Here is a 223,971-nt window from a genome sequence, read left to right on the forward strand (position 1 = left end):
CGTCGGATTCCGCGGCGGCCGCCGGTTCCGACTCCGTTTCCGGTTCGGTCGTCGCATCCGCGTCGGTCGATTCCTCGTCCGCCGCGTCGGTCGAGGCGTCCGGTTCCGCCTCCTTGATGGCGGCATCCGCGGTGCTGTCGGGCAGGTCCTCGACGTCCGCCGTTTTGTCTTCCGCGTCGGAGGCGGTCGCCTCTTCCACTTCGGAGTCGTCGACCGACGACGCGGCCGATTCGTCGGCTGTCGATTCGTCGGCGTCGACGGCCGACTCCTCGGTGTCGACGGACGGTTCGTCGGACTCGACGGCCGGCTCCTCAGTTCCGGCGACCGTTTCGTCCGTGACGCTCGTCGAACTCGAGGGCGCCGGCGTTTCCGTTGCCGGCGCCGTCTCCGTTTCCGGTTCGGTCTCGGTCGGTTCGGCGTCGGCCTCGTCCTCCCGCGACCCTTCCCGTTCGACCGTTACCCCGACCTCTCGACCGCGTCCTCGCTCCGGGTCCGAATCACCGAACCCGAGCAGCGACTTCAGCTTTTGGAGGATTGCCATTATGGCGATATAGTCGGCTCCCTCACTTAAATTCGCCTGATACTCGGATCTCGGCCGCCGATTCCGGCCGTAGACCCGGCTCAGAGCCGATCACGAAGCGCCGCGTTCATCGCGTCGACCGGCGCCTCCCGCCCGGTCCAGAGCTCGAACGCTTCGACGCCCTGATAGAGCAACATCCACGCGCCGTCGACGGTCGTCGCCCCGGCCGCGGCCGCGTCCCGCAGGAGTCGCGTCTCGAGCGGCCGGTACACCGCGTCCAGCACGGCCAGGTCGCTGTGGAGCGCGGCGGCCGGCACCGGCGTCTCGTCTTCCTCCATTCCGACGCTGGTAGCGTTGACGAGCACGTCGGCGTCGGCAAGCAGGTCGGCGAGCGTATCGGCCTCGAGGCCGTGGCCCGTCGCGCCCGGCACCTCGTCGGCGAGGTCGCGGGCCGTCGACGCGGTCCGGTTGGCGATTTCGACCGTCGCGCCCGCGTCTGCGAGGCCGAAGGCGACGGCTCGGCCGGCGCCGCCGGCGCCGACGACGACCGCGCGTGCGCCGTCGACCGTCACGCCGTGATCTTGTAGGGCGCGCAGGGCGCCGACCGCGTCGGTGTTGTGGCCCGTCGGCGCACCCTCGCCGGTGAAGTCGATCGTGTTGACGGCGCCGATCCGTGTCGCCAGGTCGTCCGCCTCGACGCAGTCGAGGACGTCCTGCTTGAAGGGGATCGTCACGTTCAGTCCCGTGATACCCAGCGCTTCGGCGCCGTCGATCGCGTCCTCGATCTCCGAGGGCTCGGGCTCGAAGGTAACGTAGCGAGCCTCGAGGCCGAGTTCCTCGTACGCGGCGTCGTGCATCGGCGGCGATAGCGAGTGTCCGACCGGGTTACCGAGCAACCCGAAGACGTCCATAGCCATACTCCACAGTCGCGCGGAGGGGACTATAATCGGTGCGACTTCGACGCCTCGAGTCCGCCGTTCGGATCGACTGTCGCCGTTCGCGCGGCGATCGGTCACCGGCCCCCACACGCCGCTCGCTTCCGGATCGTTTTTGAACGGCTCGCGAGTAGCCGCCGCTATGCTTTCCGGGATCCCGCTCTATCTCGCGCTCCTTGCGGCCGGTATCGTTGCGCTCTACGGCGGCGCGGAACTCCTCGTCGCAGGCGCCGGTCGACTCGCGCTCGGGATCGGCCTCCGAGCAGCGACCGTCGGCGTGACGGTGGTCGCCTTCGCGACGACCGCGCCGGAACTGTTCGTCTCGACGATCGGCGCGTTGAACGTCTCGACCGACATCGGCCTCGGCGCGGTCATCGGCTCGAACATCGCCAACATCGGACTGGTGCTCGGTATCTCCGCGCTCATCAAACCCCTGCAGGTCAGTTCGATCGTCATGCGCCGGCACGTCCCGTTCATGGTGTTCGCGGCGATACTGCTGGTCGCCCTCGGCGCCAACGGGACGATCGGCCGCCTCGAGGGCGCGGTCTTCCTGCTGGTTCTGGCCGGCTTCACCGGCTACCTGCTCTACTACGTCAACGCCAACCCGGCGCCGATGATGGACGATCCGGACGCCGGAGACGGGATCTCGCCCCGGGACGTCGCGCTCGTCGGCGGCGGACTGATCGCGCTCGTCGCCGGATCGCGGTGGCTGGTCTCCGGTGGCACCGGGCTGCTCTCGGCGCTCGGCTTTTCGGACCTCTTTATCGGCCTGACGGTGCTCGCGCTCGGCACCTCGCTGCCGGAGCTGGCGGCGTCGGTCGTCAGCGCCGTCCGCGGCGAGACCGCGTTCTCCATCGGCAACGTCGTCGGCTCGAACATCTACAACATCCTCGCGGTGCTGGGGATCGTCGCCCTGATCACGCCGATCGATATCGCCTCGAGCACGCTCCGGCTCGAACTCCCATTCCTGATCGTCTTCACGGTCTTGCTGGTCGCGATGATGGGGTACGGACGGCGGCTCACGCGACGCGACGGCGCCGCGCTCGTCGTCGGATACGGCGCGTTCATCTACTTGCTCCTTCCCTGATCGATGCGCGGTCGATCGACCGGTTCGCGAGTGGCCTCGACGCCAGTCTCCGATTCATCCGTTAGCCGCGGAAAAACGTGGCCGGAAGTACCGCGACGATGACGACGGCAACGACGACATCCAAGACGAGCGCACCGAACTCCGAAAGGAACCGCTACGACGCTACCGCGATTCCGATACCGACGATAACCGCGAGTGTGTTGGACGTTTCGAAGCGATTGTCACCCACTGTACTCACCACAAATTAAGTTGACAGTGTGGTTTTGCGATACTCAATCGAACCACTCACAGGCGGCGTAGTCGTTGGACCGTCGTCTCGAGCCCTCGTCACCAGCGTGGCAGCGACAGCTAAAGCGGTAGCGGTGTCGATTCCGCGTCCGGGAGCTCGTCGGCACACCGAGACTGCAGGCGGTCCAGCCGCGGCCCGACGTGTTCGCGGACGAGCCGTACCAGCGCGTTCTCCGAACCGTCGCCGGTGATGGCGGCCGTCCCCGCCGGCGCCGACGGCTCGTCGGCGCGTGTGACGAGCAGCACGCGCTCGCGATCGGCGAAGACGACGTGTCCGTGGTTGATCCGTCCGGCGGGGAAGTTCAGCCAGTCGCACTGAGGCTCGCAGATGGTCGCCTCGGGAACGGCCGACCTGACGGTATCCCGAACGCGGGGCGACCGCGAGCCGACGTAGACGTCGACCCCGCGGTCGGCGGCGGCCCGCCAGCGCTCGAGACAGCGCCGCCCGAGCAGCCCCGTGTCGGGCACCGTCACGACTAGTTCCTCCTCGGCGTTGTCCGCGATCTCGCAGCTCTTGGCGACGACGGTTTCGGTCCCTTCGAGCGTCCGGCAGGCGCCCGCGCTCAGCGACCCGTCGACAGATTCGCTCTCCTCGTCGACGCCGTCTTTCTCCAACCGGTCCCCGCGCAGAAGGGAGCACACGTCCGCGAGCGGCCCTTCGGCTAGCCACTCGGCTCGCCACAGAGCCGCGTCGGTCTCGATCGAGGCGGCTCCGTCCGCCCGATCGTACGCGACGAGACCGGCGTTCTCGAGCGCGGGCAGATCGTCGTGGACGAGTTGCGTCTCGACCGGCGCCCGCGCGGATTCGTCGACGTCGACGAGTCGCGTTTCCTCGCTGTGCGCCACGAGGATCGCTGCGAGGTCCGCGACGGCGAACCCGTCGGGGTGTCTCGCGAGGATGCGACAGATCTCGCGGCGGCGGGCGGGACCCAACGTCTCAAGCGTTCGGTTCACCCGCTGTTCGTCCCAGTCCTGTCCCCCGGTCGGGTTCTCGAGCAGGAACGTCACCCAGTCGGTGTCGAACAGCGACCGCCCGGCGAGGGCGATCCGCTGCGTTCCGTCGGTGGCTGGTTCCTCGACCAGCAACTCGGCCTCGAGCAGTCGGGGGACGTGGTTGTGAACGAGTTCGATGTGCGCGGTCCGGACTTGCTCGTCGGTGACGATCGGCGAAGCGTGTTCGCGGACGGCCACTTCCGTCGCGAGTGTTTCCAGCGACGTGGGCTCCTGCCGGTCGTAGAGGACCGAAAGGAGATACCGCCGTCGGGGGGCGGAGAGGCCATCGAATGCGACGGTTGTTCCTTCGAGAGCAGTGCGGGAATTCATTGAACGATAAAGACAGTCGATGCTGGAAAGGACTGTACCAGCGTGCTCTGGTATGACTGAGAGATACCGCGACGGAATTTGCTCATTCTCCCCGTAGAGGGCCGTTCCCGCCCTCGAAGTATGCCGTGAGTAACTTCGCCTGAGCGACCCGGAGGTGCTGGTGGAACGTCTGGCGGGCGATCCCAAGCCGATCGGCGATCTCGCCGGCGTCGCTGCTTCGCGTCGGCCATTCGAAGTAGCCGCCGTAGAAGGCCACCTCGAGGGCCGTCCGCTGTTTCTCGGTCAACTCCTCGGCGACCCGGCGGCGGAAGTCGCCGCCGGTCTCGACGGGCCGCTCGACGGTCCGTTTCGACACGAACTCCGCCTCGGGATAGGCCACGGTGACGGCGTCGACGAGGTCGCGGATCTCGATGTCGGGACTGGTCTGGACGACGGTCGTCGAGACACCGCGGTCGGCGACTCTTGAGCGCACCCGTGCCCCGTAATCCGCGAGCAAGCCAGTGATCGTCGCCCCGGCGACGACAACCTCCCAGTGGCTTTCGTCCCCGTCGGTGTCGACCGCCCGGAGCTCCTCGACCACGTCGTAGTCGGCCACGACCGACCGGACCCTGTCGGGATCGGCGCCGGCGACGGTCACGTAGTGGACGAACTGCTCGTCAGTCAGCGGCAACACGTGATCGATCGAGAACCGGCAGTCGAGGCGGGCCGAGCAGTCGACGTAGATGTCCCGCCGGTCGGTGGACTCGAACTCGAGTTCGACGACGGTATCCTGATAGAGGAGTCGCCGGACTGCCATCGCGTTGATCGCGTGGCCGATCGTGCCGCCGAACTCCTGGAGGACCTCCCGTTCGCGGTCGGTAAACGCTGCGGACTCGGCGGCGCCGACGACGAGCAGCCCGTAGGTGCGACCGCTCGCGGTGATCGGGACGACCGCGACCGCGCCGTAGTCGCGCTCGCGAGCGTCGCGGCGCCAGTCGTCGACGTCGCTCTCGCGGAGGCCGTGATAACACCGTACAGACTCCGTCTTGAGCGCCGATTCAAGCGACTCGTCACCGGGCTCGACGAACGACGGAAGGACGGTCTCGACCGCGCTCGCGTCGATCCCGTCCCACACCTGGGGCTCCCAGAGCTGCCGGTCGCTCGTCACGGCCCGATCGACGCGACCGATGGCGGCGAAGCGGTAGGCCGCCGCGTCGGCGAACGTCTCGACGATCGCGGATTCGATCTCGTCGCGGGTCTCGGCGGTGACCATCGCCTCGTCGATCGTCCTGATCGTCGCGTTGAGCCGCTCTAACCGCTCGAGTTCCCGCTCACGGGCCTTGCGGCCGGTGATGTCGCGGCCGACGCCGGTAAAGCCCAGGACGGAGCCGGTGTCGTCGGTGATCCGTGCGCTGTTGAACTCGTAGGGAACGATCTCGCCGTCGTTCGTCAGTATCCCTCCCTCGGCCGTGACGCGGTCGCCGTCCTCGAGGATTCGTTCGATGGCGTTGGCAATGTGGTCGCGGTCAGACGGGGCGATGAACTCGAGCGGGTGCATGCCCTCGAGTTCGTCGGGGTCGTAGCCCGTCGCCTGTTCGAACCGATCGTTCCAGTGGATCAGGTTCTGCTCGGTGTCGTAGGCGTAGAGCATGTCCGGCTGAGCCTCGAAGATGCTCTCGGTGAGCGCCTTCTCCTCGCGGAGTTCCCGCTCGCGGGCCTCGCGTTCGCTGACGTCGCGACCGACGCCGGTAAAGCCCAGGACGGTGCCGGTGTCGTCGGTGATCCGGGACGTGTTGAACTCGTAGGGGATCCGACGACCGTCTTTCGTGAGCAGGTCCGCTTCGACGGAGACGTACGCCGCTTCCTCGAGGATCCGCTGGATCCCGTCGGCGATGCGCTCGCGGTGTTCCGGTACGACGAACTCGGTGGGCCCCATCTCGGCCAGTTCCGACGCCGTGTATCCTGTCACCTCCAGAACGCGGTCGTTCCACTCGAGGAAGTTCCCCTCTGCGTCGAAGGCGTAGACGACGTCCGGTTGGGCCTCGAAGATGCTCTCCGCGAACGCCTTCTCCTCGCGGAGGGTCCGTTCGCGTTCGTACTCGTCGGTCCGGTCCTGGAGGAAGCTCGCGTAGGCCACGACGTCGCCGGCCGACTCGTCCGCGCCACGCGAGGTCGCGTCGGGGTCGAACGCCCCCGAGTCGGCGATCTCGTTCTCCCGAACCGGGACGATCACCTCGCGAGCCCGGAACCGGCTGCCGTCGCTCCGGCGGCGCCAGCCCTCGTCTTCGACGCGCCCCTCGGTGCGTGCACGCTCGAGTATCTGCGCCGGCCGACCGGTCGTGCGCTCTTCGGACGGGAAGAAGATCCGGTAGTGGCGACCCACGACCTCGGCTTCCTCGTATCCCGTGAGCGCTCGGACGCTCTCGTTCCACGTGGCGACGCGACCGTCCCCATCGAGTATCGAGACGGCGTAGTTGGGGAGGCGCGTCGCCAGCCGGCGAACGTCGAGAGTGAACTCGGGGCGGTCGTCGCCGTCCGATCCGGTCGTCGTTCCGTTCGTCTCGCCGTCGCATTCCGGAGGAGAGTCTGTCATTGGTTGGCTGGTGTGTTCAGAACACGTTCGGTCCGGCCGTGTTCGGCCCGGTGGTTCCCGTTACCAGTTACCATTCGGAGCGCGGAAAAACCGACGGTGACCTGTGCCACGTACTTATACTGGTCTTCGAATATCGTTATAAGAGTCCGGTATCGAAACGAGGCGCGACGACAGTCCCGGGTGGCAGCCGGTCGACCGAGTGAGCGACCGTTGGCTCCGTTATTTGCCGAAACGGTCGCACGCCCAGACGAACCGGACGGACAGAAGCGACTCACACCTCGAGTTGGGAAAACGCTCCCCGAATCGACGGCCGGATCCCGCGGATCCGACTCGAAAACGCAGACTATTCGTCCGCTCGGTACCGACGCTCTCGCGTGATCGCTATCGTCGAGAGCCGGGCCGACCGCGCGTCGGTCCACGTCTGCGACCAGCTCCGCGACCTCGCCGACTGGGAGGCCCTCGAGGACGGCTCCCGGCCCGACGCCGACGGCGGCGGGACCTACTACCGACTCGAGGGCGCCGAACTCCGGTCGTTCGAGGACTTCCACCTCGAACTCGAGTCCCCGGTCGACGCCTTCGACTGCGACCCCGACCTACTGGTCTTCGCCTCGCGCCACTCCGGCGACACGGGACCGCTGCTGACGGGCCACTTCACGGGGAACTTCGGCCCCGCAGAGTTCGGCGGCGAGCCCAACGCCGTCGCCGACGCGTGTCCGAACGCGCTGGCGCGCCTGCTCGAGGCCTTCAACGAGCACGCCCCCGAGGGGTACGACGTCGGCATGGAGTGTACCCACCACGGTCCCACCGACGTCGGCTGTCCCTCCCTGTTCGCGGAACTGGGCAGCGGCGACGAGCAGTGGGACGACCCCGCGGGCGCCGAGGCGGTCGCCCGCGCGATTCTCGACCTCCGCGGCATCGACCCTCACCGCGGTCGGCAAGTCGTCGGCTTCGGCGGCAACCACTATGCGCCGCGGTTCGAGCGTGTCGTCCGCGAAACCAAGTGGGCGGTCGGCCACGTCGCGGCCGATTGGGCGCTCGAGGCGATGGACCACCCGACGACCCACCGCGACGTACTCGACGCCGCGTTTGCGGCCAGCGAGACAGCGGTAGCCCTCGTCGACGGCGAGTGGCCGGTTCTCGAGGAGACGCTCGAGGACCTGGGATACCGGCTCGTCAGCGAGACCTGGCTCCGCGAGGTGGACGATCGACCGCTCGAGTTAGTCGACGCCGTCGAGGCGAATCTCGGGCGCATCGACGACGGAATTCGATTCGGCGACCGACGCACGGACGCGTTCGACGTCGTCGACCTGCCGGCCGAACTGGTCGCCGCCGCACAGGGGATCGATCCCGACCGCGTGCGAGAGATCGTCGAATCGAACGCCGTCGCCTTCGCCACCGAGAACGGCGGTAGTCGCGTCGGGTCGCGCGCCGCGGTTCCGGCCGCGGACGAGGCGGCCGTCCGCGAGACCATCGTCGCGGCGCTCGCGGTCGTCCTCGAGGAGAAGTACGACGACGTGATCGTTGCGGACGACGCGGTCGTCGCCGAGCGGACGGCGTTCGATCCCGAACTCGCGCGCGAGATCGGCGTTCCCGAGGGGCCGAAGTTCGGCGCGCTCGCCGACGGCGAGCCCGTCACCGTCGACGGTGAAACGGTCAGTCCGCAGAGAGTTCGGCGTCAACAAACCGATCGGTTCCCGAAGTAACCGGACAGAACGAACGCAGTAAGCGCCGGTTACTGCACCCGGGGACGGGATTCGTGGAATCGGGTAGGTGATAGATACCCTTCCCGGATTGTGTCAGACATGCGGCTGACGTGTAGGGGAAAGGTAATTATGCTCCATCTTCTAGACAGTGCCAAGAATGGACTCCATCATCGACGATGCGATCGACGAGGCCGAAACCGGGGAGCAGTCCGAGATCCCCGACGACGCTCCACCCCAGGACGACCGGTCCGCGGGCGACGCGTCAGACGGCCACCGGACAGGGACGATGACCGACGACGAACTCGAGGACGTTCTCCAAGATCTCCAGACCGATATCACCGTCGTCGGCTGCGGCGGCGCCGGCGGGAACACGGTCAACCGCATGCACGAGGAGGGCATCCACGGCGCGAAACTCGTCGCTGCCAACACCGACGTCCAGCACCTCGTAGAGATCGAGGCCGACACCAAGATCCTCATGGGCGAGGAGAAGACCGGCGGCCGCGGCGCCGGCTCGCTCCCGCAGGTCGGCGAGGAGGCCGCCCTCGAGAGCCAGCAGGACATCTACGACGCCATCGACGGCTCCGACATGGTTTTCGTCACGGCGGGACTGGGCGGCGGGACCGGGACCGGTTCCGCGCCCGTCGTCGCCAAGGCCGCCCGCGAGGCCGGTGCGCTGACGATTTCGATCGTCACGACGCCCTTTACCGCGGAAGGAGAGGTCCGACGGACGAACGCCGAAGCGGGCCTCGAGCGCCTGCGCGACGTCTCGGACACCGTCATCGTCGTCCCCAACGACCGCCTGCTCGACTCGGTCGGCAAACTGCCCGTCCGACAGGCGTTCAAGGTCTCAGACGAGGTGCTGATGCGTAGCGTCAAGGGTATCACGGAACTGATCACCAAGCCCGGCCTCGTCAACCTCGACTTCGCCGACGTTCGCACCGTCATGGAACGCGGCGGCGTCGCCATGATCGGTCTCGGGGAATCCGACTCCGAGGCCAAAGCCGAGGACTCGGTCAAGACCGCGCTGCGCTCCCCGCTGCTGGACGTCGACATCTCCGGCGCGAGCTCCGCGCTGGTCAACGTCACCGGCGGCAACGACATGGCCATTGAGGAGGCCGAGGGCGTCGTCGAGGAGATCTACGACCGGATCGATCCCGACGCGCGCATCATCTGGGGGACCTCGATCGACGAGAGCCTCGAGGGCAGCATGCGGACGATGATCGTCGTCACCGGCGTTGAGTCGCCACAGATCTACGGCCGCCCCGACGAGGAGACCGTCCAACCGGAGATGACCGGCCAGGCGGGCGGCGACGACATCGACTTCGTCGACTGACCGCGATCGCGAGCCGTTCGACCGCAGAGCGGATCGGGAGGGGAGTCCATCTTCACCACTTCTAGTCGTCTGTACTCGAGTTTCGGGGCCGTAGGCTGTGAGTGAGAACTGTGACAACTCCGCCCGAGCGGAGCACGCCGTCGGACTCGAGGAACACTCGTCGTACTCGCCTCAGCAGATCGGTTTCGGGTCGATTCCCATCTCGTCCAGCGAGCCCGCGTACGCGTCGTACGCGACCTCGACTACCTCCTCGGCCGCGTCTCGAGCGCGGTCCCAGTCTCCGTCCTCGTCGCAGACGTCCTCGAGTAGCTCAAGCGCCCGGTCGCCCTGCGCTGCCGTCTCGCTTCGCAGCTCCCGGAACTGATCGGCTCGGCGTTCGTCGCCCTCGTTGACGAAGAAGCTCACGACCTGCAGGTGGGTCCGCTCGCCGACCATCGACCGACCGACGAGTCCGCCGAGGCGGGAAGACGTGTCCTCGAGCGATCGGAGGGTCTCGTGCATCGGTCCGCCAGTCGCGTCGGCATCGGCGTCGGTCTCGCCCTCAAGCAGATCCGCGACCCGCTCGTAGTGGTCGCGCTCCTGATCGCGGAACTCGGCGAACAGTTCCTGTGCGTCCTCGTGATCCTCGTCGTCGGCCCAGCCCTCGAAGGTCTCCATCGCGGCGCGTTCGCCGTCGGCGACCGTTCGGAGGACCGTTTCGACCGTCAGATCGGCGTCGGTGAGCGCGACGAGCAGTTTGGACGACCCGAGTCGCTCGAGTTCGCTGTCCATCGACTCCTCGACCGCGTCCCGGAATCCGTCGGCGTTCATACCCCTTCGACACCACGGATCGTGTTGAACGTTGGTGGCGGTTCAGCGGGGCTGGTGGGGCACCCCACCTCGAGCCACGACTTAACCGTCGCGGCGGCGTACTGACGCCCATGACCGACGGGAGCGAGCCTGCGGAGCCGGCAGACGAACGCGAACAGGTCTCGATCGAACCCGAGGCGTTGGCCGACCGGTTGCGGTCCGGCGACGGGGTTACTGTCCTCGACGTCCGCGACCGCGATGAGTTCGAGCGCTGGCACCTCGAGGGCGAGGGCGTCGAGGCCGTCCAGATCCCCCACATGAAGTTCATCCAGGCGCAGGCGAGGGGCGGCGTGACCGACCTCGTCGACGACCTCGAGGAACCGATCGTCGCGGTCTGTGGACGCGGGGAGGCCAGCGCACACGCTGTCGGGCTCCTCCGGGACGCCGGTCTCGACGCCAGCAACCTCGCCGGTGGGATGGACGCCTGGGCCGACCTCTCCCTCGCCCGCGAACTCGAGGTCGACGCGCCCGCGACGGTCGTCCAGTACGACCGGCCCTCGAGCGGCTGTCTCGCCTACGCGATCTACAGTGACGGCGAGGCGGCGGTGATCGACCCGCTCCGCGCGTTCGCCGATCGATATGTCAACGACGCTGCGGACCGGGGTGCGGAGTTCCGGTCCGCCGTCGACACGCACGTCCACGCCGACCACGTCAGCGGCGTCCGCGCTCTCGCCGAGCGAACTGACGCGGAGCCGGTCGTTCCCGAGGGCGCAACGGATCGCGGCCTCGCGTTCGACGCGACGGCCCTTTCCACTGCTGATGAACTCGAGATCGGCTCGGCGACGCTGACCGCGGTGGCGACGCCGGGCCACACGACCGAGTCGCTCTCCTACCGGCTCGGCGACGTGCTGTTCACCGGCGACACGCTCTTTCTCGAGGGCGTCGGGCGACCGGACCTCGAACGCGGCGACGACGGAGCATCCGACGCGGCTCGACGGCTGTACGAGACGCTGCACGAGCGACTCGGGGACCTCCCGGACGAGACGACGATCGCGCCGGGCCACTACAGCGACGCCGCAGACCCCCGGGACGACGGGACCTACACCGCTCGTTTCGGCTCGCTGCGCGACCGACTCGCGGCGTTCTCGATGGACGAAGCCGCGTTCGTCGAGCACGCTACGAGCAACCTCCCGCCGCGGCCGTCCAACCACGAGCGCATCGTCGCGGCGAATCTCGGCCGCGAGGACGTCGACGCCGAGATGGCGTTCGAACTCGAGCTCGGGCCGAACAACTGCGCGGTCGCCGAGTGAGCGGAACGCTCGTCGGGCGACCGCGCGAGAAGGAACGGGTACTACCGTCGCGAACGGTCAGTCGTCCGCAGTTGCGCCGGCGTTCGGGCCGTCGGCCTCGAGGTCGCTCTCGATGCTCGGCGGGTACTTGCCGCGGTCGAGTTTGAGATCGGACTGCGGGCGCGCCATGCAGGTGAGCGCGTAGTTCTCGGCTTCCGCCTCGGTGAGGCCGCGGGCCGCGGGCTGGGTGACCTCGCCGTCGACGATCTCCGCCGAGCAAGCCAGACACATCCCGACGCGACACGAGTACTCCTGGGCGATGCCCTCCTCGAGACACCGGCTGAGGATCGTCTCCGTGTCCGAACAGGTGATCGTCTCACCCGTCCCGACGAATTCGACCGTATACTCAGTCATAGCAACCGATACGGACGACCTCACTAAAACTCTTTATTCACATCTGTGTCGTGATAGGAGCAAGGAGACTCGCACAGCGGAACCTGTTCGGACCGTCGATGCCGTCTCGCGACCGAACGACGACGGAGACCGGGCCGTCGGCTCCCGCTTTTGCCCTCGCGATGCCGACAAATAACACATAAAACGTTTTCTCCCCGTGGTGTAGACACTGTTAGTATGAGTACGCAGGAGCAGTCGACGGCCGCCGCGTCCGAGACCCACTCGCCGGACGTGGTCGTCGTCGGCGCGGGGACCGCAGGGTGTTACGCCGCAGCGACCGTCGCACGCGAGGGGTACGACGCCGTCGTCCTCGAGCGCAAGACCGAGGACGAAGCCGGCCACATCGCCTGCGGGGACGCCCTGAAGGGCGCCGACGCCTTCCCCGAGTCGATTCCGAAATCGCAGATCGAACCCGCCTTCACCAACACGGGCGTCGACCACGGCCGCTTCGAGATCCCCCAGGAGGACACCGTCCTCGAGATTCCGATCCCCGGCGAACTGGCGGTCATCGACCGCTGGGAGTACGGCCGCCTGATCATCGAGGGCGCGGCAGACGCGGGCGCCGACTTCCACTACGATACGGTCGTAAAGAACGTCACGCAAGCTGACGACGGCCGCGTCACCGGCGTGGAAGCAATGCGAAAGGGCGAATCCCGCACCTACGAGGCCGACGTCGTCATCGACGCCGCGGGGTCGCTGTCAGTCCTGCAGGACAACGTCGACTTCTCGACGTCGACGTTCGATACGAACGTCAACTACAGCCACTTCTGTTCGGCCTACCGCGAGGTCGTCCGCGTCGACGACCCCGTCGAGTGGGACGACGCGCTCGTGTTCAAGCCGACCGAACGCGCCGCGGGCTACCTCTGGTACTTCCCGCGAACCGACACCGAGATCAACGCCGGACTCGGCTTCCAGATGACCGAGGAGCCGATGAAACTCGTCGACGACCTCAAACGCGACCTCGAGAACCGCCCCGAGTTCCGGGGCGCCGAGGTCGAGGACAAACTCGGCGCGGCCCTTCCCACCCGCCGGCCCTACGACTCCGCGGTTCATCCGGGCTACATGGCCGTCGGCGACGCCGCGGGCCACGTCAACCCCACCACCGGCGGCGGCATCGCCGGCGCGGCCTACGCCGGCAAGTACGCCGCCGAGGCCGCCGTCGAGGGCCTCGAGACCGGCGACGTCAGCGAGAAGACCCTCTGGGAGTACAACGAGCGCGTGATGGACCACTTCGGCGCGCGCTACGCCGCGCTGGACGTCTACAACATCCTCTCGACGGCCGTCGACGTCGATGACCTGATGGGGCTGCTCGCCGCGATGCCCGGCGAGAAACTCGCCGAAGCGCTGTACTCCGGCAGCACGAGCATCGGTCCGAAACTCGCCGCAGAGAGCCTGTACGAGAGTTACGGCCACTGGGGCACGATCATCAATCTCTTCCGGACCAAGCGCCGCGCCGACGACCTGCTCGAACTCTACGAGGAGTACCCCCACCACCCCGCCGCCCTCGAGCACTGGCAGCAACGCCGCGACGACCTGATGGAGAAGGTCTACGAGACGACCGGGGCCGACCCGAAATACTAACACCGACCTTTTACTCTGCGGTTTATCACGCTGACGGCAGCGTAGCTGCCGCACAGCGCGACGTTCCTCGGTAAAAGGTCGATCAAAAGCACTCCTCCCTCCGTTCTGAGCGCTTCGCGTCCCGGCTCACGGCTTCGCCGTTCGCCATACGCGGCGCTACGCGCCGCGCACCCCACATCGGTCGTCGGCCCGTTCGCTCGGCCTGCGGCCTCGCTCACGGTCGCTATCGGGCGAGGACCTGCCCTCCCCTAAGTCGTGGCCTCCTCGGAGTGTCCGGAGGCCACTCCTGGCCAGAGAATTCGAGGCTATATATGTCCAAATTGACATAGTGGGTCGTTTGAGGACATTCCTACTCTCGTGACGGAACCGAGCACTGACCAAAACCCTCCACTGTTAGGGAAACTCGTGATTCAGGGCTGTCTGATACATAGTATCGTGACACAGAATCACACGCGCCGACGCGCACTGTCTCTGATCGGCTCCACCGGTATCGTCGCGATCGCCGGCTGCGTAGGTGGCGGCGACGGTTCGGAGGACGAGGAGATGTCCGACGACGGGGCGAACGGCGATGACATGGAGAACGGAACCGAGAACATGAACAATGAGTCCGAAAGCGACGAGATGGACGCGACTATGGGGAACGTCCGCGTCGCCCACCTCTCCCCGGACGCGCCGAACGTCGACGTCTGGGTCGACGGCGACGCCGTCCTCGAGGACGTCCCCTACCGGGCCGTCAGCGACTACCTCGAACTCGAGCCCGGGACCTACGCGGTCAAGATCACGGCCGCCGGGGATCCCGACACGGTCGTCTTCGATGACGACCTCGAGGTCGGCGAGGGCGACTACACGGTCGCCGCGGTAGGCGAACTCGCCGAGGAAAACCAGCCATTCGAGGTGGCCGTCTTCGAGGACGACCTGAGCGACCCGGGCGAGAAGGCCCGCATTCGTCTCGTCCACGCCTCGCCGGACGCCCCCGCGGTCGACGTCACCGCCGGCGACGGCGAGACGGTGCTGTTCGAGGGCGCCGCCTTCGGCGACGCGGCCGCCGTCGAGGTCCCCGCGGACATGTACACCCTCGAGGTCCGGCCCGCGACCGAAACCAACGACGGCGATGTCGTCGCGACGTTCGACGTCGAACCCGACGCCGGGACCGTCTCCTCGGCCTTCGCGGTCGGCTACCTCGCGCCCAAATCGGCCCCGGTCGAAGCGCCGTTCGACCTCGAGGTCGTCGTCGACCGCGACGGCGACCACTGATCCGACGGCGTCGGCGCTGAGCCGCCAGCCGTCGATCGACGCCGTTCGATCGGTTTTTTTACCTCGGAACCCGTTCAGGGCCGCCCGCGGCCGAGTCGCTCGATCGCGCCGGAGACGACGTCGACGCCGTGGGCGATGCTCGCCTCGTCGACGTCGAACGTCGCGCTGTGGTGGCCACCGGGGTGGTCGGTCCCGATGCCGACGTAACACGCCTCGCCGCCGTTCTCCTGGACGGCCTGCATGAGGTACGTCGCGTCCTCGCTACCGCCCAGTTCGTCGCGCTCGAGGACGTTCTCGACGCCCGCGGTCTCGCCGGCGACGTCGGCGACGATATCGACCAGCGCCTGATCGCTGGTCGCGCTCGGCGCCTCGGCGCCGAGGCTGAACGAGACCTCGCACTCGTGCATCTCGGCCGCGTTGCGGACCACGTGGCGCGCCTTTCGATCCATGTACTCCATCAGTTCGGTCGTCTCGCCGCGGACCTCCGCGAGGATGCGAGCCTCGTCCGGGATGATGTTGGCGGCGCTGCCGCCCTCGGCGACGCCGGCGTTGATCCGGGTCTTGCCGTCGTTGTGCCGCGGGATCCCGTAGAGGTTCTGGACGGCCGTCGCCATCGCCTGGACGGCGTTGCGCCCCTGTTCGGGGTGGCCGCCGGCGTGAGCCGACTCGCCCGTGAACTCGGCCTCGAGGTGGCGGACGGCGAGGAAACCGTCGATGCCGGCGACGATCTCGCCGGTCGGGTGATCGAGTCCGATATGGATCGCGAGCAGGTGGTCGACGTCCGCGATGTGCTCGCTCTTCGCCATCGACTTGCCGCCGCCGACGACCTCCTCGGCGGGTTGGAAAAACACCTTCAGCGTCCCCGAGAAGTCGTCGCTCGCGGCGATCCGCTCTGCGACGCCGATCCCGATGGTTGCGTGGGCGTCGTGGCCGCAGGCGTGCATCGCGCCCTCGTGTTCCGAGCGGAAGCCCTCCGCGGCGGGAGCGTGGTCGGAAGCGTCGCTCTCCTCGCGCGGGAGCCCGTCGATGTCGACGCGCAGGCCCACCGTCGGACCCTCGCCGCGCTCGAGGACGGCAACGGCGCCCGTGTATCCGCCCGCGAGGGACTCGAGAACCTCCTCGTCGGCGCCGGTCTCGCGGGCCCGCTCGAGCCAGCGAGTCAGTTCCGACTCGTCGGGGACGGCCATCCGGTGGTCGCCCGCGATGACGTCGGGACCGATGTGGAGTTCGTCGAGGTCGTCGCCAAGTCTGGACTCGAGTTCGTCGACGAGTCGTGCGGTGGTGTAGAACTCGCACCAGGCCGGTTCGGGTCGCCGGTGGAGATCCCGGCGCAGCGAAACAAGGTCGTCCGTGCTCATACCTGTTCCTCGTCGTGACGGGTCAAAAGTACTGCACCTCTTCGCACGGTTCGCGGGCAACGGGCCCGTCACGACCGACCGCTCGAGACGAGCGGCACGGCGTCGATCGGTCAGTCTTCGCTGGCACTGGATCCGGTACCGGCGACCGCACTGGCGAGGTCGGCCAGTGCGTCGGCGACGCCCGTCAGCTGGTCGTCGACTCCCGCGAGGTCGTGCCGGCGAGCCAGATACTGCGGGTCGTTGTAGGTCACGAACACCTGCCCGTCGGCCTCCCAGACGAGCAGTTTTTGGGGGAGGTCGATCGCGACCGAGCGACTCGCCCGCATCAGCGGCGTCCCGACCGCGGGATTGCCGAAGAGGAACAGCGTCGTCGGCGGGAGGTCCATATCGGCCGACTCGGCGTTTTCCGCGTGGTCGATCGTCGCGACGAGCAGCAGGTCTCGCTCCTCAAGGGCCGGTTCGACGCGCGCAACGGTCGTCTCGAAGTCGGCGTCACTCTCTGCGGTTATCAGTCCCGGGTCGTCGAGTGCCGTCTTCGGGCCGTCGGCGTCGTCGCCAGCGGCCGCGGCCGTCGTCGACGCAGGTTTGTCGCCATCGCCACCGGCCGTGACCGTCGTCGATGCACCGATACCCAGCGCTGTTCCCGCGCCGAGCGCTTTCAGGAACCGTCGTCGTGCCGTGTCTGATCGATCGTCCGTCATCGTCTCGAGGCTCTAGCGACCCGCTGGTAGTTATGCGGGCGTATGCTCGGCTAACGGAACATTTGGCCGGTGAAACGATCGTAAACGGGGTCGAGAGAGACTCGAGATCGAAACCGCAGTCGCGTCGTGGGTGCGCTCAGTTGCTCTGGCCGGCGCCGCGGATCTGCTCGACCTCGGCCTCGATGTGGACCGAGTCGGGGAAGTTCTGTGAGGCGATGTTGCGCGCGAGGTTGTCGTGACCGTGAATCTCGAGTTCGCGGGTGAAGACGGTGTAACTCCACGAGGAGAATCGCCGCTCGTCGTCGGCGTGGAGCCGGCAGTGCTGGGGCACGGAGTGTTTCTCCGGGGGGTGGGAGTGGGGGCCTTTCAGCGCGGCGCCCTTGCGTTCGGCGGTCGATTTGATGTCGTCGACGATGGCGTCGAGCGCGGCGCGATCGCCGCTCTGGAGCGTCAGACTGGTCACGAAGGTCATGGCTGGTCGTCCATTCGTCAACGGCCGGGGCGTAAAAGCTTGCTGAGATGGCGCGCGGGCACCGCTCGAGTCGGGTACGCTGATGGGCGAACGATTCGTGAACCGGGTCGAACGCCCCGGAAACGGCGAGCGTTCGACCGCGACGGCTACCGAATTGGCACGGCAAACCGTATACGCTGGACGAACAGTCCGATATTCTCTTAACGTCGCACCTGTTAGCCCAGTTAATGGCAGTCGAAGCTACGAGCGCAGGCGCGATCCTCTTCCGCGATACGCGGGGCCGGCGCGAGTATCTTCTACTCAAGAGCCGCCCAGGCGATTGGGAGTTTCCCAAGGGCGGTGTCGAAGGAGATGAAGAGCTACAGCAGACGGCGATCCGCGAAGTAAAGGAAGAGGCAGGTATCGAGCAGTTCCGGCTCCTCGACGGCTTTCGCGAGGACTACGACTACGTCTTCGAGGCGAACGGCAAGACGATCCACAAGACCGTTCACCTCTTCGTGGCGAAGTCCTTCGAGGCGAGCGCGGAACTTTCGAACGAACATCGCGACCTTCAGTGGCGCGATTACGAACAGGCAGTAAACACCGTCACGCAGGACGGTCCGCGAGAGATCTTGGAGCAGGCCCACGGTTTCCTCGACGAACGGGAGGAGGACGAGGAGTAGGACCGGTTCGAACGGCCGCGAGGCCGACGGAGGTTCTCGATCTCGCCGACAACAGTCGGCGGCGTTCTATCGAGTAGCGCTTTTGCTCGCGCGGTCCGAAGCCGAGTCGTGGACCGGTACACGACCGAGTTCGCGTTCGAACTCCGGACCTGCCGCTGGGCGGAACGCGCCTGGCCGCCCGACGAGCCCGCCAGTGACGACCACGCGGTCGTCGTCGCCCGACAGCTCGGCACGAAACGTCGCCGCTGGGACACCATCGTCCTCGAGTGCGACCCCGAAGCGCTCCGCGAGCGGGCGCAATTCGGCGCCGAACGTCTCGACGGCGACCTCCTGCACGTCGTCCGCAACGCCCCCGCCGAGTGGAGCTACTACCGCGACTGTCTCCCCCATCCCGGCTACCCGTGGCGCTACGTTCGCGAGGCCATCCACCGGGCCGACGACCGCGGCATCCTCGAGACGCGCAAGAACGGGAATCGCATCGAGATCCGCCGGAAGTGGCCGTATCCTGACGACTGGGTTCGGCGGATCGTCGCGATCGAGAACAAACCCGATCTGGACGCCAGCGCCGCCCGCGCGCTGGGCTCGCAACTCGAGTACGACGTCGCCGTCGGGCTGGCCGACGAGGTCTGGGTCGCCACGCGGCGGACGGGAGACCCCGTCGAGCGCGCGTTGTTCGAGGACCTACCCGTCGGGACGGGGATCCTCGCGCTCGAGCCCGAAACCCTAAACGCCGAGGTTGCGTGGTTCCCCCGCTCGCTGGCCGTCGACGACCCCGGCACGCGGATCCTCGAGCGACCCGACGGCGGTCGCCGGGACGGCTCCGCGGCGCGGTTCGAGTACGTCGATCCGGACGCGAAGCGAGCGACGCGCCTCGAGATCGCCGAGCGCGCCTACGAACGCGGCTGGCGCTCGTTTGCCGATACGATGCGCCCCGACTGTCGGCACTTCGAGTTGCGCTCGCAGGACGGCCTGCAACTCGAGCCCTACTGCGCCGCGAAGGGGCGGTGCCAGACGGCCGCGGAGTGTTCCGGCGGCTGTGCCGAGTTCGAGCCTGAGCCACCCGTCTGGCGAACGCGCGGCTGGCCGATCGAGGGCGGCCCCGGGAAACGGTGTCAGCGGTTGCTCGAGGATCGACGACGACGGCGTCGACCGGGATTAGAGCAGTAGATCGGAGTGCGATTTCGTATTCAGAATTCTACCTGGAATTGAGTCGGACAGTCCGCTAGGGACGTGCGCTCATCGAACGCTCCCCTTCCAGAAAACACTTATATTACACATCGGTAGGCGAGAATATGAAACGGCGGACATTTCTTGCGTCTATTCCGAGTATGACCCTCATCGCTGGCTGTATCACAAGCGACGCAGAGTCAACAAATAATACCGATGACAAGAATAAAGACCCGTACAATCAGCCTGCACAGTACGATGAAGTAAAGCAGCTGACTGTACACAATAGCCTGAACGAAAGTATAACCGCCACGATCGTCGTTAGAGACCTCGACACTGGGACTGTCCTTTCAGAGACGAATATCACAGCCCCCGAACCGCAAGGAGACGATCGGATTGTACGAGCAGACAAAAGCATACCAACGTCTGATGAGAGCGGAAACTACACAGCAGAGATTACGATTGAGGGCCGAGGAACCGTGACTACTGAGTTTAATCTTCGAACCCCTGTCAGTGACCCTGTTCTATACATCGGCCTCGCTCCTGATGATGGCGAACCGTTCAGTGCTAGTGTAGATGGGGCCCCTGCTGTCTGATCGCCCGTTAGTACGAACGATGGGTGCTCCTATACTGAATGCGAGGCCCACGTCTCTCTTTGAATAACGAAACCGTCTCACCAACTACTGGGAGCGTCTTTTTCGCAAAACTCGCGATACGTCCATACCGTACGCCAGCCCGAGAAACTGATCTTACTCGGAGCTCTCGACCTCGAGTTCCTCGCGGTCGACGGTCAGGCGGAACGTAGGGACGGTGCGGTACTCGACCTCGACGACGCCCTTGCGGCGCAGGCTCTGGAGCCCCGAGCGGACGTCCTCGGCTTCGGGGTCGACATCGAACCCGTCGCGCAGTTTGTGAAGGACCGAGACGACGCTTTCGGACTCCTCCTCGGGGCCGGCCAGCACGGCGACGATCTGCGTCTGCAGCTCCGGCACCCGGATCCGGGAGGGGACGCCCTCGTCCTCGGGATCGCTCTCGATGCCGGGTTCGACGTCGACGAGGTCGTTCGCTTCCGTCGTCGCGCGGATCAGGCTGTTGTCGTCCCGGAAGTAGTAGTCGCCCAGTTCGTTCTCGAGGTACTGGTGGACCTCGCTGCCGCTCTCCATGTCCCACCGCTCTTGCAGTTCCGAGTTCTTCGTCGGCTGTAGCTCCACCACGTCCGCCAACCGTTCTGTGGCCTCCTCCGAGAGCGTCATCGTCGCATCGTATGCGGATCCGCTACTTTTGCGTTGCGTCCCGCGGTGTGATCGCGGTCCCGCGGTCGACCGGGGCTCAATCGTCGTCGACGACCGGCACGGACCGCGTCGACTCGAGGGTCTCCTCGATCTGCGTGTAGACGAGAATGGCGCCGAGGGCGGCCAGCGCGGTCCCGAAGAGAAACGGCGTTTTGAACCCGTAGCCGATCAGCGCGCCGGAGGTCAGCGGCCCGACGGCGATCCCGTAGCCGAAGGCCATGGTGAGAATCGAGAGCTTCGACCCGGACTCGCCCTCGCCCGCGAGGTCGCCGGCCAGCGCGAGCGCGGGCGCGAATACCATCGCGGCGGCGACGCCCTGGCCGAGACGGGCGAGGAACATTGGCACCGACGACGCGAGAAAGCCCTGGACGAACGTCGTCGGGATCAGGAAGAGCATCCCGGCGAGGATGAACGGCCGACGGCCGTACCGGTCGCAGGCCCGGCCGATCGGCGTCTGCAGGGCGACCTGCGCGAGGATGAACGCCGCGAACTGGAGGCCGAACCACGTCGAGCCCTGCTCGAGGCGGGCGTTGACCTGCGGCTGGATCGTCGCGAACAGCGCGATCGCCGCGGCCATGAACAGGGAGACGACCCCGAGGGTGAAGATCGGATCGAGCAGGTGCTCGCCCGACGGATCCCGGATATCGATCGAGAGGTCGGCGCCGGCATTCGCTTTCGTCGCCTCGGGATCGGCGACGAGCAGCGTCACCAGCCCGTAGCTGATCAGCGCCGTCGTCGTCGCGAGGTAAAAGGCCGCGTCGAAGCCGCTGAGCGTCACGCCCGCGGGGAGCCGGTAGGGACCCAGGTTGACGAGCGCGCCGGCCGCGATGGGGCCGGAGCCGAACCCGACGAGCCGGAACGTGTTGTAGACGCCCATGTTCCCGCCGCGGTCCTGACTCGTCGCGAGTTCGTTGACCAGCGCGATCGACGCCGGGATGATGAAGGCGACGCTGACCCCCTGTAGCCCGCGGACGACGAGCAGCGAGAGGTACGTATCCGCGAACACGTAGGCGACGTTCGTCACCGCGAGGCCGGCGAGCCCGATCAGGATGAACGACTTGCGCCGTCCCGTCCGATCCGAGAGTCGACCCGTCAAGGGTTGGAAACTGCTGTTGAGAAAGCCGAACAGCGAGAGGATGACGCCGATGAGCATCGACTCGCCCAGTCCGAACGTCGCCCCGCCGACGACGTCGCTGGTCACGTACAGCGGAATGACGATGATGAGAAACGAGTTGCCGATGCCGTCGGCCATCCGGGCGAAGGCCAGCGCGAGGACGCGACGATCGACGGCAAACTGGGCAACGATTCGGCGACGAAGCTCCCGCATCGACACTACGTGCGATATCGCGTCCGATTAGCGTTTCGAACCGAAACCCGCTCGAGGCGAGACGAGCGACTCGCCGTCAGTTGATCGTCGTGTGCTCGGACTCCTCGTTGAGCGCGAGGTTGGCCGCGATTTCGGCGTTTCGCATGGCGTACTGGGCGGTCTGCTGGAGGCTGACGAGCACCTCGCGGACCCGCAGCAGGTCCTCGTTGGACATCTCCGGAAGCTCGTCGAGGATCTCCTGTTCCTTACTGGAGACGTCGTGGAACATTTTCCGAACCTGATTCGATTTATCGTAATCGCGTTCGACGGCCGCCTCGACGGCGATCGAGGTGATCTCGTCGACCAGGTCGTTCAGTTCGCGAATGTCGCGCATCACCGAGCTATCGACATTCAGGCTGTGGCCCTCGGTCTCGATGACGATCTCGGCGATGTCCTCGGCGTTGTCCGCGGTGAGCTCTAAGTTCTTCGCGATCGAGCGGTAGCCGATCAGCGGGAAGCCGCTGTTGAGTCCGACCGCGCGGGCGAGGTTCGGGTTCTGGTAGGCGGTGAAGATCAGGCGCAACAGGAGGACGAAGATCTTGTTGGCCTGTCGCTCCCGGTTTAAGGCCCGCTGGGCCAGGTCGGGGTTGCCGTGGGCCAGCGCCTTGATCCCCTCGCCGCGCATCGTCTGGCCGGTCCGCTCGAGGCGCTCGAGGAGATTGTCCAGCGTGAAGTCCTCGGGGTCGACCGAACAGCGGATCGAGATGCTCTCGGGCGTCTCCTCGATGACGCCCAGCCCCATCAGCTGGGTCTCGGCCTGGTAGACGGCGTTGATGTGGTCGGAGTCGAGGGCGCCGTCCTCGGTGTCGATGCGGATGACGCGCCGCCCGAGGACGTACTGAGCGACGATCGCACGCTCGACGGCGTCGGCGTCTAAGTCGTCCGCGTGGATGATCGCTTCCGTCTCTTCGGTGCTAGCCGATTCGGGCATGACAGTCAGCGTCCCCTTGCCGCTGGTCCGCAGGGACACCTCGTCACCCTTCTCGACGTCGTGTTCGGACGCCCATTCGGCGGGAAGCGTCATCGCGAGCGTCGACGGCCCAAGTCGTTGCACTTTCCGCGTTTCCATATGACATCCTAAGGAAAGACACGACCTTAATCTTGACTATATGCACCTTATATCCGGGTCGGATAGTTATATGGATGATTGTGTTGGACGGAATCGCACGTACCTTAAACAACTAACCCTCAGACGACCTTCACGAGCCGCGTCGTGAACCGGCCGGTCCGCACCCGCAGCCACCCCCGTAGCTCCTCGTCGATCGCCTCGTCGTCCGTGTCGACGTGCAACGCGTCGATTCCGTCGAGTTTCGCCCCCGACGCGACGACCTCTATCTCGTCCGCGCGGTCGATGACCGCCGGCGAGATCTGGTGGTTGCCGCGCCCGAAGACGAACCCTTGCCCGCCGATCGGCGAGACGACGATCGTCGCCGGCTCCTCGAGGACGTCCAGAATATCGCTCTCGGCCGCGTCACGGGCCAGCACCTCGCCGTCGCGCCAGACATCGACGCCCAGCGGCGACGGGTCGATCTCCAGTTCTCGTTCGATCGTGCCGACGGTGCTGCCGGGGCCGAAGACGTACGTGCGTTCGGGGTCAACCTCGCGGGCGAAGCCCGCGGCCAGCGAGTCGACGCTGCCACTCGAGACCTGCTTGCTCGACTGGACATCCGGCGCGACGGGGACGGGGACGATGGCCTCGAGTTGCGAGCGGACCTCGCCCTCGCGGTAGGCGTCCTCGTCGATGTCGTTGACCTCGCGGTCGGCCGCGCGGTCGAACTCGGCGGCGATCCGGCCCGCGTCCGCTGGCGTCACGGCGAACACCGACGAGTAGATCTTGACGCCGGCGGGGACGCCGAGCATCGGCGTCTCGTCGCCCGCCGTCTCCTCGAGCACGTCGGCGACGTCGACCGCGGTGCCGTCACCCCCGACAAACAGGATCAGGTCGACGTCGCGCTCGAGGAAGGCCCGGACGGCGGCCCGCGTGTCGGCGGCCGTCGTCTCGGCAGTCGCCGGGTCGACCGGGGAGGACGCGTCGCTCGAATCGGTATCGTCGTCCGCAGAAGCGGTCGCGTCGGCCGGGGCGGCGTCGTCGGTCGTCGGCTCGTAGACGACGATCGGTTCGTAGCCGGCGTCGCGGACCGCCCGCTCGCCCATGATCCCCGCCGCGGTGTAGACGGCGACGTCGGGCGCCCGCCGGTGCAGCGACCGCAGCGCCTCGCGTGCCCGTTCCGGCGCCCGCGGTTCGGCCCCGCGGCGGCGCGCTTCCTCGAGTTTGCCGTCGGTTCCCTTCAGTCCGACCCGACCGCCCATTCCCGCGATCGGATTGACGACCACGCCGAGCGAGTCCATGGCGGACGTAGGCGAAGCCGATCAATAAGCCGTATGGTGTTTCGAGCACGCTTCCAGCGTCTCGTTCGCTCAGCACGCCCCGACGGGCGCGGCGGCGCGGGTCGCGCCCGCGGACCGCGATCGAACGTCCGCCGAACGACGCGCCGATTTTCTGAAAGGTTAAGGGGGCAGGGGACGGACCGCGGAGCATGGACACAGTTACGCAGGTCGTGCTCGCGGAAGGGACGGAGCTACCGATGGATGTCGTCGGCTGGGTTGCGTTGATCCTCAGCCTCCTCGTAACGATCGTCTGGCTCGCGTACCTCTACCGATAACGCTCCCGACGGCCACCGACGGCCGACCACCGTCTTACTCGGCGAGTTCGACATGTTCGCGGAGCCACGCGGCCGCCTCGGCGACCGTCTCCTCGTCGGTCCCCTGAACGGCGAGTCGGACGGAATTGCCCGGATAGCTTCCGACGCTGACGTCGAATCGATCGCGAACGCCAGCGATCCGGTCGAGCAACGCGCTCTCGGGTTCGTCGGCGACGACTTCCTCGCGGTAGGTCGGTGCGCCGGCGAACTCGGATTCGATCGACTCGAACATCCGCTTCATTTCGGCCGGTACGCCGGGAAGGACGTAGATATCTTCGACGACCGCGCCCGGGGCGACCCCCTCGTCGTTGTGTACGGCTCGAGCGCCGGCCGGCAGGTCCGCCGTCCCCGCGGTCAGGTCGTTCCGCGAGTAGCCCGACTCCTCGAGCCAGGCGAGCGCCTCGGCGTGTTCCTCGAGTTCGCGCCCGAGCGCGGCGGCGACGCCCTCCATGGTGACGTCGTCGTGGGTCGGTCCGAGGCCGCCGGTGACGATGACCGCGTCGTACTCGGCGCGGTACTCGTTGACGACGCGGGCGATATCGCCGATTCGGTCCGGGACTGTGGTGACGCGTTCGACCGAGACGCCGCGCTCGTCGAGTTGTGCGCCGAGCCAGGCGGCGTTCGTGTTCGTCGTCTGCCCGGCGAGCAGTTCGTCCCCGACCGTGACGACCGCGACGTTCATACGTGATCGTTCGGGCCCCGGATTGAAACGAGTATCGAGGCGCCGGTCCGCGGTCGACTCTCGAGATCCCTCGTCGAGGCGCAATCAGTTGCTTTTCAGACTGGTATATAACTGGACCGGTCAGGTAACCACAAGATTCAATTTTGATAATTCATTAGAGAGTGAACGATGTCTCAGAGTCGGACGGATGGAACCGAGGCGGATTCGAGCGCGATCCTCTCGGCACTCGGGAACAAGTACAGCGCAGAGATCCTCTGCGCGGCGGGAACACCGAAGTCGGCACAGGCCTTGAGCGAGGATATCGAGATTCCGATCGCGACGTGCTATCGGCGCATCGAGGAACTCGTCAACGCCGGACTGTTGACCTGTGAGGGGCGACAGCTCTCCGAAGAGGGACGCCGCACGAATATCTACCGGCGAACCTTAGACGAGATCGACGTCGATTTCTCGAAGGATCGCCCACAACTCTCTCAAAAGCGCCGAACGGAGGCCAAGAACAGACTGCAAGATCAGCTCAGGGACTAGCCGAACCGTCTCGAGCGACCGAGGAACGACGAATCGAATCAGGGATGGGAGACGTCGGTCGGACTCGACCGACGAGTCGAACGTTCGTTTTGACCTGTGACTCGAGTCGACGCCAGTAGACGGTCGTCCGAACGGATCGCCGTCGACGGTTCGGTCATCCTTAAGTAATCCCGCGGGAATACTGTGGTATGACCGAACCGTCCGACGGACCCGATCCAGCGGCCGCGACCGACGAGACCTCGACGGTAGCGAGCGGCGACGCCGCGAGCCGCGAGCAGGACCCCGTCGTCGGCACCGAACGCGTCCTCCGGGTCGGCCACGACCGACCGATCAGGATCAGCACCGGCCACCGGATCCGCCACCACGACGGCAAGTGCGCGCGCCCGCACGGCCACAACTACGAGGTCGCCGTCACCGTCGTCGGCGAACTCGCCGCGGAAGGCTGGGTCGCCGACAAGGGCGATATTACCGACGTCATCGACGAGTGGGATCACCGGTTCCTCCTCGAGGCGGGCGATCCGCTGATCGAGGCCTTCGAGGCCTCGGGCGACGGCGACGCGGTCGTCGTCCTCGAGCATCCGCCGACGGCGGAGGTGATGAGCGTGCTCTTAGAGCGCAAGCTCGCAGCTGCGCTCCCCGAGAACGTCTCAGACGTCCAGGTGCAGGTCAACGAGACCAGCGAACTCTGCGGGGGCGGCCGGTTCTGAGATGCCGGTCTCCGATTCCGTCGACCGCGACGGCGAGGGCGAGGACGCTCGAGACGGTTCGGGAACCCGCGGTGAGCGTCCCGACGACGGCCTCCCGATCAACGAACTGTTCTACTCGCTGCAGGGCGAGGGCACCCTCGCCGGCGTCCCGTCGGTGTTCGTCCGCACGAGCGGCTGTAACCTTCGGTGTTGGTTCTGCGACTCCTACCACACCTCCTGGGAGCCGACCCACGCGTGGCTCGGCCTCGAGGAGATCCTCGCCGAGATCGAGTCCCACGACGCCGACCACGTCGTGCTCACGGGCGGCGAACCCCTGATCCACGAGGAGAGCGTCGCGCTGCTCGAAGCGCTCGACGATCGGGGCTATCACACCACCGTCGAGACCAACGGGACGATCGATCGCGACGCGCCGATCGACCTCGCCTCGATCAGCCCGAAACTCGAGAGCAGCACGCCGACACCGGAGCGCGCGCCGGACGACGCCGACGAGGCCGACGCGGAGCGGTGGGCCGAGCGCCACGAGCGCGACCGGATCGATCTCGAGGCGCTGGCCGGTCTCGTCGAGGACTACGAGTTCCAGCTGAAGTTCGTCGTCACCGACGGCGACGATATGCCCGAGATTCTCGACCTGCTCGTGGAGCTCCGGGACGTTGCGGACGTCCCGATCCGCGACGACGACGTCCTCTTGATGCCCGAAGGCGCGACTCGAGAGCGCCTCGCGGAGACCCGAACTCGCGTCGCCGACCTCGCGATGGAGCACGGCTTCCGGTACACCCCGCGGCTCCACGTCGACCTCTGGAACGACGCGCCCGAAACGTAGCGACCGACGACCGTTCGACCACGAACACTACGATGACCGACGCGACCACCGCAACTGACGGAGACGAATCGACCGAGAAACGCGCCGCCGTCCTCCTTTCGGGAGGCATGGACAGCGCCACCGCCGCCTACGAGGCCCGCGACCGGGGCTATGACATCTACGCCCTGCACACCTCCTACGGCCAGCGCACCGAGGACCGCGAACTCGAGTGCGCCCGCCGACTGGCCGACGAACTTGATGCCGCGGACTTTCTGCAGATCGAAACCGGGCACCTCTCGGCGATCGGTGCCTCGAGTCTCACCGACGACGAGATGGCCGTCGCGGACGCCGACATGGACAGCGACGAGATCCCCACCTCGTACGTCCCCTTCCGGAACGCGAACCTGCTCGCGATGGCGGTCTCCTACGCCGAGGCCAACGACTGCGAGGCCGTCTTCATCGGCGCCCACAGCGAGGACTTCTCGGGATATCCGGACTGTCGTCCCGAGTTCTTCGAGGCCTTCGAGAACGTGGTCGACGTCGGGACGAAACCCGAGACCGACATCTCGATCGAAGCGCCGTTCGTCGAATGGTCGAAAACAGATATCGCCGAACACGGCGTCGGTCTCGAGGTCCCCTACGAACATACCTGGAGCTGTTACCGTGAGAACGAACCCGCCTGTGGCACCTGCGACGCCTGCGCGTTCCGCCTGCAGGCGTTCCAGAACATCGGCGTCCGCGATCCTATCGAGTACGCCGAGCGGCCGTCGTACGTGGACGAATGACCGGTTTTTGCGGGTGTAACTGAACGAGGATTTATCTCGGGATGTGTCCCCTCATATTTTATGGGCGGCCATGAGTAGTTGCTACCAATGTACCAGCGGGCGGATCGTGACGACCGCCAGCGACCGCAGGCGCTCGGAATCGAGTCCGATCTCGAGTCTTCCCGGGGGAATCCGGCGTTTCACGGGCTGGTCGGATCGCCTGACGAGTCCGATCACGATCACGACGATTCGACCGATCACGTCGCGCTCCTCTACGAGGACCGCGACGAGCAGTTCAGCGCCGTGATGCCCTTCGTCCGCCGCGGGCTCGAACGCGGCGAACGCTGTCTCTACATCGCCGACGAGAACGACAGAGCCGACGTCCTGTCCGCAATGCGGGAGTACGGCATCGACGTCGACGATGCCCTCGAGTCGGGCGCGCTCTCGGTGGTGACGCCCGCGGATACCTATCGTCGAACCGGCGAGTTCGACCGCGACGCGATGGTGCGGTTCTGGGAGGAGTCGCTCGCGGAGGCGACCGAGGAAGACGACTTTACGGGTATCCGTGCGGCCGCCGAGATGACGTGGGCCCTGAACGACGGCGATACCGACCTCGATCACCTCGTCGAGTACGAGGCGATCCTCAACTCGATCTATGAGGGCGAGCCGTACGCCGTCTGCTGTCAGTACAACCGCGAGCGGTTCCCTGCCGACGTCATCTACGAGGTGATCCGCACGCACCCGCTGCTCGTCCACGACGGCGTCGTCTCGGAGAACATCTACTACACGCCCCCGGCGGAGTTCTTCGGCCCGGATCGGCCCGCTCGCGAGGTCGAACGGATGACGACCACGTTGCGCGAGCGAACGATCGGGAACGCGGCCCTCGAGCACGCGACCGAGCGGTTCCGGAAGATCTTCGAGCACAGCCAGGACGCGATCTTCATCAACGATCCGTACGCCGACGAGATCCTCGAGGCCAACCCGGCGGGCTGTGAGATGCTGGGCTACTCCCGCGAGGAACTGCTCGAACTCGGGCCGTCGGACTGCCATCCCCACGAGATGGAGGCGTTCCGCGAGTTCGTCGGCACCGTCTTCGAGGAGGGTGCCGGCTGGACGGACGAGCTGAGCTGTCTCCCGAAGGTGGGCGAGCCGATTCCGGCGGAGCTCTCGGCGTCGAAGATCACGGTCGACGGTCGGCCGTGCATGCTCGCGATCGCCCGCGATATCAGCGAGCGGAAGGCACGCGAGCGCGCACAGCGGCGCCTCTACGAGATCGCCGCCGATCCCGAACGCTCGTTCAACGAGAAATTGCGGGCCATCTTCGACCTCGGCTGCGACCGGTTCGATCTCGAGCTCGGCGGGCTGGCCCGGATCGACCCCGAGACCGATCGGTTCGTCGTCGAGGCCGTCAGCGGCGACCACGAACACCTCCGACCGGGCGCCGAGGTTTCCCTCTCGGAGACCTACTGTCGCGTGTTTGCCGACGAGACGGACGAGGCCGAGAACGACGCGGCGACCGACACCGCGTCGATCACCGATCCCGAAGCCACCGAGTTCGAGGGAACGACGGCCTACGAGGAGTTCGGCGTCGAGTCCTATTTCGGCACGCGGCTCTCGATCGCAGACGACCTCGACAGAACGTTCTTCTTCGTCTCGACTGCGCCCCGCGAGGAGCCCTTTACCGAGGCCGAGCGGACGTTCCTCGACCTGATGGGCCAGTGGGTCCGGTACGAACTCGAGCGCGAGCGCTATGAAGTGACGGTAGAGGAGACGATCGAGCGGCTCGAGCAGTCCAACGAGCGCCTCGAGCAGTTCGCCTACGCGGCCAGCCACGACCTCCAGGAGCCCCTGCGGATGGTCTCGAGCTACCTGCAACTGATCGAGAGCCGGTACGCCGACCGACTCGACGACGACGGCGAGGAGTTCATCGACTTCGCGGTCGACGGCGCCGAGCGGATGCGCGAGATGATCGACGGCCTGCTCGCATACTCCCGGATCGAGACGCGGGGCGAGCCGTTCGAACCGGTCGATCTCGAGGCCGTGATCGACGACGTCCTTGCGGATCTCCGACTCCGAATCGCGGAGTCCAACGCCGAGGTCGCCGTCGGCGACCTGCCGACCGTCGCCGGCGACCGAAATCAGCTCCACCAGCTGTTTCAGAACCTGCTGACGAACGCGCTCGAGTACAGCGGCGACGAGCCGCCGCGAGTCGAGATCGCGGCCCGACGGGACGGTCGGCAGTGGATCGTCTCGGTCAGCGACGAGGGGATCGGCATCGAGCCCGGGGAACAGGAGCGGATCTTCGAGGTGTTCGAACGGCTGCACAGCCGCGCGGAGTACGACGGCACCGGCATCGGCCTCGCGCTCTGTCAGCGGATCGTCGAGCGCCACGGCGGTGACATCTGGGTCAACTCCGAACCCGGCGAGGGATCGACCTTCTCCGCGGCGTTCCCCGATCCGGTCGTTCGGGAATGAGCGGCTCAGGGGGTCGCTATTCGGGTCCGAACACGGCAGGCACCTCGAGAACCGACCAGTCGTTAGATTAGTAACACGACGGGTCGAATGTCGATACCAAGACCGATGCTCCCGCTCCGCGAGTGGTTCCGCGACGAGGACGGGTGGACGACGCCGGACGGTCGCCGCGGCGAACTCGTCGAACTCGTCGTCGCTCTCCCGGTGTTCGCTTTCTTCGCGACGCGCGAGACCGGTGCGCCGTCGCCGACGGACCGCCCGATCGCCGTACTTCTCGGCGTCTGCTGTGGCTTCGGGTACACGGTCTACTGGCGCGAGCGACTTCTCTCGCGGATCCCCGAGCAACTGCGCACGTTCGCCGTGACCTTCGTTCTCGGCGGCGGAACGGGTCTTTCCCTGCTCCAACTCGTCCACCTCGCGGCGCCGACGATCGTATTCGTCGTCGCGGCGGGGACGACGATCGCCGCGATCTACGCGACGTGGCTCTGCTCGCCGCTCGAGGACGGGCTGCGACCGCCGCGTCGGGGCGTCGAACCGCCGTCGTCGCTCGAATCGTCCGAGTAGCCCGAGTCGTCGGCACCGGCGGCCTCGAAGCCGTCAGCATCGGAACCGAACGCCTGACGCCCGCCGTTCGATCGCCCGGTCGGCACCGACGAACCGGCTTCTACCACGCCGCCTCGAGGATCCCCTCGATCTCCTCGACCGACGGCTCGAGTCTCGGCGGCGCGTTCGCCATGAACGCGTCGTCGAGGATCGCCTCCGCGACGGCGGCGAACTCCTCGGGCTGGGGGCCGTCGACCTCGCGTAACTGCGCGGGGAGGTCGAGCCCGTCCCGAATCTCCGCGACCGCCTCGACGACCGCCGCACCGCGGTCCGCGGCGTCGCCGACGCCGAGCGCGTTCGCGAGCATCCCAGATCGCGCGTCCACGTCCTCCCGTTCGAAGAGATACTCGAGGACGTGCGGGACAACGATCCCGTGGGCGGCCCCCTGCTGGACGTCGTAGCCGGCCGTCAGCCCGTGGCCGAAGGCGTGGACGATCGAGAGCGTCGTCTCGCCGGGCCGGGAGATGCCGTACTGGACGAGGACGATCCCCTCGAGGAGCGTCTCGAACGTTCCTACGTCGCGGTCGCCGTCGCCGAACGCCCGGAGACCGTCCTCGAGTTTCTCGAGGCCGTGTCTGGCTGTCGCGTCGGTCACGGGCGTCGCGTTGGCCGCGTAGAGCGTCTCGATGCCCTTGTCGAAGCCGTTCATCGCCGAGCCGGTGAGGACCGAGTCCGGCGTGGTCGCGACCAGTTCGGGGTCGTAGACCGCCGCCGCGGGCATCAGGTCGGGGTGGGAGACGCCGCCGCTGACCGTCTCGTCGACGGGACCCTCGTCGGGATCGGCAGCGATGCCGGCGACGTTCGAGAGGTCGGCGCCCGCGAGCGTCGTCGGCACCGCGACGACCGGCACCAGCCCCTCGTCGGGGACCGGAAGCGTCCCCGTCTCGGCGAGTTCCCGGCCGGCGGCTGCCGGGCCGTAGCCGTTGGCCGCGAGGACGCTGATAACCGTCGCGACGTCGAGGCTGCTGCCGCCGCCGACGCTCACGATCGCGTCGGCGTCTTCGGCCTCGAGGCGGTCGCGCCCCGCCAGCGCCGTTGAGAGCCGCTTCGCCGCCGACGTCTCGTCGAACACGCCGGCCAGCCGGTCTCCCAGCCCCGATTTCACCGGTTCGATCACCGTCGGCGTCTCCCCCACCGTCGAGCCGCAGACAACCAGCGCGCGCTCGAGACCCAAGGCCTCGAGTTCGGCCCCGAGGTCGTCGACGCTGCCGGCGCCGAAGCGGATCGTCGCCGGGTCGTAGTCGAAACGGAAGGACGGATCGCGGTCGCTTTCGCTCGAGCGAGAACTCATGGGCGGTCGTACGGATCGCGGGCTGTTAAAAGCGAGAACAGCGGAGATCCGGGTACGAGGTGTCGGTTCGGGATCCGATTCGCCGGTTCGTTCGCGTCCGGCGGTCCGCTCGTCGTCGTCGGACTCGCGGCGTTAGTGGCCGACGCCGAGATACGCGTGGACCGCCTCGTCGTTTTCCAGTTCGTCGGCGAACGCGACGGCGAAGTCCTCCATCGAGATGTAGCTCTCGCCGTCCTCGTCGGCGACGAGTTGGCGGTCCGCGGTGCGGTACTCGCCCGTCCGCTCGCCGGGCTCGATCACCGCCGCCGGTCCGAGGTAGGTCCACCGGAGATCGTCCGCCTCGCTGATGACCCCGTACGCGTCGATGGCCGCCTGCGCGAGGGGCTCGAGTTCGTCCGGGAACTCCTCGGTCTCGATGAGCATCGTGTCCGGGCCGACGTACAGGCCGCCCGCACCGCCGGTCCAGACCAGGCGGTCGGTGTCCGTCCGCTGGAGTCCCTCAACGACGGTCTCGGCCATCTCGACGAGGACGTCGACGTCCGCGTCGTCCGACGGGCCGAGCGCCGACGCGACGGCGTCGTGATCCGCCGCCAGGGACGCGATTTCGTCCGCGTCGGTCGCGTCGGCGGCGACCGCCTCGAAGTCAGGGTCGTCGATCTCGTCGATCTCGCCGCTGCGGGACGTTCCCGTTACTTCGTGACCGCGCTCGAGGAGTTCGCTCGCGATTCGTCGTCCGATTCGGCCGCTCGCACCGAGTAGAAGTACGTTCATGATCGTGGGGTAGGTGATTTCGATGGCAGTCGGCACGCGATACGCAGATGAGCAACCGGACAGCCGGTCACATCACCATACCTGCTATTGGGACGTAACTGTGATATAGTTCAGCGAACGTCGGTATGAGCAAGTCACACCGATGTCACCGCACTCGGATCTCGAAGCGAAATACGCCAGCTGTCCGGTGATCAAGACCCTCGAGGAGGTCGGCTCGCGATGGCGGCTGACCGTCATTCACGTCCTCCGAGAGGGCGAACTCCGCTTCAACGAACTCAAGCGCGCGACGGACGCGAACTCGCAGACGCTGTCACGCGTACTGGACGACCTCGAGGAGAAGGGCTACGTCGAGCGGCGAGTCGAGGAGGAGAGCCCGATCGCCGTCTACTACTCGCTGACGCCGAAGGGCGCGGACCTCCTCTCGGCGTTCGACGAGATCCTCGAATGGGGCGAGAAGTGGATCGACGACGACCGCGCCGGCGGCGAGGAGCGCGACCCGTAGCGAGACGAAGCGCTCGGTACGTGCCTCGAGCGGCGACGGCGGGCGTGACGATGCGCACCCCTCCGTGTGTAACGATGCTGTGGCTCCGCACTGTTACTGCTGTCTTGTCGCGGCGCCGCGACTCGATCGCTACGCCCGTGGCTCTGCAACGAGACGGCGCCGGCGAGAAAAATCGATCTCGGTTGTCGATCGCGACTCGAGAGTCGGACTCGCTTCGAATTCGAGTCCGAGTCTGGGCCGATTATTCGGCCGCGACGTCGTCTTCGTCGACGTCGACCGCGGTCGCTTCCTCTTCGGCGACCTCTTCGGGGTGGGCCTCGAGGGTAGCCTTCTGGATCTCGACGCGGCGCAGCGGGTAGATCGTCTTGGCTTCGCCGTAAATCCCCGAGGAGAGTCGACCCTCGACGACGCTGTCGATGAGTTCCTCGAAGGAGCGCTCGGCGGCGGCCTCCTCGATCATCTCGACCATCTGGTTGCGGATGGCCTTCTCCTGGCTCGCGTCGGCCTTCTTGGTCGTAAAGGCGACGGGCTGGATCTGGACGCGGTAGTCGTCCGTCGTGAGGACGGTGACGTACGCCTCGACCTTCGAGGCGCCCCGTCGGACCAGCGAACGCAGGTAGTCCCGAGTCAGGGAGTGCTCGACGAACTCCGTGTACGCCGAGTCGCTGCCGACGTCGGTGATCTTGAAGGTCAGCTTGGTGTTGTTCTCGCTGGCGTTGTTGTTGAGTTCGCCGAGCGTCGTTTCGATGGTTCGGTCGTAGACCTTTTCCGGTTCGTCAGCGGGGGTTTCGCCGAGTTCCTGGCGGTCGAACTGCTCGGGTGCCAGGACGGTGTACCACCGCTTCTCCTGTTTCGCGCGTGAAACTGATCGTTCACTCATGATGTATCTGTAGTGTTGCTGTCCGCATCGGACGCGCGCCCCGCGTCCGCTGGTTGCTCGCGCTGTTCCCGTCGGTCCCGTCCAGAGCGGGCCACGTTAATCGCCACCTCGAGGTTGACCGCGTAGTCGTCGACGTTCGAGTGGAGGCCGCCGGTCGTCTCGCGTTCGATGTGCGTGACGACGGCGCCCTCGGTCTCGCTCTCGTTGCCGTCGCGCTCGACGACCGTCTCCATCTCGTCGGTGTTGTCCGGGCGAAGCGCCCGCGCGACGAGTTCGGGGTCGTCGTGGCGCGTTCGGATGGTCGCGCGCCGACTCATCGTCGGTCCCTCACGATCTGGATGAGCGTCGACTCGTCCACGGCGGGATCGTACCGCAGGTAGCCGCGGCGGCGGCCGCCGTCGTAGGCGACCCCCTCGATTCCGACTTCCTCGAGTTCGCGTGCGACCGCCTCGACGGTCGCCCCCAGCGGCTCGCCGCCGCGGGTGGCGATCGCCGCCTCGCCGTCGGCGACGGCGAGGACGGTCGCTTCCGGCGACCGGTAGGCCGCGGCGATCCTGGCGACCGCTTCGACGGGGCCGTCGTCGACGCCGACGACGAACAGCCCGTCGTAGCGTCCCGTCGAGCCGGCCTCGAGGGCCACGTGGGCGCGTCGGCCGTGCTCGCGCCAGGCGTCCAGTGCCGGCTCGCGGGCGTCATGGCCCATCGCGAGCGCGGCGCCGGTGCCCGGCTCGGTGCGGGCGGTCGCCTCGAGGACGTCCGCGTAGCCGCCGACGGTCGCAAACGGAGCGTCGGGCGTCGCGTACGGCCGGAGCACGCGTTGGACTGTCTCGGCCGCAGCCGGTACGGCCTCGTCGTCGCCGACGATATCGAGGGCGACGGCGGAGCCGATCGTCCGGCGTGCGTCCGCGTCGAACGCGTCCGGCGCGGCGAGGTTGACGCCGAGTTCCTCGAGTGCGGTCCGCGTCGCGCTCAGGTCGCCCGACCACGGTGCGCGAAGGCGCGTCGAGTGGGCGAGGCCATCGACCGGATCGGTCGTCGGCACCGCGACGCCCGGTCGGCGATCGACCAGGCCCTGCGATCGGGCGGTCTCGAGAACCCACTCGCTCTCGCCAGCGCCGGGTTCGACGCCAGCGGCAACGAGCCCCGCGAGCGCGAGGACGTGATCCGGCGACGCCTCGAGACCGCGAACGGCCTCGAGCGCCGCGAGCGTGGCGGGTCGGTCGTCGTCGTCGAGCCGCGTCGCGTCGGCATCGATTGCGCCGATCGCGACGGTGACGTCGTCGGCCGCCGCCTGTCGGTCGCGAACGCGCTCGGTTCGGTCGGCGACCGTGGGGCCGACGCTCACCTGGAACGGCGTCCCGCGGTCGGCCAGGGCCCGCGCGAGCAGGCCGCAGGCCGCCAGCGCGTCGCCGTCGGCGCGCGCAACGAGGTGGACGAAGCCGGCGCTCCCGATCGCCTCCGCGGCGGGGGCAGACGGCGGCTCGGCGGACCGACTATCGGTGGCCATCTAGATCGGTGGGGTTACTCCTCGTCGATGATCTCTTTCGCGACGTCGTAGGAGTACGTGAAGTCCGGCTCGACTTCGTCGCCGCGGTAGTAGTCGACGAGGCGTCGAACCTTCGACTCCGTGTTCTGCAGGGCGCGCTTGTTCTGGTAGTCCTGCGGGTTCTGCTGGATGTGCTCGCGCAGGCGCACGGCGCGCTCCATCAGGTTGTAGAGGTCCTCGGGGAACTCGGATCGCGCGTCGTTCTCCTCGAGGATCTCGGTGATCTTCTTCCCGGTTGCCAGCTTGACGTCCGGGACGGGCGTGCCGGTGACGCCTTCGTCGCGCAGCTTCATCCCGATCTGACTGGGATCGTAGCCCTGCTCTGCCAGTTCGACGACGCGGGATTCGATATCGTCCGCGTCGACGTCGCTCCACTCCGGCGGGTCGTCTGCCGTCGGCTTGTCCGATCCGGACGAGCCGCGACGGCGGGTGTGCATTCGTGCCATTGGTGAGGATAGGAACCGCACTGACCGCTGAAGTCGTGTGACAGTCGCCGCTGCGACCGTCCGTGCACTTCCGCAATCCCAAGCCGTCCGAAACAGTGGACGGCGCAGTCAGATTTGCGGCCGTGCGCTTCCCACCAGTGTCTTCGCTCGGACGGACTAAAGGGTTTCTAGACTGGGTTCCTCGAGTCGCGTTTGGTGAAGGCTCGAGAACGGCTGATGGTTCCGAAAACACTACGAAAGCCCTGATGCGATCGACCATCCGGGCCAAGCGAGAGCTTTTAGCTCTCGCTGGCATTCGCTCGCTACGCTCGCGAATAACTCGCTGCGCGTGGTTCGAGGGAGCGAAGCTCTCTCGTCATCACGGAAGACCGAAGGTCTTCCGAACGACCTCACTCCGTTCGGTGCTTACTTCGTCTGGGACGGATCGATCGCATCAGCCCCTTTCATTCCCACCCACTGTGACATGACCAGCCAGCTGAAACGGGCGGGACTGAAAGGGGCTGCCTCGCTCGTCCCGGTGAGGTCGTTCGAAAGACGCTTCGCGTCTTTCGTGATCACGAGAGACCGAAGGTCTCTCGAACGACGACGTAAGGACCGCAGGACGGAGTCCGAGGACCGCAGCGAGTTGCAACCGGTCGAGCGAGGCAGGGGCTTTCGTAGTGGTCTCGAGCGTAGCAGTGCTAAAATAGCGGAAAGCAACCGGGGTCAGCCAGTCGACAACTAATTATTGCTGTCCGACGCGCGTCTCCTCTTCGTCCCAGTACTCCTCGCGGAGTTCGTACTTCTGGACCTTGCCGGTCGCGGTCTCGGGGAGATCTTCGACGAAGTCGACGCTCGAGGGCTTCTTGTAGCCCGCGAGGTGTTCGCCGACGAACTCGAGGATCTCGTCCTCGGTCGGCTCGGCGCCGCTTCGCGGGACGACCAGGGCCTTCGGCGTCTCACCCCACTGCTCACTGGGGACCGGGATGACCGCGGCCTTCCCGACGTCGGGGTGGTCGTAGAGGACGTCCTCGACCTCGATGCTCGAGATGTTCTCGCCGCCGGAGATGATGATGTCCTTCTTGCGGTCCTGGATCGCGACCATCCCGTCTTCGTCGATCGTCGCGAGGTCGCCGGTGTGGAAGTAGCCCTCGAGGCGCGCGGTGAACGCCTGCTCGGTGGCGTCGGGCTTCTCGAGGTAGCGGTCCATCACCTGGTTGCCGCGGACGACGATCTCGCCGATGGTCTCGCCGTCGCGGGGGACCTCCTCGCCGTCCTCGTCGACGACGCGGACGTCGGTACAGAGCGTCTGGCTGCCCTGCTTGACCTTGAGCTCGCGGCCCCGCTCGGCGAGTCGGCGCGGCGAGTTGCTCGTCGTGATAATCGGCGCGGTCTCGGTGAGCCCGTAGATGTGGATGATCCGCCAGCCGAACTCGTCCTCGACGGTCTCGATGGTGGCCGTGGCGGGCGCCGAGCCCGCGGTCGCGATCCGGACGTCCCGGTCGCCGGTCGTCTCGAGGTCGGAGTGTTCGTCGTGGTACTGGATCAGGTTGTTCAGGACCGTCGGCGCGCCGCACATGAACGAGACGTCGTACTCGCGCACGCGCTCGAAGACGCCCTCGGCGTCGAAGGTCCGCTGGCAGACGTGGGTCCCGCCGGTACCCGTAATCGCGTAGGTGTGGCCCCAGCCGTTGCAGTGGAACATCGGCAGCGTCCAGAGATAGGTGTCGTCGTCCCGGATCTCCATGTGCTGGTTGAGCACCAGCGCGTGCCAGTGTTCGGTGCGGTGGGTGCGGACGACGCCCTTCGGATCGCCCGTCGTCCCCGAGGTGTAGTTGATGCTGGCGTCGTCGTCCTCGGTGATCTCGGGACGATCGGGTTCGTCGGCGGGTTGGTCCTCGAGGAGGTCCTCGTAGTCCTCCCAGTCGCCCTCGATCTCGTCGGTCCGATAGCCCACGAACGTCTCCGCCGGCACCCCGTCGCGGATCGCCTCGATCTTCTCGGCGTAGTCGTCGTCCGCGACGATCGTGTTCGCCGCGCAGTCCTCGAGGATGTACTGATACTCGCCCGAGGCCAGCCGGTAGTTCAGCGGAACGAACACCGCGCCGAGCTTGTTGGTCGCGTACAGCGTCTCGATGAAGTAGTGCGTGTTCGGCGCGAGCAAGGCGACGCGGTCCCCCTGTTCGACGCCGCGCTCCTCGAGGGCGCGTGCGAGCTGATTCACGCGGTCGTTGACTTCCTCGTAGGTGTACTCGGTCCCGTCGTGGGCGACGACACCGGTGACGTCGCCGTAACTGTCGACCGCCCGCTCGAGGAAGTCCATGGTGAGCATCTCCCGTTTCATTTTGTGGTACCCGTTACCACTGACCACGTAATGGGCCAAATGTTTACTCCCGCCGTCCAGCGAGTGCCAGGGTGGTGTGCTAATACGTGGGATGGCTCGAGCGTTTCGAGGGGTTTATCTATTCCCGCGGAAAATGGAGGAATGCGTACGAGGGCTCGTAGATCAGAGGTAGATCACTCCCTTGGCATGGGAGAGGCCCCGGGTTCAAATCCCGGCGAGTCCATTTCCTTCCGTTCACTTCGTTCCCTCCAGTCAATGGACTCACCGTAGTCACACTCGCTTCGCTCGCGTGACTCCCGGCGAGTCCAATACCAGTATCAGAGTTTTACACCGCAAGGTACGGACCTTGAGAAGGACGGGTTCGCCACTTTTGGGCTGACGACTACTCCCTCACAGAATAGACTTCATCAGAAAACCGTACGCGGGCCGACGCCTGTTGGCGGTTTTCTGAGGGAATCGAGGTGGTTCGCGTGATTCGGCGTCCGATCGGCGTCGATCACTCGCCACTGATCTGTGAGTTCTGCGGCTGCGAAATCGACTATCCGAGAAAGCGCTGCCCGACGCTCGAGGTGACGATGCTCAGTATCTAGGGGAGTGCGACTCGTCCGAATCGGGCGCGATTCCGCGGGATGGAACGCTCGACGCCGCTGATTCTAACCCTCGCTCGAGTCGCATCGGGCGGGACTAGATATCTAGGGGTGCCCGCACGACCGTCGCTTCGACTATTGAGAGCCCGGTTCTTCGAACGATGCGGGTCTGGATCCATGTGGAGTTCGACGGAACTCCGAAGAGACGACCATGAAACGAACTCTACGCATTACGGTTGCACTGGTGTTCGCCGTGGCACTCGTCGGTGCCCTGGCGAGCGGCAGTGCGCTCGCATCCCCGAGCGATTGCACGTACACCGACTACTGTAACGACGCCGACGTCGATCAGTCCAACGCCGCCGACGTCTTCCAGAACGGTTTCGGGAACGACGCTGACGTTGACCAGCGCAACAAAGCAGGCGTCTTCCAGGACGGCAAGTACAACGACGCCGATGTCGATCAGCGCAACAAAGCAGGCGTCTTCCAGGACGGTAAGTACAACGACGCCGATGTCGACCAGCGCAACAAAGCAGGCGTCTTCCAGGACGGCAAGAACAACGACGCCGACGTCAACCAGCGCAACAAGGCACTCGTCGATCAGGACGGCAAGAACAACAACGCTGACGTGACCCAGCGCAACAAGGCACTCGTCGATCAGGACGGCAAGAACAACGACGCCGACGTCGACCAGCGCAACAAGGCGATCGTCGACCAGGACGGCAAGAATAACGACGCCAGCGTCGACCAGCGCAACACCGCCACCGTCGACCAGGACGGCAAGAACAACGACGCCGACGTCGATCAGGAGAACACCGCCGTCATCGATCAGCGCTAATCCGATAGCCGACGCTCCCCGTAGCGAACTCGCGAAGCGCCGCGACCGAGAGCCCGTCTCGAGGGGAGCGTCCGGACGATCGACCGAGAGATCCCCGATGACGAAGAAGACGAAAGCGACAACGACCGAAGACGAGCCGACTCGCATCGGCGATTCGATTCGTCGTCTGATTCCCGGAGCCACAGCCGTCCTGCTGCTACTTGCCGTCACAGGAGGAACCGTGCTGGGGCTGCCGGCAGCGGGTACCGGTCCCGCAGACGACCCGACGATCGGCGCGACGGACGCGGAGGCTGCTGACGACGTGAACGTGACCGTCGAGATCGACTGTGACGAGAGCGACGTGCTGGTTACCGCACCCGACGACGACGAGTACGGACTCAGCGTCGTGAACGTGGGTTCGTCGGGGACCAGTACGAGCACCTCGAGACGGACCCCGCTCGCGGGGAACGCGACGGTTACGGTAGGCGACGCCGACATCGTATACGCGTTCGTCACCGACGCGTCGACCGGGGAGCCGATCACGTCGGCCGTAGAACAGTGCGTCGAAGAACCGCGAACGGAGACGACCGACGGGCCGTCGATAGCCGTCGACTGCAACGAGAGCGCCGTCCGGTTTACGGCGCCCGATGCCGTCGCGTACACGGCTCGGGTGTCGTCCGTCGACGTCTCGCCGACGGGTGCGTCGACCAGCACCGTGAGCGGAACCGTGACGGGGAACGCGACGGTACCGATCGGAGACGACCTGATCATCGCGCTCGCGTCGACCGACGACGCCGACGAGCCGATCACGGCGATCCGAGACTGCGGTCGGACCGCAGGCGACGAGCGCTCGCCGGCAGCGGAGCCGTGCTCGAGTGACTCGTCGGACTCGTGAGCGACCGGTCGGCTTCCCGCCGCACACGCGGTGCGATCCCGATGGCGCTCTCCCCAGGTAGCGCTTCGGCCCCGAAAATTCGCATTTTTCAGGGCGATCGTTCTCGAGGCACCCGCTATCGCTCCCCGCTGAAAGCGCAAACGGTCGCCCGCCGACGACCGGCGGTTGACGACTGACGACCAATGTTCGAATACGACACGTTCGATTCAGTTTCGAAACGCAGCGTCCTCAAAGCAGTCGGGACGCTCCTTAGCGGGACGACGCTGCTCACCGTACGAACCAGCGCCCGGACTGGGGAGCGATTCGACTTCGAGATCACGGAGCTGGCCGCGGAGACCGTCACCGCTCGCGTGCGCGTCTCGGCGGCGCTCGCGACGCACCTCCGGGAGGTGCCGAGTCAGATCGTTCTCGGACACCGCGACCAGTTCGGTCTCTCGGAAACGGACTCGGCCGCTATCGACGACGCGGTCGTCGAACGAACGTCCGAGGACGGCGTCGCCACGCCAGACGTAATGGCCAGCTTCGAACGCACGGACGTGAATGCGAACGCGAATCGGTACGTCGTTACGATGCAGTTTCGCACTCGAGAGATCGATTTCTCCGGGGCCGAGATCGAGGACGGGATGCTGACAATGGGGCTGTTCGTTCCCCGACTCGGGTCGGAAACGGAATCGGTCGTGGTCACGGACGAGATCGAGAGCAGTTCGGTCGACCTCGAGTAGGCCTCCGTCTCCGCGACGACTTCCGCCGCGATCTCGACCGGACTCGAGTGCTGCGGTTCCGGACCTCGCGTCGACGGCGTCGCGTTCGATCGCGATCCCTACGCGGGTTCGTACTCGTACCCGGAGGTCGTATGTTCCGCGAGCAACTCGCGGGCCCGGTCCTTGTCGTACGACTTGTCGACCCCGAACGGCGTAATCTGCGAGTCGTCGTACCAACTCGACCACCGCGGCTGGAACGTGTGGGTCCACTCGGCGAGTCCGCGGAACGCGTCCTCGGTGATCGCCGGTTTCTCGACGGCCATGGAGAGGGCCTGTCGGACCTCGCGGGTCCGCAGTTCCGCCCACCCATTTGCGCGTTGATTGTACGCGACGATCGTCAGGAACGGCTGCGGAATCTCGTAGATCTCGACGGCATCCGCCTCTCGAATATCCGCGTAGCGTTCCGGCGGGATCGACGTCGCCGTGAGCTCCCCGTCCGCGAGCGCCTCGAGGCGGTCCGTTCGGTCCCCGATCACTCGGTAGCTGTAGCGTTCGAAATACGGCGCGTCGCGCCACGCGTCGTCCACGTCGTCGGCGTGTTCACGCATGTAGTACTCCTCGTTGCGCGCGGTAACGAACTCCTGCGTGCGATCCCATCGCTCGAGCGTGTACGGGCCGAGGTTCCCCGTGAAGCTGAGTTCGGCGAACGCGTCGCTCGCGCGGAGCGCGTCGGCGTCGGGAACGTGCGCCTCGTAGAGTTCCTTCGGCGCGCAGTACGATCCCCAGAGAACCGGTTCCAGCGGAAAGTCGGGGTTGACCGACTCGAGCTCGAGCTGGAACTCGGACTCGCTCGTTTGCTCGACGTTTTCGACCGCCGCCCAATCGTCAACCCGGTTCGAGGGCGGGGTGGGCTCGTTCCAGGGGTGGTCACGCCCGCCGTCGATGGTGTGGACGTTCTCGATCTGGTACACCCAGTCGTCGGCAGTCATCCGGCCGTAGTCGTCGCCCCACCGGAGGGTGTCCCGGAGTTCGCAGACGTATACCTGGCCGCTGCCGGTGTCGGTAATATCCATCCACAGCGGTCGGACGGTGCCGTTTTCGTCGACGTCGTAGGCTCCGTCCAAGGTCAGGTTGATCCGCGCGGTGGCCCTGCTGTCGGTGCGCTCGGGAAAGTACAGCCCCTCGGCCTCGCCTTCCACGCCCCAGACCCACTCGTCGGAGGCGGTGGGGCCGCCTTCGTTTTCGTTTCCGTCCCCGTCCTCGTCCACGTACCAGGTCGCGCTGTCCCAGTTCCCCCCGAAGGCTTCGACCGGACCGCGAACCGAGCGTCGGTACCCGATAACGTCGTCCGACATCGCGAGGAAATTCACCGGCTGCTCCTCGCTCAACGCGCCGAGGACCTCGGCGATCGGCGCTCGCCGCTCGTCCGGATCGGTTGTCGTGCGGAACGCTTCGAGTCGCGACTCGATGTCGGCCTCGGGAACGTACCCGTAGTAGTTGGTCGGCGCCCGCTCGAGCCAGAACGCGTCGATCGCGGCGGGCGTTCGCGGATACGTGTTGAACGCGACCCCGAACATGAGGTCCCAGGCCGATTCGCTCGCGGTTTCCTCGCGCGGTCCGGCGTTGTTCGGTCCCGCAGTCCACTCGGGGTCACCGTCGCCGAGGTACCGGTTTCGCACGTACTGCCGGAGGAGCCGATCGTAGCTGACGCGCTCGAGGGAGACCGCGACGCCGAGATCCGCGACCTCCGCCGCGATGATCTCGGCGGCCGTCTCCACCGCGTCGTTCCCCTCGATACACGCGAGTAGCAGTTCCACTTGCGTTCCGTCGGGTCCGATCAACTCCGCGTCGCCGCTGTCGTCGTCTCCGTCTTCATCCTCGTTACCGCCGTCGCGCCCGCAGCCGGCGATGCCGACCGTCGTTCCGACCCCGACCGCCTTCAGAAGCCGTCGTCTGGCCACTGCGTCGCCGTCGGGATCGGTCCCGTCCCCGCCGACTGTGATATCCAGTGGCATAGTTAGAGGTACGGAACGGAGTATGAAAGTCGTTATCAGGGGCGGTCGTCGACGCGGCTCGACGGTTCCGGGGCGTTCGCGTCGCCGCGTCGGGGCGCCGATCGCGGGAGGTCGATGATCACGATCGACCCGCGCGGGTCGTTGTCGGCGAACCGGAGCGTTCCGCCGGAGTTGTCGACCACCCAGTAGGTCAGCCAGAGGCCGAGCCCGCTTCCGTGCTTGAGCGCCGTCTCGCGCCCCTCGTCGATCGCGGCGCGATCCTGTTCCGGAATGCCGGGACCGTTGTCCGCCACCTCGATGCGAACCCGTCCGCCGTTCTCGTCGGCCGGATCGCGGTCGACATCCGGTTCGGGGCCCGTCGCGGTCACCGCTATTTCGACGCGCGGGTCGTCGCTGTCGTTGTGTTCGCAGGCGTTCTCGCAGACGTTCTCGACTGCTAGCCGCACCGAGGGAAGCGCCATCGCCCACGCCTCGTCCGGCAGCGACGCGGTCACGGTAACGTCGGGGTATTCCTCGCGAAGCTCTGCGACCGCGTCGGCCGCGAGCGAGGCCACGTCGACGGGCCTTCGATCGGGATCGGCCTCGAGCGCGTTTTTCATCTGTCGCGCCTTCCGGCTCAAGCCCGTGATGTCTCGCCCGGTCCGGTGGATCGTCTCCGCCGCGCCGACGACCGTTTCGTCCGCAGCCTCGTCGGCGATGAGGTCCGCGTAGTTCAGAACGATGCTCATTCGGTTGCGGATATTGTGCTGCAACACGCGATAGAGGACGTCGAGGCGCTGCCGGCGCTCCCGGAGTTCCGACTCGCGCGCTCGCAGCGTCGCCGCCAACTCGTTGAAGCCGTCGCTCATCCGTTCCCACTCGGCGCCGCCGCGCAGCGACACCGTACTGTCGTAGTCGCCCTCGCCGAGTCGGTCGAACCCGTCGAGCAATCGCTCGGTTTGGCGGAGGCTCACGGCGTACTGCCAGTAACCGAATCCGACCATGACGAGCACCACGATGACCAACAGCAGCGTCTGGAGCGCGGCTAACCGATCCAATCGATCCGCTAGCAGCGTCCGATCTCGAGTGACCGTGACCTCCCACCCGGTCGACTCGACGATCGAGGAGCTTTCGATCCCCTCGTCGAACGTCCGCTCGTTCTCGTTGAGAACCACCCCGTCTCCGACGATAGTGACCGTCTGCGAACTCGTCTCGAGCGGCGGGATCGCGTCGAAGATCGTCTGCCGGTCGAGGTACATGGCACCCACGAGGACGCCCCGAACCCCCGACCCGTCCAGTATAGGCGCGCTGAATACGAGAACGGGCCTGTCGGCTCGCTCGGCGTATTCGACGTCGCTCACGTACGTTTCGCCCCGAAGCGCCCGCTCCACGTACGGCGTTCCGCTTCGGTCGGATCCGATCACCGAGCGTCTCGTCCCTGCCGTAACGGAGCCGCGGAAATCGACGACCGTTCCGTTGGCGTCGACGAGTTGCGCCGAGTAGAATCGAGAGTTGTCGAGAAACGCATCGAGGAACGGACCGCTCCGATCGAACTGCCGAGCCTCGGGCCGCGAGGCGACCAACCCGATCCGATCTCGGTGTTCCCAGATCGTTTCGTCGATCTGCTCGGCGACCAACGAGGCCGTCTCGTCGGTTCGCCGTTGTTCGTCGTCGACGACGTCGCGTTTGTACGACTCGAGCGTCCAGTGAACCGTCCCGCTCAGCACGAGCGTGATCGCGACGAGGATGACGACGAATTTCGTTCGTAATCGGACTTCCATTGCTAATTTGTGGTAACAACTGTCATAGTACTCGGTACGCGCACTTAAGGGCACGCGACGAACGTCGTCGGACACCCGCGACCGGCCGCGCACGAAAGCTATAACTCGGTCACAGGCGAACTTCTCTAGGACATTCGTTAGCATGGACCACGACCAGAGCCCGACACTGCTCGTCGTCGACGACGAGCGCGAGGTGGCGGACGCGTACGCGCTTCGTCTTCGGCGGCGGTACGACGACGTCCGGACGGCGTACGGAGGCGAGGAATGCCTCCAGGAGATGGACGAGACCGTCGACGTGGTACTGCTGGATCGACGGATGCCGTTCTCCGGCGACAAGGTGTTAACGGAGATCCGCGATCGGGGACACGACTGCCAGGTCATCATGGTAACGGCCGTGAATCCCGGGTTCGATATCGTCGATATGCCGTTCGACGACTACCTGTGTAAGCCGATCGAGAAGGACGATCTCTTCGCGGCAGTCGAACAACAGGCGACCGCCGCGTCTTACGACGATCCGCTCTCAGAGTTCTTCAGCCTCACGGCGAAACTCTCGGTGCTCGAGGCCGAACACACGCCCGAACAGCTCGAGGAGTCGAGCGAGTACGTCCGCATGCAACGTCGGGTCGCGAAACTTCGCGAGGGGCTGGAGGTGCCGCGGGAGGATTTCGAGCGAATGGTCGAGACGTTCACCGCGATCAATCGGGGCGAAGGGTAGCCATCGCGGCAGCCGTCTATGTCGCTCTCTCGTCGGTCTCGACCCCGCGAAATTCGAAGCGCGCGCCCCCGGCGTCGCTGGCCGTGAGCGTCACGTTCCAGCCGTGGTCTTCGACGAGTTGGCGGACGATAGCCAGTCCCAATCCGGTGGTACCGTCTTCACTCGAGTAACCGGGTTCGAACACTCGCTCGCGCTCCGCGGGGGGAACGCCCGGCCCGTCGTCGGCGACGTAGAACCCGCCGTCCAGGCCGCCGACCGTCACGGTCGCATCCCGACCGCCGTGTTCGACCGCGTTTCGGAACACGTTCTCGAAGACCCGCTGGAGCCTCTCGGCGTCGGCCTCGAGCGTCGAGAGGTCGGCCTCGATAACGAGCGCGGCGTCGGCCGTTTCGACGGTCTCCCACGCCGTTTCGGCGATATCGCCGACGGCCACGCTACCGCTCGGTTCGATCTCCGTCCCGCCGACCGAGAGCGCGTCCCGAATCAGCCGCTCGATCCGATCGAGCGCGCCCTCGACTTTCTCGAAGTGAACGTCCTCGCCCGTATCGCGAGCCGCCTCGAGGCGGATTTTCGCGACCTCCAGCGGGTTTCTGAGATCGTGCGCCGCGACGGTGACGACTCGCTCGAGCCGGTCGGCGCGTGTCATCACGCGGTCGACGCGCCGGCGTAACTCCGTCACGGTCGTGTAGACGACGTAGCCGCCGGCGTCCCTCCCCCCGTCTCCGTCCTCGTCCGGAGGCGGGATGGCCTCGAGACGGAAGTACCGCCGCTCGTCGTCGGTTCCGCGGCGAATCTCGACGGTGACGCGTTCGCCCGCATTGAGTTGTTCGAGGATCGCCGCTCCGGTCGCGTCTGCGTCCGGTTCGTCTCCCTCGGACGGTCGCGTCGCGTTTCCCGCGGCGGTCGCCAGTTCCCAGCGCGGACCGGAGTCACGGTCGGTCGGTCCGGGAAGCAGTCGTTCACGGAGGGGCGCGTCCCTGATCGCCGCTTCGCCGACCTCGAAGGCCGTCTCGAACGCGGGATTGACCGCGCGCACTACGGCGGTTCCTCCCTCCACCTCGTAGTAGAGGAGCGGGTCGGGGAAACGCCGAAAGAGGCGTCGCGTCGGTCCGCCGTCGGCGACGAGCGGGGCGGACTGGTCGTCGCGTCGCCGTTCGAAGGGGCACCCGTCCCGCCGGTTGCTGCGACCGGTCATTCGTTTCGCCTCGGTTGGTGGTCGTCGACCGCGACCGGCCGTTCGTACTCCGCGTCGTCGTCGAAGAAGGCGTTGAGGAGTTTCCGCTGCCCCGCTCGCAGATGATAGTGAAGCGTCGGCGAACTTATTCCGAGCGTCTCGGCGAGCTCCTCGGCGGTGCTGTCTCGCGGTGATTCGAAGTACCCGCCGTAGTACGCCATCTGGAGGGTGTTTCGCTGGCGCTCGGTCAGGCGTTCGTGGAGCCCGCTCCGGAACTCCTGTACCGTTTCGATCGGTCGTTCGCGGTCGAGTTTCGACAGTAGTTCCGATCTGGGAAACCGCTCGCCGACGGCTTCGACGACTTCTCGAATGTCGCTGCTGGGCGCTACTTCTGCGACGATCAGCCCGGTTCCGTGATCGAACTTCGCCGTTCTGACGGTTGCGCCGTACGTGGCTAACGTGACGATCGGCGACCGTCCGGACACCGTAACCTCGGTGAAGCCGCCGGTCTCGGTAGCGGACTCGTGGATCACGCGACCGGCGTCGACGTCGGATCGATCGTCGGCCAGTTCGAGGAGCACATCGGGTTCGGCACCGTCGACGCGAACGTAGCAGAGTAACGATGCAGCGTCCAACGGGACGATGCCTTCGACCGCGAGTTCGCAATCGAGTTGCGCGGACGCCGTCGCAAAGAAGGCGTCGGTGATACGGAACGTGAGTTCGATGACCGTATCCGAGAGCAACAGATTACGCTGGCGAGTCGCGTTGATGACGAACCCGGTGGTTACGCCGAGCGTTTCCAGGCTCTCCCGTTCGCGCTCGCTGAAGGCGTCCGGATCGAGTGCGTAGACGCTCAACACCCCGTAGGTGGTGTTCCCGTACCGGAGCGGGACGACGATGCTCGACTGCAATCCGCGAGCGAACGCTTCTCGGCGGACCGGTTCGGGAACCGACTTGTCGTCGACGAGATGGCGGACGACTCGCGTTTCCCCCGTCTCCATCGTCGCGAACTCCGGCCCCCTCGAGCCGTCGGCGTCGGCACCGCTCTCGACGATCAGCTCGAGAATTCCGTCGTGCTCGCCGGCCGCGGTTCGACAGACGAGCTGCTCACCCGTCATCTCTCGCTCGCCGATCACCGTAAACTCGTACAGGTCGGTCTCCGCGAGCCGCTTACAGACCAGTTCCTCGACTTCCTCCCGGGTCGTGGCCCCGACGAGGTCCCGAATGATCTTCTGGACGATGTTGTTGATCCGCTCGAGGCGGGCCAGTTCCGCCTCCCGATCCTCGAGGTCGCCCTCGAGGGCTTTCCGGTCGGTCACGTCTCGGTAGTAGACCACGAGTCGCTCTCCGATCGTCGTCGTCCGAACGCGAAGCCAGACGTCTAGCTCCGGGAAGTACTCCTCGAAGGAGATCTCGGCCGGCTCCGGATCGTCGCCGCCGAAGTGCTCGTGAAACGTCGCCGCGAACGATCGCGGGAACACGTCCCTGATATCGGTCCCAACGAGGGTGTCGCGCTCTCGCTCGAGCAGGTCCGCCGCGACAGCGTTAGCCGTCGTAATCTGCCAGTCGGTGTCGACGACGAGCACGCCGTCGGTGACCCCGTCGAGGACCCTATGCATGCTAGTCGATATCACACTGTTGTACGTGAATCTTTCTACGCTGGCGGTGGGAGAGGAGGCGAACGACGCCTCGAGTCGATGAGGACGTTCGCCGGGAGTCGGTCGTCAAACGGGACGGCTCGTCGCCACTGTTCGCTGGGCGCAACCGATACGGGCCCAGATGGATCGGTCGTCGAGAGAAACGAGGGTGCGCGTGGCCGGAGCGTCGTGCAATGCGGTCAGTTCGTCACCTTCCATGTCGTCGAACTGGAGTAGCCCCACTTCTCGACGGTCACGTCGAACTCGCCGTCGACGAGCGCCGGCATATTCACGCCGACTTCCTTCGCGCTCAAGCCCAGGTCGTCGCCGATGTGACGGGACTTGAAGTAGGTGTTCGTCTGGCTCTGCTCGCGGAGGTACCGAAGGATGCGACGCTGTTTGTCGCTCAGCGCGGCCGCGGTCCGGGTTGCGGTCGAATCGGACGTGTCGGATTTGCTCATGGTCTCGGTTCACCCGTTTGCGTACGATCGGACGGCTGGCGTCTCCGAAGGGACCCCGTCTTAGTATTCCAATTGCCGCTCGCCGCTCCACGCTCAATAGCTAGGGGTCCGGATGCGACCGTTTGTTTGGATACTAAGCGGCTGATTCCTCGAGGCTCCACTCCGTAGCACCACGTGTAGTTACGAGGGACCACCAATGACCGAACACGATTCGACCGCTTCGGCCACAGAGCACGACCCCTTCGAACAGTACCGCTACATCGAGTACACGATGGATGACGAATCGGTGTCCGTCATTCAGGACATGGAGAACGACCAGGCGTGGATCCAGTCGACGCACGCCGTCCCGGCCTCTCGGTAATCGACATCTTTCGCAGCGAATCGGTGATCGACTGTAACGTCCGAAACCACCAGTATTCCGATCGTCCGATACCCACGGAGAGCTTGGCGAACGCCGATGTTGCTCACGCTCCGTCCTGCTGGCCCTCGAGACTATTCACGTGATACGCAGACTACCGACGATGTCGGTTTCTCCGACCAACTCCGTGCCAATCGGTGCCGAGAAGGCGCCGCTCAGGTGCGGGGACGCCGATGTCGTTCGCCGGCGTCGGTTCTCACCGAAACTCCTTCAGGGAGATGCTCTCCGTCGACTGCACCCACCGGTCGGGGTCGTTGCGATCGTAGACGAGCATCTCGTCGCGAAACTCGATCGCACTGTGCGTCGCCGGGATCGACAATACTGGCTCGCTCTCGAATTCGTCGGGGTCGCAGGTGTCGGTGGTGTCGGTCATTGTCGTTCTCCAATTGGACGATGGACCTCCGTTACCGAAGCGTACCTAGCTAAATAGCCGAGTGCGCGATCTCGCGACCCGCTCTAGACAGCTAGCACTATCGACTCGACCGCACGTTTCCGCCGGAGAAATTGCTGTACGGAGTCGTCTCTAGCCTCGGTGCACGCCTCGAGACGCCGACACCAATCCGACAGCGTCCACGACCGATTCCGTCTCTCGCCAATACTGTCATCGAGATACTGAATTGTAATCGCTCGAGCACACCCCTTCATCTAATAATCGGCTGATCGTAGCCCCGGTCAAGGGGCAAGTTAACAATGAGCACGACGATCGGGAACCGTTCGAGGAGGCTGTTGGTGTGTCTCACCGTCCTTTCGGTGACGGGTGCGTTGACCGGCGGCGTCGTCTGGGCGGCCGACGGTGCAGCCGGTGCCGCGCCGAGCGAACCGTCGATCGACAGCGCACAGAGGCAGTGTGCGTGCGATTCCGGTGCCGCTCGAGTCGATGGCGCCGGCGAAGCGAACGCACTCGAACCGGGTTCGAACGCTGCACGCGTCGCGTTCGGTACCGCCCAGACGGCGGATTTCGGCCGGACCGCAGTCGGATCGAACGCGACTCGCGAAGTGCCAATCCGCAATATTGGGCCGGATCCCGTGACGGTGACCGACGCCACGATCGAGGGGGACGACGCCGGCGCCTTCACCGTCACCGACGACCCCGTCTCGTCGATCGAATCCGGCGAAACGGAGCACGTAACGGTCGTCTTCAGCCCCGACCGCGACGGCACTCATCGCGCGACGCTTCGGCTCGAGCAAGCTACCGGACCGCTCGCGACCGCCGATCTGACCGGGACCGGCGTCACACCGGACATCGAAGTCGACCGGGAGCAGCTCCGGTTCGCGAACGTGACAGACCAGACGGTTGCGGAGACGTTCACCCTCACGAACAACGGGACTGCACCGCTGACGGTCGACGCGTTACGAATCGTCGGTCCCGATCGAGCCGCCTTCGAACCGGCGGCTAGCGGTCCGTTCACGATCGAACCGGGACAGAGTCGGGAGGTTCCCGTGCGATTTACGCAGTCGGAACCGGCGGCGCGGTTCGCGACGATGCACATCCTGAGCGACGACCCCGAGCAGCCGCAGCGAAACCTGTGGCTCACCAACACGCCGACGGTGGCCCGCGTCTCGCCGTCGCACATCAAAACGGACCGGACGCACGTGAACGCATCCGTCGTCGACGCGGAGCCGAACACGACGCAGTCGCTCAACATCTCGTGGCCGGCCACTCGAGACGATACCGTCGCGATCGACGCACTCTCGTACACCCCCGAGCAGGGCGGAGAGTTCTCGATCAACGTCACGAAACGGGACGCGCAGTTCGAAGGGGCGCCTGCGTTCGAACCCGCCGACGGAACCGAGGAGGTGGCGTTCGTCTCGATGGACAGTACCATCGCGAACGAGGACCTTCGGGACGTCACCATCACCTTCCGCGTGAGGCAGGATCAACTGGCCGGAGACGAGGCACCGGACGACGTGGCCCTGTACACGCATCAAAACGGTCAGTGGATCGAGCTTCCGACGACGCTCGTAGACGAGAGTCGGACGCACTACTTCTTCGAAACGGAGTCGCCGGGACTGTTGGACTTCGCGACCGGGATCAAACAGGCGAACTTCCGCATCGACGACGCGGCCGTGAGCGTCACGGAGATCAGCGCTGGCGAAAGCATCGATGTCGTGGTACGCGTCACCAACGTCGGCGGCGCTGACGGCACATACACCGTACGACTCATCCGTAACAATACCGTCGTCGACCAGCGGGAACTGTCGATCGCGGCAACCGGAAGCCGCCAGACGACCCTCACAGAGTCATTCGACAACCCCGGAACTTACGAGCTGTATGTTAACAATCACCTAGTCGGCAATATCACGGTCCACGGATCTGCGGATGCGCTAACTGATCTGGTGTTCACGGCGCTCTCACCCGCGTGAATCACCGCTGCGTTAAACCCCGAGATTCCCTCGACGGCCAGCGGATATCCCGTGTGCGGAACTACATTCTGTCGGTCTGTTCATCGAGGCGTTCCATCTCGACGGGTTGGGCGAGTCCCTCGGTGCCCTCGAGGAGCGACGCGGAGTCTTCGCGAACGATGACGCCGAGGCCCATGAAGGTGCCATCGAGGAGTACGAGACTGTACGATTCCCGACTGCTATCTCCTGCTCTCGAATTTCATGGCCTCTCGGGAGTCTTATCGTCCAATCTCTAAGTCGAACTCGACAGTAACGACATCGTTGCTAAAATTAGTTGGTGGGGATGCCTCTCCGAGATTCGAATTGTCCAGTATCAGTCGGTAGGACCCCTCTGTGACCGTGCCACTGACTGTTGTTCCAGCGCTCTCAAACGCACTGAGTGCCGACTTGTACGAAAACCGGCTCTCGTTAGTAAAGTAGGTGTACTCGGATTCGGCCATGAAAATGACGTCGATCTCCGGTCCCTCGCGAACGATGAAATCGTATTCGATGAACCCGCTGCCATCGAAATCGAACTCGTAATAGATCCATTCGTCTTCCTCGATTTTTCGGGTATCTGACTTCGTTTCTTTTTGACTCAAGTCGGGGTCGTTGGGATAGTCGTCGTTTGCATCTAGAATACCGTCGTCGTCGGCATCCGAATTTGACGACTCGCTAGTTTCATCAGTTCCAGTACTATCAGCGGTCTCATCGCTACTAAGACATCCTGCGACCCCGCTGAGACTGATAGTACTCATCCCTAATACCTTCCTTCGTGAATAATCCATATTCATGCGGAGAAGCCAGTAGTAATGTGCTTTGTGAAATATTTATTCACGAGAACGATACCATATGTTCGAATTACTGTTCAACCTATTGGAAGATGACTGAGCGTGAATTACTCGAACGGCTCTCCGATAGTGTGCAGCCGCTATCGTAGCGCCCGTTTTCTGCTATCGTGGGTAGAGATTATCCCCAGAAGACAACGCCCTCATCAGTGAGTGGATTCTCGATACAACCCCTTACCGTCGACTGTCGAACTCGAGGTCCACGGTGAGAAACGAGCGGAAAATCGGAGGCCGTGGCGATCAATTTTATGCAGTTCCCAAACACTTCGAGACGGTATGGGAGCAACGGTCAACGGGACGGTCAGAGGAATGGGACACCGAGCGAATCCGGCGTTCGCCGTCGGCGCGGTCCTCGTCCCGATCGCGGCGCTCGTCTATGCCACTCAGTTCGGGACCCTCGAGCACCACACCTACGTCCACGTCATGGCGGGCGTTCTCTGGACGGGCATCGACCTGTTCATGGCGCTCGTGCTCGGGCCGGTCCTCGGAGGCCTCGAGACCTCGGAACGGGCGAGCGTCTTCGAGCGGTTCACGCCGAAGATGACGTTTCTGATGCCGACCCTTGCCGTCGTGACGATCTTCGGCGGGATCACGCTGGCCATACGAATGGGGATGTTTGCCCCCGCCAACCCGTGGATTGCGCTGTTCTCGACGGCGTCGGTCCTCCCGGCACTCCTCCTGATTGGCCACCAGTTCGACGCCCTTCGCGACCGCCGCTGGCTGACCGTCTTCGGCGTCGCCGCGGTCGTCCACGTCGCCTCCCTCGTCACGACGCTGCCCGAGTTCGAACCGACGAGCCCGTCGATCATGGTCGCGCTCGCGATTGTCACCGTCCTCACCGTGCTCGGCTTCGGCGTGCTCCTGCCCGGCGAGGCGCGGATCTACCTCGAGATGGTCTCGGCCGACCCCGACCCGGACGTGATCAGCTACTACGGGATGCGCAACGCGAAACTCAGCGCGGTCCAGGGCGGGTTCCAGCTGGCGATCATCGTCGTCATGGTCTACATGCGGTGGGGCTGGGTCTGAGCGGTCGATTCCATCTTCCGTCCGATATCCTCATCGTTCTGTCGTAATCCTTGGATAGACGGCCGATCGGTCAGCCGCAACCGTCTCTTCCAATGCAACCGAATAGAGCGCCTACCTCCAACGCCGCCGGATAGAATCGACTGCTAGCTCGAGGCGGCGACGCCGGAGTCCGACGCCGTCGACGGCTCTGACTCGCTGATGCGCACCCGCCTGATGCGCGTGTCGTCGACGCGTTCGACGGTCAGTTCGGCGCCGTCGTAGGCGAACGTCTCGCCGGGCTCGACTAGTCGGCCGGCGCGGTTGAAGACGAAGCCGGCGATCGTTTCGAACTCCTCGCCCTCGGGGAACTCGACGCCGGTGACGTCGTTGACGTCCTCGACGTTCACCTCGCCGTCGACGCGGACGGTTCGGTCGTTGACGGTTTCGATCGGTTCCGCCTCCTGAGTGTCGAGGATCTCGCCGACGACCGCCTCGACGATGTCCTCGGTGGTGACGATCCCCTCCGTCGTCCCGAACTCGTCGATGACGACAACCTGTTCGACGCGCTCGCGGCGCATCTCGCGGAACAGCTCGTCGACCTGCTTGCTCTCGGGGACGTGCAGCGTCTCCTCGACATGGGCCTTGAGCGAGCCGTCATCGGCCGACTCGCGACCACCGACGAGGTCGCCGAGCGCGACGACGCCGACAACGGTGTCGAGATCGTCGTCGTAGACCGGCAGGCGGGTGTGGCCGCTCTCGACGCACTTCGCGACGGCTTCGTCGACGGTCGCTTCTCGATCGACGGCAGTGACGTCCAATCGCGGCGTCATCACCTCTTTGGCGATGGTGTCGTTGAACCGGAACACGCGCTGGAGCATCTCGCGCTCGTCGGCCTCGATGACCCCTTCGCTCTCGCCGGTCCGGATCAACTCCCGAATCTCCTCGCGGGTGACGTACGACTCTTCGACGGCCGTGCCGCCGGTCAGGCGGTTGAGCACCCGTGTCAGCGCGTCGAACGTGACCACGAGCGGGAACAGCGCGTACTCGGAGTATTTGAGCGGGCGAGCGACCGACAGCGCCCACGATTCGGTGTTTTCGATGGCGTAGGACTTCGGGGCGCTCTCGCCGAACAGCAGGACGACGGCCGTCACGCCGAACGTCGCCGCCAGCATCGCCCGCCCCTGGCTCGTGTACATCGCGAACAGTCCCGTCGCGATCGACGACATCGCGATGTTGACGAGGTTGTTCCCGACGAGGATCGTCACCAGCAGGCGGTGGGGGTCGTCCTTCAGCGCTTGGACGGTCTCGGCGCCGGGCGCCCCGTCCTCGACGAGCGCTTCGATGCGGTGGTGGGCCAGCGAGAACATCGCAATCTCGGCCGAGGAGAAAAACCCCGACAGGACCAGCAACACCAGCAGCGCCGCGCTGCCGGCGGCGGCCACGAGGGTCGTCGACGGCTCGAGACCGACGGCTCCCGATGCGGCTATCGGGCGAGCGACGTCGGCCAGTACCGCGGTCGCCTCGAGGCCGGACATACTACTCAGTCACCCACCGAGTCGGTGTTCGCCGAGGCCGGGAACTCGTCGTCGTCCAGCGCGGCCGCCTCCGACGCGGCCGGTCCGTCCTCGCTCTCCGGGAAGTAACACGCCGCCCGGTGGGTCTCGTCGCCGGTCTCGTCGATAGCCGGTTCGGCCTCCCGGCACGACTCCTGAGCCTTCGGACAGCGCGGGGCGAACGCACAGCCCGAGGGGAGGTCGACCGGGTCCGGCGGCTCGCCGTCGAGCAAGACGCGAGTCCGATCCGCGGTCGGGTCCTTCTCCGGCGCGGCCGACAGCAGCGACGCGGTGTACGGATGCTCGGGTTGGGCCGCGACGCGGTCGACGTCGCCCTCTTCGATGACTCGCCCGAGGTACATGATGGCCAGCCGATCCGAGACCTGCATCAGGCTCGCGAGGTCGTGAGAGATGTAGACGATCCCGATATCCTCGGCGTCGGCCAGCCCGCGCAGCAGATTCAGCAGGTTGACCTTCAGCGAGACGTCCAGCATCGACGCCGGCTCGTCGCAGATCAGGAAGTCGGGATCCAACACGAGTGCCTTGGCGACCGCCACGCGCTGGCGCTGCCCGCCGGAGAGCTCGTGGGGGTACTTGTCGAGGAACGTTTCGGCGGGGGTCAGCCCCACCTTCTCGAGCGTCTCGACGATAGCCCGCTCCTTCTCGTCGGTGCGGTAGTCGTGGATCGTCAGCGGCTCGCCGACGAGCTTGCGGACGGTCTGGCGCGGGTTCAGCGAGTCGAAGGGGTCCTGGAAGACGATCTGGACCTTCCGTCGGAACTCCGTGAGGTTGCCGTCTTGGTAGTACTCGTAGGGTTCCCCATCGAACGTCAGGTCGCCGCCGGTCGGCTCCTCGAGGAGGGCCATCGTCTCGCCGAGTGTCGACTTCCCGCAGCCGGACTCGCCGGCGACGCCGAGCACCTCCGAGCGCCGGACCGACAGCGAGACGCCGTCGACCGCCTTCACGCGGTCGGGGTCCGCGCCGCGGAACTTGTCCAGCAGCGGCTGACTCTGTTCGTAGTGTTTCTCCAGGTCGTCGGTCTCGAGGATAACTTCGCCGCGCTCGGAGTCGGCGTCGACGTCGTCGGGGATGCCCCACGTCTCCGGCTCGTCGGCGTCCTGTCTGAGTTGGGCCGCCTCCTTGACGCGGTGGCAGGCCGAGCGGTGGTTCCGGTTGGGGAGGTCGACCAAGTCCGGATGGGACTCCCCGCACTCGTCGGTAGCGAACGGACATCGGTCCCGAAACACGCAGGCCGTCGGCTCCTGGTTCAGGTTCGGCGGCGAGCCAGGGATCGCGACGGGGTCCTCGTCCCCTTCGCCGATCTCCGGGAAGGAGTTCTTCAGCCCCATCGTGTAGGGATTGGTCGGGTTGACGAGCACGTTGTCGACGCTGCCCTGTTCCATTACCTTCCCGCCGTAGAGGATCGACAGCTCGTCGCAGGTCTCGGCGATGACACCGATCTCGTGGGTGATCAGGAGCAGCGAGCTGTCCATCCGTTCTTGGATCTCGAGGATCTTGTCGATGATCTTGTCCTGGACGATGACGTCCAGCCCAGTCGTCGGCTCGTCGGCGATGATGAGGTCGGGCTCGAGGGCCAGGGCCATCGCGATGGTGACCCGCTGGCGCATCCCGCCGGAGAACTCGTGGGGGTAGTCGTCGATCCGGTCGGGGTCGAGGCCGACGATCTCGAACAGTTCGCGGACGCGATCGCGCGCTTTCGCGTCCGTGACGTTGCGGTGGGTGTGGATCGCCTGGGCGATCTGGTCCCCGGTCGACATCACCGGATCGAGCGAGTCCATCGCGCTCTGTGGGATGTAGGCGATATCCTCCCAGAGGATATCCCGGCGCTCGGCGTCCGAGAGCGTCGTGAGGTCCGTTCCCTTGAACTCGATCGTCCCGCTCTCGACGGTGCCGTTGCCGGGGAGCAGCCCCAGCAGCGCCTCAGCGGCGGTGGACTTCCCGGAGCCGGATTCGCCGGCGAGGCCGTAGTTGACGCCCTCGTCGATGGTGAAGGAGACGTCGTTGACGGCGTGGACTGGTTCGTCGTCGGTCGCGTACGTGACTGTCAGGTCTTCGACGTTGAGTAGCGTCATTGGTCGGTCTGGATTTCGGGGTTGATGACTTCCTCGTAGGCTCGGCCGATGAGGAACACCGAGGTGGTTATCGCGGCGATACCGACGGCCGGTGGGAGCACCCACCACCACGCGACGCGCATGTTACCCGACGCGAACACCTGCCGGAGCATCCGGCCCCAGCTGGTCATCGTCGGATCGCCGAAGCCGAGGAAGGCGAGACTCGCCTGTGCGGCGATCGCCCAGGCGACGCCGTAGGCGGTGTAGAGGAAGCCGATCGGCAGGACGTTCGGCGCGACGTGGTACAGCATCGTCCGCAGGTCGCTCGCGCCGCTGGCTCGAGCGGACTTGACGAACGTCCGCTCGCGGACCGACAGCACCTCCGAACGCACGACCCGCGCCGGCATCTTCCAGAGGAAGGCGGCGATGATCGCCGTGATCAGCCAGATGTTCGGCGTCATGAACGTCAGCAGCAGCAACGCCATGGGCATGAACGGCAGTGAGAACGTCAGGTCGGTCAGACGCATCAGGAGTTCGTCGACCCAGCCGCCGTAGTAGCCGCTGACGACGCCGACGCTGAAGCCGAGCGCGCCCGTACCCAGTCCGCCGAACAGGCCGACGATGAGCGTCGGCCGCGCGCCAGCGAGGAACTGGCTCAGCACGTCCTTCCCGTAGGCCGTCGTTCCGAAGAACGCGTCAGCGCTCGGGGCGGCGAGCCGGAGCACGGAGCCGCCGTCGCCGCGGACGGTGTGTTCGATCGGGTCGTGCGGGGCCAGGTACGGCCCGAACAGCCCGAGGAAGACGAACGCCGCGACGACGAGCATGCCGGCGAAGGCCATCGGGTCCTGTCGCAGGAACGCGAACTGATCGCGGACGGTCGTCCACAGTGCGTCGACTCGCTTGTACAACTCCGCCTTGGGTTTCGTTTCGGTGCTCATGCGGTTCCACCTCCGCTCGTCGAGACGGTCGGATCGAAGTACGCGTAGAGGACGTCCGCAAGCAGATTCGCCAGGATAACCGCAAGCGCCATGATGAAGACCGCGGCCTGGACCAGCGGGTAGTCCTGCTGCTGGATGGCCAGGACGAGTTCGCGGCCGATACCGGGCCAACTGAAGACCACCTCGAGCAGGATCAGTCCTTGGAAGATCATCCCCAGCCGCAGCGTGAAGTAGGTCAGGATGGGCAGCATCGAGTTCCGACCCGCGCGGGCCAACTGCTCCATCTCGGTGAGTCCCTTCGCCCGGTGGAGCTTGAGGAACTCCGAGCCGCGCTTCTCGACGACGCCGTTACGGGCCAGCAACAGGAAGTCGCCGCTGTAGTAGAGGACGGCGATGGTAAACGGGAGGATGTAGTGGTGAAGGAAGTCGAGCGAGCCGAACGTCTCGATGTAACCGTCCGGCGTCGCCCGGATCGAGCGCATCCCGAGCGCGGGGACGATCTCCAGGTTGTACGCGAAGACGATGATGAAGAAGATCGCCGTGATGAACACCGGCGTCGAGCGCAGCAGCGTCGTCGAGACGATGCTGAACTTCTCGAGGCGGCTGCCCCGGTTCCAGCCGGCGTACATGCCCAGTACCGAACTCAGGATCGCCGTCGTCACCAGCGCGGGCACCAGCAGGATCAGCGAGTTGATCAGCCGCGGCTCGAGGACGTCCCAGACCGGCTGGCTCCGCAGGATGGAGTAGCCGAACTGGAAGGTCAGCAGGCTCCCGAGGTAGTTGACGTACTGGACCCAGATCGACTGATCGAGGCCGTACATCGCCCGGATCTCGTCGATCTGCTCCTGGTTGAGGTTCCCCGAGGTGACGAGCGCCTCGAAGGGGCTCCCTGGCAGCAGCCGGAGGACGACGAAGATGACCGAGACCGCGACCAGCGTCAGCAGGACGGAGATCGCGAGCCGCTTGAGCAGGAACCGCTGGAATTTGCTCATCGGCACTCACCCGCGGTATCGCGGTCGGTCGCCGGCCGCTTTCTCGCGCCGGCGTCGCCGTGCTCGAGGGACGCGCGCTCGGTTCGAGCGGCGGCGCGGTCGGGGTGTCGGTTCGCCTCGAATCGGGTCCGTTCCCGCGACGGACGCGGGTGTCGGTCGGTGGTGTGGTACATTGGGTTCTGGCTGCTCATGAGAAGTCGGACTGGCCGAGTTCCGTGCGGCGTTTGTTGGTGTTCCCGGGCTGGAGCCGTTCGACGAACGCGCCCCACGCCTCGCCGTTGGGGAACCGCAGGTTGCCGTCGTCGTCCCAGGTGTAACCCGCTCGCTCGAGGACGGTTCGCGCTTCTTCGACGTCGTAGCTGTAGTGGGTCGTCTCGGAGTTGTGCCACTGGGTGAGCGGCGAGATCGGGTTCTCGCCGCTCGGGACCGTCGCCTGTCCGTACAGGAAGTCGTCGACGAACCCCTGCGAGTCGACCGACTTCGCCAGCGCGACGCGGAACTCCTTGTCTCGGATCGGCGGACAGGAGAACATGAGCTTCGTATCGAGCGGCGCGTAGCTCCCGGTCGACAGCTGCTCGATCCCGTCGGTCTCGGCCGCGCGGTCGGCCTGCAGGGTCGAGAGCGTCGTCCCGATGGCGTCGATCGATCCGCTCTGGAGCGAACCGATCAGCGCGTCGACGTTGCTCACGTTGATCCAGATGACGCTCTCGACGCCGGGGCCGCGTTCGGCCTGGTCGCCCAGCGCGTCGGCCCGCCAGTCGTCGTCGAACATCCAGTGGCCCTCGTTGCGCGAGGCCTCGAACCGGGTCCCCTGCTCCCAGTCTTCGAACTGGAAGGGACCGGTGCCGACGGGGGCGTCCGGGTTGTGCTGGGACGGGTTGTCGACGTCCTCCCACCGGTGTTTCGGGAGGATGACGCTCCGGACGACCCGCTGGGTCATGAACGAGGCGTCGGGGTTCGACAGGTTGAATCGTACCTCGTGATCGCCGAGCACCTCGACGGACTCGATCGGCTCGTAGAACGGCACTTGGCTCGTCGAGGAGTACTCCTTGTACAGTTCGACGGTGAACTTCACGTCCTCGGCGGTGAACGGCTCGCCGTCGTGCCACTCGACGCCCTCGCGCAGCGCGAGTTCCACGGTCGTATCGTCGACGAAACCGCCGCCGGTCGCCAGTGCGGGGACCACGTCCAAATCGGGCGTCGCGTCGAACAATCCGTCGTAGATGAACGTGAGTCGATTGGCCTCCGCGCCGCCGGCGGCCCACGGCAGGTTCAGCGAGTTCATCGACGTGGTGACGCCCTTGACGTAGGTCCGGTTGTCCGTCTCGGGTTGGAGGTTAACCTCCGTCCAGACGAACGAGTCCATCGTCGGGCCGTTGCCCGGCGTCTCCACGTAGCCGCTCCACCGCTCCGTGTTCACTGCCGTGATGATGTCCGGAAAGAGCGTGATGAGCGCCCCGACGTCCTCGGCGAAAATCTCCTGCGCTCGATCGACCAGTTCCTCTCGCTTAGCCCGGTCGGTCGTCTGGGCCTGTTCGGTGAGCACCTTCTGGAGCTCCGGGTGGTAGTAATTATCGTAGTTCGAGAGCGAGCCCTCGGTCCGGCGCATTAACAGCGGGTTGGGATCGAGTCCCCGCTGCGGGTCGGGCCCGTGCGTACTCATCGACATGATCGCTTCGAGTCCGCGCGCTTCCCAGCTCTGGGCGTAGAGCTGGTTCAGCGGACGGTCGTTGAGTTCGACGGCGATGCCCAAATCGTCGAGCCCTTGCTTGACCATCAACGCGTGCTCGCGCATCCACGGATCGTCCTCGCTCGAGAACTCGACGGGGAACCGATCGAGCACCGCGCCCGCCGTCGCGCTGTAGTCAAGCGGCGGCGAGTCGGCGTCGATCGTCTCCCATTCGCGCCAGTACTGCGTCTCGACCGTTTCCGGCACTCCGTCGGGGACGTCCGGCTCGAGGCTGGTGCCGCGACTGCCGCTACAGCCCGCGAGCACGCTCGTCCCGAGCGCCGCGGCGGCCGTAGCGACGTAGCCGCGTCGCGTGAGTCGGGCGCCACCCTCGGAGCGCGATCTATCATGATTTTCTTCGCTCATCCACCCCCACGTTACGGAGTGACTAGGTTCGCTTTACTCCCTATCGGCGACGATAGCTATCATTCTTTAAGACGTGGTGGATGTTTCAACACATCTTGTCAGTTCGGGGACACCAGAGTCGTCCTCACTCCCGCGGACCGTAGATGAGTTCGAGGAGGGTTCGCTCCGCGGTCCGCAGTCGTTCGCTCGCCGTCGACTGTGCGATCTCGAGCTCGTCGGCGAGTTCGGTCGCCGACGTCTCTCGCGGGATGTCGAAGTAGCCGTTCTCGTAGGCCGTCTCGAGGACCGCCAACTGCTCGTCGGTGAGCTTCGAGACGAGGACTTCCGTTAATCGTCCGCTGTCGAGCGGTTCGCCGGGGTCCTCGTTTTGGGTGACCGACAGCAGTTCGAACTCGCCGAGCGTCTCCTGGACCTCGTCGGCCATCGCCCGGAACTGATCCCAGTCGCGGGTCGTCACCACGGCCTCGAAATCGTCGTTCTGGAGGACGATCCGGTTCGGAATCGCCTCCTGTCGCAGGACGAGACTCAGGATGAACGGGTACGATTCGTTGGCCAGGATCGTCAGCCGGCGAATCTCGAGGTCGTCCGACGCGGTCGGAATCTCGCTGTCGTAGAACAGCGACACGCCGGAAATCTCCTCGACGACGGCGTCCGGATCGAAGGCGGCGTTCGACGTGACGGTCAGGGACTCGATCCACGTGCCGTCTTCGACGTAGAACGCGTTGTCGAGTTCGATGCTTCGGACGTCGTCCAGCTCCCGCTGGAGCTTTGCCATCACGCCCGTCGGCGCCGTCGTGAACTCGATGCGTAGAATTGGCGACCCTCCCTACGGGGAAGAGTCCGACCCGTTCATATATACCTCACGCTTATCGCGATCGGTTGTCAGCCCACTAACGGCCAGTAAACGAGCCACGACACGCCGGCGACGCCGACGGCGAGCACCATCGTCACGAGGCCAAAGGAGGCGACGTCGCGGTGTGACAGCGGTCCGCGATCCATCGACACCAGCACCGCGGTCGTGTTGAACGGGAGGATCGTCGTCGAGCCGACGACCAACAAGACGGTCAGCGCCAGATACAGTCGGTTGACGTCGAAGACCGCCGCGAGTTCGAGGACGATCGGGAGCGCGACCACGATCGCCGCCGAGCCGGTCGAGAACAAGATTCGGATCCCGACGGCGAGACCGAGCAACACCGCGACGAGCTGCCACTGGGCGAGCGCTGCGAACGGAATCCATCGCGCGAGGACGTCGACGATCGCCACGATGGCGCCGGTCGTCTCCAGCGCGTCGAGGATCGATAACATCGCGCCGACGAGGAAGATGATCCCCCAGTTCACCCCGGCGATATCGTCGGCCGTGATGACGCCGACCTGGGGCAGCGAGAGCGCGACGACCGCGGCGACCGCCGGGAGCACCGTGGGGATCCCGACGAACGAGCCGCCGATCCAGCCCGCGATGGCGCCCAGGAGGACGAGTCCGACGAGACGCTGGTCTCGAGTCAGCGAGGACGGGTCGTCGCCGTCGGCCTCGGGTGCGGGCCCCTCTCCGTCCGCCTCGAGTCGCGCCCCGGCGGTCGCGCCGAGCGTCGTCTCGCCGTCGACCGCCGCGAACAGACCCGCACAGAGCGTCGCCGCCGCGTACAGGGCGATCGTCGGCGGCAGCATCAACACGGCCCAGTCGACCCAGGTGATCGGCCGCACCGAGGTCGCGATAATCTCGGAGGTGACCAGCGCCATGCCGCCGCCGGTCATCAGCGCCATCGAGGCGATCGGGTTGACGTGACCGAGGACGAGAAACGCCCCGGTTTCGAAGCCGTCGTCGCCCGAGCCGAACGCGGCCGCGAGCCGCTTCACGATCGGGATGAACGTTACCGCGCGCGCCATCGCCGACGGCATCACCAGCGCCAGCGCGAGGACGCTCCCGGCGACGGAGCGCAGCGCGCGCCGCGGCGTACTCTCCGCCGTCAGCAGTCGGCGTGCCAATCGTCGATCGAGACCGACACTCGTCGTCGCGTCGCCGAGCAACAACAGGAGGAGCAGGAAGAACACGAGCGTCGACGTAAAGCCCGTCGCGGCCGCGTCGAACGACTCGACCGTCCCCAGCGCGAACAGTAACGTGACGCTGAGCACGCTCGAGACGACGTACGGCACCGGCCGCGTCAGCCACAGGACGAGCGCCGACGCGAAGACCGCCAGCGCGCGTTGTCCCGCGACGGTCACCGCCGCCGGCGGAGGAACCATCGTCCCGACCGCGAGGACGGTAACGGCCGCGAGCAGCCCCAGGGATTGCCGCGATGGAAGCGTCGTCTTCGTCTCCGTCTCTGCCCGCGCGCCGTCCCGATCAGCCATTACCGCCATCGTCGGCGTTCCCGGTGAAGAATCTGGTGACAGCGCAGTCGAGAACGAGTGCAGGACAGCGTTGCCGATAGAAACGAGTCGTTACCGTGGCGGAGCGGATCCGATCACCGCGAGCGAGTCGCGGGGAGCCGACCCCCGATCGCTACCGCGCCGTCACGACTCGTCTCGAGCCCGCTCGGCTTCCGCCCGCGCCTGCTCGATCTTCTCGTCGAGTTTCTTCGTGACGGTGTATTTGAACTCGTCGGGCATCTGGCCGTAGTTGATATCGACGGTCAGCATGGCGTCGCAGCCGTCGACGATCTCGGGCGCCCAACTCCCTTGCGCGAGCTTCGACTCCTCGGTGACCACGGCCTCGCCGTCCTCGACGTCGATAAAGGCCGTCACCGTGTTCCAGATGTTGGGGTTGTTCGTGGTCGCCTCGTCGAACAGCCCCTCGAGTTGCGAGTCCCGGAGCTGTTCGGTCGCGATCTCCTCGCGCAACGCCTCGAGGGCGTCGGCCAGCGCCTCGTACTCCGCCGCCGGTCGCTCGGAATCATCGAGGATCACCGTCCCCACCTCACGTGGTCGTGTGAATGCATCTTAGCTATGGTTGTGACTGGACGACCAAGTCTTCCACGTTACGCGACTCGCGTCGGTCCCAGTCGCGGCCGTCGGTCGGCGACGGCCGCATCGACGGTGGCGGGCCAGCTGCGGTCCCCACAACAGTATGTGGCCGATACGACGTCGATCGGGCCCGATGGCGGTTCGATCTGCGCCGTGCCCCCGCTCGCAGTCGTCAGTCGGTGCTGGGATCGGGCGGCGATCCTCCCTCGGAGTCGTCGGCGACCTCGAAGCTCGTTGCGCCACAGGAGCACCCCTCTTGACCGATGACGCGAACCGTCCCGTCGGGCCACTCTCGAGCCGCGTAGACGGATCCGCACTCTTCACACACTGCCATAACCCGCGTTACATCGTCCTTGTGAGCCATCCCCGAAACGAGAGAACGAAGATCGGATGAATTAACCTTACTACTTGGAAAACCACAGCGAAATATAAGTGGTCTCGTCGGAATTCAACGGAGATCGTCGAACGAGTTACCCTAGAGATTGTTTCGGCGAGTAGAAGAAGATAATAAGGGGTGTTGCCGTTCCGACCGCTTCGAACGCAAATCTCGGCCAGTGGTCTCGTGTCGCCCGATAGCGGTTCGTGCCACCGCGGCGCCGTCGCGGTCGCAGATCGAACCGTCGGGTTCGACACGTTATGGGACTGCAGACGGTATCGAATGCCGATACTATCGACGCAGCAATTCGATCAGGACCGCCGTACAGAACCCCAGAAATCCGTTCTGTTGAATTTAGTGACAACCTATTTATTATTGGTCCGCTGGACGGGCCACACGTGACGATGATCGACCAGTGGTGGGGTTCCACGCGGGTGGCGTACCGGAGTTCGGCTATCGCAGCGTCGCGGTTCGGTCGACGCGGACGGAACGCACGGCAGTCTCTCGCACGCGATGCCTCAAGTCCCGACCGGCGATCCGTCCGTCGGGGTCGCCCCGTTCAACGCCCGTTGGCCGTCGGCGCGAGCATCGCCGTACAGGTGTGTGCACGTTCAGAGCGGGGCGTCGACGATGGATAACCGCCGATCGCGGTCCCAGTCCCACCGGGACCCGCCCTCCCGTCGAACGGAAGACGAGATCATCGTGGACGTCGTCCAGGCGCTGGCCACCGCGGATCGCCTCGATCTAGACGAAGTCGAGTACACGCTTTACGAGTACATCAACCCGGCCGTCCTGATCGAACTCGCCGCTCACGACGGCGGTAGCTGGGAGTTCACGTTCGAAATCGCCGACCACGAGGTGACACTCACCAGCGACGGTCGGCTCTTCGTCGACGGCGTTCTCTGTCGGGACGATCTGGCGCTTCGGCGTTCCTCGTCGCCGCCGGCCTACGGATAAGCGTCGATCGCCCGCTATCGACCGGTCACGCCGGTCGCAATCGATTCCCCTGTTACCCCCGCGGTCACAGCAACAGCGAGACGACCGCGAGAACGACGAACACTATCACGAGCCACTTCGCGATGGCCATCGACAGTCCGGCGACGCCGCCCGCACCGAGCGCACCGGCGATGATCGCGATCACGAAGAACAGCAGTGCGAGTTCTAACATGACTCTAGAGACGACTGTCAGACGGATACTGATTCGGCCTTCATACGCCGTCCACACCGGGGTTGCGCCGTCACGGCGAATCTCTTGTCGACCGCCGCAACCGTCCGGTCGACTCGACTTACAGGCGGATCCGACTCGAGTCGAGCGTTCCGAATAGTGGGCGACGTGGCTAGCGTGCCGGCGCCGCGACAGCCGACGCTCGAGTCCGGAACGCAGACACAACAGTGGAAAATCAGTCCTCGAGAACGCGAATACCGTCGACCTCGGCCCCGTCGAAATTGCCCCGGCGTCCCGAACGCGTCCGCGTCGATCCGTTACTCGTTGAGGTGGGATCGATACCCCTTCGGCTCGAACCCGCGCCGGCAGACGACCCGTTTGCGACCGACAGTGATCGCGCTGACTTGCCCTTCGTCTTCCATGCGGTCGATGACCTCCTTGAGGCGGTCTTCCGACCAGCCGGTCTCCTGACGGACGGTCGACCGATCGACGCGGCCGCCGCGTTTGACGAGCAGTCTGAGGATTTTGTCCTCGTCGGGGAGGTCGTGTTCGTCGACCCCGTACTCGATCTCCTCGGCGTAGCTCAGTGTTTCGTCCTCGCTGTCGTCCGGTTCCTCGCCCGTCGTCTCGCCGTCTTCCGTCTCGTCTGTCGAACCGCTCGACCAGAGCGACGAAAGCTGGGTCCAGAGTTCGTTGAATACCATCCGTGATCACCCTCCGTAGTCGCTAGTTGTGTCCGTTGGATACCGATCTACCTTGCTTTTGTGTTTCATTTGGTACCTATCTCTGTAGCTGCTAATTATGGTCTGGCTATCGTAACGCTGCGGTCGGCGAATAGCACGGGCCTTGCGAACCGCAAGTCGGTTATCTCGTCACCAAGTAGACACGCGGTCTCGCCGCGACACGGCGTCACAGCGGACCACGCGCGCAGTGGCCGATTTGGGCACGCTCGAGGGACGCAGTCGGCAGCCGGCGTTCGATCTCGACCCACGCCATGGCTGTTCGTTCACCGTGCCGATACAAATCAGTTCGGTAGCGGTCGGCGCGTCCCCGGGTCGCCTCATCGGTCTGGCAGGCCATATCAATCACTCCTTGGTTTCGGGTCGATTATCGCTCCGTCGAGTCGACGGACTCCGGGTACGCGTCGGCCAGCGCCGACAGCCCCTCGTAACGGTTCGTCGAGTGCGGGGCGGTCAGCGGCGAGACGCTGATCCGTCCCTCGACGACCGCGCGGCGGTCCGTCCCCTCGGGGTCGGGCAGCGTCTCGGGATCCATTCGCTCCCAGACGCGGTCTTGGAGGTGGACGCGGTCGCCGTCGCGCTTGGCGTCCATCTCGTAGCGCTTCGAGGGGCGGGTGACCTCGAGCGGCGCCGGGTCGCCGTCGGCCAGCGGGACGTTGACGTTGAGGTAGGCCGCGTGCTCGAAGACGCCCGCCTCGAGGGCGTTCTCGACCAAGTAAGAGGTCACACGCGTCGCCTCGTCGAAGTCCTCCGGCTGCAGGTCGATCTCGCTCAGCGGCCCCCGTTTGGGTGGGACGTACATCGACGTCGCGATGGCGGGGACGTCGAAGAACGCGGCCTCGACGGCGGCGCTGATCGTTCCCGAGCGCCCGAGGACGTACTCGCCCAGATTCGCGCCCTCGTTACAGCCGGCGACGACGATGTCGGGGAACGGGCCGAGTTCGGCCAGCCCGGCGACGACGCAGTCCGAGGGCGTGCCGTGGACGGCGTACCCCAGCTCGCGCTCCTCGACGTCGACCTCGTGGGACATCGAGCGGCCGCAGGCGCTCTGGTCGGTCGCGGGGGCGACGACGGTCACGTTGCCCAGCTCCGAGAGGGCGTCGTACAGCGCCCGGATGCCGGTGCTGTCGATCCCGTCGTCGTTGGTCAACAGGATCTCGAGGGGGTCGCTCATATCGTTCGGGTCGGAGGCCGGCGCGAAAAGCCCACCGCTTTGGCAGGTCTATGGCAGGCCGGCCCCGAGGCCGATCGCTCGGGAGTCGCCAGAACTATTATTTCAGAAGTATATCACGACGTAATGCAATCTGAACTCCCGGTTATCGTCGCGCTGGTCGTCGTTCTCGTCGGGATTCCGTTTGCGATGTTTCTAGTGAAGATACTGCGGGGTGACTTCTGGCCATTGCGTCTATACGACGAGTATCGAGACGGGAAACGCGACGGGCCCACGCCAGACGAGAAGTGAGCGCCCGTCCTCTCTGAATCGACGTCTCCCGTCGTCACGGAGTCCGATACCGATATCGCCGACCCACCGACCGCTCAGCCGATGCGGTCGACGATCGTCTCCTCGTCGACGACCAGGTTGTACGCCTCCTCGTCGTCGTTCCAGAGCGCGAGGATCCGTTCGAACGAGCAGACCTCGCCGTAGTCGGCCTCGAGCAGCGGCCGGTTGAGCGAGCTCTCGGCGGTGACGACGGCGTAGTGGTCGATCGACTCGCTGCCGTCGCTGATCTTGAAAAGCGGGTTGGAGCGGCCGCCGTGATCGCCGCCCTCGCGGTCGGCGTCGCTCAGCGAGCGGCTGAGTTTCGCCGCAACGAGGTCGATCCGGTTAGTCACGTGGCGTTCCATCTCGGCCATCTTCGCCCAGTCGCTGGTCTCGAGCGAGAGGTCGATCCGCCGCTTTCCGTCGAGGCGTAACAGCGAGGTCGAGAACTGGACGTCGACGTTGACGAACTCGCCGGGGGCGTGCTCGGCGTCGTCGGCCGGCGTCGCCTCGTCGAGTTTCCGCTGGAAGGAGGGAACGGCGAGGTCTGGCCTGACGTCGAACGTCCAGCCCCGATCCGTCGGGCGCTCGCCTGGCCAGAGGCGGACGGTGGGGCCGTAGACGGTCACCCGGCCGCGGCGGGCAGCGGCGTCATCCGCTTCGGTCTCTTCAGCCCCTTCAACTTCGCTGTCGTCGTCGGACTCGTCGAAGCCCATCTCCGCGGGCGTCCATAGTCGCTCGTCCTCGAGTTCGCGCTCGAGTTCGCGCAGTCGGACGCTGGTGTTCTTGTCCGCGGGCGCCATCGCCAGCAGCGTCCCGTCGGGCGCGAGCGTCTCGAGGGCCGACCGCAGGACGGCCGCCGGGTCCTCGAGTTCGCTCAGGACGTTGCAGGCGAGGACGAGGTCGAAGCCGTCGTCGGGGGCGGTGGGATCGAACGCGTCGCCGTCGGCGTCGCCCGCGCCCACCGCGCCGGGGTCGAACGCCTCGACGGTCGTCCGGTGGATCGTCGGGTGGACATTCGGCCCGGTCTCCTCGAGCAGTTCCTCGAGCACGTCGGCGGCCGCGCTCGGTTCGACGGCGTGGTAGTCGAGCAGGGCGTCGTCGGGGAGGTAGTCACAGAGCCCCAGCGCGGGGCCGCCGACGCCGGCGCCAATGTCGAGGACGCGAAGCGACCGTCCCAGCAGGCCACGCTCGGCGAGGTCGTCCAGCGCGTACTGGACGGCCGCGTAGTAGCCCGGCAGGTGGTAGATCGCGTAGCCGGCGGCGACGTCGTCGTCGTACTCGACCGGCCGGCGCTCGAGATAGCGGCTCTTGAACCGCCGGATCGTCGACCGCAGGAGTTCGCCCGTGGCGTCCGCGTGCCAGTCGACGCCGTAGCGCTCGACGAGCAGGTCCTCGAGGCGCTGTTCGTACGCCGCGGGGAAGCGCTCGACGGGGCCGCGGTTGGGCGCGACGGGATCGTCCGTGACGGGGACGAAGGTACCGTCGTCGCGCTTGACCAACTCGAGTTCGGGCGCCAGTTCGCGGAGGTGCTGGCGAACGACCGCCGGGTGTGGGTTGCCCTCGACGTACTCGCAGATCTCGTCGGGGTCGATCGGGCGGACGTTCTGCAGGTACTTCGCGTTCGAGCGGACTGAGTCGCGCTGGTCGCTCATCGGGTTGATTCTCCGTTCGTCTCGCTGTTTGGTTGTCCGTTCATTTCGCTCTCCGTCCGGCCGTTCGGTTCGCCGGAATCGGTCGCCGCGTCGGACTGCCACCGATCGGCCGCCTCCTGATAGAGCGTCTCGAGTTCCTCGCGGTCGGCGTCGGCGACGGTCGCGGCGGCGTCGGCGATCGCGTCGGCGCCGTCGAAGGCCTCCTGGATGTCGGCGTAGACGCGGGGCGTCCCCTCGGTCATCTGTTCAGCGAGGGTCTCCAGTCCCTCGTAGATCGGCGTCTCGAAGCCGTCGGGGACCGGTTCCGCGGCCAGCGCGAATGACAGGACGGCGGCGTGGGTGGCCGCCTGGACCGTCTCCATCGCGTCGTCGTGTTCCGTCGCTGTCGTCGCGACGAGGTCGTTGCCCCGCGCCGCGAGCGCGTCGAGGAGCGTTTCGATCGTCGGTCCGGCGGCGTCGCGGACGACGGCGATCGAACCGGGCGCTCGCTCGGGCGCGAACAGCGGGTGGAGGCTCGCCCGCTCGAGGTCGGGCGCGTGCGTCGCCATCGCCTCGAGGGGCGGCCCCATCACGCCGGAGACGTCGACGATCGCCCCCTCTGCACGGTCGGCGTGGTCGGCGACGGCCTCGACGGCGTGGGTCATCGGCACCGCGATACAGACCACGTCGTAGCTGTCGGTCCCCTCGAGCGGCGCGGTGTCGGTGTCGTCCCCGACCGCGTCGGCTGCGGCGGCCGCGGCGTCGGCGTCGACGTCGGCGAACGTCACCGAAGCGTCTACGGCACGGCCGAGCCACGTCCCCATCGCCCCCGCGCCGACGATCAGTACGTCCATCGGCCCCTGCTACCGTCCGGCGTCGCAAAAGCGGTTCGATCGATCGGCTCCCGTGACCGTCCGCTCGCTCGAGGCGTCCGCACCGGCCGTCCGTCAGTTCGTCGAACGTCTCGTTCCCGATGGCTATTTCCACGAGGTGTGTTATCTACTCCCAAATGTTAACTCACCGGTCTCCGTACTGGCCGTATGGGCGTGCCAGAGCGGCCGACGTTTTCGTCCGACGCCAGCAGACGGATCTACGAGTACGTCGAGCGCAACGGAACCGTTGCGCGACACAAAGTCATGGACGTGGTAGCGTTGCCGTCCACGGAGTTCGAGTCCCACCTCGAGTCGCTGAAGGCCGACGGCTATCTCGAGGAAGACGGCGGCACGCTGCAGATCGCCGTCGAGTTCGGCGCGGTCGCAGAACACGAGACCGACGACCGAACGTTCGTCGTCCGGCCGGGACGCCAGTCCGACTTCGACGGGCTCATCGAGACGATCAGGGACGTCACAGCCGAGGAGACCTACGTCGTCGCCGAGGCCATCGCCGAGGAACTCCTCTACGAAGATACCGTCACCAGACACAACACCATCAAATCCCGGATGTTCTTCGTCGCGACGATCGACGGCGACGTCGTCGGCTGGACCCACCTCGACCTCCCGCAGGTCGATCAGCTTCGGGGGACCGCCCAGCAGACCGTCGGCGTCCGCGAGGCCCACCAGGGACACGGGATCGGAAGCAAACTCCTCCAGCGGGGCCTCGAGTGGGCCGAAGCCAACGGCTACCGGAAGGTGTACAACAGCGTTCCCATCACCAACGACCGCGCTCTCGAGTTCCTCACCGAACACGGCTGGGACACCGAGGCGATCCGCCGGGACCACTACGAGATCGACGGCGACCCCGTCGACGAGGTGATGATGGCCCGCGAGCTGTGAGCCGACGGTGCCGGGATTCTTGACCGCCCGCCCCGTGAGTTCCGACCATGACACGGATCGGAATCGTCGGTGCGGGTGCGGCGGCGGCCGCCGCCGCGTACGCGCTCGAGTCCGCGAGCGACGACGTTTCGGTGACGGTCCTCGAGAAGTCCGGCGGCCTCTGCGGGCGCGCGGCCACCCGCCGGCGAGAGGATGTCACATACGACTATGGCGCGAACTACGTCAAATCCGACGACAAGCGGGTCGTCGACCTACTCACGGAGACGCTCGAGACCGACGGGCTGGTCGACGTCACCGACCCGGTCTGGACCTTCGACGCCGACGGCCAGATCTCCGAGGGTCGGGACGCCGACGACCACAAGTGGACCTACGAGGCTGGGCTGACCCAGATCGCCAAGCGCCTGTTCGCGCGCACCGACGCGACGATCCACCGCAACACGCGCGTCAAGGCGATTTCTCGAGAGTCGGCCGCGGGGACGTGGCGACTCGAGGACGACGCGGGCGACCGGTGGGGACCGTTCGACGCCCTCCTGTTGAACCCGCCGGCGCCACAGACCGCCGATTTGCTGCGGTCGGCCGAGTGGGACGCCGATACTGATACCGACGCTGACGCCGATTCCGACGTTCCGCAACGGCTCGCCGACGCGGCCGAGGCCGTCCCCTACCGAACGATCTGGACGGGCGTGTTCCACTACCCGTTCGAACTTGACGTCCCCTACTACGCGCTCGTCAACACGGACAAGGCCCACGAGATCGGGTGGATCGGCCGCGAGGAGTGTAAGCCGGGGCACGTCCCCGACGGCGAGTCGCTGCTAGTCGTCCAGGCCAACCACGAGTGGTCCGTCGACCGCTACGACGACGACCCCGACGCAACCCTCGAGGCCCTCGCCGAACTGACCGCCGATCTGCTGGGCGACGACCGCCTGCACGAACCCGACTGGACGGACCACCAGGGCTGGCGCTACGCGCTGCCCGAGGACGGCGTCGATCGCGAACCGGTTCGGGCCGCCGAGGACGTAGACCTGTACTGTCTCGGCGACTGGGTCGCCGGCGAGGGGCGACTCCACGCCGCGTTACGGAACGGCCTCGAGACCGGCGAGCGTATCGCGGAGAACGTATCGAACTGAACGACCGGCTTCGCAGTGGCGCGCACTGAGACGTAGTGAGCGATATCGAGGTCGAACGAAGTGACGACCTCAGGGAAGTGAACTGCGTCCCGACACTGCGCCACCGAAGGAGAACGAATCCGAGCCGGCACCAACATTCCGGATCGAGAGACCGATTACTCTGCAGTCGGCTCGAGTCCCACCCGATAGTCGGTCAGGTTCTCGTAGCCGTCCTCGGTGACGACGATCAGGTCCTCGATGCGGACCCCGCCCACGGCGGGATCGTAGATGCCGGGCTCGATCGAGATCACGTGGCCGGGCTCGAGGTCGCCGCCGGCGGGCGAGACGCTCGGCTGTTCGTGGATATCCAGCCCGACGCCATGGCCGGTGCTGTGGATGAAGCCGGTCTCGGTGTTCGGATCGCTCCGGAGGGTGTCGTAGCCGGCGCCCTCGATGACGTCGCAGGCCGCGCCGTGGACCTCGGCGCCGGTGGCGCCCGCTTCGACGGCCTCGAGGGCGGTCTCGTAGGCTTCCCGCGTGACTTCGTACCGTCGCCGGGCTTCCTCACCCGGCTCGCCGCGGGCGAAGGTCCGGGTCATGTCCGCGAAGTAGCCCGTCTCCTTGTCCCGTGGGAAGATGTCGATCACGATCAGTTCGTCGGCCGCGAGCGGGCCGCTCCCGCGGTCGTGCGGGTCGGCCGCGTCGGCGCCGCAGGCGACGATAGTCTCGTCGAGCGCGCAGCCGTGGCGCAACAGCGTGATCTCGATCGCCTCCGTGACGCGCTCGCTGGTCAGCGGCTCGCCGTCCCGCACCAGAAGGCCGTCCTCGATATCGGCGGTCGCGATCAGTTCCTCCGCGCGGGCCATCGCGGCCTCGTTGGCCCGCTGGCTCGAGCGAATCTGCTCGAGTTCCCAGTCGGTCTTCGTCGCGCGGATGGTCTCGACGATCCCCTCGGATTCGACCGTCACCGCGAGCCCCTGCTCGCGGAGGCCGTCCGCGGTCCCCGTCGGGAAGTTCTGCGGGACGGCGATTGATTCGACGCCGTGGTCCTCGAGAAACGCCGCGAGCGCGCGACTCTTGGCCTCGTAGGCGCCGTGCTCGCCGACCAGCTCCTGGTAGTCGTAGGTCGACAGCCGCGTCACGGAATCGGCGCTCGCGTCCGCCGTCGCGCGGCCGTACTCGAGTCCCGAAACGAGCAGGTGGGTGCCGTCGTCATCGACCAGCGTCTGGTAGGGATCCGGCGCCGTGAAGCCGGAGACGTACCGCTGGTCGGCGTCCGAGGCGTCGTCGTCGATCAGGTAGCCGTCCAGCCGGTCGCTCTCGAGGTGCTCGCGCAACGGGGCGAGGTCGACGTCGAGTTCCATAGCGGGTGTGGAACGGGCGGCCACATAATGTCGGCGGGACCGATTTCACTCGCTCACTTCGGTCGCTCGGCCATCGATCCCGCCGTAGTCACACTCACTTTGCTCGCGTGACTGCCGGCGAGTCCGCTCCTTCACTCGCGTTGCTCGTTCGACTGTGGACTCGAGTGTGGCACCGGACAACCCATAAACTTATAAATTTCGACGATAGTCCCCCGTGCATGAAGCGTCGACGGTTTCTGACGGTCGGTGCCGGCGCCGGCGTCTCGCTCGCCGGCTGCGTGAGCTATCCGTCTGCCGACGACGGGCCCTCGAGCGAGGCGCTGCTCCGTGACGCAATCGAGACGCGTCGCCACCTGCACGATCTCAGGGCCCGCCGAACGCTGTCGGTCGAGACACCGTCTGACACCGTCGAACGAACGGAACGCGTCGTCCGCCAACCGCCGGCCAAGCAGCGCCTCGAGGTCCTGGAGTCGACCGATCCGGACGCGCCGGTCGGATCGGTCACCGTCACCAACCGCGAGACGACGTGGGAGTACAACCCCGAGGAGGAGCTCGTCGACATCCAGTTTCACGGCACCAAGGTCGACGCCGACCGGACGCTGCGGGTCCTCGAGAGCCTGCTCGAGAACTACCGGCTCGGCTACGAGGGGACGACGACCGTCGACGGCCGGGAGGCCCACGTCGTCGAGACGCGGCCGCCGATCGAGGAGACCGGGCGGCAACTCAATCTCGTCGTCGGCGATACGACCTACGCCGTCCCGCTGTCGACCGACGACCTCGAGGATCTCGAGGTCACCCGGACGATCTGTATCGACGACGAGTACCGGTATCCGGTCAGGGAGCGCAACGAGGTCCGCGACGGCGGCGAGATCCGCTACCGACTGACCGTCACCTACGAGGACCTCGCGATCGACGAGGGCGTCGACTCGGAAACGTTCACCTACCAGCCGCCGGCGGACGCGACGGTCGTCACGGACGGGACGGAACCGGAGGGGATCTTCGACTCGATCGACGAAGCCAAGGCGAACGTCCCCTACGAGCTGCCGGAGGCGGCGATCCCCGACGCTTACCTCCTCGATCGAATCACCGTCGTCGAGCGAGCCGAGAAGTACGGCGGGGTGACGACGACGCTGTGGTACAACGATCCGAACGTCGTCGCCCGCGAACTCTACGTCGTCGTCCGCGAGCAGGGCCGGTTCGATCCGGACGTCCTCGAGGAGATCGAGATCGACGGCCGAACGGCCTACTATCGTGACGGCCGGATCCAGAGCATCTTCTGGGACTGCGACGACCTGAGCTACGAGGTCTCGAGTCTGGTCGAGGGCGAGCCGATCCGAGAGATCGCAGCCTCGATCGGCTGTCCGTAGGCGCTCGCGCTCGGCCGAAGAGACGCAGCAGGCCGAGCGTCCAGCGGACGAGTTCGGAGACGACGAGGAGCGCAACCTGGACGACCGGTCCTCCCTGAACTGTGCACCCGCATAGTTTCGGAAGGGGCACCTGAAATCTCGAGTCGACGGATCGCTGCTGGACGGAACACACCACGCGCCGGGCGGGGTAACCACCGAACCGTCCGCGGCGACTGCACGGATCGGTATCGGTAAGGCGGGGCCACTCCACAGGGCGACCATGAACGTCACTATCACGCCCTCGAGCGTCGAGGGGACGGCGCGGGCCCCGCCCTCGAAGAGCTACACGCACCGAGCGATCCTCGCGGCGGGCTACGCCGACGAGGCGACGGTCCGAGACGCGCTCTGGAGCGCGGACACGCAGGCGACTGCGCGGGCAGTGGACCTCTTCGGCGGCGACGTCACCCGAGACGGGGACGCCACCCTCGAGATCGACGGCTTCGACGGACGGCCCGACGTGCCGGCGGACGTCATCGACTGCGCGAACAGCGGGACGACGACGCGGCTCGTCACGGCCGCGGCGGCGCTGGCCGACGGGACGACCGTCCTCACCGGCGACGAATCGCTGCGCTCGCGGCCCCAGGGACCGCTGCTCGAGGCGCTCTCCGATCTCGGCGCCGAAGCCTACAGCACGCGGGGCAACGGACTGGCGCCGCTGGTCGTCACCGGGCCGCTGTCGGGCGGCGCGGTCTCGATCCCAGGCGACGTCTCCTCGCAGTATATCACCGCCCTACTGATGGCCGGCGCCGTCACCGACGAGGGGATCGAGATCGACCTCGAGACCGAGCTCAAGTCCGCGCCGTACGTCGACATCACGCTCGAGGTGCTCGCGGACTTCGGCGTCGACGCTCGCCAGACCGACGACGGCTTCGCGGTCGACGGCGGTCAGTCCTACCGGCCCGCGGGCGGCGACTACGCCGTGCCCGGCGATTTCTCGTCGATCTCCTACCCCCTCGCGGCGGGGGCGATCGCCGGCGACGATGGCGACGGCGTCCGCATCGAGGGCGCCAACCCGAGTGCCCAGGGCGACACCGCTATCGTCGAGATCGTCGAGCGCATGGGCGCCGACGTCGACTGGGACCAGGATGCGGGCACCATCGACGTCTCGAGCGCTCCCCTCACGGGTATCGAGGTCGACGTCGAGGACACGCCCGATCTGCTGCCGACGCTCGCGACGCTGGGCGCCGTCGCCGACGGCGACACGCGCATTACGAACGCCGAGCACGTCCGCTACAAGGAGACCGACCGCGTGAGCGCGATGGCCAAGGAATTGGGCAAGATGGGCGTCGAAACCACCGAGGAGCGTGACTCGCTGACGGTCCACGGCGGCGACTCCCGACTCGAGGGCGCCATCGTTTCCGGCTGCGACGACCACCGGATCATCATGTCGCTGGCGCTCGCGGGGCTGGTCGCCGACGGCGAAACGACCATCGAGGACGCCGACCACGTCGACGTCTCGTTCCCCGGCTTCTTCGGACTGCTCGAGGAGCTAGGCGTCGCCCTCGAGCACGACGACGGGAAGTAGCGACGGTATTCCGTCCGGAGCGGACGGAAGACGGGGCGGTATCGTCGCTCGGGTCGGCACCGACTTATTCCGGAATCTCGAAGCTGCCGAGCGGGATTTCCTCGTCGGTTTCAGGACTATGCCAGACAATCGTGAGGGGGTCACCCGGGTTCGCATCCGTAACTGTGACGGTGACCCGATCGTCCGGCGTGATCTCGCCAGAGAACTGCTCGTCGGTGCGATCGTCTCCGATCCAGATCTCCATAGACGCGCCCTGAACCGTCTCGCCGCTCTCGTGAGTGATCGTGACTTCTCGAGCCGCCTCGTCGTACTCGAACGCGAACTCGATGTCCGGAACCTCGGGCGGGTCGCGGTCGACGACATTCGGTCGCAGAAAGCCGCCCACTTCGGGGCCCGTCTCGTCGCTATCGGCCTCCTCGACGGTCATGTTCGAGACGTGAACGACGCGGGGATCCTCGGAATCGGCCGGCGTCGGACCGAAATCGACGGTTGCTCGATAGACGTCGTCGTGGTATTCGGTGAACGCCGCGTCGTGTTACTCGATCTCCCGATTATCGACGACGCCCTTGAACTTCCCGAGGTGGATCTAGTGGTCCTCCCTGGCCTCGTAGTAGGCCTCGTCGGCGTAGGCATGGATTACCCAGTTCTCGGCGTCGGCGTCGTAGACTGGGGCCACAAAGAGGGGCTCCGCGTCGTCGGTTTCGTCGGAGTGGGCGTCGCTCAGACAGCCCGCAGCACCGGTCGCTCCGGCGGCGAGCGTCGGAGGAGGATCTGATGGCACCGAATCCTGTTGTGTTTTCCCAGACATATGATTGGGGATTTTGACAGAACGTGTGTTGAAATGATCGGAGCGCAACAAGGGCGACGGCGCGGCGGGCGGTCGGGCACCCAAACGGGAGTGTCGCTTTCGAGTGGGGCGACTCGAGGACCGTGGGTCTCGATGTTCCGTGGCACCGCTCTAGCGGCCGGACGGGTCGGCCGTCGCTTTCCGGAGAAGTTAACTATTTACAATCACGGAGGATTGTGCTATACAATGGCAGACACTACACCAGTGATCGTTAGCGCTGTAAGGACCGCACAGGGCAAAGAGGACGGTGCGATCGCGGACGTCCGCAGCGAGGACCTCTCGATTCCGCTGGTCGACGAGATGCTCGCGGAGACCGGGCTCTCGGGCGAGGACGTCGACGACGTGGTCTGGGGCTGCGCCCAGCAACGCGAGGAACAGCGGACGAACATCGCTCGCCAGATCGCGCTGTTCTCGGAACTGGGCGAAAGCGTCCCCGCGACGACGGTCGACCGTCAGTGTGCCTCCTCGGCGCAGGCGATCATCCAGGCCGCGGATTCGATCGCCGCGGGCCGCCAGGACGCGGTCATCGCCGGCGGCGTCGAGAGCATGAGTCGCGTGAAGATGGGCGCGGCCGAGAGCGGATCGATGTACCCCAAACTCGACGAGGAGTACGGGATGGAGAACCTCATGATGGGCCAGACGGCCGAGAAGGTCGCCGAGGAGTTCGACATCAGCCGCAAGGAGCAGGACGAGTACGCCGCCCGCAGCCAGCAGCGTGCCGTCGAGGCTACCGAGGAAGGCACGTTCGACGACGAGATCGTCCCCATCGAGACAGGAGACGGCGTCCATGGCGAGGACGAGGGGCTCCGACCCGGAACCACGACGGAGAAACTCGCCGAACTGCCGACTGTCTTCAAGGAGGACGGCACCGTCACGCCGGGCAACGCCTCGCAGATCGCCGACGGCGCCGCCGGCATCATGCTGACCAGCCGCGAACTGGCTGCGGAGCGCGGCCTCGAGATCCTCGCTGAGGTCGGCACCAGTTACGTCGCCGGCGTCGACCCGACGATTATGGGGGTCGGCCCCGTCCCCGCGACGAAGGGGCTGCTCGAGCGCGCCGGTCGCGAGATCGACGACTACGGGCTAGTCGAGATCAACGAGGCCTTCGCCAGTCAGACGCTCTACTCCGCGCGAGAGCTGGGGATTCCGATGGACCGGCTGAACGTCAACGGCGGTGCGATCGCCATCGGCCATCCGCTGGGCTGTTCCGGAGCGCGCCTGCCCGTGACCCTGATCCACGAGATGAACCGCGAAGGAGTCAAACGCGGCATCGCTACCGAGTGCGTCGGCTTCGGGCAGGGTGCAGCGATCGAATTCGAACTGCCCTGAGGTGGTCGAACGACGGTCTCGAGCGTCACGAAAAATCGGTTTTCTCGGGAGAAGAGAGGGAGCGAGAGCGTGAGACTGCTCAGCCGAGGACGTACTCGAGGCGCGGGTAGCGCTCGAGCAACGTCTCGCCACCGAGGTCGTAGGTCTCGAGGCGGGCGTCGAGGCCGAGGATTCGGCCGGCACCGAACGCGGCGACCGCGAGGAAGACGAGCATGTACGCGAAGTCGCCGTTGATGACGCCGTGGGCGATGTCCCAGTTTCCGAAGTAGAACATGAGCATCATGAGCGCGCCGAAGAACGCCGCGAGACGGACGAGCGCGCCGACGAGCAGTCCGAGGCCGATAAAGAGTTCGCCCCACGGGACGGCGACGTTCGCGAACTCGACGAACCACGGCGTCGAGCCCATCCAGGTGAAGACGTCCGCGAGCGGGTTACCGTTGGTCGCCGCGACGTTGGTCAGGTAGCCGCCGGCGCTGAACGGTTCGGCCGCGACGATCTTCGTGAAGCCGGAGTAGGCGAACGCCCAACCCATCATGAGCCGAAGCGAGAGGACGAACCAGGCCGACAGGCTGTGTGCGCGTCCGCCGACCGTGTAGCCGCCGATGGTGCTTTCGAACGTGTTGCGAGCGTCTGCTGGGATGGTGGGTGCAGTCATGGTACCGGAAGAAAACTTCCCACTTCCTAGACGGACCGCCATGCATATATAATAATATGAATATGTGTTAGCATAGTTTTCCATAAGTTATACTGATCCAACGCAGACACGAGTCGAACAGGTGGGACGACGTCGGAGACGAATCGCGTAGCGCCCCCTCCGCGCCGTCGTGCGATTAGTAGCCGAGATCGAACGCTCGGTTCACGCCGAGCGCGAGGACCGTGATCGAGAACAGTCCGGCGAGAACGAGAAACGACGGCCCCCAGCCGAACAGGTCGGCCGACAGGCCGACGCCGACGGAGCCGGCAGCGCCGACGACGGTGTAGACCGTCCGGACGAGTCCGAACCCGGCACCGCGCTCGGCGGTTTCGAACTGGTCGAGGAAGCGCGGGTCGAGCGCCGCGAAGAAACTCGAGCCCAGTCCGGCCAAGACCACAGCGGCGGCGACGGTCACGCGGCTCCGGGCGCCGACCAGTCCGAAGAGGCCGATCGCCCCCGCAAGCATCGAGCCGCCGATCGCGATGTCGCGTCCGATTCGATCGGAGAGGTCGCCGAGGAAGAACTGGCCGACGGTTCGCACGACGAAAAACGCCGAGAAGGCCGTTCCGGCGGCCGTCGCCGAGTAGTCGTGGTAGGCGACGAAGAACGTCGGGAGGAAGGTGAGCAGCCCTTGGACGACGAACGTGCCGAGCATGGCGACCGCGAGCGTGAAGACGATCGCTGGCCGCGAGAGCAGGTCGACCAGCGCGGCGAGTTCGAACCGGTCGCGCATCGGCCGTTCCGGTCGTCGCGGCTCGGTCGGGCGGATCTGCCACGCGAACAGTGCGAACACCGGGAGGCCGACGCCGAGGGCGAGCGCGAGCGCGGGCCGCCAGCCGAACCGGGCCCCGACCCACGCCGCCGCGACGGGCGCGACCAGCCCGGCGAGCGGACCGCCGATCGAGTGGATGCCCACCGCACGACCGAGTTCGTCGTAGGTCCGCGACAGCAGCGTCGTCGCGACGGCGTAGTGCAGTCCGGCGACGGCCCCGAGGAGGATGGCGAGGACGACGAACGCGGGAAACGCGGGCGAGAGGGCGAGCAGGAGGCTCGCGATCGACGTGCCGCCGACGGCGACGAGGATCACTCGTTTCTCCCCGTATCGGTCGCCGAGGACGCCGCTGGGGAACTGTGAGAGGCCATAGGCGAGCCACATCCCCGACAGAGCGAGTCCGATCTGCGTGTTGGAAACGGCGAAGTCGTCGACGATGAACGGAATGACCGGACTGATCGCCATCCGAGCGAAGTAGGTGACGAAGAACGCGAGCAGACAGAGGACGAGTACTGTCGACCGATACTGCCAACGCATGAATTCCGTCCGCCGGTTTCGGAGAGACGAGGATAAGGCCATCGAGACACGGCTCCAACGGCGGACGACCGCGAGTCCTCGAGGCTAGCAGTGGTCGGACTCGGGTTCGAACGTCGACTCGAACTCGCCGTCCTCGAGGACGAATAGCTCCGTCGCCGGACAAGGTTCGTCGAACGACGACGGCTCGAGCGTCGTCTCCGCGACGGTGGCGTCGTCGACGGAGACGACCACAGCGTACTCGTCGCGGTTGCGTATCGTGACGACGACGTGGGCGTCGGACTCGAGGTCGTAGCTCCCGTCGAACGTGGCCGTCTCGGAGTCGATCTCGAGCCCGATCGACCGCTGGTCGTCGGTTCGGTTCCACAGACGGACGCGGTGGGGCGAGTCGTCGTCCGACGGGGAACCGATCGTCGCGCGAGCGATCGGATCGTCGGGATTCGACGGGACCTCTGGGGTCGTCGACTCCTGGAAAACCGTCGCTTCGATCGAGGCGCAGCCCGCGATCGCGGCGCCTGAGGCGGCGACGCCGGCGAGCAACGAACGGCGGTTCATAGTGTGGCGATACTTACATCACTCGGCGCAAAGACGCTTTGGGTGGGTTGAGGCGGCCAGATTCAGGATCCCGGGAGAGTCCGTCCGTCGGTCATTTCGTTGCAGTGCTGGGACGGACGCTCGCCTCGAGCGCCGCGTTCGGTCGGGTCGCTCGGAACGGAATCGATTCGGCGGCGACCGGCCGTCGAAGATCCTGCACCGCTAAGTGGCCCCGTCTCCCAGGAAGCCGTAATGAACGGCAACCGCTTCGGTCGCCTCTTTCAGGTGACCACGTTCGGCGAGAGCCACGGGGAGGCGATGGGCTGTACCATCTCGGGCTGTCCCGCCGGCCTCGAGCTCTCGGAGGAGGACATTCAGGAGGACCTCGACCGGCGAAAGCCGGGCCAGTCGATGATCACGACCAGCCGCGGCGAACCCGACGACGTCTCGATCAAGTCGGGGATTCAGGACGGGTACACGACCGGGACGCCGATCGGGCTGGTCATCCAGAACAAGGACGCCCGCTCGGGCAAGTACGAGCCGTTCATCACGGCGCCCCGTCCATCCCACGGCGACTTCACCTACTCGGCGAAGTTCGGCACCCGCAACTGGGGCGGCGGCGGCCGCTCGTCGGCCCGAGAGACCGTCAACTGGGTCGCTGCGGGCGCCATCGCGAAGAAGCTCCTCGAGCGCGAGGGCATCGAACTCAAGGCCCACGTCAACCAGATCGGCGACGTCGAGGCCCCCGAGGTGAGCTTCGAGGAGATCAAGGAACACTCCGAGGAGAACGACGTTCGGTGTGCCCACCCCGAGACCGCCGCGGAGATGCAGGAACTGATCGAGGAGTACCAGGAGGAGGGCGACTCAATCGGTGGCAGCATCTACTTCGAGGCCCAGGGCGTCCCCGTCGGCCTCGGCGCGCCGCGGTTCGACTCGCTGTCCGCGCGGCTCGGCCAAGCCATGATGGCGGTACCGGCGACGACGGCCTTCGAATTCGGCCTCGGCCGCGAGGCCCGCGAGTGGACCGGCAAGGAGCGCAATGACGACTGGGAGTTCGACGAGGAAGGGAATCCGACGCCCGTCGAGAACGACCACGGCGGCATCCAGGGCGGCATCTCGAGCGGCGAACCGATCTACGGCGAGGTCACGCTGCACGCGCCCACGTCGATCCCCAAGTCCCAGCAGACCGCCGACTGGGAGACGGGCGAGATCAAGGAGGAGAAGGTCATCGGCCGCCACGACCCCGTCCTCCCGCCGCGGGGCGTCCCGGTCGTCGAGGCGATGCTCGCGCTGACGCTCGTCGACTTCATGCTACTGTCGGGCCGGCTCAACCCCGACCGCGTCGACAACCAGCCCGGCGAGTACGATACTGACTACCACCCAAGTAACCCGAACAACGAGTGACCGGGTAGCCGATCGAGGCGCCGATCGGTCGTTTTCTCAACCGCTTACAGCTGTACCAAACGCCGTGTCGCCTGTTCCACGTTCGACGAGCAGCCAGAACTCGAAGAGTGCTGGCGACGTCGACGACTTGAACGGCGCGGTCTTCGAAACTGCAGCGAACGCGGAGTCGGTGCCCGAAACGGACGCGACCGATCCCGAGTAGCGCGGTCGGCCAGTGGGAACACCGCGGTCGTGGGACCGCCGACGGCTACAGCCGTTCCCACGAGACGTCCAGCGGCGTCTCCTCGTCGACGAGCTGCGAGACGTGACAGCCCCGCTCGCCGAAGTCGACGAGGCGATCGACCGTCTCGTCGTCGGCGTCGGTCTCGAGTCGAATCGTCGCCTCGAGGCGGTCGACGGAGCCTCGTTCGGGTTCGGCCTCAGTCGTGACCTCGATGGTCTTGACCGCCGTGTCGCGCTTGTTCGCCTGGAAGCGAACGCTCAGCGAGAGACAGGAGGCCAGCGCGCTGAGGAAGACGTCGACCGGCGTCGGCCCCGTCTCCGAGCCGCCGGCTGACTCGGGTTCGTCGAACCGCCATTCGAACGAGCCGGCCTCGATAGTCCCGCCCATCCCCTCCGGGTTCCGGGCGGTGACGGTTCGCTCGGGCATCATTCGCAAACCACCTCGGTCGACATCGGCGTCGATGCCGGCGTCGGCGACTGCAGTTTCGATTCCGCGCCGCGATCGACGGACCGCGAGCGGTCGAGGTCCCGTCTTCGGTGTGCTGGTGCGTGCATACCGTTCGATCCTCACCGTTCGGGCTAATAAACGACCGCCTACGGGCATCGATTTTGGTCACCGTTAGCGTTATACACTGGTCCATGGTATCGTGTGCCACATGGCCGATTACACACTAGAAACTGAGGAGGGGCGACGGGAGGCGCTCCGTCGAATGCTGACGATCCGCGAGTTCGACTCGACGGCCGGCGACTACTTCGCCGACGGAGAGATCCCGGGCTTCGTCCACCTGTATATCGGGGAAGAGGCAGTCGGTGTCGGCGCGTGCGCCGCGCTCGAGCCCGACGATTACATCGCGAGCACGCACCGGGGCCACGGACACTGCATCGCGAAGGGATTGGACCCGAAGCTGATGATGGCCGAGCTGTTCGGCAAGCAGGACGGCTACTGCAACGGGAAGGGCGGCTCGATGCACATCGCCGACGTCGACTCCGGGATGCTCGGCGCGAACGGCATCGTCGGTGCGGGTCCGCCGCTGGCGACCGGCGCCGCGCTGTCGATCGATTACGACGACCGCGAGCAGGTGGCCGTCGGCTTCCTCGGCGACGGCGCCGTCGCGCAGGGACAGGTACACGAGGCGATCAACCTCGCGGCGACCTGGGACCTGCCGGCGGTCTTCGTCGTCGAGAACAACCGCTACGGTGAGGGGACGCCCGTCGAGGAGCAGCACAACGTCGACGACCTGAGCGACACGGCCGGCGCCTACGACATTCCCGGCGTCACCGTCGACGGGATGGACGTCACCGCCGTCGCCGAGGCCATCGAGGAGGCGCGCAAGCACGCTCGAGCCGGCGACGGGCCGACGATCGTCGAAGCCGAGACCTACCGCTACCGCGGCCACTACGAGGGCGACGAGCAGCCCTACCGGGACGAGGATGAGATCGAGAAGTGGAAGGAACAGGACCCGATCGATCGGTTCTCGGACCTGTTGATCGACCGCGGCGAACTGACCGAGGAGGAACTCGAGGAGCTGCGGACCGAGATCGAGGCGGAGATCGAAGAGGCGATCGAGTACGCTCAGGACGCTCCGCTCCCGGACCCGAGCGAAGCCTACGAGGACATGTTCGCCGAGATGCCACCCGAGATCGAACGGTTCGCCAGCCAGGCCCGTGCGGACGGCGGTTCGCTCGGAGGTGATCGGCGATGACCGCCCAGGCCGAGATCGAGCGCGCCGAGGAGACCGAGACGATGACCGTCCGCGAGGCGATCAGGATGGCCTTACGCGAGGAGCTGCAGCGCGATGAGGACGTCTACCTCATGGGCGAGGACGTCGGGAAGTTCGGCGGCGTCCTCGAGGTGACCGGCGGCCTCTGGGAGGAGTTCGGCGACGAACGCGTCCGCGACACGCCGATCAGCGAGGCCGGTTTCATCGGCGCCGCGACCGGCGCCGCCGCGACCGGGACCCGGCCCGTCGCCGAGCTCATGTTCTCGGACTTCATGGGCGTCTCGATGGAGCAGATCATGAACCAGATGGCGAAGATGCGCTACATGTTCGGCGGGAAGACGGAGATGCCGGTCACCGTCCGGACGACCGAGGGCGGCGGCATGGGCGCCGCAAGCCAACACTCCGGGACGGTCCACGCCTGGATCGCTCACTTCCCCGGCCTGAAGGCCGTCGCGCCGGGGACGGCCGCCGCAGCGAAGGGACTGACGAAGGCCGCCGTCCGGTCGAACGATCCCGTGTTCGTCTTCGAGAACAAGATGATCTACGAGCAGCAGGGCGAGGTCCCCACCGACGAGGAGTTCACCGTCCCCCTCGGCGAAGCCGCGGTCGAACGCGAGGGCGAGGACGTCACCGTGGTGGCGACCCAGCGGCTCGTCGGCGAGAGCCTGCAGACCGCCGACAGTTTGGCCGACGACGTCAGCGTCGAAGTCATCGACGTCCGCTCGCTGTACCCGCTGGACACGGAGACCATCGCCGACAGCGTCCGGAAGACCGGCCGGCTGGTGGTCGCCGACGAGAGCCCCCTCTCCTACGGCGTCCACGCCGAGATCGTCAGCCGCGTCCAGGAGGAGGCGTTCTTCAGCCTCGACGCCCCGATCCAGCGGATCGGGACGCCGGACACTCACATGCCGTTCAGTCCCCCGCTCGAACAGGAGGTCCTCCCCGACGGCGACGACGTCCGGGAGGCGATCAAGCTGATCACGTAGCGATGGCAGCGAGCCGCGGGGCCGACGCGTGACCCGCGTCGGACTCATCGCGAACCCGGCTGCCGGTCGCGACATCCGGCGGCTCACTGGCGGCGCGAGCGTCGTCGACAACTACGCCAAGCGCCGCGTCGCCGAGTGCGTCCTCGAGGGGCTGGCCGTCGTCGCCGAGCCGCCTGACGTCGCGGTCATGCCCGACCGGAGCGGGATCGCCGACCACGCCGTTTCCGAGGCGCCCGACGACCTCGCGGTCGAACGCGTGGAGATGACGATCGAGGAGTCGGCCGCGGACACGCGACGGGTGGCCGCGCGCTTCCGCGAGAGCGCCGATGCCGTCGTCGTCCTCGGCGGCGACGGCACCACCCGCGACGTCGCGCTCGAGGTCGGCGACGTGCCGGTCGTCTCCGTCTCGACGGGGACGAACAACGTCGTGCCGACGCCGGTCGACGGCACCGTCGCCGGAGCGGCCGCGGCCGCGGTCGCGACCGGCGCCGCGGACGCCGACACCGTAACCGATCGCCACGGTCGGATCGACGTCCGAGCGGACGACGTCAACGGCGAGAAGCGTCTCACCGGACTGGCAGCGGTCGAGATCACGGACCGATCGTTCGTCGGCACACGGGCTGTCATCGACCCGTCCGAACTGGTCGGCGGCGTCGTCTCGCGGGCGCACCCGAGCGACATCGGCCTCGGGAGCGTCGCCGGCTGTCTCGAGCCGCTGGCGCCCGACGCGCCGGGCGGGGTCGCGCTCCGCCTCGACGACCCCGAGGCGACGCCGCGGTCGGTCTCGGCGATCGTCGCGCCCGGGATGACGGCGACGATCGGAATCGAGGAGCGCGAACGCCTGGACTGGAACGAGCCGGCGACCTTCGACGTGTCTGACGGCGTCGTCGGCGCGGACGGCGAGCGCGAACTCGAGGTTGTGGACGCGACGGTCGAGATGACGCCAACCACCGACGGGCCGCGACTCGTAGACGCTGACGCCGCGCTCGGCGCCGCCGTCGAGGCGGGCGCGCTGGTCCGCGAGGGTCCGCTGCTCGAGGAGCGGTAGCGACTTCCGTTTTTACTCACGGCCGCGGTACGACCCGAGGACGAGTTCCGACGCCCGCTCGGCCCGGTCGAACAGTCGCTCGAGGAACGCGGCTGCCTCGTTGCCGCCGATCGCTCGCGCGTCGTAGGTCAGCGTCGCGACCACGAGCGGCCGGAGGCGCACGTCGTCGCTGTTCGGAACGGCCCGCTGGCTGGTCGGATCGACCTCGAGGGTCGCGACGGACGGCGGATTGACGAGTCGCCCGTCCGCCTCGGTCTCGGCGGCGTTGGCGACGGTGAACGTGGCCCGCTCGTCGGAGGTGGCGGCGTCCGCGTCGTCGCCGTCGACCGTCCGCCGCGCCTCGACGATCTCCGTCAGCGAGCGGTTTCGAGCGTCCGGGACGACCACGGAGACCGGCCCGTCGTCGCTCCCGGCGACGAGCGCGACGTTCTGCGTCTCTCGGACCTGATGGGTCGATTCCGCGTACGTTCCGTTCAGAACTGGATGGTCGGCGAGCGTCGCCGAGGCGAGAACGACCAGCAGGTCGGTCATCGTGACCTCGTCTTCGAAGGCGGTCCGCACCGCTTCGGTCGCCTCGAACAGCGCGTTTGCGGCCGCCGGCGCGGCGACGGCCGTCGTCCGATGGTACCGATCCGTCAGCGGATCTCCGGGTTCGATTCGGCGGACGCCGGCGACGTCGGTCGGTTCCGTCGAAATCTCGACGTCGGCCTCACGCTCGGCTTCGGCGCTGGTGGTTCCGGGCTCCGGCGCCGACTCGGCCGCCGCCTCCACGTCGGCTTCGGTGATCGATCCCATCGGTCCCGTTCCTCCGACCGTCGTCAGATCGACCTCGAGTTCCGCCGCCCGTTTCCTCGCACGCGGCGAGGCCTTGATCTCCTCGCCGTCCGTCGCGTCGGCTGCAGTCGGCCCCGCATCCGTCGCTTCGGCGGCCGATTCCGCCGCGGCCTCGACGTCCTCTTCGGTGATCGACCCCATTGGGCCCGTCCCCTCGACCGCCGTCAGATCGACCTCGAGTTCCTCCGCGCGTTTTCGCGCGCGCGGAGACGCTTTGAGGTCCTCGGGCGCCCCGCCCGACCCGCCGCTGGAGGGTTGCGCGGCGGCCGCGTCGCCGCCGTCGGTGGCGTTCGCCTCGGACGTCGCGGCCGCGTCTGACGCCGCGCCGGCGTCCGGACCGGCGGCCGCCGCGATCTCGGGCGCCTCCTCCTCGAGGCCGGCCTCGGCGTCGGCCCGCAGGTCCGAGATGTCGGCATCCGGCGACGCCAGGATGCCAATCGGTGTCCCGGGCGGTACCTCCTCGCCCTCTTCGACGTAGACGTGCCGGAGGGACCCGTCCTCGCGGGCGTCGACCTCGCCGATGCTCTTCTCCGACTCGACCTCGACGAGGACGTCCCCTTCGTCGACGGTCTCCCCTTCGTCGACGGTCCACTCGAGGACGATCCCGCGTTCCATCTCGAGTCCCAGCTTCGGCATCTTGATAACGTATCCCATGATACCGGTACGCATCACATCCCGTTACTAAAGCGTATCTCCCGTCCCGCGGTTTCGGGCGGCGAGGGGGTCGGCCGTCAGCGGACCGCGCCCCGGACCGCCGCGCCGACCTCGTCGATCGCTTCCCGCGCGCGGTCGAGTTCCGGATCGTCGAGCATCGGCAGGAATCCGTGGATCATCTCGTCGTACTCGAGGTGCCGAGCGGAAACGCCGGCGTCCGCCAACCGGTCAGCGAACGCGCGGCCGTCGTCTCGGACCGGGTCGAAGCCGGCGGTCACGACCAGCGACGACGGCATCCCCTCGAGGTCCGCCCGGAGCGGTGACGCGTAGGGGTGGCGCCCGTCCAGTTCGCCCCGGAGGTAGCCCCGCCAGAACCGCTTCATGTCCTCGCGGGTGAGGAAGTACCCTTGCGCGTTCTCCTCGTAGGAGTCCGTGTCGAACGCGTAGTTCGTGGGCGGATAGAGAAGCGTCTGGTAGTCGATCACCGGGCCGTCTCGGTCGCGGGCGAGCAGCGCCACGCCCGCAGCGAGCGTGCCGCCTGCGCTCTCGCCGCAGGTGGCGAGTCCCTCCGTCGTCGCATCGATCGCCGTCCGGTTGTTCGTGACCCACCGCGTCGCCGCGTAACAGTCCTCGAGCGCCGCCGGAAACCGGTGTTCAGGTGCGAGTCGGTAGTCGACAGCGACTACGACGCAGTCCGTCGCGTTCGTGAGCGCCCGACAGAGTCCGTCGTGGGTCTCGAGGTCGCCGAGGATCCAGCCCCCGCCGTGGTAGAACACCAGCGGCGGAAACGGCCCGTCGCCCGACGGCGCGTAGATCCGAATCGGAATCTCGCCGGCCGGGCCGGGCACCGTCCGGTCGGTCACCGAGCCGACGGCGTCGGCCGATTCGTCGGAGACAGTGAGTTCGCGATACGTCTCCCGCGCTTCCTCGAGCGAGAGGCGATAGAGCGGCGGGAGTCCCCGGTCCGACAGTTCGTGGAGGAACGCTTCCACCTGGGAATCGAGCGATACTGACATGGTATCGCACACCAATCACTCGCGTCCGTATAATTCCACCTCCGGTTTCACGCGAACCCTCTGTTACTGGTTTTGACAGCAAGCGCGTTAATATCTCATCTTATGATCGCTAAATTATATTTAAAATTATTAATCATGCTCGACTTTGGCTGATTTCCCGTGGGAATCGAGTAGGGCAATGAGATAAAATGGATGGTTGTTCATTCCTCACGATAGATCTATGGCAATGTATAGCAAAGGCTTTAGGTCACGTAGAGCAAAATCCTGGTACGGTCGGCCCACCGGCCACTGATTTCACTATGAGCGACGAACTTATCTGGCGAATCGCGGGCGGTTCCGGCGACGGAATCGACTCGACGAGCCAGAACTTTGCCAAGGCGCTAATGCGCTCGGGGCTCGACGTATTCACGCATCGTCACTATCCGTCGCGAATCCGCGGCGGCCACACCTACGTCGAGATCCGAGCCGCGGATCGGGAGGTACAGTCACGGGGAGACGGGTACAACTTCCTGCTGTCACTGGGCGACTCGTTCGCTCGAAACCCGCAGGAGGAGGCTTACTACGGCAACGAGGAGATCAAGCCCCTCTCGGAGAACTTAGACGAACTCCGCGAAGGCGGAATCATCGTCTACGACGAGGGGCTGATCAGCGAGGAGGACGTCGAGGCCGTCAACCTCCACGAGCGCGCAGAGGAGAACGACTGGCACGTCTTCCCAGTTGATCTGCGAGGGCTCGCCAAGGAGCACGGCCGCGAGGTCATGCGCAACACCGCCGGCGTGGGTGTGACGGCGGCGCTGCTGGACATGGACCTCGAGCACATCGAGGACCTGATGTCCGATGCTATGGGCGGCGATATCCTCGAGGCGAACCTCGAGATCCTCCACGAGGCCTACGAGATGACGAAGGAGGACCACGACTTCGAACACGACCTGCGCGTGCCCGAGGGCTCCCACGAGACCGAGCAGGCGCTGCTGTCGGGTTCGAACGCGATCGCCTACGGTGCCATCGACGCCGGCTGCCGGTTCATCGCCGGCTACCCGATGACGCCGTGGACGGACGTGTTCACCATCCTCAGCCAGAACTTCCCCGACATGGGCGGAGTCTCTGAACAGGTCGAGGACGAGATCGCCGCGGCCGCGCTCGCGGTCGGCGCGAGCCACGCCGGCGTCAAGGCCATGTCCGGGTCGTCCGGGGGTGGCTTCGCGCTGATGAGCGAACCGCTCGGCCTCGCGGAGATGACCGAGACGCCGCTAGTCCTGATCGAGGCGATGCGCGCGGGTCCCTCGACGGGGATGCCGACGAAGCCCGAACAGGCCGACCTGGAGCACGTCCTCTACACGAGCCAGGGCGACTCCCAGCGCGTCGTCTTCGCGCCCGGGAACATCGAGGAGGCCTACGAGCAGACGCGACTGGCCTTCGAGATCGCCTGGGACTACCAGATCCCGGCGATCATCATCTACGACCAGAAGCTCTCCGGCGAGAACACCAACGTCGACGTCGAGTTCTTCGACCGCGATCCCCAGCCGGATCTCGGTTCGACGCTGACCGAGGAAGAGCTCCGGGAGGCCGCTCACGACAACTCCGGGAAGTTCAAGCGGTTCAACCACGAGGACGCCGAGAACGGCGTCGCGCAGCGCTCGATCCCCGGCCAGAAGGGCGGGCGCTACCTCGCGACGGGTAACGAGCACAGCCCCGTCGGGCACATCAGCGAGGACCCCGACAACCGCGTCGCCCAGATGGAGCGTCGCCTCGAGAAACTCGAGTCGATCCGCGCGGAGCTCGACGAAGAGCGGGACTCGACCCAGACCTACTACGGTCCGGACGACGCCGACTACGGCATCATCACCTGGGGCTCCTCCCAGGGTGCCGTCTCGGAGGCCATCGAGCGCCTGAATGCGCAAGGTCACTCGGTAAAAGGGATCAGCGTCTCCGACATGATGCCCTTCGCCGAGAAGGAAGTGACGGAGTTCCTCGAGAGCGTCGACGAAGCGATGGTCGTCGAGATGAACGCCACCGCGCAGTTCCGCGGCCTGATCCAGAAGGAACTGGGCCGGTTCGGCGACAAGATGACCAGCCTGCTGAAGTTCAACGGCAATCCCTTCGAGCCCGCCGAGATCGTCGAGGGCTACGAGGTTAACCTCGCCGACGAGGACCGTCAGCCAACCGCACAGGTACGAATCGAACCCGCTGCAGGTGACTAACCAATGAGTGCATTCAACGCGATCGGTGAGGAACGCGAGATCGACCGGGACGAGTACACCCCCGGTGTCGAACCGCAGCCGACCTGGTGTCCGGGCTGTGGCGACTTCGGCGTCCTGAAGTCGCTGAAACAGGCGCTTCCCGAGGCCGGGAAGACCCCCGAAGAGGTGCTGACTGTCACCGGGATCGGCTGTTCCGGCAAGCTGAACAGCTACCTGGACACGTACGGCTTCCACACGATCCACGGCCGCTCGCTGCCCGTCGCCCGGGCCGCGAAGCTCGCCAACCCCGAACTCGAGGTCATCGCCGCCGGCGGTGACGGCGACGGTTACGGGATCGGCGGCAACCACTTCATCCACACGGCCCGCGAGAACCACGACATCACGTACATCGTGTTCAACAACGAGATCTTCGGGCTGACGAAGGGCCAGACCTCGCCTACCAGTCCGAAGGGCCACAAGTCCAAGACCCAGCCCTCGGGGAGCGCGAAGACGCCGCTGCGACCGCTGTCGACGTCGCTGAACGCCGGCGCGAGCTACATCGCTCGCACCGCCGCGGTCAACCCGAACCAGGCCAAGGAGATCATCAAGGAAGCAATCGAACATGATGGCTTCGCGCACGTCGACTTCCTGACCCAGTGTCCGACCTGGAACAAGGACGCCCGCCAGTACGTCCCCTACGTCGACGTCCAGGAGTCCGACGACTACGACTTCGACGTCAACGACCGCGCGGAAGCCGCCGAGATGATGCGCGAGACCGAGGACGTCCTCAACGAGGGCACCGTCCTGACGGGACGGTACTACGTCGAGGACGACCGACCCTCCTACTCTCAGGAGAAACACGCCGTCGGCGAGATGCCCGACCAGCCGCTGGCCGAGCGCTACTTCGACGACGACGCCGAGTGGGAGCGCAGCTACGACCTGCTCGAGCGCCACACGTAACGACGTTCCCGCGATCAGGGACGCCGTTCGTACCGATTTCGCCGTTTTTTCGCGGTTCGCTTCGACCGTCGCGAGCGTCCGCTATTCGCAGTCGTCGTCGATCGACTCGGCGACCGACAGCGCCGTCTCGCGCTCGACCGACGCGGTCGCGAAGACGACGTACGTCCGCTCGCCGCAGGGCCACTCGACGGTCGTCCCGAGATCGCTCTCGGCGACGGTCCCGGACGCGCCGTTGACGGTGACCGCCTCGCCGGCGACGTCGAACGGTCGGGGGCCGTTGCAGGCGCCGACCCGGATTGACTCGCCGACGCTCTCGTCGCCGGCGTACCTGACCGAGACCTCCCGCAGGTCGTCCGCGTACGGGTAGTCGGCGACGGCGGCCGTCGCGCGAGCGAAGCGCTCCGGCAGGCAAGTCGGTTCCGTCATCGTAACGCCTGCGTCGGCTTCCGCGTCCGCGAGCGCGTCGTACTGGTCGAGGTAGGGGAAGACGTGTTCCTCGACGAGGGCGTCGTCCGGCGGATCGAACGCGAACGGGTCGTCCGAGACCGGCTCGTTCAGTTCGAGCGACGTGTAGATCGCGTCGAAATCGACCGCGTCCGTTTCGACCACCTGTTTGACCGGGAACAGCGTCTCTCGGTCGAACCAGACGTCGATCCGCTCGACGGTCTCCTGTAGCTCCGTCGTCTCGCGCTCTTCCGTCTCGAGCGGGATCACGAACTCCGTGTTGCCGGCGAGGACGCTGATCGAACGCTCGACGGCCTTGTCCGGCGGCGGATCGAACCGGACCTGGTAGACGTCTCTGCCGTCGAGCGTCGTCTCCTCGCGCACCTTCGCCTCGAGTTGGTCGAAGTACGTCGTCGTCTCGCCGTAGATGTACTCGATGTGACTCTCGCCGCTCATCTCGGAGTCCAGCACCGCGATGCGGTTTCGCTCGAGGTCGTGAAACCAGGCCCGCTCCCCGTCGTCGACGTTCCGAAAGGTGGCGTCGTCGGTGGTCCCTTCGACGTACGTCTCGCCGCTGGCGCGGGCCGTGACCTCGTCTACGGTGACGGTCGTCGTCCCGTCGCGGTCGAACGTCGCCTCGACGGTGCCGGTCATCGTCTCCGGCCGATCGAGGTCGCCCAGTTGGCGTTCGAGTTCCGCGGCCGTCGTCGCGTCGGCGCCGCGAAGGCGGAGACAGCCCGCCGTCGCGACCGGTATCGCACCGACCCCGAGCGCGACGAACTCCCGGCGTGTCTGTCGCATATATCATGCCCGCCGCCGATCTGTTAAATCAATTGTTGTTCGGCCGATACACCGGCGAGGCTAACTCAGGCGGCGGACTCAGTCTCGACTCTGCGCACCGAACCCGCGGGCGAACAGTTTCGAGAGGTAGCTCAGGCCGAGCAACGCGACGAGGAGGCCGCCGAGCGCGTACGGATGGAAGCCGTAGAGAAGTTCCCGAATCGAGTAGGCGACGACCAGCAGGCCCATGAGTAGGGCCGTAGCGCCGACCCACCGGGAGGCGTAGGCGGGATCGACCGACTCGTCGTAGTCAGAGTGGAGGTCGGCCCGTCCGCGGGCAGCGATCAGATAACCGAGAAACAGGATTGCGAGACCACAGAGCAGCCAGACCGCGCCGCTGACGTGATTGGCGTCGACCATGACGGGATACCGACACTCCGGCCACCGTGAGAATAAGTCCGGCGGTCCGGCCGTCGGACGCCCGAAACGTCCGTCTCGAGGGCGTTTTCCCCTGCGTACCGGTCGTTTTCGTATACAAAAGATATTTTTCCGTCGGAGCAAAAGAGACTATCATGAGTACACAGGCTACGGAAGATCGCATCCTCGAGGTGTTAGAGGAGGATGCACAGGCATCCTACGCCGAGATCGCCGAGCGGGCGGATGTCTCGAAACCGACCGTTCGAAAGTACATCAACCAGCTTGAGGAGGACGGCGTCATCGTCGGCTACTCGGCCGACATCGACCCGAAAAAGCTCTCGAGCAAGACGATCGCGATGGTGGGGTTCGACGTCTCGAGCGAACGCTACGTCGAGGCGACGAAGGCGCTGAAGGACTTAGACGAGGTCGAGGCGCTGTACAGCTCCAGCGGCGATCACATGCTGATGGCCGAGGTCCGGGCCGCAGATGGCGACGCGCTGGGCGAGATCATCTCCGACCAGCTACTCGAGATCGACGGCGTCACCGCGGCACATCCCTCTTTCCTCCAGGAACGACTGAAGTAGTCCGTCCGAACGGCGTCCCCCTCCGACGCCCGAGCGGACGATGTGGGTGGGGTACGTTCGGTCCGTCCGGCCGGTCGTTTGGCCGTCCCGTTTTCCCGTCGGCCGGCGTAGTCGGGAGCGATGGCGACCTACGAACGCCGGACGACGATCGACGCGCCGCTCGCGGACGTCTGGGCGTTTCACTCGCGCGTCGAGGGCCTCGAGGCGGCGACGCCCGACTGGATGAACCTGCGCGTCGAGGTGATCCTCGGCCCCGACGGCGAACGTGATCCGGAGATACTCGAAACCGGGACCGAACTCGCGCTGTCGATACGCCCCTTCGGCGTCGGGCCGCGCCAGCACTGGACGTCGCTGATCACGGATCGCGAGCGCGGCGACGGCAGCGCCTCCTTCCGCGACGAGATGATCCGCGGTCCGTTCGACCGCTGGGAACACACCCACTCGTTTTTCGCTGACGGCGAGCGGACGGTGCTCCGGGATCGCGTCGCGTACGAACTCCCGGGCAGCAACGTCGCCGGCGTCGGCCGTCTCACCGACGTCGCCACGCCGTTCTCGACGGTCGGCTTCGAGGCCATGTTCCGCAAACGGCATCGATTGACGAAGGCGCGTCTCGAGTGAGAGTGCGACACGGATTCGAGTGAGGTGGGTGCAATCCGGCTTCTCTGCGGTCGACTCTCCGAGTTCGCGGGACCGATTCAATAGTTCGGCGATCGAACCACGCTCGTTTTGGCCGTCGCGGCGGTAGTCGGTGTATGAACGGACCGAACCGTCGACCCCTCGAGCGACGGCGGCTACTCGGCCTCCTCGGGGCCGGCCTCCTCGCGGGGGGCGCCGGCTGTCTGGGCGGGGACGAGGGCGGCGCCGACGAGGAGGACGACGAGCGGACGGTCGATCCGATCCTCGAACACCCAGGCGACGAACCCGTCGCGTTCACCGACGAGCAGAACTGCCCGATCTGCAATATGACGCCGGCGGACTACCCCAACTGGCACGGACAGGTCGCCCACGAGGACGGGACGGGAGCCGCCTTCGATACGCCGGGCTGTCTGTTCGCCTATCTCGTCATCACGACGTCCGACTCGCCCGTCGCCGGCGCCTGGACCGCCGACTTCGAGACGGGCGACCTCGTCGACGCGACCGAGGCGCACTTCGTGCTTATTACCGACGAAACTGCGGTCGACGATCCGATGAAGATCAACCCGCGGAGCTTTGCCAACCGGGACGACGCCGTCGCCTTCCTCGAGGAGTACGACGCCGAAGACCTGACCGAGGAGGACATCGTCGGGTTCGACGAGATCGACCGCGAGACGGCCGAGATCTATCGCGGAAATCGCATGTGAGCGTCGGCCTCTCGGCCCGTCCCGTTAACTTCGCCGCTGGATCACGATGACGCCGACGACGACCAGCAGACCGCCAAGCACCGTCATCGCCGTCACCGGTTCGCCGAGCACCGCCGCGCCGAGGACGACGGCGACCGCCGGTTCGGCCGTGCTGATGATGCTCGCCCTGCTCGCCCCGATTTTCGGCAGGCCGGCGTAGAGGAGGCTGATCGGAATCGCCGTCGAGAACATCGCGAGCGCGGTCAGCACGATCCACGCGGTCGTCTCGGTCGCCGCCGGCACCGCGAACGTCCCCCGCGCCGCGCCGATCGCGAGAAACAGGAGCCCCGACGCCGGCAATACGTGGGCCGTCAGCACCTGCGGATCTACCGACTTGAGGACGCGCTCGCTGCCCAGCATGTAGCCCGCGTAGCAGATCGCTGAGCCGAGCACGATGACCACGCCCCGCGGATCGGCGCCGGCGGAATCCGCGCCGACGACCAGCGCCACGCCGCCGAGCGAGAGACAGAGCGCCGCGACGAGGGGCCCGCTGATCCGGTCGGGCGACGTAACGAGCGTGACGGCGACGACGATCGCGGGAAACGTAAAGAGGACGATCGCAACCAGTCCCGCGGTGAGATGCTCGAGTCCCCAGAAGTAGAAGCCGCTCATGCCGCCGTAGCCGCCGATTCCGAGGAGGGCCGCCCAGCCGATAAATCGTCCGCTGAGAAGGTTCTGGCGCCCCTGTATTGCAAGCAGGCCCCAGAGAACCGCCGACGCGATGGCGAACCGAAACGCGAGAATCGTCGGAATCGAGAGACCGACGTCGCCGCCGAGCGTCCCGAAGATGCCGACGGTTCCGAACCCGACGGCTGACGCGAGCACGTAACCGATCCCGACCGTCCGCTCGTCCATATTCTCACGAGACTTACTCGAACGTATAGCGTCGGCGATTCGGGCCGTCTACTGGGTGTGATTACCGCCCACGGCGGGCGGTTTCGGAATCGGTTTGAGCGCCCGCGGAAACAGCGCCGACGTGAACCGGTCGGAGCTCGAGGCGACGGCTCGATCGCACCACTGCCGCGGGCATCGCGGTCGCCGTCGTCCTCTCGGGAATCTATCTGACGACCGTCGAGCGGGACAGCCGCGGCGCTACGGATCGGGCGTAACGGCGTCCGAGAAAACGTTACTCCGAGAGCGTCGTGAGATACTGTCGGCCGTCCTCGGTGATCGTGTAGACGCCGCCCGAGACCTGTCGCACGTGGCCATTCGACTGGAGATCGTAACACACCTGCGTCACCGTCACCGGATGCTCGTCGAGCGTCGCCGCCAGCGTCCCCACTTCGACCGCGCCGCGCTCGTCGAGCACCCGTAAGAGCCCTCGACTCGAGCAGTTGGTCATTGTATAACCACGTATAACGGAGATATATAAAATAGTAGTTTCGGTACTGGGTACGAGGAATACAATATCAATAAGAATGATAAATAGTCGGCTCGACGGACGGGCTGTCGAGAGCTGTGACGACATCGTTGGAGTCGAGACGGCCAACACTCGTGCGTTCCGTGTCCTACCGGACGTCGCGGCCTCACGGCCCGGTCGTTCGGCGACGCGAACTACACGATTGACCAATTGTGGGTCGCTCTCGGCGAGGGCGCACTGTCAATAACAGCCGTGCCCTCGAGACCGACGCACCGGCCCCCTCGAGCGCGGTCGACGGCCGTCCCACTGGCGCGGGCGACATTCTAGGGTGTCGCAGTACCTTCATTTAGTACCAATATTCTGAGTAGTAACGATTGGGGTCAGATAACGACCGCTTTCGTGCGATTTTCGATCCGTTGAGCGGCCACAGTTTATAAACGGTACCGAGATATGTTCTCCAAACGAGAATCACCATGGCGATTGAGACAGGAACTCCCCCCAGCATCGAACCCGGAGCGGACGACGACGCGGCCGCCTTCTGGCGAGGCGCGTTCACCGGCCTTATCGACGTGTTTCCGGAGCCGGCGTTCGCCGTCGACGGATCCGGCTACATCACCCGGTGGAACGACGGCGTCGAGGATATCACCGGCTATCCGGCCAGCGACGTCGTGGGGAAACACGCGTACGACGTCTTCGGGACTGAAGGCGAGGACGAGACCCTCGCCGAAGAGGTCATCCGGACCGGACGCCCGATCCGGGAGGAATCGATCCGGGCGGCCGAGAGCGCCGACGGCGATACGGTACACGCCCGTGCGCTCGGCATCCCGATCACGAGCGAGGACGGCGACGTCGTCGGCGCCGTCGAGGTCCTCACCCGCGTGACGACGCTGATCGAACAACAAGAGCGGATCAAGCAGCTTCAAGAACAGATGAGCGACGAGGTCGAGGGCGCCGTCGCGGAACTGCGGGACGCGGCGACGAACATGGCCGAGAACTCCCAGGAGATCAGTGAGTCCGCCGAGGAGCAGTCCGACAGCCTCTCCGAGGTACAAGGCGAGGTGTCGACGTTCAGCGCGTCCGTCGAGGAGATCGCCTCCAGCGCGGAGGAGGTCAGCAGTCAGAGCGAGCAGGCCAAGTCCCTCGCCGAGGAGTCGGCCGACACCGCCCAGGAAACCCTCGAGACGATGGACGAGGTCGCCGCGGAGGCCGACAGCGTCGCCGACGACGCGGGCCAGTTGGCCGGCCGGATCGACGAGATCGACGAGATCGTCGAGATCATCAACAACATCGCCGACCAGACCAACCTGCTCGCGCTCAACGCCAACATCGAGGCGGCCCGCGCCGACGGCTCCGGGAACGGCTTCGCCGTCGTCGCAAACGAGATCAAGGGCCTGGCGGAGCAGTCCAAAGAGCGCGCCGACGAGATCGAAGCCATCGTCGCCGAGATCCGCGAGACGGCGCTAGACACGGTCGACAGCGTCGAGACGACCAACGAGGAGATCGCCACCGTCGTGACGGAAATCGAGGCCGTCGTCGAGAATCAGGAAACCATCCGCAGCGCGATCCAGGAGACCAACGAGGGGATCACGGACATCGCCGCTGCGACGGACCAACAGGCCGCGAGTTCGGAGGAGATCACCGGCATGATCGACTCGGTCGCCGAGCAGAGCGACGAGGTCACGGCCGCGGTACAGAGCATCGCGGCCGCCACCGAAGAGCAGACGATGATGGTCGAGAACATCGAAGACAGTATCGAGGCCCTCGAGCGGGACATCGAGGACGTTCTCAACTGACCGGCCCGCTCGCGTTTCGCGGTCGACGTGCCGCCGGTCGGACAACCCCTGACGACTGCCCGTTACTCCTCGAGCGTCGGATACGACTGAGTGCCGTCCCGGGAATTGCGCGCGACCAGCGTCGCCACCGCGGCCGTCCCGCCCGCGACGGGCCGCCGCCGCTCCGCGTAGGCGAGAATCGTCAGGTCGAGACACGCCCGCAGGAGGTCGTTCGATCGGTACCGGAAGCGCTCGCTCGAGGGGCCGACCTCGACCGGATCGGAAGAGCGGAGGTGGTGTTCGTAAATGAGGACGCCGCCGGGCGCCAGCGCGTCCTTGAGATCGGGCAGGCGCTCGAGCGCGGCGAAGAAGCTCACGGTGAGCACGTCGTATTCGTCGGTCGGGAGTTCGACGTCGGCCAGGTCTGCTCGCCGCCAGTTCACCTCGAGGCCGCGCTCGTCGGCTCGGTCTCGCGCCCGCTCGATCGCCGCGTCGGAGATGTCGATCGCGTCGACCTCGTACCCGTGCTCGGCGAGAAAGAGCGCGTTCCGTCCGGTCCCGGTCGCGACGTCGAGCGCGCGCCCCTCGGGCAGCGTGGCGATCCGCCGCTCGAGTACCGGAATCGGCTTGTCGGGGAGTTCGAACTCGACGTCGCCGTACCGCTCGTTCCACCGCTCGCGCTCGTCAGTCATGGCTTCTACGACGGGCGTGTGACAGTTGTCTGTGGCGGTCTCGAGGAGGCGTTGCCGGCAGTGAACTCTTCTTTCGTCGCTTCGTACGGCCGGCCGTGCGGTCCCCGCCACACGGGGGCTGAGTCGATGAACAGGCGCGAACTCCTCGCCGGCCTCGGAAGCGCGGGCGCCCTCGCCGGCGCCGGGACCCTGCTGCGAGTCGGACCGCCGTCGTTCGGCGCCGACGGCCCGGAGATGAGCGACGGCGACGAGTCCCTCGAGGTGGAGACGATCGACGCGCGCGGAAGCGAGGCGGGAACGGTCCGCGTTCCGACCGACGCGGTCGTGCTCGTCACGTTTTTCGTCACCGGCTGCGGCAACTGTCAGGCGCAGATCCCTGAACTCGCCGCCGCCCGCGATCGGCTCCGCGAGCGACGCGGCGACGCCGTCCGATTCGTCGCGGCCACCTACCAGCGCTCCGAGACGCTGTCGCCGGCCGCGCTCCGCGAGTGGTGGGCGACCCACGGCGGCGACTGGGCCGTCGGCTACGATGCCGGACTGGCCGAGGCCTACGGCGTCGTCGGCTACCCGACCACGATCCTCGTCGATCCGAACGGCGAGAAACGGTGGCATGAGACTGCCGTCCTCGATCACGAAACGATCGTCCGGGACGTCGACGCCGAACTCGAGGCCAGGGATTCCGACGGTGACCGTGGGGAGGAGGATCCGTCCGACGAAACGACCGGCGAGTCGACGGCGTCGCGCATCGACGTTTCGGGGCCGTAACGGGGCTACTGGCGCGGTTTTCCGTCGGAGTGCATCGTCGACGTCGCGTACTGGACAGCGAAGCGGTCCCGTCCTCGTTCCAATTGTCTCTGATACTGATAGGCAAAGATTTACGACTGCTTCCGACCCAGTAATACGGGATCACAGATGATTCTCATCATCGGTGCCGGGAGCGTCGGATCGAATTTGGCCGCTGACCTCGCGGAATCCAATGATGTAGTTGTCATCGACCGCGATGCGGATCTGGTCGATGAGCTTCGTTCACAACACGATGTGACCGGGGTCGTCGGCGACGGTCGTTCGGCATCGACGCTCCGGGAGGCTGGCATCGATCGGGCGGAGATCGTCGTCGCGAGCACCGACAACGACGCGGCGAACGTCATGGTCTGCAACGCGGCCAAGCAGGCCGGTGATCCCCACACCATCGCCCGCGTCAAGGAAGTCGGGTTGTTCGAGACCTGGCAGTCGCTCGACGAGGGACTCGGCGTCGATACGATGCTGTGTATCGACAAGCTCGCCGCCGAAGCCGTCGTTCGGACGATCGCGCTTCCAGGCGCCCACGCCGTCGATACCTTCGCCGACGACCAGGTGGAGGTCGCCGAGTTCGAAATCGGAGAGGACACGCCGATAACCGGCCAGAGCGTCGCGGAAGCCGACCGGTACGCGTCGACGACGTTCGCGGCGATCCTCCGAGACGACGACGTCATCATCCCGACCGGGGAGACCGTGATCCAGTCGGGGGATTGCGTCGTCGTGATCGGCAGTCTCGCCAGCATCAGCCGCTTCGCGGAGGACGTTTCCGCCCAGCCGCCGTTGAAATCCGAAGACGACATCGTGGTCGTCGGCGGCGACGTGCTGGGCTACCAGATCGCACAGCAGTTCGAGGCCCGGGGCTGGACGCCGGAAATCGTCGAGCGCGATCCGGAGCAGGCGACGCAGTTGACGACCCGACTCCGAAGCTCGTCGGTCGCGGAGACCGACGTGACGAACATCGGCGGCTTCAACCCCAACGTGTTAACGGGCGCCGATCTGGTCGTCGGCACGGTCGACGATAACACGAACTACCTCCTGGCGCAGTTGGCCAGGGAGTTCGACGTCGCCAGAACCGCGGCCGTCGTCGACAACCCCGAGGTCGTCGACCTCTTCGAGGAAACCGGCCTCGACGTGATTGTCCATCCCGAGGACATCATCGTCAGCGATATCCTCCGGACCATTTACGAGCCGGGACCGGAGGAAGTCAGCGTCCTTGGACACGACGACGCCGAAGTGCTCGAGGTCGTCGTCGACTCGGAGAGCGCCCTCGCCGGGAAAGCCCTCCGGGACGTTACCGACCAGCTTCCGTCCGGGATCGTGATCGGCGCGATCGTCCGCAACGAGCAGCTGCAGATCCCGCGGGGCAACAAGATCATTCAAACCGGCGATCGGGTCATCGCGTTCGTCGACGCTTCCGTCGCCGCCGAGGTCGCCGAACTGATCTGACCGGAGAAACCGTCTCTGTTCGCGACGCCCACGTCAGCAACGACGTGTGCGATTCAGCGCTATTTCGAACCCGCTGCTGGCGAGCTTAGGAGTCGCCGCCGAATCGAGTGAACAGCCCGGAGAGCGACTCCGTCAGGGACGATCGACCGCCGCCGAGCGCCGCGACACCGTCGTCGACCAGCCACAGCGTCGCGCTCGAGACGGCCAGTTCCGTCGCGGTCGCCTCGCGCTCGAGTCGCCAGCGCCGGCGTCCGTCGCCGGCCGTCAGCGCGAGCAGCCGCCCGTCGTCGGTACCCAGATAGACCGCCTCGCCGACGACCGCGGGCCCCGTCGTTGCCGTCCCGACGTCGACCCGCCAGCGCTCGGTGCCGCGGGCCGTCTCGACGGCGTAGAGGCTCCCGTCGGAACTGGCCGCGTAGGCGGTGCCGTCGGCGCTCGAGACCGCCGGCGGCGTCTCGATCCGCGCCCCGGTGTCGAACCGGAACCGCCGCGAGCCGTCGGCGTTCGACAGCGCCAGCAGCGTCTCGCCGCTGGTGACGTAGACCGTCCCGTCGGCGACCGCCGGCGGCGCGCCGATGGGTGCCTCGAAGGTGCGTTCCCAGCGTCGGCTCCCGTCGGCCGTCGCGAGCGAGTGCAGTCGATCGCCGGTGGCGACGTAGACCGCATCGTCGGCGACCGTCGGCCCGGAGCACTCGCCCTCGAGGGCGGCCGTCCAGACCGGGCGACCGTTCTCGGCGTCGATCGCATGGAGATCGTCGCTACAGGCGTAGACGACGCCGTCGGCGACGACCGGCGACGTCTCGACGCGACCGTCGGTCTGGTAGCGCCACTCGCGCTCGCCGCTCTCGGCGTCGATCGCGTAGACGGCGCCGTCCGCGCTGCCGACGTAGACCGCGCCATCGGCGACCGCGGGCGCGGCCCGGACCGGGCCGCCAGTCTCGAACCGCCAGCGCTCGCGCCCGTCCTCGAGGGCCAGCGCGGCGACGCTGCCGTCGTCGCGGCCGACGGCGACCGTCTCGCCGACCACCGCCGGCGCGGCGCCGGGCGCGGCGTCCTCGGGGTCGTCGCGCCAACGTTCGGCCGGTCGCCGCCCGAGCGAACTCCCGTCGGTGACGCGACCGACGCGGGACGGGCCGGCGCGCGCCATCGGCCAGCCCGCGGCGTCGCCGTCGCCGGAGTCCGGCAGCGCGTCGGTGGCGTCCGCGAGCCGCGTCGTCGCCTCCTCCGCGGCCGTCGCGACGGCCGGAACGGGATCGTCGGCCAGCGGTTCGACATCCGGTTTCGCCGCCGTCGCCTCGAGGGCCGCCAACGTCCGGACGGCTCGAGCGCGCACCCGGCCGTCGGGATCGGCGAGGCGCGACTCGAGGACCGGGACGGGGTTCCGATCGGCGTCCTCGAACGGCGAGTCATCGTCTGATTCGGCGCACGCGGCCAGCGCGCCGGCGGCCGCCGCCCGGACGTCGGCGTCGGAGTCCTCGAGCGCTGCGAGCAGCGCTGGCACCGCGTCCGCGAAGCCGGACGGATCGTCGTCGGCCATCGTCTCGAGGACCCGGCCGGCGGTGACGCGGACAACGGGGCCGTCGGCCTCGAGTCCGCCAGCGATTTTCCCGATCCCGGTCGGCCGGAGCGTCGCCGACTCGTCGGCCAGCACGGCCAGCGCGAGGACGGCGAGGCCGGCGACCCACGGCTCCGCGTCCAGCCGGTCGCCCATCCCCGAGAGCTGGGTGTTGATCCCGTCGGTGTGGGTCGGCGTCTCGCCGCCGGCCGCCAGCGAGGCGGCGTCGAGCAGTCGGTCGTCGACTGCCTCGAGTTCGGATTCCAACGCGCTTCCGTCGTCGTGGCCGGTGACCGCGAGGGTGCCGAGCGCGAGCGCGGCGTAGCCCCGGACCGCCTCGTCGTCAGCCTCTCCGTCCCCATTTCGTCCGGTATCTCCCGCCCGCTCCACGAGCAGGTCGGCCAGTCGGTCCCGCTCGGCGGCCGCGTCGTCGGGCGCCGTCGCCGCAAGCCGGGCGATCTCCTCGACGATCGCGCGTCGGTCCCCGTCGGCGTCGAGCCGATCGACCAGCGCCCCGGTGACGGTGCTGGCGTCGCCGCCGTCCGCCGCGACGACCGTCGTCAGCGCGCGCAGGAGCGCCGGCGCGTCGGCCTCGCCCGGCGCGAACCGCTCGAGCAGCGACGAGGCGGCCGCGGCGACCGGTTCCGAATTCCGCTGTGCGACGTCCCCGAGCGCGGCGGCGACGGCAGCCGACCGACCGTCGTCGCCCGACAGCGACTCGAGGACCACGTCGGTCGACGTCGGCTCGACGTCTGCGTCCGCCGCGAGTGTCGTCTCGAGTGCGTCCAGCGCTGCGACGCGAACGGCCGGCGTCGGATCGACAAGCAACTCACGGAGCGCTTCGACGACGGCTTCGGCCTCTGCCCCGGACTCGAGGCCGAGCGTGGCGAGGGCCTCGCAGGCGGCGACGCGGACCCACTCTGTCTCGGCCGTCGTCTCCGCGACGGCCAGCGACAGTGTCGGCCGACAGTCGTCGTCGCCGGTGTCGGATGCGATTTCGGCGAGGGTCCGGCGAACGGTCCGTCGAACGGAACGATCCGGGTCGTCCAGCGCCGCCAGCAACGAGACCAACACGTCGTCCTCGCGGACGTCGTCGGGAGTCGACGCCGCGACCCGCGAGAGGACGATCGCCGCGTTGTTCCGAACCGTCGCGTCCTCGTCGGCGCTCTGCGCTTCGCCCCCGAGCCGTTCTGCCAGCGGGCCGACGGCGCCGCGAACCGCGAGCGGGCGCTCGGCCGCGACGGTCACGAGATCGCGCGTCGCGGCCCGCCGAACGGCGGCCGCGTCGTCGTCGAGCCGCCGGGTTAGTGACCGGACCGCCGGGTGGGCGTCGGCGGTCGCCGACCGCGCGATGTCGGCGATGCCGCGGGCCGCGTACCCCTGAACCCACTCGTCGCCCTCGTCTGAGGCGTTCTCCGCCTCGCCCTCGAGGGCCTCGAGGAGCGCGGAAACGTCAGTCCCCTCGGCGCGCGTCTCGCGTACGAGCGCGGCCAGCGCGTCGGTCGCAGGCCGGCGGACCGGTTCGTGGGGGTCGTCGATCCGATCCGCGAGGGCGGGGACGACCGGGCCGATCGCGTCCGGCGAGGATGCCGCTACGGCGGCGATCGCCCGGACCGCATCGAGGCGAACGCTCTTGTCGTCGGCGTCAGCGACGGCGGCCAGTTCGGTCACGACGGGTTCGACCGCGTCTGGTTGCGTGTCTGCGACAGCCGCGATCGCCGTGACGCCGTGACGCTGAACCGGTTCGACGTCCGTCTCCAGCCGTCGGGCCAGCGGGCGGACAGCGTCGGTGATCGCGGTCGGGCGCTCCGCCGCAACCGACGCGAGCGTCCCGGCGGCGTCCGTCCGAACGGTCTCGAGCGGGTCGTCGAGCCGGGCGACGAGCGCGGCGGTCGCCGACGCGACGCCGGCAGGTTCGGCCGCCGCGATTTCGCGCAGCGCGCCGACGCACTCGCGGCGGATCGCCGCCGCGTCGTCGAGTCGATCCGCGAGTCGATCGACGGCATCGACGACCGCCCCGGGTCGATCGGTCGCGATCGACTCGAGGGCGAGGGCGGCGTCGTGACGGATCCCTTCTCGATCGTCCGCGAGGTGGGCGGCGATCGGATCGACCGCGTCGGCGACGGCCACCGGCGAATCGTCAGCGATCGCTCGAAGCGCTTCCATCGCGTAGCCGCCGATCGATCCGGCGGCGGCGGACGCGGTCGCACCGTCCTGGACGTCCATCTCGTCCTCGAGTCGATCGACCAGCGCCGGGACGGCCTCGAGGACCGCGTCGGGAGCGGCCGTCGCGACCGCCGCGAGAACCGCCGTCGCGTTCTCGCGGACGGCGGCCGTCCCGTCGTCGGCCGCGGCGGCGACGTCGTCGACGACGGCGACGACTCGTTCGGGCTGGGCGTCGGCGACGGCCGCGAGCGCGTCGGTCGTCCGAACCCTGACCCGCTCGTTCCCGTCGGTCGCGTAGCGCCCGAGCGCCTCGATCGAGTCGGCGACTGCTGCGGGAGCTTCGGCCGCGACGGCCGCGAGCGCGTCGGCCGCGTTCGCGCGGACGGTCGCATTCGCGGCTTCGCCGCTCGTACTCGAGGCGCTCCGCGCCTCGCTCTCCAGCCGGTCGGTCAGTGCGGGGATCGACTCGCGAACGGCGCCGGGATGGTCGGCCGCGACGGCGGACAGCGCGGCGGCGGCGTGGGATCTGATCGACGGCTCGTCCTCGAGGCGGTCGGTCAGCGACGGGACGGCCGAGCGAACATCCACCGGCCGCTCGGCGGCCTTCGTGGCGAGCGTGCGCGCGGCGTACTCCCGAACGTCGGGATCGTCGGCCGCGAGGAACTCCTCGAGTTGATCGATCCCGACGGTGACTTCGATCCCGTCGCCCCCTCCAATTCCCGGTCCGTCAGCGATTTCGTCGGGTCCTGACATGCTGTGAGGTGCGACGCCCGACGGCGTCACGAGGGTGATACTGACATATGCGAACACACTTAGTTAATTCTACTCCCGGAAGGGGCCGATTCAACAGTCTGTGAGCGCGCCTCTCCGAACGCGTCCCGCTCAAGTACTGGGGCGAGAGGCGCTCTCGGCGGGAATACGAACGGTCGAAAAGCGGCTCCGATCCTACGCCTTCGCCTGCCAGGTTCGGACCCGGTCGGCGCTGACGCCGTCAACGTCCTCGGCGACCGCGTCCGGATCGGCCTCGGTCAGATCGTCCAGGCTCTCGATGCCCGCGTCGGCGAGTTTCTCGACGGTCTTGGCGCCGACGCCGTCCAGCGCCTCGAGGTCGGAGCCGGAGTCGCTCTCGCGGGCCTGGAACTCCTGGTAGTTACAGATTGGACAGCCCAGCTCCCAGGGGTCGTCGCCGCTGTGGACGACGAGTTCGGGCAGGTCGTGTTCGTCGCAGCGCTCGTCGGTCACCTCGATATCGCCGCGCCGGGGCAGCGGCAGCGAGTACTCGCAGTCGGGATAGCGCGTACAGCCGACGAGCCGCGAGCCGCTCTCGAGGGTTTTGACGGCGAGTTCGCCGTCGTGTTCGTCTCCGCAGTCCGGACAAGTACCCAGCACGGGACCCTCGCCGGCGTCTTCGGCCTTACAGAGCGGGCAGCCGTGGACGAACGTCTGGCGGCCGGCGAGCATCTTGACCTCGTTTAAGCCGTGTTCCTCGCACTCGTTCTCTAAGATCAGCGGCTTGCCCGTCGAGGGCAGCGGCAGCGTGTTCTCGCAGTCCGGATAGCCGTCGCAGCCGACGAAGTAGGAGCCGTGGCGGCTGCGCCGAACGAGCAGGTCCTCGCCGCACTCGGGGCAGGGCCCCAGTCGCTTGTCGTCCTTGAGCGACTTGCGGAGGTGGTCACCGATCTCGTCGCGCGAGTCGGCGAGGTTCGCGAAGATCTCCTCGAGCATCTCACGGGACTCGTCGGTGACGTCGTCCAGCGTCGCCTCGCCGCTGGCGATGGCGTCCATGTCCTGTTCGAGCTGGGCCGTCATCTCCTCGCTGACGACGCGGTCGGCGTAGTTCTCGGCCGCGTCGACGACGGCCATCGCGAGCTTGGTCGGCCGCGGCGGATCGCTCTCGATGTAGCCCCGGTCGTACAGCTTCTCCAAGGTGTTGTGGCGGGTCGACTTCGTCCCGATCCCCATGTCTTCCATGGTCTCGATGAGCCGCGACTGGCCGTAGCGTCGGGGCGGCTGGGTCTCCTTCTCCTCGAGTTCGACGTCGGTCAGCGCGAGCTCCTCGCCCTCGGCGACATCGGGGACGTAGTTCTCGGACGTGCTGAAGTAGGGGTAGACGTCGTGGTAGCCGGGCTCGACGAGGCGCTTGCCGTTGGACTTGAGCCGGTAGTCGTCGACCTCGGTGACGACCTTGAGGTGCTCCCAGACGGCCGCGTCGGCGACGGTCGCGTAGAACCGCCGGACGACGAGCTCGAAGACCTCCCACTCGTCGTCGGAGACGTCCCCGCGGGTCGGAATCTCGCCGGTCGGGTGGATCGGCGGGTGGTCGGTCGTCTCCTCGTCGCCCTCGGTAGGGACGATCTCGTCGGCCTCGAGGAGGTCCTCGGCCGAGTCGCCGAGCGTCGGGTGGCCGACGAAGTCATCGAGCAGTTCCTCGGGATCGAGGTCGTCGGGGTAGACGGTGTTGTCCGTCCGCGGGTAGGTGATGTAGCCGGCGGTGTAGAGGTCCTCGGCGATCGACATCGCCCGCTTGGCGGAGTAGCCGAGGGCGCCGGCCGCGCGGATGAACTGGGTTGTGTTGAACGGCTCGGGCGGCGTGTCCGTCCGCGTCCGGCGGTTGACGTCGACGACAGTCGCCGAATCGCGCTCGGCCAGCGTCTCGTAGACCTCGTCGGCGACGGCTTCCTCCCAGACGCGCTCGGCCTCGTTGTCGTCCTCGTCGCGGTAGAAGTACTGGGCCTCGAACGTGGTCTCGTCCTTGGTCAAGTCGCCGAACAGCTCCCAGTAGGTCTCGGGATCGAACGCCTGGATCTCGCGCTCGCGGTCGACGATCAGCTTCAGCGTCGGCGACTGCACTCGCCCGACCGAGATGAAGTCGTTGCCGAGCTGGCCCGCCGACAGCGAGAGGAAGCGAGTCAGCGCGGCGCCCCAGATCAGGTCGATGATCTGGCGGGCCTCGCCCGCGGCCGCCAGATCGAAGTCGAGGTCGTCCGGATCGTCGAAAGCGCTTTGAACCTCGTTTTCCGTGATCGAGGAGAACCGAACGCGGCGGATAGGGACCTCCTCGTCGACGTCGCGGACGATGTCGTAGGCCTCCTTGCCGATGAGTTCGCCCTCGCGGTCGTAGTCGGTCGCGATGGTGACGCGGGTGGCCTTGCGCGCGAGGATGCGCAGCGTCGCGACGATGTTCTCCTTCGTCGCCGTCTTCTCGACGTTCGCGTCGATGAGTTCGACGGGTTCGACGTCGCGCCAGTCTGAGTACTCGTCCGGGAAGTCGACGCCGACGACGTGGCCCGACAGCCCCACGCAGCGCTTGCCGCCCCACTCGTAGACGTTGACGCCGTTCTCGCGACTCGAGTCGTAGGTGCCGCCGGAAAGGATGTCGGCGATCCGTCGCGCGGCGTTGTCCTTCTCCGTGATTATCAGCTCCACGACGGCTCACCTCCTCGAGCGATCGGTTCCGGTACGGACGGGCGAGTGTCCTGCATCGTCGCTCGCTACGACCGAGGATCTGATAACGCTTTCGCCGAAAACCGACCGACAGCGCGGGTGTGCGTGCGGTGTGCGCGGTCGTGCGGTCGCGTGTGCGCGAGGTGTCCGCGGGGACGCGACCACTCGAGGAGTACGTTCCACTCCGCCGCGTGGGCCGATCGCTCGGCCCCTGTAACCGTCTGCAAAAGCCGCTCGGTGGAGTCGGTCGGTGTTCGGGCAGTCACCGATACCGACACCGACGACGGTGCTCGATTCGCGAGCGAGCGGTCACAACGGGACGAACGGGAGCGTCGCCAGCGAGTCCGCGTCGTACGCGAGCGCCTCGGACTGGTCGACGTCCGGCGGCGTCAGGAGGTCGATGATTCGCGGCGCGTTCTCGACCGCGTCTTCGCGTGCACCGCCGAAGACGTAGCCCTCGGCCTCGACGTCGACGTCGCGGAACGTCCCGCGGTCCTCGGAGCCGACTACGGGGACGACCTCGGCGTTCGCGATGTCAACGCCGAGCGCGTCCTTCTCGATGGAGAGAACGGCCGTATCGCTCTCGAAGTCGACGATAGTCGCCGGCGATCCGAGGTCGGTCCCGGCCGCGTCGACGACGCTCGAGCCGAAGCCGCTGGCGGCGACGCGGTAGTGCCAGTCGGCGTCGAACGCGGCGGTGACCTCCAGGTCGCCGAGTTCGGTGGACCGACCGCCGTCCACGGACGGATCTCGGAGATAGACCGCGAAGTAGTGGGGCGAGAACTCCCCGCCGAAGGTGTCGTAGAGCTCCTCGACTTCGAAGGCGAACCGATACGCGTCGTCGGCCTCGTAGACGGCGAACGAGCGCAGGTCGAACGCGCCCTCCCGGAAGTCGTCGCTGGTCGGGTAGGTGTACTCGCCGGGGCCGCGGTCGTCGCCGGCCGGGTCGTCGAACTCGGCGACGAGGTCGCCGGGAGCGACGGTGACCGTTTCGGACGCGAGGGCGGTCCCGTCGTCCGGATCGCGTAAGATGACGTCGTACGTGCCGATCGACGTGATCGCGTAGCCGAGGGAGACGGTCTCGTCGGTCGCTCCGGGCGAGAGTCGGACGTTGTCGACGGTCTCGCGCTCGCCGTCGACCTCGATCGCGACCGTGGTCCCGCCGACGAAATCGCCGTCGTTCGAGCCGGTCGCCGCGATGAACGGTTCGCCGAGCCCCGCCTGGTCGTCGATCTCGTAGCGCACGTCCTGTGCGGGGCGCTCGTAGGTCGGGAGCTCCTTGCGTTCCTCGCCCGTCGCGGGACGGAGTCGGATCGCCGTTCCGCCGCTGCGGGCCATCGACGCGAGGATCGTCGCACTCGGATCGACGACGGCCTCGTCGATCCTGACGGCCTCGGTATCGGCCTCGTAGCCGCCGCCGAGGCCGTCCGAGTAGATCTCGGCGACGTATTTCGGTCCTTTGGGACCGTTGACGCCGCCGTTCCCGTTCCCGTTGCCGTTGCCGTTACCGTTCGTCCCGGAGTTCCCCGGCGCGAGGAACTCGAGCGGCACGTCGACTGCGCGGCCGCCCTCGTCGGTCATCGCGCCGACGTACCACTCCTCGCCCTTCCGGCGGGCGGTGACGACGTAGTCGCCGATCTCGCTATCGACGACGTTCGTCTCGTCCCAGCCGGCCGCGGGAACGCTCTCGATGAACTCGAATGCGGGTTTCGCGTCGAAGTTCTCGTTCTCGGGAGTGTACCCCTCGTACTCGGCCGGGACCGGAGACGGCGCGTCGGGCTCGCTGACGCCGATCGTGTTGAGGTTGAAACCGCCGACGTCGCCCTCGAACGCCTCGCCCGAATCGTCGTACTGCAGTTCGATCGCGATCTCGTTGTCGCCGTCCTCGAGATCGACCTCCGTCGTGAAGACCTCCCACTGGTCCCAGTAGCCGGTGAAGGCGGGGTTGATGGTCGTCGTCTGGCCGTTGACGCGCAGCGTCGCCTGGGTTTCGCCGGCCTCGACGACTCGTTTGGCGTTGTCCTCGGGGGCCGCCGCGTACCGGAGATGGAGTTCGTGCGTGCCCGCGTCGGCGTCTTCGACGGTGAAGGAGACCGACGACCCCGACGGAACGCGGTTCGGATCGACCGCGACGTAGTTCGTCCCGAAGGCGTTTCGCCACTCGTCTAGCGTGACGAAGCCGTCGATGTCGCCCGAGGCGGCCTGTAGGCACTCGCCGACCTCGAGGGTCTCGTCGACGTAGGCCTCGACGCGGTCGGCAACCATCTGCAGCCCGCTCAGGTAGTTCGGGTAGAGGGCGAGCTGTTTCGCCCGCGTTGTCTGGATTTGCCCGCCCCGCTCGTCGTTGAAGGTGATGTCGAAGATGCCCGGCTGGTAGCTGACCGGTCCAGCCAGGTTCCGGGTAAACGGCAGCGTGACGTGGTGGTCCGGAGCGACGTCGGCGCTCAACTGCTCGAAGCCGTCGTACTCCTGGGCCTTGACGACCTCGCGGTTGGCGACGTTGGGGTAGGTCCGGATCTCGCCGGTCGGCTTGATCCCCTCGTGGATCTCGAGCAGTTGGCGGTTCGCCGCAGCGGCCTCAATGACCAGCCGGTGGTGGTTGACCGCGAGCTGGTTGTGCTGGTTGTGCGTCGGCTCGGCGCCGTCGCCCTCGATTCCCAGCCCCGGATCGGAGACGTAGCCGTTCTTGATCGAGTGAATGCCGACGTCCTCGTACTGCTGGAAGATGTCGTCGTTCAGGATCTGGCCCTCGTAGTGGGGCAGCGCGCCCGCGGTCTCGTTGTGGATCGTCATCTCCACGTCGGACTCGAGCGAGCGCCCGAAGTCGGTCACCTCGTGCACGTCAAAGTCCGGATAGGAGTCGTCGACGCCGAACTCGAGTCCGGTGCCGTCGCCGGGGTAGGTGTCCCAGCCCTCGTTCCACCCCTCGACGAGGACGCTGTCGAGACCGTTCTCCGCCGCGAAGTTCATGTAACGCTTCATCCGTTCGGTCCGAGCGCCGTGGACGTATCCCGCCGCGTCCTCGGGACTCTCGAACGAGTCGTCCGGACGGTACTCCCAGTTTGCGGAGCCGGCGATCATCGTCCACCAGATGCCGACGTACTTGCGCGGTTTGATCCAGTCGGTGTCTGGCTCGCCGTCGACGGTCGGCATGGCCGATTCCTTCAGTTCGGCGCTCAACAGCGGGATCAGCTCCGACTCGATCAGGTCGCCCGGCCGGCGGCCGATCTGGATCGTCCGCCACGGCGTCGCGTTCGGGAGTTCCAGCGACGCCTTCGTGCCGTCTGGCAGCGGCGTGAGCTCCGTGACGAGCTCCGTCCCGCCCTCGTCCGATCGCGGCGCGAGCGTCGCGGCCGCGTAGTCCTCGAGGTCCGCCTCGTGAACGCTCAGGTAGACGTCGCCGTCGCCGGCCTCGACCGTCAGCGGCGTGTGCGCGCCGTTCCGCATCGGCGTGCCCGTGGGTCGAGTCTCCCGCGAGCCACCGGGAATCTCGCTGAGCGGCGTCTCCTCGTACTCCTGTTCGAACCGGGGGTTGGTGACTTCGTTTCGGATCCACCAGGCGGTGTCGTCGTCGGCGAACGCGAACGCGGTGTTCTCCGACGTGAGGACGGCCCGCCCGCTGTTGCTCGCGAAACTGTCGCCGAACACGACCCGGAGACCGACCCCGTCGTCGAAGACGCGGACCTCGAGGTTCGCCGATCGGCCCGGTTCGGCCGTCTCCTCGAGCCCGATCACGAGCGCGTTGTACTCGGCGCTCACGCTGTCGTACGCGCCCCAGACGGGCTCCCAGACCTCCGTTTCCGACGTGTGTTCGCTCCCGGTGACCGCGACGTCGGAACCGGTCGTGCCGTCCGCGCTCGCCCCGAACGAGGGCTGGTTTCGGAAGTCGAATCCGATCGGTGACGGCTCGAGATAGGTCGTGCCGTCGATTGCCACCGCGTAGCGCGGGGTCCCGTCGGAGACGTCGACGGTCACCTCGACGGTGCCGTCCGGCGAACTGACGCACCGGACGGCGCGGTCGTCTCCGTTCGCGACTCGCGCCGCCGCCTCCTCGGGGACGGCTCGCGTGTACGCTGCCGCGGCCGCGAGTCCCGTTACACCGCCGAGGAACCGGCGGCGACTCGAATGAGAGAACGATTGTTGTAAATGTTCTTCAGGCATCCAAATAGTGCCTGTCACACCCTCGCACATAAATGTAAGGGACATTCACAACAACCGTACTCCATATTTCGACCCGCGAATCCGAACCGTTTCGAACCGCGGACGGTCGAGTTCCGGCCTCATAGAGTCGGCAACCCGTTCGCGGGAGGCGAGCCCTTTTCACTCGAGCGAGCGAGACTCGCACGGAGAGACAGTGGCAGAGACAGACTCGCAACCGGAGCGCAAGCGCGTCGACATGACGACGGGGGCGATCCCCCCGAAGCTCGCCCGCCTCGCGTGGCCGCTGGTCCTGGGGAACCTCCTCCAGACCGTCTACAACCTCGCGGACATGTTCTGGGTCGGCCGCGTCAGCAGCGACGCCGTCGCCGCCGTCTCGCTGATGTTTCCCCTCTCGTGGCTGTTCGTCTCGACGGCGATCGGGATCACGGCGGCGACCATCGCCCTGGTCTCCCAGTACGTCGGCTCCGGGAACGACCGGATGGCTGACCGCGTGGTCGCCCAGACGATCCTGCTGACGCTGGCGGTCTCGAGCGTCCTTGCCGCGGCCGGCCTGCTCTTTCGCCGCCCGCTGCTCGAGCTGATCGGCGCCCGCGGGCCGGTGTTCGCCGAGGCGCTGGCGTACATCGAGGTCATCTTCCTCGCCTTACCGCTGACGTTCCTCTTCTTTGCGTTCCGGTCGTCCCTGCAGGGCGCGGGCGACACGAAGACGGCGATGTGGCTCGTCGTCGTCTCGGCCGGCGTCAACGTCGTCCTCGACCCGTTCCTCATCCTCGGCTGGGGGCCGTTCCCGGCATGGGGAACCCGCGGCGCCGGCGTCGCGACGTTCTGCTCCCGCGGGCTGGCCGCCGCCGCAGGGATCTACATTCTGCTCGACGGGGGCTTCGGCGTTCGCCTCCGACTCGAGGATCTCGCGCCTGACGTCGACGTTCTGAAGCAACTCGTGGACGTCGGCGCCCCGTCGACGGTTGACGGCTGGGCGCGCAGTTTCGCCTCGGTCGCGATGGCCGGACTGGTCGCTCGCTTCGGCGCGACGCCGACCGCAGCCTACGGAATCGGCGTCCGGTTGATGTCCGTGACGTGGGCGGTCGCCGGCGCCGTCGGCAACGCGACCGCGACCGGCGTCGGTCAGAACCTCGGCGCGGAGACGCCCGAGCGAGCGGCGGCCGTCGCTCGGACCGCGACCGCGGGAACGATGGTCGTGATCGGCGCCGTCGCCGCGGTCCTGATCGCGTTTCCGGCCCAAGCCATGCGGCTCTTCGTCGCCGACCCCGACGTGATCGCCGAGGGCGTCGTCTTCCTGCGAATCATGGCGCCGTTCTGGACCCTCTTCGCGGGCGTTATGGTCGTCCAGGGCGCTTTCCGCGGCGCCGGCAACACCCGCGAGGCGATGGTGCTCTCGTTCCTCTCGCGGTGGATCTTTCGGGTCCCCGTCGCGCTCGTGCTGGCGTTCGCGTGGACGGTGACCGTTCCCGTCCTCGGGCTCGAGATCGGCGGACTCGACTGGGGCGTCGAAGGCATCTGGTGGGCGTACTCGTTCGGGATGGTCGCCTCGTTCGTCGTCGCCATCGTCTGGTTCCGGCTGGGAACGTGGCGCGAGGGCGTCATCGACGACGAGGAGGACGGATCCGACGAGGCCGCGACTCGAAACGAACCAGCGACGGGTGAGAGCGATCCGGAGCTGACCGACGACTGAGACCGTTCGAGACGAATGCGGAGCGTCAGGGAGCCACCATCCTGTATCGCACGCATCTCCCGCTACTGGAAGAAACGTGTGTCCTACTTGGAAACGACCCGGAGCGAGGAACCTCGAGAGCTACTGGCCGAGTGCGGAATCGACCCGCTCATCTCGAGGAAGTCCGGACGGTCCGTAGACGACACGAGAATGGCGATCGAGAAGAAACCGCGACGATCCTCCGTAACCCACCCGGCCGTCAGCGTTCGGTGAACTGAGGCGACGGCAGCCCCGATCTCCACGATTAATCACTGAAATTCGCTCGTAACACGTCTGCAAACTGAATATTCGTGGCCTCATCACGATAGACTTTTCACCACACGGTGCTACCACCAAGTTGTATGAGCGAATTCGAGCAGTTCAGTCAGGTGGGAGAGGCAGACGTTACCCGCGCGATCGGACAGGAGTGGACCGAGGAGTTCATGGACTTCTCGGACAGCGACGTCATCATCGTGGGCGGCGGGCCCTCGGGACTGACGGCCGCGAAGGAACTCTCCGAGCGCGGCGTCAAGACGATGGTCGTCGAGAAGAACAACTACCTCGGGGGCGGCTTCTGGCTCGGCGGCTTCCTGATGAACAAGGTCACTGTCCGCGACCCCGCCCAGCAGATCCTCGACGAACTCGACGTCTCCCACAAGGAGTCACAGGACAGCGAGGACCTCTACGTCGCCAACGGTCCGGAGGCCTGTTCCGGCCTCATCAAGGCCGCCTGTGACGCGGGCGCGAAGATGCAGAACATGACCGAGTTCACGGACATCGTCATCCGCGAGGACCACCGCGTCGGCGGCATCGTCATGAACTGGACGCCGGTCCACGCGCTGCCCCGCGAGATCACCTGCGTCGACCCGATCGCGGTCGAGGCCGACCTCGTCATCGACGCGACCGGTCACGAGGCGATGGCCGTCAAGAAACTCGACGAGCGCGGCGTCCTCGACGCGCCGGGTATCGGCGACGCCGAGGCGGCCGCCACCGGCATGGACAGCACCGACGACGACACGTACGGCGCACCCGGCCACGACTCGCCCGGCCACGACTCCATGTGGGTCGGCAAGTCCGAAGACGCCGTCGTCGAGCACACCGGTCTCGTCCACGACGGTCTGATCGCGACTGGGATGGCCACCGCGACGACCTACGGCCTCCCGCGCATGGGCCCGACCTTCGGCGCCATGCTCGTCTCCGGCAAGCGCGCCGCCCAGGTCGCGCTCGACGAACTCGAGGTCGACGCCGAACCGGTCGACATCACCTCGCGCGCGGCGACGCCGGCCGACGACTAAGCACCGAGACCACTCGTTCTTTTCAGCCCCGTGAAGCGGCCCCGCCGTCAGCCTGTAGCTCACTGTCGGTCAGTGTGGAACTCGTTTCACGGGCGGCTCTCGGCGAGGCGCGGCGATGCTATCTCTCGATCACACGGAGCAGACAGCCGTTCAACCGGTGGTCGCGGCCGGCACCGGTTCGATCTCGGTCACCTCGAACCGGGCACCGCCGGGTTCTCCGTCGGTCACCGACAGGGACCAGCCGTGTGCGGTGGCGATCGACTTGACGACCGCCAGTCCGATACCCGTCCCTTCGTCACGCGTGGAATAGCCGTACTCGAAGACGCGATCGCGATCGTCGGCCGGAATCCCCGGTCCGTCGTCGGAGACGTACACGCCGGCACCCGTCTCCGTCTCGAGCGGCCCGACGCGGACCGTCTCGGCGCCGTGGTCGACGGCGTTGCGAAACAGATTCTCGAACAGCGATCGGAGACGCGACGGATCCGCACGGATTCGGACGGGATCGATGTCGTTCTCGAGGGTCGCCACGCCGGTATCGCTGGTCCCCCACGCGTCGTCGACGACCGAGCGGAGCGCGACGGCTTCCTGCTGGTCGATCGCTGCCTCCTCCCGAGTGAGCGTTAGCAGGTCTCCGATCGTTTCCTCGATTCGCTCGAGAGCGGTCATCGTCTCGCGGACGTGGTCGACCTCGCCGGTCTCGAGAGCTAACTCCGCGTACCCGGTAGCGACGGAGACGGGGTTTCGCAAGTCGTGCGAGAGGACACTTGCGAACCGCTCGAGCTGCTGCGTCCGGTGTTCCAGTTCTTGTGCGTGGCGCTCGAGTTCAGTGACGTCGCGAACGATCAGCGCGTAGCCGCGGGGCTCACCACCGCTCGAGATTTCGGTCGTGTCGATTCGCAGTGTTCGAGTCTCTCCATCGATTGAGACGTGAAGGCGCTCGGCAAACGGCGACTCGAGCGGTTCGTCGGACGACTGGATGCTAGCGTCTCCCCCGTCGTCGGCGGCTCGCGGCTCCGGAACGACCATTGACGGATACGCGTCGTCGAGACACTGCCCGAGACAGTCCTCGAGCGCCGGAAAGAGTTCGGCCGCCGTCCGGTTGAAGTCAACGACGGTCCGGTTCGCGTCGACCACGAGGACCGCGTCCCCGAGGGACTCGAATAGCCGATCCCGCGCGAGCGGCGCGACTGCGAACGACTGGTTTTTGAACAGTCCGATGGCAATGATTCCGCTGAAGATTCCCGCGCCGAAGACACCGTACGGGAATCGCGCCACCGGGAGCGCGTCTGTCTGGGTGAGATACGCAAAGAAGATGATCGGTCCCATTCCGGCGAGGACAGCGCCCGTTTGTAACCGAGCCGTTCGACGCGAAAAGAGAAACTGTCGAAAGAGCAGCGCGAGCGTCGTGAGTGCGTAAAGATGCGTCAACGCGCCGAGTCGCAGAAGGCCCGTCGTCTCGGCGACGACCAGCTGCGGAAACGGCTCCAACTCGAGGCCGAACCCGGTAGCTAACAGTCCGTGGACGGGGTTCGTAAGGACCAGTCCGCCGGGAACGACGACGCTGGTGCCGAGGGCGAGCCACACCGGCGGCGTCAGCCAGTACTCTCTGCCGGTGTAGTAAACGGCGAAGACGAACCAGATGACCGGGAGGACGATCACCAGTGCGTACCACGAGTGCCACCAGAACGCCTTCAGCGACTGGCTCGAACTCAGTAGTTGGCCGGCCGCACACGTAACCATCACGGCGTGTGCCACCTGCAGGACGATCATCACGCTTCCGGCCCGGTCGCGGGTCCGGCGTCGGATCCACCATACGACGCCCAGCGAGATGACGAAGGTGAGTGCGAGCCCGACGAGGTGGGCGGTGTAGATCGCGGTCATCGTATTGTCGTTCGGCGGATCGAAAATACCCTTTGCGGCCACGACGGCGGAACGGCGCGTTCCTGACAGTCGCTACTCGCGTGGCCCTCCCGCCGCCCGGAACATCGATCGACCGTAACTGTTTCAGTGAGTGGTACCACCAATTCATACATGGTCGAGCGAGTCATCTGCTATCGAACGCCCTCGACGGTCGCTGACGTCGACGCAGTTTCCGAGTGGCTGGACGAGCGAACCGACACCGACGTGACCGTTCGGGACCGGTTCCTCGACGTCCGCCGGAGCGACGACCTCGCCGAGCGGTTCGCCGAGGCGCGAGTCCCCTCCCCCTACGAGCGGGAAACCGGCAACACGATGCTCGGAACGATCCGCTACGAGGAACGGGCCCTCGAGCACCCCGAGCGCGAGGGCGGCGTCCTCTACGACGGCGCGCAGATCCAGCGGGCGCTCAACAGCGCGCTTCCGGCGGCCGAACGGGACCTCGAGACGCTCCACGTCGCGATTCTGGACCGCGCGATCGGCACCTGGGGCGACCACGACGGCCGCTGGCACAAGCGCGTGACCGTCCCCGGCCAGCCCGCGCTGGTATCGGTGCCGGGACTCTACGAGGCACCCGCCAAGCCAGAGGAATACTACAAGGAGAAACAGCGTCACGCGCTCCTCGCCGGCGACGCGCCGCCACGGGAGGTCCTCGAGAACCAGGTCGAGGGCGAGTTCCTGGTCGAAAACGATCCGCGAACGACGGACGCGCTGAAGGGGTACGTCCTGCAGGCGTACCACTACCTCGAGACGGGCGAGGCCTTCTGCGATCAGGAGGGCTGTCGGCTCTTCAACGCCCACTACCACGAGGATCTGATCGAGGCGCAGTTGCGCGAGCCGGCGTTCTGCACGGCACACGCCCGCCTGTACGAACAGCGAGAGGCGTGAGCGGCCGTCCCGCTACGAAGCGCGGGAGCGCCACTCGGCATTGCCAGAACCGCAGTCCTCTTTTGTGACAGCCGACTCCGACAACGTACAATGAGTGCTCCGTTTACCGTCGCGGTTCCCGTCCGGTATCGCGATCTCGATCCGCTGGACCACGTCAATCACGCCGTCTTCGCGACCTACCTCGAGATCGCGCGCACCGACTACCTGGAATCGGTCGTCGACATCCCCGCCGAGGATATCTCCTTCGTCATCGCGAACCTCGAGATCGACTACGAGCGGCCGATTGTCAAGGGCGACGACCCCGAGGTCTCCCTCCGCGTCTCGCGTCTGGGCGACTCGAGTTGCACGATGATCTACGAGATCCGCGTCGGCGACGACGTCGCTGCGACGGCGGAGACGACCATGGTCCACATCGATTCCGAGACGAAACGACCCGCGCCGTTCCCCGACGAGATCCGCGAGCCGATCGCGGCGTACGAGGGCCTCGAGACGACGGCCTGAGTCGACCTGCAACACGCGCGACGCTGTCCTTTTTTATTCGAGTTTCCCACCGGTCAGTCGTACGACCCCGAAGACGTGGCGTTCGTCGGCGACGGCCGTCGACCGCTCGCGGAGGCGCGCGTGGGCAGTCCGAATCTTCTCGTCCAGTCTGCGGTGTGGGTCGTCCTCGTAGCGCAGCTTCGTCGTCGGCGGCGTCGAGAGGACGACGATCGCCCGGAAGACCGCATTGACCGCCGGCGCGTACCACTCGCGGCTCGAGGTGGCGTTGGCAAGGAAGACGTGACCGCCGGGGCCGACGCGGTCGCACCAGTCGTCGACCGCGCCTGCGGGATCGGCGAGCATGCCGACGACGAACGTCGCGAGGATCGCGTCGACGTCCGACTCAGCGGCCAGCGGCGGTTGCGTCGCATCGCCTCGAACCACGTGGACGTTGTCGTACTCGGCCGTCAGCTCCCGGGCCCGCTCGAGCACCGGCCCGGTGAAATCGACCCCGACGACGGTTCCCTCGGGGCCGACCCGCTCGCGCAGGTACGGGAGGTTCGCGCCCGTCCCACAGCCCATCTCGACGACGGTGTCTCCGGGCTCGAGTCGGCAGGCGGCGGCCCCGCGCCGTCGCAGCTTCGGGATACCGGGGGTTCGACGCGCGACGAGATCGTAGAGGTAGGCCCAGCGGCCGTAGAACTCCTGTGCGCTCTCGGCGTCGGTCTCCGCGCGCAGCCTTCGGAGCCGCGAGCGCAGGCCCGCCATCTCAGATCAACGAGCGAACCGTGTCCGCGACCGATTCGGCGTCCGGTCCCAGCACGTAGATCAGCGGCTCGATTCCCATGCCGCCGGTCTGGTAGAGCACCGTCGCCTCGGGTTCGTCCTCGATCGCGGCGCCCACGCTCGAGGCGACGTCGCTGGATTCGTCGAACTCCGCGGTCACGTGGCCCTGCTCGGTCAGTTCGGAGAGGAGGTCCGGCTCGTAGCGAATGTTGATCGCCGACGACGCGTCCGCGCCGTGCTCGCGCGCGGCCAGCAGGACGCTCGCGACGTGTTCGGAGACGCCGAACTCGGGGTCGGACGGCACCGTCGCCTGCCCCTTGACGTCGAAGATCCGGCCGGGGACGCCGGCGACGTCGTCGACGTCGTCCGCGTCGGGCGTGCAGGCGACCAGATTGGCGCCGACCGCCGGGATCAGGGTCGTGAAGCCGCCCGCGTTCTCGAGGATGCGCAGCCCGCGGCGCAGCGACGAGAGGACGCGTTCGCTGGTCCGCAGGTCGTTCTCGGGGTCGTGGACGCGAAAGCTCGCGCCGTGGTCGGCGAGTTCCGGGACGGCGTCCTCGTGGAGCTGAGCCAGGAGATCCCCGCCGCTCTCGAGGTCGCGAACGAGGATTTCGATCTCGATCAGCGCCTGGACGGGCGTGACGTCGCCGGCCGCGAGCCCGTCGGCGAGTTCGGAGACGAGCGCCTCGACGCGCTCGTCGTCGGCGATGCGGTCGTTGGTGGTGACGTCACCGTGGGCGTACTTCGAGACGGCGCTCTGGCTGATGCCGAGCACGTCGGCGACCTCGCTTTGGGTGAGCCCGCGGTCGCGGAGTTCCCCGGCGAGCAGCGACCGTATCGTCGGGAGGAACTCGTCCACGACGATTTCTTCGACGAATTGCATTTGCGATCCCTATGTCCGCCGGCGGAATAACTTGTGGGTCACGAACCCGGTATGCGCCTGTGAGACACGGAACGACCACAGAACGGTGACTGGTCCACTGCGGTGGCGCACGCTGTGCCGCGGTGAACATGCGAGGCGCGAGGGAACCGAGCGCCTCGAGAAACGAGCGGGGAACGAAGTGACCCGCGAGTTACTGGTGAACCGCGGTACAGCGTGCGAGGGATGAGTGAGTGAACGGAGAGAACGAGCGAATCGGCTGGGGAGGGTGTGGCAATCCCCGTTGCCACGATAGCAGGGGTTCTCATGGCGGTGATTTCACCGATACGACGGACGGGCCGCTCTCTATCGGTATCGCACGGAATACAGTATCGAACCCGAACTACTTACGCTCGAGTTGGTCGCCGCCGAACTCGTGGTCGCTCTGGATCCGGGAGGCCTGCGGGCCGTCCTGGTCCTGGTACTTCGAGCCGCGCTCGCTGCCGTACGGTCGCTCCGCCTCGGTCTTCAGTTCGGTGAACGTCAGCTGGGAGATCCGCATCCCGGGCGTGAGCGCGACGGGCGCGGTGCCGAGGTTCGACAGCTCGAGGGTGATCTGACCGCGGTAGCCGGGATCGCACAGCCCCGCCGTCGCGTGGACGACCACGGCGAGGCGACCCAGGGACGACCGGCCCTCGACGTGGGCGATCAGGTCCGGCGGGATCTCGACGCGCTCGTGAGTGGTTCCGAGCACGAAGTCGCCGGGATGCAGGATGAAGTCGTCGCCGTCCTCGACGATAGTCTCGGTGACGTACTCGTCGACCTCCTGTTCCGAATTCGGATGAATGCAGGGGATGTTCGTCCGCTGGAACTCGAGGAACTCCTGGCCGAGTCGGAGGTCGATGCTCGCGGGCTGGATCTGCAACTCGGGGTCGTCGAGGGGGTCGACGACGAGGTCGCCGGCCTCGAGTCGCTCGAGGATGTCCGCGTCGGAGAGGATCATATCGAGTAGGGGCGTCCCACGGGTTCCTAAATCACCCGATCCGATTCGGCGGCTGCCGGACGAGTGACGGAAATCCGAAGTGTTTCGATTCAGTACAGCTACAAGTATACTTTCTCGATCGCGGCCCGAATCAATTAGTAGGTGGTGCCCCGAACAAGTTTCCATGGAGGGGAAACAGGAGCGGTTCAACGGCGATGCACGGATCTTGCATCAGCGAGCGGTCAGAATCCCGCTTCCCGACGACGAGGCCGAGCGAGTCTTTCACGAGAACATGCGAACCATCGCGGAGGCCCACGAGCGGAAGGCGGACCTGCTCGCCGATCCGGATGTCCCGTTGCTCACCGCCTACGAGGAGGAGTACGCACACGCCGCCGAGAGTTTCGAGCGGCGACTGCGACAGATTGCGGGCGACGACTACGAGGAGGTCGCGATGGCGTACTTTCGTGGCGACCGCGACGACCGGGTCGCGAAGATCGCCGCGTACTACGTCGAGGGGGGGTGGCGGGTCCAGCAGTGGGCCACCGTCACGGAGATGGTGTACGCCCCGCTGATCCTTCGCTATCCAGACAGTTTCACGGTGAACGTTCGCTTCGCCGGTGGCTACACCACATCGGCGGCGATCTACTACGAGTCGCCGGAACACTGCTCGGAGGAGTTGGCCGACGAACACGCCGAGACGTACTACGAGGAGAGCCAGTACACGCAGCGACAGGCGGCGGAGTACGCCCGGGGGACCGCGGACCTCATTCGCGAGGAGTTCCTGGATCCCGACGAGACTCCCTTCGAGGAACGCAAGTACGGCGGCGTGGCCTTGGCGGGGGGACGACAGGGATCGGTCTTCTCGGAGATCTCCAAGCGCGTCGCGCCCGATCCCGACCGGTTCTCCGAGTCGGTTTCGAAACCGACGCTCGTCGAAACAGGACCGGAGGCCCGGCGAACCGAGTGCGAGCTCGGCCTCGAGCGAGAGATCGTCCGCTGATCGCGATAGTCAGGGCTAAAGGCGTTCCCGTCCTTTCCTCGGCCATGAAACAGGCCATCGTCGCCCGCACGGACATCGGCATGGGACAGGGAAAACTCGCCGCGCAGGTCGCCCACGCGTCGCTGTCGGCCTACGAAAAGGCGGACGAACAGCTTCGAAATCAGTGGAAACAGGGCGGGCAGAAGAAGGTCGTCCTGAAAGGCGAGAGCGAGCGCCAACTCCACGAGCTCGCCGCGATCGCCGACAGCGAGGGCGTCCCCAACGCGACCGTGCGGGACGCGGGCCACACGCAACTCGAGCCCGGAACGGTCACGGCGCTGGCCGTCGGTCCGGCGGGAGATGACCGCGTCGACAGCGTCACGGGCGAACTCTCCCTATTCTGAGCGCGATCGACGGCGCGGCGTCTGCAGATCGTTTCAACTGACATACACCAGTAAATTCTTCCCTTCGGGCGAAATCATACAAAATACAATGTCAGTTATCTCGACGGAAGACGAAGGCAAGTTCCTGATGGACGTCAGAGGCGAGCAGATTGGCATCGTCACCGAGATCGATCCCGTCGAACAGGTCGCGTACGTCGACCCCGATCCGAGCCTGACGGAAGCGTGGGTCCAGAGCCTCGGCCGCGGCGACGCCAACGAGGACGACCTCGAGGTCCCGGCCGAGAGCATCGAGACGATCACCGACTCGGAGGTCCGCGTCGACGCCGACCTCAGTAGCGAGGCCTGAGACACGACGCTTAGAGCGCCAGCCAGAGCGCCGCGCCGACCAGCACCACCGAGACGACGATCGCGCCGACGCGAGCCGTTCGCTCCTCGATCGGTCCGTCGAGAGACGTAAGCGCCAGGAAGTACACCGGAACGAGGGCGATACCGAGCAGGAATCCGATGCCGGGAAGCTCGCCCCTAATGAGCGCCAAGATCACGATCCCGGCGACCATACTGACCCACAGCTTGAGCGGCCAACGAGGATCAGCCGTCTCCATACTCTCCAGTTCGGTCAACCAGTTGATAACTGATTCGGTCGCGTCGGTGGTCGTTCCTGGGCCCGGCTCCGAGACGGCGCGACCGCGAGAACGAACCGATTTATCCCCGGCCGTCCAAGCGCCGCCATCCAGCATGCGCCCGGCACATCCAACGGAGCAGGCCGTCGGCATGGAGCACTACCTCACCGATACCGACGGCGTCGGCGGCCGCCTGCGAGCGGACGACGACCACTTCCGCGTGCGCGAACGCGAGCGGTTCGACACCGAACCCGTCGATGCGCCGACGGACGCCTACCCCTACCTCGTCGTTCGCGCGACGCTGTCGGGCTGGGACACCAACGACTTCGCCGGCCGGCTCTCGGACGCGCTCGGCGTCTCCCGCGAGCGGGTCAACTGGGCCGGGACGAAGGACAAGTACGCGGTCACCACGCAGCTGTTCTCGATCTACGGCGCCAACCCCGAGGACCTCCCCGACGTCCGCGGCGCCGACATCGAGGTCGTCGGCCGCGCGGGCCGGTCGCTCGAGTTCGGCGACCTCGCGGGCAACGAGTTCGAACTGGTCGTCAGCGACCCCGACGACCCCCAGCGCGCGACCGGGATCACGGACGAATTACACGCCTTCGGCGGTCTCGAGAACGGGGCCGACGAGACGGATGACGACGCGGCCGACGACGAGACGACCGTCTCGATCGGCGTCCCCAACTTCTTCGGCCAGCAGCGCTTTGGCAGCCGCCGCCCGGTCACCCACGAGGTCGGCCTCGAGATCGTCCGCGGCGACTGGGCCGGCGCGGTGATGGCCTACCTCGGGAACCCCACCGACGCAGAGCCCGAGTCCACGCAGGAGGCCCGCGCGTTCGTCGAGGAGACCCGCGACTGGCAGGAAGCCCTCGAGCGCTTTCCCAATCGCCTGCGCTACGAGCGGTCGCTCTGTCATGGGCTCGCCGAGGTCGACGACGATCCCGAACCCGAGGACTACCGCGCGACCCTCGAGCGCCTGCCGTCGAATCTCCAGCGACTGTTCGTCCACGCCGCCCAGTCGTACGCGTTCAACCTGATGCTCTCCGAGCGCCTCGAGCGCGGGCTGCCGTTCGACGAACCCGTCGCGGGAGACGTGGCCTGCTTCGCCGACACCGACGCGCCAGCGGGGCTCGAACTGCCTGACACCGACCGCCTCCAGCGGGTCACCGACCGTCGCGTGCGCTCGGTCCGGCGCCACTGCGAGCGCGGCCGGGCGTTCGTCACGGCACCGCTCGTGGGCACCGAGACGGATCTGGCCGACGGCGAGCAGGGCGAGATCGAACGCGCCGTCCTCGACGAACTGGACCTCGAGCCCGCCGACTTCGATCTGCCGGGCGAGTTTTACTCGAGCGGCACTCGGCGCGCGATTCTGGTTCGGACAACCCTCGAACTCGAGACCGAGCCGTTGACGCTCTCCTTCGGTCTGCCGAAGGGATCGTACGCGACGGTCCTCCTTCGGGAGTACCTGAAGGTCGATCCGGTCGACCTGGGATGAGGCGGGGGTTTTTGAGTCCCTGTGGCGAAGTGAATCTATGACTTCGGGAGGCCACGGATTCGTCGCGGATCGGAACGATCGCGACGACCAACGCGACCGCGATGACGACGCCACCGGACGGGGAACCGGCGTCGTCGGAACGAGCGGGGACCGCGAACTCGTCGACTGGCGAAAACTGGCGGTCGACGGGACGACGGTGTACGAACTCGAGTACGATCAACCGGCCCCGGAGCCGACGGCCCGCACGCCGACGTTCGGGCCGACCAGCGGCGGGACGGTGCCCTGCCGCGAGCAGTCGGTTCGACTGCCCGACGGCGAGCGGCTCCCCGCGACCGAAGCGGCCTTCGAGGCCGAGGGGACGACGCTGCGCGTCCGTCGCGAGGAGCCGTCGATCCTCGCCCGCCTCCGCCGGTTCGTTCCGTGGTAACGTCCGGTTCTCACGCGAGCGCGTCCCGGAGGACAATGCCGAAACCGGCAGCGCCGACGCAGAGCGAAATCAGGCCGCCGATCCCCGTCAGCGCGAGCGCACCGTTGATGGCTGCGGCGACGAGCAACGGCGTCAGCCAGCCGTCGTCGCGGCCGACCAGCCGCTCGGCGATGGCAAGGTAGCCGATGGCGGCGCCGACCGACCACACCAGGTAGGCGGCGAGGCCGAGCGGAATCGCGACGAAGATGCCGACGATGGTGATGACCAGCAGGAGTGTCAGGAGGCCGAGGGCGAGCAGCGAGAGGATTCCATAGAGGAAGCCGCCGATTGGGTCCTCGAGCACGGCGGCCATCATCCGCTCCGTGTACGCGGGGGCGATCGCGACCAGAATCGCGCCGACGACCAGCGTCGTCAGGAACGCGACGACCGCGCCGCTGACGAGGCCGGTTGGCGCACCGATGTCGACGTCGACTCCTGGGTTCGGATTTGCCTGTGCGATCGAGACGACCATCGAAACGGACTGAACGAAGTCGATCATGCGTTCCATAGGACGGCCTCGAGGGTAAATTGGCGCGTTCTATCAGCGCGTGCGAACGCCGCTCCCGGCGGCGGATTTCGGCGGGGCGGCGACCGGCGCTCGCGACGAGTGCGACCCGAGAGGGTGCAGCGACGACCGCTACTAGGCTTTTGTCCGCTCGAGTCCTACGGACCCCATGCGCAGAACATCCGCGCGAAGTACGCGACTGCAACGGGAGATCGACGAGCTCGTCGCCCGGGGGTGGACGATCGAGGAGGAGGCGCCCGACCACGTGGTGATGATCGACCGGGAGTTCGGGTCGGTGGTCTCGCACCTGCTGGTCGCGATCCTGACGTTCTGGTTCTCGATGGGCGTCGGAAACGTCGTCTGGGGTGCCTACAACTACGTCGCGAACTCCCGGCGGCGCGTCCTCTGGGAGGACGGCCAAGACTGTCCGAACTGCGGCGCCAGCGCCTCGCCGGACGCCGCCTACTGCCCGGACTGCGGCGAGGAACTCTCGAGCGGACGCGACTCGAGCGCCACCGTCGTCTGTCCCGACTGCGAGGCCGCCGTCGACACGGGATCGCGGTACTGTCCGAACTGCGGGACGAAACTCGCCGACGCGGTCGGAGAGAGGACCGACGCGGTCGACAGTGGGGCCAGCACGGTCGACGACAGGACTGACACGTTCGACACCGGTTCCTGAGCTGCACGCGGACACGTCGTCGCGGAACCGAACCGATAGGTAGCTCGCCGTCCATGCCACGACTACGACGAATGGATCCCCACGACGCGCCCCACGTCCTCCTGACGAACGACGACGGGATCGACGCGCCCGGCATCCGGGCGCTGTACGACGCCCTGACCGAGGTCGCGACGGTGACCGTTATCGCGCCCGACCGCAACCAGAGCGCCGTCGGTCGGTCGCTCTCCTACGGGCGGACCGGTTCCGAGAGCGACGACCGCTCGATCGACCTCGAGGCCGACGGCTTCACCTCGCCAGTCCCCCACGCCGACCACGAACTCGGCTATGCCGTCGATGGGACGCCCTGCGACTGCGCCATCGTCGGCGTCAACGCCCTCGAGCCCCGACCCGACCTCGTCGTCTCCGGCTGCAACTCCGGGGCGAACCTCGGCGCCTACGTCTTCTCGCGGTCGGGGACCGTCAGCGCCGCCATGGAGGCCGCCTTCCTCGGGACGCCCTCGATCGCCGTCTCGATGGACACGCTGGGCATGGAGTCGGAACTCGAGCCCACGGACTTCGCCCACACCGGCGAAATCGCCGCCGCGCTCGTCGAAGGAGTACCTGGAACCGGTCTGTTCGACCGCGTCGACTACCTGAACGTCAACGTCCCGCGACCAGACGTCGAGAGCGAGGGGTTCGAACTCACCCGGCCGACGGAGGTGTACGAGATGGACGCGGCCCTCGAGAACGGGGAGTTCCAGCTCACGAATCGGCTCTGGCAGCAGATGGCCAACCGCGACATTCCCGATCCCGAGGACACGGACCGCCACGCGCTGCTCGAGGGGCAGCTCTCGGTCTCGCCGATGCGTGTCCCCTATGACGTCGTGAAAACGGACGCGGTGGCGAAGATTCTCGAGGACATTCTGTAGCGGCCGCCGGGTCGCAGAACGAGGGAGTGCGGAGCGGTACCGGCGATGCGACCGTCACCGGAAGCGGGTCGTGGACCGGATTGGTCGAAAACGCGCCTGTTTTACATCCCTCTCCCGAACGGTCGATATGGAGTGTCGCCACTGTGCATCGCCGCTCGAGAAACCCGGCGATTTCTGTCTCGTCTGCCGGGAAGCCAACACGGAAGCGATCGTCCTCGAGGCGGCACGCGAACGCGCGACACTGACGATGCTCGCGGCCGACGGTGACGGCGGTGACGGCGACGACGGACCGGCGAGACGGGACGACGATCCGATTCTGGGCGAGACGACGATCACTACAATGCCCGAAGACGGCGAGAACGAGGTCGTCGAACTCCGGAACTTCGCGGGGTTGATCGGTGACGAAATCCGCCGGAAACGACCCGAAGAGGTCTACGCCGGCGGCGATCGGGCGGTGATCCAGGCCGTTCGCGAGGACATCCACCACCAGTTCTACCGCGTCGAGGACGAGGATCCCGTCGACGCCGTCCTCGAGCGACGGGGCAACCGCGCGCTGGACGTCGTCCAGACGCCGCCCGCCGAAAAGATCGGCGGCAGCCACTCGACGCTGATCGGCGGCCGGACGGGGATGCGGGCGATCCGAACCGTCGCCGGCCACCCCCACGTCAAGAAGGTCATTCCGGGTCCGATCGACGCCGGCGGGAAGGGCTCCCAATCGGGGCTTCGCGCAAAAGTTACCCGCGCCGACGACGGCGGCAACGTTCGCATGCTCCTGCGAGACGGCTCGAGCGTCCAGGAGAACCGGGTCGTCACGACCGCGCGCGATCGGGAGATGGGCGAGCGGATCCGCGAGGACCTCAACGAAGTGCTGACGGACGCCGAGTTCCAGTAGCTCGCGCCCTCGTCCGCTGCGAGCGTCCGGTATCGCCGTCGCCGTTATCGTAGTAGAGGGCTGTCGGCGGTGACGGCCGCGCCTGCGCTTGACATCTCCCGCGTAAATATTGTCACTACCTGATGGAAGAGACAGTCTCTGCTGGTTCTCGGGTCCTTATCCGACCGGGTGTAATTAGATATAATTAGCCATGTTCGAGCGTCCCGACGCCGTGCTGGCTGCGATTCCGCTGCTCGCGCTGAGTGGGCTCGCCCTCCGATCAGCCATCGCGCTGACGGGCATCGGGACGGGACTGCTGGCCGCTCCCCTCGCCCCCGTCGGCTACCTCGCCGCGCTGTCGTTCGTCTTCCGGGAACTGCTCGCCGGGCCGGTCGCCGAGAAGGCGACGGAGTGACCGCGGGCGGGGCGGACCGATCGCCGCCGGCGTGCTCGTCTCACGCGGCGCGTCGAAGCCGGCCGAACTCAACAGGTTTAAGAATCCGCTGCCGATAGCTAGCCCTACTATGGCCAAGAAAGGAACTGTCGGTAGCGCGGGCCGATTCGGTGCACGCTACGGTCGCGTCGCCCGACGTCGCGTCAGCGAGATCGAAGACGATATGCAGAGCGCCGAGGTCGACGGCGACGACGTCACCCGCGTCGGCACCGGCATCTGGAAGAACGAGGAGACCGGCGAGGTCTTCACCGGCGGCGCCTACCGTCCGGAGACCCCCGCCGGCCGCACCGTCAAGCGCTCGATTCGCGCAGCGCTCGCCGAGGACGACGAGTAACCCTCTCGAGCCAGTATGAGTTACAAGTGCTCCCGCTGTAAACGTGACGTCCAGCTCGACGAGTACGGTGGCGTCCGCTGTCCCTACTGTGGCCACCGCGTGCTCCTGAAAGAACGCAGCCGGGACGTCAAGGAAGTCGGCGTCCAGTAACCGCGCGTGCCTTCTCACGACGCGACTCTCGAGTTCGACTACGAGACGCCGTCTCGCGCACGGCTCGTCGCCGAGAGCGTCGCCCGCGAGGTCGGCGAGATCGACGACGACCGTTCGCAGACGACCATCGACCGCGACGGCTCGACCGTCCGCATCGATATCGACGCCGCAGACGTGATCGCCCTGCGGGCGGCGCTGAACACCTGGTTTACGCTGGTCGACGTCGCCGAACACGCGGCCGAGGCCGGCACGGCGGCCCTCGAGCCGTAAGCGCCGCGACCGGCGCCGCTATCGACGATGCAGGTGCTGGTTTTCGATTTTTGCCTGTCGGCGCCGACGCATCGGTATGGCGACGGCTGACAGCCTGCGGCGGCGATTCCTGCTCGCGGGGGGAACGATCGGCTTCGGATTCGGCGCCGTCGTCGACACCGTGATCTTCCACCTCACGTTACAGACCCACCACCTGCTGTCGGGTTACTACGATCCCTACAGTCTCGACGGCTACCGGACGAACGTGATGTTCGACGGCCTGTTTCTGATCGCCACGCTCGCCATCACGTGCGTCGGCTTCGGACTGCTCTGGCGCGTGGTCAACGGCACGGACCGACGCTTCTCGACGACATATCTGCTCGGCTCGGTCCTCGTCGGTGCGGGCGTGTTCAACGTCTACGACGGGGTCGTCGACCACTACGTGCTCGACCTGCACAACGTCGTCCATGGGACCGAAGCGTGGAACCCCCACTGGGTCGTCGTCAGCGTCATCCTGCTCGCGCTCGGGCTGGGTCTCCTGCGAGTGGCCGACGGCCCCGTCCGGCCGAGAAACACCGACGCGCGCCACCTCGAGTGAGAAATCACGGCGCGTCGACCCCGCTTAGGCGTCCAGCGCCATCGTCACCGAATCGCCCTCGAGAAACGCGGTTTCGTACCCCTCGTGGCGCGCTACCTGCGGCGGCGTCTCGAGGTCGATCGCGAGCCCGTCGCCGCCGTCGAGGAGGGACGGATCGACGGCCGTCCGGTAGCAGTGACCGAGCATGGCGTCGATCGTCTCCTCGAGGTGTGCGCTCGCGACTCGGTCGCCGCCTCGGGAGACCGCCGCTGAGAGCGAGGCGAAGGGGAGTGGATACGCGTTGTGGGCCGTTCGCGCCGTCACCGCGAGCGCCGGCCGGTCGGTTCGGGCTCGATCCGCGTCGAGGAGCGTCGCGGCGTACTCGACGTCGCCACTCGTCGCGCGGCCGAGTATTGCTGCTGATTCCCGATCGCGCTTGTCACTGTTCTCCGCGCCGACGGCGTGATCCATCGGCTCGAGCGCGTCGGCCTCGCCGCGGCCCTCGTCCTCGTCGATCAACCGGCGCTCGATATCGTCGATCGCGTCGGTCTCGAATGCGAAGTCGATCTCGACGCTCGTCTCGGCCCCGAGGCCGTCGGCGACGCCGCCGATCGTGTCCGTGGTCGTCGCCCCGATTCGGATCGTCGCCGTATACTGGCCGTCGCCCTCGAGCGGAACGTTGTCGCCGTAGTGGGGCCCCATCCGCTGGGAGAGCATCGGCCAGAGCGACCGCTCGTCAACCGTGGCGGTGTCATCGCTGGCGTCGGTACCGTCGTTCCGCGTCCGGATCGCCGTCCGAACCGACGCCGGAACGAACGTCCCGGTCTCGGTGTCCCGGACGGTCACCATCAGATGGACGTCGTGGCGGGAGCGGATATCTGCCCGATTGCGATCGGCGTCGGCGACGATCCAAAAGGAGTGCGGACGGGTCGCCAGCAGGGCGATCTCGCGCCCGCCGGCGGTCGCGGTCCCGTAGGTCACCATCCCATCGGCATGGGGCGGAACGTAGACGCCCTCGGGCGGATCGACGACGAGTTCGCGCCAGGCGTCCTCCCGGCGAAACGTCTCGAGGCAGCCGGCGGACAGCCCCGCGAGGAGAGCGCCGCCGGTCGAGAGCGCCGTGCGCCGTCGCATCGCCCGTTCAACGCCGTCGCGACGGATAGTCGTGGGGGCTGCTGGTGCCGACTTTCCGGTCGATGACAAAGCTTGGCTTTATCAGTCCGGAGGGCGACGGTCGAGGTATGCAGGGTAATCTGCCGCCGGAAGCACAAGAGAAAATCGAACAGCTTCAGGACCTTCAGGAGACCGCACAGCAGGTCGCCGTCCAGAAGCAGGAAGCCGAATCGAACCTTACCGAAGCCGAGAACGCCCTCGAGGAGCTCGACGAGATTGACGCCGAGACGCCGATGTACCGCAAGGTCGGCGAACTGCTCGTCGAGACCGAGTACGACGAGGCCGAGGAGGACCTCGACGAGAAGGTCGACTCCCTCGAGATCCGACTCGAGACCCTCGAGAAGCAGGAAGAGCGCGTCCAGGATCAGTTCGAGGAGCTCCAGGACGAGCTCGAGGAACTGCTCGGCGGCGCCGGCGGCGGCATGGGCGGCCCGGCCGGCCCGGGCGGCCCGGGCGCAGGCGGCGCATAAATGTCGACCGGCGAACCGACCGACGAGGAGGTCGTGCAGACGGCCTCCGACGCTGCGGAAGGCTACGTCTTCTCGCAGTACAAGCAATCGGCAGTGCGTGATCTCGACGTCACCGTCACCTTCGAGGACGGCGTCCTCGAGGTCGACGTCTATCTGAACGCGCCCGGAGGTCCGGACGATCCCGACCCCGAACGGGTCGCCGACGACGCCGCGCTCGTCGCGCGGGACGCCGTCGACGAACTGTTCGGCGAGTAACGGTCGAAACCGACCCCCTTCTCGATTGCTCTCTCGACGGTGAGCAACGGGTATAGCGGTTGACCGCCGGTTGCAGCCGATATGGTACGGGTATCACGTCTCGTCCGAGACGGAACTGGTATCCGCGCGACTACTCGAGTCAGCGACTCGAGACGACTAGGCCCGCGCCGATGACCCAGCCGGGTGTCGAGGCCATGCCGTCTTTGTCCTCCCATCCGTTCTCGCGGAGGCCTCGAGAGTCCGGAACACGACTACGAGAGAACACGCCGGTGAGGATCCTCGAGACTGTCGCAGCTAGCGGATGATAGCGAAACCGACAGATGAATGACTGAGCGGTAGAGAACCGGTAGCCGGATCGACCGACGAGACGGCTCGAGTTGCCCTACCGAGACTCGCAGATCTCGAGGAAGTTCTCGAAGATTTCGTCGCCTTCCTCAGTGTGGGCGACCTCCGGGTGCCACTGGACGCCGTAGAGGTCGCGGTCGGTGTCGCTCATCGCCTCGACGCCGCAGACGTCGCTCTTGGCGGTGAGTTCGAATCCGTCGGGCAGTTCCTTGACCTCGTCGGCGTGGCTTGCCCAGACGCGGGTTTCCGGATGGAGCGACCCGGTCAGCGGGTCGTCGTCATCGACGATCTCGACGTTCACGTCGGCGTACCCGCCGTACTCGCCGCCACCGACGCGGCCGTTGAGCTCCTCGGCGATCAGTTGCATCCCCAGGCAGATACCGAGTACCGGTACGCCCGCCTCGAGGTAGTCGGCGGAACGGCCGATCCGGTCCATGTCGGGGCCGCCGGAGAGGACAACGCCGTCGGCGTCGACGTCTTCGGGCGGTGTCTCGTTGTCGATTAACTCCGTATCGACGCCGAGGTCGCGAAGGGCCCGGCGCTCTAAGTGGGTGAACTGTCCGTGGTTGTCCACCACGACGATCTTCGTCATTGGAGGGTCCTAGCCAGTCACCCGGTAAAAACGGTCCGGAAACCATTGTCGCCGCGCGCCGGTCGCCGTCTGTGCACTTATTCGCTACCACGCACCTTTCCAATTTACTTTCTCGGAATGTAACGGTGTTCCGTGCATCTTATCGACAGAATAGACCAAGAATAGGAATCATCCAACCACCGTATAGTACGATACCAAAACATTCATACATACTCCTGAGGTATCGTGTACTATGACACTCGAGGCCGGATCGGTCGGAAGTGAGTCGGCGACCGACGGCGATGTCGTCGCCGCGATCGACGAGATCGACGGTCAGCCGCACCTCGTGATCGCCGATATCGGACGGGACGACGTCTGGCTCTCGATGACCGAGGAGAACGCCGCCTCGCTGGACGAGTGGCGATAGCGCCACACCGCGGGTTTGCTGTCCCGATGGCGGTATCCGGTTCGCAACTAACAGCAACCGGTTCCGGGTTCCGGTACGCTTATACGCGTCTCACGGAACGATACCAGTATGGCAATCAATCTCAGTGAGTTCGATCATCCGGCGTGGCTCACCGCGGCCGGCGCGGGTCTCGGGTATCTGCTGATCCTCGCCGTGTTCACGGTCGCCCTGTTTGTCGTGCCGTACGTCGTCTTCACGGCGCTATAGTCGGTCCGCGTCCGGATGCGGACTCGCACGAGTACTTTCGCTTTGCCGTTCCGGGTGGGCGTTGTCTCTTCCGCTTCGAGCCGATAGCGCGGCGCTCGAGGCGAAGTGTGTCCGAGTAACCCTCTGAACGCGGCGCTCTCGAGCGGTGAAAACGGAGAGAGAAACTCGTCTAGGCGAAGGTCTTCGAGACGTCCTCGGTTTCGCTCGAGTCGGCTTGGACCTTGTCCCAGGCGCTGTGGAAGTCCTCCATGCGGATTTCCGTGCGGTCGTCGCGGATGGCGAACATGCCGGCCTCGGTACAGATGGCCTTGATGTCGGCCCCGGAGGCCTCCTCGACTTCCTCGGCCAGCGCTTCAAACTCGACGTCGTCGGCGACGTTCATGCCGCGGGTGTGGATCTTGAAGATGATCTCCCGCCCCTCGGCGTCGGGCTTGGGGACCTCGATGAGTCGGTCGAACCGACCGGGCCGGAGGATCGCGCGGTCGAGCATGTCGAAGCGGTTGGTGGCGGCGATGATACGGATCTCGCCACGTTCTTCGAAGCCGTCCATCTCCGAGAGGAGCTGCATCATGGTCCGCTGGACCTCGGCGTCGCCGGAGGTCTTGGACTCGGTCCGCTTGGCGGCGATAGCGTCGATCTCGTCGATAAAGATGACCGCGGGCTCGTGCTCGCGGGCGACGTCGAAGAGGTCGCGGACGAGTTTTGCGCCCTCACCGATGAATTTGTGGACCAGCTCGGAGCCGGCCATCTTGATGAAGGTGGCGTTGGTCTCGTTAGCGACGGCCTTGGCGAGCATCGTCTTGCCCGTCCCCGGCGGGCCGTAGAGCAGAACGCCGCTCGGGGGTTCGATCCCGACGTCGTCGAACATCTCGGGCTTTTCGAGGGGCATTTCGACGGTCTCGCGGACCTCCTGCATCTGCTCCTCGAGGCCGCCGATATCCTCGTAGCTGACCTCGGGGCTCTCGGTGACTTCCATCACGCGAGCGCGGACGTCGGTCTCGTTCGAGAGCGTCTTGACGATCGACAGCGAGTTGTTGACGGCAACTCGGTCGTCGGGTCCGAGGTCCTCTCGCATCTCCTCGGTGACCTCCGTCAGCGCCTCCTGGTTGTTCCCGTGCTGTTTGATAATGACGCCCTCGTCCGTGGTCTCCTGGACGGTGGCGACGAACAGCGGCGACTGCTTGAGTTTCTTGTTCTCGTGGGTCAGTCGCTCGAGTTTCTGCTGGTACTTGTTGTTCTCGGCGTTCGCATCGAGGAGCTTGTCACGCATCTCCTCGTTTTGCGACTCGAGGACCTCCAGCCGTTCCTCGAGCGCCTGGATCTTCTCCTGTTGGGACGCCTCGTCCTCGTCGTATGGGAGGTCGACGTCGTCCACAGTGTCGCTCATCACCCGACCTTTGGGGGCTGGTTCATAAGAGGCTTCGGGTAGGTACACTCGTCTCGGAATATGAACGGCGCGCATTTTTTGAAACAGAAAATATTATCAGCCTGTATTCGAAACGGGAAGGTGATGAGCGCTTCAGAATCGCTTCGACAGGAGCCCGAGGAGCGGGGAACGTGGGACGACGTCAGAGAGCTTCCGCCGAGTGCCAAACTCGTCGCGAAGGTCCTCGAGTACAACGACACGATGACCCAACAGCAGATCGCCGACGAGACGCTGCTGCCCTCCCGAACGGTGCGGTACGCCCTGAACCGCCTCGAGGAGGAGAACGTCATCGACTCCCGGTTCTCGTTTTCCGACGCCCGCAAGCGTCTGTACAGCCTCGAGATCGAATCCTAAGTCGGAATCGAATCTCCTTACTGCTCGACTATCAGCGCGTCACCGATTATCGCTTCGCTTTCAATTCTCTCGTCGCTGCTCGCGACGAGTGCGTCAGTCGACGTCTGACGGCCCTTGGTGTTCGTCCGGACTGGAACGGTTGCGTTCGGAGTAGCTATCTGCGGTGGTGCGCGCTGTCGATCGTGTCTGAACGGAGAGCAGACCGATCGACGACGCCGTACGAGGTCTTCGTGAGCGTAGCGAGCGAAGGCTTGGCGGACGCTTCGCGTCTGCCAGTGGATGAATGAGCGACGAGAGGAGTGAGCGAATCGGTTGGGTGGGTGTGGAAACCCCTGTTGCCACGATGGCAGAAGTGAGTGGGACGAAGTGAATGGGTGTAGCTTCGATGAAACGTAGCGTCCTGCTGATCCTGGCAACCGGGGATCGCCACGCCCACCCCACCCGATTCGTTCGGTCGCTTTGCTCCCTCACTCATCCCTCGCACGGTGTTATCGTCCGGCCTCACTCCCGTTCGGTCGGACGAAAGCGCGCGCCACCGCACCCCTGCACTACTCCGTCTCCGGTGAATCACACTCCAACTCCTCCCCTGTCTCCCCGAGCGAACTGTCGCGTTCACTTTCACGTCGGTCACGGAACCCCTTTAGGGAGCGCCTACCAACGACTGTGCAATGACGCGGGTTATCCATACGGGCGATACCCACATCGGGTATCAGCAATACAACTCTCCACAGCGCCGCGAGGACTTCCTCGAGGCCTTTCGCTCGGTCGTCGAGGACGCGGTCGCCGACGGCGTCGACGCCGTGGTCCACGCCGGCGACCTCTTTCACGACCGACGGCCGAGCCTGGTCGACCTCCAGGGCACCGTCGAAATTCTGCGCACGCTCGACGACGCCGACATTCCCTTTCTGGCCGTCGTCGGCAACCACGAGTCGAAACGCGACGCCCAGTGGCTCGACCTCTTCGCGGATCTCGGACTGGCGACCCGCCTCGGCGCCGACCCCGAGATCGTCGGCGACGTCGCCCTCTACGGTCTCGATTTCGTTCCCCGTTCGCGCCGCGACGATCTCGAGTACGCGTTCGAGCCGATCCCCGACGCTGCCGAGCACGCGACGCTGGTGACCCACGGCCTCTTCGAGCCCTTCGCCCACGCCGACTGGGACACCGAAGAAGTGCTCGAGGAGTCGACAGTCGACTTCGATGCCGTCCTGCTTGGCGACAACCACAAACCCGACACCGCGGAGGTCATGGATACCTGGGTCACCTACTGCGGGTCGACCGAGCGCGCGAGCGCCAGCGAACGGGAGGACCGGGGCTACAACCTCGTGGACTTCGACGAGGACGGCGGCGTCGCGATCAGCCGCCGCGGGCTCGCGGACACCCGCGAGTTCGTCTTCGTCGACGTCGAACTCGAGGCCGGCGAGGGCGTCGACCGCGTCCAGGAGCGAGTTCGCCAGCACGACCTCGAGGACGCCGTCGTCGTCGTCACCGTCGAGGGCGAGGGGAAGCCGATCACCCCCGCGACGATCGAGGAGGCCGCCATCGATCGCGGTGCGATGGTCGCCCGGGTCAACGACCGCCGGGAACTACCCGACGAGGACGAAGAGGTCTCCGTCAGCTTCGCCGACCCCGATGCGGCGGTCCGCGAGCGCGTCCGAGAACTGGGACTCAGTGACGCTGCCCGGAGCATCGACAAGACCGTCCGCGATGACGATCTGGTCGACTCGAACGTCCGCGAGACCGTCGAGCGCCGCGTTCGCGACCTGCTCGAGGACGACGAGTCGGCGTTTGATCCCGCGCCCGAACGCGCCCCCGAGGACGAGGACGTGACGACTGTCGCGGACGAACTGGCCGGCGACGACGCGAGCGGCGATCCCTCGGCGGCCGCCGATGCGGAATCGGTGGCCGCGAACGGCGGTGAAGCCGCAGCGACAGCCGACGACGAACCCGAGGCCGCCGAAGCCGAAACGGAATCCGCGCCCGCGGATGAGGACTCGAGCGATGAACCGACGGACGACTCAGTCGACGCCGACACCGCTTCGCTGGGTGATTTCGCGTGAGGGTCGACCGCGTCCGCCTGCTGAACTTCAAGTGCTACGGTGAGGCCGACCTCGGCTTGGAGCGGGGCGTCACCGTCGTCCACGGCGTCAACGGCAGCGGGAAGTCGACGCTGCTCGAGGCCGTCTTCTTTGCGCTCTACGGCTCGAAGGCCTTAGACGACCGCACCTTAGACGACGTGATCACGACCGGCGAGGAGGAGTCCGAGATCGAACTCTGGTTCACCCACGACAGCCGGGAGTACCACGTCGAGCGCCGCCTGAAGCTCCGCGGCGACCGCGCGACGACCACGAAGTGCGTCCTCGAGATGCCGACCGAGACGGTCGAGGGGGCCCGCGACGTCCGTCGGGAAGTCACGGAACTCCTGCGGATGGACGCCGAAGCGTTCGTCAACTGCGCGTACGTCCGCCAGGGCGAGGTCAACAAGCTCATCCACGCTTCGCCGAGCGACCGCCAGGACATGATCGACGACCTCCTCCAGCTAGGCGCGCTCGAGGAGTACCGCGAGCGGGCCAGCGACGCCCGCCTCGGCGTCAAGACCGTCCTCGACGGCCAGCGGGAGGTCCTCGAGGACCTCCGCAAACAGGTCGAGCAGAAGGAAGCGAAGGATCTCCACGAGCGACTCAACGGGCTCGAGTCCCGCCGAACCGACGTCCGAGAGGAGATCGACCGCTTCGAGGAGCAACGCGAACAGGCCAGACAGACCCTCGAGACGGCCGCGGACGTCCTCGAGCGCCACGAGGAGACCCGCGAGGAGATCGAGCGACTCGACGAGGAGATCGAGGACCTGCGGTCGAAGGTTTCTGAAACTGAACGGAAGCGCGAGAACGCGAAAGACGAGATTCGGGATCTCGAATCCCAACGTGAGGAACTCGCCGACGAACGCGAGGAGTTGCTGGCCGAGGTCAACCTCGAGGACGCCGAGAATGGTACCGGCGACGAGGCCGTCGAAGACCGAATCGAGGACCTCGAGGCCCGCGACGAGGACCTCCGAGACGAACTCGAGGAAGTCCGCGTCGCGATCACCGAGACTAACGGCGAGATCGAACGGCTCCGCGAGGAGGCCGACGACCTCGAGGCCCAGGCGGAACAGGCTCGAGCGGACGCCGACGATCTCGAGTCGAAACTCGAGGCCGACGAGGAGGCCATCACGGACCGCGAAGGGAAACTCGAGGAACTCGACGAACAGATTGAGGCGGCGCGCGAACGGTTCGCGGACGCGCCGGTCGACTTCGGCGACGCGGCCGAGCACCTCGAGTCCCTCGAGCGCGAACGCGACGAGTTAACCGACGAGATCGGCGACGTCACGGCCGACATTCGGACCGTCGAGAATGCCATCGAGGAGGGCGAACGCCTCCTCGAGGAAGGAAAGTGTCCAGAGTGTGGCCAGCCCGTCGAGGACTCGCCCCACGTCGACGTCTTAGAAGAGAAACGCGAGGAACGCGACGAGCTCGGGGAACGACGGGACGACCTCGAGGCCGAGCACGACGAGCTCGACGATCGGATTGACCGCGCCGAGGACCTCCGCGAGGCCGAGCGCCGCGTCGACCGCCTCGCGGAGAACCGTGAGAACATCGAGCAGTTGCTCGCAGAGAAACGCGAGACCCTCGAGGAGCGCCGGGAACAGCGCGATCGGCTCCGCGAGGAGGCCGCGGCGTACGAGGACGAGGCCGCGGAGAAACGCGCGCAAGCGGACGATCTCGAGGAGGAGATAGCCGACCACCGCAGCGAACTCGGCGCGATCAACACCGAGCGCGGCGAGATCAAGGCGTCGCTCGAGTCGCTGCGCCGTATCGCCGAGATCGACGACGAGCGGGCGGAGCTCGCCGCCGAGATCGAGAATCGACGGGAGCGCCGTGACGACTGGCAAACGATGAACGACGAACGCCGCGAGACGCTCTCGAGCAAACGCGAGCGCAAGCGCGACCTCGAGTCGGAGTTCGACGAGGAACGCATCGAGACGGCCCGCGGGGACAAGGAAAACGCCGAACAGTACATCGCGAAGGTCGACGACAAACTCGAGGAACTCGAGGAGACGCGCACCGAGATCCAGAACGCCATCGGCGCCGCCGAACGGGAACTCGAGGAGCTCGAAGAGCTTCGGGACCGCCTCGAGGCGATCGAGGAGCGCTGCGAGCGCCTCGAGTCGCTGTACGACGAGGCCGAGACGCTGCAGGCGACCTACGCGGACCTGCGGGCGGAACTGCGCCAACGCAACGTCGAGACCCTCGAGCGACTGCTCAACGAAACGTTCGATCTGGTCTACCAGAACGATTCCTACGCGGGGATCGACCTCGACGGCGAGTACCGGCTGACGGTCTACCAGAAGGACGGCGAGGCCTTAGAGCCCGAACAGCTCTCCGGCGGCGAACGAGCGCTCTTCAATCTCAGCCTGCGGTGTGCCATCTACCGACTGCTTGCGGAGGGCGTCGAGGGATCGGCGCCGATGCCGCCGCTGATCTTGGACGAGCCGACGGTCTTCCTCGACTCGGGCCACGTCACGCAACTCGTCTCGCTGGTCGAATCGATGCGGGATCTGGGCGTCGAGCAGATCGTCGTCGTCAGCCACGACGAGGAACTCGTCGGCGCGGCCGACTCGCTGGTCCGCGTCGAGAAAGACGCCACGTCGAACCGCTCGCGACTCGAGCGCGGCGAACCGCCGGAGATCGAACTGCTCGCGTCGGACTGAGGCGCGGCGTCACGGACGCTTCCGAGCCGCGGCGCCCGAGGCGGAAGCGGCGCTCACCAAAACAAACCCGACTCCTTCCCTCGTTACGACGCGCTGTCGGGCGCCTCGCTCGAGGCGGCGCTCGAGGGCTCGACCGCGTCCTCGGCCTCGTCGATCGCGCCGATGGCCTCGAGCGCGCGTCGACACTCGGCGGTGACCCGATAGCCGCGCTCGCCGGCGACCTTCGTCTCGGCGAGCAGTCCCACGGACGTCAGCACCGTCAGCCGGCCGTGGAGGTCGCTCTCGCAGAAGGCGTCGGCGTCGAGGATCGTTTTGACCCCCAGGGGCCCCCGCTCGGCGAGTTCGATCAGGAGTCCGAGGGTCGCCTCGTCGTGGACCGTCGTCAGCAGCGTCCGCACCGGCCCGGAAACGGTCCGGGCGGCCGTCTCGAGGGGCGACTCATCGACATCCTCGAGGCGGTCGTTCTGGACGTAACACTCGTTGCCGTTCTGTGGATCGCGCACCAGGCTCGCGTGTTCGGATCGCTTGAGAAGCAGGTATCGTTTGCCGGTGTCGTCTTGGACGGATTTCATGATCGATCGGTATCGCCCGGTGGCTGGTGTTGGGAGAGCCCGCCTCAAGTAGTTTCGGCTATGTGCACGGATGACAATAGAGCGTTAGGTATCGTCGTTCGTTTCGGGAGCCGTCGCGACGCCGGCGTCGCTCGAGGTGTCGGGCCCCGGTTCGTCGTCGTTGGCGTCGATGTATCGTTGATAGTGGCGATACCGGCGCACGGTAAAGACGGTACAGGCGAGTCCGATCACGAAGAGTATGCCGGCGGTTCTCGTCGCGCCCTCGAAGACGAGAAACAGCGCGGCAAGCGCGTACGTGAGCACCGCCCCGTTGACGAAGAGCACCATTGCCCAGAAGGTTTCGCGTAGCTCCGTCGGGACGTCGGCCTCGTCGGTCGAAACCTCCGGTTCAGCGGGCTCGACGGACTCCTCGGACTCGAAATCTTCACGAATATCCGACCAGAACCCGCCGCCCGCGTCCTCGGACGACACCTGAGGAATCGTGAAGGAATCGCTCTCGGGATCGCGAAACTCCTCTTCCGGATCGTACTCGTCGCGTTCGTCGTCGGGCCGGTCGGATCCCACACGTCAACGGTGGAGCAGCCAGCAAAAAAGGGTTCGCGTTCGGAGCGATCGGTCGGGCGGCGCGGGCGGGAGCGGAGTCCGTCAGGCCAGTTCGGACAGCGTGAGGGTTCGAGAAGTCTCCACCCACGCGAGCGGGTTCTCGGCGTCGTAGAAGACGACACCGTCGTCCGTCTCGTAGGACTCGATCGTCGCGGTGCCCTCGGGCTGGCTACGCGGCTCGCTTCGATCCGTCGTGTCGTCTGCGTTGGTGGACACTTCGATCACCTGACTTCATGGTAAGTGTTACCACATTATATGTCTTGTTGCTCTTGCAAAACTGCGAGACGCGCTCGGGGAGACGACGGTCGACCGAAGTGTGGGGGTTTTTATCCGGCGACTGCCAACCCCGACACCATGACTGAGGCGGGCCAATCCGGACTCGCGGACTTCGGCGGCGAGTCCGACGACGCGGACGAGCGGCCGGAGGAAGAGGCGGTTGCCGTCGCCGGCAACGGCGGCTCGAGCGCCGCCGAGGTAATCGACGTAATCGAGGAGACCCTGCCCGAACCGCAGGGCGAACTCGAGCTCGCGGTGATGCAGGTCGATTACACCATTGCGGGCTACGGCGACGAGGAGCGGCCGATCATGCACGTCTTCGGACGCACGCCCGACGGCGAGCTGGAGCACGTACAGATCGTCGGCTTCCAGCCGTACTTTTACGCGCCGACGGACAGCCTCGAGCAACCGCCCGAGGAGCAGTACGACCGGCTGACGGGCAGTCGAGAGGTCGGCGAGGACGGCGAGCCCTACGAGAGTATCCGAGGGGAGAAACTCACCAAGATCTTCGGCCAGACGCCACGGGACGTCGGGCAGATCCGTGACGACTTCGAACACTACGAGGCCGACATCCTCTTTCCCAACCGGTTCCTGATCGACAAGGACATCCGTAGCGGGATGCGGGTCCCCGAACGCCGCGCCGACGACGACTCGCTCGTGGTTCCCCACGACGAGGTCGAGGCCGTCGACGTCGACGCCGAGCCGCGCGTCAACACGTTCGACATCGAGGTCGACGACCGCTCGGGCTTCCCCGAGGACGGCGAGGAGCCGATCGTCTGTCTCACCAGCCACGACTCCTACCGCGACGAGTACATCATGTGGCTCTACGAGGCCCCGATCGGCGACGGCCCGATCCCCGAGGAAATCGAGAACTACGATCCGATCGAGGGCGAGATCGACCACGAGGTCCGCGCCTTCGAGGACGAGGAAGCGATGCTCGAGACCTTCATTGACTACATCGAGGAGACCGATCCCGACGCCCTCACGGGCTGGAACTTTGAGGACTTCGACGCGCCGTACTTCCTCGACCGCCTCGAAGAGGTCGACGGCCCCCACCACGACTACGACCTCTCGATCGATCGCCTCTCGCGGGTCGACGAGGTCTGGCGCAGCAACTGGGGCGGCCCCGACATCAAGGGCCGGGTCGTCTTCGACCTGCTCTACGGCTACCAGCGGATGGTCTTCTCCGAGCTGGATTCGTACCGCCTCGACGCGGTCGGCGAGGCCGAACTCGGCGTGGGGAAGGAACGGTACGCCGGCGACATCGGCGACCTCTGGGAGGACGACCCCACGAAACTGCTCGAGTACAACCTCCGGGACGTCGAACTCTGTGTCGAACTCGACCGCCAGCAGGAGATCATCCCCTTCTGGGACGAGGTACGTTCCTTTGTCGGCTGTAAGTTAGAGGACGCACCGACGCCCGGCGACGCGGTCGACATGTACGTCCTCCACGAGGCCTACGGCCGCTTCGCCCTCCCCTCGAAGGGCCAGCAGGAGGCCGGCGAGGAGTACGAGGGCGGCGCCGTCTTCGAGCCGATCACAGGCGTCAAGGAGAACGTCACCGTGCTCGACCTGAAGTCGCTGTACCCGATGTGCATGACGACGATCAACGCCTCGCCGGAGACGAAGGTCGACCCCGAGGAGTACGACGGCGAGACCTACGTCGCGCCGATCGGCGACGACGAGATTCACTTCCGGAAGGAACCCGACGGCGTCATGCGCGAGATGATCACGGAACTGCTCGCCGAGCGCGAGGAGAAGAAGTCGCTGCGAAACGAGTACGAGCCGGGGAGCCTCGAGTACGAGCAGTACGACCGCCAGCAGGGTGCGGTGAAGGTCATCATGAACTCGCTGTACGGCGTCTCCGGTTGGGAGCAGTTCCGGCTCTACGACAAGGAGGCGGCGTCTGCGATCACCGCGACCGGTCGCGAGGTGATCGAGTTCACGGAGACCGCGGCGAACGAACTCGACTTCCAGGTCACCTACGGCGACACCGACAGCGTCATGCTCGAGTTGGGCCCCGACGTCTCGACGGAGGAGGCCATCGAGCAATCGTTCGAGATCGAGGAGCACATCAACGGACGCTACGACGACTTCGCGCGCGAAGATTTGAACGCGGAGGCCCACCGCTTCCAGATCGAGTTCGAGAAGCTCTACCGGCGGTTCTTCCAGGCGGGCAAGAAGAAACGCTACGCCGGCCACATCGTCTGGAAGGAGGGCAAGGACGTCAACGACATCGACATCGTCGGCTTCGAGTACCAGCGCTCGGACATCGCCCCGATTACCAAGGAAGTCCAACACCGGGTCATCGAGATGATCGTCCGCGAGGGCGACGTCGAAGGGGCGAAGGAGTACGTCAACGGGATCATCGAGGACGTCCGCACGGGCGACATCTCTCTCGAGGAGATCGCCATCCCGGGCGGGATCGGCAAGCGCCTCGACAACTACGACACCGACACCGCGCAGGTCCGCGGGGCGAAGTACGCGAACCTGCTGTTGGGTACTAACTTCCAGCGCGGGAGCAAGCCCAAGCGCCTCTACCTCGACCGCGTCGATCCCGCCTTCTTCCGCCGGATGGAGAGCGACGAGGGATTCGACCCCCAGCGCGATCCCCTCTACGGCGCCTTCAAGCGCGACCCCGACGTGATCTGCTTCGAGTACGAGGATCAGATCCCGCCGGAGTTCGAAGTCGGCTACGACAAGATGCTCGAGAAGACCCTGAAGGGGCCGATCTCACGGATCCTCGAGGCGCTGGACGTCTCGTGGAACGAAGTGAAAAGCGGTCAGGAGCAGCAAGGTCTCGATCAATACTGGTAGCTCTGGCCGACAAAGAGCCTCGTCTCTTCTCTATAGTACAATTGAAACGATTTACACACCGATCGCACAGCCGTCGTGCGGTCGGGTGTGCATTGACTTTCATACTATAGTAGGCGTGTTTTGCTGTTCACAGTTTGCACTTTGTAAGGGGGATAGATAGACATCGATCCAACTATTAATCTGTTTTGACAAGTGTCCATATGAGAAAATTAGCCGGATAAGTGAGTGGAACTAAGAATGCCTGAAAAAGTCACTATTCCGACCGAAACGCTCCGTCACTGGTACCACAACGAGGAAATGACGCTCTCGGAGATCGCTGACGAGGTCGGTTGTTCGATGACGACCGTTTATAATCGAATGGAAGAACACGGTATCGACCGTCGGACGGCGAACCAGGATGTCGAAACACATGAAGTCCACTGTGAATACTGTGGGACTCAGAAGGAGATACCACCCTGTCAGTACGAACAGTCGGAACGCTTCTTCTGCGATAACCAATGCCAGGGTGAATTCTTGAAAGAGACCGGACGCGTTAGTGGAGAAAATAGTCCATGGTGGAAGGGGAAGGAGTCAGTAGAGTGCTCGAATTGTGGTACGACGAAGGCCGTGTATCCGAGTCGTCTGGAAACGAAGTCAAAACATTTCTGCGATATCAGTTGTTACGCAGAGTGGCAATCTCAGAACCGCCGCGGCGAGAACCATCATCAGTGGGACCCCGACTCCCAAACGCAGTTTTACACTGGTAATTGGAAGAATGTTCGTCGGCGCGTGCGAGAACGAGACAACAATACGTGCCAATTGTGCGGAGTTGATTCGGATGTGATCGGCCGAAACCCAGATGTTCATCATATCTGCCCTATTCGTACCTTCGATGATCCGTCCAATGCCCATACAATGGATAATTTGATACAACTCTGTCGTCTTTGCCATACATTCATGGAGCGTCTGCCGGAAAGTCAGCAGAGAGCGCTCTTAGAGGGAGATGTTCCGATACTTGGGGGAGATATCGGAAGACGAATACGCGGAGTGAATTGATGAAGTTTTCCGTTACGCCATCACAGTTCCCGATAGAGTAACTTATTTTTGCGTTGTGGAACAGTATCCAAATGGATACGAAACCGTTATCAGTCATACGCCCCACTCTTCGGACGAGCGAATACTATGGCACGTCTCGAACTATCCAACCTGCACGCGGAAGTGGCGGAGGGCGACGAGAAAATTCTCGAGGGCGTCGATCTCGAAGTCGAGTCCGGCGAGATTCACGCCCTGATGGGGCCCAACGGCTCCGGGAAGTCGACGACCGCGAAGGTCATTGCCGGTCACCCCGCCTACGAGGTCACTGAGGGCGAGGTTCTGCTCCACCTCGAGGACGAGGAGTTCGGTGAGGACATCGAGATCGACGAGGACCAGCGCACCTGGAACCTGCTGGACTTAGAGCCCAACGAGCGCGCCGCGCTCGGCATCTTCCTCGGCTTCCAGTATCCGGCCGAGATCGAGGGCGTCACGATGACGAACTTCCTCCGCACGGCGCTGAACGCCAAGATCGAGGAGCGCGAGGAGCTCTTCGAGGAAGAGGAAGGCGAAGACGTCGAAGAAGAGGATGAAGGCTTCGAGTCCTCGCCGATGGAAGGCCCCGCGGACGAGGGCGAGGTCGGCGTCGCCGAGTTCCAGCAGATCCTCCAGGAGAAGATGGAGCAACTGGACATGGATGAGAAGTTCGCCCAGCGCTACCTCAACGCCGGCTTCTCCGGCGGGGAGAAAAAGCAGAACGAAGTGCTGCAGGCCGCCATCCTCGAGCCCTCGGTCGCCGTCCTCGACGAGATTGACTCCGGGCTCGACATCGACCGACTACAGGACGTCTCGGAGGGCATCAACGCCCTGCGCGACGAGCAGGGTACTGGTATCCTCCAGATCACCCACTACCAGCGCATCCTCGACTACGTCGAGCCCGATCACGTCCACGTGATGCTCGACGGCCAGATCGCCAAGAGCGGCGGTCCCGAGCTCGCCGAGAAGCTCGAGGACAAGGGGTACGACTGGGTCCGCGAAGACGTCTACGGCACCGCGTAACCGGATTCGACTAGAACAACCGTAATAACGCTACAGCCGTAACCATAAACCACATCAACCAATGAGTTCCGATCAAGACCACCTAAAAGAGACAGACACTGAGGCCCGGTTCGAGTTCAAGAAAGAGGAGAACTCCGCGGTCAAATCCGACAAAGGCCTGACCGAGGAGGTCATCCGCATGATCTCCGAAGACAAGGACGAGCCCGACTGGATGCTCGAGCGACGCCTCCGCGCGCTCGAGCAGTACCAAAACATGCCGATGCCGTCGGACTGGCCCGGCATGCCGGACCTCTCCGAACTGGATGTCGAGGAGATCATCCCCTACATCCGCCCAGACGTCGACAAGCGCGAAGGCGTTGACGACTGGACGGAGCTGCCCGACGAGATCAAGGACACGTTCGACAAACTGGGCATTCCGGAAGCCGAGAAGAACGCCCTCTCGGGCGTCGGCGCCCAGTACGAGTCCGAAGTCGTCTACCAGAACATGCAGGAGCAGTGGGAGGAGAAAGGCGTCATCTTCTGTAACATGGATGAGGCCGTCCGGGAGCACCCCGAGCTCGTCAAAGAGCACTTCATGACGACCTGCGTGCCGCCGAGCGACAACAAGTTCGCCGCGCTGCACGGGGCCGTCTGGTCCGGCGGGTCGTTCGTCTACGTTCCAGAAGACGTCACCGTCGAGATGCCCGTTCAGGCCTACTTCCGCATGAACTCGGAAGGGATGGGGCAGTTCGAGCACACGCTCATCATCGCCGAGGAAGGCTCCGAGGTCCACTACATCGAGGGCTGTTCCGCGCCCAAATACGGGACCCACAACCTCCACTCCGGCGGCGTCGAGGTCTTCGTGGGCGAGGACGCTCACGTTCAGTACTCGACCGTGCAGAACTGGTCGAAGAACACCTTCAACCTGAACACCAAGCGTGCCATCTGCGAGGAGAACGGCACGATGGAGTGGGTTTCGGGCAGCATGGGCTCGAAAGTGACCATGCTCTACCCGTGTACCATCCTCAAGGGTCGCGGCTCGACCGACACCCATATCACCATCGCCCTAGCGGGCGAGGGCCAGGACATCGACACCGGCGCGAAGGTCTACCACAACGCGCCCGACACGAGCTCGACCATCGAGTCCAAGTCGATCTCCAAGGACGGCGGCCGCACCAACTACCGCGGCCTCGTCCACATCGCCGACGGTGCCGAGAACGCCTCGACCGCCGTCGAGTGTGACGCCCTGATGTTCGACAACGAGTCGACCTCGGACACCATGCCGTACATGGAGATCGAGGAGTCGAAGGTCGACGTCGCTCACGAGGCGACCGTCGGCAAGATCGGTGATGAAGATATCTTCTACCTCCAGTCGCGCGGACTGGACGACGACGACGCCAAGAAGATGATCGTCGCCGGCTTCATCGAGCCGATCACGGAGGAACTGCCGATCGAATATGCGGTCGAACTCAACCGCCTCATCGAACTCGAGATGGAGGGTAGCCTCGGATAATATGAGCGCAGGAACACAGGTACACGCCAATCTAACGGAAGAACAGGTGCGCGAAATCAGCGGCGACCTCGACGAGCCCGAGTGGCTCCTCGAGACCCGTCTCGAGGCCCTCGAGGCGCTCGAAGAGCTCGACATGCCGGACGTCATTCGGACGCCGGGTCGGGACTGGACGAATCTCTACGAACTCGACTTCGAGTCGCTGGTGGATCCGCTGAACGCGGCCGAGGACAAGGATCAAGTTGGTCCCGAGGAAGCCGACGTGCTCTCGTGGACTGATGCCGTCGATGAGCACGAAGAGCTCCTCAAGGAGCACTTCGGTAGCATCGTCGATCCCCAGGAGAACTACCTAACGGCGCTCTCGACGGCGCTGTTTAGCACCGGGACGGTCATCTACGTCCCCGAAGGCGTCGACGCCGAGGACGTGACCATCCGGACCGAGCAGAACTCCCGCTCGCTGTTCAACTACACGCTCGTCGTCACCGAGGAGTCGTCCTCGGTCACGATCTTAGAGCGACAGTCGACCGGCGAGGAAGCCGAGGAGCAGTACTACAGCGGCGTCGTCGAAGTCGCCGCCGGCGAGAACAGCTACGTCCAGTACGGCAGCCTTCAAAATCTCTCGGAGGAGGCCTACAACTTCACCGTCAAGCGCGGCGTCGCCGACACCTACGCCACGATCGATTGGATCGAGGGCAACCTCGGAACGCAGCTAACCAAAACCGAGGTCTCGACGACGCTCAGCGGCGACTCCTCGGAGACCCAGATCGTCGGTGCCTTCTACGGTCACAACGACCAGCACTTCGATCTCGACGCGAAGGTCTGGCACCGCGCCGAGCACACGACCGCCGACCTCGTCACCCGCGGCGTCACCGACGACGTCGCCCGCTCGGTCTACGAGGGCGTCCAGGACGTCGGCGCCGACGCGTGGGACACCAGCTCCTACCAGCGCGAGAACACGCTCATGCTCAGCGACGAGAGCGAGGCCGACGCCTCCCCGAAGCTGATCATCAACAACCACGACACCGAGGCCAGCCACTCCGCAACGGTCGGCCAGATCGACCAGGAGGACCTGTTCTACATGACCTCCCGCGGTGTCGACCCCCGCGCGGCCCGCAACATGCTCGTTGAGGGCTTCTTCGTGCCCGTCCTCGAGGAAATCGACGTCGACGAACTCCGCGACGATCTCGAGGAACTGATCGGCGCGCGTCTTCGCCAGCGCGACTAACCGTCGGGCGATAGCGCGGCTTTTGCGTTCTTTCGCTTCTCTTTCGCACTCCGAGCCGTCTCCGTGTTCCGTCGACTGCGACCGTCTTCGAGGTGTCTGACGACCACTTTTATATGATGATCGGCTATCCGGAGACGATGCAGGCCCTCTCCGTCGAACTCGAGGATGAGACCGTCGACGCGCTCGAGGCCGAGCGAGAACTGTTCGGCTTCGAGAGTCGACAGGCGTACGTCCGGTGGATCATCGAACACCGCGGCTCGATCGAGGCCGGAGCGGGGCCTGACCGCGGTCGGAAACGGGACCGGCTGCTGGCGGATCACCGCGAGCGCATCGCCCGCCTCGAGGAGCAGGTGGCGACGCTCTCACAGGCGGTCGAGAGCGACCGCGCGGACGGTGAGCCGCGAGCGGCCGACGACTCAGCCACCGAGACTGCTGACGAGAGCGCCGAACGGGCACCCGACGGGGACGAGACCGAGTCGGCCGACCACGACCGACACCCCGACGGAACGCCGGTGAACCGCGAGCCGGTGCTCGAAGTCCACGGTTCGCCCCGAACGGTTCGACGGAGTCCCGACTCGAGGGTTCGATCGGACAGCGGCTCGAAATCGACGGGGGAACGCGAAGATGGAGCCTCGAGCGTGTCGAACGAGTCGGCGGGTTCGTCGGCTCGAGCGGAGTCGGCGGGCGGTGAAAGGGACCCAAATTCAACCGCGAACGAGCCGACCGAAGCCGAGTCGAACGGAGAGCAGCCCTCCGGCCTGTCGCCGGAGCGCGTCGCGCGCATTCGAGAGGACCCCGTCCACGAGGACGCCGGCGTGCTCGGCTCCGTCGAGACCGAGCGACTCGACGAACTCTCCCGGCGCGCGGTCGCGACCACGCGAAAGCGCCTGAACCGGGACGTCCAGACCGGGCTCGAATACACGTCTTCGACCCGGTTGGCCGGCGACGGCGTCCGGCCAGGGGAGGACATCACCGATCTCGACGAACTGTCGATTCCGGGCCGCTCGGCCGAAACGATCGAAAAGCGCCGCCACGCCGTCGGGCGGGCGCTGGCCTACCTGCGGGACGAGGGCCAGGCGCGTCGCTCCGATTTCGTCGACGCGCTCTACGAGGAGTGTCCGGCGGGGTACGACACCAGTGACGGCTGGTGGCGCTGTATCAAGGAGGGTCTCAAACAGGTCGATGCCGTCGACGGCGGTGAGGGGACGCGCGTCTGGCGGTATCGCGGGTAAGCCGATCGCGGGATGGGGAGCGGGCGACGGTTATCGGGACCGTGGTGATCCGTCGTCGGACTCTCGAGCGGGCCGACTTGCCGGCGTCGCGACTGCGTTTTCGATGCCGGCGGCGACGCCGTCGGCGATAACCTTGTACAGCATTCCGAGGAGTCCCGCGACCGTGCTTCCGGCGCCCAAGAGGAAAATGAACCCGCCGATAACGAACGATCCGTCCGACTGGCCTCCGGTGAGAAAACCGGCGCCGAGAGCCGAAACGAGGAGTCCGAATCCGAGGACAGCGACGAGATAGCCGAGCAGCGAAAATCCGTATGCGACTCCCACAAACGCACTGACACGTTCCATGCGTCTCGGTTCCGAAAACAACAGTAAATAACCCGTGGGTATTCGATTCGCGCTCGCCGTTCGGACCCGTGTCACCGCCTGACCGAACCGATCGAGTAGGGACGGTTAAGTATCAGCGGCCCGGACGACCTGATATGAGTCTGGGACAGCGCGTCTCGAGCGATCACCAGCTAGCCCGATTGCTGCAGATCGGGGTCGTTCTGGAGGAGGTCGTCGAGTCACGCGCCGCCCACCACCTCGACTCGCTGCCCCCCGAAGAGCGAGCGGCGATCGACGAGGAGGTGCGGGAGTTGCTCGAGGAGGCCGCCGACGAGTCGGCCGACCACCGCGAGCGGCTCGAGGCGCTGATCGACGATCTCGAGGCGGACACCGTCGCGTACGAGGAAATCAACGCGTTGGTCGACGCCCAGTATGGACCCCCAGAGGACACCGACGGCGTCCTCTACGACCAACTGGCGAACGAGGAAACGGCCTACAAGTTCTACGACGACCTTATCAATGCAATCGAGGCATCCGACAGCGAGTTCGCTATCGAACGCGAGCGCCTCCTCGAGACCCTCTACGAGATCCGCGAGGAGGAAAAGGACGGCGTCGAAGAAGTGACCGAGATCATGGAGCACAGAGCATGATCGAGACGGCGGCAGTACGGTCCCCCGCAGATCGAACGCCGTCACCGCGCATCGAGTCCCGGACGCGGGGACGCCGGCGAGGAATCGACGCGACACCGAGCGGCACTAACGGAGGGATGCAATGAACACTGCAGACCAATATCTCAAGGCGATCTATCTGGCTCAACGCATCGAGGACGGCCCCGCATCGACCGGCACGCTCGCGGACTTGCTCGAGGTCAGTCCGGCCAGCGTCAACGAGATGATCGGCAAACTCGAGGACCGGGGACTCGTCGACCACGAGAAGTACAAGGGGGCGAGTCTGACCGACGAGGGACTCGGGCGCGCCCACGACGCCCTCCAGACCTACTGTATCATCGAACGGTTCCTCGCGAACGTCCTCGAGGTCGAGGAGTACCAGGACGAGGCCCGCGCTCTGGAGAGCGTCATCGACGATACCGTCGCGGAGCGCCTCGACACGATCATCGACCGGCCGGGCGAGTGCCCCGACTGTTTCGACCCCGAACGGGACGCCTGCGAGCGACTCGAGGTCGGTGACGGCTGCGCGGACTGACGCGGGGCGACCGGTTTTCGTAGACGGAATTTGGATGGCGACTGCATGACGCGACCCTTACTGTGGATCGCCGAACCGAACGTACCGACGTCCGACCAGCGCTGCGAGGGCGAGCGCGGCGACGACGGCGAGGGCGACGCCGACGGTGATCGGCGACGAGACGTCGTCACCCTGCCAGTCGGCCTCGAATACGTCGGCGTAGTAGCTCGCGATTTCCTCGCCGTGGAGCGCCAGTACGACCTCACGGTTGTTCTGGAGGGAGTTTTCGTTCCAGTTGGCGCTGCCGACGACCGCCACCTCGCGGTCGATTACGACCCCCTTGGCGTGGATTTTCTCGAATGCGTCCGTCTCCTCGACCAGTTCGACCTCGAGCGGCAGCGACTCGTCGTCGGCGATCCGTTCTAAGTCCTGCGCCAGCGCCGCGTTCTCGTCAGCGTTGTACTCCGCCGATCCGAGCAGGATACGGACGTCGACGCCGCGGCGGGCAGCCTCGAGGGTCGACTTGAGCAACGACACGTCGTCGGCGATAGACGGCTGCAGGACGAGGATCTCGTCGTCGGCGCTCTCGAGTAACGAGTTGAGACGGCGTTCGGCGTTGTCCGGTGCGAGCAGGAGTTCGGCGGACTCGACGGGGACCGTCGACGGGCCGTGGGCCGTCGGGAACTCGGGATCGGGCGAAGAAAAGACGGGGCCGTCGTCCACGAACGAAGCGTTCCTGCGATAGGCCGCACCCGAGGTCGTATCGCGACCCTCGAAGTCCGCGTCGAAGACGGTCGCGAGATCGGCCGCGAGGGACTCGGACTCGAGGCGCACGCCCCAGCCGCGGCTGCTCTGGCCGCCGACGCCCGACGGCTTCCAGTTCTCGGTCGTGACCAGCACGCGGTCGTCGACCACCGCGTATTTGGGGTGATGATAGCGGTACCGCGAGTCGGCGCCGCCGATAACGCGAACGTCGACCCCGCCGTCGACGAGCGTCTCGAGGACGCTCTCGGTCGCCGCGGGCGTGCCGCCGACGGGGCTCGACTCGAAGAGCACCGCGGCGTCGACCCCGCGGTCGGCCGCGGCGACGAGTTCATCGGCGACCGCCTCGGACGTGACCGTGTAGCCGGCCAGCAGCAGGCGGTCGTCGGCGCCGCGGAGCGTCTCGAGGGGAACCGCGGGTGAGTCGGGAAGGACGAACGCCGTCGCGTTCGCGACGTCGGCCGTCGAGACTGGGAGGCAGGTCGCATCGCGGGGATGCCAGTCGCCGGTTTCGGGGTTGCCGGCGGTCAGCTCGTCGGTCTCGCTGCCGTTGCGGTACCACCGTTCCGCCGTCGGCGCTCGATCGTACGCGACCGCGTCGACGGTCGTCGTCTCGTTCCGGAGCTCCAGGGTGTCCCCGTCGACGGCGAGTCGCAGCGCCCCCTCGAGTTCGACCACCGGGTACTCGGTCAGTCCGCCAGTGACGTTCGGCGCCGTGCTCGCGGCAACGCGGCCGGCGACGGTCTCGTTCGGGAGTTCAGCCGTGGTATGGCCGTCGGTGAGCGTCCAGTTCTCGAGTCGAGTGTCCGGGGGGACCTCGAGGACGAGATACTCGCCGACGTTGTCGCGAATCGTGGGATTCGGGTAGAGTTCGACGATCCGAGGCGCGGTACCGGTCGCGTTCATCGGTCGCTCGCCGGTGTCGGCGTCGGGGACCGACCCGTTGCCGTCGGTTAGCTCGTCCGACGAGGGCGCCGATTCCATCGCACCGATCGGACACGCGAGGCTGGTTCCGTCGCCGTTAGCGTCGGCTCGAGAGAGCGTTGCGTTGCCTCGAGACGCCACGTCGCTGGGAGTTCCGTCGCTCGTCGCGGTGTCGACGGCGACGAGTCCGACCCCGATCAACGTGCCGGCGGCGAGGCCGACGCTCACGAGCGCGACGAGGACTGCGCGTCGGTACTCCATCGGGCGCTCTGGCCGCGCGTTCGGATATAAAGGTCAGGTCGAAAACGGAGTGCGAGATTCAGAGGGGGGACGGAAATCGGGTCTATCCCGTTCGCGTCGCGTTTAGGCTGCGGGCTCGGTCGCGGCCTTCTCGGCTTCGGCCTGAACGAGATACGCGCGGTCGTCGCCGTAGTCGGCGACGATCTCGAGGGCCTCGGCGGTGCCGATCTGGTTTAACGCCCAGGCGGCGCTGGCGCGGACGCGGTCCTCTTCGTCGTCGGCCAGCACGTCCGCGAGCGGCTCGACGGCGCGGGTGTCGCCGATCAGGCCGAGCGCGCGTGCGGCCCAGCTGCGGACGTCCGGCTCGTCGGCGACCAGCTGCTGGGCGATCGGCTCGACGGCGTCTTCGGCGCCGATCTCGCCGAGCGCGCGGAACGCAGGCCGCTGGAGGTTAGGGTTCGAGTCGACGTAGTCGACCAGCGCCTCGACGACCTCGTCGTCGGCGATCCCGATCTTGCCCAGGATGCGCATCGCGGCCTGGTCACGGCGGCCCGCCTTCTGGATCATGGGTTCCATGGCCTCCTCGGGACCCATGCGTTCTAAGGCCTCGAGGCAGTGTTCCTCCATGTAATCGGAGTCGAAGGTCTCGTAGGCCAGCAGGATCATATCGACGTTGCCGCGCTTCTCGTGGACCTTCAGCGCGTGCCACTCCGGTGGGAAGTCCTTGACGTGGTCGAGCACGTCGTAGAACCCTTCGCGGCGCAGTTGCTCGCGGATCTCGAGGTCGGTCCACTCGGTCGCGTCGTCGATATCGGAGTCGAGGTCGTCCGTGGCCTCGAGCAGGCCGGCGATCGTCTCGGCGTCGTCGTCGGCGTCGAGTTCGGCGTCCTCGACGGCCTCGGCCGCGCGGTCGAGAGTCGCATCAAGCTGGTCGGGGACCGCCTCGCCCTCGTTGCTCAGCGTGACCGAGGTGCCGAGCAGTTCGTTCAGGTCGTCGAGGAAGTCGTCGACGGCCTCGATCAGTTCGGCGTTACCCTCTTCGGTCCAGCGGGTGCCCGTGATCGTCCCGCTGGCACTGTTGATCTCGCTGACGACGTCCTCGCCGTAGGGACCGCGCTGGTCCTCCAGATCTGACTCGAGATCAGAGACGTCGCTCTCGATGTCGTCGTAGCGCTCCTGGAGTTGCTCCTCGGGCGCGGGTTCGGCGTCCTCATCCTCGTCTTCGTCCTCCTCGGTTTCTGGCGGGTCGGGGATCTCGATCTCCTCGAACTCCTCGCGGAAGGACTCGATGTCAGCCTCGACGACGTCGAGATCGTCCTCGGTCTCGGCGGCTTCGAGCTCGCTCTCGAGGGCTTCGACGTCGTCCTCGAAGGCCGCGAGCGCCTCGCGGATCGCCTCGAGATCGACCGGTTCGGACTCCTCCTCGGCCGGTTCGTCCGCTCCGTCCTCGGCTGCCTCGTCATCGCTCATGGTACCACCCGGTCCCGTCTCTGGACCCGGAGATGACGCCGACGCGTGGCAGTGTACATACCCTACGGTCGTCCCAGCAGCGCCCTAAGCGTTTCCATGCGCGTCGGGCGCCGTCGACTGGGCCTCCTCGCGCCAGTAGAACCAGGGGCTCAACGTCATGTACGCGATACCCAGCGTCAACAGCGCGTAGGGGAACGTGCGACCGGCGAACTCGGGAATTAGGATCGCCAGTGCGTGGACGACCCCCATGATGGCCGCATCGCGGGCGAGCAGGTCGGGGTACTCGATGCGTGAGACCATCAGGTAACAGAACGCGCCCGTCACCGCGAGGACGAGCCACGGGTTGGTCGTGCCGGCGAGGATCGCCGCGCCGATGATCGTCGCCGCCAGCGTCGTCTGGATACCCTCGGTGTAGTTACCGCTGACGTCGAAGGCCGTGTACATGCCGAGGCGGGTAACGGCCATCGCGACGAATAGCGCGCAGGTCCCGGTCGCCAGGAGGAGTTCGCCCGTTACTGCGTCGAACCCGAGCTCGAGGCCGTCGGTGATGACGACGAAGGCGACGATCGCGGGGGCGACCGCGAAGGAGGCGACATCGGCCAGCGAGTCGAGGTAGGGACCGACGTCGGTGCCGCCGTAGCGGCGGGCGAGGATCCCGTCTAACCCGTCCGCGATCGCCGCCAACAGGATGAGGCGTGCGGCGAGCGCGATGTCGACGAAGGCGACGACGACGGCGACGAATCCCAGCGCGGCGTTAGCGATGGTCACCGCGTCCGCGACGCCCAGTCGCCCGACGAACCGGGGGAGCATACTCCCGGATTCGGCGTGGAGGTCCCTTACGTGTTTTCGTTTCGCCACCAGCCCTCGAGGTTTCGACGATCGAACCGGGGCGGTTATATTCGGATGCTCCAAAGCCACTGGTATGAATCGGCGCGTCTATCTCGCCGCCGTCGGATCCACCGTTTCGGCCGGATTGGCGGGCTGTTCGGCCGTCACCAGCCCCTTCGAGAACGACGGTCCCTGCGACGGCCAGAGCTGTACCATCGGGATGAACCGGAACGCCTTCCTCCCTGACGAGTACGAGGCCAGCGTCGGCGAAACCGTCGTTTGGAAGAACACCAGCGAAGCCATTCACACGGTGACGGCCCGCGAGGCGAGCCTTCCCGAGGGAGCCGACTACTTCGCGACCGGCGGCTTCGAGGACGAACAGACAGCGATCGACGCCTGGCACGAGTCCCAGGGTGGGAAACTCGAGACCCGCGAGACGTTCGAGCACACGTTCGAGGTGCCGGGAACCTACACCTACATCTGCGAACCCCACGTTACTGCTGGAATGACCGGCAAGATCATCGTCTCCGAGTGAGACGGTCCGACGGACGCGTTTTCTGCCATCGTTCTGGGGCCGCCCTCGAGCGCACGTCTCTCGAGAACCGATCCGGGTGTGGCCCATCGATCCGGATGTAGCCTGTCGGCGCTCGTCGATACGACCCTGTGAGAGGGATCGGTATCGAACCGATTGCTCCCGAGTAGAAATTATTTCGCTCCCGAGTATCTTTCTCCTTCGTATCTGATTTCATACGGTTCTCGGGAAGTCGGAGAATCTACCCCTCGCCGCCACTGCGGTCCGAAATCGGCGCTCGCCCACAGTGATTGGTGAAGACGTGACACACAGCGAGAAGAATCCTCCATGTTTATACATTGCGGCGATGGTGAGTTACGTATATGTCCGAAACCGGGGCGGAGACCCGTCCGCTGGTCCGAGAGCTTCCCGACCCGACGACAGCGTCGAACGTGCGGTACGACCCGTCGTTCGAGGACCTCCGCGACCTCGCGGCCGGCGACGAGACGATGACCGAGTTCGGATCGCCGTCGTACGTCAGCGAAACGCGATCCCGCAGCGCCGATCTGACGAAAAACGCCGTCGACGCCGCGTTCGACGAGCGCGACCACGAGCTCGTCGACGACGCGATCGCCCGCGCGGGCGACCGCGAGATGGTCTGCGTCGATCGGCTGATGGGACGCCATCCCGACGCGACTTTCTGTTGCCGACTGTTCATCCCCGCCGAGCACGCCCACATCGCGCTGGGCTGGCGGGACCTGTTCGAACCGTCGGACGGTCGAGAACCCGACCTCTATACGGTCATGGACCCCGACTACAACGAGACCGCAATCCGCGTCCTTCCCGACGAAGGCTTTACCGCCGTGCTGGGGACCGACTACATCGGCGAGGCAAAGAAGTCGTTCCTCCGGCTGTACATGTACTGGATCAAGGAACAGGGCGGCCTCGGTCTCCACGCGGGAAGCAAGCGCGTGCGCGTTCGTAACGAGGAGGGCGACCTCCAGACCGTCGGCCAGGTGTTCATGGGCCTGTCGGCGACCGGCAAGTCGACGCTCACCTCCCACGGCTGCTGGCTCGAGGACCCCGAAGACGCCACGATGCTCCAGGACGACGTCTGCGGCCTCCTGCCCGACGGCACCGTCGCCGGCAGCGAGGGCGAGGGGCTGTTCATCAAGACCATCGGCCTCGACGCCGAGGAACAGCCCGAACTCTACGAGGCCGCAACCCACGAGTCGGCCGTCTTCGAGAATGTCGCCGTCGACGACGACGGGACGGTCCACTTCGACGAGGATCGCTACACCTCGAACTCCAGGGCGGTCGTCCAGCGTGACCAACTCGAGAGTGCCGACGAGGAGATCGACTTAGAGCGGATGGATCAGGCCTTCTTTATCACCCGGAATCCGCTGATGCCGCCGGTCGCGAAGCTCACGGACGACCAGGCGGCCGTCGCCTTCATGCTCGGCGAATCGATCGAGACCAGCGCCGGCGATCCGTCCCGCGCGGGCGAGTCGATCCGCGTCGTCGGGACCAACCCCTTCATCATCGGGCCCGAGGGTGAGGAGGGCAACATCTTCCGGGACCTCATCGAGGTGCTGGACATCGAGTGTTACGTCATCAACACGGGTTATCTCGGCGAGAAGTCCGCGGACGTCGGCGTTGAGGAGTCCGTCACCATCCTCACCGAAACCGCCCGAGGGGCGATCGAGTGGACCGACGACGACCGCACCGGGCTGACGATCCCCGAGAGCGTGCCCGGATTCGACATCGGCGAGTACTACGTCCCCGACCACATCGAGAACTACGACGAGGCCGTCGCGGAGCTGCGAGCCGAACGTCGCGACTACCTCGAGCAGTTCGACGAACTCCGCGAGGAGATCAAAGACGCCGTCTACTGATCGGGACCGCCAACAGAGCGAGTCTCGCGTCAGTGTCGGTACTGCCGGTTTCAGTTCGGACCCTCGTTTTCGGAACTTCCGTTTCGTAACTGCGGGTACGCGGTCGTCTGCCTGCTACCCACAGGTGCGCGACCGCCAATGCTCTCTCTCTCGTCGGGTCCGAAACCACACGGGTCAAAACCCGCTCGAGACGGAGTCAACAGCCCGATCCTAACCGGAAGACTATTTACTCATAGCCGAGTATCTATTGCATGTATTGGCACGATCTCGTCTTTCTCGGCGGCAGTTTACTCACCGTCGTCGCGTTGCTCCCGACGCTGCGCGACCTCGACGCGCGAATCCCGCTGGCGACCAGCGTCCCCAAGTTCGCGCTCGCCGTGATCTACACCGGGACCTTCTACTCGCTTGGGATGACGTTCTCGGCGATCGGACTGCTGGGGACCGCGGTCATGTGGTCGCTCGTCGTTCGATACCGCTCTCCGACGGGGCGATACCTCCCGACCGGTCAGTCGGAGCCGCCGGTCGATGGTGCGACGGTGGCGGAACCGAGCCAGCGTCTCGGCACTGATGGCGACCGGCTCTAAGTCCCGCTCGGCGTTTCCCGCGACCCACGCCGATTGCTCGAACGCTGTTATCGGCCCGCTAATTTTAAATCCTCCAAAAATCGTGAACGAATCCGGGGCAGAAGTTGCCGCACACGGATAGTGTTATATGCGTTCAGTTCCCACGGTCGACAATGAGCTCGCAAGTACAACCGCCGACTGCCCGCGTCTGCGAACGGTGCGATCGAACCGAGCGATGGGACGACAACCTCGAGGCCTGGCAGATCGCCCGCGAAGACGGCGAAAAGCAGGTCGGAAATCCACACTGCATTCACGAGTGGGACATTAACGGAACGTTCAATCCCGTCTCCGGTAACGTGAACGCGGACTGACGAGGGCGTGGCCGCCCGGATCGACCTCTCTAGAGCCCTGCGGTCGTCCCGCGACATCGTCATGGGACTTTTCTCCGTCTCGAGCGTAGCCGGCGACACGAATGCCAACGGTCTACATCACGGTTCCGCCGTCCGAAGCGGATAGAATCGCCGAGACGCTTGTCGAGGACCGACTCGCGGCCTGCGTCAACCGACTGTCGACGACCTCCACCTACCGTTGGGAGGGCGAAATTCACCGCGACGACGAAGCTGTTCTGCTCGCAAAGACGACCGCCGACGCCTACGACGACCTAGTCGACCGCGTCGAAGCGATCCACCCGTACGACGTCCCCTGTATCGAACGCTTCGACGAGGCCCACGTCCTCAAGTCATTCGCCGAGTGGCGGACCGAAAGCGTCGAGTAACGGCCGGGCCGCGAGGCGTACGACACCGTATCACAGACCTCACTGCCCGAATTAGCAACCCTTAAAACTCGCGCACGGGTTGTGACGGGTATGGCTGGAACCATCGAAGTGCTCGTTCCGGGTGGCCAGGCCAACCCTGGCCCGCCGCTCGGTCCCGAGCTCGGACCGACCCCTGTCGACGTGCAGGCGGTCGTACAGGAGATCAACGACCAGACGGAAGCGTTCGACGGCACCGAAGTCCCCGTCACCGTCGACTACGAGGACGACGGCTCCTTCGAAATCGACGTCGGTGTCCCGCCGACGGCCGAACTGATCAAGGACGAAGCTGACTTCGAGACCGGCAGCGGCGAACCCCAGAAGGACTTCGTCGCGGATCTGTCGGTCGAACAGGTCAAACAGATCGCCGAGCAGAAACACCCCGACCTGCTCGCCTACGACGCGAAAAACGCCGCGAAGGAAGTCGTCGGCACCTGCGCCTCGATGGGCGTCACCATCGAGGGCAACGACGCTCGAGAGTTCAAGCAGCGAGTCGACGACGGCGAGTACGACGACGTGCTCGTCGACGAAGCGGCAGCGTAGTCGACGAGCGCCTGAAGTACGAGCGTCGCGAGTACTTCTTCGTTCTTGTGGGCGAAGCGGCAGCGTCGTCCACAAGAGCTCGGAACACGAGCACGGCGAGTGTTCCGTTGTACTTCTCGACGAAGCGGCAGCGTAGTCGACGAGCGTGTTATCGTTCTTGCAGTCGACGCGAACGTGTAGTTGCGAGTGCTCGGAACACGAGCAGAACGGACGTTCCGGTGTGTCCTCGTCGGCGAAGCGACGGCGTGTTCGACGAGTCCCCGAACCGGGAACGCACCGAGTATTCTTCGTTCGTCCCGACGACCGATAGCGTAGCCACGGTGGTCGAACGCACGCCGTTTACTCGGTGACTACGGCTGTTTTGCCGGTCCCTATCCGCTTCCGGACGCCGATTCACGGGACGTCGACGGTGGACGAGGGAGCCGTAGCTGTGCCCTATCCCGCGTTCGGGAGCGCGTACCATCCCATATTGTGATAATAACAAATGATTCATGGCTGTTGGAGCCTCGGTATGCGAGTGACCTATCTCGAGTCGGCAGCGATTCTCGTCGAAGACGAGCAGACGTCGATTCTCTGTGATCCCTGGCTGGTGGACGGCGCGTACTACGGCTCGTGGGCCCACTACCCCGAACCCGAGTTCGACCCGGAGGACTTCAACGACGTCGACTACATCTATATCTCGCACATCCATCCGGACCACTTCGACCCCGACACGCTCGAACGCATGGACAGGGACATTCCGGTGCTCATCCACGACTACCGGTGGGACTATCTCCACGACGCCGTCGCTGCGCTGGGGTTCGACGTGATCGAGCTGTCCCACGGCGAGCGCACGCCGCTCGAGGGCGACATGCACATCAACGTGCTCGCGGCCGACGGCTGCGATCCGGAGCGCTGCGGGAACTACTTTGGGTGTACGTGGTACGACGACGACGCGGAGGAACCGGGCTCGACGCAGGTCGACTCGATGGCGGTCATCGACAACGGGGAGCAGACGGTCGTCAACACCAACGACGTGCCGTTTTCGATCGCCGAGTCGGTCTGTCGAACCGTCACCGACGAGTACGGGACGATCGATCTCCTCTGTCACCAGTACAGCGCGGCGCAGTTCTACCCCCAGGCCGTCACCGACTACAGCCACGAGAAGAAGCTCCGCGAACGCGACCGCGTCATCCAGGAGAAACACGAGCGGGCGCTCGAGTTCATCGACATCTTCGAACCCCGTTTCTACATGCCATTCGCCGGCGAGTACGTGCTGACGGGCGACCTCGCCCACCTCAACGAATACACGGCGAATCCGCCCCGCGAGGAAGCGCTCGAGTTCTTCACCGACGCCGTCGACCCCGACGACCACGAATGCGTCTTCTTGAACTCCGGCGAACACATCGACCTCGAGACCGGCGAGCGATCCGCGCCGTTCGAGCCGGCGGATCCAGACGCGAAGCGCCGCTACATCGAGGAAGAGCTGGCGTCGCGATCGTTCGAGTACGAGGCCGACCCGATGCCGACGCTGTCGGAGCTCCAGGCGTACGTTCCCTACGCCTACGAGAGCTTAGAGGAAAAGCGCGAGCGAATCGGGTATAGCACCGAGACGACGGTCCTGATCTCGCTGGTCGACGACGTCTATCTCGAGCTCTCGATGAACGGCGGCGGCTACCGGTACGTGTCCGATCCCCGCCCCGTAGAGTACGACGGCTACGTGAAACTCGAGGCCGACGCGCGGCTCGTAAAGCGGCTGTTCGAAGGCCCTCACAGCGCCTACTGGGCGGACGCGAAGATCGGCTCGCACCTCGGGGTCCAGAAGGAGCCGGACATCTACGAACGCGGGTTGTTCCTCTGTCTCGGGTCGTTCCACACCCACGGCTACGACGTGCCCGTCGAGGCGGACGCGACGGCGAGTGCGAAAGCGACACAGGACTAGTCATGGCGTCTGGCGACGTTCAGGTGTGACGTCTCGTTGATCTCGTCCGTCGGTCGACCGCCGGGTTAGATCTTGTTCGCGGGGGGGACGGTGCGATCGTCGGGCCGGGACGTCCCACCGGTAGCCATAATCACGCGCACGCCCGCGCCGATTCCGAGGGCGCCGGCGAAACCCGCTACGACAACGGTCAGCGCAAGCGAGAAACCGGCGATGCCAGCGAGCAGACTACCGAGGAAGATACCGACCGAGAGGCGGTCGCGGCCGAGCCGCGCCGCGATCGACCGTCCGAACGCGACGAAACCGAGGGCGGTGAACGCGGGCACGATCGTCCCGCCGAGGACGATCATCGGAATCCCGAAGAACGGCCCCAGATCCGTACCGAGTATCAGGTGCCCCGTACTGCCGAGTCCGACGACGACGAACAGTCCCGGCAGGCCGACGCAGATCGAAATAACCGGGCTCCGGCGAGCCTTCGTTACCGTTCGCGGGGCGTACCCCTGAAGCAATCCGAGCACCACGGCCGCGAACACGAACGTCCCGGCGAACAGGAGCCCCGCCCGCTCGAGCGGGCTGATCGTTTCCAGCGTTTCGAAGCCGAGTCCGCCGATCGTCAGCGGCATAACCGACCCGATTCCCGTCGCCCCACTAACACTATATAAATCTGATGGCCACATACAGGAAATATACACTATCAGGTAATATAATATTTTCGCTCGCTGAACGTATTCCTGCGCTTCCCAGCGAGACGGACGTTCGCGTTTCCCGAGCGAACCAAAAAGCGCGCGGTTCGTCAGTTGATAGTTCGAACGGTACAGAGACGCACGCGTATCGAGGAAGTCAGCGCTGGCAGTTCGACGGGTTTAAGTTCGCCATGGCACTCCGTTCAAAGGAGACAGGCCTAGCCTGTTTCACTGACCCGTAGGAGCACTCCTGCGTACTACGGAGGTGAACGATGGCAGATTCGGATATTGAAACAGCAGTCGCTCGCGCACTCGAGGACGCCCCCGATCGGAACTTTACCGAGACGGTCGACCTCGCGATCAATCTGCGCGACCTCGACCTAAACGAACCGTCGAACCGAGTTGACGAGTCTATCGTCCTGCCGTCCGGAACCGGCCAGGATACGCGAATCGTCGTCATTGCCGAGGGAGAAACCGCCGTCCGCGCCGAAGAGGCAGCGGACGAGGTTCTCTCGGAAGACGACGTGGCCGATCTGGACGATGACGAGGCCAAGGACATGGCCGACGAGACGGACTTCTTCATCGCCGAAGAGGCGATGATGCAAGATATTGCCCGGCACCTGGGTACCATTCTCGGTCCCCGAGGGAAGATGCCGGACCCGCTCGCGCCCGACGACGACGTCGTCGAGACCGTCAACCGGCTCAAAAACACCGTGCAGCTTCGCTCCGGCGACCGACGAACGTTCCACACGCTCGTCGGCGCCGAGGACATGGATGCGGAGAACATCGCCGACAACATCGACGTCATCCTGCGTCGCCTGCACGCCGACCTCGAGAAGGGGCCCCAGAACATCGACGCCGTCTACGTGAAGACGACGATGGGGCCGTCTGTGGAGGTGGCCTAATATGAGCGCACAGGCTGAACGCAAGACCGAGAACCTTCCCCAGTGGAAGCGAGAGGAAGTCGACGAGCTCCAGGAGATCATCGAGAGCTACGACAGCGTCGGCATCGTCGGCATCACCGGCATTCCGAGCAAGCAGCTCCAGGACATGCGCCGTGGTCTGCACGGTACCGCTGAGCTCCGCGTCAGCCGCAATACCCTGCAGGTCCGTGCACTGGAGGAGTCCGGCCTCGAGGACCTCGTTGATCATATCGAGGGCCAGGTCGGGATCGTCGGTACGAACGACAACCCGTTCACGCTCTACAAGGAGCTCGAGGCGTCGAAGACGCCCGCCCCGATCAACGAGGGCGAGGTCGCCCCGAACGACATCGTCATCCCCGAGGGTGACACCGGGGTCGACCCGGGACCGTTCGTCGGCGAACTCCAGAGCATCGGTGCCAACGCACGGATCGAAGAGGGTTCGATTCAGGTCATGGAGGACTCGACGGTCCTCGAGGCCGGCGGCGAAGTCTCTGCTGATCTGGCGAACGTCCTCAACGAGCTCGGGATCGAGCCCAAGGAGGTCGGACTCGACCTTCGCGCCGTCGTCGCTGACGGCGTTCTCTTCGACCCCGAGGACCTCGACATCGACGTCGAGGCCTACGAGAGCGACGTGTCGACCGCCGCCGCACGCGCACGGAACCTCGCGATCAACGCGTCGTTCCCGACCGCGTCGACGGCGCCGACGCTCATCGCCAAGGCCACGGGCGAGGCCAAGAGCCTCGGCCTGCAGGCCGCGATCGAGGACGAAGAGCTGATGCCCGACCTCGTCAGCAAGGCCGACGCACAGCTGCGTGCGCTCGCGGCCCAGATCGACGACGAGGAGGCCCTGCCCGAGGAACTGCAGGGCGTCGACGCGGCCGCTGAACCGGCCGCCGACGAGGGCGAGGACGAATCGGCTGACGAACAGGACGACACCGAAGCTGACGCCGACGAGGCCGACGCCGACACCGACGATGACGACGAAGACGAAGACGACGGTGACGGCGGGGCCGGTCTCGGCGAGATGTTCGGATAATCACTACTGGAGGACACTACAATGGAATACGTTTACGCTGCACTCATCCTGAACGAATCGGGCGAAGAGATCAACGAAGACAACCTGACCGACGTGCTCGACGCTGCCGGCGTCGACGTCGAGGAGTCCCGAGTCAAGGCGCTCGTCGCCGCGCTCGAGGACGTCGACATCGACGAGGCAGTCTCCGAGGCCGCCGCGGTCCCCGCAGGCGGAGCCGCCGCAGGCGGCGCCGCGGCCGGTGACGCCGGTGGCGACGAAGGCGACGAAGAGGAAGAGGCCGAAGAGACCAGCGACGTCCCGGACACGACGGACGAGGACGACGACGAAGACGACGACGCCGGCGGCGAGGGCCTCGGCGAGCTCTTCGGCTAAGTCGCGACGCGACGGTTTCAGCAATCCCGATTTTCTTTCGACGCGACGGACGAACAGCTACTTCTCCGCGCCGCGAGACGAACGGCGTGTGACGACCGCCGTCTACTTCGACCTCGACGGAACGCTGTGTACCTACGCGGTCCCGTTCGCGGACCTGTTCGAGGCGACCGTCTCCCCGTACGGCGAGTTGACCGACGCCGCCTATGAGACGTACGTCGACCGCCTGCTCGAGGCCCTCGAGCGCTGCGAGGCCGACCCGTACCGCGAGGCGTTCGAGGCGGTCGCGACCGCGACGGAACTCGACGCGGCGCCGGAGACGCTCGCCCGGGAGTACCGCGAGCGGGAACTCGGGGCTACTACTGTGCCGGCCACGGCGACGCGGACCGTCGAGCGGGTCGCTGAGACCTGTCCGACCGGAATCCTGACGAACGGCGACGGGCGACAGCAGCGGGCGAAAGTCGAGCGCCACGGATTCGACGAATCGATCGACGAAATCGTCGTCTCGAGCGACGTCGGCGCGTGGAAACCCAATCGACGGATCTTCGACGCCGCGATGGAGCGGCTGCCGGCCGACGAGTACGTGTTCGTCGGCGACGACTACGAGGCCGATATCGTCGGCGCGTGCGACGCCGGATTCCGGACGGTGTACGTGACAGGAGATAACGATCCCAAGGGCGACGAGCCCGCAGCGGCCGCCGACGCCGTCGTCTCGAACGTCAAGGAGTTACTCGAGCCCGAATCCCTTCCGGCACCCGTTCGGACTCCGTTCGAGTCGTCGCGCTGAGCCGACCAGCCGGAGGCGATAGAGTGACGCCGGAACCGTTCGGAGAAACGACATGATCAGCTACGTCGGGCTCGACTGGGCTGGGAACGGCTGGGGCTCAGTGACCCGACTGGAGACGGCGCCGATCGCCGATACGACGTCGCGCTCACTCCGATAATTCTGAACGCCGTAGCGATCGGTATCTCGTCCCGTCGTTCGATCAACCCTCGAGTTTATCCGACGAGCCGCGGCCAGAGAGAGCGATGACCGCTGTCCCCGCGTCGGTCGAGATCCTCGCCGAGCCGTCGCTGACGCTGGGACTGCTCGCGTGGCTCCTGGCCGGCGCGGCGCTGGGCTGCTGTAGCGGGCTCGTCCCGGGGCTCCACGCGAACAACTTCGCCCTCCTGCTCGCCGGCTTCGCGCCGTCGATCCCCGGCCGGCCGCTGTTCGTCGGCTGTGCGATGCTCGCGGTCGGCGTCGTCCACACGTTCGTCAATGCTGTCCCCGCGATGGCGCTCGGGGTGCCCGACGCCGAGATGGCCATCACCGCGCTGCCGGGTCACCGGCTGGTCCTCGAGGGCCGGGGCTACGAGGCGATCCGGCTCTCGGCGCTGGGCAGTTTACTCGCGGTCCTCGCGGCGGTCCCACTGGCCGTGCCGGTCACGCGGGGCGTGACGGCCGCGTATCCGACGATCCAGGCCCACCTCTCGCTCGTGCTGGCGATGGTCGTCGTCGCGCTGATCGCGTCGGAACGGACGTGGCGGACCCGCCTCGGCGGCCTCGTTTCGTTCGCGCTCGCGGCGACGCTCGGCGTGCTGACGCTCGATCTCGCGACGGATGCGCCCCTCGAGGCCGGCGGGATGCTCGCGCCGCTGTTCGCGGGCCTGTTCGGCGCGCCGGTGTTGATCGACGCGATCCGCGGCGGCGGGGTACCGCCCCAGCGCGATGAGTCGATCGCGATGTCCCGACCGCTCGTCGGCGTGACGGCGATCGCCGGAGCGCTCGCGGGCGCCGTGGTCGGCTACATTCCGGGCATCTCGGCGGCGATCGCCGCTGTCGCGGCCCTCGTGGTCGTTCCGGGTCGATCGGGCGATCGCGGCTACATCGTCGCGACGAGCGGCGTCGACACGGCGAACACGATCTTCGCGCTGTTCGCCCTGGTCGCCATCGGCCAGCCCCGGACCGGCGTAATGGTCGCTTTCGACACCGTAAACGCACCCCTCGAGTTGCCGGTACTGGTCGCCGGGATCGTCCTCGCCGGCTGCGTCGGCTTCGTCCTCGTGATCGTCGTCGGGGACGCCTATCTCGACCTCGTCGGTCGGACGGACTACTGGAAAATTTCGGTTGCCGTCCTCGCGCTCCTGTGCTGTCTCTCGTATCTCTTTACCGGGTTTATCGGTGTCGGCGTCCTCGCCGTCGCGACCGCGGTCGGACTGGTTCCGATTCGCGTCGGCGCCCGCCGCGTCCACCTGATGGGCGTGCTGATCGGCCCGCTGATCGTCGGCGCGTGACCGCCGCCGGCAAAAGTGCTCGCCACCATCTCTGGGTGTGATCCTCACGCAAACATTTTTTCGCGAAATCAGTGTAGGAACTCGCGGTGTCTTCAAATGGTTGACGCGACCGTCGATGTGATCCACCGGGGTGGCCTCGAGTGCGACCAGAACTACATGATCGAGGGCCAGACCCTCGGAACCCACGACGAGCCGAATCCGGACCTCGATTACGAGGAAATCCCGGTCTGGAACCTCGTTATCGACCACCCTGAGGCGACGATCCTCTGGGACACGGGCTCTCACCACGAGGCCCTCGAGGGCCACTGGCCGGAGGCGCTCTCGCAGGCATTCTACCCGCACGACGCCCACGAACATCGGCTCGACGACGACCTCGAGGCGGCAGGATACCGCCTCGACGACATCGATGCGGTGTTCCAGACGCACCTGCACCTCGACCACGCCGGCGGACTCGAGTTCTTCGACGGGACGGACGTCCCGATCTACGTCCACGAGCGGGAACTCAAGTTCGCCTACTACAGCGCGAAGACCGACAAGGGCAGCGGCGCGTACATCCTCGAGGACTTCGACCACGACCTGAACTGGGAGGTCGTCCACCGCGACCGCGAGGAGCATTTCACCGACGTCGAGTTCGTCCGGTTCCCCGGCCACACGCCCGGGTTGACGGGCACGGTGGTCCACCTCGACGACGACGGGACCCTCGTCTTCACCGGCGATCAGGTCTATCAGGCGCCGAACTACGAAGCGGAGGAACCGCTCGGCGCAAGTCTTCTCTGGGGAAAAACCGAGTGGTTCGACAGCCTCCAGCGGATCAAAGAGCTCGAGCGCCGCCACGACGCCGAGGTCGTCTACGGCCACGACACCGAGCAGTTCTCCGAGATCGAAGACGGGTGGGGGAACTGATGTCGGGTTACGACCGCTCCGTGTCGGCGCCCGAACACGACCTCGGGCCGGAGACGGTCTGGCACCTCCAGATGCCCCAGATCCGGTTCGGCCGCAACGCAGTCGAAGAACTGGGCTTTCAGCTCTCCGATCTGGGTGTCGACGCCGCGGACGACCCACACGGTCTCGTCGTCACCGACGAGACGCTCGCGGACGTCGGCCACGTCGACCGCGTCACGGATCACCTCGAGGACGCGGGCTACGACGTCACCGTCTGGGACGGCGCCGAACGCGAGCCGTCGATCGAGAACGTCGACCGCTGCATCGAGTTCGTCCGCGCGAACGAGGGCGAGGCGGGCTACGACTTCTACGTCGGCTTCGGCGGCGGCAGTTGCATCGACGTCGCGAAGGCCACCCGCGCGGTGATCGCCAACGGCGGGCAGGTACTCGACTACATCGCGGAGCCGACCGGCGCGGGCGAGTCGCTCACCGAGTCGGGCCCGCCGCTGGTACTCGTGCCGACGACTGCCGGGACCGGTGCCGAGATTTCGCCGGTCGCCATCCTCTCGGTCGAGGAGAAGGATATCAAGGAGGGGATCTCGAGCAACCACATCCGTGCCGACGCGGCCGTACTCGATCCGACGTTCACGACGACGCTCCCGCCCGAGACAACGGGGAAGACGGCGATGGATGCGCTCGGCCACGCTATCGAGGGGTACACGACCCATACGTTCGACGGCCTCCTGCGGGCGTCGGATCCGGAGACACGGCCCGTCTACGCCGGTCGGACGGAACTCACCGAGATGTTCTCCGAGAAGGCCATTCAGTTGCTCTCGAGCAACGTCCGGACCGCGGTCCACAACGGCGACGACCTCGAGGCGCGGGCGGCGATGCTCAAGGGCGCCCTCTTCGGCGCCATCGCCGGGCTCACGGCGGGCGCGAGCCTCTGTCATGCGATGGCCTACCCCGTCGGGAACCGGTATCACACCTACCACGGCGAGACGATCGCGGTCCTCACGCCCGCGAGCACGCTGGGGTACAACGTCGCCAGCGACCCCGAGCGGTTCGTTCGCGTCGCGGAGATGCTGGGCGCCGACACCGACGGGCTCGGGACGCGGGCGGCCGCCGACCGCGCTCGAGAAGAGTATGTCCGCCTCCAGCGGGACCTAAACGTGGTCCCCAGCGGACTGAACGAACTCGCCGGCGTCACCGAGGAGGACATCGACTGGCTTGCGAGCCAGACCGTCGAGACCCAGCAGCGACTGCTGCGCTGTAACCCGCGACCGGTGACGGAAGCCGACGCGGCGGAGATCTTCCGGGACGCGCTGTACAACTGGGAGTAGAGCCGTGTCGGCCGGCCGGAAACGTCAGTCTGCACTCGAGTCCGCGACCCGCGCGGCCACGAGGTCCCCGACGCGCTCGCTCGAGACGGGGTTCGTCGTCTCGCCGTCCTCCTTCAACGCCGTGCCGACGATGACGCCGTCGGCGCCGGCCGCGAAGCAGTCGGCGACGGTGTCGGTCGTGACGCCACTGCCGACGAAGACGGGCGGTTCGGAGTCGTCACTGCACCGCTCGGACAGGGCGTCGGCGACCCACTCGACGTCCTCGAGTGCGGTCTCGGCGCCCGTACCGGGCCCGGAGATGATCACGCCGTCCGCGCGGCCGCGCTCGAGCGCCTCGAGGGCGGCCCGCTCGATCGATCGGTTGCCGATCGGCGTCGCGTGTTTGACGTCGACGTCCGCGAGGATCGCCACGTCGGCGTCGATCCGGTCGCGAAGCCGGAGCGTCTCGTGGGCCCGTCCCTCGAGAACGCCCTGATCGGTCGAGGCGGTGCCGACGTGGACGTTGACGCGGACGAAATCGGCGTCAACCGCCGCGGCGATCGAGAGGGCGGCGTCGGCGTCGTTGCGCAGGACGTTGATCCCGACCGGGACGTCTACGGCGTCGGTTACTTCGGTCGCGACAGCGGTCATCTCGGCGACGGTGTGTTTCGGGACGTCGTCGGGGTGAAAGGGCGCGTCGCCGAAGTTCTCGAGGACGAGTCCGTCGATCCCGCCGCCCTCGAGACGGCGGGCGTCCTCGAGGGCGCGCGTGCGGACGGCGTCGCGGTCGCCGTCGAACTCCGGTGCGCCCGGCAAGGGCGGGAGGTGGGCCATTCCGACGACGGGTCGGTCAGCGTCGAAGCGCGTTCGGAGCGGCGTAGCCGTGGGCATAGCGGCGCTGGCACCGCCAGCGAGATAAATCATCGCGGACATCGTTAGCGCGACCGGAGTCGGCGGCTGCTGACGGAGGGTCAGTCGCTCGTCCTCGAGTGCGACTGCGGTGGCGTCTCCGGAGTTTTGTCGGGATTCCACCGACCCTCGTGTATCAGCTCGTCGCCGTCGATGCGCTCGCGCCAGCCCTCGCGTTGCAGGACCGGTTCCCGCGGAAATCCGTCTTCGGGGTAGCCGACACAGAGGTACGCGACCGGACGGATGTGCGGCGGAACGTCCAGTACGTCGCGGAGTTCGTGGGGATAGAGAAAGGACACCCATCCGACGCCGACGCCTTCGGCGCGAGCGGCGAGCCAGAGGTTCTGGACGGCCAGACACGTCGAATACACGTCCATCTCCTGCATCGTGTTGCGACCGAGGACGTGGGGCGCGTCGCGGGTCGGGTCACAGGTAACGCAGATATTCACCGGTGCGTCGGTGATCCCCTCGAGTTTCAGCCGACCGAAGTCTGACTTCCGCGGTTCCCGATACCCTTCGCGCGCGGCGGCGATCGCCCGTTCGGCGATCGATGCGATCTCGGCCTTCGTGCCGTCGTCTCGAACGACGACGAAGTCCCAGGGCTGCGAGAAGCCGACGCTGGGCGCGTGGTGTGCAGCGTCCAGCAACCGCGATAACACCGCATCGGGAATCGGCTCCTCGCTGAAGCGTCTGATATCTCGGCGCGCGTAGATGGATTTGTAAATCGCCTCTCGTTCGCTCGAACTGAATTTAACCATAGTCGCGGTAGTAAAGATGTACTTGTATATCGGTTTTGGGTGTGGGACCGCGGCGAGCGTAGCGGGCCGGTCGCTTTTCTCCCGCCGAATCGAGTGACAGAGGGCTTAACTGGACGACCGGGCTCTCTTCGAGCATGCAGATCGAGGGAACCGCACTCGTTACCGGCGGATCCGGCGCGGTGGGACGCGCGATCGCGGCGGAACTGGCTCGAGCAGGCGCCGACGTCGCGATCGGCTACCACACCGACGAGGGCGGCGCGGAGCGGACCGCCGACGTCGTCGAGTCTCGCGGGCAAACGGCGACGGTCGTCGGCGGAGACGTCGCCGATATCGACGACGCACGGACGCTGGTCGACGGCGCCGCCGAACTGGGTCCGTTGTCGACGGTCGTCAACGCCGCCGGCGTCGTCGCCCCGGGGCCGGCCGAGTCCGCGCCGTCGCGAGTCGGCGACGTCCTCTCGACCAACCTCGAGGGGGCGATCAACGTCGCGGCGGCCGCGGTCGATCCGCTTCGCGAGACCGAGGGAGCGATCGTCAACGTCGGCAGCGTCGCGGCCGAACTCGGGACAGTCGACGTCACGTACGCGGCCTCGAAAGGGGGCCTCGTGGGAGCCACGCGAGCGCTGGCCCGCGAACTCGGGCCTGACGGGATTCGCGTGTCGGCGGTCGCACCCGGCCCCGTCGACACGCCGATGAACGACGAGATCACCGAATCGCTCGAGGAGCGCCGCTTCCGGGGCCATCACACCGTCGACACGCTCCTCGATCGCTACGAGGCGACGCCGGCGGAGGTCGCGACGGCGGTCCGGTTCCTCGCGGCCCACGAGTTCGTGACGGGCGAGGTGCTCCGCGTCGACGGCGGTATGTCGATCGACTGAGCGGAGCCGGCGGCGCTACGCCGGATCGTAGGTCGTCGTCTCGTAGAGGAACGACGCGAGGTACGTCTCGTGGGTCTCCCGGAGGTCGACGCTCGCGGGATAGCCGCCGCCGTAGACCTTTCTGAACGCGGGCGAGCGAACCAGCCGCCGCTCGAGGCCGTCGTCGCCGATCGCGACCGCGAGATAGGCGCCCTCGAGGCAGTCCGGCAGCGCCGACCGCTCGCGTTCGGTCACGCCGACGAACGGGAACGGGAACTCGGGCACGAGTTCGTCGGTTCGGAGGACAGTCGGTAGCAGTCGGGCGGCGCCGTCCCGCTCGACGAGGCGCGTCTCGCGGTCGGCGGCGGTGACGTCCGACCCGTCGATGGCCGCGATCGCGTCGTCGATTCGGACAGCCGCCTCGCGTTCGACGAACCCGGGAACGTCGGTGCGGTCGTCGTGAAGCGGGCCCGCGTCGGCACCGACCAGCCGATCCGCCACTCCCTCGGCGAGGGCGTCGGGATCGCAGTCCCCGGTCGCGACGATCCGGGTGAGGTTGAAGCAGGCCCGTCCGCCGGCGCGACGGACGCCGCGGGCCAGTGCGTCCAGTTCCCGGTCCGTCGGATCGCGGCCGACGATCGCGACGCTCTCCCCGGGCCCGTACGTCTCAACGGCGGGATCGTCGCGAAACGGCGCGACCGCTTCCGCGCCGCCGAACGCGAGGGCGTGGTCGGCCTCCCGGCAGATCGTCTCGCCGACGGCCCGATTCCCCGGCAGGACGTGAACCGCCGACGGCGGGATCCCGGCGGCGAGCAACGCTCGAGCCAACCGGATCGCGGTGAACGGCTCCCGGTCCGAGGGGCGGAGGACGATCGGAATCCGCATCCCGAGCGCCAGCGCCGGCCATGCGTAGACGGTGGGGTCGTTGGCCGGCATCGACGCGCCGAGAACCCGAACTCGAGGGGTAAACGCGAGTCCCACGGTCGTCTCCCGCGTGAAGGTCGGGTCGTCGTAAACGTCGAGTCCGCCGGTCGGCGACTGCGCCCGGAGCGACTCGGCGGCGTGTCGGAGCCCGACGGCGAGCCAGTGGGCGCTGGTTCGGACCCAGCCGGCCGGCAGCCCGGTCGCCTCGGTAACGCGTCGGCGGTACGTCTCGAACGGCTCGAGCGAATCGGTGCTGGCTGACGGTGCACCCTCGCCGAGGAACAACGCGCCCGCGGTCGCGAGGCGGTCGAGCAGTTCCGCGATCGGGACGTCCGCGAGGGCGTCGAACCCCTCCTCTCGAGCGGTCGAGAGCGCATCGCGGACGCGGACAGTCGGCGCTCGCGCCACCTCGGCGACGGGGCCATCGATCCCTGCGACCGTCGTCGACCGGACCGTCTCCCGCTCGCCGTCGGAGACGACCGGGAGCACGTCAGTACACCCCTTCGACGGCGTCCTCGCTCGCCCGGTCGCTCGTGCCCGGCGTGCGGACCCAGTCCCACGGCAGGTCGCCCGCCCCTTCGATCCGGATCGCCGCGTCGCGCTCCGGCAGCAGCGGGAGGAAGAACTCCTCCGTCAGGACGGTGAGTCGCACCGTTCCCCGCTCGCCGTAGGGGACGACCTCGCCGTCGTCGTCGACGATTTCCGGGACGAAGTACGGGTAGCAGGGGACGTAATCGAGGTGGTACGCCCGCTCGGACGGCGCGCGGAGCGACGGCGGCGCCTCCGGGGCGACGCCCATCAGCGTGTTGCCGTACTCGCCGGCGAGGGCGACGTCCGCGTACCACTCCTCGCGGAAGACGCGGTGGGTGTCCCGGTCGAGCGCGGTGCCGCCGTGGACGATTCCCTCGATCGAGGAGTCGGCGACGAGGTCTCGAACCCGCGGCCGCTCGAGCAGACGCGCCGTCGTGAACAACACCGTGACCGGCTGGCTCTCGAGGACGCGCTCGGCCTGCTCGAGGAGGTGGTCGACGTACTCGTCGAACTCGCGATCGTCAGGTCGCTCGGAGAGGTGCTTGACCCACCGGGGGTCCATCGTCACGTGGTACGGCAGCGCGTCCCACTCGTGGGCGAGGTGCTGGACGAACGTGCCGGCGTTGTTCGCGCCGCCCGGTGGGGCCAGTCCGAGGACGTTCCCGGTCGGGAACTCCCACTCCGCAAGCAGGCGGGCCGTCCAGCGAGCCTGCTCGCGCCAGTAGTCTCGCATGACGACCCGCTTCGGCGCGCCGGTCGTCCCGCCGGTCTCGTAGACGCGCCGATCGCCCTCGAGCGACTGCGGCGCGAACTCCGTGGCGGGGAGCGTTCGGAGGACGTCTTCGTCGAACGGGTCGAAGACGTCTCGGAGGTCCGCGAACGAGTCGACGCGTTCGTGAACGTCGATTCCGCGGTCGTCCTGCCACTCAAGCCAGTAGGGGGTGCCGCCGTCGGGATCGAAGTGGGTCGCGACCACGGTTTCGACCCACTCGTCGAGCGTGGCGTCGGTCGATGCGTGCGGGTTCGTGTACGTCGTCTCCATCATGATGGTGAGTGTGATCGTCTGTTCGTGACGTGAGGTGGAGTCAGGACCTGTTCGTCGCTACGAGCGCGGTCGTCTTCGACTGCGCTGAAAGCAGCGATCCGGCGACGAGGGCGCCGCAGGCGACGGCCAGCGCGGGAACGAACGGGAGGAACGCGAACGACGGCGCGGGACCGAACTCCGCCGCGACGAAGTACGCCTGGCCGCAACACACCGACGCCAGCGCGCCCCACGCGGAGGCCCGCCGCCAGTACAGCGCGCCGAGGAACGCCGGAAGCAACAGCGCGTTCCCCTGAATGAAGTAGACCGCGAGGTCGATGATCGTCCCCTGCTGGACGAGCGCGATCGCCAGCCCGAAGCCCAACAGGACGACCGCGGTCAGCCGGCCGACCCACGTCTCCCTGCCACTGCTCGCGTCCGGATTCAGGTGGGCGCGATACAGGTCTCGAGAGACGATCGACGACAGCGTGAGCACGAGGCTGTCGGCCGTGCTCATCATCGCCGCGAGGGCGCCGCCCATGACGACGCCGAAGATCCACGGCGGCGCGTGCGCCGAGAGCAGCGCCGGCAGGATCGCGTCCGGATCCTCGAGGCCGGGCATCGTTGCGGCGCCCCACACGCCGAGGAGGACGGGGACGAGCGCTGCGACGACGACCATCACGGGCCACCAGACGAGCAGCGACCGAAACGCGCGCTCGTCCTCCGCGGCGAGGAACCGCTGGAACATCTGCGGGTAGGCGATCATCGCCATCGCGTTCATCAACAGGAACGAGACCCACACGCCGGGGGTGAAGAAGCCGAGTTCGCCCGCCGGCGTCAGCAGCTCAGTGTCGCTCGCCAGCTCCGCCGTCACCGCGGTGGGCTCGAGCGCGGGGATTAGGTAACCGACCGCGCCGCCGAGGAGGACGACGACCGCGATGCCTTGCAGGACGTCGGACCAGGCGACGCTCCGAAGGCCGCCGAGCGTGAGGTAGATCCCGGTGACGACGGTGAGCAAGACCGCACCCTGCGTGAACGTGATCGCCCCGTCGGTGATGGACTCGAACAGCAGGCCGCCGCCCATCGCCTGGATCGCGAGGTACGGAATCGCCCAGACGAACTGCGCGACGAGGACCGCCAGCTTCACCGCGTCGCTGTCGTAGGCCGCGCCGATTAGTTCCGTCGGCGTGAGAAAGCCCCGATCACGTCCGACCCGCCACACGCGGAGGCCGATCAGCGCGAGCGGGATCCCGGCGACCGCCTCGACGCCGAGGAGCGCGAACCACCCCATCCCGTGCTGGTATCCCCAGCCGGCGCTCCCGAGGAAGATGAAGGCGCTCATCAACGTCGCGAACATCGTCAGCGGAAAGACGACTCGTCCGAGAGTCCCCCCCGCGAGGAAGTACTCGGCCGGCGTCGCCCCCGTTCGAACGTATCCGTACCAGCCGATCGCTAGCGTCGCGACCAGATAGAGGCCGACGATGGCGAGGACCGTTCCGTTCATCGTCCCTCACTCGGCCAGCCGTAGCCGATCCCCGCGATCCCGGCGACGACGACGGTCGCGAGCATCGCGAGCAACGCCACCATCGACCAGAGCGGAAACACGCCGACGATCGGTTCGACGGGCGCGTACACCGACGCGGCCATCACCGCAAACAGTCCGCCGAAGACGATCCAGAGACCGCGCTCGAGGCGGTCGTCGGTCGAATTTTTCATAAGTGGGTTGTATAACCGCGTTTGGGCGGTTTGAATCTGTTGAACGGCGCGTCGATCGATCGCTCCCGCGGAACGGACGTACGGTCGTCGCGGCCGCGAGACCGGCGAATACACACTGTGCTCGGACCACGTCACGGCGATACCTCCAGACGGTAGAAATCGGCTCGCGCCGCCGCGCCGCCGGTCCTTCGAAACGGGCAATCCCCGCTCCCTCCGCGGTCGTTTTCCCGTCGCCGTGATTACTACCGCGCCGATGTCAGAGCTGTTCTCTCCGCTTTCGCTGCGCGATCTCGAGGTACCCAACCGACTCGCCGTCTCTCCGATGTGCCAGTACTCCTGTGACACCGACGGACTCCCGACCGAGTGGCACCGCATCCACCTCGGGAGCCGGGCCGTCGGCGGGGCCGGCATCGTGATGACCGAAGCGACCGCCGTCGAGCCCCGCGGGCGGATCACGCCCCACGACCTCGGCATCTGGAGCGACGAGCACGCTGAGGCGCTCGAGCCGATCACCCAGTTCATCCGCGAGCAGGGTGGGGTTCCCGGCATCCAGCTCGCCCACGCGGGCCACAAGGCCAGCAAGCGGCGCCCGTGGGACGGCAACGTTCCGATCGCGCCGGACGAGACCGACCCCGACGGCGCGGAAGGCTGGGAAGTGCTCTCGCCGTCGCCCGACGCCTACCCGCCGTTCGACGGCGATCGGCCGGCGATGCGGAAGGCCAATTACGACGACGTCCAGACCGTGATCGACGCCTACCGCGAGGCGGCCGAACGCTCGCTCGCGGCCGGCTTCGAAATCGCCGAAGTCCACGCGGCCCACGGCTACCTGCTCCACGAGTTCCTCTCGCCGGCGACGAACCGCCACGAGGACGAGTACGGCGGGAGCTTCGAGAACCGCACACGACTGGTCCGCGAAGTCGTCGAGGCGGTCCGCGAGGTCTGGCCCGACGACAAGCCCGTCTTCGTCCGCATTTCGGGCACCGACTGGCTCGACGACCGCGAGTCCTGGGACATCGACCAGTCCGTCCGGCTGGCCCGGGAGTTCGCCGACCTCGGCGTCGATCTGGTCGACGTCAGTTCCGGCGGGCTCCACCCCGATCAGCGGGTTCCCGGCGGGCCGAACTTCCAGGTCCCCCTGGCGGAAGCCGTCCGCGAGGGAAGCGACGTCGCCGCCGGCGCCGTCGGCGGCGTCACCGAACCCGCACAGGCCGACGCCATCGTGCGAAACGGCCGAGCGGACCTCGTCCTCGTCGGCCGGCAGTTCCTCCGGGACCCGTACTTCGGCCTGCGCGCGGCCGCCGAACTCGAGGACGACGCCGCCCCGCACTGGCCCGTCCAGTACCGGCGCGCGGTCCGGTAGTCGACCGGTCTGAGAGCCGTCGCGTTCGATCCCCCTCGTACCGCGCCCGAACATAGTCGGACGTACTCCCACCCCTCGGGAATATACGTCTCGCTCAATGTCCCCTGGTCGGTACTGTTCGGTGAAGCTACCATGACCGAACACACTCGACGGACCGTGCTGAAGGCCGCCGGTGCATCGACGCTCGCCGTCGCCGTTGCCGGCTGTACGGGCGGTGACGACGACAGCGACGACGACAGCAACGACGAGAACGGTGACGAGAGCGGCGACGACACCTACGAGATCGACGCCGGCGAGACGATCATGCTCGAGGGACAGGTGAGCGGCTGGAAAGGGCTCCAGCCCGCCGCGATCGAAGGCATCGAGAACCCGACGCTCGTCCTCGAGAAGGGTGCCGAGTACGAAATCGGCTGGGAGGCGGGCGACAGCGCGTCGCACAACATCGAGCTCTGGGACGAAAACGAGGAGCTCGTCGACGAAGCGTACAAACTCGAGCTGACCAGCGACCCTGACGAGACCCTCTCGTTTACGGCCAGCGAGGATATCGCGTACTATCGCTGTAACCCCCACAGCAACATGCAGGGGGAGATTCAGGTCGAGTGACGATCTCGACCGCGACCCGTCCGCCTGCCGTCCGCTGGGTTTCGTCGCGATCTGTCGTCGGTCGAATCCCGTTTTCCGACCGTCCATCGCATCCGTTCTCCGACCGTCGGCCCGCTCGAGCCTGCCGGTTCAGTCCTCGAGCGGCGAGACCGCGCTCCCGCGATCGATGCCGCCGTCGACGGGGAAGCTCTCCTCGCGCGGCGCGTGGACGCGGTGCGGGTAGGGGATGTCGATCCCCTCGCGATCGAACGCCGTCATTATTGCCTCGATGACGGCCGTCCGCGCCTGGTGCCTGCGCCGCATCGTCGGATCGGCGATCCAGACGCGACACTCGAGCAGGATCGCTGACTCGCCGAACTCCCTCGCGATCACCTGCGGATTCGGCGCGTTCTTGACCGTCTCGAGGTCCTCGGTCGCGTCGACGACGATCGATCGGGCACGGTCGATATCGGTGTCGTAGTCGACGCCGACCTCAACGTCGACGCGGAGTTGGTCGTTCTGCGAGTAGTTGACCAGCTGGCTGTCGGTCACCTCGTCGTTCGGAACGAGGACGTGTTTGTCGTCGAAGGTCTGGATCTTGGTAGTGAAGATGGTGACGTCGGTGACGATCCCGGTGGTCTCGTTGACCTCGATCCAGTCGCCGACGTAGAACGGCCGCGAGAACAGTAGGATGAAGCCGGCGAGCATCGCCGTCAGCGTCTCGCGGGCCGTCAGCGCGACGACCGCCGTGATCGCCCCCGCGCCGATGAAGATGTTCGTCAGGTCGATCCCCCACAGCGCCAGGATCATCGTGGCGGCGAAGGCGACGATCGCGACGTCAGAGACGTGGTAGGCCACCTCGCTCTGGTGTTTCGTGAGCGCCCGCGTCTGCGCGAGTTTGTCGATCGATCGGTTGACGAACCGCATCGCGAGGTAGGCAGAGAGGACGATCGCCAGCGTGACCAGTTGCTGGGCGGCCAGCCACCGGTCGATCATCATCGCTGAAAGGGTGTACTCGAGAATGTACGTGACCCGCCAGATGACGCTGAAGCCGTAGACGCCGCCGGTGACGAGGCCGCCGAGGACGAACACGTAACTCGCCTCGGCGATCTGTCGGCCACGCCGTCGGCGGGCGAGGTCTCGCACCCGGGAGGCGACGCCGATTCCGGCGACGAGAAGCACCGTGAGGAGCGCGGTCGCGAGCAGTTGGCTACTCAACAAGTCGAGATACGTTCGCTGCAGATCGAGGATCGGCTTGGGTCGAAGCGTAAGCCCGACGAGAAGGATCGAAGCGAACCAGACCATTCGTCGTCGGTGATAGGAATGCGAGCGTTCTTAACGGACGCCCGGCAGGCGCAACCCGCCGTCGGAGTCAGGTTCGCAACCGCCCGGAACGATCGTCCGATCCGACCGACGATCAGTCGGTTGTCCGATACGGTTAGTCGTCAGGTAACCGTCTCGAGTGGTCGGTCGATACGATCAGTTGTCGATCCATTTGATCGAACAGCCCTGCGACGGCTTCCACTCAAGGTCGACCGACTCGCCGGCCAGCACCGAGTTGATGGCCTCCCGGATCTGGAACCGCGTCGGTTCGTCGTCGGGGCTCAGCGCGTCGTCGAGGCGGCCCTGATAGACCAGCTGGAACGCCTCATCGGCGTCGGACCACGCGAAGAGGAACGGATCCGGCGTACAGACCGCGCCGTACGATCGAGCGACGGCCTGACTCTCGTCGCGCAGATAGGCGTCGTACTGGATCGTGCCGTCCTCGACGTACTCCCGCATCTTCTCGAGAGAGTCGTCGGGGTACTCCTCGGCGTCGTTGGGGTTGATGCCGACGACGGCGACGTCGTCGTACTCGTCGGCCAGCTCGTTCAGCAGGTCGAACTTCGCCTTTGCGTAGGGACAGTGATTACAGGTGAAGACGACCAGCAGCGCCTCGTTGTCGGCGAACTCGTCGAGCGCGTGCGTCTCGCCGTCGGCGCCCTCGAGTTCGAAGTCGGGGGCCGGATCGCCGGCCTCGAGTTCGGTGTCGGACTCCTTGAGTACCATATCTGATAGTTCGGTTTCCCGGCCCTTAACGGTCCCGTTCGTCGCAATCTGCGGGGCTGGAGGCCCGGCAGTGGCCGGCAGCCAGTGATCGGCCTCGTCTCGAGGAGCGACCGGAACGGCGGCCTCTCGTCTCGGCGCGCTCGAGGCGCGAACCGATCACGACGACTTACATATTTGTACCCCCGGCTGCATCGACTGCATATGCAAACGCTCGAGGTCACCGACGAACAGTACGCGGTCATCCAGCAGCTTCGCGAGGAAATCTCCGAACAGGTCGTCGGCAAGTACGGCTTCGTCCGCGAACGCGACGCGGTCCAGTTCCTGATCGACAATCTCGAGGGCAACCCGGACCTCGACGTCGATATCGATACGGAGCTGGACTCCTCGGCGACCGACGACGTCGCCGCCTCGGTCGGCGCTGCCATCGACGGCGAGTCGGCTTCGGACGACCTCGAGGCGGTCTCCTACATCGAAGACGACTCCGTCGACGGCGACGACGAGTCGGCGCCCGGCGCTGCGACGGACGCGGACGTCGTCGACCCCGACTCCGAGTCCGAACCGGAGCCCGACGACGAAGATGAGAGCGACGGGACGGAGGAATCGACCGACTCGAGCGACGAGGACGCCTCAAGCGAGAGCGACACCGCCGACGCGACGGACGCTGACAACGGCGACGACGCGAATGACGACTCGAGCGACAGCGACGGCTCGGCCGACGACGACGACATGCTCGATGAGATGATGAGCCTGCTCGAGACCCACGACGACAAGTGGACGGAATCGAACGCCGCGGACTACCGCTACGAGGTCGAACTGCCGGACGGCACGACGGAGCAGGTCCAGACGAAAGACGACGTGCGGGCGCTCCTGTTCAAGAATTACCGCTAGGATGATACTACCGGGAATCTATCGTCAGCCGTGACCCTCCGTAATCCGCGTCCCGCCGACGATTGAACCTCGGAGCCGCCGCCCCTATTCAGTTCTCGTGACTAACCCGCCGTGCGGATAGTCTCCACCGCTTACGACGTAACTTATGGTAGTAGTCGGTGTTCGTTCGAACGGATCTCTATGGATCGAGCATACCAGTTTCAGTTGGAGGAGGAAATTACCTGTCCCGCTTGCGACCGACGCGTCCCGATGCACTCGCGAATCTGCCCCAAGTGCGAAACCGCGCTCCACTAGGTCGCCGATCGAACCGCCGCTCCGGTGAGCGAACAACGTTAGAACTTTACTCACGGTTGCGCTTCGCGTTGGTATGAGCGAACGCGAGGTGCTCGAGTTGCTTCGTGAGAACGCGCGGTACTCGACGGCCGATATCGCGCGAATGACCGACCTCGAGGAGGACGAGGTCGAAGCAGCCATCGAGGAACTCGAGGCAACGGGCGTCGTCTGCGGCTATCAGGCGGTCGTCGACTGGGACAAGCTCGAGGACGAGCGCGTCCGCGCCGAGGTCGAGTTGAACGTGCGCCTCGACCGCGAGACGGGCTACGACGACATCTCCCAGCGCCTCGCACGGTTCCCGCAGGTCAAAGCGCTGCGGCTGGTCAGCGGCGACTACGACTTCGACATGGAGGTCGAGGGCGACTCCATCCGCGAGGTCTCGCAGTTCATCAGCGAGAAGGTCGCGCCCGTCCCCGAGATCACCCAGACGGTCACCCACTACGTGATGACCTCCTACAAGGAGAACGGGATCGAGCTCGGCGACGGCGAAGACGACGAGCGACTCTCGTTCTCACCCTGACCATGACGTTCGAACTGTCCGATCGCGTCCAGACGGTGCCGCCCTCGGGGATCCGGCGGTTCTTCGAGATCGCCGAGGAGCGCGACGACGTCATCTCGCTGGGCGTCGGCGAACCCGACTTCGCGACGCCGTGGGCGGCCCGCGACGCCGCGATCACGTCCTTGGAGCAGGGGAAGACCTCCTACACGGCAAACCGCGGCCGACGTGACCTCCGCGAGGCGATCGCCGACTACGTCGCCGACCGGTTCGATCTGGGCTACGACCCCGACGAGGAGATCATCGTCACCGCCGGGGCCAGCGAGGCCGTCGATCTGGCCTTCCGAGCGTTCGTTGACCCTGGCGACACGGTCGCCATCGCCCAGCCGTCGTACATCTCCTACGAACCCGGCGTGATCTTCGCCGGCGGCGAGGTGCTTCCCGTGCCGACCTACGAGGAGGACGACTTCCGGCTCACCGTCGAGGGACTCGAGGAAGCGGGCGCCGACGAGGCCGACATGCTCGTCCTCTGTTATCCGAACAACCCGACGGGCGCGATCATGCCCGCGGAAGACCTCGAGCCGATCGCCGAGTTCGCCCGCGAGCACGACCTGACGGTCCTCTCCGACGAAATCTACGCCGAACTGACCTACGACGGCGAACACACATCGATCGCGAGCTTCGAGGGAATGCGCGAGCGGACCATCGTCTTCAACGGCTTCTCGAAGGCCCACGCGATGACCGGCCTCCGACTCGGCTACGCGCTCGGCCCGGCCGACGCCATCGCCGCGATGAACAAGATCCACCAGTACACGATGCTCTCGGCGCCGACGACGGCCCAGTACGCCGCCCTCGAGGCCTTGGATTCCTGCGAGAACGACGTCCGGGAGATGGTGAGCCAGTACGACCGGCGCCGCCAGTTCGTCCTCTCGCGGTTCCGCGAGATCGGGATGGACGTCTTCGAGGCCAAGGGCGCCTTCTACTGCTTCCCCGAAGTGCCCGAGGGCTTCACCGCCGAGGAGTTCGCCGAGGAAGTCCTCCGCGAGCAGGGCGTCGCCGTCGTCCCCGGCGACGTCTTCGGCGCCGGCGGCGACGGCCACCTGCGGATCTCCTACGCGACCGGCCTCGACGACCTCCGCGAGGCGCTAGCCCGGATCGAGGCGTTCGTCGACGAACACGCCTGAGACCGGTGTCGTCCGTTCGATCGCCCGCTGTCGGTCCCGCTCGACGCTCGAGGCCGACACGGTAACCGACTACCCCGAACTACGCACTCGGTAGATTTTTGCACTCAGAATGGTTAGATAACTGCTATGAGACCCTCGTTACGCCGCGAAGCGTACCTCTACCACCTTTCGGTGGCTATCTGCGGTTGTTCTCTCGGCCTCATCGGCCTCTCCGGACTGCGCTCGAGCGGCCTCGGCGTCGTCCCCGTCCTCCTGACGATCAGCGGCTTCGGAATGGTCGCCGGGTCGGTCTTCGAGGCGTTCTGGAGGACGCCGGCCGAATCGGTTCCGGATCGACGGCTGCTCTGGCTCACCGTCGGCGGTGCCGCCCTCGCGATCGTCGGTGGCGCGTTGACACTGCTGGACTGACGGCCGGTCGGGTGGAGCGTTCGCGAATCGGTCGCGCAGCGATTCGCGATCACGAAGGGTTTTCTGGGTCGCCCTCGCTCACGTTCGCATGGTCGACTACCGTCCCATCCCGGACGAACGGGACGTCTTCCACGAGTACCGTAGCTACGCGTTCAGCCCGGAAGAGGGCCTCCCGGCGTACGATCCGGACGAACACGAGACGCCGCGGGCGACGCTTGGCTCCCGGCGCGGCCTCTACGCGAGCGAGGCGGCCGACGACGCCGATCCCCGCTGTGTCTGTCGGCACTACTGGCTCGAGTCACACGTCCGCGGCGACCGCCACCGAACCGCTGGGCTAGCGTCGGTCTCGACACCCCCCGAGTACCGCCGACGCGGTCACGTCCGGCAGTTGCTCGCCCGCTCGCTGGCTGAGTACCGCGACCGTGACATCCGCTTTTCGGTGCTGTGGCCGTTCCGCTACCGCTTTTATCGGCAGTACGGCTGGGATACCGCTAACCGGGTCCGCACCCACGAGTTCGAGCCGTCGCTGCTGTCGGTCGCGACCAGGGAGACGATCGATGGCGGACGGTTTCGTCGTCTCGAGGCCGACGAGTACGACCGCCTCGAGTCGGTCTACGCGACCCACGCGAACCGGTACGGGCTGGCCCTCGAGCGCGACGCGGACTGGTGGCGCTACCGCATCTTCGGCGGCAGCGACCGCGATCCGTTCGTCTACGCGTATGAGCGCGACGGCGACGTCGCGGGGTATCTCGTCTACGCGATGGAGGGCGGACAGGGCGACCGGCGGATGGACGTCTCCGAACTCGTCTTTGCCGACCGCGAGGCCCTGCTCTCGCTGCTGGCGTTTTGCTACAGACACGAGTCGCAGGTCCAGCGCGTCCGCTTCGACCTTCCCGCGGACGTCCCGATCCGTGATCTCGTCCGTGACCCCGACGAGGTCGAGACGACGGTCTCGGACGGCCCGATGGTCCGCATCGTCGACGTCGCGGAGACGCTGTCCGCGCTGTCCTATCCCGACCACGACGCTAGCCTGATGATCGCCGTCGAGGACCCGCTGGTCGACTGGAACGACGGGACGTTCGCCCTCGAGGTGACCGACGAAACCGTGACGTGCGAGCGCGTCGGCGACGGCACCGGCGCGGTCGACATCCGCCTCGAGATCGGTGCGCTCTCCCAACTCGTCGTCGGCACCCGGTCGGTACGGGATCTCGAGCGAACGGGCCGACTCGAGGTCGGCGATTCGGCGGCGCCCGAGGCGTTCGAGACGCTCGCAGCGCTATTCCCCGAGACCGACGTCTACCTCGGCGAATTCTTCTAAAGGCGAGTCGCCGGCGGCCGACGATGGCGGCCGCCGTCGCGTCCACACTGAAGTACTCGAGCGCATATGCTCGACTATGGTTCGTGTGCTGTCGGACGACGACGTCGCGTCGGTCCTCGACCTCGAGGAACTGCTGCCGGTCGTGGCCGACGCCTTCGAGAAGCAACGCGCGGGCGACTTCGAGCGACCCGAGCGACCCCACTACCCGATCGGAACGGGACTCGACCCGGACGCCCCCGACGATCCCGCCGGAACCGGACTCTGCATGCCAGCGTACGTCCACGGCGCCGACTACGCCGCGACGAAGCTCGCGACCGTCGTCGAGGACAACCCCGAGCGCGGACTCCCGACGGTTACGGCGCAGATCGAGGTGATCAACGCCGAGACTGGCCAGTCGGTCGGCTATCTCGCCGGGAAGCGAGTTACCAGCGCCCGGACGGGCTGCATCGGCGGGCTGGCCGCCCGCGAACTCGCCGTCGACGGCGAACTCGAGGTGGCGGTCATCGGCGCCGGCACGCAGGCCCGCTGGCAGACGCGAGCTATCGCCGCCGCGGTCAGCGTCGACCGCCTCGAGTCGATCCGGGTCACCTCGCCGAGCGACTCCCGGATCGACTGCGCCCGGGACCTCGAGGCGGAACTGGGCGTCCCGGCGGCGCCGGTCGAGAGTCCGCGGGAGGCCGTGACGGACGCCGACGTCGTCATCACGGCGACGACAAGCACTGAGCCAGTCTTCTCGGGCGGAGCCCTCGCCGACGGAGCGCTCGTGATCGCCGTGGGCGCGTACACGCCCGGGATGCGCGAACTGGACGACGAGACGATCGACCGCGCGGCTCGCGTCTTCGCCGACGTTCCCGACGAAGCCCGCGAAACGGGCGACCTGCGCGGGCACGAGGGGATCGGCGTTCGCCCGTTCGGGGACGTACTGGCCGGCGCCGACGGCCGCGAGTCGGCGGCGGAGATCGTCGTCCTCGAGAGCGTCGGGACGGCGGTTCTCGACGCCGCGACCGCCGAATTCGTCTTCGACCGGGCCGTCGATCGCGGCCTCGGAACGACGGTTTCGCTGTACGAGCGGGAGTGATGTGCCGTTGTTCGGCCACGACACTGAAATATGCGGTCCGCAAAGGAAGAGAACAACTGGCTGTCGATGATCGCAACGAGGAAGCGGGTCGATCGTCCCGCAGTGGGGGATGTCATCGCGCCGGCACCGACCGGCGCGGGGGGTGACCAGCCGTGACGCTGCGATCCGTCCCGATCGTCGACCGAGTGACCGACGCCTTCTTCGCGCTCGATACGGACTTTCGCTTCACGTACGTAAACGAGCGCGCCGAGACGCTACTGAAACGCTCCCGCGAGGAGTTGATCGGACGGGTCATGTGGGACGAGTTCCCCCAGACCGTCGAGACGCAGTTCCCCGACGGCTTCCACCGCGCGATGGACGAACAGGTCTCCGTCTCCTTCGAGATCTACCACGCGCAACTCGAGACCTGGTTCGAGGCGCGGGCCTACCCCTCCGAGAGCGGCCTCTCGGTCTACATGCGCGACGTCACCGACCGGAAGGTCCAGGAGACCACTCTGGCCCAACACGCCGCCGTCGTCGAGGCCGTCAACGACGCCGTCGTCACCCTCGATCGGACCCGAGAGATCGTCACCGTCAACGACGCCACCGAGACGGCCCTCGGCATCGACCGTTCGGAACTCGTCGGCGAACACGTCGAACGGCTCATCGACCGCGCGGGAATCACCGCCGAGGACGCCGTCGAGATCGGACGAGCGATCACCGATATCGACATCGGCAGCGCGGTCGAGCGGACCGTCGAGGTGCCGTTTACCGACGCCGACGGCGTCGATCGGATCGGCGAGTTCCGCTTCGTCCCGATCGAAGACGACGTCGCGACCGTCGCCGCCGTGATCCGCGACGTCACCGACCGCCGCGAGTACGAGCGCGTCGTCACGTCGCTCCACGAGGTGACCCGTTGGCTGCTCGAGTCCGACGATCCCGAGGAGATCTGCGCGATCGCGGTCCACTCCGGGAGCGACCTGCTCGAACTACCGATCAGCGGCGTCTGGCTGTTAGAAGAGGAGAAAGGCTATCTCGAACCCGTCGCCGGGACCGCAGGGGCCCACGACGAGTTCGGCGGCCTCCCTCGCTTCAATCCGGGCGAGGGGCTCGTCTGGGACGTCTTCGAGTCCGGCGAGATCGAGCGGTTCGACGACCTCCGGGAGGTCGAGGACATCTACAATCCGGACACGCCGATTCGGTCGGAGATCATCGCGCCGATCGGCACCCACGGCGTCCTCATGACCGGGTCGCTCGAGCCCCATCGGTTCGACGAGACCGACGTCGACCTCATCTCGACGCTCGTCGAGAACACTCGGGCGGCCCTCGACCGGGCCGACCAGGAGCAAGTCCTCCGGGAGCGGACCGCCGAACTCGAGCGCCAGACCGAACGCCTCGAGTCGGTCGCGAACGTCCTCTCGAGCGATCTGAAAGCCCAGCTATCGACCGTCGCCGACGCCCTCGAGAGCGACGGCACCGCCCGTACCGGCGCCGGCGGTGAGACTCACGAGGAGTGGGAGTTCCCGCTCGCGGAGGATTCCGTCGAGGCGACGCTCGATCGGGCCGAACGGCTCGTCGACGACATCCGCGAGTTCGCACGCAATGCCTCGACCGTCGGCACCCGCAGCCGGATTTCCCTCGAGTCGGCGATCGACGAGGCGCTGGAGCGCTCCCGACTCGATTACGACTCGGTCGTCGTCGAGGAGCCGGCGACACTGCGGGCCGACGCCGACCGGTTCGTCCACCTCCTCGAGACGGCGTTCGACGACGCCGCGGCCCGCGCCGACAGCGAGGTGACGATCCAGGTGGGGCTCGTCGGCTTCGAGAACGGGGAGCGTTCTCGCGGATTCTTCCTGCTCGACGACGCCGCCGAGATCCCGCCGGCCGCTCACGAGCGGGTCCTCGATCCGACGACCGAGACCGACGACGGGGCCGCGACCGACGGGCTGGGGCTGGCCCTCGTCCGGGCAATTGCCGAAGCCCACGACTGGGTGCTGTCGGTCGACAACGGCAAGAACGGCGGCACGCGACTCGAGGTCCGGGACGTGACGACCCTCGAGCGCGACGCCTGATCGGTCCGACTCCTGAAGACGCGTACTCAGTCCGATTCTTGGAGGATCGAATCCCGCGTGATATCCTGACAGAGCTGTCGATACCCGTTCTGCTCGAGGAGTTCCTCCATCGTGTCGTTGACCTGGACGCGAAGCACCGCGAGTCGATCCCGGAGCCGCGCGTACTCCTGGCTGGATTTGAGCTCGGCGTCGGTCTTCTGGGCGTCCAACAGCGCCTTCTTCGAGGCGAGCGCGAAGAACTCCTGCAGTTGTTCGTCGTAGCTCGCGCGGAGGGTGAGCTGGTCGACGATCCGTTGGAGCTCGTCCTTCGAGACGGGTTTGACCAGATAATCGTCGAAGCCCATCTCGATGATGTCGAAGTCCGGTTCGACGGCCGTGACCATCGCGACCCGGCAGTCGAGCCCGCGGTCGCGGATCGTCGTGAGGATCGTATCGCCGGACAGTCCCGGCATCCGCCGGTCGAGAAGGACGATGTCGACCGTCTCGTCGATGGCGTCGAGCGCGGCCTCGCCGTCGTAGGCCGTCTCGAGGTCGCAGGTGTCGCCGAGCCACGCGGCGTAGAGGTTCGCGAGATCGGGCTCGTCTTCGACGATCAGGACGGACGGGGTATCAGTGGCCATTGACGGATCCTCCGGTAGCGATTCGTGGAAGCAATTGTACCGGGAGTATATCAAGATACCGGCAGACCGCAGGAACGGAGCGACCTCCGACCTGACCCGACGGGCTCGAGACGGCCGGCTTACTCGAGTTCGCGCTCGATCGTCTCGCGTCGCTCGCGGATCGCGGCCGCGTCGGTCGCGATCGTTCGGTCGCCGACCGTCACCTCGAGTCGACCGTCGTCGGTCACCGAGCCGAGTTCGACGACGGGCGCGACGCCGTCGAACGCCTCGCGGGCCGCGTCGGGCGAGTCGGTCTGGATCAGGGTGCGCCCGGGCTGTTCGTGGAACAGCGCCGCCGCGGCGACCGTCTCGTCGGCCGATTCGGGGACGGGAATCGAGACCTCGAGGCCGGCGTCGTCGGAGACCATCTCCGCGAGGGCGACCGCGAGACCGCCGTGGCTGACGTCGTGGACCGCGCGGGTGGCGTCGTCGTCGGCCACGGCGGCGAGCGTCTCGATCAGGGCCGCGGGGTCGTCCGGGAGCGCGGGGAACCGATCGCTGCCGTCGAACTGCGCAAGGTACTCGGAGCCGCCGAGGCGGGCCTCGCCCTCGAGGCCGAGGTCGCCGACGAGCAGGAGGGTCGCGCCGTCGTCAGCGTCGGCCGTGACCGACAGCGGCGGCGCGTCGTAGCCGTCTTTCGTCCCGACCAGCGCGAGCGTCGGCGTCGGCGGGATCGGCCCCGCCACGGAGTCGTTGTACAGCGAGACGTTCCCGCCGACGACCGGCGTCGACAGCGTCTCGCACATCTCCGCGAGGCCGTCGACGATTCCCGTAAATCCGCCGTAGACATCGGGCTTTTCGGGGTTGCCGCCGTTCAGGCAGTCGACGGCTGCCAGGGGCGTCGCGCCCTTGGCCGCGACGTTCGTCGCGTTCTCGAGGGCCACCGCGCGGGCGCCCTCGTAGGGTGCGGTGTCGGTCCAGTTCGGCGCGGCGCCCGACGAAATCGCGAGCCCTTGCTCGGCCTCTCGAATCGCGATAATGGCCGCGTCGTCGCCCGGTCCGACGCTCGTGCGGACGCCGACCTCGTGATCGTACTGCCGGTAGACCCACCGCTTCGAGGCGGTGCTCGGACTCGAGACGACGGCGTCGAAGGCCTCCTCAAGGTCGACGTCAGGGATGTCGGTTTCGGGCTGTTCGGGCTCCTCGCTTGGGAGGTCGTTCATCGGCGCGCCCTCGCCGAGGAAGTAAGCGTCGACGTCGACGACGGTCTCGCCCTCGAAGGTGCAGGTGTAGTTGCCCTCGGTGACCTCGCCGATGACCGAACAGCCGAGGTCGAACCGCTCGGCGATCTCCGCTACGCGATCGACGTTCTCGGGCTCGACCTCGTAGCACATCCGCTCCTGGGACTCAGCGAGCAGGATCTCGAGGGCGTTCATGTTCGGTTCGCGCTGGTGGACCCGCTCGAGTTCGATCTCCGCGCCGAGGCTGCCCTTGGCGACGAGTTCGCTTGAGGCACCGCCGAGACCGGCGGCGCCGAGGTCTCGGGCGGACTCGATCAGGCCTTCGTCGACGAGTTGCTCGTTGGCCTCGATGAGCAGTTTCTCGGTGTAGGGGTCACCGACCTGCACGGCGGGTCGGTCCTCGGTCTCGGCGTCCTCCGCGAGGTCCTCGCTGGCGAAGGAGGCGCCGCCGAGGCCGTCGCGACCGGTGCCGTTCCCGACGAGGACGAGTTTGTTGCCCGGCTCCTGCGCTTTGGCGGTGACGAGTCGCTCCTCGTTCGTCAAGCCAACGCAGGCGACGTTCACGAGCGGGTTCCCCTCGTAGTCGGGGTGGAAGTCGGCGCTGCCCGCGACCGTGGGCACGCCGATGCAGTTCCCGTAGTGGCTGATCCCCTCGACGACGCCCTCGAGGAGGTACCGAGAGTGATCGGCGTCGAACTCGCCGAAGTACAGCGAGTCCGCCAGCGCGATCGGGTAAGCACCCATCGAGAGCGTGTCCCGGACGATCCCGCCGACGCCCGTTGCGGCGCCGTCGAACGGGTCGACGTAGGAGGGGTGGTTGTGGCTCTCGATACCCATCGTGATGTAGGTCTCATCATCGAGTGCGACGACCGCCGCGTCGTCGCCCGGCCCGACGACGACCTGCTCGCCCTCGCTGTCGAACGCGGAGAGAAGGGGTCGCGAGGAGCGGTACGCGCAGTGTTCGCTCCAGAGGTTCTCGAACAGCGCCGCCTCGGCCGGGGTGGGCTCCCGGTCCAGTTCCTCGACGACGAGTTCGCGGTCCGAATCGGCAAGACTCATTCACGTCAGTGGTGGAAGTCGGGGAGTAAAGGGGTTTCCATATACACGTTCGTGCATCGATTCGGCTGCGAGGGCGAGCGAGACCGAGCGACTGACGGGCGTCGAACGCCTCGAGCCGCCGAATCGCGCCGCTCGCGGATGGAGAAACCGATTTATGGCTCCCTCGCTACGATTGACGACATGAGCGATTCGGACGAGCAGGTCGAGCCTCGAGACACCCGAGACGTGATCATGGAAGCCACTTTTCGGGCGCTGAACGAGCACGGCTACTCGGACCTGCGAGTCCGCGATATCGGCGAGGAGATGGACCTCTCGCGGCAGGTTATCCACTACCACTACGATGGGAAGTACGACCTCCTGTCGTCGTTTCTCGAGTACGTCATCGACCAGTACGAGGGGAGCGTCGAGGTCGACGCCGACACGGATCCGCGGTCGGAACTCGAGACGCGGATCGACCGCTGTCTGTTCGGGCCGGAGTTCGATGACTTCACCCACTGGGACCGGATGAAGGTGTACCACGAACTGTACGCCCACGCCCAGAACGACGAGGAACACCGGGAGCTGTTCAACGAGCACTACGCCCGGCTCCGCGGGAGTATCGTGACGGTCATCGAAGACGGCATCGAGCAGGGCGTGTTCCGTGAGGTGGACGCAGAACTGATGGGACAGCACATCACCGACAGCATTCACGCGGCGCGAGAACGGCGGCTCTCGCTTGGGCACGAGGACGCGCCCGAAGAAGCGCGCCGGGCCATCCGCGAGTTCATCCTCGACTCGCTGTACCTCGAGTCATAGCGGTAGTTGGTAGCGCGATTTCTGTATTCAGAAATCAGATGAAACTGAGGTAGACGGTTCGGTAAGTACGTGTGCGAATATTTTGATTCTGTTAGCAATTCCCCCACGAGGGATTATCGTCTCTGAAAAGAATGTCTGTAACTTCCTCTTCGCATAGCAGAGAAATATTGATACAATCACTGGGTTCGCTCTGCTGATCGTCATAATCCTCAGGCAGAGAGAACTGCTCTATCCGTTCCGTCCCCTGGGCGGTGAATAAAATCGTGTATTGTGCGGGCTCAGACGGCCAGGATTGCTCAATGAGTTCGTAAGCACCCTGGTTAGATCCGTCATCGCTGTACCCGTCTAATTCGATCGTGTTCTGATACACCGTCGTTCCGTCTCGGTCAAGTCGGAGTGTGAGTGCTACAGGGTCCCTCTGCAAGTTCTTGATCTCGATGTTCCCAACTTGGATTCCTGTTTCAGAATTGAACGGGAGTTTCCCGGCACACCCAGCTACGCCGGCGATTCCCAGTGTCGCAAGAAGATGACGGCGGGACCCAGAGATATATTCCATATGAACAGTTCGTGGAATCCACACATAAACGTACTGCTGAGATTGTTACGTGCGTAACCGATACTAAACACGAATCTCGAGGACAACGTTGAGGGAAAAGTCAGATCAACAACTACTGATGGCGCTGCTGGTGTCGGGCGTCGAAAAATCGGCGTCTCGAGATCGGTCGTCGTGGTGCCGGCTTACAGTTCCGGCACGTCGGACGGCATATCGAAGTCGTGGTAGTACTCGCCCTTCTCCTTCGAGAGGATATCGAGGACGGCGGCGGCGCCGTCGCCGGCCGCGATGACCGCTTGCCACTTCTCCGCGCGACCCATCGCGCCGGTCGCGTACACGTTCTCGACGGTCGTTTCCATATCGACGTTCACGTCGACAACCTCTTCGTCGGTGAACTCGCAGCCGAGGTCCTCGGCGAGGCTCCGGTCGCCGCCGGTCGCGAGGACGACGTACGCCGCGGAGTACTCGTCTTCCTCGGTCCGCACGACGAATCCGTCGTCGGTCTCCTCGACGTCGGTCACTTCCTCCTCGTGCAGCGTCGCGCCGCGGTCGCGGGCCTGTCCGCGGGAAATCTGGAGGAATTCGTCGCCGCTGATGCTGCGAACCGCGGGGTAGTTGAAGAGGTGCGCCTTGTGCATCCACGACTCGTCCGTGTCGAAGGCGATCGTCTCGAGGTCGTTCTTCGCTGCGTACAGTGCGGCGCTCAGGCCGGCGGGGCCGCCGCCGACGATAGCTACGTCTGCCATACGCGAAGAGAACGGTCACGCATAGAAGTATTTTACCATCTGGTAAAACGCGATCGACGCGGGCTCGTCACTGCTTAGAGGACGAACGGACCGCGCTGCCGGATCGCTTCGCCGTGGGGTCGCCCCGAAACGGCGACGACGCGAAGCGTCCCGTCGCTCCGGAGGTCGACGCTCCGCGCGTCGGTGACCGGGAGCACATCGCCCTCGGTGAACGCCGCCCCGTCGACCGTTCCCTCGCCGGCGACGCCGTAGAGGAATCCCGACCACCCGTCGGGGACGGTCCACGTCCACGCGTCGGCGACGGAGACATCCAAATATTCCATCGGCGTGCGGAGGTCGATCGGCGAGCCCTCGCCGATGACCGTCGTGATCGTCGTTCCGTCCTCGACGGACGTCGGGAGTTCGTCGGCCGTCGCGTCGACGTAGTCCGGTTCGACATCCTTCTCGGCTTGAGGCAGATTCACCCAGAGCTGGAGTCCGCTACAGCCCTGCCCGTCCGCGGGGAACTCGGAGTGACGGATGCCGCCGCCGGCCGTGATACGCATGGCGTCGTTCTCGTATGCGGTGTTCGCGACGCCAAGCGAATCCTCGTGTGCCATCCCGCCGTCGATCATATACGAGACGATCTCGAACCCGCGGTGGGGGTGCATCGGGAACCCCTCGTCGGGGTCGATGTAGAACCGCTCGAACAACACGAACGGATCGAGGTTGGACGGATAGCTGTTCGTCGGGAACGCGCGGTTCGAATTCACGCCCGTCCCGTGGCGGACGACTTCCCCGGAAATCGGGCCATCTGGCGTTCCGTGGGACTCGGGTGAGACCATACCTGCCATTCGTTTACCGACCGGTAAAACCTGTCGGAGGTGGGGGTTTGCTGCGAGCACACTCGAGTCGCACCCGCTGAGAACACGATCGCTACCGAATCGGTACTGACTCCACTCGCGTGCGGAGCGGTCCGCACTGTTCAGGGACACAACTCGCTCGATCGGTAGGCTAGCCGGCCGTTGACCGGTCGGCAAAAGTGACGTTCTTGCTCGAAACGCTATCTTAGTCCTCGCACTCCTCGAGCCACGAGCCGGCCCAGCACTCGATCTCGTCGAAGACCGGTTCCAGGGACTCGCCCTTGGCGGTCAGGCTGTAGTAGGTCGCGATCGGGGCATCCTCCTCGAGACGGCGTTCGACGAACCCCATCTCGCCTAAGTCGTCGAGCACGCGCGAGAGGGTGCGGGCGTTCGCGCCGGTCGAGCGCTTGAGTTCGTTGAACCGCTGTTCGCCGGAGAGCAGTTCGTGGAGGACCGCGAGCCGCCACTGGGAGCCGATCTGTTCGAGCGATTCGATGACCGGGCAGGCATTGGGACCGTCGGTCTCGGGCGTCTCGTCGCGGGGTTGGGTTTGGGGCGAAGACATTCGCGTCGACTTTCGGCGCGGACCGCTTTAGCAGTTCGGGTTCGAACCAGCTAACACGACGTTAGTAGCTTCGGCGAGTGCACTCCACTGCCGGTGCCACCTGAAGAGATTATCCCGCTCGATCACTGAGGACCGATATGCAGTGGTGCGACCAGCCGACGAGACCGACCGGGAGTGAGGGCGTGAGGATCCGCGCCCGAACCACGGAGGCGGAAGTAGCGTGACCGACGACCCCCTCCCGGCCGAACACCTCTCGCCGCTCGCCGCGCTCGTCGACGAGGTACTCGCGGGCGTCGGCTACGAGGTGGCGGCCGCCACCGACGTCATCGACGACGCCGTCCCCGGCTACGGCGGTCTCTTCGACCCCGAGACCTCCCCGGACGAGCTACGTTCTGCGCTCGAAAGCCTGCTAGAGTCGGGACTCACCCGGCCACCCGTCCCCGAGTCGACGAGCGACGCGTTCGTCCTCTACGTCGACGGCAGTTCCCGCGGCAATCCCGGACCCGCAGGTGCGGGCGCCGTCATCATGGACGCTACGGAGGACCAACTCGCCCGTCTCGGCCGCCCCGTCGGCTCCCGGACGGGGAACAACACCGCCGAATACGTCGCTCTCCAACTCGGGCTCTCCGAACTGTTGGCTCGCTACGAGCCGCGCAGAGTGGAAGTGCGCATCGATTCGATGACGGTCATCCGAGACGTCTGGGGTGGCGACGACCCGACGGAACCGGGCGTCGAGGGGTACAGCGAGGCCGTCGCGGCGGCGCTGGCGAGCGTTCCGGAACACCGGTACACGCACCTGGCCGACAGCGACCCGAACCCCGCCGACGCGCTGGCGACGGTGGGCGCCGATATCGCGGCCTTCGGACCGGGATAGGAGCGGTACGCCGCTTACAATTCGGCACGCGATTCGCGGCGGCTATCGGTGAGATCCAATCCCGCTCCGTCACCGACTCGACCTCTACCGATTGGTCACTCCTCGTTCGATTCGGCGACGCGCTCCTCGAGCAATTCCTCGAGTCGCTCGAGTGCGCGCAGACAGACGGGCGCGTAGCCGGTCGCAGTCGGGGGAAGTTCGAAGGCGATCCGACAGCGGTTCGCGCCGAGGTCGTCGACGCGGTGGTCGGCACCCGGCAGTTTGAGAACGCGCCAGCTCCAGCGCCGTTCCGCGGGGACGTACGCCGTGATGCGAAACGGGACCCACGCGCCGGGGATCCGAACGCGACCGCTCGTGTCGAGTCGGAGCCGTCGCTCGGTCGCCTCGACGCCGGTCACGAGAGGCGACCACTCCGGCCAGCGGGCGGTATCCACGAGCAGGTCCCACGCCTCGGCCGGGGGTGCGTCGACGACGTGCGAGACCTCGAGTCGCCGACCGTCGGGTGTTCGCGTCCGCCGGAGACGAGTCATCGTACGCGACGGTACGGCGGCCTCGGCAATGGGGTTTGCCCGGGACCTTCAGGGGCCACTAGACTTTACTGGGGTGGCTCCCTCCCTCGGGTAACGAATGGCGATACTCGAAGTCGACTCCCTCCGCAAAGAGTACGGCGGCTTCACGGCCGTCGAAGGCAGCTCTTTTTCAGTCGAGCGCGGCGAGGTGTTCGGCGTCGTCGGCCCCAACGGCGCGGGCAAGACGACGACGCTGAAGATGCTCGCCGGGCTCATCGAACCGACCGCCGGCGCCGCCGCCGTCGCCGGCCACATCCCCGGCGAACCCGCGATGCAGCGCCGACTCGGCTTTCTCCCCGAGGAGTCTCCCCTCTACGAGGAGATGACCGCGAACGGCTACCTCGAGTTCTTCGCGGACCTCTATGACGTCCCCGCCGAGGCCGCCCGCGAACGGATCGATCGCACGCTCGAGCGCCTCGATCTGGAACACCGGGATCGACGCCTCGGCAACATGTCGAAGGGGATGAAACGGAAGGTCGCGATCGCGCGGGCGCTGGTCAACGATCCCGACGTGCTCATCTTCGACGAACCCGCATCGGGGCTCGACCCCCTCACGACGAACTACATCATCGAGTTCACGCGCGAGCTGAGCGATGAGGGGAAGACGATCATCTTCAGCGCGCACAACCTCTTTCACGTCGAGAGCGTCTGCGACCGGATCGTCATCATGAACGACGGGCGGATCGTCGCCCGCGGGACCGTCGACGAGATCCGCGACGCCTACGGCGGCACGGAGTACCGCGTCTACGCGACCGTTGACGCCGGCGGCGACCCCGCTGTGGGCGAACCGGTCGACGACCGTCGCGACGGCGACACGGCGACCGAGTTCTGCCACGTCGTCGGCGATATGGCCGCCGTCGAGGCCGTCCGCGAGACCGTCGAGGGCGAGGGCGGTCGCGTGACCGATATCCAGACGAAGACGCCCAGCCTGGAAGAGATTTTCCTCGAGGTCGCCAGCGAACCGGCCGAGGATGGCGACGGTCTCGCGAGCGGCCGCCCCGACCGGCGAACCGAAATGGACGCCGCGGAGCGAACGGACGAGGGTGAGCCGACCGAGGACGCGGCGGAGGCGGAGACGTGAGCGACGAGACCGACCAGAATCCGGACCGTCGGTCGCGGCGTCGCCGACTCCGCGGCGCACTGGCGAGGACGGCTCGGATCTCCCGCTGGGAGGTCTCCCGGAGCGCGGGCACCGTCGATCGGAAGACGGTGCTCGTGCTGGCGGCGCTGGCGCTCGTCGTCGGCCTCGTGGGCGTTTCGGCCGCCGGCGAAGGGGTCGGCCTTGAGGACGAAATCTACGTCGTCGCGGTCGACGAGGACAGCAAGTACCACGACGTCGCCGTCGAGAGCGAGGCGTTCAGACCGATGCCACTCGACGAACTCGTGGTCGAGAGCGGCGACGAGGCCAACGCCGACGTGGTGGTGACGCGAAACGGCGAGCTCGCCCGCTACGGACCCCACGGAGAGGCCGCCCACGACGCGTTCGTCGAGGCGATCGACGCGTACAACGAGGAGCGCTTCCGCCAAGAGGCCAACGAGACGGCGGCCTACCCGGTCCACGTCGAACTCGACTACCAGGAGCGCAATTTCGACCGGACGAGCGAACAGGGCGAACGTGGTGGACCGTCGAACGGCGATTCTGACGGCGGGACCGGAACCGGTCCGGCCGAGAACGGAACCGGCGACGACTCGACGGCTGACGGAACCGGTGGCGAGGGCTCGAGCGACGACGGATCCGGCGACGCCACCAGTGGAAGCACCGACGGGACCGATCGGAACGACGGGGCTACCGATGACGGAGACGGCCGACTGCAGGTGCCGAACATCGGCGGCGCCGGCGGCGCAGTCGACGGAACTGTCGGGCCGCCAGGATCGATCTCACCGCCGTTTCCCTTCCAGTCGCTGCTGCTCGCGTTCCTGTTTGTCGTCCCGATGAACTTCGTCATCCAGGCCTACGGGAGCACGATCATGGACGAGCGGGTCAAGCGACGCGGCGAACTGCTGCTCGTCTCGCCGGCCTCGAGGCGCGAGATCGTCGCGGGGAAGACGCTACCGTATCTGCTGGGGCTGGTCGCCATCGCGGTCGGGATCACCGTCGCGGTCCGGGGTGGCCTCCTCTCGGTCGCCGCGGCGATCCCGATCGCGCTGCTGTTTCTCGCGGCGACGTTCGCCGGCGCGATGCTCGCCCGCTCGTACAAGGAGCTGACGTTCGTGACGGTCACGATCAGCGTCTTCCTCACGACGTACACGTTCATTCCGGCGGTGTTCACCGACGTAAACCCGATCGCGCTGATCTCGCCGCTGACGCTGATCGTGACGGATCTGCAGGGCGAGTCGGTCTCCCTCGGTGAGTACGTCTTCTCGACCGGGCCGTTCTACTGCAGCGCCGCGGTCTGTTTCCTGCTCGGGATCGGCGTCTACCGCGAGGAGGACATGTTTGCCCAGAAGGCGCTCCCGGCGAAGGTGCTCGACGCGATCGCGAGCCGCCTCCATAGCTATCGGAGCGTGGCCATCCTGACGATCCTGTTCATCCCCTTCGTCTTCGCCGGCCAGTTGCTCGCTGTGGCCCTGCTGTTCGCCGTCCCAGAGCAACTCGCCGTGCCGCTCATCGTCGTCCTCGCGGCGGCTATCGAGGAGGTCGCCAAGAGCGTCCACGTCTATGCCGGCTTCGTCCGCTCGCGGTTCGAGGCCTCCCTTCGCGTCGCCGCCGTCCTCGGCGTCTGCTCCGGCGCCGGCTTCTTCCTCGGCGAGAAGGTCACACACATCGTCCAGTTCGTCGGCCTCCCCGAGTTGACCGTCGGCGCCGCCGCCTTCGGTCCCGAGCTCTCGGGCGATCCGCTGCTGGCCGCGGCGGTCTTCCTCGCGCCGCTGGTCTTGCACGTCGTGACGGCCGTGATCTCGGCGATCGGCGCGAGTCGCAGTCGGATCGACTACGCGCTCACCGTCGTTCTGGCGACACTCGTTCACGCGATCTACAACGTGGGGGTGATCGCCCTTGTCGCGTGATCGCTCGAGCGACGACTCAACGCCGGTCCGACGCGGACCGAACCCGCCTGAACCGGCCGACGGCGGCGACTCCCGGTTATCCCTGCCGTTCGGCCCGCGCTGGGCCGTGGCCCGCCGCGAACTCGGGTCGCTGCGCTCCGAGAAGACGATCGTCCTCGCGCTGGCGATCCAGCTGGTCATCGCGGCCTTCTCCTCGTTTCTGGTCGTCGGGCTCGTCTCGCTGTACGATCCGGGCTCCGTCGACGACTACGACAATCGGGTCGCGATCACCGGTGCCGACGAAGCCGATATCGAACGGCTCAGCCAGCTCGCCACCGAACAGGACGGCCTCGAGCCGACGGCCGCCGAGTCCAGAGCCGACGCGTTCGCGGCCTTCGACGAGGGGCAGGTCGCGGCCGTCCTCGAGGTGACCAGGGACACAGACGGGCGACTGGTCGTCGACGCGACCGTTCCCGACGGGGGGCTGGAGACGACGCTGCTGATCGTCCAGCTCCAGGAGCTCCTCGAGACCCTCGAGCACGAGGAGCGACTCGCCAACGCCGACGCCCTGGAGGCGCCGCCGCTCGACGTCCCCGACGAGGTTGGCGCGAGCCCGTACCTCGAGTTCACCTACACGATCCTCGTCCCGCTGTTGCTGTTCCTGCCGGTGTTCATCAGCGGCTCGATCGTCGTCGACTCGCTGATCGAGGAGCGATCCCGCGGGACGCTGGAGCTGCTCCGAGTCAGTCCGCTCTCGCTCGTGGACGTGGCCGACGCGAAGCTTCTGACGATCGCCGCGCTGGCGCCGCTACAGGCGGTCGCCTGGCTGCTTCTTCTCGCGTTCAACGGGACGGTGATCGCCGCGCCGGCGGCGCTGATCGTTCTGGTCGCGGCGTTGGCGCTCGCCGTCACCGCGGCCGGGGCGGGCGTCGCGCTCGTCGCCCCCGACAGGCGACAGGCCCAACTCGCCTACTCCGGCGGGATCGTCGGCGCGCTGGTGCTGGCCACGTTGCTCCCCGAGCACCCGGCCAACACCGTCGCCAAGTTCGCCATCGGCAGCGCCACGGCGACGACGTGGCTGTCGCTGGCGACCTACTGTCTCGTCGCGGTCGGCGGCTGTCTCGCGGTCAGGGCCGGTATCGAGCGGCTGAACACGGACTCGCTCTGACCGTCTGTCGCCACGGCTCCGGCTCTCGGCGCGGTTCCGAATCCGGTTCCGATTCGCGCGGCAACCCGGCTATTGGCCGTGACGTCCGACGAAAAAACGATGAAACCGAACGGAAACGGCGATGGTGGCGTCCGGTTCAGTCGGAGCGACTGAACACGCGCTTGATCCGCGAGACGATCGCACTAAAATAACGTGAATCTAACCTGTGGCCCGCCGTGATGGTCGTCCCGGCGACCGTCAATTGCCCCGGTACGTACTGTTTTTTCGCCGGCGGCCGTTCGCCCGGTATGGAGTACACGACGCTCGGTTCGACCGGCATGGAAGTCAGTCGCCTCTGTCTGGGCTGTATGAGCTTCGGCTCGAGCGACTGGCGCGAGTGGGTCTTAGACGACGAGGAGAGCACGGAAATCATCGATCGGGCGATCGACCTCGGGATCAACTTCTTCGACACGGCGAATATGTACTCGAAGGGCGAGTCCGAGCGAATCCTCGGCGAGGCCCTCGAGGGCTACCGGGAGGAGTCGGTCGTCGCGACGAAGGGCTACTTCCAGATGCGCGAGGACGATCCGAACTCGGGCGGCCTCTCCCGGAAGGCGATCGAGCAGGAACTGGAAGCGAGCCGCGAACGCCTGGGGATGGACACGATCGACCTCTACCAGATCCATCGCTGGGACGACGACACGCCGATCGAGACGACGATGCGGGCGCTGGACGACGCCGTCCGCCGGGGTCACGTTCGCTATCTCGGCGCCTCCTCGATGTGGGCCCACCAGTTCGCCGAGTCGCTCCAGACGAGCGATCGGCTGGGCCTCGAGCGGTTCGTCACGATGCAGAACCACTACAACCTCGTCTACCGCGAGGAAGAGCGAGAGATGCTGCCCCTCTGCAAGACGGAAGACGTCGGCGTCGTCCCGTGGTCGCCGCTGGCGCGGGGCTACCTCACCCGACCCCACGAGGAGATCGACGCGACGACCCGCGGCGAGAACGAGGAGCACCTGTACGATCACCCCTACCGCGAGGGCGGCGGCCGGGAGATCAACGAGCGCGTCGCCGAAATCGCCGCCGACAAGGGCGCGACGATGGCCCAGATCAGCCTCGCGTGGCTGCTCCACAAGGACTGGGTCGACGCCCCCATCGTCGGGACGACAAGCGTCGAACACCTAGAGCAGGCCGTCGAAGCGCTCGAGATCGATCTCTCCGCATCCGATATCGCCTACCTCGAGGAACCGTACGAACCGGTGCCGGTGTCGGGCCACAGCTGAGGCTGTGACTGGGAGGACGATGCCATCTCGGGTTCACGGAATCTCCGCGACGGCCTCGTGCAGTTCGTCCCCGGTCCGCCACTCGTACAGCCGCCCCTCGGATTCGAACAGCTCGAAGACGCCGTCCTCCATCCAGCCGTAGGGGTGGTGTGCCTCGGGGTACTCGCGCTTGAGCACGTGGGTTTTCTCGAAGTACTCCTCGGTGCCCGCGAGCAGCCCCTGTTCGACGAGGAAGCCGCTGGGCTCGTTCTCGGCGACGCCAACGACGTGGCTCACGAGGTCCGCGAGCAGGCAGAACTTCGCGATGCCGTTCTCCCAGTCGCCGCGGACGTCGCTCATAAGAAACGCGTAGGCGTCGTCGCGCCGGTTGAGGCGGTTGACGACGAGATCCAGCCGGCCCATCGGTCCGGGATCGTAGTTCCCGAGGACGAAATACGAGCGCTCGGTCTCGTAGATCGGCGTCAGATCGCTCAGCGCGCGGAGCAGTTCCTCGTTGTCCGCGAGCGAGCGCTCCTCGACCTCGAGGCGCTCCGTCGCGCTCGTGAGCACTGCCTCGGGAACGGGCGGCGACTCGTCGGTCATACCCCACGGTTCAAAGGAGACGACAATAGGGTTTGCTCCACGGTTTCCGTTTCCGAAACGCGACTGGCCCCTTGAGAGCACCCGTGGGAAAACACTCCAGAGTAGTTTACTCCAGAGTAAACTACTTTGCGGAGGGGTCCGTAGGGCCTTGCATGAGTACCGACGTGGGCGCGGCCGACGGGGCAGCGGGGCGCGAACTCCTCCACTTCGTCACCCAGGAGACCCGGTTCGCGATCGTCGCCAACATCCTTCAACACCCCGAGGGGCTGCCCTCGATGTATGAACTCGAGGAGCTGAATCCCAGCGTCAGCGACGCGACCGTCTACAAACACGTCCAGAAGCTGATCGACGCCGGGATCGTCGAGGCGGTCGCGCTGCCCGACGACGAGCGCCGGCAGGGCTATCCCTGGAAGTTCTACGGCCTGACCGACGAGGGCCGGGCGTTCCTCGAGCGACACAACCTGCTGCAGGCCGAGGCGACGCTCGAGCGGATTTACGGAACGATTTCCGATAAATCCGAGAAGATGGTCAAATACGAGAACGCGCCGCGTCCCAACCGAAACTGAGTCCAGACTCGAGTTCGGGTCGTTTCTCTCGTTACCCCTCAGCCGCTGTCTCCGCCAGCACGGTTTCCAGCGCGTCGATCTGTTCGGGGAGCCGGTCTCTGTACGCCTCGGCGCGCTCGCGCCCTCGCTCCGCGAACCCCTCGTAGACGTCCGGATCGTCGAGTTTTTCGATCGCTTCGGCCCAGGCGTCCGGATCGGTGTACTCGTCGACGAGCAGGCCCGCGCCGCTGCAGGCCTCCGGTAGCCCGCCGCGGTGGCTCGCGACGACTGGAATGCCGTTCCACATCGCCTCGAGAACGACGCGGCCGAACGCCTCCGCCCAGACAGACGGGACCAGCAGCACGCCCGTCTTCGCGTAGACCTCCAGAATCCCCGGCTCGCTCGTGAACGCGACGTTCTCGAGGTCGTCGAACGCCACGTCGGTCGGGCCACGCTCCAGGATCTCCGCCTCGGGAACGTCGGACGGGGCGCCGTGGAACGTGCTGCCCTGGAGGTGCAGCGCCTCGACGTCCCAGCTGAAGTCGTCGTTTCGGAAACTGTACCAGCCACCCTTCGCCAGGAACTCCCGGTCGGGGAACCGCTCGGCGACCGCTCGGAAGGTGTGCCCGCCCTTCATGTCGATCGGATTGATCATTGAGATCCGATCCGACGGTCCCTCCGGCGCGGTGTAAAAATCGAAGTCGATGTGCGGGTAGACGAGCGTCGAGTCGCGCCCCCAGACGCTCGTGATCCACTGCTGGGTGTACCGCGAGTTCGCGACGAACCGCGTCGGCGAGAGGTCGGCGACGACTTCCTCCGTCGCGTGGGTCGTCGTCAGCGAGAGAACGGTCGGGACACCGTGCTCCGCGGCCGCCTCGAGCGCGATATCGGCCCAGAGGTCTTGTACGAGCGCGACGTCGTACTCCCCGTCCGTTAGCCGTGCCGCGATTTCGTCGCGCGGCTCGAAGCCGGACAGTTCCGTGATCTCGATCCCGTCCTCGACGCGCGAGGCGTCCGATTCGCCGTGGCAAATGACGTCGATATCGACGCCCCGTTGGCGAAGTTCGTCGATCCACTTGTCAACCGTGTTCGCCGCGCCGCCGATCGAACTGATCGGGTTCGACGCGCTGATGTATGCTATCTTCATGCTATCGGGGGCCGAAGTAAACGGCGAACGCGAATAGGACGTTCCCTCAGCCGTCCGGCAGTTTATAACCCCTCGAGAGTCCATGCTGGAGCGGCCACTCAGCTCATGAACAGCCGCCGCCCCGCGCGCTCGTGGCACATCCCCATGATCTCGGCCAGCGGCGCGAACGAAACCATCGCTTCCGGCTCGTCGTCGACGTGGCGCTCGCAGACCGCGGCGATCACGGGCTCGAGGGCCGCGAGCACCGACTGGATCTCCGTGTGACCGAACCGGCCGAGCCGTTGGGCCGCGCCCAGCAACCCTGTCACGAACGCGTGGGCGTGGGCCAGGCAGGCCTCGCGTCGCGAGAGCCCCCGCGCCTGCGCGACGACGCCGAAGGCGACCGGGTAGTGGCCCGGGGTCTCGTCGGCCGCGACGGCATCGGCGACGGCCGACTCGAGGTCGGATACGTCGGACTCGGTTTCGTCAGAACCCTCGGCGCCGTCCTTGGTATCGGTCTCGGCCAGTAGCTCGCAGAGCTTCGCCCCGGCTTTCGTCGAACTCTCGCGGAACTCGCGAGGCATGGTTACCGCGTGAAGGCGTTCGTCGACCGCCAGCAGCGCCTCGACGTCCCCTGCCGCGCTCGCTGCGTGGGCGTTGGCCAGCGCCACGGTCTCGCAGGGGCCGACCACGCGTCGGAGGTAGGCCGCGATCAACTCCCGCAGATCGTCGCCGTCTTCGATCCGGTCTTCGTTTATGTACTGCTCGAGGCCGTAGGAGGCCGTGTATCCGCCGACCGGCAGGAACGAGTCCGAGAGCCGAAGTGCGGATAGGAACGCGCTCGCATCTGCACTCGAATCCGGTGTCCGGTCCGAGTCCGCGTTCGGTTCCGGAGACTCCGGCTCCGTGTTCCGTTCAGTGGTCATGGTCGTATTCGTGAGAGTGACCATTGCCGTGTTCGGCGGAGTCGTGACCCTGTCCGTCATGCCCGTGAGTATGCCCGCCGTGTTCGTGGGTGTGGCCGTGGTCGTGATCCCCCTCGTGGCCGTGATCGACGCCGCGAGCGCCGGCGTCGTCGATATCCGTCACGAACAGGTCCGCCTCGACGGTCGTCTCCCACACCTCCGAGCCCGGGACGACGTCGGCGACGACGCGCTCGACGATGTGGCGGTCGGCCTCGAGCGGAACATAGACCGTCCCGCCTTCGACCGCCAGATCCCAGTGCTGGTTGCCGATGCGGTGGCCGAGTTCGACCGCGGCCTCGAGCGCCTCGTCGGTCGCGTCGGGCAGCGAGACGGCCAGCACGTCCCGCGGTTCGAAGGCGACGACGATCATCCGATCGTCCTCGACCAGCAGCACGTCGCCGGCCGAGACCGCGGCCGTGTCGACGATAACGCCGACGTCCGTCCCGGCGTCGGTCGTCGCGCGGAACCGCGAGCGCCGCCGCTCGTCCGCGTCGATGACGACGCGCTCGAGGGTCCCGCGCTCGTCGTGCTCCGCACGTAACGCGGCCAGTTCGTCGTCGGCGTGGACGTTGCCGACGACGCCGTCGATGCGCTCCATCAGTACCGCCGGTCGGCAGGTGCGCCGACCCCCAGTAGCCGCCGTCTGGTTTCGTCCCATGCGGCCCGCAGCGTCTCGGTCACGTCGGCCTCGCGGTCGCCGAGAATGCGAACGATCGCGCCGGCCTCATGCGGAAGTGTGGAGACGCCCGCTTCGACGCCGTCGCGGTCCGAGAGCCGCTCGTGGATGCCCTCGATCAGCGACTCGAGGGTGGCCGGTTCCGGGTCGGTCTCCGGAGCGGCAGCGGTCGCCCCCGCGATCTCGTCGCTCGAGGCGGGCGCGAAGACGTACAGCGAGCCGACGACGCCGTACTCGCCGACGCTGGCCGGATCGCGCGGCTCGCGCTCGCTCGGCCGGAGATCGACGGCGTCAGCACAGACCAGTCGACCGTCGCGTTCGGCCTCGACGCGCGCGTGGTAGTGGTCGAACCCGAACGGCTCGTGGTCGGTCAACCCGTCCGGGACCAGCACGTCCGCGACGACGACGCAGGCGTCGTCGGCGAGGGCGACGTCGATCGTCTGGAGACACCGCGCGTCCTCGTTGACGATCGTCGGACCCGGCACGTACTCGAGGTAACTCCCCGATTCCGCTCGGAGCGAGGCATCGAGGTGGGCGTAGTTGGCGTCCATGCTGTGAACCTTCGTCGCGCTCTGTGTCGTCACGTGCGCGCGAGCCCCCTCGCGGGTTTCGATCCACAGCCGGTGGCGGTCGCCCTGTGCCACGCCGCCGGTGGGTTCCTGCGCGAGGAGGGTCGTCAGCCCCGGCGCCGGATCGGTCTCGAGGGTGCCCGTCAGGTGGTAGGGGACCTTCACGCGATCGCGGATCAGCCGAGTCGGACCGTCGTCCCGCCGGGCGAACGCCGCCTCGAGCAGCCCGTTCTTCCCCGGGCCGCCGGCCGGTGCCTGCGCGAGCGACTCGTCGGCGTAGCCCTCGAAAGCCGGCGGCAGGGACGTCCCCTCGTCCGGCATCGAAGAGCGCCCCGCGCTCACGCGAACAGCACCTCCCGCTCGACGTGCTCGAGCACCGCGTCGACCCCCTCGGCGTCCTTGCAGTTGGTGAAGACGAAGGGGTCGTCGCCGCGCACCTCGCTGGCGTCCGCTTCGATCACGTCCAGATCGGCGTCGACGTGGGGCGCGAGATCAGTTTTGTTGACGACCAGCAAATCGGCCTGCGTGACGCCGGGCCCTCGCTTGCGCGGGATGTCCTCGCCCTCGGCGACCGAGATGACGAACAGGAAGTAGTCGGCCAGTTCGGGGTTGAACGTCGCGGCGAGGTTGTCGCCGCCGCTCTCGATCAGGACGACGTCCAGTTCGGGATGGCGCTCGGTGAACTCGTCGATGGCGGCGAGGTTCATCGACGGGTCCTCGCGGATACCGGTGTGCGGACAGGCGCCCGTTTCGACGCCTTCGACGAGGTCCGCGGGCAGCAGATCGGCAAACGACTCCCGGAAGACGTCGGCGTCCTCCTGGGTCATGATGTCGTTGGCGATGACGCCGACCTCGTAGTCGCGCTCGACGAGTTCCGGCACGAGTCGCTTGACCAAGGCCGTCTTCCCGGAACCGACGGGACCGCCGAGGCCGACCTTCGCGACGTCTCGGTACCCCATTATTCCACCTCCCCCTCGAGGTCCTCGCCGGGGTCCGGATCGACCGTCTCGAGTTGCTCGGGGCCGTCGGCTCGGATCGGGTCGTGGATCGTCACGAGCTTGGTGCCGTCGGGGAAGACGGGTTCGATCTGGATCATGTCGACCATCTCGGGGACGCCGTCCATCACGTCCTCGCGAGTCAGTAGTTGGGTCGCCTCCGAGCGGATCTGCGAGACGGACTTACCCTCGCGAGCGGCCTCGCAGGCCCAGTCGGAGATGTAGGCGACCGTTTCGGGGTGGTTGAGCTTCACGCCGCGGTCCTTGCGTCGTCGGGCGAGTTCCGCGGCCATGAACACCGTGAGCCGTTCCATCTCCTTCGGCGAGAGGTTCATCCCCATCGGCCCACCTCCGTCGGGCGGCTCGAGAGCGGACGTGTTGGTCGAGATCGCGGTTGCGTCGCCGGTATGGTCGGAATCGTCGTCAGGGTCGAGGCTGTGTCTTCGGAATCCATATTCAGAGCAGGTATCGCTGTGCGAGCGGCACTTCCTCGGCTGGGTCGCAGGTAACGTGTTCGCCGTCCACTTCGACCTCGAACGTCTGGGCGTCGATCTCGATGTCGTCCGGACAGTGATCGTTGTGCAGCATGTCGGACTTTCGGACGTCTCGAGTGCCCTCGACGGGGCGGACGGGCGTTTTCAGGTCGTAGGCGTCGCCGACCTCGTTCTCGTCGGCGGCCTCGCTGACGAACGTCACCGAGAGGCCGTGTTTCGCCCGGCCCTGCGCGCCGGCGCGCTCGCGACCGATCACGGGTTCGCAGGTCATCAGCGAGCCGTTGGCCTCGCCCATCTGAGACCAGACCGGGAAGCCGCCCTTGATCACGGCCTTCGGCTTGACGCCGAAGAAGGCCGGATCCCACAGGGCGATGTCGGCGAGTTTGCCGGGCTCGAGCGAGCCGACGTAATCATCGATTCCCGCGGTGATGGCGGGGTTGATCGTGTACTTCGCGACGTACCGTTTGATACGGGCGTTATCGGCGTCGGTTCCCTCGTCGGCCTCGAGCGGGCCGCGCTGAGCCTTCATCTTATGGGCGGTCTGCCACGTGCGGCTGATCAGTTCGGCCATCCGCCCCATCGCCTGCGAGTCGGTGGTCATCATCGAGATGGCCCCCGTGTCGTGGAGGACGTCCTCGGCGCCGATCGTCTCGGCGCGGATACGTGACTCGGCGAAGGCTACGTCTTCGGGGATGTCCGGATCGAGGTGGTGACAGACCATCACCATGTCCAGGTGTTCGTCGAACGTGTTCTCGGTGTAGGGCATCGAGGGGTTCGTCGACGACGGCAGCATGTGCTCGTGGCCGATCAACTCGAGGACGTCCGGCGCGTGGCCGCCGCCGGCGCCCTCGATATGGAAGGTGTGGATCGCGCGCCCGTCGATGGCGTCGAAGGTGTGCTCGACGAAGCCCGACTCGTTCAGCGTGTCCGTGTGGATACAGACCTGGACGTCCTCCTCGTCGGCCACCTCGAGACAGGTGTCGATGGCAGCGGGCGTCGACCCCCAGTCCTCGTGGAGCTTCATCCCGCAGGCGCCGGCCTCGATCTGCTCGACGAGCGCCTCGGGCCGGCTGCTGTTGCCCTTCGCGTAGAAGCCGACGTTGACCGGCCAGTCCTCGGCGGCCTGGAGGAACCGCTGGATATTGCGGGGACCGGGGGTACAGGTCGTCGCACCGCCCCCGAAGCCGCCGCCGAGCATCGTCGTGACGCCGGCGCCGAGGGCGTGTTCGACCAGCTGCGGGCTGTTGAAGTGGACGTGAATGTCCAGCGCGCCGGGGGTCGCGATCAGCCCGTCGGCGGGGATAGTGTCGGTGCTCGGCCCGATCACCATGTCGACGCCGTCCATGGTGTCGGGGTTGCCGGCCTTCCCGACGCCGACGATCTTCCCGTCGCGGACGCCGATGTCGCCCTTGCAGATCCCCAGCACGGGATCGATGATCACGACGTTCGTGAAGGCCCAGTCGAGGGTCCCTTCGGCCTGGGTTGTGCCCGACTGCATCCCCATCCCGTCGCGCATCGTCTTCCCGCCGCCGAAGACGGCCTCCTCGCCGGGGACGCCGTAGTCGGTCTCGATCTCCGCGAAGAGATTCGTGTCTCCGAGTCGGAGGTGATCGCCCTCGGTCGCGCCGAACAGTTCCGCGTACTCCTCGCGGGGGAGGTCGCGGCTCATTCGTCGCCCTCCGTTGTTTCGTCGACCGCCGGATCCGCGATGTAGCCGCGCTCTCGAGCGCGCTCCATGGCGCGCGTTTTCACGGCGTCGTCGTCGAGGTCGCCCTCGACGAGGCCGCCCATGCCATAGACGGTGCGGTCGCCGCCGATCGCGACGAGGTCGACCTCGCGTTCGCAGCCGGGTTCGAATCGGACCGCGGTTCCCGCCGGAACGTCGAGTCGCATCCCGTAGGCGGTTTCACGATCGAACGCGAGCCCGGGGTTGATCTCGAAGAAGTGAAAGTGCGAGCCGACCTGCACGGGTCGATCGCCGGTGTTCTCGACGGTCACCGTCGCGGTCTCGCGACCCTCGTTGAGTCGAACCGGCTCCTCGGCCGGGCGCAGTTCGCCCGGGACGAACTCGCTCATCGATCGATCACGTCGGTCCTCGAACCGACAGCCGTGCGAAAACGATAGCTCATCACGACGCCAGATAGGCGGACGAACAACGTAAATAGATCCGTGGATGACAATACTTGCTCAACTAATTTCGAGGTTCTAGCAGAAGGTGCACGAAACCGGATTATACAAACTTCGGTTGATAAATGACCCACAAGGACCGAATATTCGTTCGATTATTCGCTCGCCCACGCGGATCGACACCCGCCTTCGGCGTCGTCCGCGGCACACAGGTCGATCCGCCGTTGCGGTGTCGCCCTACGGTCATCGCCGAGCCGATTCTTCGTCCCCGACCGCCAAACGGCCGCTCGAGTCGTCGTCCCCGATGATCCGCTCGGAACTTGACGAGTCGGCAAAATAATACGGGATTGAGAATCGAATACGACATCGTTATCATAAAACGGTATCGGCGGTCGCGAACTGACGGCGCAACGCGGCGACTCGAGAACGGTGCCCATTCGTCGAGCAATATCGAGATGGTCCAACGTTCACAAACATCGTTACGGTAGAAGTCGTCGCATTCTATTTCGGTTCGAATGTGAACGTTTGCTAAATTCGAGCGTAGAGCCGGAGCACCGTCGAAATATCTCGGATTTCCGGAACCGAACGAGGACATAATATCCGATTCTGAGAGGTTCGTGTTGGAGAAATATCGTCGGTAACGACCTGCTCTGGAGCCTTCAGTGAAACCCCCCGTTCGTCGATCTGCGGAATATCGCTCTTCGACGCCGCTATTCGATGAATTCGGCGACCGTTTGCAGCTATACGCGGGAGAAATCGGATATTCGTCCGAAGTACTAGGGACTACAGTCCCATTTCGGATGATTACCCACTACCCGAGACAACTATAGCGATTGTACTCTCTTGAGATAACCCTTTTATACCTGCTCTATTTTCAAGCACTCAGACATATGATCGGACAATCGTGGTCCATTAGACGAGATACGTCCGGGAAGGACCAAGGAACTCGACCGACGGCCGACAGAGGGCAACTGAGATGAGCGCACCGACCGATCCGACGGGTGCGACCGGCGCCGGTGATCGCACGTGACCGGACGTCAGTGTTCCCGACGCGACGTTCTCGCCGGAGGCTCCGCGAGCGCCCTCGCCGGACTCGCCGGCTGCGTCGCGGAAGGCGGCCTCGTCGGTCTCGGCGACGGCTCGAGCGGGCCGACGGTCGCCATCCTCGAGGACCGCTCCGGGACGTTCGCGCTGACGGGGACTGCCAAGTACCGAACGACGAAGCTGGCCATCGAGGAGATCAACCGCGACGGCGGGATCCTGGGCGAGGAGATCGACGTCTTCGCCCCGGACCCGCAGTCGGACAACATGCGCTACCAGGACCTCTCCCGGTACGCGATCTACCGGGAGGACGTCGACGTCATGTGGGCCGGCTACTCGAGCGCGACCCGGGAGGCGATCCGGCCGATCGTCAACGAACACGAGCAGCTGTACTTCTACACGACCCAGTACGAGGGCGGCGTCTGCGATAAGACCGTCTTCCCGCTGGGCGCGACGGCCCGCCAGCAACTCGGCGCGGTCGTCCCCTACATGATCGAGGAGTACGGCGACGAGATCTACACGATCGCCGCGGACTACAACTTCGGCCAGCTGTCGGGCGACTGGGTGAAGATTATCGCCGAGGAACACGGCGCCGAGGTCGTCGGCGAGGAGTACATTCCGCTGAGCGAATCGCAGTTCGGCTCGACGATCAACGACATCCGGGCGGCCGACCCCGACTTCGTGATGTCGATGCTCGTCGGCCAGGACCACTCCTCGTTCTACGAGCAGCGGCTGGCCAGCGGGCTCACCGACGTCCCGATAGGGACGTCGACGAACATGGCACAGGAGCGCGAACACCTCCGGATCGATCCGCCCGCGCTGGAGGACGTCTACGCCGGCGTCAGCTACATGGAGGAGCTGCCGACCGAACGCAACGAGGCGTTCGTCGAGCGCTACTACGACCGCTGGGACGACGCCGAGTACATCAACCAGGAGGCTCAAAACAACTACTTCTCGGTCTACCTCTACAAGGAGGCGGTCGAACGCGCGGGCACGTTCGATCAGGAGGCGGTGATCGAAGAGCTCGAGAGCGGAATCGAAGTCGAAGCGCCGGAGGGCGACGTGACGCTCGATCCGGCGACCCACCACGTCGAACACAACATGCGAGTCGCACATGCGGACGAGACCCACGAGATCTCCTTCGACGACGAGCGGACGATCGAACCGTCGTTCCTGCACGATGTCGGCTGTGATCTCACGAGCGAGGCCGAACAGACGCAGTACGAACCGGCGGACTACTACGAGGTGATCTGACCGTGGCGACACCGGAACTCCTGAACCTCGGCTTCGAGTTCGTCGAGATCTTCGCCTTCATCGTCCTCGCGACGGTGGGGCTGGCAGTGATCTTCGGCATGATGGGGATCATCAACCTCGCTCACGGCGAGTTCATCCTCGTCGGCGCCTACGCGACCTCCTTCGCCGTCGCCGCTGGCCTGCCGCTTGCGGTCGCAATGGCCGTCGGCGTCGTCGTGACCGCCGCCTTCGGACTCGTCCTCGAGCGACTCATTATCCGTCGCCTCTACGGACGGCTGCTCGACTCGATGGTCGTCACGTGGGGGATTAGCCTCGTGATGATACAGCTCACCCGGATCGCTTTCGGCAACACCGCGCCCGGCGTGGGGATCCCGTTCGGCCAGCTCCCGGTCGTCGACGGACCGACCTACTACCTCGTGCTCGCGGTCATCGCGGTCGGCGTGCTCGGCGGGCTGTACGCGCTGTTCACGTGGACCGACTTCGGCGTCCGCGCACGCGCGACGATGCAAGACGAGGAGACCGCCCGCAGCATGGGCGTCGATACTGACCGGATGTACATGGCGACGTTCGCCATCGGTTCCGGGCTCGCCGGTCTGGCCGGCGCGCTGTACGCGCCCGTGATGACCGTCACGCCCGAGTACGGGACCAGCTTCCTCGTCGAGTCGTTCGTCGCCGTCGTCGTCGGCGGCTCCTCGGTCCTCCTGGGCACGATCCTGGCAAGCGGCTTCCTCGGCACGATCAACGCCGCGTTCACGAACCTCGCCGGGACGTTCATGGGACAGGTCGCGATGCTGGTCGCCGCCATCGTCGCCATCCGCCTGATGCCCGACGGGATCACCGGACTGCTGTCCGACCTCCGCGAGAAGTGGGGTGAGAGCGAATGAGCGTCGACTCGAGCAACGGGCCGCTAGCCGGCCTCCGCCGGCCGTTCGAAGGGCCGAACACGATGGGGAACACCCCGAGCTTCTGGCTCGGTTTCGTCGCCGCCGTGGCCGTCCTCGCGGCGCTGCCGATCCTCTTCGGTTATTACGCCGCCGAGATCGGCGCCGTGTTCCTCGCGTACGCCCTGCTGGGCGTCAGCCTCGCGTTCATCTGGGGCTACTGCGGAATCCTGAGCTTCGGCCAAGTGGCGTTCTTCGGCATCGGCGGCTACGCGTTCGGCGTCGTCGCGATCAACGTGCCGACGCTGACCGGGGCGACGCTGGGGCTGCTGGCCGCGATCGCCGTCTCGACGTGCTTCGCCGCCGCGCTGGGCTACTTCATGTTCTACGGTGGCGTCCGGGACGTCTACGTGACGATCTTAACGCTCGTCGTCGCGCTGGTCCTCTATACGTTCATGGGCCAGACCGCCGGCGGCGAGTGGGCGATCGGCGACGCCCGCCTCGGCGGGTTCAACGGGATGAGCGGCGTCCCCGACCTCGGGATCGGAATCGGTTCGACCGGCCTCGAGATCGGAATTGTCGGCCACTACTACGTGACGCTGAGTGCACTCGTGGCGACCTATCTCGGGCTGCGCGCGCTGGTCAACAGCCGGTTCGGGTACGCGATGGTCGCGACCCGCGAGGACGAGAGCCGGACCGAGATGTTCGGCTACAACACGACGTTCATCAAGTTCGCCGTGTTCACGATCGGCGGCGCGATCGCCGGCCTCAGCGGCGTTCTGTTCGCGACGCAGAACAACTATATCGATCCGAGCGTCTTCGGCATCACCGCCGCCGCCCTGCCGGTCGTCTGGGCCAGCGTCGGCGGCCGGACCTCGCTTCTCGGCACCGTCGGCGCCGCGCTCGCGATCCAGTTCGTCGACTATCAGCTCGCGCTCTCGGGCAGCGAGTGGGCGCTGGTAATCATCGGCTCGCTGCTGGTGTTCGTCGTCCTCGTGATGCCCGAGGGAGTCGCGCCGCGGCTCCGCGATCTCGTCGTCAACTACCGCTCGTCCGAGCCGACGCCGGCGGACGCGCCGGCCGGCACTGAGGAGGTGAGCGACTGATGGGGACCAGTGATCCGACCGTCATGACGACGCAGGCCGTCGACGAGACCGGCGAGGGAACCTCGCGGATCCTCCAGACGCGGAACCTGCGAAAGGAGTTCGGCGGCCTCACCGCGACCGACGACGTCGACTTCGCGCTCGAGGAGGGGGAACTGCGCTGTCTCATCGGCCCCAACGGCGCGGGGAAGAGCACCTTCCTCAACCTGCTGACGGGCCAGCTCGAGCCCACGGCCGGGAAGATCTATTACGACGGTCACGACGTCACCGACCTGCCCTCGTACGAGCGGGTCGATCGCGGCATCAGCATGAAGTTCCAGGTCCCGAGCATCTACGAGGGGCTGACCGTCGCACAGAACCTGCGGATCCCGCTCCAGCAGGTCGCCGACGGCGACGCGTTCGAGGCGCGAACGCGCGAGATCCTCGAGCGCTTCGACCTGCTTACCGAGCACGATATCGTCGCCTCGAACCTCTCGCACGGCCAACAGCAGCGACTGGAGATCGGGATGGCGATGGCGCTGGAGCCGACCCTCATGTTGCTGGACGAACCGGTCGCCGGCCTCTCTGTCGAGGAGACCGCCGAGATTGCCGACCTGCTGCGGGAGATTTCGGATGACGGCGTCGCGCTGATCGTCATCGAACACGACATCGACTTCGTCGAATCGATCGCGGATCGCGTCACCGTCCTCGATCAGGGCTCGATCTTCCGCGAGGGCACCGTCGAGGCGGTCAAGAGCGATCCCGAAGTCAAGCGGATTTACCTGGGGGAAGATCACTGATGCTCGAACTCACGAACCTGCGCGCGTCGTACGGCAAGACACCGATCCTCCGCGGCGTCGACGTCGCCGTCGACGAGGGAGAGATCGTCGGCATCATGGGGAAAAACGGCGTCGGGAAGACAACACTGATCAAGGCCGTCGTGGGCCTGCTCGAGGCCGACGAGGGCACCGTCGTCTTCGACGGCGAGGACGTCACCGACGAACCGGCCGACGTCCGCGCCCGCCGCGGGATGGGCTACATTCCGCAGGGGCGGGACGTCTTCCCCGAGTTGACCGTCGAGGAGAACCTGCGGATGGGCGAGACGATCAACGAGGGTGACGACCGCCTGCAGTACGAGGCCGTCTACGACTACTTCCCGATCCTCGAGGAACGCCGCGACCAGAAGGCGGGGACGATGAGCGGCGGCCAACAGCAGATGCTCGCGATCGGGCGCGCGCTGATCGGCAACCCCGAGCTGCTCCTGCTTGACGAGCCCTCCGAGGGCGTCCAACCCTCGATCGTCCAGGACATCACGCGAGACCTGCGGAGCGTCAACGAGGAGCTCGGGACGACGATCTGCTTCGTCGAACAGAACCTCCACGTCGTGCAAAATCTCGCGGAACGCTGCTACGCCATCGACAAGGGAGAGATCGTCGACGAACTCGGTCCAGACCGCCTCGAGTCCCGCGATGCGGTGACGGAGTATCTGGCGGTGTGACCCGCCAACTCGAGCGTCGACGAGGGGACCCGCCAACTCGAGGACTGACCGACTAGGAGAACCGCGACGCGATGTCGGCCTCAGTGATGATCCCGACCGTCTCGCCGGCCTCGGTGATCATCACGGCCTTGTAGTGTTCGAGCAAGTTACTGATCTCGTCCAGCGTCGCGTCCTTCGACACCGTCGGGAAGCTCTCGCTCATGTGCTCCTCGACGGGCTCGTCGCGGGCCTCCGAATCGAGGTGGACGAGGTCGCCCTGGCTGATCGAACCGACCGGAATGCCGTCCTGGATGACGGCGAGCTGGGAGTAGGCCTCCTCCTCCATCTTCCGAGCGGCTTCTTTGACGGCGTCGTTGGGTGCGACGTTGACGACGGCCTTGTTCATCAGGTCCTCGGCGCGGACGACGTCGCTCTCGGCCTTCTCGAGGGCGTTGACGATGCGGCGCAGCGTCGAGAGCCGCGGGTCGACGTCCCCACCCTCGATTCGGGCGATCAACGGCTGGGAGACGTCGGCCGTCTCCGCAAGTTCGCTCTGGGTCAGCCCGAGTTCGGTACGGCGCTGGCGCAGATCCGCGGGCGTCGGAAGTTCCATACGGATCAATAACTGCGGGTTATCAAAAATACTTTGGTTGGGTGACTGTCCGAAGTAAGATGGGTGCGGAGTTCACGCATAAATTCTATCCTTACTGTGAATCTTGTCGAACGTCTTGATCGCCGAGACAGCCATTAAAGATTCTGCACCCCCGTAGACTCGCTACGGAAGTTTGCTGGTTCCGAACGTCGCGGGACCTTGTCGCCGTGGTTGTCCTTGAACCACTCGTTCTGGACATCAACGTCGTCGCTATCCGTATCGCGACTGTGAGCTTGAGGGTCGACGACGCACACTCGCATGAGCGCCCGTGAATTGACTGAACAACGCTGAGAGGTTCACGATGATTGACTACGAGCTGTTGTCTCGCAAGCGTATTGACGAGGATTTGAGTGTAAGATACTCCAAGTATGATTGGATATTCACACGCGCAGACTCATCAGGGAAGACGGGTTCGCGTCTACCCTCGAGCACGGGTCGACTTCTTCATCGAGTAGTCGGACAAATCCGGCCCAACAATGGTATTTCTTCTCTTGTTTTGCTTCCCCATAACAATGTCATGCGTAGTATGGGATTTAGACAGTTCTAAAACCGGAACGGTCGCCGCCATGGTGATTACCGGCCGACGCCGTCGATTGACGGCGGCAGTCAGCAGCCAAGGCGCGCTCAGTCCTCTTCTTCCGTCTCGATGATGTCGACGACCGAGAGGGGAACGTCACGCAGCGCGCCGCCGACCTCGCTCTTGGCGATTCGGGAGGCGTGTTCCTCGCTGTCGGCGTTGTACACTTCCATCTCGAGGGCCAGCCCCACGAGCGCGGTGTCGGCCGCGATGAAGGCCGAGTCGAAGGGTTCCCCGCAGGCGGGACAGCCCGTCGCGCCGACCTCGACTTCGACGTAGTCCATGTCTTCGCTGTTGAGTCGTTTCCCGGCTTCGCTGACGGCGACGCCGATCGCGTCGTCGATCTCTTCGACGTCACGAACGAGCCATGCGGCTTCCATCGCGACGAGATAATTGCCCATACGTGGTGGTCGTCCCGGGGGGTTTCCTGTCTTGCGGTTCGTCGCCGGCAGATGACCGCGTTCTCGAGCCCGGTTCGTTCTCGACGGATTCGCGACGAGCACCGGGTGCGGAGCGTCCGCGGTGGCGCGCGACCGCCGCGGGCCGGGTGCGCACGTGAGCCGAATCGTTCCCATAAGTTACGAGAATTGACCGAGTCGATTGCCGCCTGCATAGCCGTACATCGACTCGAGTACGCCTCTATTTGTCCGCTCTACAACTTCAATTGAATCGCAAGCAGGCGTCGACCTAATTCCTGCCGGTCGATCGTTATAGTCAACTAACTACAAGAAGGCTTATATATACCCGTCGTCTGGCCATGGCTGAACGTCGATGATATCCCGCGTGTACCACGCGACCCTGTTCGCCCTGTACCAACTGTGCATCCTGACCGGCATCGTCGCGATGCCGCTCGCGATCGCCGCCCGCCAGGCCGGCGTCACGCTACCGATCCACCGCGTCCTCGCGAACGTCGAGGACGCCCTCGAGGCCAAACAGCACGAGGAGTAATCGAAACCGTCCAGACTGACATCGAAAGCGCTGTTTCTGTCGGCTCTCGCCTCGAGAGCCACCGGTTCGGAAAGCGGAAACCCCCGAGGTGACCGCCGGTGTTTTATACCGTGCCGGTCGTAACGTTTCGTCAATGCGAGCACCTCAGCATAATTCGGACTTCTCTCGTACCGTCGACCAGTTGGCCGACGATCCGAACCCCTACGAGCCCGAAATCGGGTCGATGCCCCAGAACGACCTGACGCGGGCCGACCTCGACAACGTCAACAAGACCGGGACGACGACGATCGGTATCTCGACGGCCGACGGCGTCGTCATCGCGACGGACATGCGCGCCAGCCTCGGCGGCCGATTCGTCTCGAACAAGAACGTCCAGAAGGTCGAGCAGATCCACCCGACCGGTGCGCTCACGCTCGTCGGCTCGGTCGGCGGCGCCCAGTCGTTCATCTCGAGTCTCCGTGCCGAGGTCAATCTCTACGAGTCCCGCCGCGGCGAGCAGATGAGCATCGACGCGCTCGCGACGCTGGCGGGCAACTTCGCCCGCGGCGGCCCGTTCTTCGCTATCCACCCGATTCTGGGCGGCGTCGACGCGGAGGGCAGCCACGTCTACAGCATCGACCCCGCCGGCGGCGTCATGGAGGACGACTACACCGTCACCGGCTCCGGGATGCAACTCGCCTACGGTCACTTAGAGCAGGCCTACGAGGAGGACATGTCCAACGAGGAAGCCGTCTCGGTCGCGGCCCACGGCATCAAGTCCGCCGTCGAGCGCGACACCGGCTCCGGCAACGGTGTCTTCCTCTGTGAGATCACCGACGAGGGCGTCGACATCCACGGCCACCACGACTTCGACGAAGTCCTGTAAGTCGGCTCGAGGCGAGCGAATTCCGATTTTCGCCGTTATCCGTTGGCAGAGCCGCGGCTCCGTTCGACGCGGTAGCCGTTCGGTATCGATCGTTGCAGAACCGAGAGAAAAATTCGGATTCGGGAGGGACGCGACGCAGTTACTCGAGCCGAGTCGCCTGCTCGAGCTGGAACTCCGAGACCTGGGGTTCGGCGAGTTCGGTCGCGCGTCCCGTCTCGCTCGAGCGGTAGATCGCGTCGATGACCCGCTGGACGGTCAGGGCCTCCTCGACGGTGTTCGTCTCAGGCGCCGCGCCCGCAGCGATCGCTGCGAGGAACTGTTCGTCCTGTTCCGCGTAGCCGGTCACCGACTCGTCGCCGGTCATCGTCACGTCGGCGTAGTGATCGCCGCCGGCGGTGCCGGCCTCGAGGATGTTGAGGGTGGTGTCGCCGATGTCGAACTGCGCGCCGGCCTCGGTGCCGCGCACGCGGAAGTCCATGCTCTCCTCGCGGTTGGTCGCCCAGGCGGCCTCGAGCGAGATCGTCTGGCCCTCGGCGGTGCGGATGAAGGCGCTGACGGAGTCGTCGACCTCGTAGGTCTCGGCTTCGGCGTCCCAGTTGTCGCCGAAGCCCTCGGGGTCGGCGTACTCCGCGTCGGTGCCGAAGGTTGTCCGGGTGATCCCCGACACTTCGGTGATCTCCGGGAAGTCAAGCGCATAGAGGGCGAGGTCGAGCGCGTGGACGCCGATGTCGAGTAAGGCGCCGCCGCCGGCGAGTTCTGGGTCCGTAAACCACGAGCCGGGGCCGGGGACGCCTCGCCGCCGGACGTAGTTGGCCTCGACGTGGGTGAGGTCGCCGAAGCGGCCGCGGGCGTGTTGTTCGTCGAACATGGCCATCGACGCGGCGTGGCGGTTGTGGAAGCCGACCATACAGATTCCGTCCGCGCGCGCGGCGGTGCGTGCGACTCGCTCGGCGCTCTCTATCGTGTGGGCCAGCGGCTTCTCGACGAGCACGTGACAGCCGGCCTCGAGAGCGTCGACGGCGATCGGTTCGTGGAACCGGTTGGGCGTCGTCACGATGACGGCGTCGACGTCGTCCTCGACGACCATCTCCTCGTGGGTCTCGTAGGTTCGCGCACCGAACTCGTCGGCGAAGCGCCGGCGTTGGGCCTCGACGAGGTCCGTACCTGCGACGACATCGGCACCGAGGTCGGAGATACTGCGCGCGTGCAGGTGACCCATCCCGCCCAGACCGACGATTCCGACACCGATCTCGTCGCCGATCATCGCGAAACCTCCGATTGAGGGGCAGTCCGGGAGGAGACGGTAGCAGAAACGGGCGATTTCGATGACATTTGTGTGCGGTCCCAGTCCATAGAGAGAAGCGGTCGGCGATCGAAATAAGGGTTGTGACCGATTAATCTGTACAATCGTCTTGTCTTTCAATCAGAATTATACGATTACTGCCCGTATCAGCGGGACAGAATAGTATAATTGTATCCGTAAACCAGACTGTCACGCGCCAGTATCACCTCAGCTAAGGGCGTTCGCGATGACGCCCGCCCGATGGCCGACGTTACGATCTGGAACGAGTTCCGTCACGAGCGCGAGGACGACGAAATTGCGGCCGTCTATCCGGACGGGATCCACGCGACGATCGCCGACGCGCTCAGCGCCGACGGCGCCGATCGAGAGGACACAGCCGATCACACGATCCGTACCGCAACGCTGGACGAGCCGAAGCACGGCCTTCCGGCGGACGTCCTCGAGGAAACCGACGTCCTGCTGTGGTGGGGCCACGAGGCTCACGACGAGGTTTCGGATGACGTTGTCGACCGCGTTCAGGAGCGGGTCCTCGAGGGAATGGGTCTGATCGTTCTTCACTCGGGTCACTACTCGAAGATCTTCAAGCGGCTCATGGGAACCACCTGCAACCTCCAGTACCGCGAGGACGGCGCGACCGAACGGCTCTGGGTCGTCGATCCCGGCCACCCGATCGCCGACGGCCTCGACGAATCGATCGAACTCCCGCAGACGGAGATGTACGGGGAGCCGTTCGACGTTCCCGAGCCCGATCGGCTGGTGTTCACCAGCTGGTTCGAAGGCGGCGAGGTGTTCCGCAGCGGCTGTTGCTACCGGCGAGGCAGCGGCCGGATCTTCTACTTCCGGCCGGGCCACGAAGAGTATCCGATCTACGAACACGAGGACGTTCGGCGCGTGCTCCGCAACGCCGTCGATTGGGCGACACCGACGGAGGGCGCGCCGCGGACGTTCGGCAAACGGGACTGAACTCGGGTGAATTTCGTCCAAGCGGGGACCACTGGGCTAGAACGTCTGTCTACCCTCGTCGGTGACGACGCTCTCGAGCAACTCGATCGGCGTCGCGTCGTAGTTGGGGTTTTCGACGGCGAAGCCCTCCGCGGGCTCCGGCATCACTTCGCTGCCCGACCGAAACTCGTTCTCGAAGACGAACCCCTCGCTGACGATCTTCGACGCCGAGCCGAGGACGGTGACGGGGACGTCCAGTCGCGCGGCCGTCGACGCGAGCGGGAACGTCCCGACGCGGTTGTACAGCGTGTCCTCGACGATGCAGTCCATGCCGACGACGACGCGGTCGCACTCCTCGAGGTAGACCCCGTGGGCGCTGTCAGTGATCAGCGTCGTCTCGACGCCGTCGAGGTCCGCGAGCGCCCGCGCCGTCTTGCGTCCGATAAAGCGGGGCCGGGCCTCGGTGACGTAGACCTCGAACTGCTTGCCGTCGGCGGTCGCCCGCTCGAGGGCCTCCAGCACGGTCGAGGAGTAGTCGTGAGTCAGCAGCGTCGCGCCGTCCTCGAGGAGGTCGGCGGCGTTCTCGGCCGCGAGGTCCTTCCCTGACTCGACCCGCGAGACGACCGCGTCGATCTTGTCCCGGGTGTACTGTTTGGCCTCCTCGACGCTGTCGTGATCGGCGTCGGAGACGTCATCGACGACTTCCCGGACCGCGTTCTGCAGCGAGGCGTGGGAGGGGTTCGCGCGTCGGAGCACCGAGCCGTTGCGCTCGAGGGCGCGCGTGTACTCCTCAACGGTAGCGAACTCTCGCTCGAGCAACTCCTCTAGGGCCCGCGTCGCGCGGACGGCCACCACCGAGGAGCTGTGGGTCTGCATCTCCTGGATCTGCTCGACCGTCTCGTCGATCATACCTGCACGAATTCCCGTCAGGGAGAAAGGTGTTCGGGTGTCGGTAGCGGCCGCGGCCGGTCAGTCTGCGGATTCGAAGCCGAAGATGCGCCGTAACTCCGCTTCGATTCTCATGACGAGTTCCTCGAGGACGGTGTCGAACTGCTCGGGCTTGCCGACGGCGCTTCGGACCTCCTCGACGCGCTCGTCGGGCAGTTCGATCCGGAACTTGCCGTCTCCCTCATAGAACGGCTCGCTCTCGCTCAGAACGTTCCGATCGATCGCTTTGAGGATCTCGGAGTCGTAGCGGCCGTGTAGTTGGTTGTAGGCGTTGGAGTAGGCCTCCTGGAGTTCCTCGAAGTAGTGGACGTACTTGTCCTCGAACTTCTCGGGGTCGAACTCGGTCATGGTC

At 66.2% G+C, this 223,971-nt stretch carries 219 protein-coding genes and 1 tRNA gene (1 of these 220 running past the window's edge); 115 read left to right on the forward strand and 105 right to left on the reverse strand.

Translation table 11 applies throughout. The features are described 5' to 3' along the window. Positions 1–541, reverse strand: the 5' portion of a protein-coding gene (locus EH209_RS13095; RefSeq protein ID WP_126663310.1) for a DUF4332 domain-containing protein. The gene continues 272 nt to the left of window position 1, outside the view; 541 of the gene's 813 nt are visible here — the first part of the coding sequence; its start codon is at positions 539–541; its stop codon lies beyond the left edge, outside the window. 80 nt (positions 542–621) lie between these two features. Then, positions 622–1,431 (reverse strand): shikimate dehydrogenase, encoded by an 810-nt coding sequence (locus tag EH209_RS13100; RefSeq protein ID WP_126663603.1) that lies wholly within the window; start codon positions 1,429–1,431, stop codon positions 622–624. 166 nt (positions 1,432–1,597) lie between these two features. On the opposite strand from EH209_RS13100, the gene EH209_RS13105 reads away from it, so the two are divergent. Next, entirely contained in the window at positions 1,598–2,542 is a 945-nt protein-coding gene (locus EH209_RS13105; RefSeq protein WP_126663311.1) for a calcium/sodium antiporter, read from the forward strand. A 348-nt stretch (positions 2,543–2,890) separates the two neighbouring features. On the opposite strand, the gene EH209_RS13110 is transcribed toward EH209_RS13105, so the two are convergent. Next, positions 2,891–4,153, reverse strand: coding sequence for a DUF7344 domain-containing protein (locus EH209_RS13110; RefSeq protein ID WP_126663312.1), 1,263 nt, complete (start codon positions 4,151–4,153; stop codon positions 2,891–2,893). An 82-nt stretch (positions 4,154–4,235) separates the two neighbouring features. Beyond that, on the reverse strand, positions 4,236–6,725 hold the full coding sequence (locus EH209_RS13115) for a PAS domain S-box protein (protein WP_126663313.1): 2,490 nt from the start codon (positions 6,723–6,725) through the stop codon (positions 4,236–4,238). A 374-nt stretch (positions 6,726–7,099) separates the two neighbouring features. Between EH209_RS13115 and EH209_RS13120 the strand changes: the two genes are divergently transcribed. Next, positions 7,100–8,428 carry a D-aminoacyl-tRNA deacylase gene (locus EH209_RS13120; protein ID WP_126663314.1) on the forward strand — a complete coding sequence of 443 codons (1,329 nt, stop codon included), beginning with the start codon at positions 7,100–7,102 and terminating at the stop codon, positions 8,426–8,428. 157 nt (positions 8,429–8,585) lie between these two features. After that, complete coding sequence (gene ftsZ, locus EH209_RS13125) at positions 8,586–9,761, forward strand: cell division protein FtsZ (protein ID WP_126663315.1); 1,176 nt, start codon at positions 8,586–8,588, stop codon at positions 9,759–9,761. Between the two features lie 171 nt (positions 9,762–9,932). On the opposite strand, the gene EH209_RS13130 is transcribed toward ftsZ, so the two are convergent. Next, positions 9,933–10,571 (reverse strand): rubrerythrin family protein, encoded by a 639-nt coding sequence (locus EH209_RS13130; RefSeq protein ID WP_126663316.1) that lies wholly within the window; start codon positions 10,569–10,571, stop codon positions 9,933–9,935. Between the two features lie 110 nt (positions 10,572–10,681). On the opposite strand from EH209_RS13130, the gene EH209_RS13135 reads away from it, so the two are divergent. Next, the gene (locus tag EH209_RS13135; RefSeq protein WP_126663317.1) at positions 10,682–11,860 is read left to right on the forward strand and encodes an MBL fold metallo-hydrolase; all 1,179 of its coding nucleotides are present in this window, start codon (positions 10,682–10,684) and stop codon (positions 11,858–11,860) included. A gap of 57 nt (positions 11,861–11,917) precedes the next feature. Here the strand turns inward: EH209_RS13135 and EH209_RS13140 are convergent, their stop codons facing one another. Then, positions 11,918–12,253 carry a 2Fe-2S iron-sulfur cluster-binding protein gene (locus EH209_RS13140; RefSeq protein WP_126663318.1) on the reverse strand — a complete coding sequence of 112 codons (336 nt, stop codon included), beginning with the start codon at positions 12,251–12,253 and terminating at the stop codon, positions 11,918–11,920. A gap of 216 nt (positions 12,254–12,469) precedes the next feature. Here EH209_RS13140 and EH209_RS13145 point away from each other — a divergent pair, with 216 nt between their 5' ends. Further along, complete coding sequence (locus EH209_RS13145) at positions 12,470–13,873, forward strand: geranylgeranyl reductase family protein (RefSeq protein ID WP_126663319.1); 1,404 nt, start codon at positions 12,470–12,472, stop codon at positions 13,871–13,873. A gap of 435 nt (positions 13,874–14,308) precedes the next feature. After that, on the forward strand, positions 14,309–15,127 hold the full coding sequence (locus tag EH209_RS13150; RefSeq protein ID WP_164722043.1) for a DUF4397 domain-containing protein: 819 nt from the start codon (positions 14,309–14,311) through the stop codon (positions 15,125–15,127). Between the two features lie 74 nt (positions 15,128–15,201). On the opposite strand, the gene EH209_RS13155 is transcribed toward EH209_RS13150, so the two are convergent. The 3 genes from EH209_RS13155 to EH209_RS13165 form a co-directional block, all read right to left on the reverse strand. Beyond that, the gene (locus EH209_RS13155; protein ID WP_126663320.1) at positions 15,202–16,485 is read right to left on the reverse strand and encodes an amidohydrolase; all 1,284 of its coding nucleotides are present in this window, start codon (positions 16,483–16,485) and stop codon (positions 15,202–15,204) included. Positions 16,486–16,595: 110 nt separating this feature from the next. After that, positions 16,596–17,186, reverse strand: coding sequence for a DUF302 domain-containing protein (locus EH209_RS13160; protein WP_126663321.1), 591 nt, complete (start codon positions 17,184–17,186; stop codon positions 16,596–16,598). Positions 17,187–17,322: 136 nt separating this feature from the next. Then, positions 17,323–17,658: an uS10/mL48 family ribosomal protein gene (locus EH209_RS13165; RefSeq protein WP_126663322.1), complete on the reverse strand. Its 336-nt coding sequence runs from the start codon at positions 17,656–17,658 to the stop codon at positions 17,323–17,325. A 227-nt stretch (positions 17,659–17,885) separates the two neighbouring features. Here EH209_RS13165 and EH209_RS13170 point away from each other — a divergent pair, with 227 nt between their 5' ends. The 3 genes from EH209_RS13170 (at position 17,886) to EH209_RS13180 (ending at position 20,083) form a co-directional block, all read left to right on the forward strand. After that, complete coding sequence (locus tag EH209_RS13170) at positions 17,886–18,320, forward strand: bis(5'-nucleosyl)-tetraphosphatase (RefSeq protein WP_008896631.1); 435 nt, start codon at positions 17,886–17,888, stop codon at positions 18,318–18,320. Positions 18,321–18,428: 108 nt separating this feature from the next. Further along, the gene (locus tag EH209_RS13175; protein ID WP_126663323.1) at positions 18,429–19,487 is read left to right on the forward strand and encodes a DUF5787 family protein; all 1,059 of its coding nucleotides are present in this window, start codon (positions 18,429–18,431) and stop codon (positions 19,485–19,487) included. 161 nt (positions 19,488–19,648) lie between these two features. Beyond that, positions 19,649–20,083 carry a hypothetical protein gene (locus EH209_RS13180; protein WP_211338360.1) on the forward strand — a complete coding sequence of 145 codons (435 nt, stop codon included), beginning with the start codon at positions 19,649–19,651 and terminating at the stop codon, positions 20,081–20,083. Positions 20,084–20,236: 153 nt separating this feature from the next. Here EH209_RS13180 and EH209_RS13185 read toward each other — a convergent pair whose 3' ends face one another. The 4 genes from EH209_RS13185 to EH209_RS13200 form a co-directional block, all read right to left on the reverse strand. Beyond that, positions 20,237–20,740 (reverse strand): DUF5797 family protein, encoded by a 504-nt coding sequence (locus tag EH209_RS13185; protein ID WP_126663325.1) that lies wholly within the window; start codon positions 20,738–20,740, stop codon positions 20,237–20,239. A gap of 76 nt (positions 20,741–20,816) precedes the next feature. Next, positions 20,817–22,106 (reverse strand): MFS transporter, encoded by a 1,290-nt coding sequence (locus EH209_RS13190; protein WP_126663326.1) that lies wholly within the window; start codon positions 22,104–22,106, stop codon positions 20,817–20,819. 76 nt (positions 22,107–22,182) lie between these two features. After that, positions 22,183–23,214: a phosphate uptake regulator PhoU gene (locus EH209_RS13195; protein ID WP_126663327.1), complete on the reverse strand. Its 1,032-nt coding sequence runs from the start codon at positions 23,212–23,214 to the stop codon at positions 22,183–22,185. A gap of 119 nt (positions 23,215–23,333) precedes the next feature. Next, positions 23,334–24,494, reverse strand: coding sequence for an ATP-NAD kinase family protein (locus EH209_RS13200; RefSeq protein ID WP_126663328.1), 1,161 nt, complete (start codon positions 24,492–24,494; stop codon positions 23,334–23,336). 188 nt (positions 24,495–24,682) lie between these two features. Here EH209_RS13200 and EH209_RS24965 point away from each other — a divergent pair, with 188 nt between their 5' ends. Further along, positions 24,683–24,808, forward strand: a complete 126-nt coding sequence (locus EH209_RS24965) for a hypothetical protein (RefSeq protein WP_267878308.1) — start codon at positions 24,683–24,685, stop codon at positions 24,806–24,808. A 34-nt stretch (positions 24,809–24,842) separates the two neighbouring features. On the opposite strand, the gene EH209_RS13205 is transcribed toward EH209_RS24965, so the two are convergent. Further along, positions 24,843–25,529, reverse strand: coding sequence for a competence/damage-inducible protein A (locus EH209_RS13205; protein WP_126663329.1), 687 nt, complete (start codon positions 25,527–25,529; stop codon positions 24,843–24,845). Positions 25,530–25,697: 168 nt separating this feature from the next. Here EH209_RS13205 and EH209_RS13210 point away from each other — a divergent pair, with 168 nt between their 5' ends. From EH209_RS13210 to EH209_RS13235, 6 genes are all read left to right on the forward strand, one after another. Further along, on the forward strand, positions 25,698–26,054 hold the full coding sequence (locus tag EH209_RS13210; protein WP_008896640.1) for a winged helix-turn-helix domain-containing protein: 357 nt from the start codon (positions 25,698–25,700) through the stop codon (positions 26,052–26,054). 188 nt (positions 26,055–26,242) lie between these two features. Next, positions 26,243–26,761 (forward strand): 6-pyruvoyl trahydropterin synthase family protein, encoded by a 519-nt coding sequence (locus EH209_RS13215; protein ID WP_126663330.1) that lies wholly within the window; start codon positions 26,243–26,245, stop codon positions 26,759–26,761. Between the two features lies 1 nt (position 26,762). After that, positions 26,763–27,581: a 7-carboxy-7-deazaguanine synthase QueE gene (locus EH209_RS13220; RefSeq protein WP_126663331.1), complete on the forward strand. Its 819-nt coding sequence runs from the start codon at positions 26,763–26,765 to the stop codon at positions 27,579–27,581. A gap of 32 nt (positions 27,582–27,613) precedes the next feature. Further along, complete coding sequence (gene queC, locus EH209_RS13225) at positions 27,614–28,345, forward strand: 7-cyano-7-deazaguanine synthase QueC (protein WP_126663332.1); 732 nt, start codon at positions 27,614–27,616, stop codon at positions 28,343–28,345. An 87-nt stretch (positions 28,346–28,432) separates the two neighbouring features. Then, entirely contained in the window at positions 28,433–30,799 is a 2,367-nt protein-coding gene (locus EH209_RS13230; RefSeq protein WP_126663333.1) for an MEDS domain-containing protein, read from the forward strand. 87 nt (positions 30,800–30,886) lie between these two features. Next, positions 30,887–31,360 (forward strand): hypothetical protein, encoded by a 474-nt coding sequence (locus EH209_RS13235; protein WP_249038795.1) that lies wholly within the window; start codon positions 30,887–30,889, stop codon positions 31,358–31,360. Between the two features lie 100 nt (positions 31,361–31,460). On the opposite strand, the gene EH209_RS13240 is transcribed toward EH209_RS13235, so the two are convergent. Next, positions 31,461–32,690, reverse strand: coding sequence for an iron-containing alcohol dehydrogenase family protein (locus EH209_RS13240; protein WP_126663334.1), 1,230 nt, complete (start codon positions 32,688–32,690; stop codon positions 31,461–31,463). 132 nt (positions 32,691–32,822) lie between these two features. Further along, complete coding sequence (locus EH209_RS13245; protein WP_126663335.1) at positions 32,823–33,461, reverse strand: NAD(P)-dependent oxidoreductase; 639 nt, start codon at positions 33,459–33,461, stop codon at positions 32,823–32,825. A 142-nt stretch (positions 33,462–33,603) separates the two neighbouring features. On the opposite strand from EH209_RS13245, the gene EH209_RS13250 reads away from it, so the two are divergent. Then, positions 33,604–33,963 carry a winged helix-turn-helix transcriptional regulator gene (locus tag EH209_RS13250; protein ID WP_126663336.1) on the forward strand — a complete coding sequence of 120 codons (360 nt, stop codon included), beginning with the start codon at positions 33,604–33,606 and terminating at the stop codon, positions 33,961–33,963. 241 nt (positions 33,964–34,204) lie between these two features. Here the strand turns inward: EH209_RS13250 and EH209_RS13255 are convergent, their stop codons facing one another. The 5 genes from EH209_RS13255 to EH209_RS13275 all read right to left on the reverse strand — a co-directional run bounded on the left by EH209_RS13255 (position 34,205) and on the right by EH209_RS13275 (position 39,158). Next, positions 34,205–34,843, reverse strand: coding sequence for a 30S ribosomal protein S3ae (locus EH209_RS13255; protein WP_008896649.1), 639 nt, complete (start codon positions 34,841–34,843; stop codon positions 34,205–34,207). After that, positions 34,840–35,160, reverse strand: a complete 321-nt coding sequence (locus tag EH209_RS13260) for a KEOPS complex subunit Pcc1 (RefSeq protein ID WP_126663337.1) — start codon at positions 35,158–35,160, stop codon at positions 34,840–34,842. Before EH209_RS13260 ends, EH209_RS13255 begins: the two co-directional genes overlap by 4 nt. After that, entirely contained in the window at positions 35,157–36,350 is a 1,194-nt protein-coding gene (locus EH209_RS13265) for an exonuclease (protein WP_126663338.1), read from the reverse strand. Before EH209_RS13265 ends, EH209_RS13260 begins: the two co-directional genes overlap by 4 nt. Before the next feature lie 14 nt (positions 36,351–36,364). Continuing rightward, positions 36,365–36,835 carry a 30S ribosomal protein S15 gene (locus EH209_RS13270; RefSeq protein WP_126663339.1) on the reverse strand — a complete coding sequence of 157 codons (471 nt, stop codon included), beginning with the start codon at positions 36,833–36,835 and terminating at the stop codon, positions 36,365–36,367. A 724-nt stretch (positions 36,836–37,559) separates the two neighbouring features. After that, positions 37,560–39,158: a class I adenylate-forming enzyme family protein gene (locus EH209_RS13275; protein WP_126663340.1), complete on the reverse strand. Its 1,599-nt coding sequence runs from the start codon at positions 39,156–39,158 to the stop codon at positions 37,560–37,562. Between the two features lie 151 nt (positions 39,159–39,309). On the opposite strand from EH209_RS13275, the gene EH209_RS13280 reads away from it, so the two are divergent. The 4 genes from EH209_RS13280 to EH209_RS13295 all read left to right on the forward strand — a co-directional run bounded on the left by EH209_RS13280 (position 39,310) and on the right by EH209_RS13295 (position 42,176). After that, a tRNA-Ala gene (locus EH209_RS13280) sits at positions 39,310–39,381 on the forward strand. 575 nt (positions 39,382–39,956) lie between these two features. After that, positions 39,957–40,580 (forward strand): curlin, encoded by a 624-nt coding sequence (locus EH209_RS13285; RefSeq protein ID WP_126663341.1) that lies wholly within the window; start codon positions 39,957–39,959, stop codon positions 40,578–40,580. A 97-nt stretch (positions 40,581–40,677) separates the two neighbouring features. Then, positions 40,678–41,454 carry a hypothetical protein gene (locus EH209_RS13290; protein ID WP_126663342.1) on the forward strand — a complete coding sequence of 259 codons (777 nt, stop codon included), beginning with the start codon at positions 40,678–40,680 and terminating at the stop codon, positions 41,452–41,454. 182 nt (positions 41,455–41,636) lie between these two features. After that, positions 41,637–42,176, forward strand: coding sequence for a hypothetical protein (locus EH209_RS13295; protein WP_126663343.1), 540 nt, complete (start codon positions 41,637–41,639; stop codon positions 42,174–42,176). 98 nt (positions 42,177–42,274) lie between these two features. On the opposite strand, the gene EH209_RS13300 is transcribed toward EH209_RS13295, so the two are convergent. Further along, a complete protein-coding gene (locus EH209_RS13300) occupies positions 42,275–44,170 on the reverse strand; it encodes an ABC transporter substrate-binding protein (RefSeq protein ID WP_126663344.1) in 1,896 nt (631 codons plus the stop codon). Positions 44,171–44,205: 35 nt separating this feature from the next. Continuing rightward, complete coding sequence (locus EH209_RS13305) at positions 44,206–45,930, reverse strand: sensor histidine kinase (protein WP_126663345.1); 1,725 nt, start codon at positions 45,928–45,930, stop codon at positions 44,206–44,208. Between the two features lie 142 nt (positions 45,931–46,072). Here EH209_RS13305 and EH209_RS13310 point away from each other — a divergent pair, with 142 nt between their 5' ends. Then, positions 46,073–46,645, forward strand: coding sequence for a response regulator (locus EH209_RS13310; RefSeq protein WP_126663346.1), 573 nt, complete (start codon positions 46,073–46,075; stop codon positions 46,643–46,645). A 16-nt stretch (positions 46,646–46,661) separates the two neighbouring features. Here the strand turns inward: EH209_RS13310 and EH209_RS13315 are convergent, their stop codons facing one another. The 3 genes from EH209_RS13315 to EH209_RS13325 form a co-directional block, all read right to left on the reverse strand. After that, positions 46,662–47,840: a sensor histidine kinase gene (locus EH209_RS13315; protein WP_126663347.1), complete on the reverse strand. Its 1,179-nt coding sequence runs from the start codon at positions 47,838–47,840 to the stop codon at positions 46,662–46,664. After that, positions 47,837–49,438 carry a bacterio-opsin activator domain-containing protein gene (locus EH209_RS13320; RefSeq protein WP_126663348.1) on the reverse strand — a complete coding sequence of 534 codons (1,602 nt, stop codon included), beginning with the start codon at positions 49,436–49,438 and terminating at the stop codon, positions 47,837–47,839. Before EH209_RS13320 ends, EH209_RS13315 begins: the two co-directional genes overlap by 4 nt. A gap of 218 nt (positions 49,439–49,656) precedes the next feature. Beyond that, positions 49,657–49,917: a DUF7123 family protein gene (locus EH209_RS13325; protein WP_126663349.1), complete on the reverse strand. Its 261-nt coding sequence runs from the start codon at positions 49,915–49,917 to the stop codon at positions 49,657–49,659. 196 nt (positions 49,918–50,113) lie between these two features. Between EH209_RS13325 and EH209_RS24080 the strand changes: the two genes are divergently transcribed. After that, complete coding sequence (locus EH209_RS24080) at positions 50,114–50,278, forward strand: hypothetical protein (RefSeq protein WP_164722044.1); 165 nt, start codon at positions 50,114–50,116, stop codon at positions 50,276–50,278. A gap of 253 nt (positions 50,279–50,531) precedes the next feature. On the opposite strand, the gene EH209_RS24085 is transcribed toward EH209_RS24080, so the two are convergent. Beyond that, entirely contained in the window at positions 50,532–50,708 is a 177-nt protein-coding gene (locus tag EH209_RS24085; RefSeq protein ID WP_164722045.1) for a DUF7331 family protein, read from the reverse strand. Positions 50,709–51,025: 317 nt separating this feature from the next. Here EH209_RS24085 and EH209_RS13330 point away from each other — a divergent pair, with 317 nt between their 5' ends. Continuing rightward, the gene (locus EH209_RS13330; protein WP_126663350.1) at positions 51,026–52,699 is read left to right on the forward strand and encodes a choice-of-anchor D domain-containing protein; all 1,674 of its coding nucleotides are present in this window, start codon (positions 51,026–51,028) and stop codon (positions 52,697–52,699) included. A 257-nt stretch (positions 52,700–52,956) separates the two neighbouring features. Here the strand turns inward: EH209_RS13330 and EH209_RS13335 are convergent, their stop codons facing one another. Beyond that, complete coding sequence (locus EH209_RS13335; RefSeq protein ID WP_211338361.1) at positions 52,957–53,475, reverse strand: hypothetical protein; 519 nt, start codon at positions 53,473–53,475, stop codon at positions 52,957–52,959. Positions 53,476–53,874: 399 nt separating this feature from the next. Here EH209_RS13335 and EH209_RS13340 point away from each other — a divergent pair, with 399 nt between their 5' ends. Further along, entirely contained in the window at positions 53,875–54,591 is a 717-nt protein-coding gene (locus EH209_RS13340; protein WP_126663606.1) for a hypothetical protein, read from the forward strand. 143 nt (positions 54,592–54,734) lie between these two features. Here the strand turns inward: EH209_RS13340 and EH209_RS13345 are convergent, their stop codons facing one another. The 10 genes from EH209_RS13345 to EH209_RS13390 form a co-directional block, all read right to left on the reverse strand. Beyond that, positions 54,735–56,105 carry a hemolysin family protein gene (locus EH209_RS13345; RefSeq protein ID WP_126663352.1) on the reverse strand — a complete coding sequence of 457 codons (1,371 nt, stop codon included), beginning with the start codon at positions 56,103–56,105 and terminating at the stop codon, positions 54,735–54,737. Positions 56,106–56,110: 5 nt separating this feature from the next. Then, entirely contained in the window at positions 56,111–58,216 is a 2,106-nt protein-coding gene (locus EH209_RS13350) for a dipeptide ABC transporter ATP-binding protein (protein ID WP_126663353.1), read from the reverse strand. Beyond that, positions 58,213–59,133: an ABC transporter permease gene (locus EH209_RS13355; RefSeq protein WP_126663354.1), complete on the reverse strand. Its 921-nt coding sequence runs from the start codon at positions 59,131–59,133 to the stop codon at positions 58,213–58,215. The genes EH209_RS13350 and EH209_RS13355 overlap by 4 nt, the downstream gene beginning before the upstream one ends. After that, complete coding sequence (locus EH209_RS13360) at positions 59,130–60,125, reverse strand: ABC transporter permease (protein WP_126663355.1); 996 nt, start codon at positions 60,123–60,125, stop codon at positions 59,130–59,132. Before EH209_RS13360 ends, EH209_RS13355 begins: the two co-directional genes overlap by 4 nt. After that, positions 60,122–60,316: a hypothetical protein gene (locus EH209_RS13365; protein ID WP_126663356.1), complete on the reverse strand. Its 195-nt coding sequence runs from the start codon at positions 60,314–60,316 to the stop codon at positions 60,122–60,124. Before EH209_RS13365 ends, EH209_RS13360 begins: the two co-directional genes overlap by 4 nt. Beyond that, positions 60,313–62,220, reverse strand: a complete 1,908-nt coding sequence (locus EH209_RS13370; protein ID WP_126663357.1) for an ABC transporter substrate-binding protein — start codon at positions 62,218–62,220, stop codon at positions 60,313–60,315. The genes EH209_RS13365 and EH209_RS13370 overlap by 4 nt, the downstream gene beginning before the upstream one ends. 124 nt (positions 62,221–62,344) lie before the next feature. Beyond that, entirely contained in the window at positions 62,345–62,995 is a 651-nt protein-coding gene (locus EH209_RS13375; RefSeq protein ID WP_126663358.1) for a helix-turn-helix domain-containing protein, read from the reverse strand. A gap of 107 nt (positions 62,996–63,102) precedes the next feature. Further along, positions 63,103–64,569, reverse strand: coding sequence for an SLC13 family permease (locus tag EH209_RS13380; RefSeq protein ID WP_126663359.1), 1,467 nt, complete (start codon positions 64,567–64,569; stop codon positions 63,103–63,105). A gap of 162 nt (positions 64,570–64,731) precedes the next feature. After that, positions 64,732–65,124 (reverse strand): hypothetical protein, encoded by a 393-nt coding sequence (locus tag EH209_RS13385; protein WP_126663360.1) that lies wholly within the window; start codon positions 65,122–65,124, stop codon positions 64,732–64,734. Positions 65,125–65,353: 229 nt separating this feature from the next. Continuing rightward, positions 65,354–65,515 (reverse strand): hypothetical protein, encoded by a 162-nt coding sequence (locus EH209_RS13390; RefSeq protein ID WP_008896678.1) that lies wholly within the window; start codon positions 65,513–65,515, stop codon positions 65,354–65,356. A 672-nt stretch (positions 65,516–66,187) separates the two neighbouring features. Between EH209_RS13390 and EH209_RS13395 the strand changes: the two genes are divergently transcribed. Continuing rightward, positions 66,188–66,514: a HalOD1 output domain-containing protein gene (locus EH209_RS13395; protein WP_008896679.1), complete on the forward strand. Its 327-nt coding sequence runs from the start codon at positions 66,188–66,190 to the stop codon at positions 66,512–66,514. A gap of 64 nt (positions 66,515–66,578) precedes the next feature. On the opposite strand, the gene EH209_RS13400 is transcribed toward EH209_RS13395, so the two are convergent. The 5 genes from EH209_RS13400 to EH209_RS13420 form a co-directional block, all read right to left on the reverse strand. Beyond that, positions 66,579–66,725, reverse strand: a complete 147-nt coding sequence (locus EH209_RS13400) for a DUF1328 family protein (RefSeq protein ID WP_008896680.1) — start codon at positions 66,723–66,725, stop codon at positions 66,579–66,581. Between the two features lie 314 nt (positions 66,726–67,039). Further along, complete coding sequence (locus EH209_RS13405; protein ID WP_126663361.1) at positions 67,040–67,426, reverse strand: helix-turn-helix transcriptional regulator; 387 nt, start codon at positions 67,424–67,426, stop codon at positions 67,040–67,042. A 403-nt stretch (positions 67,427–67,829) separates the two neighbouring features. After that, positions 67,830–68,636, reverse strand: a complete 807-nt coding sequence (gene surE, locus EH209_RS13410; protein WP_126663362.1) for a 5'/3'-nucleotidase SurE — start codon at positions 68,634–68,636, stop codon at positions 67,830–67,832. A gap of 362 nt (positions 68,637–68,998) precedes the next feature. After that, complete coding sequence (locus EH209_RS13415) at positions 68,999–70,597, reverse strand: small ribosomal subunit Rsm22 family protein (protein WP_126663363.1); 1,599 nt, start codon at positions 70,595–70,597, stop codon at positions 68,999–69,001. Next, the gene (locus EH209_RS13420) at positions 70,594–71,430 is read right to left on the reverse strand and encodes a prephenate dehydrogenase/arogenate dehydrogenase family protein (protein WP_126663364.1); all 837 of its coding nucleotides are present in this window, start codon (positions 71,428–71,430) and stop codon (positions 70,594–70,596) included. The genes EH209_RS13415 and EH209_RS13420 overlap by 4 nt, the downstream gene beginning before the upstream one ends. A gap of 186 nt (positions 71,431–71,616) precedes the next feature. On the opposite strand from EH209_RS13420, the gene EH209_RS13425 reads away from it, so the two are divergent. Then, positions 71,617–72,348, forward strand: coding sequence for a GNAT family N-acetyltransferase (locus EH209_RS13425; RefSeq protein WP_126663365.1), 732 nt, complete (start codon positions 71,617–71,619; stop codon positions 72,346–72,348). A gap of 47 nt (positions 72,349–72,395) precedes the next feature. Continuing rightward, the gene (locus tag EH209_RS13430; protein ID WP_126663366.1) at positions 72,396–73,475 is read left to right on the forward strand and encodes an NAD(P)/FAD-dependent oxidoreductase; all 1,080 of its coding nucleotides are present in this window, start codon (positions 72,396–72,398) and stop codon (positions 73,473–73,475) included. Between the two features lie 155 nt (positions 73,476–73,630). Here the strand turns inward: EH209_RS13430 and EH209_RS13435 are convergent, their stop codons facing one another. Continuing rightward, entirely contained in the window at positions 73,631–74,818 is a 1,188-nt protein-coding gene (locus EH209_RS13435) for a M24 family metallopeptidase (protein WP_126663367.1), read from the reverse strand. A 218-nt stretch (positions 74,819–75,036) separates the two neighbouring features. Here EH209_RS13435 and EH209_RS13440 point away from each other — a divergent pair, with 218 nt between their 5' ends. Beyond that, entirely contained in the window at positions 75,037–76,185 is a 1,149-nt protein-coding gene (locus EH209_RS13440; RefSeq protein WP_126663368.1) for a LolA family protein, read from the forward strand. A gap of 259 nt (positions 76,186–76,444) precedes the next feature. Beyond that, positions 76,445–77,749, forward strand: coding sequence for a 3-phosphoshikimate 1-carboxyvinyltransferase (gene aroA, locus EH209_RS13445; protein WP_126663369.1), 1,305 nt, complete (start codon positions 76,445–76,447; stop codon positions 77,747–77,749). A gap of 64 nt (positions 77,750–77,813) precedes the next feature. Here the strand turns inward: aroA and EH209_RS13450 are convergent, their stop codons facing one another. Further along, positions 77,814–78,176 carry a hypothetical protein gene (locus tag EH209_RS13450; RefSeq protein ID WP_126663370.1) on the reverse strand — a complete coding sequence of 121 codons (363 nt, stop codon included), beginning with the start codon at positions 78,174–78,176 and terminating at the stop codon, positions 77,814–77,816. A 9-nt stretch (positions 78,177–78,185) separates the two neighbouring features. On the opposite strand from EH209_RS13450, the gene EH209_RS13455 reads away from it, so the two are divergent. Continuing rightward, entirely contained in the window at positions 78,186–78,524 is a 339-nt protein-coding gene (locus EH209_RS13455) for a hypothetical protein (RefSeq protein WP_126663371.1), read from the forward strand. A gap of 258 nt (positions 78,525–78,782) precedes the next feature. Further along, positions 78,783–79,925 carry a thiolase family protein gene (locus EH209_RS13460; protein ID WP_126663372.1) on the forward strand — a complete coding sequence of 381 codons (1,143 nt, stop codon included), beginning with the start codon at positions 78,783–78,785 and terminating at the stop codon, positions 79,923–79,925. Between the two features lie 79 nt (positions 79,926–80,004). Here EH209_RS13460 and EH209_RS13465 read toward each other — a convergent pair whose 3' ends face one another. The 3 genes from EH209_RS13465 to EH209_RS13475 all read right to left on the reverse strand — a co-directional run bounded on the left by EH209_RS13465 (position 80,005) and on the right by EH209_RS13475 (position 82,480). Next, complete coding sequence (locus EH209_RS13465) at positions 80,005–80,580, reverse strand: DoxX family protein (RefSeq protein WP_126663373.1); 576 nt, start codon at positions 80,578–80,580, stop codon at positions 80,005–80,007. 175 nt (positions 80,581–80,755) lie between these two features. After that, positions 80,756–81,928, reverse strand: a complete 1,173-nt coding sequence (locus tag EH209_RS13470) for an MFS transporter (protein ID WP_126663374.1) — start codon at positions 81,926–81,928, stop codon at positions 80,756–80,758. Positions 81,929–82,012: 84 nt separating this feature from the next. Next, positions 82,013–82,480, reverse strand: a complete 468-nt coding sequence (locus EH209_RS13475; RefSeq protein ID WP_126663375.1) for a hypothetical protein — start codon at positions 82,478–82,480, stop codon at positions 82,013–82,015. 231 nt (positions 82,481–82,711) lie between these two features. Between EH209_RS13475 and aroC the strand changes: the two genes are divergently transcribed. Continuing rightward, a complete protein-coding gene (aroC, locus tag EH209_RS13480; protein WP_126663376.1) occupies positions 82,712–83,863 on the forward strand; it encodes a chorismate synthase in 1,152 nt (383 codons plus the stop codon). Positions 83,864–84,110: 247 nt separating this feature from the next. Here the strand turns inward: aroC and EH209_RS13485 are convergent, their stop codons facing one another. Further along, entirely contained in the window at positions 84,111–84,512 is a 402-nt protein-coding gene (locus EH209_RS13485; protein ID WP_249038796.1) for an OsmC family protein, read from the reverse strand. 229 nt (positions 84,513–84,741) lie between these two features. Here EH209_RS13485 and EH209_RS13490 point away from each other — a divergent pair, with 229 nt between their 5' ends. The 3 genes from EH209_RS13490 to EH209_RS13500 are packed head-to-tail and all read left to right on the forward strand — an operon-like array spanning position 84,742 to position 87,840. Then, positions 84,742–85,788: a thiamine pyrophosphate-dependent dehydrogenase E1 component subunit alpha gene (locus tag EH209_RS13490; RefSeq protein WP_126663378.1), complete on the forward strand. Its 1,047-nt coding sequence runs from the start codon at positions 84,742–84,744 to the stop codon at positions 85,786–85,788. Continuing rightward, positions 85,785–86,792 carry an alpha-ketoacid dehydrogenase subunit beta gene (locus EH209_RS13495; RefSeq protein ID WP_126663379.1) on the forward strand — a complete coding sequence of 336 codons (1,008 nt, stop codon included), beginning with the start codon at positions 85,785–85,787 and terminating at the stop codon, positions 86,790–86,792. The genes EH209_RS13490 and EH209_RS13495 overlap by 4 nt, the downstream gene beginning before the upstream one ends. A gap of 28 nt (positions 86,793–86,820) precedes the next feature. Next, on the forward strand, positions 86,821–87,840 hold the full coding sequence (locus tag EH209_RS13500; protein ID WP_126663380.1) for an NAD(+)/NADH kinase: 1,020 nt from the start codon (positions 86,821–86,823) through the stop codon (positions 87,838–87,840). A gap of 12 nt (positions 87,841–87,852) precedes the next feature. On the opposite strand, the gene EH209_RS13505 is transcribed toward EH209_RS13500, so the two are convergent. Next, positions 87,853–89,328, reverse strand: coding sequence for an E3 binding domain-containing protein (locus EH209_RS13505; protein WP_249038797.1), 1,476 nt, complete (start codon positions 89,326–89,328; stop codon positions 87,853–87,855). A 77-nt stretch (positions 89,329–89,405) separates the two neighbouring features. After that, positions 89,406–90,344 (reverse strand): alpha/beta hydrolase, encoded by a 939-nt coding sequence (locus EH209_RS13510; RefSeq protein ID WP_211338362.1) that lies wholly within the window; start codon positions 90,342–90,344, stop codon positions 89,406–89,408. Positions 90,345–90,643: 299 nt separating this feature from the next. Between EH209_RS13510 and EH209_RS13515 the strand changes: the two genes are divergently transcribed. Beyond that, positions 90,644–92,545, forward strand: a complete 1,902-nt coding sequence (locus EH209_RS13515) for a 2-oxoacid:acceptor oxidoreductase subunit alpha (protein WP_126663381.1) — start codon at positions 90,644–90,646, stop codon at positions 92,543–92,545. Between the two features lie 3 nt (positions 92,546–92,548). Then, positions 92,549–93,484, forward strand: coding sequence for a thiamine pyrophosphate-dependent enzyme (locus EH209_RS13520; RefSeq protein WP_008896701.1), 936 nt, complete (start codon positions 92,549–92,551; stop codon positions 93,482–93,484). A gap of 81 nt (positions 93,485–93,565) precedes the next feature. Here the strand turns inward: EH209_RS13520 and EH209_RS13525 are convergent, their stop codons facing one another. Both EH209_RS13525 and EH209_RS13530 read right to left on the reverse strand, forming a co-directional pair. Next, positions 93,566–94,729, reverse strand: a complete 1,164-nt coding sequence (locus EH209_RS13525) for a LolA family protein (RefSeq protein WP_126663382.1) — start codon at positions 94,727–94,729, stop codon at positions 93,566–93,568. Between the two features lie 78 nt (positions 94,730–94,807). After that, positions 94,808–95,128: a hypothetical protein gene (locus EH209_RS13530; RefSeq protein ID WP_126663383.1), complete on the reverse strand. Its 321-nt coding sequence runs from the start codon at positions 95,126–95,128 to the stop codon at positions 94,808–94,810. A gap of 152 nt (positions 95,129–95,280) precedes the next feature. Between EH209_RS13530 and lrpA1 the strand changes: the two genes are divergently transcribed. From lrpA1 to EH209_RS13545, 3 genes are all read left to right on the forward strand, one after another. Then, positions 95,281–95,709: an HTH-type transcriptional regulator LrpA1 gene (gene lrpA1, locus EH209_RS13535; protein WP_126663384.1), complete on the forward strand. Its 429-nt coding sequence runs from the start codon at positions 95,281–95,283 to the stop codon at positions 95,707–95,709. Positions 95,710–95,829: 120 nt separating this feature from the next. After that, a complete protein-coding gene (locus tag EH209_RS13540; RefSeq protein WP_126663385.1) occupies positions 95,830–96,327 on the forward strand; it encodes an SRPBCC family protein in 498 nt (165 codons plus the stop codon). A gap of 134 nt (positions 96,328–96,461) precedes the next feature. Next, the gene (locus EH209_RS13545; RefSeq protein WP_126663386.1) at positions 96,462–97,049 is read left to right on the forward strand and encodes a nitrous oxide reductase accessory protein NosL; all 588 of its coding nucleotides are present in this window, start codon (positions 96,462–96,464) and stop codon (positions 97,047–97,049) included. 24 nt (positions 97,050–97,073) lie between these two features. On the opposite strand, the gene EH209_RS13550 is transcribed toward EH209_RS13545, so the two are convergent. Together EH209_RS13550 and EH209_RS13555 are read right to left on the reverse strand one after the other, a co-directional pair. Further along, positions 97,074–97,943: a DMT family transporter gene (locus tag EH209_RS13550; protein ID WP_126663387.1), complete on the reverse strand. Its 870-nt coding sequence runs from the start codon at positions 97,941–97,943 to the stop codon at positions 97,074–97,076. A 271-nt stretch (positions 97,944–98,214) separates the two neighbouring features. Continuing rightward, on the reverse strand, positions 98,215–98,430 hold the full coding sequence (locus EH209_RS13555) for a hypothetical protein (protein ID WP_126663388.1): 216 nt from the start codon (positions 98,428–98,430) through the stop codon (positions 98,215–98,217). Between the two features lie 491 nt (positions 98,431–98,921). Between EH209_RS13555 and EH209_RS13560 the strand changes: the two genes are divergently transcribed. Beyond that, entirely contained in the window at positions 98,922–100,241 is a 1,320-nt protein-coding gene (locus tag EH209_RS13560; protein ID WP_126663389.1) for a methyl-accepting chemotaxis protein, read from the forward strand. Positions 100,242–100,303: 62 nt separating this feature from the next. Here EH209_RS13560 and EH209_RS13565 read toward each other — a convergent pair whose 3' ends face one another. Continuing rightward, positions 100,304–100,912 (reverse strand): class I SAM-dependent methyltransferase, encoded by a 609-nt coding sequence (locus EH209_RS13565; protein ID WP_126663390.1) that lies wholly within the window; start codon positions 100,910–100,912, stop codon positions 100,304–100,306. A gap of 126 nt (positions 100,913–101,038) precedes the next feature. Between EH209_RS13565 and EH209_RS13570 the strand changes: the two genes are divergently transcribed. Further along, complete coding sequence (locus EH209_RS13570; protein ID WP_126663391.1) at positions 101,039–101,677, forward strand: TlpA family protein disulfide reductase; 639 nt, start codon at positions 101,039–101,041, stop codon at positions 101,675–101,677. Between the two features lie 147 nt (positions 101,678–101,824). Further along, positions 101,825–103,156 (forward strand): Trk system potassium transporter TrkA, encoded by a 1,332-nt coding sequence (gene trkA / locus EH209_RS13575; RefSeq protein WP_126663392.1) that lies wholly within the window; start codon positions 101,825–101,827, stop codon positions 103,154–103,156. Between the two features lie 85 nt (positions 103,157–103,241). Here trkA and EH209_RS13580 read toward each other — a convergent pair whose 3' ends face one another. From EH209_RS13580 to EH209_RS13590, 3 genes are all read right to left on the reverse strand, one after another. Beyond that, the gene (locus EH209_RS13580) at positions 103,242–107,630 is read right to left on the reverse strand and encodes a sister chromatid cohesion protein PDS5 (RefSeq protein ID WP_126663393.1); all 4,389 of its coding nucleotides are present in this window, start codon (positions 107,628–107,630) and stop codon (positions 103,242–103,244) included. 192 nt (positions 107,631–107,822) lie between these two features. Continuing rightward, positions 107,823–110,303, reverse strand: a complete 2,481-nt coding sequence (locus EH209_RS13585; protein WP_126663394.1) for a DNA topoisomerase I — start codon at positions 110,301–110,303, stop codon at positions 107,823–107,825. Between the two features lie 327 nt (positions 110,304–110,630). After that, entirely contained in the window at positions 110,631–114,482 is a 3,852-nt protein-coding gene (locus EH209_RS13590) for a glycoside hydrolase family 97 catalytic domain-containing protein (protein ID WP_126663395.1), read from the reverse strand. A gap of 193 nt (positions 114,483–114,675) precedes the next feature. Between EH209_RS13590 and EH209_RS13595 the strand changes: the two genes are divergently transcribed. Both EH209_RS13595 and EH209_RS13600 read left to right on the forward strand, forming a co-directional pair. Further along, positions 114,676–116,175 carry an MATE family efflux transporter gene (locus EH209_RS13595; protein ID WP_126663396.1) on the forward strand — a complete coding sequence of 500 codons (1,500 nt, stop codon included), beginning with the start codon at positions 114,676–114,678 and terminating at the stop codon, positions 116,173–116,175. A 380-nt stretch (positions 116,176–116,555) separates the two neighbouring features. Then, positions 116,556–117,488 (forward strand): sulfide-dependent adenosine diphosphate thiazole synthase, encoded by a 933-nt coding sequence (locus EH209_RS13600; protein WP_126663397.1) that lies wholly within the window; start codon positions 116,556–116,558, stop codon positions 117,486–117,488. A 150-nt stretch (positions 117,489–117,638) separates the two neighbouring features. On the opposite strand, the gene EH209_RS13605 is transcribed toward EH209_RS13600, so the two are convergent. After that, entirely contained in the window at positions 117,639–119,369 is a 1,731-nt protein-coding gene (locus EH209_RS13605; RefSeq protein WP_126663398.1) for a histidine kinase N-terminal 7TM domain-containing protein, read from the reverse strand. 150 nt (positions 119,370–119,519) lie between these two features. On the opposite strand from EH209_RS13605, the gene EH209_RS13610 reads away from it, so the two are divergent. Together EH209_RS13610 and EH209_RS13615 are read left to right on the forward strand one after the other, a co-directional pair. Then, positions 119,520–120,293: a DUF7001 family protein gene (locus EH209_RS13610; protein ID WP_126663399.1), complete on the forward strand. Its 774-nt coding sequence runs from the start codon at positions 119,520–119,522 to the stop codon at positions 120,291–120,293. 90 nt (positions 120,294–120,383) lie between these two features. Continuing rightward, positions 120,384–120,794, forward strand: coding sequence for an acyl-CoA thioesterase (locus EH209_RS13615; protein ID WP_126663400.1), 411 nt, complete (start codon positions 120,384–120,386; stop codon positions 120,792–120,794). A gap of 33 nt (positions 120,795–120,827) precedes the next feature. Here EH209_RS13615 and EH209_RS13620 read toward each other — a convergent pair whose 3' ends face one another. The 3 genes from EH209_RS13620 to dcd form a co-directional block, all read right to left on the reverse strand. Next, positions 120,828–121,541 carry a class I SAM-dependent methyltransferase gene (locus tag EH209_RS13620; RefSeq protein WP_126663401.1) on the reverse strand — a complete coding sequence of 238 codons (714 nt, stop codon included), beginning with the start codon at positions 121,539–121,541 and terminating at the stop codon, positions 120,828–120,830. A 1-nt stretch (position 121,542) separates the two neighbouring features. Further along, positions 121,543–122,442 (reverse strand): thiamine-phosphate synthase family protein, encoded by a 900-nt coding sequence (locus EH209_RS13625; RefSeq protein ID WP_126663402.1) that lies wholly within the window; start codon positions 122,440–122,442, stop codon positions 121,543–121,545. A 379-nt stretch (positions 122,443–122,821) separates the two neighbouring features. Beyond that, positions 122,822–123,421, reverse strand: a complete 600-nt coding sequence (gene dcd, locus EH209_RS13630) for a dCTP deaminase (RefSeq protein WP_126663403.1) — start codon at positions 123,419–123,421, stop codon at positions 122,822–122,824. 163 nt (positions 123,422–123,584) lie between these two features. Here dcd and EH209_RS13635 point away from each other — a divergent pair, with 163 nt between their 5' ends. The 3 genes from EH209_RS13635 (at position 123,585) to EH209_RS13645 (ending at position 125,129) form a co-directional block, all read left to right on the forward strand. After that, entirely contained in the window at positions 123,585–124,400 is an 816-nt protein-coding gene (locus tag EH209_RS13635; RefSeq protein ID WP_126663404.1) for a hypothetical protein, read from the forward strand. 44 nt (positions 124,401–124,444) lie between these two features. After that, positions 124,445–124,783, forward strand: a complete 339-nt coding sequence (pth2, locus tag EH209_RS13640; protein WP_126663405.1) for a peptidyl-tRNA hydrolase Pth2 — start codon at positions 124,445–124,447, stop codon at positions 124,781–124,783. 88 nt (positions 124,784–124,871) lie between these two features. Beyond that, a complete protein-coding gene (locus tag EH209_RS13645) occupies positions 124,872–125,129 on the forward strand; it encodes a hypothetical protein (RefSeq protein ID WP_126663406.1) in 258 nt (85 codons plus the stop codon). Between the two features lie 10 nt (positions 125,130–125,139). Here EH209_RS13645 and EH209_RS13650 read toward each other — a convergent pair whose 3' ends face one another. Beyond that, a complete protein-coding gene (locus tag EH209_RS13650; protein ID WP_126663407.1) occupies positions 125,140–125,385 on the reverse strand; it encodes a hypothetical protein in 246 nt (81 codons plus the stop codon). 133 nt (positions 125,386–125,518) lie between these two features. On the opposite strand from EH209_RS13650, the gene truD reads away from it, so the two are divergent. Then, positions 125,519–126,898 carry a tRNA pseudouridine(13) synthase TruD gene (gene truD, locus EH209_RS13655; RefSeq protein WP_126663408.1) on the forward strand — a complete coding sequence of 460 codons (1,380 nt, stop codon included), beginning with the start codon at positions 125,519–125,521 and terminating at the stop codon, positions 126,896–126,898. 175 nt (positions 126,899–127,073) lie between these two features. Next, positions 127,074–127,325, forward strand: a complete 252-nt coding sequence (locus EH209_RS13660) for a hypothetical protein (RefSeq protein WP_126663609.1) — start codon at positions 127,074–127,076, stop codon at positions 127,323–127,325. Positions 127,326–127,335: 10 nt separating this feature from the next. Here EH209_RS13660 and EH209_RS13665 read toward each other — a convergent pair whose 3' ends face one another. Beyond that, positions 127,336–127,863: a hypothetical protein gene (locus EH209_RS13665; RefSeq protein WP_126663409.1), complete on the reverse strand. Its 528-nt coding sequence runs from the start codon at positions 127,861–127,863 to the stop codon at positions 127,336–127,338. A 175-nt stretch (positions 127,864–128,038) separates the two neighbouring features. On the opposite strand from EH209_RS13665, the gene EH209_RS13670 reads away from it, so the two are divergent. The 8 genes from EH209_RS13670 (at position 128,039) to EH209_RS13705 (ending at position 132,112) form a co-directional block, all read left to right on the forward strand. Next, entirely contained in the window at positions 128,039–128,548 is a 510-nt protein-coding gene (locus tag EH209_RS13670) for a zinc ribbon domain-containing protein (RefSeq protein WP_126663410.1), read from the forward strand. 71 nt (positions 128,549–128,619) lie between these two features. Further along, on the forward strand, positions 128,620–129,456 hold the full coding sequence (surE, locus tag EH209_RS13675) for a 5'/3'-nucleotidase SurE (protein ID WP_126663411.1): 837 nt from the start codon (positions 128,620–128,622) through the stop codon (positions 129,454–129,456). A 127-nt stretch (positions 129,457–129,583) separates the two neighbouring features. Then, positions 129,584–130,348 (forward strand): DUF2103 domain-containing protein, encoded by a 765-nt coding sequence (locus tag EH209_RS13680; RefSeq protein ID WP_126663412.1) that lies wholly within the window; start codon positions 129,584–129,586, stop codon positions 130,346–130,348. 190 nt (positions 130,349–130,538) lie between these two features. Further along, positions 130,539–130,742 carry a hypothetical protein gene (locus EH209_RS13685; RefSeq protein ID WP_126663413.1) on the forward strand — a complete coding sequence of 68 codons (204 nt, stop codon included), beginning with the start codon at positions 130,539–130,541 and terminating at the stop codon, positions 130,740–130,742. Between the two features lie 109 nt (positions 130,743–130,851). After that, a complete protein-coding gene (locus tag EH209_RS13690) occupies positions 130,852–131,115 on the forward strand; it encodes a 50S ribosomal protein L37ae (RefSeq protein WP_126663414.1) in 264 nt (87 codons plus the stop codon). Between the two features lie 15 nt (positions 131,116–131,130). After that, positions 131,131–131,265, forward strand: coding sequence for a DNA-directed RNA polymerase subunit P (locus EH209_RS13695; protein WP_124196427.1), 135 nt, complete (start codon positions 131,131–131,133; stop codon positions 131,263–131,265). A gap of 6 nt (positions 131,266–131,271) precedes the next feature. After that, positions 131,272–131,535: a KEOPS complex subunit Pcc1 gene (locus EH209_RS13700; RefSeq protein ID WP_126663415.1), complete on the forward strand. Its 264-nt coding sequence runs from the start codon at positions 131,272–131,274 to the stop codon at positions 131,533–131,535. A 76-nt stretch (positions 131,536–131,611) separates the two neighbouring features. Then, the gene (locus EH209_RS13705) at positions 131,612–132,112 is read left to right on the forward strand and encodes a DUF2243 domain-containing protein (protein WP_126663416.1); all 501 of its coding nucleotides are present in this window, start codon (positions 131,612–131,614) and stop codon (positions 132,110–132,112) included. 24 nt (positions 132,113–132,136) lie between these two features. On the opposite strand, the gene EH209_RS13710 is transcribed toward EH209_RS13705, so the two are convergent. Then, positions 132,137–133,225: an iron transporter gene (locus tag EH209_RS13710; protein WP_126663417.1), complete on the reverse strand. Its 1,089-nt coding sequence runs from the start codon at positions 133,223–133,225 to the stop codon at positions 132,137–132,139. 107 nt (positions 133,226–133,332) lie between these two features. Here EH209_RS13710 and EH209_RS13715 point away from each other — a divergent pair, with 107 nt between their 5' ends. Then, complete coding sequence (locus tag EH209_RS13715) at positions 133,333–133,734, forward strand: prefoldin subunit beta (protein ID WP_126663418.1); 402 nt, start codon at positions 133,333–133,335, stop codon at positions 133,732–133,734. Further along, a complete protein-coding gene (locus EH209_RS13720; RefSeq protein ID WP_126663419.1) occupies positions 133,735–133,989 on the forward strand; it encodes a DUF3194 domain-containing protein in 255 nt (84 codons plus the stop codon). It begins immediately after the preceding gene. Positions 133,990–134,371: 382 nt separating this feature from the next. Here the strand turns inward: EH209_RS13720 and EH209_RS13725 are convergent, their stop codons facing one another. Beyond that, the gene (locus tag EH209_RS13725) at positions 134,372–134,926 is read right to left on the reverse strand and encodes a GMP synthase subunit A (RefSeq protein ID WP_126663420.1); all 555 of its coding nucleotides are present in this window, start codon (positions 134,924–134,926) and stop codon (positions 134,372–134,374) included. A gap of 232 nt (positions 134,927–135,158) precedes the next feature. Here EH209_RS13725 and EH209_RS24090 point away from each other — a divergent pair, with 232 nt between their 5' ends. Further along, on the forward strand, positions 135,159–135,332 hold the full coding sequence (locus tag EH209_RS24090; RefSeq protein ID WP_164722046.1) for a DUF7556 family protein: 174 nt from the start codon (positions 135,159–135,161) through the stop codon (positions 135,330–135,332). A 108-nt stretch (positions 135,333–135,440) separates the two neighbouring features. Then, positions 135,441–135,578 carry a hypothetical protein gene (locus tag EH209_RS24095; protein WP_164722047.1) on the forward strand — a complete coding sequence of 46 codons (138 nt, stop codon included), beginning with the start codon at positions 135,441–135,443 and terminating at the stop codon, positions 135,576–135,578. A gap of 169 nt (positions 135,579–135,747) precedes the next feature. On the opposite strand, the gene pan1 is transcribed toward EH209_RS24095, so the two are convergent. Next, positions 135,748–136,965, reverse strand: coding sequence for a proteasome-activating nucleotidase Pan1 (gene pan1, locus EH209_RS13730; protein ID WP_126663421.1), 1,218 nt, complete (start codon positions 136,963–136,965; stop codon positions 135,748–135,750). Between the two features lie 123 nt (positions 136,966–137,088). On the opposite strand from pan1, the gene EH209_RS13735 reads away from it, so the two are divergent. From EH209_RS13735 to rad50, 3 genes are all read left to right on the forward strand, one after another. Beyond that, positions 137,089–137,358, forward strand: coding sequence for a MarR family transcriptional regulator (locus EH209_RS13735; protein WP_008896746.1), 270 nt, complete (start codon positions 137,089–137,091; stop codon positions 137,356–137,358). Between the two features lie 668 nt (positions 137,359–138,026). Beyond that, a complete protein-coding gene (gene mre11 / locus EH209_RS13740) occupies positions 138,027–139,415 on the forward strand; it encodes a DNA double-strand break repair protein Mre11 (protein WP_126663422.1) in 1,389 nt (462 codons plus the stop codon). Then, the gene (rad50, locus tag EH209_RS13745) at positions 139,412–142,102 is read left to right on the forward strand and encodes a DNA double-strand break repair ATPase Rad50 (protein WP_126663423.1); all 2,691 of its coding nucleotides are present in this window, start codon (positions 139,412–139,414) and stop codon (positions 142,100–142,102) included. The genes mre11 and rad50 overlap by 4 nt, the downstream gene beginning before the upstream one ends. A gap of 83 nt (positions 142,103–142,185) precedes the next feature. Here rad50 and EH209_RS13750 read toward each other — a convergent pair whose 3' ends face one another. The 3 genes from EH209_RS13750 to EH209_RS13760 all read right to left on the reverse strand — a co-directional run bounded on the left by EH209_RS13750 (position 142,186) and on the right by EH209_RS13760 (position 143,502). After that, a complete protein-coding gene (locus EH209_RS13750; RefSeq protein WP_126663424.1) occupies positions 142,186–142,674 on the reverse strand; it encodes a DUF7346 family protein in 489 nt (162 codons plus the stop codon). An 84-nt stretch (positions 142,675–142,758) separates the two neighbouring features. Then, positions 142,759–143,238: a DUF7322 domain-containing protein gene (locus EH209_RS13755; RefSeq protein ID WP_126663425.1), complete on the reverse strand. Its 480-nt coding sequence runs from the start codon at positions 143,236–143,238 to the stop codon at positions 142,759–142,761. Positions 143,239–143,319: 81 nt separating this feature from the next. Next, positions 143,320–143,502 (reverse strand): DUF7331 family protein, encoded by a 183-nt coding sequence (locus tag EH209_RS13760; RefSeq protein ID WP_174680335.1) that lies wholly within the window; start codon positions 143,500–143,502, stop codon positions 143,320–143,322. 129 nt (positions 143,503–143,631) lie between these two features. Between EH209_RS13760 and EH209_RS13765 the strand changes: the two genes are divergently transcribed. From EH209_RS13765 to EH209_RS13790, 6 genes are all read left to right on the forward strand, one after another. Next, positions 143,632–146,370 (forward strand): DNA-directed DNA polymerase, encoded by a 2,739-nt coding sequence (locus EH209_RS13765; protein WP_126663426.1) that lies wholly within the window; start codon positions 143,632–143,634, stop codon positions 146,368–146,370. Positions 146,371–146,727: 357 nt separating this feature from the next. Continuing rightward, on the forward strand, positions 146,728–147,405 hold the full coding sequence (locus EH209_RS25115) for an HNH endonuclease (protein ID WP_394343696.1): 678 nt from the start codon (positions 146,728–146,730) through the stop codon (positions 147,403–147,405). Between the two features lie 126 nt (positions 147,406–147,531). Beyond that, the gene (locus EH209_RS13775) at positions 147,532–148,440 is read left to right on the forward strand and encodes an ABC transporter ATP-binding protein (protein ID WP_126663428.1); all 909 of its coding nucleotides are present in this window, start codon (positions 147,532–147,534) and stop codon (positions 148,438–148,440) included. Positions 148,441–148,501: 61 nt separating this feature from the next. Next, the gene (sufB, locus tag EH209_RS13780) at positions 148,502–149,932 is read left to right on the forward strand and encodes a Fe-S cluster assembly protein SufB (protein WP_126663429.1); all 1,431 of its coding nucleotides are present in this window, start codon (positions 148,502–148,504) and stop codon (positions 149,930–149,932) included. Position 149,933: 1 nt separating this feature from the next. Next, positions 149,934–151,154 carry a Fe-S cluster assembly protein SufD gene (sufD, locus tag EH209_RS13785; RefSeq protein WP_126663430.1) on the forward strand — a complete coding sequence of 407 codons (1,221 nt, stop codon included), beginning with the start codon at positions 149,934–149,936 and terminating at the stop codon, positions 151,152–151,154. 116 nt (positions 151,155–151,270) lie between these two features. Further along, on the forward strand, positions 151,271–152,386 hold the full coding sequence (locus EH209_RS13790) for a hypothetical protein (RefSeq protein WP_211338369.1): 1,116 nt from the start codon (positions 151,271–151,273) through the stop codon (positions 152,384–152,386). 30 nt (positions 152,387–152,416) lie between these two features. On the opposite strand, the gene EH209_RS13795 is transcribed toward EH209_RS13790, so the two are convergent. Beyond that, positions 152,417–152,731, reverse strand: a complete 315-nt coding sequence (locus EH209_RS13795) for a hypothetical protein (RefSeq protein ID WP_126663431.1) — start codon at positions 152,729–152,731, stop codon at positions 152,417–152,419. Positions 152,732–152,865: 134 nt separating this feature from the next. Between EH209_RS13795 and EH209_RS13800 the strand changes: the two genes are divergently transcribed. Both EH209_RS13800 and EH209_RS13805 read left to right on the forward strand, forming a co-directional pair. Next, positions 152,866–153,360, forward strand: coding sequence for a ferritin-like domain-containing protein (locus tag EH209_RS13800; protein WP_126663432.1), 495 nt, complete (start codon positions 152,866–152,868; stop codon positions 153,358–153,360). A 121-nt stretch (positions 153,361–153,481) separates the two neighbouring features. Continuing rightward, on the forward strand, positions 153,482–153,913 hold the full coding sequence (locus EH209_RS13805; protein ID WP_008896758.1) for a metal-dependent transcriptional regulator: 432 nt from the start codon (positions 153,482–153,484) through the stop codon (positions 153,911–153,913). A 57-nt stretch (positions 153,914–153,970) separates the two neighbouring features. Here EH209_RS13805 and EH209_RS13810 read toward each other — a convergent pair whose 3' ends face one another. The 3 genes from EH209_RS13810 to EH209_RS13820 all read right to left on the reverse strand — a co-directional run bounded on the left by EH209_RS13810 (position 153,971) and on the right by EH209_RS13820 (position 158,098). Beyond that, the gene (locus tag EH209_RS13810) at positions 153,971–155,839 is read right to left on the reverse strand and encodes a phospholipase D-like domain-containing protein (protein ID WP_126663433.1); all 1,869 of its coding nucleotides are present in this window, start codon (positions 155,837–155,839) and stop codon (positions 153,971–153,973) included. Between the two features lie 102 nt (positions 155,840–155,941). After that, on the reverse strand, positions 155,942–157,288 hold the full coding sequence (locus EH209_RS13815; RefSeq protein WP_126663434.1) for a HEAT repeat domain-containing protein: 1,347 nt from the start codon (positions 157,286–157,288) through the stop codon (positions 155,942–155,944). Positions 157,289–157,372: 84 nt separating this feature from the next. Beyond that, positions 157,373–158,098, reverse strand: a complete 726-nt coding sequence (locus EH209_RS13820; protein WP_126663435.1) for a protein sorting system archaetidylserine synthase — start codon at positions 158,096–158,098, stop codon at positions 157,373–157,375. 112 nt (positions 158,099–158,210) lie between these two features. On the opposite strand from EH209_RS13820, the gene EH209_RS13825 reads away from it, so the two are divergent. From EH209_RS13825 to EH209_RS13855, 7 genes are all read left to right on the forward strand, one after another. Beyond that, entirely contained in the window at positions 158,211–158,651 is a 441-nt protein-coding gene (locus tag EH209_RS13825) for a cupredoxin domain-containing protein (RefSeq protein WP_126663436.1), read from the forward strand. A gap of 359 nt (positions 158,652–159,010) precedes the next feature. Next, positions 159,011–160,522: a phosphoenolpyruvate carboxykinase (ATP) gene (locus EH209_RS13830; RefSeq protein ID WP_126663437.1), complete on the forward strand. Its 1,512-nt coding sequence runs from the start codon at positions 159,011–159,013 to the stop codon at positions 160,520–160,522. Between the two features lie 251 nt (positions 160,523–160,773). Then, positions 160,774–161,106, forward strand: coding sequence for a hypothetical protein (locus EH209_RS13835; RefSeq protein ID WP_126663438.1), 333 nt, complete (start codon positions 160,774–160,776; stop codon positions 161,104–161,106). Positions 161,107–161,258: 152 nt separating this feature from the next. Beyond that, positions 161,259–161,456, forward strand: a complete 198-nt coding sequence (locus EH209_RS13840) for an HEWD family protein (protein WP_126663439.1) — start codon at positions 161,259–161,261, stop codon at positions 161,454–161,456. Positions 161,457–161,557: 101 nt separating this feature from the next. Then, the gene (gene cutA, locus EH209_RS13845; RefSeq protein WP_126663440.1) at positions 161,558–161,860 is read left to right on the forward strand and encodes a divalent-cation tolerance protein CutA; all 303 of its coding nucleotides are present in this window, start codon (positions 161,558–161,560) and stop codon (positions 161,858–161,860) included. 90 nt (positions 161,861–161,950) lie between these two features. Further along, complete coding sequence (locus tag EH209_RS13850) at positions 161,951–162,439, forward strand: 50S ribosomal protein L11 (protein WP_126663441.1); 489 nt, start codon at positions 161,951–161,953, stop codon at positions 162,437–162,439. 511 nt (positions 162,440–162,950) lie between these two features. Continuing rightward, positions 162,951–164,360, forward strand: coding sequence for an MBL fold metallo-hydrolase (locus tag EH209_RS13855; protein ID WP_126663442.1), 1,410 nt, complete (start codon positions 162,951–162,953; stop codon positions 164,358–164,360). Positions 164,361–164,425: 65 nt separating this feature from the next. Here EH209_RS13855 and EH209_RS13860 read toward each other — a convergent pair whose 3' ends face one another. Next, positions 164,426–165,034, reverse strand: a complete 609-nt coding sequence (locus EH209_RS13860; RefSeq protein ID WP_126663443.1) for a hypothetical protein — start codon at positions 165,032–165,034, stop codon at positions 164,426–164,428. Between the two features lie 278 nt (positions 165,035–165,312). Here EH209_RS13860 and EH209_RS13865 point away from each other — a divergent pair, with 278 nt between their 5' ends. The 7 genes from EH209_RS13865 (at position 165,313) to EH209_RS13895 (ending at position 171,870) form a co-directional block, all read left to right on the forward strand. Next, complete coding sequence (locus tag EH209_RS13865) at positions 165,313–165,945, forward strand: 50S ribosomal protein L1 (protein WP_008896770.1); 633 nt, start codon at positions 165,313–165,315, stop codon at positions 165,943–165,945. A gap of 1 nt (position 165,946) precedes the next feature. Then, on the forward strand, positions 165,947–166,999 hold the full coding sequence (locus tag EH209_RS13870; protein ID WP_126663444.1) for a 50S ribosomal protein L10: 1,053 nt from the start codon (positions 165,947–165,949) through the stop codon (positions 166,997–166,999). A gap of 21 nt (positions 167,000–167,020) precedes the next feature. Beyond that, the gene (gene rpl12p, locus EH209_RS13875; protein ID WP_126663445.1) at positions 167,021–167,371 is read left to right on the forward strand and encodes a 50S ribosomal protein P1; all 351 of its coding nucleotides are present in this window, start codon (positions 167,021–167,023) and stop codon (positions 167,369–167,371) included. Between the two features lie 88 nt (positions 167,372–167,459). After that, positions 167,460–168,155, forward strand: coding sequence for an HAD family hydrolase (locus EH209_RS13880; RefSeq protein ID WP_126663446.1), 696 nt, complete (start codon positions 167,460–167,462; stop codon positions 168,153–168,155). Positions 168,156–168,397: 242 nt separating this feature from the next. After that, the gene (locus tag EH209_RS13885) at positions 168,398–169,645 is read left to right on the forward strand and encodes a tripartite tricarboxylate transporter permease (protein ID WP_126663447.1); all 1,248 of its coding nucleotides are present in this window, start codon (positions 168,398–168,400) and stop codon (positions 169,643–169,645) included. A 96-nt stretch (positions 169,646–169,741) separates the two neighbouring features. After that, positions 169,742–170,548, forward strand: a complete 807-nt coding sequence (locus EH209_RS13890) for an N-acyl homoserine lactonase family protein (RefSeq protein ID WP_126663448.1) — start codon at positions 169,742–169,744, stop codon at positions 170,546–170,548. Beyond that, a complete protein-coding gene (locus EH209_RS13895) occupies positions 170,548–171,870 on the forward strand; it encodes a hydroxyacid-oxoacid transhydrogenase (protein ID WP_126663449.1) in 1,323 nt (440 codons plus the stop codon). The genes EH209_RS13890 and EH209_RS13895 overlap by 1 nt, the downstream gene beginning before the upstream one ends. 24 nt (positions 171,871–171,894) lie before the next feature. Here the strand turns inward: EH209_RS13895 and EH209_RS13900 are convergent, their stop codons facing one another. Both EH209_RS13900 and bluB read right to left on the reverse strand, forming a co-directional pair. Beyond that, positions 171,895–172,740: a BtpA/SgcQ family protein gene (locus tag EH209_RS13900; protein ID WP_126663450.1), complete on the reverse strand. Its 846-nt coding sequence runs from the start codon at positions 172,738–172,740 to the stop codon at positions 171,895–171,897. An 80-nt stretch (positions 172,741–172,820) separates the two neighbouring features. Next, positions 172,821–173,516, reverse strand: coding sequence for a 5,6-dimethylbenzimidazole synthase (gene bluB / locus EH209_RS13905; protein ID WP_126663451.1), 696 nt, complete (start codon positions 173,514–173,516; stop codon positions 172,821–172,823). 134 nt (positions 173,517–173,650) lie between these two features. On the opposite strand from bluB, the gene EH209_RS13910 reads away from it, so the two are divergent. Continuing rightward, positions 173,651–174,394 (forward strand): SDR family NAD(P)-dependent oxidoreductase, encoded by a 744-nt coding sequence (locus tag EH209_RS13910; protein WP_126663452.1) that lies wholly within the window; start codon positions 173,651–173,653, stop codon positions 174,392–174,394. Positions 174,395–174,409: 15 nt separating this feature from the next. On the opposite strand, the gene EH209_RS13915 is transcribed toward EH209_RS13910, so the two are convergent. The 4 genes from EH209_RS13915 to EH209_RS13930 are packed head-to-tail and all read right to left on the reverse strand — an operon-like array spanning position 174,410 to position 178,565. Continuing rightward, positions 174,410–175,786: an aldehyde dehydrogenase family protein gene (locus tag EH209_RS13915; RefSeq protein WP_126663453.1), complete on the reverse strand. Its 1,377-nt coding sequence runs from the start codon at positions 175,784–175,786 to the stop codon at positions 174,410–174,412. 1 nt (position 175,787) lies between these two features. After that, on the reverse strand, positions 175,788–176,873 hold the full coding sequence (locus EH209_RS13920; RefSeq protein WP_126663454.1) for a hypothetical protein: 1,086 nt from the start codon (positions 176,871–176,873) through the stop codon (positions 175,788–175,790). A 40-nt stretch (positions 176,874–176,913) separates the two neighbouring features. After that, a complete protein-coding gene (locus EH209_RS13925) occupies positions 176,914–178,353 on the reverse strand; it encodes a sodium:solute symporter family protein (RefSeq protein WP_126663455.1) in 1,440 nt (479 codons plus the stop codon). Next, on the reverse strand, positions 178,350–178,565 hold the full coding sequence (locus EH209_RS13930) for a hypothetical protein (RefSeq protein WP_126663456.1): 216 nt from the start codon (positions 178,563–178,565) through the stop codon (positions 178,350–178,352). Before EH209_RS13930 ends, EH209_RS13925 begins: the two co-directional genes overlap by 4 nt. A 253-nt stretch (positions 178,566–178,818) precedes the next feature. Here EH209_RS13930 and EH209_RS13935 point away from each other — a divergent pair, with 253 nt between their 5' ends. Both EH209_RS13935 and EH209_RS13940 read left to right on the forward strand, forming a co-directional pair. Beyond that, positions 178,819–179,925, forward strand: coding sequence for an NADH:flavin oxidoreductase/NADH oxidase (locus EH209_RS13935; RefSeq protein WP_126663457.1), 1,107 nt, complete (start codon positions 178,819–178,821; stop codon positions 179,923–179,925). Positions 179,926–180,057: 132 nt separating this feature from the next. Further along, a complete protein-coding gene (locus EH209_RS13940) occupies positions 180,058–180,528 on the forward strand; it encodes a twin-arginine translocation signal domain-containing protein (RefSeq protein WP_126663458.1) in 471 nt (156 codons plus the stop codon). Positions 180,529–180,657: 129 nt separating this feature from the next. On the opposite strand, the gene EH209_RS13945 is transcribed toward EH209_RS13940, so the two are convergent. Together EH209_RS13945 and EH209_RS13950 are read right to left on the reverse strand one after the other, a co-directional pair. Then, the gene (locus EH209_RS13945; protein WP_126663459.1) at positions 180,658–181,812 is read right to left on the reverse strand and encodes a mechanosensitive ion channel family protein; all 1,155 of its coding nucleotides are present in this window, start codon (positions 181,810–181,812) and stop codon (positions 180,658–180,660) included. 174 nt (positions 181,813–181,986) lie between these two features. Next, complete coding sequence (locus EH209_RS13950) at positions 181,987–182,556, reverse strand: thioredoxin family protein (RefSeq protein WP_126663460.1); 570 nt, start codon at positions 182,554–182,556, stop codon at positions 181,987–181,989. A gap of 201 nt (positions 182,557–182,757) precedes the next feature. On the opposite strand from EH209_RS13950, the gene EH209_RS13955 reads away from it, so the two are divergent. The 7 genes from EH209_RS13955 (at position 182,758) to EH209_RS13985 (ending at position 190,312) form a co-directional block, all read left to right on the forward strand. Beyond that, complete coding sequence (locus tag EH209_RS13955) at positions 182,758–183,444, forward strand: hypothetical protein (protein ID WP_126663461.1); 687 nt, start codon at positions 182,758–182,760, stop codon at positions 183,442–183,444. 367 nt (positions 183,445–183,811) lie between these two features. Then, positions 183,812–184,297 carry an Lrp/AsnC family transcriptional regulator gene (locus EH209_RS13960; protein WP_008896789.1) on the forward strand — a complete coding sequence of 162 codons (486 nt, stop codon included), beginning with the start codon at positions 183,812–183,814 and terminating at the stop codon, positions 184,295–184,297. Positions 184,298–184,299: 2 nt separating this feature from the next. After that, a complete protein-coding gene (locus tag EH209_RS13965; protein ID WP_126663462.1) occupies positions 184,300–185,457 on the forward strand; it encodes a pyridoxal phosphate-dependent aminotransferase in 1,158 nt (385 codons plus the stop codon). 126 nt (positions 185,458–185,583) lie between these two features. After that, entirely contained in the window at positions 185,584–185,865 is a 282-nt protein-coding gene (locus EH209_RS13970) for a hypothetical protein (RefSeq protein ID WP_126663463.1), read from the forward strand. A gap of 88 nt (positions 185,866–185,953) precedes the next feature. After that, a complete protein-coding gene (locus tag EH209_RS13975; protein ID WP_126663464.1) occupies positions 185,954–187,183 on the forward strand; it encodes a GNAT family N-acetyltransferase in 1,230 nt (409 codons plus the stop codon). Between the two features lie 76 nt (positions 187,184–187,259). Continuing rightward, positions 187,260–188,261 (forward strand): ornithine cyclodeaminase family protein, encoded by a 1,002-nt coding sequence (locus EH209_RS13980; RefSeq protein WP_126663465.1) that lies wholly within the window; start codon positions 187,260–187,262, stop codon positions 188,259–188,261. A gap of 152 nt (positions 188,262–188,413) precedes the next feature. Continuing rightward, positions 188,414–190,312 carry a PAS domain-containing protein gene (locus EH209_RS13985; RefSeq protein ID WP_126663466.1) on the forward strand — a complete coding sequence of 633 codons (1,899 nt, stop codon included), beginning with the start codon at positions 188,414–188,416 and terminating at the stop codon, positions 190,310–190,312. A 26-nt stretch (positions 190,313–190,338) separates the two neighbouring features. Here the strand turns inward: EH209_RS13985 and EH209_RS13990 are convergent, their stop codons facing one another. After that, complete coding sequence (locus EH209_RS13990; RefSeq protein WP_126663467.1) at positions 190,339–190,932, reverse strand: HalX domain-containing protein; 594 nt, start codon at positions 190,930–190,932, stop codon at positions 190,339–190,341. 119 nt (positions 190,933–191,051) lie between these two features. Continuing rightward, entirely contained in the window at positions 191,052–193,211 is a 2,160-nt protein-coding gene (gene purL / locus EH209_RS13995) for a phosphoribosylformylglycinamidine synthase subunit PurL (RefSeq protein ID WP_126663468.1), read from the reverse strand. 180 nt (positions 193,212–193,391) lie between these two features. On the opposite strand from purL, the gene EH209_RS14000 reads away from it, so the two are divergent. Beyond that, the gene (locus tag EH209_RS14000; protein ID WP_126663469.1) at positions 193,392–194,006 is read left to right on the forward strand and encodes a TetR/AcrR family transcriptional regulator; all 615 of its coding nucleotides are present in this window, start codon (positions 193,392–193,394) and stop codon (positions 194,004–194,006) included. A gap of 91 nt (positions 194,007–194,097) precedes the next feature. Here EH209_RS14000 and EH209_RS14005 read toward each other — a convergent pair whose 3' ends face one another. The 4 genes from EH209_RS14005 to EH209_RS14020 all read right to left on the reverse strand — a co-directional run bounded on the left by EH209_RS14005 (position 194,098) and on the right by EH209_RS14020 (position 196,712). After that, positions 194,098–194,562: a hypothetical protein gene (locus EH209_RS14005; protein WP_126663470.1), complete on the reverse strand. Its 465-nt coding sequence runs from the start codon at positions 194,560–194,562 to the stop codon at positions 194,098–194,100. A 182-nt stretch (positions 194,563–194,744) separates the two neighbouring features. Then, positions 194,745–195,305, reverse strand: coding sequence for an FAD-dependent oxidoreductase (locus EH209_RS14010; protein ID WP_126663471.1), 561 nt, complete (start codon positions 195,303–195,305; stop codon positions 194,745–194,747). A 74-nt stretch (positions 195,306–195,379) separates the two neighbouring features. Further along, positions 195,380–196,129 (reverse strand): pirin family protein, encoded by a 750-nt coding sequence (locus tag EH209_RS14015; RefSeq protein ID WP_126663472.1) that lies wholly within the window; start codon positions 196,127–196,129, stop codon positions 195,380–195,382. Positions 196,130–196,352: 223 nt separating this feature from the next. Next, a complete protein-coding gene (locus EH209_RS14020; RefSeq protein WP_126663473.1) occupies positions 196,353–196,712 on the reverse strand; it encodes a winged helix-turn-helix transcriptional regulator in 360 nt (119 codons plus the stop codon). Positions 196,713–196,932: 220 nt separating this feature from the next. On the opposite strand from EH209_RS14020, the gene EH209_RS14025 reads away from it, so the two are divergent. Then, the gene (locus tag EH209_RS14025; protein ID WP_126663474.1) at positions 196,933–197,586 is read left to right on the forward strand and encodes a ribonuclease HI family protein; all 654 of its coding nucleotides are present in this window, start codon (positions 196,933–196,935) and stop codon (positions 197,584–197,586) included. Between the two features lie 95 nt (positions 197,587–197,681). Here the strand turns inward: EH209_RS14025 and EH209_RS14030 are convergent, their stop codons facing one another. Beyond that, complete coding sequence (locus EH209_RS14030) at positions 197,682–198,116, reverse strand: SRPBCC family protein (RefSeq protein WP_126663475.1); 435 nt, start codon at positions 198,114–198,116, stop codon at positions 197,682–197,684. 97 nt (positions 198,117–198,213) lie between these two features. Between EH209_RS14030 and EH209_RS14035 the strand changes: the two genes are divergently transcribed. The 4 genes from EH209_RS14035 to EH209_RS14050 all read left to right on the forward strand — a co-directional run bounded on the left by EH209_RS14035 (position 198,214) and on the right by EH209_RS14050 (position 203,570). Then, positions 198,214–199,236, forward strand: coding sequence for an ABC transporter ATP-binding protein (locus EH209_RS14035; RefSeq protein ID WP_126663476.1), 1,023 nt, complete (start codon positions 198,214–198,216; stop codon positions 199,234–199,236). Next, positions 199,233–201,161 (forward strand): ABC transporter permease subunit, encoded by a 1,929-nt coding sequence (locus tag EH209_RS14040; protein ID WP_126663477.1) that lies wholly within the window; start codon positions 199,233–199,235, stop codon positions 201,159–201,161. The genes EH209_RS14035 and EH209_RS14040 overlap by 4 nt, the downstream gene beginning before the upstream one ends. Continuing rightward, positions 201,151–202,308, forward strand: a complete 1,158-nt coding sequence (locus tag EH209_RS14045) for an ABC transporter permease (RefSeq protein WP_126663478.1) — start codon at positions 201,151–201,153, stop codon at positions 202,306–202,308. The genes EH209_RS14040 and EH209_RS14045 overlap by 11 nt, the downstream gene beginning before the upstream one ends. A gap of 287 nt (positions 202,309–202,595) precedes the next feature. Then, positions 202,596–203,570, forward strand: coding sequence for an aldo/keto reductase (locus EH209_RS14050; protein WP_126663479.1), 975 nt, complete (start codon positions 202,596–202,598; stop codon positions 203,568–203,570). Positions 203,571–203,603: 33 nt separating this feature from the next. On the opposite strand, the gene EH209_RS14055 is transcribed toward EH209_RS14050, so the two are convergent. Further along, a complete protein-coding gene (locus EH209_RS14055; RefSeq protein WP_126663480.1) occupies positions 203,604–204,152 on the reverse strand; it encodes a hypothetical protein in 549 nt (182 codons plus the stop codon). Positions 204,153–204,304: 152 nt separating this feature from the next. Here EH209_RS14055 and EH209_RS14060 point away from each other — a divergent pair, with 152 nt between their 5' ends. Continuing rightward, positions 204,305–204,718 carry a MarR family winged helix-turn-helix transcriptional regulator gene (locus EH209_RS14060; protein ID WP_126663481.1) on the forward strand — a complete coding sequence of 138 codons (414 nt, stop codon included), beginning with the start codon at positions 204,305–204,307 and terminating at the stop codon, positions 204,716–204,718. 31 nt (positions 204,719–204,749) lie between these two features. Here EH209_RS14060 and EH209_RS14065 read toward each other — a convergent pair whose 3' ends face one another. The 8 genes from EH209_RS14065 to EH209_RS14100 form a co-directional block, all read right to left on the reverse strand. Next, entirely contained in the window at positions 204,750–205,844 is a 1,095-nt protein-coding gene (locus EH209_RS14065) for a glycosyltransferase family 4 protein (RefSeq protein ID WP_164722048.1), read from the reverse strand. Positions 205,845–205,942: 98 nt separating this feature from the next. Continuing rightward, the gene (locus EH209_RS14070; RefSeq protein WP_249038798.1) at positions 205,943–206,749 is read right to left on the reverse strand and encodes an urease accessory protein UreF; all 807 of its coding nucleotides are present in this window, start codon (positions 206,747–206,749) and stop codon (positions 205,943–205,945) included. Further along, positions 206,739–207,386, reverse strand: coding sequence for an urease accessory protein UreE (ureE, locus tag EH209_RS14075; RefSeq protein WP_126663483.1), 648 nt, complete (start codon positions 207,384–207,386; stop codon positions 206,739–206,741). The genes EH209_RS14070 and ureE overlap by 11 nt, the downstream gene beginning before the upstream one ends. Next, the gene (locus tag EH209_RS14080; protein ID WP_249038799.1) at positions 207,386–208,375 is read right to left on the reverse strand and encodes an urease accessory protein UreD; all 990 of its coding nucleotides are present in this window, start codon (positions 208,373–208,375) and stop codon (positions 207,386–207,388) included. The genes ureE and EH209_RS14080 overlap by 1 nt, the downstream gene beginning before the upstream one ends. Then, on the reverse strand, positions 208,372–208,992 hold the full coding sequence (gene ureG, locus EH209_RS14085; RefSeq protein WP_126663484.1) for an urease accessory protein UreG: 621 nt from the start codon (positions 208,990–208,992) through the stop codon (positions 208,372–208,374). Before ureG ends, EH209_RS14080 begins: the two co-directional genes overlap by 4 nt. Then, positions 208,992–209,369 carry an urease subunit gamma gene (locus EH209_RS14090; RefSeq protein ID WP_008896817.1) on the reverse strand — a complete coding sequence of 126 codons (378 nt, stop codon included), beginning with the start codon at positions 209,367–209,369 and terminating at the stop codon, positions 208,992–208,994. The genes ureG and EH209_RS14090 overlap by 1 nt, the downstream gene beginning before the upstream one ends. A 115-nt stretch (positions 209,370–209,484) precedes the next feature. After that, entirely contained in the window at positions 209,485–211,191 is a 1,707-nt protein-coding gene (gene ureC, locus EH209_RS14095) for an urease subunit alpha (protein ID WP_126663485.1), read from the reverse strand. Beyond that, positions 211,188–211,598, reverse strand: a complete 411-nt coding sequence (locus EH209_RS14100) for an urease subunit beta (RefSeq protein ID WP_126663486.1) — start codon at positions 211,596–211,598, stop codon at positions 211,188–211,190. The genes ureC and EH209_RS14100 overlap by 4 nt, the downstream gene beginning before the upstream one ends. A gap of 1,077 nt (positions 211,599–212,675) precedes the next feature. Here EH209_RS14100 and EH209_RS14105 point away from each other — a divergent pair. The 5 genes from EH209_RS14105 to EH209_RS14125 are packed head-to-tail and all read left to right on the forward strand — an operon-like array spanning position 212,676 to position 217,405. Then, positions 212,676–213,944 (forward strand): urea ABC transporter substrate-binding protein, encoded by a 1,269-nt coding sequence (locus tag EH209_RS14105; RefSeq protein ID WP_126663487.1) that lies wholly within the window; start codon positions 212,676–212,678, stop codon positions 213,942–213,944. 2 nt (positions 213,945–213,946) lie between these two features. Beyond that, positions 213,947–214,828 carry an urea ABC transporter, permease protein UrtB gene (urtB, locus tag EH209_RS14110; protein WP_126663488.1) on the forward strand — a complete coding sequence of 294 codons (882 nt, stop codon included), beginning with the start codon at positions 213,947–213,949 and terminating at the stop codon, positions 214,826–214,828. Next, entirely contained in the window at positions 214,825–215,931 is a 1,107-nt protein-coding gene (locus EH209_RS14115) for an ABC transporter permease subunit (RefSeq protein WP_126663489.1), read from the forward strand. Before urtB ends, EH209_RS14115 begins: the two co-directional genes overlap by 4 nt. Continuing rightward, positions 215,931–216,707, forward strand: coding sequence for an ABC transporter ATP-binding protein (locus EH209_RS14120; protein ID WP_126663490.1), 777 nt, complete (start codon positions 215,931–215,933; stop codon positions 216,705–216,707). The genes EH209_RS14115 and EH209_RS14120 overlap by 1 nt, the downstream gene beginning before the upstream one ends. Then, positions 216,707–217,405 carry an ABC transporter ATP-binding protein gene (locus tag EH209_RS14125; protein WP_126663491.1) on the forward strand — a complete coding sequence of 233 codons (699 nt, stop codon included), beginning with the start codon at positions 216,707–216,709 and terminating at the stop codon, positions 217,403–217,405. Before EH209_RS14120 ends, EH209_RS14125 begins: the two co-directional genes overlap by 1 nt. A gap of 52 nt (positions 217,406–217,457) precedes the next feature. Here EH209_RS14125 and EH209_RS14130 read toward each other — a convergent pair whose 3' ends face one another. Together EH209_RS14130 and EH209_RS14135 are read right to left on the reverse strand one after the other, a co-directional pair. Beyond that, a complete protein-coding gene (locus EH209_RS14130; RefSeq protein WP_126663492.1) occupies positions 217,458–217,997 on the reverse strand; it encodes a CBS domain-containing protein in 540 nt (179 codons plus the stop codon). 663 nt (positions 217,998–218,660) lie between these two features. Beyond that, positions 218,661–219,014 carry a DUF555 domain-containing protein gene (locus EH209_RS14135; RefSeq protein WP_008896827.1) on the reverse strand — a complete coding sequence of 118 codons (354 nt, stop codon included), beginning with the start codon at positions 219,012–219,014 and terminating at the stop codon, positions 218,661–218,663. A gap of 370 nt (positions 219,015–219,384) precedes the next feature. On the opposite strand from EH209_RS14135, the gene EH209_RS24100 reads away from it, so the two are divergent. Beyond that, positions 219,385–219,561, forward strand: a complete 177-nt coding sequence (locus EH209_RS24100; protein ID WP_164722049.1) for a hypothetical protein — start codon at positions 219,385–219,387, stop codon at positions 219,559–219,561. 133 nt (positions 219,562–219,694) lie between these two features. Then, positions 219,695–220,426: an archaeal proteasome endopeptidase complex subunit beta gene (gene psmB, locus EH209_RS14140; RefSeq protein WP_126663493.1), complete on the forward strand. Its 732-nt coding sequence runs from the start codon at positions 219,695–219,697 to the stop codon at positions 220,424–220,426. Positions 220,427–220,565: 139 nt separating this feature from the next. Here the strand turns inward: psmB and EH209_RS14145 are convergent, their stop codons facing one another. Next, the gene (locus EH209_RS14145; protein ID WP_126663494.1) at positions 220,566–221,690 is read right to left on the reverse strand and encodes a Gfo/Idh/MocA family protein; all 1,125 of its coding nucleotides are present in this window, start codon (positions 221,688–221,690) and stop codon (positions 220,566–220,568) included. Positions 221,691–221,969: 279 nt separating this feature from the next. Between EH209_RS14145 and EH209_RS14150 the strand changes: the two genes are divergently transcribed. Further along, complete coding sequence (locus EH209_RS14150; protein WP_126663495.1) at positions 221,970–222,692, forward strand: ThuA domain-containing protein; 723 nt, start codon at positions 221,970–221,972, stop codon at positions 222,690–222,692. Between the two features lie 36 nt (positions 222,693–222,728). Here EH209_RS14150 and EH209_RS14155 read toward each other — a convergent pair whose 3' ends face one another. Beyond that, entirely contained in the window at positions 222,729–223,580 is an 852-nt protein-coding gene (locus tag EH209_RS14155; RefSeq protein WP_126663496.1) for a translation initiation factor eIF-2B, read from the reverse strand. A 60-nt stretch (positions 223,581–223,640) separates the two neighbouring features. After that, positions 223,641–223,967, reverse strand: coding sequence for a DUF5783 family protein (locus EH209_RS14160; protein ID WP_126663497.1), 327 nt, complete (start codon positions 223,965–223,967; stop codon positions 223,641–223,643). Positions 223,968–223,971 lie beyond the last annotated feature (4 nt).

Origin of the sequence: Haloterrigena salifodinae, from assembly GCF_003977755.1 — an archaeon.
Taxonomy (GTDB): domain Archaea; phylum Halobacteriota; class Halobacteria; order Halobacteriales; family Natrialbaceae; genus Haloterrigena; species Haloterrigena salifodinae.

Excerpts from the sequence above, each read along its gene's own strand:
- EH209_RS14020 (WP_126663473.1), bottom strand. The coding sequence starts at position 196,712 with ATGTCTTCGCCCCAAACCCAACCCCGCGACGAGACGCCCGAGACCGAC.
- EH209_RS13415 (WP_126663363.1), bottom strand. The coding sequence starts at position 70,597 with ATGAGCGACCAGCGCGACTCAGTCCGCTCGAACGCGAAGTACCTGCAG.
- EH209_RS13790 (WP_211338369.1), top strand. The coding sequence starts at position 151,271 with ATGATCGGCTATCCGGAGACGATGCAGGCCCTCTCCGTCGAACTCGAG.
- EH209_RS13810 (WP_126663433.1), bottom strand. The coding sequence starts at position 155,839 with ATGGAGTACCGACGCGCAGTCCTCGTCGCGCTCGTGAGCGTCGGCCTC.
- EH209_RS13830 (WP_126663437.1), top strand. The coding sequence starts at position 159,011 with ATGTCCGAAACCGGGGCGGAGACCCGTCCGCTGGTCCGAGAGCTTCCC.
- EH209_RS13240 (WP_126663334.1), bottom strand. The coding sequence starts at position 32,690 with ATGAGTTCTCGCTCGAGCGAAAGCGACCGCGATCCGTCCTTCCGTTTC.
- EH209_RS13130 (WP_126663316.1), bottom strand. The coding sequence starts at position 10,571 with ATGAACGCCGACGGATTCCGGGACGCGGTCGAGGAGTCGATGGACAGC.
- EH209_RS13795 (WP_126663431.1), bottom strand. The coding sequence starts at position 152,731 with ATGGAACGTGTCAGTGCGTTTGTGGGAGTCGCATACGGATTTTCGCTG.
- EH209_RS13860 (WP_126663443.1), bottom strand. The coding sequence starts at position 165,034 with ATGTGGCCATCAGATTTATATAGTGTTAGTGGGGCGACGGGAATCGGG.
- EH209_RS13360 (WP_126663355.1), bottom strand. The coding sequence starts at position 60,125 with ATGAGCAAATTCCAGCGGTTCCTGCTCAAGCGGCTCGCGATCTCCGTC.
- EH209_RS13100 (WP_126663603.1), bottom strand. The coding sequence starts at position 1,431 with ATGGACGTCTTCGGGTTGCTCGGTAACCCGGTCGGACACTCGCTATCG.
- EH209_RS13540 (WP_126663385.1), top strand. The coding sequence starts at position 95,830 with ATGGCGACCTACGAACGCCGGACGACGATCGACGCGCCGCTCGCGGAC.
- EH209_RS13300 (WP_126663344.1), bottom strand. The coding sequence starts at position 44,170 with ATGCCACTGGATATCACAGTCGGCGGGGACGGGACCGATCCCGACGGC.
- rpl12p (WP_126663445.1), top strand. The coding sequence starts at position 167,021 with ATGGAATACGTTTACGCTGCACTCATCCTGAACGAATCGGGCGAAGAG.
- EH209_RS13435 (WP_126663367.1), bottom strand. The coding sequence starts at position 74,818 with ATGGAACTCGACGTCGACCTCGCCCCGTTGCGCGAGCACCTCGAGAGC.
- EH209_RS13495 (WP_126663379.1), top strand. The coding sequence starts at position 85,785 with ATGACCGCCCAGGCCGAGATCGAGCGCGCCGAGGAGACCGAGACGATG.
- ureG (WP_126663484.1), bottom strand. The coding sequence starts at position 208,992 with ATGGGGTACCGAGACGTCGCGAAGGTCGGCCTCGGCGGTCCCGTCGGT.
- EH209_RS13920 (WP_126663454.1), bottom strand. The coding sequence starts at position 176,873 with ATGATGGAGACGACGTACACGAACCCGCACGCATCGACCGACGCCACG.
- EH209_RS13340 (WP_126663606.1), top strand. The coding sequence starts at position 53,875 with ATGGGACACCGAGCGAATCCGGCGTTCGCCGTCGGCGCGGTCCTCGTC.
- EH209_RS13890 (WP_126663448.1), top strand. The coding sequence starts at position 169,742 with ATGGTTGACGCGACCGTCGATGTGATCCACCGGGGTGGCCTCGAGTGC.
- EH209_RS14155 (WP_126663496.1), bottom strand. The coding sequence starts at position 223,580 with ATGATCGACGAGACGGTCGAGCAGATCCAGGAGATGCAGACCCACAGC.
- EH209_RS13600 (WP_126663397.1), top strand. The coding sequence starts at position 116,556 with ATGAGCGAATTCGAGCAGTTCAGTCAGGTGGGAGAGGCAGACGTTACC.
- EH209_RS13475 (WP_126663375.1), bottom strand. The coding sequence starts at position 82,480 with ATGAACCGCCGTTCGTTGCTCGCCGGCGTCGCCGCCTCAGGCGCCGCG.
- EH209_RS13690 (WP_126663414.1), top strand. The coding sequence starts at position 130,852 with ATGGCCAAGAAAGGAACTGTCGGTAGCGCGGGCCGATTCGGTGCACGC.
- EH209_RS13715 (WP_126663418.1), top strand. The coding sequence starts at position 133,333 with ATGCAGGGTAATCTGCCGCCGGAAGCACAAGAGAAAATCGAACAGCTT.
- EH209_RS13330 (WP_126663350.1), top strand. The coding sequence starts at position 51,026 with ATGAGCACGACGATCGGGAACCGTTCGAGGAGGCTGTTGGTGTGTCTC.
- EH209_RS14010 (WP_126663471.1), bottom strand. The coding sequence starts at position 195,305 with ATGGCAGACGTAGCTATCGTCGGCGGCGGCCCCGCCGGCCTGAGCGCC.
- EH209_RS13370 (WP_126663357.1), bottom strand. The coding sequence starts at position 62,220 with ATGAGCGAAGAAAATCATGATAGATCGCGCTCCGAGGGTGGCGCCCGA.
- EH209_RS13565 (WP_126663390.1), bottom strand. The coding sequence starts at position 100,912 with ATGACTGACGAGCGCGAGCGGTGGAACGAGCGGTACGGCGACGTCGAG.
- EH209_RS13650 (WP_126663407.1), bottom strand. The coding sequence starts at position 125,385 with ATGGAGACGGCTGATCCTCGTTGGCCGCTCAAGCTGTGGGTCAGTATG.
- queC (WP_126663332.1), top strand. The coding sequence starts at position 27,614 with ATGACCGACGCGACCACCGCAACTGACGGAGACGAATCGACCGAGAAA.
- EH209_RS13315 (WP_126663347.1), bottom strand. The coding sequence starts at position 47,840 with ATGACCGGTCGCAGCAACCGGCGGGACGGGTGCCCCTTCGAACGGCGA.
- EH209_RS13705 (WP_126663416.1), top strand. The coding sequence starts at position 131,612 with ATGGCGACGGCTGACAGCCTGCGGCGGCGATTCCTGCTCGCGGGGGGA.
- EH209_RS14005 (WP_126663470.1), bottom strand. The coding sequence starts at position 194,562 with ATGGAATATATCTCTGGGTCCCGCCGTCATCTTCTTGCGACACTGGGA.
- EH209_RS13195 (WP_126663327.1), bottom strand. The coding sequence starts at position 23,214 with ATGGAAACGCGGAAAGTGCAACGACTTGGGCCGTCGACGCTCGCGATG.
- EH209_RS13825 (WP_126663436.1), top strand. The coding sequence starts at position 158,211 with ATGAATCGGCGCGTCTATCTCGCCGCCGTCGGATCCACCGTTTCGGCC.
- EH209_RS13530 (WP_126663383.1), bottom strand. The coding sequence starts at position 95,128 with ATGGTCGACGCCAATCACGTCAGCGGCGCGGTCTGGCTGCTCTGTGGT.
- EH209_RS13325 (WP_126663349.1), bottom strand. The coding sequence starts at position 49,917 with ATGAGCAAATCCGACACGTCCGATTCGACCGCAACCCGGACCGCGGCC.
- EH209_RS13820 (WP_126663435.1), bottom strand. The coding sequence starts at position 158,098 with ATGCTCCCCCGGTTCGTCGGGCGACTGGGCGTCGCGGACGCGGTGACC.
- EH209_RS13265 (WP_126663338.1), bottom strand. The coding sequence starts at position 36,350 with ATGGCCACCGATAGTCGGTCCGCCGAGCCGCCGTCTGCCCCCGCCGCG.
- EH209_RS13815 (WP_126663434.1), bottom strand. The coding sequence starts at position 157,288 with ATGAGCGATGACGAGGCAGCCGAGGACGGAGCGGACGAACCGGCCGAG.
- EH209_RS14015 (WP_126663472.1), bottom strand. The coding sequence starts at position 196,129 with ATGGTCTCACCCGAGTCCCACGGAACGCCAGATGGCCCGATTTCCGGG.
- ftsZ (WP_126663315.1), top strand. The coding sequence starts at position 8,586 with ATGGACTCCATCATCGACGATGCGATCGACGAGGCCGAAACCGGGGAG.
- EH209_RS13940 (WP_126663458.1), top strand. The coding sequence starts at position 180,058 with ATGACCGAACACACTCGACGGACCGTGCTGAAGGCCGCCGGTGCATCG.
- aroA (WP_126663369.1), top strand. The coding sequence starts at position 76,445 with ATGAACGTCACTATCACGCCCTCGAGCGTCGAGGGGACGGCGCGGGCC.
- EH209_RS14070 (WP_249038798.1), bottom strand. The coding sequence starts at position 206,749 with ATGACCACTGAACGGAACACGGAGCCGGAGTCTCCGGAACCGAACGCG.
- EH209_RS13850 (WP_126663441.1), top strand. The coding sequence starts at position 161,951 with ATGGCTGGAACCATCGAAGTGCTCGTTCCGGGTGGCCAGGCCAACCCT.
- EH209_RS13470 (WP_126663374.1), bottom strand. The coding sequence starts at position 81,928 with ATGCGTTGGCAGTATCGGTCGACAGTACTCGTCCTCTGTCTGCTCGCG.
- EH209_RS13840 (WP_126663439.1), top strand. The coding sequence starts at position 161,259 with ATGAGCTCGCAAGTACAACCGCCGACTGCCCGCGTCTGCGAACGGTGC.
- EH209_RS13870 (WP_126663444.1), top strand. The coding sequence starts at position 165,947 with ATGAGCGCACAGGCTGAACGCAAGACCGAGAACCTTCCCCAGTGGAAG.
- surE (WP_126663362.1), bottom strand. The coding sequence starts at position 68,636 with ATGAGCGACCCCCTCGAGATCCTGTTGACCAACGACGACGGGATCGAC.
- surE (WP_126663411.1), top strand. The coding sequence starts at position 128,620 with ATGGATCCCCACGACGCGCCCCACGTCCTCCTGACGAACGACGACGGG.
- EH209_RS13590 (WP_126663395.1), bottom strand. The coding sequence starts at position 114,482 with ATGCCTGAAGAACATTTACAACAATCGTTCTCTCATTCGAGTCGCCGC.
- EH209_RS13380 (WP_126663359.1), bottom strand. The coding sequence starts at position 64,569 with ATGGCTGATCGGGACGGCGCGCGGGCAGAGACGGAGACGAAGACGACG.
- EH209_RS13610 (WP_126663399.1), top strand. The coding sequence starts at position 119,520 with ATGGTCGAGCGAGTCATCTGCTATCGAACGCCCTCGACGGTCGCTGAC.
- EH209_RS13725 (WP_126663420.1), bottom strand. The coding sequence starts at position 134,926 with ATGACGAAGATCGTCGTGGTGGACAACCACGGACAGTTCACCCACTTA.
- cutA (WP_126663440.1), top strand. The coding sequence starts at position 161,558 with ATGCCAACGGTCTACATCACGGTTCCGCCGTCCGAAGCGGATAGAATC.
- EH209_RS13980 (WP_126663465.1), top strand. The coding sequence starts at position 187,260 with ATGGTTCGTGTGCTGTCGGACGACGACGTCGCGTCGGTCCTCGACCTC.
- ureE (WP_126663483.1), bottom strand. The coding sequence starts at position 207,386 with ATGGAGCGCATCGACGGCGTCGTCGGCAACGTCCACGCCGACGACGAA.
- EH209_RS13645 (WP_126663406.1), top strand. The coding sequence starts at position 124,872 with ATGTCAGTTATCTCGACGGAAGACGAAGGCAAGTTCCTGATGGACGTC.
- EH209_RS24080 (WP_164722044.1), top strand. The coding sequence starts at position 50,114 with ATGACCGAACACGATTCGACCGCTTCGGCCACAGAGCACGACCCCTTC.
- EH209_RS13165 (WP_126663322.1), bottom strand. The coding sequence starts at position 17,658 with ATGACCTTCGTGACCAGTCTGACGCTCCAGAGCGGCGATCGCGCCGCG.
- EH209_RS13570 (WP_126663391.1), top strand. The coding sequence starts at position 101,039 with ATGAACAGGCGCGAACTCCTCGCCGGCCTCGGAAGCGCGGGCGCCCTC.
- mre11 (WP_126663422.1), top strand. The coding sequence starts at position 138,027 with ATGACGCGGGTTATCCATACGGGCGATACCCACATCGGGTATCAGCAA.
- EH209_RS13230 (WP_126663333.1), top strand. The coding sequence starts at position 28,433 with ATGTACCAGCGGGCGGATCGTGACGACCGCCAGCGACCGCAGGCGCTC.
- EH209_RS14065 (WP_164722048.1), bottom strand. The coding sequence starts at position 205,844 with ATGAAGATAGCATACATCAGCGCGTCGAACCCGATCAGTTCGATCGGC.
- EH209_RS13420 (WP_126663364.1), bottom strand. The coding sequence starts at position 71,430 with ATGGACGTACTGATCGTCGGCGCGGGGGCGATGGGGACGTGGCTCGGC.
- EH209_RS13295 (WP_126663343.1), top strand. The coding sequence starts at position 41,637 with ATGTTCGAATACGACACGTTCGATTCAGTTTCGAAACGCAGCGTCCTC.
- EH209_RS24085 (WP_164722045.1), bottom strand. The coding sequence starts at position 50,708 with ATGACCGACACCACCGACACCTGCGACCCCGACGAATTCGAGAGCGAG.
- EH209_RS13955 (WP_126663461.1), top strand. The coding sequence starts at position 182,758 with ATGCAAACGCTCGAGGTCACCGACGAACAGTACGCGGTCATCCAGCAG.
- EH209_RS13965 (WP_126663462.1), top strand. The coding sequence starts at position 184,300 with ATGACGTTCGAACTGTCCGATCGCGTCCAGACGGTGCCGCCCTCGGGG.
- EH209_RS13525 (WP_126663382.1), bottom strand. The coding sequence starts at position 94,729 with ATGCGACAGACACGCCGGGAGTTCGTCGCGCTCGGGGTCGGTGCGATA.
- EH209_RS14050 (WP_126663479.1), top strand. The coding sequence starts at position 202,596 with ATGGAGTACACGACGCTCGGTTCGACCGGCATGGAAGTCAGTCGCCTC.
- EH209_RS13390 (WP_008896678.1), bottom strand. The coding sequence starts at position 65,515 with ATGGCAGTGTGTGAAGAGTGCGGATCCGTCTACGCGGCTCGAGAGTGG.
- EH209_RS13350 (WP_126663353.1), bottom strand. The coding sequence starts at position 58,216 with ATGACGCTACTCAACGTCGAAGACCTGACAGTCACGTACGCGACCGAC.
- EH209_RS13320 (WP_126663348.1), bottom strand. The coding sequence starts at position 49,438 with ATGCATAGGGTCCTCGACGGGGTCACCGACGGCGTGCTCGTCGTCGAC.
- EH209_RS13895 (WP_126663449.1), top strand. The coding sequence starts at position 170,548 with ATGTCGGGTTACGACCGCTCCGTGTCGGCGCCCGAACACGACCTCGGG.
- EH209_RS13605 (WP_126663398.1), bottom strand. The coding sequence starts at position 119,369 with ATGACCGCGATCTACACCGCCCACCTCGTCGGGCTCGCACTCACCTTC.
- EH209_RS13375 (WP_126663358.1), bottom strand. The coding sequence starts at position 62,995 with ATGGCAAAGCTCCAGCGGGAGCTGGACGACGTCCGAAGCATCGAACTC.
- EH209_RS24100 (WP_164722049.1), top strand. The coding sequence starts at position 219,385 with ATGATATCCCGCGTGTACCACGCGACCCTGTTCGCCCTGTACCAACTG.
- trkA (WP_126663392.1), top strand. The coding sequence starts at position 101,825 with ATGATTCTCATCATCGGTGCCGGGAGCGTCGGATCGAATTTGGCCGCT.
- EH209_RS13680 (WP_126663412.1), top strand. The coding sequence starts at position 129,584 with ATGGAGTGTCGCCACTGTGCATCGCCGCTCGAGAAACCCGGCGATTTC.
- EH209_RS13490 (WP_126663378.1), top strand. The coding sequence starts at position 84,742 with ATGGCCGATTACACACTAGAAACTGAGGAGGGGCGACGGGAGGCGCTC.
- EH209_RS13935 (WP_126663457.1), top strand. The coding sequence starts at position 178,819 with ATGTCAGAGCTGTTCTCTCCGCTTTCGCTGCGCGATCTCGAGGTACCC.
- EH209_RS13210 (WP_008896640.1), top strand. The coding sequence starts at position 25,698 with ATGTCTCAGAGTCGGACGGATGGAACCGAGGCGGATTCGAGCGCGATC.
- EH209_RS13560 (WP_126663389.1), top strand. The coding sequence starts at position 98,922 with ATGGCGATTGAGACAGGAACTCCCCCCAGCATCGAACCCGGAGCGGAC.
- pth2 (WP_126663405.1), top strand. The coding sequence starts at position 124,445 with ATGAAACAGGCCATCGTCGCCCGCACGGACATCGGCATGGGACAGGGA.
- EH209_RS13115 (WP_126663313.1), bottom strand. The coding sequence starts at position 6,725 with ATGACAGACTCTCCTCCGGAATGCGACGGCGAGACGAACGGAACGACG.
- EH209_RS14090 (WP_008896817.1), bottom strand. The coding sequence starts at position 209,369 with ATGGGGATGAACCTCTCGCCGAAGGAGATGGAACGGCTCACGGTGTTC.
- EH209_RS14055 (WP_126663480.1), bottom strand. The coding sequence starts at position 204,152 with ATGACCGACGAGTCGCCGCCCGTTCCCGAGGCAGTGCTCACGAGCGCG.
- EH209_RS14130 (WP_126663492.1), bottom strand. The coding sequence starts at position 217,997 with ATGGAACTTCCGACGCCCGCGGATCTGCGCCAGCGCCGTACCGAACTC.
- EH209_RS13885 (WP_126663447.1), top strand. The coding sequence starts at position 168,398 with ATGACCGCTGTCCCCGCGTCGGTCGAGATCCTCGCCGAGCCGTCGCTG.
- EH209_RS13180 (WP_211338360.1), top strand. The coding sequence starts at position 19,649 with ATGACCCTCATCGCTGGCTGTATCACAAGCGACGCAGAGTCAACAAAT.
- EH209_RS13775 (WP_126663428.1), top strand. The coding sequence starts at position 147,532 with ATGGCACGTCTCGAACTATCCAACCTGCACGCGGAAGTGGCGGAGGGC.
- EH209_RS13765 (WP_126663426.1), top strand. The coding sequence starts at position 143,632 with ATGACTGAGGCGGGCCAATCCGGACTCGCGGACTTCGGCGGCGAGTCC.
- EH209_RS13425 (WP_126663365.1), top strand. The coding sequence starts at position 71,617 with ATGGGCGTGCCAGAGCGGCCGACGTTTTCGTCCGACGCCAGCAGACGG.
- EH209_RS13750 (WP_126663424.1), bottom strand. The coding sequence starts at position 142,674 with ATGAAATCCGTCCAAGACGACACCGGCAAACGATACCTGCTTCTCAAG.
- EH209_RS13900 (WP_126663450.1), bottom strand. The coding sequence starts at position 172,740 with ATGCCCACGGCTACGCCGCTCCGAACGCGCTTCGACGCTGACCGACCC.
- EH209_RS13255 (WP_008896649.1), bottom strand. The coding sequence starts at position 34,843 with ATGAGTGAACGATCAGTTTCACGCGCGAAACAGGAGAAGCGGTGGTAC.
- sufD (WP_126663430.1), top strand. The coding sequence starts at position 149,934 with ATGAGCGCAGGAACACAGGTACACGCCAATCTAACGGAAGAACAGGTG.
- EH209_RS13205 (WP_126663329.1), bottom strand. The coding sequence starts at position 25,529 with ATGAACGTCGCGGTCGTCACGGTCGGGGACGAACTGCTCGCCGGGCAG.
- sufB (WP_126663429.1), top strand. The coding sequence starts at position 148,502 with ATGAGTTCCGATCAAGACCACCTAAAAGAGACAGACACTGAGGCCCGG.
- EH209_RS13110 (WP_126663312.1), bottom strand. The coding sequence starts at position 4,153 with ATGAATTCCCGCACTGCTCTCGAAGGAACAACCGTCGCATTCGATGGC.
- EH209_RS13545 (WP_126663386.1), top strand. The coding sequence starts at position 96,462 with ATGAACGGACCGAACCGTCGACCCCTCGAGCGACGGCGGCTACTCGGC.
- lrpA1 (WP_126663384.1), top strand. The coding sequence starts at position 95,281 with ATGAGTACACAGGCTACGGAAGATCGCATCCTCGAGGTGTTAGAGGAG.
- EH209_RS13400 (WP_008896680.1), bottom strand. The coding sequence starts at position 66,725 with ATGTTAGAACTCGCACTGCTGTTCTTCGTGATCGCGATCATCGCCGGT.
- EH209_RS13510 (WP_211338362.1), bottom strand. The coding sequence starts at position 90,344 with ATGTCAGTATCGCTCGATTCCCAGGTGGAAGCGTTCCTCCACGAACTG.
- EH209_RS13735 (WP_008896746.1), top strand. The coding sequence starts at position 137,089 with ATGAGCGCTTCAGAATCGCTTCGACAGGAGCCCGAGGAGCGGGGAACG.
- EH209_RS13170 (WP_008896631.1), top strand. The coding sequence starts at position 17,886 with ATGGCAGTCGAAGCTACGAGCGCAGGCGCGATCCTCTTCCGCGATACG.
- EH209_RS14060 (WP_126663481.1), top strand. The coding sequence starts at position 204,305 with ATGAGTACCGACGTGGGCGCGGCCGACGGGGCAGCGGGGCGCGAACTC.
- EH209_RS13460 (WP_126663372.1), top strand. The coding sequence starts at position 78,783 with ATGGCAGACACTACACCAGTGATCGTTAGCGCTGTAAGGACCGCACAG.
- bluB (WP_126663451.1), bottom strand. The coding sequence starts at position 173,516 with ATGGTTAAATTCAGTTCGAGCGAACGAGAGGCGATTTACAAATCCATC.
- EH209_RS13855 (WP_126663442.1), top strand. The coding sequence starts at position 162,951 with ATGCGAGTGACCTATCTCGAGTCGGCAGCGATTCTCGTCGAAGACGAG.
- EH209_RS13365 (WP_126663356.1), bottom strand. The coding sequence starts at position 60,316 with ATGAGCAGCCAGAACCCAATGTACCACACCACCGACCGACACCCGCGT.
- EH209_RS13990 (WP_126663467.1), bottom strand. The coding sequence starts at position 190,932 with ATGGCCACTGATACCCCGTCCGTCCTGATCGTCGAAGACGAGCCCGAT.
- EH209_RS13305 (WP_126663345.1), bottom strand. The coding sequence starts at position 45,930 with ATGGAAGTCCGATTACGAACGAAATTCGTCGTCATCCTCGTCGCGATC.
- EH209_RS13620 (WP_126663401.1), bottom strand. The coding sequence starts at position 121,541 with ATGGCGGGCCTGCGCTCGCGGCTCCGAAGGCTGCGCGCGGAGACCGAC.
- EH209_RS13310 (WP_126663346.1), top strand. The coding sequence starts at position 46,073 with ATGGACCACGACCAGAGCCCGACACTGCTCGTCGTCGACGACGAGCGC.
- EH209_RS24965 (WP_267878308.1), top strand. The coding sequence starts at position 24,683 with ATGGACACAGTTACGCAGGTCGTGCTCGCGGAAGGGACGGAGCTACCG.
- EH209_RS13925 (WP_126663455.1), bottom strand. The coding sequence starts at position 178,353 with ATGAACGGAACGGTCCTCGCCATCGTCGGCCTCTATCTGGTCGCGACG.
- EH209_RS24090 (WP_164722046.1), top strand. The coding sequence starts at position 135,159 with ATGACACTCGAGGCCGGATCGGTCGGAAGTGAGTCGGCGACCGACGGC.
- EH209_RS13160 (WP_126663321.1), bottom strand. The coding sequence starts at position 17,186 with ATGACGGACGATCGATCAGACACGGCACGACGACGGTTCCTGAAAGCG.
- EH209_RS14030 (WP_126663475.1), bottom strand. The coding sequence starts at position 198,116 with ATGACTCGTCTCCGGCGGACGCGAACACCCGACGGTCGGCGACTCGAG.
- EH209_RS13290 (WP_126663342.1), top strand. The coding sequence starts at position 40,678 with ATGACGAAGAAGACGAAAGCGACAACGACCGAAGACGAGCCGACTCGC.
- EH209_RS13155 (WP_126663320.1), bottom strand. The coding sequence starts at position 16,485 with ATGAGCACGGACGACCTTGTTTCGCTGCGCCGGGATCTCCACCGGCGA.
- EH209_RS14145 (WP_126663494.1), bottom strand. The coding sequence starts at position 221,690 with ATGATCGGCGACGAGATCGGTGTCGGAATCGTCGGTCTGGGCGGGATG.
- EH209_RS13465 (WP_126663373.1), bottom strand. The coding sequence starts at position 80,580 with ATGACTGCACCCACCATCCCAGCAGACGCTCGCAACACGTTCGAAAGC.
- EH209_RS14125 (WP_126663491.1), top strand. The coding sequence starts at position 216,707 with ATGCTCGAACTCACGAACCTGCGCGCGTCGTACGGCAAGACACCGATC.
- EH209_RS14135 (WP_008896827.1), bottom strand. The coding sequence starts at position 219,014 with ATGGGCAATTATCTCGTCGCGATGGAAGCCGCATGGCTCGTTCGTGAC.
- EH209_RS13450 (WP_126663370.1), bottom strand. The coding sequence starts at position 78,176 with ATGACCGTCGAGGAGGCCGATAGCGACGAGACGGGCCCCGAAGTGGGC.
- EH209_RS13960 (WP_008896789.1), top strand. The coding sequence starts at position 183,812 with ATGAGCGAACGCGAGGTGCTCGAGTTGCTTCGTGAGAACGCGCGGTAC.
- EH209_RS13670 (WP_126663410.1), top strand. The coding sequence starts at position 128,039 with ATGCGCAGAACATCCGCGCGAAGTACGCGACTGCAACGGGAGATCGAC.
- EH209_RS13185 (WP_126663325.1), bottom strand. The coding sequence starts at position 20,740 with ATGACGCTCTCGGAGGAGGCCACAGAACGGTTGGCGGACGTGGTGGAG.
- EH209_RS13270 (WP_126663339.1), bottom strand. The coding sequence starts at position 36,835 with ATGGCACGAATGCACACCCGCCGTCGCGGCTCGTCCGGATCGGACAAG.
- EH209_RS14035 (WP_126663476.1), top strand. The coding sequence starts at position 198,214 with ATGGCGATACTCGAAGTCGACTCCCTCCGCAAAGAGTACGGCGGCTTC.
- EH209_RS13805 (WP_008896758.1), top strand. The coding sequence starts at position 153,482 with ATGAACACTGCAGACCAATATCTCAAGGCGATCTATCTGGCTCAACGC.
- EH209_RS25115 (WP_394343696.1), top strand. The coding sequence starts at position 146,728 with ATGGAAGAACACGGTATCGACCGTCGGACGGCGAACCAGGATGTCGAA.
- EH209_RS13865 (WP_008896770.1), top strand. The coding sequence starts at position 165,313 with ATGGCAGATTCGGATATTGAAACAGCAGTCGCTCGCGCACTCGAGGAC.
- EH209_RS13685 (WP_126663413.1), top strand. The coding sequence starts at position 130,539 with ATGTTCGAGCGTCCCGACGCCGTGCTGGCTGCGATTCCGCTGCTCGCG.
- EH209_RS13215 (WP_126663330.1), top strand. The coding sequence starts at position 26,243 with ATGACCGAACCGTCCGACGGACCCGATCCAGCGGCCGCGACCGACGAG.
- EH209_RS13145 (WP_126663319.1), top strand. The coding sequence starts at position 12,470 with ATGAGTACGCAGGAGCAGTCGACGGCCGCCGCGTCCGAGACCCACTCG.
- EH209_RS13665 (WP_126663409.1), bottom strand. The coding sequence starts at position 127,863 with ATGATCGACTTCGTTCAGTCCGTTTCGATGGTCGTCTCGATCGCACAG.
- EH209_RS13930 (WP_126663456.1), bottom strand. The coding sequence starts at position 178,565 with ATGAAAAATTCGACCGACGACCGCCTCGAGCGCGGTCTCTGGATCGTC.
- EH209_RS13555 (WP_126663388.1), bottom strand. The coding sequence starts at position 98,430 with ATGACCAACTGCTCGAGTCGAGGGCTCTTACGGGTGCTCGACGAGCGC.
- EH209_RS13260 (WP_126663337.1), bottom strand. The coding sequence starts at position 35,160 with ATGAGTCGGCGCGCGACCATCCGAACGCGCCACGACGACCCCGAACTC.
- EH209_RS13440 (WP_126663368.1), top strand. The coding sequence starts at position 75,037 with ATGAAGCGTCGACGGTTTCTGACGGTCGGTGCCGGCGCCGGCGTCTCG.
- EH209_RS13405 (WP_126663361.1), bottom strand. The coding sequence starts at position 67,426 with ATGGTATTCAACGAACTCTGGACCCAGCTTTCGTCGCTCTGGTCGAGC.
- EH209_RS13615 (WP_126663400.1), top strand. The coding sequence starts at position 120,384 with ATGAGTGCTCCGTTTACCGTCGCGGTTCCCGTCCGGTATCGCGATCTC.
- EH209_RS13430 (WP_126663366.1), top strand. The coding sequence starts at position 72,396 with ATGACACGGATCGGAATCGTCGGTGCGGGTGCGGCGGCGGCCGCCGCC.
- EH209_RS13975 (WP_126663464.1), top strand. The coding sequence starts at position 185,954 with ATGGTCGACTACCGTCCCATCCCGGACGAACGGGACGTCTTCCACGAG.
- psmB (WP_126663493.1), top strand. The coding sequence starts at position 219,695 with ATGCGAGCACCTCAGCATAATTCGGACTTCTCTCGTACCGTCGACCAG.
- EH209_RS13105 (WP_126663311.1), top strand. The coding sequence starts at position 1,598 with ATGCTTTCCGGGATCCCGCTCTATCTCGCGCTCCTTGCGGCCGGTATC.
- EH209_RS13345 (WP_126663352.1), bottom strand. The coding sequence starts at position 56,105 with ATGTCCGGCCTCGAGGCGACCGCGGTACTGGCCGACGTCGCTCGCCCG.
- EH209_RS13220 (WP_126663331.1), top strand. The coding sequence starts at position 26,763 with ATGCCGGTCTCCGATTCCGTCGACCGCGACGGCGAGGGCGAGGACGCT.
- EH209_RS14100 (WP_126663486.1), bottom strand. The coding sequence starts at position 211,598 with ATGAGCGAGTTCGTCCCGGGCGAACTGCGCCCGGCCGAGGAGCCGGTT.
- EH209_RS13695 (WP_124196427.1), top strand. The coding sequence starts at position 131,131 with ATGAGTTACAAGTGCTCCCGCTGTAAACGTGACGTCCAGCTCGACGAG.
- aroC (WP_126663376.1), top strand. The coding sequence starts at position 82,712 with ATGAACGGCAACCGCTTCGGTCGCCTCTTTCAGGTGACCACGTTCGGC.
- EH209_RS13395 (WP_008896679.1), top strand. The coding sequence starts at position 66,188 with ATGGATAACCGCCGATCGCGGTCCCAGTCCCACCGGGACCCGCCCTCC.
- EH209_RS13250 (WP_126663336.1), top strand. The coding sequence starts at position 33,604 with ATGTCACCGCACTCGGATCTCGAAGCGAAATACGCCAGCTGTCCGGTG.
- EH209_RS13190 (WP_126663326.1), bottom strand. The coding sequence starts at position 22,106 with ATGCGGGAGCTTCGTCGCCGAATCGTTGCCCAGTTTGCCGTCGATCGT.
- EH209_RS14150 (WP_126663495.1), top strand. The coding sequence starts at position 221,970 with ATGGCCGACGTTACGATCTGGAACGAGTTCCGTCACGAGCGCGAGGAC.
- EH209_RS24095 (WP_164722047.1), top strand. The coding sequence starts at position 135,441 with ATGGCAATCAATCTCAGTGAGTTCGATCATCCGGCGTGGCTCACCGCG.
- ureC (WP_126663485.1), bottom strand. The coding sequence starts at position 211,191 with ATGAGCCGCGACCTCCCCCGCGAGGAGTACGCGGAACTGTTCGGCGCG.
- EH209_RS13625 (WP_126663402.1), bottom strand. The coding sequence starts at position 122,442 with ATGCAATTCGTCGAAGAAATCGTCGTGGACGAGTTCCTCCCGACGATA.
- EH209_RS13335 (WP_211338361.1), bottom strand. The coding sequence starts at position 53,475 with ATGAGTACTATCAGTCTCAGCGGGGTCGCAGGATGTCTTAGTAGCGAT.
- EH209_RS13515 (WP_126663381.1), top strand. The coding sequence starts at position 90,644 with ATGAGCGACGAACTTATCTGGCGAATCGCGGGCGGTTCCGGCGACGGA.
- EH209_RS13520 (WP_008896701.1), top strand. The coding sequence starts at position 92,549 with ATGAGTGCATTCAACGCGATCGGTGAGGAACGCGAGATCGACCGGGAC.
- EH209_RS13285 (WP_126663341.1), top strand. The coding sequence starts at position 39,957 with ATGAAACGAACTCTACGCATTACGGTTGCACTGGTGTTCGCCGTGGCA.
- EH209_RS13835 (WP_126663438.1), top strand. The coding sequence starts at position 160,774 with ATGTATTGGCACGATCTCGTCTTTCTCGGCGGCAGTTTACTCACCGTC.
- EH209_RS13550 (WP_126663387.1), bottom strand. The coding sequence starts at position 97,943 with ATGGACGAGCGGACGGTCGGGATCGGTTACGTGCTCGCGTCAGCCGTC.
- purL (WP_126663468.1), bottom strand. The coding sequence starts at position 193,211 with ATGAGTCTTGCCGATTCGGACCGCGAACTCGTCGTCGAGGAACTGGAC.
- EH209_RS13945 (WP_126663459.1), bottom strand. The coding sequence starts at position 181,812 with ATGGTCTGGTTCGCTTCGATCCTTCTCGTCGGGCTTACGCTTCGACCC.
- truD (WP_126663408.1), top strand. The coding sequence starts at position 125,519 with ATGCGCCCGGCACATCCAACGGAGCAGGCCGTCGGCATGGAGCACTAC.
- EH209_RS13910 (WP_126663452.1), top strand. The coding sequence starts at position 173,651 with ATGCAGATCGAGGGAACCGCACTCGTTACCGGCGGATCCGGCGCGGTG.
- EH209_RS14000 (WP_126663469.1), top strand. The coding sequence starts at position 193,392 with ATGAGCGATTCGGACGAGCAGGTCGAGCCTCGAGACACCCGAGACGTG.
- EH209_RS13485 (WP_249038796.1), bottom strand. The coding sequence starts at position 84,512 with ATGCCCGAGCGAACCGTCACCGCCCGGAACCCGGAGGGGATGGGCGGG.
- EH209_RS13235 (WP_249038795.1), top strand. The coding sequence starts at position 30,887 with ATGTCGATACCAAGACCGATGCTCCCGCTCCGCGAGTGGTTCCGCGAC.
- EH209_RS13970 (WP_126663463.1), top strand. The coding sequence starts at position 185,584 with ATGAGACCCTCGTTACGCCGCGAAGCGTACCTCTACCACCTTTCGGTG.
- EH209_RS13505 (WP_249038797.1), bottom strand. The coding sequence starts at position 89,328 with ATGGGATACGTTATCAAGATGCCGAAGCTGGGACTCGAGATGGAACGC.
- EH209_RS13200 (WP_126663328.1), bottom strand. The coding sequence starts at position 24,494 with ATGGACTCGCTCGGCGTGGTCGTCAATCCGATCGCGGGAATGGGCGGT.
- EH209_RS13275 (WP_126663340.1), bottom strand. The coding sequence starts at position 39,158 with ATGAAACGGGAGATGCTCACCATGGACTTCCTCGAGCGGGCGGTCGAC.
- EH209_RS13135 (WP_126663317.1), top strand. The coding sequence starts at position 10,682 with ATGACCGACGGGAGCGAGCCTGCGGAGCCGGCAGACGAACGCGAACAG.
- pan1 (WP_126663421.1), bottom strand. The coding sequence starts at position 136,965 with ATGAGCGACACTGTGGACGACGTCGACCTCCCATACGACGAGGACGAG.
- EH209_RS13140 (WP_126663318.1), bottom strand. The coding sequence starts at position 12,253 with ATGACTGAGTATACGGTCGAATTCGTCGGGACGGGTGAGACGATCACC.
- EH209_RS13245 (WP_126663335.1), bottom strand. The coding sequence starts at position 33,461 with ATGAACGTACTTCTACTCGGTGCGAGCGGCCGAATCGGACGACGAATC.
- EH209_RS13950 (WP_126663460.1), bottom strand. The coding sequence starts at position 182,556 with ATGGTACTCAAGGAGTCCGACACCGAACTCGAGGCCGGCGATCCGGCC.
- EH209_RS13635 (WP_126663404.1), top strand. The coding sequence starts at position 123,585 with ATGGAGGGGAAACAGGAGCGGTTCAACGGCGATGCACGGATCTTGCAT.
- EH209_RS13580 (WP_126663393.1), bottom strand. The coding sequence starts at position 107,630 with ATGTCAGGACCCGACGAAATCGCTGACGGACCGGGAATTGGAGGGGGC.
- EH209_RS13800 (WP_126663432.1), top strand. The coding sequence starts at position 152,866 with ATGAGTCTGGGACAGCGCGTCTCGAGCGATCACCAGCTAGCCCGATTG.
- EH209_RS14120 (WP_126663490.1), top strand. The coding sequence starts at position 215,931 with ATGGGGACCAGTGATCCGACCGTCATGACGACGCAGGCCGTCGACGAG.
- EH209_RS13710 (WP_126663417.1), bottom strand. The coding sequence starts at position 133,225 with ATGCGACGGCGCACGGCGCTCTCGACCGGCGGCGCTCTCCTCGCGGGG.
- EH209_RS13355 (WP_126663354.1), bottom strand. The coding sequence starts at position 59,133 with ATGAGCACCGAAACGAAACCCAAGGCGGAGTTGTACAAGCGAGTCGAC.
- EH209_RS14115 (WP_126663489.1), top strand. The coding sequence starts at position 214,825 with ATGAGCGTCGACTCGAGCAACGGGCCGCTAGCCGGCCTCCGCCGGCCG.
- EH209_RS13720 (WP_126663419.1), top strand. The coding sequence starts at position 133,735 with ATGTCGACCGGCGAACCGACCGACGAGGAGGTCGTGCAGACGGCCTCC.
- EH209_RS14160 (WP_126663497.1), bottom strand. The coding sequence starts at position 223,967 with ATGACCGAGTTCGACCCCGAGAAGTTCGAGGACAAGTACGTCCACTAC.
- dcd (WP_126663403.1), bottom strand. The coding sequence starts at position 123,421 with ATGATCCTCTCCGACGCGGACATCCTCGAGCGACTCGAGGCCGGCGAC.